The organism is Streptacidiphilus sp. EB129 (genome assembly GCF_041262645.1).
Classification (GTDB): domain Bacteria; phylum Actinomycetota; class Actinomycetes; order Streptomycetales; family Streptomycetaceae; genus Streptacidiphilus.
Map to the genome: position 1 here is coordinate 1 of NZ_JBGCCS010000004.1, position 230,686 is coordinate 230,686.

The 230,686-nt window shown below is 71.5% G+C and carries 177 protein-coding genes, 5 tRNA genes and 2 pseudogenes (1 of these 184 cut by a window edge); 91 read left to right on the plus strand and 93 right to left on the minus strand.

Annotated features, from left to right (window positions below; genetic code table 11):
- Together ABH925_RS06350 and ABH925_RS06355 are read left to right on the plus strand one after the other, a co-directional pair.
- The coding region (locus ABH925_RS06350; RefSeq protein WP_370145983.1) for a carboxyl transferase domain-containing protein at positions 1 to 633 on the plus strand (633 nt) is incomplete at its 5' end.
- A gap of 36 nt (positions 634 to 669) precedes the next feature.
- The gene (locus ABH925_RS06355) at positions 670 to 936 is read left to right on the plus strand and encodes an acyl-CoA carboxylase epsilon subunit (protein WP_370145986.1); all 267 of its coding nucleotides are present in this window, start codon (positions 670 to 672) and stop codon (positions 934 to 936) included.
- A 135-nt stretch (positions 937 to 1,071) separates the two neighbouring features.
- On the opposite strand, the gene ABH925_RS06360 is transcribed toward ABH925_RS06355, so the two are convergent.
- From ABH925_RS06360 to ABH925_RS06370, 3 genes are all read right to left on the minus strand, one after another.
- Positions 1,072 to 2,361: a chitinase gene (locus ABH925_RS06360; protein ID WP_370145988.1), complete on the minus strand. Its 1,290-nt coding sequence runs from the start codon at positions 2,359 to 2,361 to the stop codon at positions 1,072 to 1,074.
- Positions 2,362 to 2,503: 142 nt separating this feature from the next.
- Positions 2,504 to 3,397: a 1-aminocyclopropane-1-carboxylate deaminase/D-cysteine desulfhydrase gene (locus ABH925_RS06365; protein ID WP_370145991.1), complete on the minus strand. Its 894-nt coding sequence runs from the start codon at positions 3,395 to 3,397 to the stop codon at positions 2,504 to 2,506.
- The gene (locus ABH925_RS06370) at positions 3,394 to 4,488 is read right to left on the minus strand and encodes an LLM class flavin-dependent oxidoreductase (RefSeq protein ID WP_370145994.1); all 1,095 of its coding nucleotides are present in this window, start codon (positions 4,486 to 4,488) and stop codon (positions 3,394 to 3,396) included. Before ABH925_RS06370 ends, ABH925_RS06365 begins: the two co-directional genes overlap by 4 nt.
- 307 nt (positions 4,489 to 4,795) lie before the next feature.
- Here ABH925_RS06370 and ABH925_RS06375 point away from each other — a divergent pair.
- A tRNA-Lys gene (locus ABH925_RS06375) sits at positions 4,796 to 4,869 on the plus strand.
- Positions 4,870 to 5,213: 344 nt separating this feature from the next.
- On the opposite strand, the gene ABH925_RS06380 is transcribed toward ABH925_RS06375, so the two are convergent.
- From ABH925_RS06380 to ABH925_RS06395, 4 genes are all read right to left on the minus strand, one after another.
- Complete coding sequence (locus ABH925_RS06380; protein ID WP_370145996.1) at positions 5,214 to 5,807, minus strand: hypothetical protein; 594 nt, start codon at positions 5,805 to 5,807, stop codon at positions 5,214 to 5,216.
- Positions 5,808 to 6,478: 671 nt separating this feature from the next.
- Positions 6,479 to 6,913, minus strand: coding sequence for a PIN domain-containing protein (locus tag ABH925_RS06385; RefSeq protein ID WP_370145999.1), 435 nt, complete (start codon positions 6,911 to 6,913; stop codon positions 6,479 to 6,481).
- Positions 6,910 to 7,149 carry a CopG family transcriptional regulator gene (locus tag ABH925_RS06390; protein ID WP_370146001.1) on the minus strand — a complete coding sequence of 80 codons (240 nt, stop codon included), beginning with the start codon at positions 7,147 to 7,149 and terminating at the stop codon, positions 6,910 to 6,912. The genes ABH925_RS06385 and ABH925_RS06390 overlap by 4 nt, the downstream gene beginning before the upstream one ends.
- Positions 7,150 to 7,383: 234 nt before the next feature.
- A complete protein-coding gene (locus ABH925_RS06395) occupies positions 7,384 to 7,845 on the minus strand; it encodes an acetyl-CoA carboxylase biotin carboxylase subunit family protein (RefSeq protein ID WP_370146004.1) in 462 nt (153 codons plus the stop codon).
- Between the two features lie 400 nt (positions 7,846 to 8,245).
- On the opposite strand from ABH925_RS06395, the gene ABH925_RS06400 reads away from it, so the two are divergent.
- A complete protein-coding gene (locus ABH925_RS06400) occupies positions 8,246 to 9,412 on the plus strand; it encodes a M23 family metallopeptidase (protein WP_370146007.1) in 1,167 nt (388 codons plus the stop codon).
- A 55-nt stretch (positions 9,413 to 9,467) separates the two neighbouring features.
- Here the strand turns inward: ABH925_RS06400 and ABH925_RS06405 are convergent, their stop codons facing one another.
- Positions 9,468 to 10,913, minus strand: a complete 1,446-nt coding sequence (locus ABH925_RS06405) for an amidase (protein ID WP_370146012.1) — start codon at positions 10,911 to 10,913, stop codon at positions 9,468 to 9,470.
- A gap of 91 nt (positions 10,914 to 11,004) precedes the next feature.
- Positions 11,005 to 11,550: a hypothetical protein gene (locus tag ABH925_RS06410; RefSeq protein WP_370146013.1), complete on the minus strand. Its 546-nt coding sequence runs from the start codon at positions 11,548 to 11,550 to the stop codon at positions 11,005 to 11,007.
- A gap of 84 nt (positions 11,551 to 11,634) precedes the next feature.
- On the opposite strand from ABH925_RS06410, the pseudogene ABH925_RS06415 reads away from it, so the two are divergent.
- From ABH925_RS06415 to ABH925_RS06440, 6 genes and pseudogenes are all read left to right on the plus strand, one after another.
- Positions 11,635 to 11,895, plus strand: a pseudogene (locus ABH925_RS06415) (hypothetical protein); the annotation flags it as partial.
- Positions 11,896 to 12,239: 344 nt separating this feature from the next.
- Positions 12,240 to 15,689 carry a S8 family serine peptidase gene (locus ABH925_RS06420; RefSeq protein WP_370146014.1) on the plus strand — a complete coding sequence of 1,150 codons (3,450 nt, stop codon included), beginning with the start codon at positions 12,240 to 12,242 and terminating at the stop codon, positions 15,687 to 15,689.
- 168 nt (positions 15,690 to 15,857) lie between these two features.
- Positions 15,858 to 16,457: a GNAT family N-acetyltransferase gene (locus ABH925_RS06425; RefSeq protein ID WP_370146016.1), complete on the plus strand. Its 600-nt coding sequence runs from the start codon at positions 15,858 to 15,860 to the stop codon at positions 16,455 to 16,457.
- Between the two features lie 98 nt (positions 16,458 to 16,555).
- The gene (locus ABH925_RS06430; protein ID WP_370146017.1) at positions 16,556 to 17,107 is read left to right on the plus strand and encodes a DoxX family protein; all 552 of its coding nucleotides are present in this window, start codon (positions 16,556 to 16,558) and stop codon (positions 17,105 to 17,107) included.
- A gap of 110 nt (positions 17,108 to 17,217) precedes the next feature.
- Positions 17,218 to 18,171: an ATP-binding cassette domain-containing protein gene (locus ABH925_RS06435; RefSeq protein WP_370146019.1), complete on the plus strand. Its 954-nt coding sequence runs from the start codon at positions 17,218 to 17,220 to the stop codon at positions 18,169 to 18,171.
- Positions 18,171 to 19,091 (plus strand): ABC transporter permease, encoded by a 921-nt coding sequence (locus ABH925_RS06440; protein ID WP_370146021.1) that lies wholly within the window; start codon positions 18,171 to 18,173, stop codon positions 19,089 to 19,091. The genes ABH925_RS06435 and ABH925_RS06440 overlap by 1 nt, the downstream gene beginning before the upstream one ends.
- A gap of 16 nt (positions 19,092 to 19,107) precedes the next feature.
- Here ABH925_RS06440 and ABH925_RS06445 read toward each other — a convergent pair whose 3' ends face one another.
- From ABH925_RS06445 to ABH925_RS06455, 3 genes are all read right to left on the minus strand, one after another.
- Complete coding sequence (locus ABH925_RS06445) at positions 19,108 to 21,108, minus strand: hypothetical protein (protein ID WP_370146023.1); 2,001 nt, start codon at positions 21,106 to 21,108, stop codon at positions 19,108 to 19,110.
- Between the two features lie 190 nt (positions 21,109 to 21,298).
- A complete protein-coding gene (locus ABH925_RS06450) occupies positions 21,299 to 21,550 on the minus strand; it encodes a hypothetical protein (RefSeq protein WP_370146024.1) in 252 nt (83 codons plus the stop codon).
- Between the two features lie 34 nt (positions 21,551 to 21,584).
- Complete coding sequence (locus tag ABH925_RS06455; protein ID WP_370146026.1) at positions 21,585 to 22,355, minus strand: thioesterase II family protein; 771 nt, start codon at positions 22,353 to 22,355, stop codon at positions 21,585 to 21,587.
- Positions 22,356 to 23,089: 734 nt separating this feature from the next.
- On the opposite strand from ABH925_RS06455, the gene ABH925_RS06460 reads away from it, so the two are divergent.
- From ABH925_RS06460 to ABH925_RS06560, 21 genes are all read left to right on the plus strand, one after another.
- On the plus strand, positions 23,090 to 24,400 hold the full coding sequence (locus ABH925_RS06460; RefSeq protein WP_370146027.1) for a sensor histidine kinase: 1,311 nt from the start codon (positions 23,090 to 23,092) through the stop codon (positions 24,398 to 24,400).
- A complete protein-coding gene (locus tag ABH925_RS06465) occupies positions 24,364 to 25,008 on the plus strand; it encodes a response regulator (protein ID WP_370146029.1) in 645 nt (214 codons plus the stop codon). Before ABH925_RS06460 ends, ABH925_RS06465 begins: the two co-directional genes overlap by 37 nt.
- Positions 25,009 to 25,151: 143 nt before the next feature.
- Positions 25,152 to 26,921 carry a fatty acyl-AMP ligase gene (locus tag ABH925_RS06470; protein WP_370146030.1) on the plus strand — a complete coding sequence of 590 codons (1,770 nt, stop codon included), beginning with the start codon at positions 25,152 to 25,154 and terminating at the stop codon, positions 26,919 to 26,921.
- On the plus strand, positions 26,918 to 27,190 hold the full coding sequence (locus ABH925_RS06475) for an acyl carrier protein (RefSeq protein ID WP_370146031.1): 273 nt from the start codon (positions 26,918 to 26,920) through the stop codon (positions 27,188 to 27,190). The genes ABH925_RS06470 and ABH925_RS06475 overlap by 4 nt, the downstream gene beginning before the upstream one ends.
- Before the next feature lie 34 nt (positions 27,191 to 27,224).
- Positions 27,225 to 28,433, plus strand: coding sequence for an FAD-dependent monooxygenase (locus ABH925_RS06480; RefSeq protein WP_370146032.1), 1,209 nt, complete (start codon positions 27,225 to 27,227; stop codon positions 28,431 to 28,433).
- A gap of 65 nt (positions 28,434 to 28,498) precedes the next feature.
- Positions 28,499 to 30,637: an MMPL family transporter gene (locus ABH925_RS06485; protein ID WP_370146033.1), complete on the plus strand. Its 2,139-nt coding sequence runs from the start codon at positions 28,499 to 28,501 to the stop codon at positions 30,635 to 30,637.
- A 260-nt stretch (positions 30,638 to 30,897) separates the two neighbouring features.
- Positions 30,898 to 32,331, plus strand: a complete 1,434-nt coding sequence (locus tag ABH925_RS06490; protein ID WP_370146034.1) for a condensation domain-containing protein — start codon at positions 30,898 to 30,900, stop codon at positions 32,329 to 32,331.
- 67 nt (positions 32,332 to 32,398) lie between these two features.
- Entirely contained in the window at positions 32,399 to 33,439 is a 1,041-nt protein-coding gene (sbnA, locus tag ABH925_RS06495; protein ID WP_370146035.1) for a 2,3-diaminopropionate biosynthesis protein SbnA, read from the plus strand.
- Entirely contained in the window at positions 33,433 to 34,455 is a 1,023-nt protein-coding gene (sbnB, locus tag ABH925_RS06500; RefSeq protein ID WP_370146038.1) for a 2,3-diaminopropionate biosynthesis protein SbnB, read from the plus strand. The genes sbnA and sbnB overlap by 7 nt, the downstream gene beginning before the upstream one ends.
- A 42-nt stretch (positions 34,456 to 34,497) precedes the next feature.
- The gene (locus tag ABH925_RS06505; protein WP_370146040.1) at positions 34,498 to 34,722 is read left to right on the plus strand and encodes an MbtH family protein; all 225 of its coding nucleotides are present in this window, start codon (positions 34,498 to 34,500) and stop codon (positions 34,720 to 34,722) included.
- 104 nt (positions 34,723 to 34,826) lie between these two features.
- Positions 34,827 to 39,851, plus strand: coding sequence for an amino acid adenylation domain-containing protein (locus ABH925_RS06510; RefSeq protein ID WP_370146041.1), 5,025 nt, complete (start codon positions 34,827 to 34,829; stop codon positions 39,849 to 39,851).
- Positions 39,848 to 50,704, plus strand: a complete 10,857-nt coding sequence (locus tag ABH925_RS06515) for an amino acid adenylation domain-containing protein (RefSeq protein ID WP_370146043.1) — start codon at positions 39,848 to 39,850, stop codon at positions 50,702 to 50,704. Before ABH925_RS06510 ends, ABH925_RS06515 begins: the two co-directional genes overlap by 4 nt.
- A gap of 88 nt (positions 50,705 to 50,792) precedes the next feature.
- A complete protein-coding gene (locus ABH925_RS06520) occupies positions 50,793 to 51,797 on the plus strand; it encodes an ornithine carbamoyltransferase (RefSeq protein WP_370146044.1) in 1,005 nt (334 codons plus the stop codon).
- Entirely contained in the window at positions 51,794 to 53,089 is a 1,296-nt protein-coding gene (locus ABH925_RS06525; protein ID WP_370146046.1) for an MFS transporter, read from the plus strand. The genes ABH925_RS06520 and ABH925_RS06525 overlap by 4 nt, the downstream gene beginning before the upstream one ends.
- Positions 53,090 to 53,277: 188 nt before the next feature.
- Positions 53,278 to 54,093: a hypothetical protein gene (locus ABH925_RS06530; RefSeq protein WP_370146047.1), complete on the plus strand. Its 816-nt coding sequence runs from the start codon at positions 53,278 to 53,280 to the stop codon at positions 54,091 to 54,093.
- A gap of 15 nt (positions 54,094 to 54,108) precedes the next feature.
- A complete protein-coding gene (locus tag ABH925_RS06535) occupies positions 54,109 to 55,314 on the plus strand; it encodes an inositol-3-phosphate synthase (protein WP_370146049.1) in 1,206 nt (401 codons plus the stop codon).
- Positions 55,311 to 56,261 carry an SCO3242 family prenyltransferase gene (locus tag ABH925_RS06540; protein WP_370146050.1) on the plus strand — a complete coding sequence of 317 codons (951 nt, stop codon included), beginning with the start codon at positions 55,311 to 55,313 and terminating at the stop codon, positions 56,259 to 56,261. Before ABH925_RS06535 ends, ABH925_RS06540 begins: the two co-directional genes overlap by 4 nt.
- Positions 56,258 to 57,217 carry a sugar phosphate isomerase/epimerase family protein gene (locus tag ABH925_RS06545; RefSeq protein ID WP_370146051.1) on the plus strand — a complete coding sequence of 320 codons (960 nt, stop codon included), beginning with the start codon at positions 56,258 to 56,260 and terminating at the stop codon, positions 57,215 to 57,217. The genes ABH925_RS06540 and ABH925_RS06545 overlap by 4 nt, the downstream gene beginning before the upstream one ends.
- Positions 57,214 to 57,951, plus strand: a complete 738-nt coding sequence (locus ABH925_RS06550; RefSeq protein ID WP_370146052.1) for an EboA domain-containing protein — start codon at positions 57,214 to 57,216, stop codon at positions 57,949 to 57,951. The genes ABH925_RS06545 and ABH925_RS06550 overlap by 4 nt, the downstream gene beginning before the upstream one ends.
- Positions 57,952 to 58,053: 102 nt before the next feature.
- Positions 58,054 to 58,947 carry a TatD family hydrolase gene (locus ABH925_RS06555; protein ID WP_370146054.1) on the plus strand — a complete coding sequence of 298 codons (894 nt, stop codon included), beginning with the start codon at positions 58,054 to 58,056 and terminating at the stop codon, positions 58,945 to 58,947.
- Entirely contained in the window at positions 58,947 to 60,368 is a 1,422-nt protein-coding gene (locus ABH925_RS06560) for an alkaline phosphatase family protein (protein WP_370146056.1), read from the plus strand. Before ABH925_RS06555 ends, ABH925_RS06560 begins: the two co-directional genes overlap by 1 nt.
- A 24-nt stretch (positions 60,369 to 60,392) precedes the next feature.
- On the opposite strand, the gene ABH925_RS06565 is transcribed toward ABH925_RS06560, so the two are convergent.
- Complete coding sequence (locus ABH925_RS06565) at positions 60,393 to 61,088, minus strand: endonuclease V (protein ID WP_370146058.1); 696 nt, start codon at positions 61,086 to 61,088, stop codon at positions 60,393 to 60,395.
- Between the two features lie 8 nt (positions 61,089 to 61,096).
- A complete protein-coding gene (locus ABH925_RS06570; protein WP_370146059.1) occupies positions 61,097 to 62,272 on the minus strand; it encodes a serine hydrolase domain-containing protein in 1,176 nt (391 codons plus the stop codon).
- 252 nt (positions 62,273 to 62,524) lie between these two features.
- Between ABH925_RS06570 and ABH925_RS06575 the strand changes: the two genes are divergently transcribed.
- The 3 genes from ABH925_RS06575 to ABH925_RS06585 are packed head-to-tail and all read left to right on the plus strand — an operon-like array spanning position 62,525 to position 65,444.
- A complete protein-coding gene (locus tag ABH925_RS06575; protein ID WP_370146060.1) occupies positions 62,525 to 63,385 on the plus strand; it encodes an ABC transporter ATP-binding protein in 861 nt (286 codons plus the stop codon).
- Complete coding sequence (locus tag ABH925_RS06580) at positions 63,382 to 64,311, plus strand: ABC transporter permease (protein WP_370146061.1); 930 nt, start codon at positions 63,382 to 63,384, stop codon at positions 64,309 to 64,311. The genes ABH925_RS06575 and ABH925_RS06580 overlap by 4 nt, the downstream gene beginning before the upstream one ends.
- 53 nt (positions 64,312 to 64,364) lie before the next feature.
- Entirely contained in the window at positions 64,365 to 65,444 is a 1,080-nt protein-coding gene (locus ABH925_RS06585) for an ABC transporter substrate-binding protein (RefSeq protein WP_370146062.1), read from the plus strand.
- Positions 65,445 to 65,586: 142 nt separating this feature from the next.
- On the opposite strand, the gene ABH925_RS06590 is transcribed toward ABH925_RS06585, so the two are convergent.
- From ABH925_RS06590 to ABH925_RS06610, 5 genes are all read right to left on the minus strand, one after another.
- Positions 65,587 to 65,829: a hypothetical protein gene (locus ABH925_RS06590; protein WP_370146063.1), complete on the minus strand. Its 243-nt coding sequence runs from the start codon at positions 65,827 to 65,829 to the stop codon at positions 65,587 to 65,589.
- A gap of 514 nt (positions 65,830 to 66,343) precedes the next feature.
- Positions 66,344 to 67,354: a helix-turn-helix domain-containing protein gene (locus ABH925_RS06595; protein ID WP_370146064.1), complete on the minus strand. Its 1,011-nt coding sequence runs from the start codon at positions 67,352 to 67,354 to the stop codon at positions 66,344 to 66,346.
- A gap of 329 nt (positions 67,355 to 67,683) precedes the next feature.
- Positions 67,684 to 68,220, minus strand: a complete 537-nt coding sequence (locus tag ABH925_RS06600) for a hypothetical protein (protein ID WP_370146065.1) — start codon at positions 68,218 to 68,220, stop codon at positions 67,684 to 67,686.
- Between the two features lie 230 nt (positions 68,221 to 68,450).
- Positions 68,451 to 69,746, minus strand: a complete 1,296-nt coding sequence (locus tag ABH925_RS06605; RefSeq protein WP_370146066.1) for an MFS transporter — start codon at positions 69,744 to 69,746, stop codon at positions 68,451 to 68,453.
- A gap of 168 nt (positions 69,747 to 69,914) precedes the next feature.
- Positions 69,915 to 70,376 (minus strand): ATP-binding protein, encoded by a 462-nt coding sequence (locus ABH925_RS06610; protein ID WP_370146068.1) that lies wholly within the window; start codon positions 70,374 to 70,376, stop codon positions 69,915 to 69,917.
- A gap of 231 nt (positions 70,377 to 70,607) precedes the next feature.
- On the opposite strand from ABH925_RS06610, the gene ABH925_RS06615 reads away from it, so the two are divergent.
- Complete coding sequence (locus tag ABH925_RS06615; RefSeq protein WP_370146071.1) at positions 70,608 to 71,468, plus strand: XRE family transcriptional regulator; 861 nt, start codon at positions 70,608 to 70,610, stop codon at positions 71,466 to 71,468.
- A 76-nt stretch (positions 71,469 to 71,544) separates the two neighbouring features.
- Entirely contained in the window at positions 71,545 to 72,516 is a 972-nt protein-coding gene (locus tag ABH925_RS06620) for an MBL fold metallo-hydrolase (RefSeq protein ID WP_370146073.1), read from the plus strand.
- 191 nt (positions 72,517 to 72,707) lie between these two features.
- Here ABH925_RS06620 and ABH925_RS06625 read toward each other — a convergent pair whose 3' ends face one another.
- Both ABH925_RS06625 and ABH925_RS06630 read right to left on the minus strand, forming a co-directional pair.
- Positions 72,708 to 73,115, minus strand: coding sequence for a hypothetical protein (locus ABH925_RS06625; RefSeq protein WP_370146075.1), 408 nt, complete (start codon positions 73,113 to 73,115; stop codon positions 72,708 to 72,710).
- An 83-nt stretch (positions 73,116 to 73,198) separates the two neighbouring features.
- On the minus strand, positions 73,199 to 74,482 hold the full coding sequence (locus tag ABH925_RS06630; RefSeq protein ID WP_370146076.1) for an FAD-dependent oxidoreductase: 1,284 nt from the start codon (positions 74,480 to 74,482) through the stop codon (positions 73,199 to 73,201).
- 101 nt (positions 74,483 to 74,583) lie between these two features.
- Between ABH925_RS06630 and ABH925_RS06635 the strand changes: the two genes are divergently transcribed.
- Complete coding sequence (locus ABH925_RS06635; RefSeq protein WP_370146077.1) at positions 74,584 to 75,192, plus strand: PadR family transcriptional regulator; 609 nt, start codon at positions 74,584 to 74,586, stop codon at positions 75,190 to 75,192.
- 48 nt (positions 75,193 to 75,240) lie between these two features.
- On the opposite strand, the gene ABH925_RS06640 is transcribed toward ABH925_RS06635, so the two are convergent.
- The 3 genes from ABH925_RS06640 to ABH925_RS06650 all read right to left on the minus strand — a co-directional run bounded on the left by ABH925_RS06640 (position 75,241) and on the right by ABH925_RS06650 (position 78,916).
- The gene (locus ABH925_RS06640; protein ID WP_370146079.1) at positions 75,241 to 77,583 is read right to left on the minus strand and encodes an FtsX-like permease family protein; all 2,343 of its coding nucleotides are present in this window, start codon (positions 77,581 to 77,583) and stop codon (positions 75,241 to 75,243) included.
- Complete coding sequence (locus tag ABH925_RS06645; protein WP_370146365.1) at positions 77,580 to 78,236, minus strand: ABC transporter ATP-binding protein; 657 nt, start codon at positions 78,234 to 78,236, stop codon at positions 77,580 to 77,582. The genes ABH925_RS06640 and ABH925_RS06645 overlap by 4 nt, the downstream gene beginning before the upstream one ends.
- Positions 78,237 to 78,391: 155 nt before the next feature.
- Positions 78,392 to 78,916 carry a PadR family transcriptional regulator gene (locus ABH925_RS06650; protein ID WP_370146081.1) on the minus strand — a complete coding sequence of 175 codons (525 nt, stop codon included), beginning with the start codon at positions 78,914 to 78,916 and terminating at the stop codon, positions 78,392 to 78,394.
- Between the two features lie 73 nt (positions 78,917 to 78,989).
- On the opposite strand from ABH925_RS06650, the gene ABH925_RS06655 reads away from it, so the two are divergent.
- From ABH925_RS06655 to ABH925_RS06670, 4 genes are all read left to right on the plus strand, one after another.
- Positions 78,990 to 79,763 carry a hypothetical protein gene (locus ABH925_RS06655; protein WP_370146082.1) on the plus strand — a complete coding sequence of 258 codons (774 nt, stop codon included), beginning with the start codon at positions 78,990 to 78,992 and terminating at the stop codon, positions 79,761 to 79,763.
- A gap of 108 nt (positions 79,764 to 79,871) precedes the next feature.
- Positions 79,872 to 80,489, plus strand: a complete 618-nt coding sequence (locus ABH925_RS06660) for a GNAT family N-acetyltransferase (RefSeq protein WP_370146083.1) — start codon at positions 79,872 to 79,874, stop codon at positions 80,487 to 80,489.
- 189 nt (positions 80,490 to 80,678) lie between these two features.
- Positions 80,679 to 81,104, plus strand: coding sequence for an OsmC family protein (locus ABH925_RS06665; protein WP_370146085.1), 426 nt, complete (start codon positions 80,679 to 80,681; stop codon positions 81,102 to 81,104).
- A gap of 428 nt (positions 81,105 to 81,532) precedes the next feature.
- Positions 81,533 to 83,314, plus strand: a complete 1,782-nt coding sequence (locus ABH925_RS06670) for a putative bifunctional diguanylate cyclase/phosphodiesterase (protein WP_370146366.1) — start codon at positions 81,533 to 81,535, stop codon at positions 83,312 to 83,314.
- Positions 83,315 to 83,427: 113 nt separating this feature from the next.
- Here ABH925_RS06670 and ABH925_RS06675 read toward each other — a convergent pair.
- Positions 83,428 to 83,501, minus strand: a tRNA-Lys gene (locus ABH925_RS06675).
- Positions 83,502 to 83,609: 108 nt separating this feature from the next.
- On the opposite strand from ABH925_RS06675, the gene ABH925_RS06680 reads away from it, so the two are divergent.
- The 3 genes from ABH925_RS06680 to ABH925_RS06690 all read left to right on the plus strand — a co-directional run bounded on the left by ABH925_RS06680 (position 83,610) and on the right by ABH925_RS06690 (position 87,281).
- A complete protein-coding gene (locus ABH925_RS06680; RefSeq protein ID WP_370146086.1) occupies positions 83,610 to 83,969 on the plus strand; it encodes a chorismate mutase in 360 nt (119 codons plus the stop codon).
- Between the two features lie 194 nt (positions 83,970 to 84,163).
- A complete protein-coding gene (locus ABH925_RS06685) occupies positions 84,164 to 85,531 on the plus strand; it encodes an MFS transporter (protein WP_370146087.1) in 1,368 nt (455 codons plus the stop codon).
- A gap of 259 nt (positions 85,532 to 85,790) precedes the next feature.
- Entirely contained in the window at positions 85,791 to 87,281 is a 1,491-nt protein-coding gene (locus ABH925_RS06690; RefSeq protein WP_370146088.1) for a phytoene desaturase family protein, read from the plus strand.
- Positions 87,282 to 87,323: 42 nt separating this feature from the next.
- On the opposite strand, the gene ABH925_RS06695 is transcribed toward ABH925_RS06690, so the two are convergent.
- The gene (locus ABH925_RS06695; RefSeq protein ID WP_370146089.1) at positions 87,324 to 87,935 is read right to left on the minus strand and encodes a TIGR03086 family metal-binding protein; all 612 of its coding nucleotides are present in this window, start codon (positions 87,933 to 87,935) and stop codon (positions 87,324 to 87,326) included.
- A gap of 142 nt (positions 87,936 to 88,077) precedes the next feature.
- Between ABH925_RS06695 and ABH925_RS06700 the strand changes: the two genes are divergently transcribed.
- Both ABH925_RS06700 and ABH925_RS06705 read left to right on the plus strand, forming a co-directional pair.
- The gene (locus ABH925_RS06700; protein WP_370146090.1) at positions 88,078 to 89,046 is read left to right on the plus strand and encodes a helix-turn-helix transcriptional regulator; all 969 of its coding nucleotides are present in this window, start codon (positions 88,078 to 88,080) and stop codon (positions 89,044 to 89,046) included.
- Between the two features lie 88 nt (positions 89,047 to 89,134).
- On the plus strand, positions 89,135 to 90,712 hold the full coding sequence (locus tag ABH925_RS06705) for a hypothetical protein (RefSeq protein ID WP_370146091.1): 1,578 nt from the start codon (positions 89,135 to 89,137) through the stop codon (positions 90,710 to 90,712).
- A gap of 261 nt (positions 90,713 to 90,973) precedes the next feature.
- On the opposite strand, the gene ABH925_RS06710 is transcribed toward ABH925_RS06705, so the two are convergent.
- Positions 90,974 to 92,323: a ricin-type beta-trefoil lectin domain protein gene (locus ABH925_RS06710; RefSeq protein ID WP_370146092.1), complete on the minus strand. Its 1,350-nt coding sequence runs from the start codon at positions 92,321 to 92,323 to the stop codon at positions 90,974 to 90,976.
- A gap of 434 nt (positions 92,324 to 92,757) precedes the next feature.
- Here ABH925_RS06710 and ABH925_RS06715 point away from each other — a divergent pair, with 434 nt between their 5' ends.
- The 7 genes from ABH925_RS06715 (at position 92,758) to ABH925_RS06745 (ending at position 101,533) form a co-directional block, all read left to right on the plus strand.
- A complete protein-coding gene (locus tag ABH925_RS06715) occupies positions 92,758 to 93,057 on the plus strand; it encodes a WXG100 family type VII secretion target (RefSeq protein ID WP_370146093.1) in 300 nt (99 codons plus the stop codon).
- A gap of 94 nt (positions 93,058 to 93,151) precedes the next feature.
- Complete coding sequence (locus tag ABH925_RS06720) at positions 93,152 to 97,612, plus strand: FtsK/SpoIIIE domain-containing protein (RefSeq protein WP_370146094.1); 4,461 nt, start codon at positions 93,152 to 93,154, stop codon at positions 97,610 to 97,612.
- The gene (locus ABH925_RS06725; protein WP_370146095.1) at positions 97,612 to 97,887 is read left to right on the plus strand and encodes a hypothetical protein; all 276 of its coding nucleotides are present in this window, start codon (positions 97,612 to 97,614) and stop codon (positions 97,885 to 97,887) included. Before ABH925_RS06720 ends, ABH925_RS06725 begins: the two co-directional genes overlap by 1 nt.
- Positions 97,888 to 97,912: 25 nt before the next feature.
- Positions 97,913 to 99,331: a hypothetical protein gene (locus ABH925_RS06730; RefSeq protein WP_370146096.1), complete on the plus strand. Its 1,419-nt coding sequence runs from the start codon at positions 97,913 to 97,915 to the stop codon at positions 99,329 to 99,331.
- A gap of 18 nt (positions 99,332 to 99,349) precedes the next feature.
- Entirely contained in the window at positions 99,350 to 100,078 is a 729-nt protein-coding gene (locus tag ABH925_RS06735) for a hypothetical protein (protein ID WP_370146097.1), read from the plus strand.
- Entirely contained in the window at positions 100,075 to 100,782 is a 708-nt protein-coding gene (locus ABH925_RS06740) for a hypothetical protein (RefSeq protein WP_370146098.1), read from the plus strand. The genes ABH925_RS06735 and ABH925_RS06740 overlap by 4 nt, the downstream gene beginning before the upstream one ends.
- 46 nt (positions 100,783 to 100,828) lie before the next feature.
- Positions 100,829 to 101,533, plus strand: a complete 705-nt coding sequence (locus ABH925_RS06745) for a response regulator transcription factor (protein ID WP_370146099.1) — start codon at positions 100,829 to 100,831, stop codon at positions 101,531 to 101,533.
- Here the strand turns inward: ABH925_RS06745 and ABH925_RS06750 are convergent.
- The 4 genes from ABH925_RS06750 to ABH925_RS06765 form a co-directional block, all read right to left on the minus strand.
- Positions 101,457 to 104,360, minus strand: coding sequence for a BTAD domain-containing putative transcriptional regulator (locus ABH925_RS06750; protein ID WP_370146101.1), 2,904 nt, complete (start codon positions 104,358 to 104,360; stop codon positions 101,457 to 101,459). The two genes, ABH925_RS06745 and ABH925_RS06750, sit on opposite strands and share 77 nt — an antisense overlap.
- Before the next feature lie 457 nt (positions 104,361 to 104,817).
- The gene (locus ABH925_RS06755; protein WP_370146102.1) at positions 104,818 to 104,970 is read right to left on the minus strand and encodes a hypothetical protein; all 153 of its coding nucleotides are present in this window, start codon (positions 104,968 to 104,970) and stop codon (positions 104,818 to 104,820) included.
- An 83-nt stretch (positions 104,971 to 105,053) separates the two neighbouring features.
- Positions 105,054 to 105,866: a helix-turn-helix domain-containing protein gene (locus ABH925_RS06760; RefSeq protein WP_370146103.1), complete on the minus strand. Its 813-nt coding sequence runs from the start codon at positions 105,864 to 105,866 to the stop codon at positions 105,054 to 105,056.
- Between the two features lie 253 nt (positions 105,867 to 106,119).
- Entirely contained in the window at positions 106,120 to 107,208 is a 1,089-nt protein-coding gene (locus ABH925_RS06765) for a helix-turn-helix domain-containing protein (protein WP_370146104.1), read from the minus strand.
- 1,074 nt (positions 107,209 to 108,282) lie between these two features.
- Here ABH925_RS06765 and ABH925_RS06770 point away from each other — a divergent pair.
- Complete coding sequence (locus ABH925_RS06770; protein WP_370146105.1) at positions 108,283 to 108,792, plus strand: hypothetical protein; 510 nt, start codon at positions 108,283 to 108,285, stop codon at positions 108,790 to 108,792.
- 113 nt (positions 108,793 to 108,905) lie between these two features.
- Here the strand turns inward: ABH925_RS06770 and ABH925_RS06775 are convergent, their stop codons facing one another.
- Positions 108,906 to 109,679 carry a DUF4232 domain-containing protein gene (locus ABH925_RS06775; RefSeq protein WP_370146106.1) on the minus strand — a complete coding sequence of 258 codons (774 nt, stop codon included), beginning with the start codon at positions 109,677 to 109,679 and terminating at the stop codon, positions 108,906 to 108,908.
- 170 nt (positions 109,680 to 109,849) lie between these two features.
- On the opposite strand from ABH925_RS06775, the gene ABH925_RS06780 reads away from it, so the two are divergent.
- The 6 genes from ABH925_RS06780 to ABH925_RS06805 all read left to right on the plus strand — a co-directional run bounded on the left by ABH925_RS06780 (position 109,850) and on the right by ABH925_RS06805 (position 113,813).
- The gene (locus tag ABH925_RS06780) at positions 109,850 to 111,184 is read left to right on the plus strand and encodes a helix-turn-helix domain-containing protein (protein WP_370146107.1); all 1,335 of its coding nucleotides are present in this window, start codon (positions 109,850 to 109,852) and stop codon (positions 111,182 to 111,184) included.
- 99 nt (positions 111,185 to 111,283) lie between these two features.
- On the plus strand, positions 111,284 to 111,757 hold the full coding sequence (locus ABH925_RS06785; protein ID WP_370146108.1) for a nucleoside deaminase: 474 nt from the start codon (positions 111,284 to 111,286) through the stop codon (positions 111,755 to 111,757).
- Positions 111,758 to 111,837: 80 nt separating this feature from the next.
- Positions 111,838 to 112,686 carry a type 1 glutamine amidotransferase domain-containing protein gene (locus tag ABH925_RS06790; RefSeq protein ID WP_370146367.1) on the plus strand — a complete coding sequence of 283 codons (849 nt, stop codon included), beginning with the start codon at positions 111,838 to 111,840 and terminating at the stop codon, positions 112,684 to 112,686.
- Positions 112,683 to 112,847, plus strand: a complete 165-nt coding sequence (locus ABH925_RS06795; RefSeq protein WP_370146109.1) for a hypothetical protein — start codon at positions 112,683 to 112,685, stop codon at positions 112,845 to 112,847. The genes ABH925_RS06790 and ABH925_RS06795 overlap by 4 nt, the downstream gene beginning before the upstream one ends.
- Before the next feature lie 50 nt (positions 112,848 to 112,897).
- Positions 112,898 to 113,230, plus strand: a complete 333-nt coding sequence (locus tag ABH925_RS06800) for a hypothetical protein (RefSeq protein WP_370146110.1) — start codon at positions 112,898 to 112,900, stop codon at positions 113,228 to 113,230.
- Positions 113,231 to 113,276: 46 nt separating this feature from the next.
- Positions 113,277 to 113,813 carry a hypothetical protein gene (locus ABH925_RS06805; RefSeq protein WP_370146111.1) on the plus strand — a complete coding sequence of 179 codons (537 nt, stop codon included), beginning with the start codon at positions 113,277 to 113,279 and terminating at the stop codon, positions 113,811 to 113,813.
- A gap of 471 nt (positions 113,814 to 114,284) precedes the next feature.
- On the opposite strand, the gene ABH925_RS06810 is transcribed toward ABH925_RS06805, so the two are convergent.
- Positions 114,285 to 115,142, minus strand: a complete 858-nt coding sequence (locus tag ABH925_RS06810) for a hypothetical protein (protein WP_370146114.1) — start codon at positions 115,140 to 115,142, stop codon at positions 114,285 to 114,287.
- A 242-nt stretch (positions 115,143 to 115,384) separates the two neighbouring features.
- On the minus strand, positions 115,385 to 120,181 hold the full coding sequence (locus ABH925_RS06815) for a LamG-like jellyroll fold domain-containing protein (protein WP_370146115.1): 4,797 nt from the start codon (positions 120,179 to 120,181) through the stop codon (positions 115,385 to 115,387).
- A gap of 374 nt (positions 120,182 to 120,555) precedes the next feature.
- Between ABH925_RS06815 and ABH925_RS06820 the strand changes: the two genes are divergently transcribed.
- The 3 genes from ABH925_RS06820 (at position 120,556) to ABH925_RS06830 (ending at position 129,586) form a co-directional block, all read left to right on the plus strand.
- Positions 120,556 to 128,598 (plus strand): RHS repeat-associated core domain-containing protein, encoded by an 8,043-nt coding sequence (locus ABH925_RS06820; RefSeq protein WP_370146118.1) that lies wholly within the window; start codon positions 120,556 to 120,558, stop codon positions 128,596 to 128,598.
- Positions 128,595 to 129,293, plus strand: a complete 699-nt coding sequence (locus ABH925_RS06825; protein ID WP_370146119.1) for a hypothetical protein — start codon at positions 128,595 to 128,597, stop codon at positions 129,291 to 129,293. The genes ABH925_RS06820 and ABH925_RS06825 overlap by 4 nt, the downstream gene beginning before the upstream one ends.
- Positions 129,294 to 129,433: 140 nt before the next feature.
- On the plus strand, positions 129,434 to 129,586 hold the full coding sequence (locus ABH925_RS06830) for a hypothetical protein (RefSeq protein ID WP_370146122.1): 153 nt from the start codon (positions 129,434 to 129,436) through the stop codon (positions 129,584 to 129,586).
- A gap of 764 nt (positions 129,587 to 130,350) precedes the next feature.
- Here the strand turns inward: ABH925_RS06830 and ABH925_RS06835 are convergent.
- From ABH925_RS06835 to ABH925_RS06865, 7 genes are all read right to left on the minus strand, one after another.
- A tRNA-Lys gene (locus ABH925_RS06835) sits at positions 130,351 to 130,424 on the minus strand.
- An 80-nt stretch (positions 130,425 to 130,504) separates the two neighbouring features.
- Positions 130,505 to 131,167, minus strand: a complete 663-nt coding sequence (locus ABH925_RS06840; RefSeq protein WP_370146368.1) for a bifunctional DNA primase/polymerase — start codon at positions 131,165 to 131,167, stop codon at positions 130,505 to 130,507.
- Between the two features lie 160 nt (positions 131,168 to 131,327).
- On the minus strand, positions 131,328 to 131,678 hold the full coding sequence (locus ABH925_RS06845) for a hypothetical protein (RefSeq protein WP_370146125.1): 351 nt from the start codon (positions 131,676 to 131,678) through the stop codon (positions 131,328 to 131,330).
- A gap of 143 nt (positions 131,679 to 131,821) precedes the next feature.
- Positions 131,822 to 133,177 carry an AAA family ATPase gene (locus ABH925_RS06850; protein WP_370146126.1) on the minus strand — a complete coding sequence of 452 codons (1,356 nt, stop codon included), beginning with the start codon at positions 133,175 to 133,177 and terminating at the stop codon, positions 131,822 to 131,824.
- Positions 133,178 to 133,179: 2 nt separating this feature from the next.
- Positions 133,180 to 134,937: a hypothetical protein gene (locus tag ABH925_RS06855; RefSeq protein ID WP_370146128.1), complete on the minus strand. Its 1,758-nt coding sequence runs from the start codon at positions 134,935 to 134,937 to the stop codon at positions 133,180 to 133,182.
- Positions 134,934 to 136,346 (minus strand): hypothetical protein, encoded by a 1,413-nt coding sequence (locus ABH925_RS06860; RefSeq protein ID WP_370146131.1) that lies wholly within the window; start codon positions 136,344 to 136,346, stop codon positions 134,934 to 134,936. Before ABH925_RS06860 ends, ABH925_RS06855 begins: the two co-directional genes overlap by 4 nt.
- Before the next feature lie 83 nt (positions 136,347 to 136,429).
- Positions 136,430 to 137,302: a phosphatase PAP2 family protein gene (locus tag ABH925_RS06865; protein ID WP_370146133.1), complete on the minus strand. Its 873-nt coding sequence runs from the start codon at positions 137,300 to 137,302 to the stop codon at positions 136,430 to 136,432.
- A gap of 168 nt (positions 137,303 to 137,470) precedes the next feature.
- On the opposite strand from ABH925_RS06865, the gene ABH925_RS06870 reads away from it, so the two are divergent.
- Both ABH925_RS06870 and ABH925_RS06875 read left to right on the plus strand, forming a co-directional pair.
- Positions 137,471 to 138,151 (plus strand): TetR/AcrR family transcriptional regulator, encoded by a 681-nt coding sequence (locus tag ABH925_RS06870; RefSeq protein WP_370146134.1) that lies wholly within the window; start codon positions 137,471 to 137,473, stop codon positions 138,149 to 138,151.
- Positions 138,152 to 138,283: 132 nt separating this feature from the next.
- Positions 138,284 to 138,922 (plus strand): histidine phosphatase family protein, encoded by a 639-nt coding sequence (locus ABH925_RS06875; RefSeq protein WP_370146135.1) that lies wholly within the window; start codon positions 138,284 to 138,286, stop codon positions 138,920 to 138,922.
- 75 nt (positions 138,923 to 138,997) lie between these two features.
- On the opposite strand, the gene ABH925_RS06880 is transcribed toward ABH925_RS06875, so the two are convergent.
- Both ABH925_RS06880 and ABH925_RS06885 read right to left on the minus strand, forming a co-directional pair.
- Positions 138,998 to 139,516: a heme-degrading domain-containing protein gene (locus ABH925_RS06880; protein WP_370146137.1), complete on the minus strand. Its 519-nt coding sequence runs from the start codon at positions 139,514 to 139,516 to the stop codon at positions 138,998 to 139,000.
- A complete protein-coding gene (locus ABH925_RS06885; RefSeq protein WP_370146138.1) occupies positions 139,513 to 140,580 on the minus strand; it encodes a Gfo/Idh/MocA family oxidoreductase in 1,068 nt (355 codons plus the stop codon). Before ABH925_RS06885 ends, ABH925_RS06880 begins: the two co-directional genes overlap by 4 nt.
- A 55-nt stretch (positions 140,581 to 140,635) precedes the next feature.
- On the opposite strand from ABH925_RS06885, the gene ABH925_RS06890 reads away from it, so the two are divergent.
- Complete coding sequence (locus tag ABH925_RS06890) at positions 140,636 to 141,814, plus strand: ROK family protein (RefSeq protein ID WP_370146139.1); 1,179 nt, start codon at positions 140,636 to 140,638, stop codon at positions 141,812 to 141,814.
- Positions 141,815 to 141,888: 74 nt separating this feature from the next.
- Here the strand turns inward: ABH925_RS06890 and ABH925_RS06895 are convergent, their stop codons facing one another.
- Complete coding sequence (locus ABH925_RS06895) at positions 141,889 to 143,223, minus strand: tetratricopeptide repeat protein (protein WP_370146140.1); 1,335 nt, start codon at positions 143,221 to 143,223, stop codon at positions 141,889 to 141,891.
- 300 nt (positions 143,224 to 143,523) lie between these two features.
- On the opposite strand from ABH925_RS06895, the gene ABH925_RS06900 reads away from it, so the two are divergent.
- Together ABH925_RS06900 and ABH925_RS06905 are read left to right on the plus strand one after the other, a co-directional pair.
- Positions 143,524 to 143,961: a hypothetical protein gene (locus ABH925_RS06900; RefSeq protein WP_370146141.1), complete on the plus strand. Its 438-nt coding sequence runs from the start codon at positions 143,524 to 143,526 to the stop codon at positions 143,959 to 143,961.
- 66 nt (positions 143,962 to 144,027) lie between these two features.
- Positions 144,028 to 144,903 (plus strand): spermidine synthase, encoded by an 876-nt coding sequence (locus tag ABH925_RS06905; RefSeq protein WP_370146142.1) that lies wholly within the window; start codon positions 144,028 to 144,030, stop codon positions 144,901 to 144,903.
- 15 nt (positions 144,904 to 144,918) lie between these two features.
- On the opposite strand, the gene ABH925_RS06910 is transcribed toward ABH925_RS06905, so the two are convergent.
- The 8 genes from ABH925_RS06910 to ABH925_RS06945 all read right to left on the minus strand — a co-directional run bounded on the left by ABH925_RS06910 (position 144,919) and on the right by ABH925_RS06945 (position 154,901).
- Entirely contained in the window at positions 144,919 to 146,649 is a 1,731-nt protein-coding gene (locus tag ABH925_RS06910) for an ABC transporter substrate-binding protein (RefSeq protein WP_370146144.1), read from the minus strand.
- A 345-nt stretch (positions 146,650 to 146,994) separates the two neighbouring features.
- Positions 146,995 to 148,071 carry an ABC transporter ATP-binding protein gene (locus ABH925_RS06915; protein ID WP_370146369.1) on the minus strand — a complete coding sequence of 359 codons (1,077 nt, stop codon included), beginning with the start codon at positions 148,069 to 148,071 and terminating at the stop codon, positions 146,995 to 146,997.
- 8 nt (positions 148,072 to 148,079) lie between these two features.
- Positions 148,080 to 149,237 (minus strand): ABC transporter ATP-binding protein, encoded by a 1,158-nt coding sequence (locus tag ABH925_RS06920; RefSeq protein ID WP_370146145.1) that lies wholly within the window; start codon positions 149,235 to 149,237, stop codon positions 148,080 to 148,082.
- Entirely contained in the window at positions 149,234 to 150,298 is a 1,065-nt protein-coding gene (locus ABH925_RS06925) for an ABC transporter permease (protein WP_370146146.1), read from the minus strand. The genes ABH925_RS06920 and ABH925_RS06925 overlap by 4 nt, the downstream gene beginning before the upstream one ends.
- A gap of 5 nt (positions 150,299 to 150,303) precedes the next feature.
- Positions 150,304 to 151,293: an ABC transporter permease gene (locus ABH925_RS06930; RefSeq protein ID WP_370146147.1), complete on the minus strand. Its 990-nt coding sequence runs from the start codon at positions 151,291 to 151,293 to the stop codon at positions 150,304 to 150,306.
- 12 nt (positions 151,294 to 151,305) lie between these two features.
- Positions 151,306 to 152,472, minus strand: coding sequence for a LacI family DNA-binding transcriptional regulator (locus ABH925_RS06935; RefSeq protein ID WP_370146148.1), 1,167 nt, complete (start codon positions 152,470 to 152,472; stop codon positions 151,306 to 151,308).
- 312 nt (positions 152,473 to 152,784) lie between these two features.
- Entirely contained in the window at positions 152,785 to 153,063 is a 279-nt protein-coding gene (locus tag ABH925_RS06940) for a hypothetical protein (protein ID WP_370146149.1), read from the minus strand.
- Between the two features lie 284 nt (positions 153,064 to 153,347).
- The gene (locus tag ABH925_RS06945; protein ID WP_370146151.1) at positions 153,348 to 154,901 is read right to left on the minus strand and encodes a GH1 family beta-glucosidase; all 1,554 of its coding nucleotides are present in this window, start codon (positions 154,899 to 154,901) and stop codon (positions 153,348 to 153,350) included.
- 276 nt (positions 154,902 to 155,177) lie between these two features.
- On the opposite strand from ABH925_RS06945, the gene ABH925_RS06950 reads away from it, so the two are divergent.
- Together ABH925_RS06950 and ABH925_RS06955 are read left to right on the plus strand one after the other, a co-directional pair.
- Positions 155,178 to 156,221, plus strand: coding sequence for a LacI family DNA-binding transcriptional regulator (locus ABH925_RS06950; RefSeq protein WP_370146152.1), 1,044 nt, complete (start codon positions 155,178 to 155,180; stop codon positions 156,219 to 156,221).
- A gap of 142 nt (positions 156,222 to 156,363) precedes the next feature.
- Positions 156,364 to 157,449: a slipin family protein gene (locus tag ABH925_RS06955; protein ID WP_370146370.1), complete on the plus strand. Its 1,086-nt coding sequence runs from the start codon at positions 156,364 to 156,366 to the stop codon at positions 157,447 to 157,449.
- Positions 157,450 to 157,570: 121 nt separating this feature from the next.
- Here the strand turns inward: ABH925_RS06955 and ABH925_RS06960 are convergent.
- The 3 genes from ABH925_RS06960 to ABH925_RS06970 all read right to left on the minus strand — a co-directional run bounded on the left by ABH925_RS06960 (position 157,571) and on the right by ABH925_RS06970 (position 160,116).
- Positions 157,571 to 157,646, minus strand: a tRNA-His gene (locus tag ABH925_RS06960).
- A gap of 112 nt (positions 157,647 to 157,758) precedes the next feature.
- Complete coding sequence (gene orn / locus ABH925_RS06965) at positions 157,759 to 158,361, minus strand: oligoribonuclease (RefSeq protein WP_370146153.1); 603 nt, start codon at positions 158,359 to 158,361, stop codon at positions 157,759 to 157,761.
- Between the two features lie 342 nt (positions 158,362 to 158,703).
- Complete coding sequence (locus ABH925_RS06970) at positions 158,704 to 160,116, minus strand: GlxA family transcriptional regulator (RefSeq protein ID WP_370146371.1); 1,413 nt, start codon at positions 160,114 to 160,116, stop codon at positions 158,704 to 158,706.
- Positions 160,117 to 160,744: 628 nt separating this feature from the next.
- Here ABH925_RS06970 and ABH925_RS06975 point away from each other — a divergent pair.
- Positions 160,745 to 161,587 carry a GNAT family N-acetyltransferase gene (locus ABH925_RS06975; protein ID WP_370146154.1) on the plus strand — a complete coding sequence of 281 codons (843 nt, stop codon included), beginning with the start codon at positions 160,745 to 160,747 and terminating at the stop codon, positions 161,585 to 161,587.
- Here ABH925_RS06975 and ABH925_RS06980 read toward each other — a convergent pair.
- Complete coding sequence (locus tag ABH925_RS06980) at positions 161,530 to 162,324, minus strand: HAD family hydrolase (protein WP_370146156.1); 795 nt, start codon at positions 162,322 to 162,324, stop codon at positions 161,530 to 161,532. The two genes, ABH925_RS06975 and ABH925_RS06980, sit on opposite strands and share 58 nt — an antisense overlap.
- Before the next feature lie 733 nt (positions 162,325 to 163,057).
- Between ABH925_RS06980 and ABH925_RS06985 the strand changes: the two are divergent.
- A pseudogene (locus ABH925_RS06985) lies at positions 163,058 to 163,495 on the plus strand (universal stress protein); the annotation flags it as partial.
- A gap of 90 nt (positions 163,496 to 163,585) precedes the next feature.
- Here the strand turns inward: ABH925_RS06985 and ABH925_RS06990 are convergent.
- The 4 genes from ABH925_RS06990 to ABH925_RS07005 form a co-directional block, all read right to left on the minus strand.
- Entirely contained in the window at positions 163,586 to 164,767 is a 1,182-nt protein-coding gene (locus ABH925_RS06990; protein ID WP_370146157.1) for an acyl-CoA dehydrogenase family protein, read from the minus strand.
- A gap of 190 nt (positions 164,768 to 164,957) precedes the next feature.
- Positions 164,958 to 165,929 (minus strand): hydroxymethylglutaryl-CoA lyase, encoded by a 972-nt coding sequence (locus ABH925_RS06995; protein WP_370146158.1) that lies wholly within the window; start codon positions 165,927 to 165,929, stop codon positions 164,958 to 164,960.
- The gene (locus ABH925_RS07000; RefSeq protein ID WP_370146159.1) at positions 165,926 to 168,091 is read right to left on the minus strand and encodes a biotin carboxylase N-terminal domain-containing protein; all 2,166 of its coding nucleotides are present in this window, start codon (positions 168,089 to 168,091) and stop codon (positions 165,926 to 165,928) included. The genes ABH925_RS06995 and ABH925_RS07000 overlap by 4 nt, the downstream gene beginning before the upstream one ends.
- 68 nt (positions 168,092 to 168,159) lie before the next feature.
- Complete coding sequence (locus ABH925_RS07005) at positions 168,160 to 169,791, minus strand: carboxyl transferase domain-containing protein (protein WP_370146160.1); 1,632 nt, start codon at positions 169,789 to 169,791, stop codon at positions 168,160 to 168,162.
- A gap of 95 nt (positions 169,792 to 169,886) precedes the next feature.
- On the opposite strand from ABH925_RS07005, the gene ABH925_RS07010 reads away from it, so the two are divergent.
- Positions 169,887 to 170,537, plus strand: coding sequence for a TetR/AcrR family transcriptional regulator (locus tag ABH925_RS07010; protein ID WP_370146162.1), 651 nt, complete (start codon positions 169,887 to 169,889; stop codon positions 170,535 to 170,537).
- Between the two features lie 71 nt (positions 170,538 to 170,608).
- Here the strand turns inward: ABH925_RS07010 and ABH925_RS07015 are convergent, their stop codons facing one another.
- A complete protein-coding gene (locus ABH925_RS07015) occupies positions 170,609 to 171,028 on the minus strand; it encodes a winged helix-turn-helix transcriptional regulator (protein ID WP_370146163.1) in 420 nt (139 codons plus the stop codon).
- Positions 171,029 to 171,158: 130 nt separating this feature from the next.
- Between ABH925_RS07015 and ABH925_RS07020 the strand changes: the two genes are divergently transcribed.
- The 3 genes from ABH925_RS07020 to ABH925_RS07030 all read left to right on the plus strand — a co-directional run bounded on the left by ABH925_RS07020 (position 171,159) and on the right by ABH925_RS07030 (position 177,484).
- Positions 171,159 to 172,676 (plus strand): MFS transporter, encoded by a 1,518-nt coding sequence (locus ABH925_RS07020; RefSeq protein WP_370146164.1) that lies wholly within the window; start codon positions 171,159 to 171,161, stop codon positions 172,674 to 172,676.
- Between the two features lie 168 nt (positions 172,677 to 172,844).
- The gene (locus tag ABH925_RS07025; protein WP_370146165.1) at positions 172,845 to 173,270 is read left to right on the plus strand and encodes a PPOX class F420-dependent oxidoreductase; all 426 of its coding nucleotides are present in this window, start codon (positions 172,845 to 172,847) and stop codon (positions 173,268 to 173,270) included.
- A 101-nt stretch (positions 173,271 to 173,371) separates the two neighbouring features.
- Positions 173,372 to 177,484, plus strand: a complete 4,113-nt coding sequence (locus tag ABH925_RS07030; protein ID WP_370146166.1) for an ABC transporter ATP-binding protein — start codon at positions 173,372 to 173,374, stop codon at positions 177,482 to 177,484.
- Positions 177,485 to 177,639: 155 nt separating this feature from the next.
- Here ABH925_RS07030 and ABH925_RS07035 read toward each other — a convergent pair whose 3' ends face one another.
- Positions 177,640 to 178,947 (minus strand): MFS transporter, encoded by a 1,308-nt coding sequence (locus ABH925_RS07035; protein ID WP_370146167.1) that lies wholly within the window; start codon positions 178,945 to 178,947, stop codon positions 177,640 to 177,642.
- 97 nt (positions 178,948 to 179,044) lie between these two features.
- Here ABH925_RS07035 and ABH925_RS07040 point away from each other — a divergent pair, with 97 nt between their 5' ends.
- A complete protein-coding gene (locus ABH925_RS07040) occupies positions 179,045 to 179,854 on the plus strand; it encodes a helix-turn-helix domain-containing protein (RefSeq protein WP_370146169.1) in 810 nt (269 codons plus the stop codon).
- 69 nt (positions 179,855 to 179,923) lie between these two features.
- Here the strand turns inward: ABH925_RS07040 and ABH925_RS07045 are convergent, their stop codons facing one another.
- Entirely contained in the window at positions 179,924 to 182,020 is a 2,097-nt protein-coding gene (locus tag ABH925_RS07045; RefSeq protein ID WP_370146170.1) for a hypothetical protein, read from the minus strand.
- A 315-nt stretch (positions 182,021 to 182,335) separates the two neighbouring features.
- On the opposite strand from ABH925_RS07045, the gene ABH925_RS07050 reads away from it, so the two are divergent.
- Entirely contained in the window at positions 182,336 to 183,739 is a 1,404-nt protein-coding gene (locus tag ABH925_RS07050; RefSeq protein WP_370146171.1) for a restriction endonuclease, read from the plus strand.
- 99 nt (positions 183,740 to 183,838) lie between these two features.
- The gene (locus ABH925_RS07055) at positions 183,839 to 184,291 is read left to right on the plus strand and encodes a DUF6278 family protein (RefSeq protein ID WP_370146172.1); all 453 of its coding nucleotides are present in this window, start codon (positions 183,839 to 183,841) and stop codon (positions 184,289 to 184,291) included.
- A gap of 87 nt (positions 184,292 to 184,378) precedes the next feature.
- Here the strand turns inward: ABH925_RS07055 and ABH925_RS07060 are convergent, their stop codons facing one another.
- Positions 184,379 to 185,191, minus strand: coding sequence for a hypothetical protein (locus ABH925_RS07060; protein WP_370146173.1), 813 nt, complete (start codon positions 185,189 to 185,191; stop codon positions 184,379 to 184,381).
- A gap of 389 nt (positions 185,192 to 185,580) precedes the next feature.
- On the opposite strand from ABH925_RS07060, the gene ABH925_RS07065 reads away from it, so the two are divergent.
- On the plus strand, positions 185,581 to 186,372 hold the full coding sequence (locus ABH925_RS07065) for a ZIP family metal transporter (protein ID WP_370146174.1): 792 nt from the start codon (positions 185,581 to 185,583) through the stop codon (positions 186,370 to 186,372).
- 39 nt (positions 186,373 to 186,411) lie between these two features.
- Here ABH925_RS07065 and ABH925_RS07070 read toward each other — a convergent pair whose 3' ends face one another.
- The 3 genes from ABH925_RS07070 to ABH925_RS07080 form a co-directional block, all read right to left on the minus strand.
- Entirely contained in the window at positions 186,412 to 187,365 is a 954-nt protein-coding gene (locus ABH925_RS07070) for a LysR family transcriptional regulator (protein ID WP_370146175.1), read from the minus strand.
- 34 nt (positions 187,366 to 187,399) lie between these two features.
- Complete coding sequence (locus ABH925_RS07075) at positions 187,400 to 188,182, minus strand: serine protease (RefSeq protein WP_370146177.1); 783 nt, start codon at positions 188,180 to 188,182, stop codon at positions 187,400 to 187,402.
- 86 nt (positions 188,183 to 188,268) lie between these two features.
- Positions 188,269 to 188,790: a MarR family winged helix-turn-helix transcriptional regulator gene (locus ABH925_RS07080; protein ID WP_370146178.1), complete on the minus strand. Its 522-nt coding sequence runs from the start codon at positions 188,788 to 188,790 to the stop codon at positions 188,269 to 188,271.
- A gap of 153 nt (positions 188,791 to 188,943) precedes the next feature.
- Between ABH925_RS07080 and ABH925_RS07085 the strand changes: the two genes are divergently transcribed.
- Complete coding sequence (locus tag ABH925_RS07085; protein ID WP_370146180.1) at positions 188,944 to 189,294, plus strand: DUF2218 domain-containing protein; 351 nt, start codon at positions 188,944 to 188,946, stop codon at positions 189,292 to 189,294.
- Between the two features lie 5 nt (positions 189,295 to 189,299).
- Here the strand turns inward: ABH925_RS07085 and ABH925_RS07090 are convergent, their stop codons facing one another.
- The 3 genes from ABH925_RS07090 to ABH925_RS07100 form a co-directional block, all read right to left on the minus strand.
- Positions 189,300 to 189,755: an N-acetyltransferase family protein gene (locus ABH925_RS07090; protein WP_370146182.1), complete on the minus strand. Its 456-nt coding sequence runs from the start codon at positions 189,753 to 189,755 to the stop codon at positions 189,300 to 189,302.
- A 43-nt stretch (positions 189,756 to 189,798) separates the two neighbouring features.
- Entirely contained in the window at positions 189,799 to 190,287 is a 489-nt protein-coding gene (locus tag ABH925_RS07095) for a glutathione peroxidase (RefSeq protein WP_370146183.1), read from the minus strand.
- Between the two features lie 136 nt (positions 190,288 to 190,423).
- On the minus strand, positions 190,424 to 191,203 hold the full coding sequence (locus ABH925_RS07100; RefSeq protein WP_370146184.1) for a VOC family protein: 780 nt from the start codon (positions 191,201 to 191,203) through the stop codon (positions 190,424 to 190,426).
- A gap of 275 nt (positions 191,204 to 191,478) precedes the next feature.
- Here ABH925_RS07100 and ABH925_RS07105 point away from each other — a divergent pair, with 275 nt between their 5' ends.
- On the plus strand, positions 191,479 to 193,680 hold the full coding sequence (locus tag ABH925_RS07105) for an ATP-dependent RecD-like DNA helicase (RefSeq protein WP_370146372.1): 2,202 nt from the start codon (positions 191,479 to 191,481) through the stop codon (positions 193,678 to 193,680).
- 156 nt (positions 193,681 to 193,836) lie between these two features.
- Positions 193,837 to 195,126: a citrate synthase gene (locus tag ABH925_RS07110; protein ID WP_370146187.1), complete on the plus strand. Its 1,290-nt coding sequence runs from the start codon at positions 193,837 to 193,839 to the stop codon at positions 195,124 to 195,126.
- 297 nt (positions 195,127 to 195,423) lie between these two features.
- On the opposite strand, the gene ABH925_RS07115 is transcribed toward ABH925_RS07110, so the two are convergent.
- From ABH925_RS07115 to ABH925_RS07125, 3 genes are all read right to left on the minus strand, one after another.
- On the minus strand, positions 195,424 to 197,721 hold the full coding sequence (locus ABH925_RS07115; RefSeq protein WP_370146189.1) for a heavy metal translocating P-type ATPase: 2,298 nt from the start codon (positions 197,719 to 197,721) through the stop codon (positions 195,424 to 195,426).
- Positions 197,722 to 197,848: 127 nt separating this feature from the next.
- The gene (locus ABH925_RS07120; protein ID WP_370146191.1) at positions 197,849 to 198,061 is read right to left on the minus strand and encodes a heavy-metal-associated domain-containing protein; all 213 of its coding nucleotides are present in this window, start codon (positions 198,059 to 198,061) and stop codon (positions 197,849 to 197,851) included.
- A 448-nt stretch (positions 198,062 to 198,509) separates the two neighbouring features.
- Positions 198,510 to 199,307, minus strand: a complete 798-nt coding sequence (locus ABH925_RS07125) for an SGNH/GDSL hydrolase family protein (protein ID WP_370146192.1) — start codon at positions 199,305 to 199,307, stop codon at positions 198,510 to 198,512.
- A gap of 218 nt (positions 199,308 to 199,525) precedes the next feature.
- Here ABH925_RS07125 and ABH925_RS07130 point away from each other — a divergent pair, with 218 nt between their 5' ends.
- On the plus strand, positions 199,526 to 200,722 hold the full coding sequence (locus ABH925_RS07130; protein ID WP_370146193.1) for a PP2C family protein-serine/threonine phosphatase: 1,197 nt from the start codon (positions 199,526 to 199,528) through the stop codon (positions 200,720 to 200,722).
- A 74-nt stretch (positions 200,723 to 200,796) separates the two neighbouring features.
- Here ABH925_RS07130 and ABH925_RS07135 read toward each other — a convergent pair whose 3' ends face one another.
- On the minus strand, positions 200,797 to 202,461 hold the full coding sequence (locus tag ABH925_RS07135; RefSeq protein WP_370146194.1) for an alkaline phosphatase family protein: 1,665 nt from the start codon (positions 202,459 to 202,461) through the stop codon (positions 200,797 to 200,799).
- A 355-nt stretch (positions 202,462 to 202,816) separates the two neighbouring features.
- On the opposite strand from ABH925_RS07135, the gene ABH925_RS07140 reads away from it, so the two are divergent.
- Positions 202,817 to 203,827: a hypothetical protein gene (locus ABH925_RS07140; protein ID WP_370146195.1), complete on the plus strand. Its 1,011-nt coding sequence runs from the start codon at positions 202,817 to 202,819 to the stop codon at positions 203,825 to 203,827.
- Between the two features lie 41 nt (positions 203,828 to 203,868).
- Here the strand turns inward: ABH925_RS07140 and ABH925_RS07145 are convergent, their stop codons facing one another.
- Positions 203,869 to 204,030: a hypothetical protein gene (locus ABH925_RS07145; protein ID WP_370146196.1), complete on the minus strand. Its 162-nt coding sequence runs from the start codon at positions 204,028 to 204,030 to the stop codon at positions 203,869 to 203,871.
- 242 nt (positions 204,031 to 204,272) lie between these two features.
- On the opposite strand from ABH925_RS07145, the gene ABH925_RS07150 reads away from it, so the two are divergent.
- Entirely contained in the window at positions 204,273 to 204,710 is a 438-nt protein-coding gene (locus ABH925_RS07150; RefSeq protein ID WP_370146197.1) for a MarR family winged helix-turn-helix transcriptional regulator, read from the plus strand.
- A gap of 28 nt (positions 204,711 to 204,738) precedes the next feature.
- Here ABH925_RS07150 and hrpA read toward each other — a convergent pair whose 3' ends face one another.
- The 3 genes from hrpA to ABH925_RS07165 form a co-directional block, all read right to left on the minus strand.
- Complete coding sequence (gene hrpA / locus ABH925_RS07155) at positions 204,739 to 209,148, minus strand: ATP-dependent RNA helicase HrpA (RefSeq protein WP_370146198.1); 4,410 nt, start codon at positions 209,146 to 209,148, stop codon at positions 204,739 to 204,741.
- Positions 209,149 to 209,178: 30 nt separating this feature from the next.
- Positions 209,179 to 209,661 (minus strand): GNAT family N-acetyltransferase, encoded by a 483-nt coding sequence (locus tag ABH925_RS07160; protein ID WP_370146199.1) that lies wholly within the window; start codon positions 209,659 to 209,661, stop codon positions 209,179 to 209,181.
- A gap of 141 nt (positions 209,662 to 209,802) precedes the next feature.
- Positions 209,803 to 210,789: a zinc-binding alcohol dehydrogenase family protein gene (locus ABH925_RS07165; protein WP_370146201.1), complete on the minus strand. Its 987-nt coding sequence runs from the start codon at positions 210,787 to 210,789 to the stop codon at positions 209,803 to 209,805.
- A gap of 140 nt (positions 210,790 to 210,929) precedes the next feature.
- Between ABH925_RS07165 and ABH925_RS07170 the strand changes: the two genes are divergently transcribed.
- On the plus strand, positions 210,930 to 211,247 hold the full coding sequence (locus tag ABH925_RS07170) for an ArsR/SmtB family transcription factor (RefSeq protein WP_370146202.1): 318 nt from the start codon (positions 210,930 to 210,932) through the stop codon (positions 211,245 to 211,247).
- Between the two features lie 32 nt (positions 211,248 to 211,279).
- Here the strand turns inward: ABH925_RS07170 and ABH925_RS07175 are convergent, their stop codons facing one another.
- From ABH925_RS07175 to ABH925_RS07200, 6 genes are all read right to left on the minus strand, one after another.
- Entirely contained in the window at positions 211,280 to 213,070 is a 1,791-nt protein-coding gene (locus ABH925_RS07175) for a bifunctional 3'-5' exonuclease/DNA polymerase (protein WP_370146373.1), read from the minus strand.
- A 166-nt stretch (positions 213,071 to 213,236) separates the two neighbouring features.
- A complete protein-coding gene (locus ABH925_RS07180) occupies positions 213,237 to 214,367 on the minus strand; it encodes a MerR family transcriptional regulator (protein WP_370146374.1) in 1,131 nt (376 codons plus the stop codon).
- A gap of 168 nt (positions 214,368 to 214,535) precedes the next feature.
- Positions 214,536 to 215,267 carry a hypothetical protein gene (locus tag ABH925_RS07185; protein WP_370146203.1) on the minus strand — a complete coding sequence of 244 codons (732 nt, stop codon included), beginning with the start codon at positions 215,265 to 215,267 and terminating at the stop codon, positions 214,536 to 214,538.
- Positions 215,264 to 215,686 carry an acyl-CoA thioesterase gene (locus ABH925_RS07190; RefSeq protein ID WP_370146204.1) on the minus strand — a complete coding sequence of 141 codons (423 nt, stop codon included), beginning with the start codon at positions 215,684 to 215,686 and terminating at the stop codon, positions 215,264 to 215,266. Before ABH925_RS07190 ends, ABH925_RS07185 begins: the two co-directional genes overlap by 4 nt.
- A gap of 101 nt (positions 215,687 to 215,787) precedes the next feature.
- Positions 215,788 to 217,452: an energy-dependent translational throttle protein EttA gene (ettA, locus tag ABH925_RS07195; RefSeq protein WP_370146205.1), complete on the minus strand. Its 1,665-nt coding sequence runs from the start codon at positions 217,450 to 217,452 to the stop codon at positions 215,788 to 215,790.
- Between the two features lie 100 nt (positions 217,453 to 217,552).
- Entirely contained in the window at positions 217,553 to 218,359 is an 807-nt protein-coding gene (locus ABH925_RS07200) for a single-stranded DNA-binding protein (RefSeq protein ID WP_370146206.1), read from the minus strand.
- Positions 218,360 to 218,810: 451 nt separating this feature from the next.
- Here ABH925_RS07200 and ABH925_RS07205 point away from each other — a divergent pair.
- Positions 218,811 to 218,886: transfer RNA gene (locus ABH925_RS07205), tRNA-Arg, on the plus strand.
- Between the two features lie 268 nt (positions 218,887 to 219,154).
- Here the strand turns inward: ABH925_RS07205 and ABH925_RS07210 are convergent.
- The 7 genes from ABH925_RS07210 to ABH925_RS07240 form a co-directional block, all read right to left on the minus strand.
- A complete protein-coding gene (locus ABH925_RS07210; protein ID WP_370146208.1) occupies positions 219,155 to 219,721 on the minus strand; it encodes a PIN domain-containing protein in 567 nt (188 codons plus the stop codon).
- A gap of 1 nt (position 219,722) precedes the next feature.
- Positions 219,723 to 220,187, minus strand: a complete 465-nt coding sequence (locus ABH925_RS07215) for a helix-turn-helix domain-containing protein (RefSeq protein WP_370146209.1) — start codon at positions 220,185 to 220,187, stop codon at positions 219,723 to 219,725.
- Between the two features lie 208 nt (positions 220,188 to 220,395).
- Positions 220,396 to 221,280, minus strand: coding sequence for an STM4011 family radical SAM protein (locus ABH925_RS07220; protein ID WP_370146210.1), 885 nt, complete (start codon positions 221,278 to 221,280; stop codon positions 220,396 to 220,398).
- An 11-nt stretch (positions 221,281 to 221,291) separates the two neighbouring features.
- Positions 221,292 to 222,647 (minus strand): STM4012 family radical SAM protein, encoded by a 1,356-nt coding sequence (locus ABH925_RS07225; RefSeq protein ID WP_370146213.1) that lies wholly within the window; start codon positions 222,645 to 222,647, stop codon positions 221,292 to 221,294.
- Complete coding sequence (locus ABH925_RS07230) at positions 222,644 to 223,516, minus strand: STM4013/SEN3800 family hydrolase (RefSeq protein ID WP_370146375.1); 873 nt, start codon at positions 223,514 to 223,516, stop codon at positions 222,644 to 222,646. Before ABH925_RS07230 ends, ABH925_RS07225 begins: the two co-directional genes overlap by 4 nt.
- A 23-nt stretch (positions 223,517 to 223,539) precedes the next feature.
- Positions 223,540 to 224,724, minus strand: coding sequence for an STM4014 family protein (locus ABH925_RS07235; protein WP_370146214.1), 1,185 nt, complete (start codon positions 224,722 to 224,724; stop codon positions 223,540 to 223,542).
- Between the two features lie 5 nt (positions 224,725 to 224,729).
- The gene (locus ABH925_RS07240; protein WP_370146215.1) at positions 224,730 to 225,674 is read right to left on the minus strand and encodes an STM4015 family protein; all 945 of its coding nucleotides are present in this window, start codon (positions 225,672 to 225,674) and stop codon (positions 224,730 to 224,732) included.
- Between the two features lie 167 nt (positions 225,675 to 225,841).
- On the opposite strand from ABH925_RS07240, the gene ABH925_RS07245 reads away from it, so the two are divergent.
- Both ABH925_RS07245 and ABH925_RS07250 read left to right on the plus strand, forming a co-directional pair.
- Positions 225,842 to 226,168, plus strand: coding sequence for a hypothetical protein (locus ABH925_RS07245; RefSeq protein ID WP_370146216.1), 327 nt, complete (start codon positions 225,842 to 225,844; stop codon positions 226,166 to 226,168).
- Positions 226,169 to 226,198: 30 nt separating this feature from the next.
- Positions 226,199 to 227,353: a DUF6745 domain-containing protein gene (locus tag ABH925_RS07250; protein ID WP_370146217.1), complete on the plus strand. Its 1,155-nt coding sequence runs from the start codon at positions 226,199 to 226,201 to the stop codon at positions 227,351 to 227,353.
- 20 nt (positions 227,354 to 227,373) lie between these two features.
- Here ABH925_RS07250 and ABH925_RS07255 read toward each other — a convergent pair whose 3' ends face one another.
- Both ABH925_RS07255 and ABH925_RS07260 read right to left on the minus strand, forming a co-directional pair.
- Positions 227,374 to 228,093: a response regulator transcription factor gene (locus ABH925_RS07255; RefSeq protein ID WP_370146218.1), complete on the minus strand. Its 720-nt coding sequence runs from the start codon at positions 228,091 to 228,093 to the stop codon at positions 227,374 to 227,376.
- Between the two features lie 219 nt (positions 228,094 to 228,312).
- A complete protein-coding gene (locus ABH925_RS07260) occupies positions 228,313 to 230,034 on the minus strand; it encodes an NAD(P)/FAD-dependent oxidoreductase (RefSeq protein WP_370146219.1) in 1,722 nt (573 codons plus the stop codon).
- Positions 230,035 to 230,293: 259 nt separating this feature from the next.
- Between ABH925_RS07260 and aepX the strand changes: the two genes are divergently transcribed.
- Positions 230,294 to 230,686, plus strand: the beginning of a protein-coding gene (gene aepX, locus ABH925_RS07265) for a phosphoenolpyruvate mutase (protein ID WP_370146221.1). The gene runs 678 nt beyond the window's last position; 393 of the gene's 1,071 nt are visible here — the first part of the coding sequence; its start codon is at positions 230,294 to 230,296; the stop codon falls past the right edge of the window.

Here is a 230,686-nt window from a genome sequence, read left to right on the forward strand (position 1 = left end):
ACGAATGTGATCTGTGCGTTGACGCGGTTGGACGGTCAGGTGGTGGGGGTTGTGGCGAATCAGCCGCAGTCGTTGGCGGGGGTGCTGGACATCCACGCGTCGGAGAAGGCGGCGCGGTTTGTGCAGATGTGTGACGCGTTCAATATTCCGTTGGTGACGATGCTGGATGTGCCGGGGTTCCTGCCGGGGGTGGATCAGGAGCACGGGGGGATCATCCGGCACGGGGCGAAGCTGTTGTACGCGTACTGCAACGCGACGGTGCCGCGGATTCAGTTGATTCTGCGGAAGGCGTACGGGGGGGCGTACATCGTGATGGATTCGCGCAGTGTGGGGGCGGATCTGTCGTATGCGTGGCCGACGAACGAGATCGCGGTGATGGGGGCGGAGGGTGCGGCGAATGTGATCTTCCGGCGTCAGATCGCGGAGGCGCCGGATCCGGAGGTGATGCGGGCGCAGATGGTGAAGCAGTACAAGGACGAGTTGATGCATCCGTACTACGCGGCTGAGCGGGGTCTGGTCGATGACGTGATCGATCCGGCGGCCACCCGGTACACGCTGATCCGGGCGTTGCAGATGCTGCGGACCAAGCATGCCGATCTTCCCGCGCGCAAGCACGGCAACCCGCCCCAGTAACACGGCAACCCGCCCCAGTAACCGGAGGCAGCAGACATGACCACCGTCCTCGAACCCACGACTACCACCGACACCACCACCGATGCCGCGCCGACCGATGCCGCCGCCGGGACCGCCGCCGTGGTCCGGGTCGTCAAGGGCCACCTCGCCGCCGAGGAACTCGCCGCCCTGACCGCCGTCCTCCTCGCCCGAGCCGCCAACCAGCCGGGTTCCGGGGGCTTCGGCAAGGCGCAGGATCTGGCCCGCTGGCAGCGCCCCGAGCGCCGGATCGGCTACAACTCGCCGGTCAGCTGGCACAGCTGAGGACCGCCCAAGCCGACGGCCGACGCTGAGGAGCGCGGAGCGCTGCTGTCCAGCAGCACTCCGCGCCCGTCCCACGTACCGTCAGTTCGCGCCCGTCAGCGCATACCTGTCAGTGCAGATGTGTCAACCGGCGTGTCAGCAGGCACCGTTGTCGGTCCACACCCCGGCCGGGCCGCCAGGGATGTCGTTCTCGGTCCACCACTTGGCGGTCCACTGGTGGCCGTTGTAGCTGACGACCGCACCGCCGTTGTAGGCGACACCGGAGGTCCACGGCGCGGCCGTGCAACTGCCGCCCGTGCCACCGCCGGTGCCACCGCCGGTTCCGCCACCCGTGCCGCCGGTCGGCGGCGTGGTGGTGGGCGGGGTGGTCGGCGGCGTCGCCCCGGCGAACTGCACGCTGAACTTGGTGAAGTCCCACGGCTGTTGCGTCACGCTGCTGCAGGTCCCGGACGTCTGGCCGTTGTTGTCCGGCGGGGTGCACTGCCGGTCGCGGTTCACTGACCAGTTGGTGTAGCGGGCCAGGCCGTTGCTGGTCGCGAAGTTCAGCACCGACTGGAAGTCCGACTGGTAGAAGTACTCGCCGCTGTCACTGCGCCCGTTCATCATGGAGATGCCCTCGTGGGCGTACGCGGTCGCCGAGCTCCAGCCGAAGGTGTTCATCAAGAGCGTGTTGAACGCCTGCAGTGCCGAGATCTGCGAGGCCGCCCCGCTGAAGCCGCCGTCGAACGGCATGATGGAGAAGTTGTTCGGCGTGAAGCCGTCCGTCTTCGCCTGGTTGAGCATCTGCTGGCCGAACCAGCCGGTGCCGGCGGCGGTCCCGGGCGTGGTCACCGAGACGTACAGGCCCGGGTTGTTCTGCTGCAGGATCTGCGCCGCGCCGATCTCGTTGGCGACTGCGGCGGTGTTCTCGTACTCCGGCTCCTCCAGGTCGAAGTCGATCGCGTGCAGCGAGTACTTGTCGATGACCTGCTGGTACGCGGCGGCAGTTGCGGCCGGGGTGCCGCAGGTCTGGCCGAGCTTGGTGCCGCCGTAGCCGCCGATGGAGACCGAGACGTCGCCGCCGGCCGCGCGGATGGAGTCGATGGTCGAGGCGACCGCGGTGTCGCTGGACACCGGTGCGGTCCCGCCCCAGGTCGGGCTGCAGCCACCGCCGTTGGGGGCGAGTACGAAGGCCAGCTGGAAGGCCTTGAGGCCGGTTGCCGCCATGACGTCGGTCGGGTTCGGCGGGTTGTTGTCGAGCGGCATCAGATACGGGGCGGCGGCGTACCAGTTGCTGCCGAGGGCGGCGGTGGTGGTGACGCCGGAACTGTTGGTGCCGGTGACGCCTGCCTGGGCGCTGCCGCCGATCGTGGCGACGAGCCCGGCGGCGGCGAGGCCGCCCGCCGCTATAGCCGCCAGGGCGCGGGAGTGGGTTGTGCGGAACACCTGGGACTCCTCGTGGGGGAGAGGAAGGTAGAGGTCTGTACCAGTGCCCAGAGTGCTTGAGATGTCCACAGTGCGTCAATAGGATGGACTAGACCTAGGACTAGACCAATTCCGCTGCCGCTTCCTCCTCCGCGCGTCCCGTTCAGCCCGCGAGCACCACCGCCACCGTCGTCCCCGGCGCGAAGTCTCCGGCGCCCAGTCCGGCGTAGACGCCAAACAGGGTCTTGGCCTCGTAGCTGAGGTCCAGTGAGATGCCGTGCCGGGAGCGGAAGTCGGCGGCGAAGGCGGTCAGCTCCGGCGTCGTGCGTCCGTACCCGCCGAAGCAGAAGCCGTCCTCGATACGCCAGTTGGGGGTACAGCCGCCGAAGGCCCGCTGCTGCAGCGCCTCGGTCTCGGTGTCGAGTGGGGCGTGTGTCAGTGCGGCGAAGCCCACCGCGCGCTGCCCGGTGCCGAGACCGGCGGCCAGACCGGCCAGGGTGCCGCCGGTGCCGACCGAGCAGCAGACCAGATCCGCGCCGCTGTCCGCCAGCTCCCGGCCCAGGGCCACGCATCCGCGTACCCCGAGGGCGTTGCTCCCGCCCTCGGGGACGACCAGCGCGACGCCGTGCCGCCGGAGCAGCGAGTCCAGAACGGCCTCGGACATCCGGGCCCGCCAGGTGGTCCGGTCGAGGAAGTCGAGCTCCATGCCCCAGGCCGCGGCCTGGGCCAGTGAGGGATTCAGCGGGCGGTCCCGCAGCTCGTCGCCGCGTACCACGCCGATCGTGCGCAGGCCGGCCTCCCGTCCGGCGGCGGCGGTCGCGCGGAGGTGGTTGGAGTACGCGCCGCCGAAGGTCAGCACCGCGTCCTGCCCGGCCGCCCGGGCGGCGGCCAGGTTCGGCAGCAGCTTGCGCCACTTGTTGCCGGGCACGGTGGGGTGCAGCAGGTCGTCGCGCTTCAGCAGCAGCCGCACCCCGGCCTCCTGCAGCCGATCGTCCGTCAGCTCCTGAACGGGGGAGCCGGGGGAGGCAGGAGAGCCAGAGCGGGAGAGCAGGGTCACCCCAGCAGTCCGTAGGCCTGCGCGATGAGCTGGTACGAGCGGTGCCGGGCCTCGTGGCCGTGGATGTTGCTGGTGATCATGAGCTCGTCGGCTCCGGTGCGCTTGCGCAGGTCGTTCAGCCCCACCCGGACCTGCTCCGGCTCGCCGAGGACAACGTTGGCCAGCCAGGCGTCGACGAACTCGCGCTCCGGGGCGGTGTAGGGGTGCGTCTCCGCCTCCTCCGGTGTCGGCACCAGGCCCGGCACCCCGCGCCGCAGCCGCAGCATCGCCAGTGCGCCCGACCCCGCCAGCCGCCGCGCCTGCTCCGCCGTGTCGGCGGCGACCGCACCCACGCCGATCAGCGTGTACGGCTCGGACAGCACGGCGGAGGGCCGGAACGACTCCCGGTACAGGTCGAGCGCCGGGACGGTGTTGCCCGCGCTGAAATGGTGCGCGAAGGCGAACGGCAGGCCGAGCCGCCCGGCCAGCTGCGCGCTGAACCCGGACGACCCCAGCAGCCAGACCGGCGGCCGCCCGCCCCCGGGCACACTGGCCTCACCCGGGACCGCCCGCAGCCGCTGGTACGGGTGGCCCGCCGGGAAGTCGGCGTCCAGGAACCGGGTCAGCTCGCTGAGCTGCTGCGGGAACTCCTCGGCGGTCTCGTCCAGGACGCCGCGCCGCAGCGCGCGTGCGGTCGCCGGGTCGGTGCCGGGGGCCCGGCCGAGGCCGAGGTCGATCCGCCCGGGGTGCAGCGCGTGCAGGGTGCCGAACTGCTCGGCTATCACCAGCGGCGCGTGGTTGGGCAGCATCACCCCGCCCGAGCCGAGCCGGATGGTGCGGGTGGCGGCGGCCAGGTGCGCCAGCAGCACCGCCGGCGCGGAGCTGGCGACGCCGGGCATCCCGTGATGCTCGGCCACCCAGAAGCGGTGGTAGCCCCACTCCTCCGCCTTGCGGGCCAGCTCGGTCGTTGCGGCCAGCGCCTGGCTCGGGGTGTAGCCCTGCCCCACGGTGGCCAGGTCGAGGATCGACAGCGGCGTCTCCGCGCTCCCGCGCGCCCGCCCGGGGATCTGTGCGGCGAGCGGGGGGACGGCGGTCGGGTCGAGGTGGCTCACGGCGGTGCTCCCACGGGTACGGCTGCGGCTGGGCGGGTCTGGTGCTCTTCTGGGCTGGGCTGGCTGGGCGGTGCTGGTCCAGGCCGGCCCTGGCACGGTCGCGTCCAGGGCTGGGCCGTCCCGCGTCGGCGTGGAACACCCCGACAGGCCTGCCAACCGCCCCCCGCCCCGATCTGTTCCCGCCCGCTCCCCTCCCCCCCGTTCCCCCGGTGCCCCGTTCACCCGGGGATGGTCATCAGCACCCTCGCAGGTCAGGTAGAATTTCAGTCGTGCCCAGGCAAGAGCGCAAGCAACAGTCGGGCACCATGCGCCGCTAGCTCAGTTGGTTAGAGCAGCTGACTCTTAATCAGCGGGTCCGGGGTTCGAGTCCCTGGCGGCGCACATTCCAAAGGTAGTTCGACCAGGGCTTTCTCGCTGCGGCGGGGAGGCCCTGGTCGTTTTTGCGCCCGTGGCGGGAGCGCGGGTGCAAGATCGTTTCGTGGTGCCCCTGTCCGAGCCGGCTTCAGCCGCTCGGTCTGCCTCAAGTGCGGGCTCTGGCTTGTTGAAGGGGCGAAGGCGGCTGCTGCCTGGTATGGATGGCGGGTTCCGTCGCAGCTGATCTGGTCCGGCCGCTGTTTCTGGCTCGACCACACCATCGGCGCCTGGATGATCACCCCCACCCCATGACGAAGAGGGCTCCCCGGCCCACGGCTGGGCAGCCCCCTCTCAAGATCTTCAGAACATTCTTAGCGTCGGGATGAGGGCTGGTAGTACAGGCTGAAAGAGGATGTGCCCTGGTACCACGGGCCGCCCGGCTGGCAGGAGGGGATCGAGAAGCCCTCGTAGCCGAAGTAGCTGCCGTTGCTGGACAGGGCGGAGAAGCTGGTGGAGATCTCCACGGTCTTGGTCTGGTGGGCTGCAAAGGTGCCCATCGGGAGTTCGCTGGTGTCCCAGTAAGGCGCGTTGACGTTGTGCCGGCCTCGGTGGAAGGTGAAGTGGATCAGCTTCCACGGCCCGTGGTCGACGCGCCACCACACCGTAGGGGTGCCACTGACATGGCCTGTACCCGCGTCGGCGTATGCGAGCTGCAAGTAGAACAAGGTGTTGTAGCGGGTTGTGGACTGCGTGTTGTGCACAGGCGCGAAGATGTCGATCTTCTGGCCGGCTCTGCGGGCGGTCGGAAGGGGGTTGAGGCTTTGATTGGGAGCCGCAAGGCTGTGGTCCGAGCAACTGGAGGCGGGGGTCTGCTGGTTGCGCGCCGCTGCCCCGGCGCCGCTGGGCATGAGTGCGAGGACGATTGCCGCGGCGCTGGCTGCGATACCGAGACGTACATGCTTCATCGTGGACCCCGCGTGAATTCGCTCGGTTGATTCGGTGTGATCCTAGCGATGCACGGGTCGGCAGCCGACGCAGGGCCCTCCTGGGTAACTCTTTGTCATCCTGACTGATCGTCAGGATGAGCCGGCGGTCGCCGACTGGGTACAGTCAGACGCGGGTGCTTCCGGCGAGATAGGCACACGGCGTCTCGGTGCTCTGGATTGCCCTCGGCTACCTACTGTGAGCGATCCATCTGGCGTCTGGGCTCCCACCGCGCCGGGGAACGGCGGGAGCAGGCGACCCTAGTGGTTAAGGGGGTGTAGTAGCCCTGGATGTCGGCGATCAGGATGGTGTCGGTGCGGCCGTAGCGGTGGACCTTGACGCGGCGCCAGTCCAGTAGTTGAGGGAGGTCGGCCGCGATGCCCAGGCGTGGTTCGCTGGTCCGCGGGCGGCCCTTCTTCCCCGTGCGCGGGGGTGGGAGTTCGTGGAGCGCGGAGGTGTTCGCCGGTGTAGGCGGCGTCGCCGACGGTGTGCACGGCGTGGTCGGGGAAGTGGGCGGCGACGAGTTCGGGCGTCTCGCGGGCCAAGGCGATCTTCCCCGTGTGGCGCGGTCGCCACAGTCGGTCTCCCTGTGATCATTTTTGGCCACTCGTAAGGTCTGTCCGGGGCCGCTGGGCGACGGGGTCGCACAGGGTTACAGGTCGTCGGGCAGTAGCCGAAATCCGTGCTTCCCAGTCAATGGCGTGATGGCGCGGAAGTCCCGGCGGTCGAGGGTGAGGATGGCCTCGGTCTCGAACTGCTCGGCGAGGAGGACGTTTACGGCGTCGGCCAGGTCGAGTCGCAGGGCCGCGTAGCGGTCCTGGATCTTGCGGGCTTTGCGCAAGGTGGCGGCAGGCAATTCGGGCACTGCTACTCGTCCGGTCTGCTCCTGGTGCAGTAGCCAGTCGTTGACTGCGAGTGCCGCTTTCCGGCCGACGTTCCTTGTCGTGATGTGCTCGATCTCCAGCAGTACCAATGGGGATACGACGGTGAGGGCGGCCTTCCGCAAGGCAGTACGGGCGGCCTCGTGCTCGGGGTCTGAGATGTTGAGGGCGGCCACCAGACCGGAGGTGTCGCCGATGATGATCACTCCGGGTTCGCCGCCGCGTCGCTCACGGCCTGATGGATCTCCACGTCGCTGACCGGGTGCCCAAAGTCGAGAAGCGGGATGTCCCAGTCGTCGTCCCAGCGGCGGGTTCGCAGCGCGGCGATGTGGAATGCCTCGCGGAAGTATTCCGACTCGGGCCGGGCCTCGCGTGCTGCGGCTTCCTTGATGAGTGCGAGATCATCTTCGTCCACCATGACGGTGGTCTTCTTCAGAGCCATAGGGTTATGGTACCTCCACCATATCCGTCGTGGGAAACGGTCCGAGCCCGTTCGTCAGGGCCGGTCTGTGAAGCCCTGCTGATGTGGACGACTACGCCCCCGGGCCTGCAGTGGCGCAGTCTGCCGATCGAGGCTGGCAGCGGCCGATGGTGGGAGCGTGGTGGGAGCAGTCCGTCCAGCGGCGTGTAGAGCGGTGTCTTGCCGGCCTCGTGCGCCCGGAAGAGCGGCTCCGCCTCACTGCCGTCGCCGCCGCCCGCGCACGAACGGCGTGCCCTGCGGCAGCGGCTTGTCGTGGATCGCGATCGAGTGCGTCACGCCGTCGACGATCAGCGATTCCACGCTGATCTCGGTACCTCCGACGAACTCCTCGATCAGGATGCCGCCGTCGTAACGGCTCCGGGTCTGCTCGTGCAGCGGGTCGAAGGTGAACCCCTCCCAGGCACCCCGCTGGATCTCCGGAAACGCTGCGGCCAACTCCCCCGCGTCGTGGATCTTCTGCACGAACATGCTGTGACAGCCGATGACCGGTTTGATGATCACCGGGTAGCCGAACCGCTCCGCTTGTTCGGCGGCCTGCCGGACGTCGTTGACCAGAGCGAACTTCGGCTGGGGCACGTCCCCGGCCGCGGCGAACGCGCTGCGCATCGCGAACTTGTCCCGGGCGGTGTAGGCGGTCTGCTCGCTGACCGACGGCACGCCCAGCCGGGCGGCGATCGCGGCGGCGGTCGGAACGCAGAACTCGCTGAGGGTGATGACGCCGCTGACCGGCTCTCTTGTGTACGAGCAGGATGCTCACGTGTATCGCTCTCCCGTCGATCATGCAGGCTGGAGAAGCCGCCGCCTTCGTGGCTCCGCGGCGAGTGAAACGAAGGGCCCCGTATCCGAGTCGTGGAACCCGGGTCGAACCGTCGTTTGAATCATTGCCGGGATGCATTCCTCGCGGTAGCGAAAGGTTGTGGAGGCCGGGCTTAAGCAAACCTTGAGGCTGCGGCGGAGGTCGCGGCCCGTCGTGGGCGGCTCGTGGCAGAATCCCCGGCACCGGCGGCCCCGGCCCCGGCCGGGGCGGACGACGCCATGGACTCGGAGGACAGACAGCATGCGCGGGCCTGACCGCCGCGGTGAGATCGCCGCACTGTACGCGTTCCTGTGCGCGGACCCGGACGACTGGAGCGAACTCGCGCCCCTGGCCGTGGAGCTGAGCGGCCATGACCGGCTGCGCCGGATCGTGGACGCCACCCGGGAGCGGCTCGGCGGTATCGACGAGGTGCGTGACTCCCCCGGGGGACTCCTCGTCTGCGGGCCGTCCGGGCAGGTCCTGGCCTGGGCGCAGGTCGATTCCGCCGGGGTGCTGGTGGGCCTGATGATCGCCCGGGGTGATCAGGGGTACGGACGCAGCGAACGGTGGCGCCGCCGGCTGGCGGTGGCAGTCTTCGGCGCCCTGTGCTGCTACTGGATCGACCTGTGCTGGGATGCCGCGAGCGTCACCGGATGGATCGGCTCGCTCCTCCTCGTCGCGTCCGGCTATGTGCTGCTCGAGGGCTACTCCTTCCTCACCGAGGAGCCGTGGTGGATCCGCCGCCCGGTCGAAGCGGCGGGCCTGGTCGCGCTCGGGTCGGCGTGCCGGCTGCCCGGACTGGACGTCGGCAACGGTGCCGCCGACGTGGCTGCCGGCGGGGCGATGCTGTGCCTGACGACGGGGGCGCTGCTCTGGTCCCGGCGGCACCGGTGGGGCGTCGCCGTGACAGCGCCGATCCGGTTCCCGCTGCGCGGGAACTGGTACGTCGGCCAGGGCGGCGGACGCCTGCTCAACCACCACTTCGGGGTGCCGGAGCAGCGCGGCGCCCTGGACATCGTGCGGGTGGGCGCCGCCGGCAGCCGGCGCGGGGCCGTCGACCGCCTCGACTCCTACCTCGCCTACGGGGCCAAGGTGTACGCCCCCTGCGACGGGCGGGTCGTCTCCGCGGTCGACGGCGTGGAGGACCAGGTTCCGGGCGTGATCCGGTACGGGCCGCTCTACGGCAACCACGTCTTCATCGACACGGGCGCCGAGACGGTCAAGCTCGCCCATCTGCGGCCCGGAACCGTCGCGGTGACCCCGGGTCAGTCGGTCCGCACCGGGGACCTGCTCGGCGAGGTCGGCAACTCCGGCAACACCACCGAACCGCACCTGCACATCCACGCCGAACGCGAGGGCGTCGGGCTGGACCTGCAATTCGCCGACGTCCGGGGCAGCCTGCACCGCGGCCGTACCGTCCACGCCTGACCAGCGGGCCCAGGCCCGGGCCCTGCCGGCCACGCCCCGAACCGTGCCCCAGGGCTCACACCCCGGCTACGCCACCTGTTGCCAGACGGCTCGCCAGCAGGCCGGCCAGATGCGCGAGAGTGCGGTCGGACAGATGGGGCCCGATCAGCTGGAGACCGAGGGGTAGACCGTCCGAGGTGCTGGTGAGGGGGACGGAGGCCGCCGGCAGGCGGACGAGGCTTGCCAGGTTGAGCCAGGTGGTCTGCTCCCAGTACCCGCGGCGCTCACCGTCCACGGTGATGAACCGCTGGGGCAGGGGCGAGCCGGTCTGATCGGGCACGGCAACCGTCGGGGCCGCAGGGGTGACCAGGACGTCGACCTCGTCGAAGTAGGCGTTCCACTGCCCCCGCAGGCGTTCGCGCTCCTCGTTGGCCAGCAGCCATTCCCGGTGGGTCATGGTGCGGGCCCTGAGGTATGTCGCGTACGGAGAGCGGTCGTCGGGTGCCAGGTCCTGGGCGGCGGCAAGGTCGGCGGCGAATGCTTCGGCGGACGCGCCGGCGGCGGAACCGGCGAACATCAGCGATTGGAAGAGGCGGTCGGATTCGGCCATGCTGACCGGCCGGGCCGTGTCATTGACACCGGCACCGCTGTCGCGCAGCGCCTGGGACACCTGCTCGACCAGAGCGCGGGTCTCGGCGCTCACCCTGCAGTACGGGTCGTCTGCCCAGATCCCGAAGCGGTGGTCGCCCAGCTGTCGATGACGGGGAGCGGGCAGCTCCGGTCGCCCTGCGGCGCCGTCGCCGTACGACGGACCTGCCAGCACGCCGAGGGCGAGTTCGAGGTCGGCGGCGCTGCGTGCGACAGGACCGAGGGCCATCATGTCCGACGTCGTGAGCCAGCCGGGCGGGCGGGGAATGTGTCCTCGGGTCGGCACGATGCCGTAGCTGGTACGCAGGCTGTAGACGCCGCAGTAGTGGCCCGGCAGGCGCAGCGAGCCGGCAAGGTCACTGCCGAGGTCCAGGGCACTCAGGTGAGCCGCCACGGCGGCAGCCGCTCCGCCCGACGAGCCACCGGCCGTACGGTCCGGTGCGTGCGGGTTCGGTGTGGTGCCGAACAGGGGGTTGCCGGTCTGGATGTCCTGGCACATCGACGACGTGTTGGTCTTGCCGAGGATGACCGCGCCGGCATCACGCAGTCGCGCCACGGCATCGGCGTCACGTTCGGGCACATGTCCGGCCAGATCCGTCGCCCCGCACGTGGTGCGCAGCCCTGCTGTCTCCAGCGAGTCCTTGACGGTGATCGGGAGCCCGAGCAGCGCCCCACCCGGACGACCGCCTGCCCGCAGCCTGTCTGCGGCTGCGGCTGCGGCCAGCGCACCCTCGCGGTCGACGGTGACCACTGCGTTGGCTTCCGGATGACGGTCGATGCGCGCCAGGTGCGCGGTGGTCAGTTCGAGGCTGGAGACATCTCCTTGCTCCATGGCCTGCAGTTGCTCGCTCGCGGAGCGGTCCGTGATGTCCATGTGGATGCATTTCCCTTCTCACAGCGTGCGCGTCGATCCGCCGTGCCCTCGGCGCGGGTGCGTCCGCCGCAGCACCACGCGCCGAGGGTCGTCAGGCGTGCAGGTTCAGCGACGAACTGGAGAACCGGGCCTGCGTGATATAGGCCCCCGGGTCTTCCCGTCCGGACTTCGCCAGCATCGAATACCCGTAAGGCGCATTGGGGAACAGGTAGTAGGCACCGAGGCGGGCACTCTTCGTGAACGTGATCCGCACGGAGACGTGCGCCCAGAAGCCCGGCCGGTAGACCAGCCGCGATTTCGACGGAATCTGCAGGTAGTAGCTGCCGTTGCCCCAGCTGCCCGAGGTCGGCTCCCACTTGTTGGTCACCGGATCGAGCCAGTCCACCCGCACCCCGCCGGTGCGCGAGAGACTGATCCCGTCGTCCAGCACCTGGATGCTGTCCGGCGACCGCTCCATGTACCACATGGTCACGGTGATCGATGTCCCGCGCTTCACGTGTGCCGGAACACCGTTGATCGCCTCGTAGAGACTGCCGATGTCGCGGGGCTGCGCGCCGGCGGCGTGCGTCGCCGCTGCTGCGGTGCCGGCCCCCGCGCCCAGACCGGCCAACAAGCCGACGGCGGCGACGAGCCCCACGCTGCGGCGCAGGGCACTGTGAATCCGCACGATCCCTCCCTCTTGATCGAACCTCGACCCGGCGCAGTCTAGGCGCCTCCGCGCAACGCCGAGGCGGTGCCCGTCGAGGAAGCCGAGCTCCGCGGCATGGCCCTGGAGCAGTCGCCGGTCGGTGTCGGCACCACCGAAGCAGCGCGGCGTGAGCTGAGCGAACGCACTGTGGTGGATGTCGTGCGCGCCGAGGCTGCCGAGCGACTGGAGGCTGCAGCGCGGTTGACCACGCCCGCGCACGCTGAACGAGCCGCGCGGCTCCGCGCGGAGGCCGCCGTGCTGCTTCGCCTTCTCGACGGTCCCGGTACCGCATAGGGCACGGCGTCCCGTCGCATCCGAAGCGATGCAGGAGCAGGGCTGGGAACAGCTCCTGTGTCGTGCCGCGTGTCCGCAGTGTCGACATGTGTCAACGCCCTTTCCTTCCAGTCGACTTACCGACCGGGGGGAGGCGACCCCCGCCGATGAGCGGGGTTGTGGTGGAGGTCCTGTGTGCGCTGGAATACGGGGGCTTGTCGGGACGGGTGTTTCAGAGGCGTTCATGTGTCCGTATTGGCACGTGTGGGTCTGGTATGCCCCCTGACGTCTGATCAGACGAAGGGAAGTTCATGACCGAGTGGCGCAGACTACAGTTCGCCGCTGTCACGCTCACTGCCGCATCCGTGGTTCTCAGCCTCGGGACCTCGGCCAACGGTGCTCCGCTGCTCTCCTCACCGAGTGCCTCGACGCTCTCGGCCAGTGGTGCGCCGGTACCGGTGATCGTGCTGCTCAGGGACCAGATACCCAGTGCCCCGGCCACCGCCGGGCATCTGGCCGCACGCAGGCAGCAGACCGCCGCGGCGCAGGCCCCGCTGATCGCGGAGGTGAAGCGTAACGGCGGCACCGACATCAAGAGCTTCGTCGTCGGCAACGCCTTCTCCGCGAAGGTCAGCCCGGCGCTCCGGGCCGCCCTCGCGGCCGACCCGGCGGTCGCCTCCGTGGTCCTCGACGAGACCGTCTCGGTGACCCCGCCGACGCCCCCGGCCGACAGCACCGCCGCGGCCCGCGGCAAGAACTCCGCCGGGACGGCTCCCAGGAGCGCGCAGTCCTCCAGGGCGGCCAACGCCGCCGTGCCGCCCGCCGAGCAGAACGCCACCAACACGGTCTGCCCGAGCGACCCGGCGAAGCCGCTGCTGGAGCCCGAGGCGCTGTACTCGACGCACACGGCGAGCTCCCCGGGTTCCCCGGGCGCCGGCCAGCTGGCCGACGGCACCGGCGTCAAGGTCGCCTACATCGCGGACGGCCTGGACGTGAACAACCCGGACTTCGTCCGGGCCAACGGCACCCACGCGATCGTGGACCACCAGGACTTCTCCGGCGACGGCTGGGACACGCCCAGCGGTGCGGCCGAGGCCTTCGGTGACGCGTCCGCGATGATCGCGCAGGGCCGCCAGGTCTACGACGTCTCCAAGTTCGTCAACGCGAGCCGCGGGCTCCCGGCGGGCTGCAACATCCGCATCCAGGGCATCGCGCCCGGCGCCTCGCTGGTGGCCCTGAAGGCCGGCGGCAACCTGTTCCCCAACTCGGCGATCCTGCAGGCCATCGACTACGCGGTCTCGGTCGCCCATGTCGACGTGCTGAACGAGTCGTTCGGCAGCAACGTGGTCCCGGACAGCGGCGCGCACGACACCATCTCGCTCTTCAACGACGAGGCGGTCGCGGCGGGCGTCACGGTCACGGTGTCCAGCGGTGACGCCGGCGTCAACGGCACCATCGGCACCCCGTCGACCGACCCCAAGATCATCTCGGTCGGGGCCTCGACGGACAACCAGAACTACCAGCAGACCGGTTACGGCGCCGCGGGCTTCTCGAACGGCACCTGGGCGGACAACCGGATCTCGGCCCTCTCCTCCGGCGGTGTCACGCAGGGCGGAAAGACCGTCGACCTGGTGGCTCCCGGTGAGTCCGACTGGGCGCTCTGCACGCCGGACACCTCCAAGTACACCGAGTGCACCAACTACAACGGTGGCGCGGCCTCGATCCAGTCGTTCGGCGGGACCAGCCAGGCCGCCCCGCTGACGGCCGGTGCCGCCGCGGTGGTGATCGAGGCGTACCGCAACGGACACCACGGCGCCTCGCCGACCCCGGCCGTGGTCAAGGCCCTGCTGACCGGAACCGCCCAGGACCTCGGCCTGCCGGCCACGGAGCAGGGCGCGGGTCTGCTGAACGTGCGTGCGGCCGCCGAGGCCGCCGAGGGCTACCAGGCGGGCACGGGCGCCGCCGCGAGCGGGACCGTTGCGGTCACCTCCGGCCAGGTCGACATCACCGGTCACCCGGGTTCGACCCACACCGCGGACGTCACCGTCGCCAACACCAGCAGCAAGCCGCAGACCGTCAGCGGCGGCACCAGGACCTTCGTCCCGCTGTCGGACGCCCAGCAGACGGTGGCGCTGAACTCGACCACCGACCCGACCTTCCCCTATGCCACCAACGGCGCCCCCTGGGTGTCGCACAAGGTGACCTTCACCGTCCCGTCCGGCGCCGACCGGCTGGCCGCGTCGATCGCCTGGCAGGGCGCGCCGCAGCAGAACGGCGACACCACGGTCACCCCGGTGGTCCGGGTGACGCTGCTCGACCCGTCGGGCCGCTACGAGACCAACAGCCGTCCGCAGGGTGGCCCGGTCTCGCCGAACTTCGGCGTGGTGGACGTCCCGAGCCCGGTCGCGGGCACCTGGACGGCGGTCCTCTACACCCCGGCGGGTACGGCCGGATTCACCGGTCCGGTCTCGCTGGACACCGCCACCCAGCGCGCGGTGCCGGCCGGCGGGGTCAGCCCGCAGGTCACCACGCTGGCCCCGGGCCAGAGCAAGACCCTGCACGTGAAGCTCACCACCCCGGCGACCGGCGGTGACGTCGCCGAGTCGATCACCGTGGCCAGCTCCAACGGCCGCACCACCAGCGTGCCGGTCATCCTGCGCAGCCTGGTGAACGTCTCGAACACCGGCGGCAGCTTCACCGGCTCGATCACCGGCGGCAACGGCCGGGCCTCGTCCCCCGCGCAGAGCTTCACCTACGCGTTCGACGTCCCCAAGGGCAAGCGCGACCTGCGGGTGGGACTGACGCTCGGTCAGGACCCGAACGTGCTGCTGCAGGGCGCGCTGATCAGTCCGAACGGGACCCCGGCGGACATCGAGAGCAACGGCCAGATCAACGGGCAGGGCGTCGTCACCGGCACCGGGCTCGGACTGTCGACCACGGCGGTCAACCCGGCGGCCGGCCGCTGGCGCTTCGTGGTCATCGTGCTCAACCCGGTCAGCGGTGCCGAGCTCAGCCAGTCGTACACCGGGACGGTCGGCTTCGACCAGGACCGGGCCGCCGCGCCCGGCCTGCCCACCAGCGTCCGCACCAAGCTGGCGGCCGGCAAGGCGACCACGGTCACGGTGACCTACACCAACAACACCGCGGCCACCCAGCAGCTGCAGGCGGACGGCCGGCTGACCAAGCTGGTCGACCTGCCGCTGGTGCCGCTGGGCGCCTCGGCGACGGTCGCGCTGCCGCTCAGCCCGACCTCCGCGGTCCCCGGCTACCTGGTGCCGCCCGGCACCACCGCGCTGACCGGCGTGGGCGCCTCCACCACCCCCGCGCAGGTGGAGTTCTCCGGACCGGCCGGTTCGCCGGACCTCTTCGGTGACCTCAAGGCCGCTCAGGGCGGCTCGACCATCTCGGTGGTCACGGACAACGGCAGCGCCTCGCAGCCGATCGTCCCGGGCTTCTGGGGCACCTACGTGCAGCAGATCGGCCCGTTCCCGGCCTCCGGCGCCCCGGCCGGCAGCTCCACCCTGACGGCGAGCGCGCACACCCAGGCGTTCGACCCGGCGTTCAGTTCCAGCACCGGTGACCCGTTCGCCGCCGCCGTGAACGCCACCGGCACGCAGCCGACGCCCGTGGTGGTCCAGCCCGGCGCGACCGGCAGCCTGCAGGTCACCATCACCCCGACCGGGGCGAAGGGCAGCACCGTGCACGGCGTGCTGTACCTGGTCTCCGGCCCGGCCGGTACGGCCACGGCCAACAGCGCGCTGCAGACCACGGGTTCGGTGCTCGCCGCGATCCCGTACAGCTACACCGTGAACTGACGTATCCGCGGTGAACTGACGCACCATCGTTCGACCGGCCGAGGCCGCCCCGTCACCGGGGCGGCCTCGGCTGCGTTCCGGGCGGTCGAGGTGGTCCTCCAGGGCGGGGATGCGGTGGTCGGGGCACTGCCGGCCACGTTTGTCGCTGGGCCCGGGTAGGGTTTTCGGATGGAGATTCGAGTCGTGGGCTACGCCCATCCCGACGCCCAGCGCCTCATCGCCGAGGTGCAGCAGGAGTACGTCGTGCGCTACGGCGGTGACGGCGACGCCAGTCCGGTGGACCCGGCGGAGTTCGAGCCGCCGCACGGGCTGTTCGCCGTGCTCTACGACGCGGACGGCAGCGCGGTCGGGACCGGTGCCTGGCGGGCCCGCGACGCGGAGCAGGGGGAGCCCGGCCTGGCGGACGGGGACGCCGAGCTGAAGCGGATGTACACCGCCCCGGCCGCGCGGGGCCGGGGCCTCGCCCGCGGGATGCTGCGCTACCTGGAGGCCGACGCCCGGCGCGCGGGGCGCCGCCGGATGGTGCTGGAGACGGGGGCCAGGCAGCCGGAGGCACTGGCGCTGTACGCCGCCGAGGGGTACCTGCCGACCACCAAGTTCGGCATCTACCAGGACGAGCCGCTGAGCGTCTGCCTGGCGAAGGAACTGCCGCCGCTGACGGCGGAAGCCGCCGCGGGGTCGGGGGAGGCCGCCGTGTCGGGGCAGGCTGACGGGTCGGGGGAGGCCGTACTGGCGGGGGAGGCCGTCGCGGTGCCGGCGGTGGGCTGAGAACCGGATGGGCTAGCCGGGGCGGTGGCGGGCCCGGGTCTCCGCGCAGACTGGCGGTGAGGCCCGTTCCCCGCCGTCCCCCCAGAGAGGCCCACCTCATGCCCTGCATCCACCGCAAGGACCTCGGACTGCTGGCGTTGCGCTTTGGCGCGGGCGGGGTGCTGATCGCCCACGGGACACAGAAGCTCTTCGGCTGGTTCGGCGGCGGCGGGATCGAGGGCACCGCCCGGGCGATGGAGCACATGGGCTTCACCCCGGGGCGGCCGAGCGCCCTCGCCGCCGGCCTCGGCGAGGCGGGCGGCGGTGCGCTGCTCGCACTGGGGCTGGCCAGCCCCGTGGCCGGGGCGGCGGCGGCCGGGGCGATGGCGGGGGCCGTGGCCGTGCACGCTCCGGCGGGCTTCTTCGCCACGTCCGGCGGCTACGAGTACCCGGCGTACCTGGGCTTCACCGCGGCCGCTCTCGGCCTGGCCGGTCCGGGGCGCTACTCGCTGGACCATCTGACCCGGCACCGGCTCGACCGCCCGCTCACCGTCCTGCTGGCCTTCGCCCTGGGCGCGGCGGGCGCGGCCTCGGTCGTCAGGAAGCGGCAGGCGGCGATCAGCCCCGAGCCGGAGTCCGACGAGGACGTGGGCGCCTACCACGGCGCCTGAACCGCGCGGCCCTGTGCTTGTCCGGTCCGGGGCACGGGCGCATTCTGGAGTCCGGTCCCGTGACCGGACCCGACCGGGCGGTCGCACCGACTTCGGCGAGGTGAACCAGGGTGACGACGGAGACCATCATTCAGGTTCGCGGCCTGACGAAGTCCTATCCCAAGACCGATTTCAACGCCGTGGACGGTATCGACCTGGACGTGCGGCGCGGCGAGGTCTTCGGACTGCTCGGCCCCAACGGGGCCGGGAAGACCACCACGGTCGGGATGCTCACCACCCGGGTCGTGCCCACCTCGGGAACGGCGCTGATCAGCGAAGTCGACGTGATCGCCCGTCCCACCCTGGTCAAGCAGATCATCGCGGTGGTGTCGCAGCAGAACACCCTGGACCGCTCGCTCACCGTCCGGGAGAACCTGTACTTCCACGGGCTGCTGTTCGGCATCCCGAGCGGCCGGGCCCGGCGCATCGCCGACGAGCTGCTGGAGCGGTTCCAGCTCGCGCGCTGGGCCGAGGCCTCGGTGTTCACGCTGTCCGGCGGGATGGCCCAGCGCCTGCTGGTGGCCAGGGCGATCTTCCACCGGCCGGCCGTGCTGTTCCTGGACGAGCCCACCGGCGGCCTGGACCCGCAGAGCCGGCTGGCGCTGTGGGAGGTCCTCGGCCAGCTGGTACAGGACGGCCAGACCATCCTGCTCACCACGCACAACATGGAGGAGGCCGACCAGCTCTGCGACCGGGTCGCGATCATCGACCACGGCCGGATCCTCGCCATGGGCACTCCGGCCGCGCTGAAGCAGAGCATCGACGCCGACACCGTCGTCACGGTCCAGGCCGTCGGCGACAGCGCGCTGCTCGCGGAACGGCTCGCCCGCGACGTCGACGGGGTCGTCCGCAGCCGGATCGGGGACGGCTTCGTGGAACTCCACCTCCGGGGCACCGACCGGGTGCTGCCACGGGTGGTGGCCGCCGCGGAGGCCGGCGGCTTCGACGTGGTCGACCTCTCGGTCTCCCGGACCACGCTGGAGACGGTGTTCATCCGGCTCACCGGAAAGGAGTTGCGTGACTGATGTCCACGTCTGCGTCTGCCAACGCGTCCACCGACGCGTCCGCGACCGTGCTCTCGGAGACCGCGGTCGGCTCGATCACGCTGCGGCCGACCCGCTCGGTGCTGGCCGCCAGCCGTACCGCTCTCGCCGCGCTGATCCGGCGGGACCTGCTGGTCCTGAAGAAGAACTTCGGCGAGTTCGTGGGTCGGACGATCATGCAGCCGCTGCTGCTGGTCTTCGTCTTCCTGTACGTGTTCCCCACCATCGGCCAGGGTGTCGGCGGGGGCGGCGGCACGGCGGGGGAGTCCGACTTCGCCACGGTCCTGGTCCCCGGGGTGGTGGCCATCGCGATCATGTTCCAGGGCATCCAGTCGGTGGCGATCCAGCTCTCGCAGGAGTTCGGCTACACCCGGGAGATCGAGGACCGGGTGCAGGCGCCCTGCCCGATCTGGCTGGTGGCGATCGCGCGGGTGCTCTCGGGGGCGACCCAGGCGCTGATCTCGGCGATCATCGTCTTCCCGATCGCCGCGGTGGTCCACGCACCCGGTGTGCGGGCCCATCTCTCGGTGCACTGGTGGATCGTGCTGACCCTGATCCCGCTGGCGTGCCTCGCCATGACCTCCCTGGGGCTGGTTCTGGGCACCACCTTCGAGCCACGCAACATCGGTCTGATGTTCGGCTTCGTCGTGCTGCCGCTGGTCTTCCTCGGGGGAACCTACTACCAGTGGACCCGGCTGTCGGCGGTCCACGTCGGCGGGTTCCACTGGCTGCAGGTGCTGGTCCTGATCAACCCGCTGATCTACATCGCCGAAGGCATGCGCGCGGGGCTCACCGAGGCCTCGCACATGAGCCTGTACATCGTCTACCCGGTGCTGGTCGGGTTCTGCGCACTCTTCCTCTGGCTGGGCCTGCGCAACTTCCGCCGCCGGGTCCTGTCCTGACGGTGTATCGGGCCGGTCAGGGCTGCTGTGGGGGGCCGGTGAGGGGGGTGTGGACGGGGGTGGCGAGGCCGACGAAGACGACGAGCTGGTGTCCGCCGGGGTTGGTCTGCACCGGGACGGTCAGCCAGTTGTTGGCCAGCCAGACGTTGCCGGACGGGTCGATCTGCACGCCGGTGTTACGGGTCAGGCCGTCGCTGGTGTACCCGCTGGCGGCCGGCGAGATCGGCTGGCCGGTCCGGTAGCCGGGCGGGCACGACGACAGCCGTGCGCCGCACAGTTCGGCCAGGCGTTGACCGCCGAAGTTCGCCACCCACACGTTGTCGTGGCCGTCGACGGCGACCCCCCACGGCAGCACGAGACCGTTGTTGGTGAACGGCTGCGCGGCGACGGTGCCGTCGGGCCGGACCATGGTCACCGAGGTACCGGGGATGTGCCCGGCGCTCTGCGCCGTCGCGGCCAGGCCGGCGACCGTCGCGCCGCCGCAGGGCACGACGAGCGCGCCGCTGTTGGAGACCCACAGGTTGCCCAGGCTGTCGGAGGCGATCCCCAGCGGCCGCTTGATGCCTCCGCCGGTGACCGAGCGGACCGGCCTGCCGTCACGGGAGAGCAGCAGCACACTGTTGCTGCCGTTGCCGGTCACCCAGGCCCGGCCGGCGGGGTCGATGGCGATGTCGAAGGGGCTGACCGCCTGTCCTGCGCCGTTCAGCCCGATGCTCCGGGCCAGTTCGGGACGGCCGTTCGGGATCCGGACCACGCTGCCGCTTCCGCAGCTGGCGATCCAGATGTTCCCGGACCTGTCCGAGACCGTGCCCTGGGGCTGGACGATGGGGCCGAAGCGCCATCCGTCCGCGGGGGAGAGGGCGGTTCCCTGGCCGGTGAACTCCGAGACGCTGCGGAAGAACCGGCTGGCGTCGAGGCCGCACTGGGAGCCCTGGAACCCGAAGTTGGCGACCCAGACCCGGCCCTTCGGGTCCAGCGTGATGCCGAAGCCCGCGCCGTACAGACCGCCGCCGCTGTACGGCGCGCCGGGGGCGTCCGCGCCGGTCGGCGTGAACGTCAGCACGCTCCGGCTCCCGCAGACCGAGGTGTGGGGATCGGCCGCGTACTCGTAGTTGTTGGTGACCCAGGCGTTCCCGTCCGCGTCGAAGGCGATGTTGCCGGGGCCGTCGAGTTCGTGGCCGTTGCCCTCGTAGCGCAGCGCGAGTGTCCAGGCGTCGGGCCTGGCGGCCAGCGCGGGTTGGTACACGGGCCGGGCGGCCGCCAGCGCGAAGAGACCGTCCACGTGGTTGCCGGGGGTGCGGGCGATATCGGCGAAGGCCTGAAGGGTGTCCTGCGGTCGCGCCTCGCCCGGCGGCTGCGCCAGCCGCAACAGCGTGCCGCAGGTCTGCCCCTCGACGCAGCCCGCGAGGATGTCGGCGAGGGAGTTGACCGTGCTCAGGGTGGAGGTGAGCGAGCCGTTGGGCGGGGCCGCGAGCAGCGGGGCGATGTCCCCGGTGGTGCTGTCGGCCAGGTTGTGCGAGATCGCGGCGGCGTTCTGCAGCCCGGGACGGCTGCCGGAGATCGCACCGGCGCGGGTGAACTGCGCCATCGCGTACGCCGCCGCGACGGTCGTGCGCTCGTTGATCACGACGTCGGGCCGGTCGCGCGGCGTGCCGAGGACGGTGGCCAGCCTGACGACCGCCGTGCTCCGCCGTTCCGGCGCCTCCCCGCTCGGGCTGAGGTCGGCGGTCAGGTACAGCACCGCTTCGGCGTCGGTGGGCGGTCGGTAGGAGAGACGGAACTCCCCGTTCGCGTCGCTCCGCGCGCCGGCCAGTGCCGTCGCGGGCGCACCGGGACGGTCCCCGGCCCGGTACAGCGTCACCTCGGCGGAGCCGATCGGCGCATCCCCGCTGCGGACGGTGCCGCACTGCACGAGCAGCCCCTGGCCGTTCGGTTCCGCAGCGCTGCCGGCATACGCGCTGCCGAGGGAGAGCGAGAGGGCGGCAGCGAGCAGTACCACGACTCCACGTCGGCGCATTGCGGTCCGTTCCCTCGGCGACACCAGCGGCAAGCCCGAGGATTCCGGCGGGGCGGCGTGAGCGCGATCGCCGGGTGCGGGCATGCGCCAATGTCGCCGGGGACAGCGGCAGCGCCCCGACGGCACGCATGCCCGGCGGGCCGATTACCCCCACCGAGTGACCCCCGCACACCCGTTCGGCCCAGAAAAGCTACTGCCACCTGCCGTTGCGCATGAGGGTGCGGCCGGAGAGCTCGTTGGCCTCGCGCCAGGCCTGGAGGCGGAGCGGGCGGATGCGGAAGTAGTGGTACGCGGCGTCGGTCTCGGCGCGGGGATCGAAGCCGGTCCTGGCGGCGAAGGCGTCGCCGAGTGCGGCGGGGATGTCGGCGGCCGGGAACTCCTCCTGCAGGGTGCCTTCGATCAGCGCCAGCTTTCTGTCGCGGGATTCGTTCGGTGAATTCATGGGACGGCTGGCGCGGATTCGGCGTGGCTGGATATCAGGCCCCGCGCTGCGCGGTCGTCAGGTGCTTCGACACATGGGCGACGAGGTCCGCCTCGCAGTCCTCGGTGTAGAAATGGCCGCCGGGGAAGAGCCGGTGGGAGAACGTTCCGGTGCCGAGTTCCGCCCAGCTGCGGAGGCCGTCCAGACCGCACCGGGGATCGCTGATCCCGGCGCAGGCGACGATCGGCGCCCGGACCGGCGGCGGCTGCGACGGGCGGTAGGTCTCCAGCAGTCGGTAGTCGGCGCGCAGGGCGGGCATGAGGAGTTCCCGGAGATCCGGGTCGTCGAAGACCTGCAGCTGGGTGCTGCCGAGGCGGCGCAGCGAGTCGATGATCGACGCGTCGCCGCCGTGGTGGAGGGCGGACGGCACCGCCCGGTGCGGTGCGGGCCGGCCGGAGACGGCGAGCAGGGCGGCGGGCACCCCGTACTCGCTCTCCAGGCGGGCCGCTACCTCGTAGGCCACCGCGGATCCCATGCTGTGCCCGAAGAGCGCGACCGGACGGTCGAGGTATGGCCGCAGTGCGGCGGTGACCCGTCCGGCCAGCTCGTCCATCGACTCGACGGCGGGCTCCGCCAGCCGGTCCTGGCGTCCCGGGTAACGGACCGCCAGCAACTCGACCTCGGGCTGCAGGTAACGCCGCCACCCCCGGTACATGCTCGCGGCCCCTCCGGCGTGCGGGAAGCACACCAGGCGCAGGGCGGGCACGGCCGCGCCCTCCTGCCGACGGAACCAGAGTTCGCTGCTGCTGTGTACTGCCATAGACATTGTCGGCCCCCCTGGCGGCAGCGTAATCGAATTCCGAGGGGTTCGGAAGTTAAGATCCTGATATCGAAGAAATATAGCCGATACGAGAATCCTGCTCCCCTGGGACCCGACTGGGAAACAGTTCCGGGCCCTGTCCGAATTCAGGGGATTGGGGTAATCCATGGGATCGACGAACTCGCCCATGCCTGTCGACTGGCCCATACATACCGGAGTCGGCGGTGTGAGCCTGGCCGCTGCCGGCGCACTGCCGGGCGACCGCCGCCCGGAGACGGCCCGGCGTCTGGTCGCGGAATGGCCGGGCTCCTCGGCGCGGACCTTTCCGTACGCGGACGTGCTGGCCCACTACCGCGCGGTGGGGCGCAACCACGTGGACGGGCAACTGCGGAACGAACTGAGGCTGGCGGCCGCCCGCGCGGTCCGCCCCGGCGGTTCGGGCGGTGGTTCAGGGGGCGCTTCGGACGCCGACGCGGACGGCGGGGCGCAACTGCTCGCGGACTGGCTCCCCATGACGTACGACGACCGTCGAACGGGTCAGCCAGGGCGCGCGCTCCTCGCTGATCGAGGCCGTGCCGACCACCCCCGGGGACTGAGTCGGGCAGGAGCCGGGCCCGGACCGGGGGGTGACGTAGGTGCACCTTCCGGCCGGGGGGTAATCCCAATGTGCACGACACCCCCGGCGGCCAGACTTGCTGCAGCGGGGTCACCGGGACAACGCGGGAATCGAGGAGGCTGTCGTGCGCAACACCACTGCGGAGACGTCGGACCAGGGCTCGCGTCGGCTGTGGCTGCCGCTGGCGCGCGGCCTGGCCCTGTTCGGCCAGAAGGTGCCCCAACTCGCGCTGTTCGTCCTGATGGTGGCCTCGCTCGCGGCGCTGGTCTCGGGCGCCGGGGCGCTGCTGCTGCCGATCGTGGTGGCCGCCGTGCGGCGGATGGCGAACCGGTCCCGGCGGCTGGCACTGGCCTGGTCCGGGGTGCGGATCGCCGTGCCGTACCGGGCCGAGCCGGAGGGGATGACCGGGTTCATCGGCCGGATGCGCCGCTTCCGGTGGCTCCTGCACGACCCGGCCACCTGGAGGGACATGCTGTGGACCCTGGTCGACCCGGTGGTCGGCGGCGTCCTGGCGCTGCTGCCCACCGCACTGGTCCTCTACGGCGTCGAGGGGCTGGCGTTCCCGTTCTTCTGGAACCGGCTCACCGGGGCGGGCTACCACGACTGGTACGCCGGGCTGATCCACGTCCATGGCCAGGCCGGGGTACAGGCCTGGCTGATGATCCCGCTCGGTCTGGCGTCGATCGCCCTCGGGCTCTGGTCGGCCCCGAGGCTGCTCGCCGCCCACGGCCGGTTCACCCGGAGGCTGCTGGCGCCGCCGCCCGGGTTCGCACTCTCGCAGCGGGTCCAGCACCTGAGTGAGACCAGGAGTGAGGTGATGGACGGTCAGGCCGCCGAACTGCGGCGGATCGAGCGCGATCTGCACGACGGGGCCCAGGCCCGGCTGGTGGCCATGGGCATGAACCTGGGCGCGGCGGAGGAACTGCTGGACACCGATCCGGAGGCCGTGCGCGGTCTGCTGGCGGAGTCCCGGGAGTTGTCCTCCAGGGCGCTGGGCGAGCTGCGCGACCTGGTGCGCGGCATCCATCCGCCGGTGCTCTCCGACCGCGGACTGGGCGACGCGGTACGGGCGTTGGCGCTGGACACGCCGCTGGCGGTGGAGGTGGTGGTGGACCTGCCGGGCCGGCTGTCCGCTCCGGTGGAGTCCGCCGCGTACTTCGCCGTCACCGAACTGCTGACCAATGTGGCCAAGCACGCCGACTCGGCCCGGGTGTGGATCGACATCCGGCACGATGAGGAGGCGCTGCGGATCAGCGTGACCGACGACGGTCCCGGCGGCGCCGACGCCCTGGCGGGCAGCGGACTGCGCGGGATCGAGCGCCGGCTCGGGGCGTTCGACGGGATCCTGGCCGTACAGAGCCCCGTGGGCGGTCCGACGATGGTGACGATGGAGATGCCGTGCGTGTTGTTCTCGCCGAAGACCTCTTCCTGCTGAGGGAGGGCCTGGTCCGACTGCTGCAGGCGCACCGCATCGAGGTCGCCGCAGCGGTCGAGTCCGGTCCGGCGCTGCTGGAGGCGCTGCTGGAGCACCGCCCGGACCTGGCCCTGGTGGATGTACGGCTGCCGCCGACGTTCACCGACGAGGGACTGCGGGCCGCGGTCGAGGCCCGCCGGGTCCTGCCCGGACTGCCGGTGGTGGTGCTCTCCCAGCACGTCGAGCAGCTCTACGCGCGGGAGTTGCTGGCCGACGGCGCGGGCGCGGTCGGCTACCTGCTCAAGGACCGGGTCTTCGACAGCCGCCAGTTCATCGACTCGCTCCGCCGGGTGGCGGCCGGGGGCAGCGCGATGGACCCGGACGTGATCTCCAAGCTGCTGGCCGGCACGGTACGGGACGCGCCGCTGGCGCGGCTGACGCCGAGGGAGCGCGAGGTGCTGTCGCTGGTGGCCGAGGGCCGGTCCAACGCGGCGATCGCCCAGCGCTTGTCGGTGTCGGAGCGGGTGGTCATCAAGCACACCTCGAACGTCTTCGCCAAGCTCGGCCTGGCCCAGTCGGACGACGACAACCGCCGGGTGCTCGCGGTCCTCGCCTACCTCAACGCCTGAGCCCTCAACGCCTGAGCCCCCAACGTTTGAGCCTCCAATGCCTGAGCCTTCCTGCACAACGGCCCGGTATAGGGCCGATATAGCCCGCACAGCGACGCTGGCCCGGTTGAGCGCACACCTCACTCGCAGGGAAAGGCAGGGCCATGTCATCCAGTTCCCCGGAATTCGAAGGGCTTGTCGGCAGGCTGCGGCGGCACGCCTCGGAGAACCCCGACCGCGTCGCCGCCCTGTTCATGCGCGGCGAGTCGCAGGAGCCGACCCCGGTCCAGCTGAACTACGCGGAGCTGGACCGCACCGCGCGGTCCACGGCGGCCTGGCTGCAGCGCCGCACCTCGCCCGGCGACCGTGTGCTGCTGCTGCACCCGCAGGGCCTGGACCTGGTGACCTCCTTCGCCGCCTGCCTGTACGCGGGAGTCGCGCCGGTGGTGGTCCCGGTGCCCGGCGGCCACGCCCACCAGGCCGCGCGCACCGCCGGCATCGCCGCCGACTGCGGGGCGGCCGTCGCGCTGACCGACAGCGGCACCTACCTGGAGGTCGCGGCCTGGCTCGAACTGCCCGGCACACCCCCGCTGGAGTGCGCGGTCACCGACATCGACGAGCTGGCGCCGCCCGAGGAGTGGACCGACCCCGGCATCGGGCCGGAGCAGCTGGCCTTCCTCCAGTACACCTCGGGCTCCACCAGCGACCCCCGCGGCGTCGTGGTCACCCATGCCAACCTCGAACACAACATCACCCTGCTGTGCGAGATCTTCGGCTGGACGCCCGAGATGCGCTTCTGCGGCTGGGTGCCGATGTTCCACGACATGGGCCTGATCATCACCGTGCTGGTGCCGCTCTACCTGGGCACCACCACGGTCCTGATGACCGCCACCTCGTTCCTCAAGCGCCCCTACCTGTGGCTGGAGCTGATCGACCGGTACGACGTCCAGGTCAGCTGCGCCCCCAACTTCGCCTACGACCTCTGCGTGCGGCGGCTCACCGACGAGCAGGTCGACAGCCTCGACCTGTCCCGCTGGGTCTGCGCGGTCAACGGCGCCGAGCCGATCGACGCGGCCACACTGGACCGCTTCACCAAACGCTTCGCCCCCTCCGGCTTCCGCAACGAGACCTTCGCCCCCGCGTACGGGATGGCGGAGACCACGCTCGGCGTCTCCGGCACGGCGGTCGGCGTCGCGCCGGTGCTGCGCCGGGTCGACAGTGCGGCCCTGGAGCGCAACGTCCTGGTGCCGGCGGCGGCTGACGGCGAGTCGGTCACCCTGGTGGGCTGCGGGCGGGTCGGCAGCCTGGACGTGCGGATCGTCGCCCCGGACACCGGGGTCGAGCTGCCCGAGGGCCGGATCGGCGAGATCTGGGTCCGCGGTGACAGCGTCACCGGGGGTTACTGGCAGCGGCCCGAGCTCACCGAGACGCTGTTCCGCGCCGACATCACCGACGGCGACCGGGGCTTCCTTCGCACCGGCGACCTGGGCGCCCTGTTCGACGGCGAACTCCACATCACCGGCCGGATCAAGGAGATGCTGATCATCCGCGGCCGCAACCTCTACCCGCACGACATCGAGCGCGAGGCCCGCGCCCTGGACCCGCGCTTCGAGGGCCGGCTGACCAGCGTCTTCGCCGTGCCCGGTCAGGACGACGAGATCGTGGTGGTCCAGGAGGTCCGCGGCACCGCGCTCGACGAGGAGGAGCTGAGCGGCCTGGCCCAGCTGGTCCGGGACGAGCTCGGCCGCAGCCTGGGCGTGCGGGTGTCCAACGTCGTCCTGGTCCGCCCCGGACAGGTCCGCCGGACCACCAGCGGGAAGCTCCAGCGCAGCCTGATGCGCGAGCTGTTCATGAAGGACGAGCTCACCCCGTTGCACGAGGAGCTGGGCGCCGACGTCCGCCGCCGCTACCGCACCCTGGCGGGTGTGCGATGAGCCGCTCGCTGGACGCCGCGGCGGCCCGGGAGTGGCTCACTGCACGCATCGCCGACTGCCTCGGCACCGAGCCGGAGCGGATAGCTCCGGACGCCTCGCTGATCGGGCTGGGGATCGACTCGATCCACGCGATCGCGCTCTGCGGCGAACTGGAGGACCGCTTCGGGGTGCTCCTGGAGCCGTCCCTGGTCTGGGACCACCGCACCGTGGACGCCATCGTCGCCCACCTCGGAACGCAACTGGCCGCCGCGACCGCCGGCACCCGCTGACCGCACAGGAATGAACCGGAGAAGGGAAGACACCATGGCGCAGAGAACCCTGCGGGCCGCAGTGGTCGGCGCCGGGATCGGCGGCCTCGCCACGGCGATGGCCCTGACCCGGGCGGGACTGCGGGTCGACGTCTACGAACAGGCCGGGCAACTGCGGGAGGTGGGTGCGGGACTGCACCTGGCCCCCAACGGCAGCCGGCTGCTGGAGCGTTTCGGGCTGATGGAGCGGCTGCGCAAGGTCGCGGTCCGCCCCGAGGCGCTGGAAGTACGGCTCTGGAACGCCGGGAAGGTCCTGGCGCGCCAGCCGATGGGCGATGTGTGGGAGGCGGAGTTCGGCGGCTCCCACTACACCGTGCACCGTGCCGACCTGCACACGGCGCTGCTGGAGCAGGTGCCGTCCGAGTCGCTGCGGCTGGGACGGCGCTGTGTCGGCTTCGCCGAGGACGCCGACGGGGTGGACCTGCACTTCGCCGACGGCTCGGTCGCCCGGGCCGATGTGCTGATCGGGGCGGACGGGGTGCACTCCCTGGTCCGCCGGGCCGTCGCCGGACCGGACCTGCCGGTGCTGACCGGCAGCAGTGCGGTGCGCGGACTGGTCCCGGTGGAGCGGCTGACCGGGGCCGACGGCCTGCCGGCTCTGCCGGCCGACACGATGTTCGTCTGGACCGGGCCGCAGGCACGGTTCCTGGCCGCACCGGTGAGCGGGGGGCAGCTGCTGTCCTTCGTGGCCGTCGTCCCCGACGGCGGGGCGGCGGAGGAGTCCTGGAGCCGGTCGTCCGACGTCGGCGTACTCGCCGAGGCCTTCCAGGACTGGGATCCGATCGTCCGTCAGATCATCGGCCTGGCCGAGGAGGTGGGCCACTGGTCGCTGCGTGACCGGGAGCCGCTGCCGCGCTGGAGCACCGCCCGCACCACGCTGCTCGGCGACGCCGCGCATCCCATGCTGCCCTACCACGGGCAGGGCGCCAGCCAGGCCATCGAGGACGCGGTCGTCCTCGCCCGCTGCCTCGCCGAGTCGGCCGGGCAGCCCGCCGCGGCCCTGCGGCGGTACGAACGCGCCCGCCGGGAGCACAGCGCCCGGGTTCAGCTCGGCACCAGGGACAGCGGATCGCAGCGGCTGGCGAGCGGCCGGAACGACAGCGCCGAGCGGTCCGGCAGGGAACTGTCCGCGCTCGTCGAGGACACCACGTGGATTCAGCGCCATGACGCGGAAGCAGCCCTGGCCGGCCTGCCCGCCGCATGAGCGCAGCACCGTCGAGAGCCCGTGAGGGCCGCAGAGAGTCCGAGAGACCAGGAAGAGGAGTCGTCATGTCAGGAACGAGCAACCGGGCCGGCCGGATCATCGGATCGCCGGGCGGGAAGATCGGCAAGTGGCTGATGCTGGTCGGCTGGCTGATCGTCATGGTCGCGGCGGTGCCGCTGGCCGGCAAGGTCGGCAGCGTCGAGAAGAACGACGTGACCGTCGAACTTCCGCGCGGGGCGGAGTCCACCCAGGTCTCCGCGCTGGCTGATCGCTTCGCCGACGGGAAGACCGCCGTCGGTGTCGTCGTCTACGTCCACGACAGCGGCATCACCGTCACCGACCGGGACAAGGTCGCGGCCGACATCACCGCGTACGACGCGCTCGCGCTGAGCCCGGTGGCGCCGGCCCAGGCCTCGGCCGACGGCAAGGCACTGACCGTGATGGTGCCGCTCGACAACGACACGGCCAAGCTGGCCACCAACGCGCAGAAGGTCAGGGACCGGGCCGACGCAGGCCTCCCGTCCGGGCTGCAGGCCCAGCTCACCGGTCCGGCGGGCGACTCCCTCGACGCCGCCGACGCCAGGGCGTCCACCGGCCACGCGCTGACGCTGATCACCGTCCTGGTGGTCGCCGGGCTGCTGCTCTTCACCTACCGCAGCGCCTTCCTGTGGCTGCTGCCGCTGGTCGGCGTCGGCTTCGCCTACGTCACCACCGAGGCGGTCTCCTACCTGCTGGCGAAGGGCTTCGGGCTCACCGTCGACAGCGGCAACGTGATCGTGGTGACCGTGCTGCTCTTCGGGGTCAGCACCGACTACGCCATGCTGCTGCTGGCCCGCTACCGGGAGGAACTGCGGGTCCACGAGGACCGGCACGTCGCGATGCGGACCGCACTGCGCCGCGCGGTCCCGGCGGTCGCCGCCTCCGCCCTCACCGTCAGCGCCGGCCTGCTCTGCCTGCTCACCGCCCAGATGGGCTTCAACTACACGCTCGGCCCGGCCGGTGCGATCGCCATCGTCTGCGGCTTCGCGGTGATGGCCACGCTCTTCCCGGCCATCCTGGTGATCCTCGGCCGCTGGGTCTTCTGGCCGAACATCCCGCGGGCCGGGGTCGCCGTGCGCAACGGCGGCCACCGGCTCTGGGACCGGATGGGCGGGCGGATCGCCCGCCGTCCGCGGCTGACCTGGATCGGGTCCACACTGCTGCTCGCCGTGATGGCGGTGGGCGCGCTGGGTCTCAAGACCGGTCTCGACGACAACCACCAGATCGTCGGCACCCCCGGATCCATCGTCGGCCAGCAGCTGGTGGCCGCGCACTACCCGGCCGGGCAGAGCCGGCCGGCCGTGGTGGTCAGTTCCGCCGGTGCCGCGTCCGCCGTGTCCACGGCGCTGCGCAACGTCCCCGGAGTGGCCGAGGTGGCCGCGGCCGTGCCGTCCACCGACGGGACGCTGGCGGAGATCCAGGTGGTGCTGAAGGACAGCCCGGACAGCGCGGCGGCCTACACCACCGTCAACCTGATGCGGACCGCCGCCCATGCGGTGCCCGGGGCGGACGCGCTGGTCGGCGGCCCCACCGCGGCGACCCAGGACAAGACCGCGGCCCAGGCGCACGACCGCAAGGTGGCGATCCCGCTGGTGCTCGGGGTGGTGTTCCTGGTCCTCATCCTGCTGCTGCGGGCGCTGGTGGCCCCGGTGCTGCTGATGGCGACCGTGGTGCTCTCCTACTTCGCGGCGCTGGGCCTCAGCTGGCAGTTCTTCCTCCGGGTGCTGCACTTCCCGGCGGTGGACGTCCAGGTGATGCTGATCGGCTTCCTCTTCCTGGTGGCGCTGGGCGTCGACTACAACATCTTCCTGATCCACCGGATCCGCGAGGAGGTCAAGGAGCGCGGCCACCGGGGCGGCGTCCTGGCCGGACTGACCTCCACCGGTGGTGTGATCACCAGCGCGGGCGCGGTCCTGGCGGCGACCTTCGCCGCGCTCACCAGCGACCCGCAGGTGGCCTTCATCGAGATCGGCCTGACCGTGGCCCTGGGTGTGCTGATCGACACCTTCCTGGTCCGCTCGGTGCTGGTGCCGGCCCTGTCGATCGACGTGGGCCGCAGCTTCTGGTGGCCGTCGCGGCCGGTGGTCGAGCCGGCGCCGACGCTGGTGGCCTCGGGAGGCGCGGTCGGGACGGCCGTCCCTGAGGTCGAGGAACTGCTGCAGTAGGCCGCAGGCCGGTCGGTATCGGCCCAGGTCACCTCGGCTGCGGGGCGGGCGCGGGCAGGTAGCGACGGTATAGCGGGGATATAGCGAGGGGCCGGATGGTGGGCTCGCTCGACCGGTGTTCGACCGGTCGGGCGGTCCAGCCGTCCGGCCCTTTGCGTTGCGGCCCGGCCGGCGCGAACCGCCGGAAGCAGCAGGCATGGAACAGGCATGCGACAGGCATGCGACAGGCATGGGGGAGAGCAGGCATGGGGGAGCGCGGCGTGGGGAACATCAGCATGTCCATGGACGAGGAGGGGCCGAGACGGCCGCTGTCGGCCGGCCAACAGGCCCTGTGGCTGGCGCATCGGCTGGCGCCCGGCAGCGCCGCGTACACCATCGTGCTGCCGGTCCGGATCCGCGGTCCGCTGCGGGTCGAGGCGCTCGGCGCCGCCGTCGAGGCGGTGTCCAGCCGGCACCCGCTGCTGCGGTCGCGCTTCGGCGAGGCCGACGGCGAGCCCTACCGCAGCGAGCCCTGCCGCGGTGCGTGCGCGGGGGCGGGTGGGGCGCTGCTGGTCCGCGAGGTCCCGGGTGCCGGTGACGCCGAACTGGCGGCGCTGGTACGGGAGTACGCCGCCCGCCCGTTCCGCCTGGCCGAGGAGCCGCCGTTCCTGGTGGTGCTGCTGCGCCGCTCCGAGGAGGACGCGGTGCTGGTCGTCTCCGCCGACCACATCGTCAGCGACTACGCCTCCCAGCATCTGATGCTGCGGGAGATCCTGGACGCGCACCGGGAGTTCGCCGATGCGGGCCGCTGGGCCCAGCCCCCGGCGCCGTACCCGTACGACGACCAGGTGGCTGAGGAGCGGCTGCTGCTGGCGTCTCCCCGGGGCGCCCGCGCCGAGCGGTACTGGCAGCAGGTACGGGACGGGGCGGGGCCGGCCGAGCTGCCGACCGACCGGCCGCGTCCGGCGACGCCCGGATTCCGCGGTGGAACCCGGGACCTGGAGATCCCGGACGGTACGGCGCGGCGGCTGACGGCCACGGCGGGCGCGCTCGACAGCACGCCCTTCGCCTTCCTGCTCGGCGTCTTCCAGGCCGCACTGTACCGGTGGACCGGGCAGGGCGACGGGCTGATCGGCTGCCCGATGTCGACCAGGGTGGGGCAGCGGACCCGGGACACCGTCGGCTACTTCGTCAACCCGGTGCCGGTCCGGTCCGCGATCGGCTCGGCCGACACGGTCGCCGACGTGGTGACGGCGGCGCAGCGCCAGCTGATCGGCGGCATGGCGTACGCGGGCTATCCCTGCGCGCTGCTCGGCGCCGACCGGGGCGGCCGGCATGCGCCGCTGTTCCGGATCGCGCTCACCATGATCACCACGGACCGGCAGGAGCCGGTCCTGGGCCCGGTCGGCGGCACCGCGACGGAGGGCCCGGCGGTCGAGTACGCGGGGCTGCGGATCTCCCGTATGGCGACCCCGCAGCAGGAGGGGCAGCTCGACCTGATGGTCCGGATCGAGCAGAGCGAGGGCGCGCTGAACGCCGCCTTCAGTTATGACGCGGACCTGTTCGACGCGGACACCGTGGAACGCTTCGCCGGACATTTCGGCACGCTGCTGGAAAAGGCCGCCGAGAACCCCGGGGCGACGGTCGAGAGTATTTCCCTGGTGGACCAGGACGCCCTGGCCCGGCTGCTGGCCCTCGGTGCCGGGACGGTATAGGGCCCTCATAGCCGGGCGGCTCAGTATGAGATTCGCCAGAGCGATCCAATGACGCGAAGGGTACATCGTGGCAGGGCAGCGTCTCAAAGGAATCATTGCGGCCATAGGAAACACACCGCTGGTCGAACTGGAACATATTGTCCCTGAATTTCAGGGCCAGGTCTTCGCGAAACTGGAGCGATTCAACCCCGGCGGCAGCATCAAGGATCGCTCCGCGATCAGCATGCTGCTGGGCAAGATCGAGTCCGGTGAGCTGCGGCCCGGCCGCTCCGTCGTGGTCGAGTCCAGCTCGGGGAACCTGGCCATCGGAATCGCGCAGCTCTGCGGCTACTTCGGTATCCGCTTCGTCTGCGTCGTGGACGCCAAGACCACCGAGCAGAACCTGGCCATCCTCAAGGCACTCCAGGCCGAGGTCGAGGTGGTCACCGACCCCGACCCGGTGACCGGCGAGTACCTGCCGATGCGGCTCGCCCGGGTGCGGCAGCTGGTGGACCGCATCCCGCACGCCTACTGGCCCAACCAGTACGCCAACCCGCTCAACCCGCTGGCGCACCGGCAGACCATGCGGGAGATCGCCGAGGCGCTCGACGGGAAGGTCGACTACCTCTTCTGCGCCGCCAGCACCACCGGCACCCTTCGCGGCTGCGGGGAGTACATCCGCGAGCAGGGGATGAGCACCAAGGTCATCGCGGTGGACGCGGTCGGCAGCGTGCTGTTCGCCCCGCAGGCCGATCCGGACGGGTCAGTCCCCGAGCCGCCGGCCTTCCGGCTGATCCCCGGGCACGGCGCCTCGGTGCGCCCGCCGCTGCTGGACACCCGGACCCCGGACCGGGTGGTTCACGTCACCGACCTGGACTGCGTGGTCGGCTGCCGCCGGCTGACCCGGCGCGAGGCCGTCCTGGCCGGCGGCTCCTCCGGCGCGACCGTCTCCGCCCTGGAGAAGCTCGCCCCGTCCATTCCGGCCGGTTCCAACTGCGTCCTGATATTCCCGGACGGTGGCGACCGCTACCTCGACACCATTTACTCCGACCACTGGGTGCGCCAGAACTTCGGCGACGTCGCCCATCTGTGGAAGGATTCGGAGAGAAAGCTGATGCAGCCGTGCTGATCATTCGACACCACGAGGTCCAGGATATTCTCCGGGGCCGCGAGACCGATATCATCGAGCTGATCTCGGCGACCTACCGGCTGCACGACGAGGGAAAGTCCTCACTGCCGCACTCGACCTTTCTGCGATTCCCCGACGCGCCGGCCGACCGCATCATCGGACTGCCCGCGTACCTGGGCGGCGAGAAGCCGACGGCGGGCATGAAGTGGATCGCCTCCTTCCCCGGCAACATCGCCGCCGGGGTGGACCGGGCCAGCGCCGTGGTCGTGCTCAACTCCCTTGCGAACGGCCGCCCCGAGGCGCTGGTCGAGGCCTCGCTGATCTCCGCCAAGCGGACTGCGGCCAGCGCGGCCCTCGGCGCCGGACTGCTGCTGCCCGATGCGGGCGCCGACACCACGGGTGTCACCCTCGTCGGCTGCGGCGTCATCAACACCGAGATCCTGCGCTTCCTCAAGGCCCGGCTGCCCTTCCTCACCGAGGCGCTGGTCTACGACCAGGACCCGGCGCGTGCCGCCGGCTTCGCCCGGCGGGCCATGGAGGCCATCCCCGGCGTGTCGGTGACCGTCGCCGACGACCTGCCGTCCGCCCTGGCCGCACACGCGCTGGTCTCCCTCGCGACCACGGCCGCAGCGCCCCACCTCGCGGCGGACGCCTTCCGCGACGACGCCACGGTGCTGCACGTCTCACTGCGCGACATCCACCCGGAGACGATCCTGGCCAGCCAGAACGTGGTGGACGACGCGGACCACGTCTGCCGCGAGCGCACCTCGCTGGACCTCGCCCAGAAGCTCACCGGGAACCGCGACTTCGTCGACGCGTCCATCGGCACCCTGGCCGCCGGAACCTCGTCCTTCCAGCGCGACCCGGGGCGCCCCGTCGTCTTCTCCCCGTTCGGGCTCGGCATCCTCGACCTCGCCGTCGCCCGCTTCGTGCAGGAGGAGGGGACGCGCCAGGGACTGGGCGTGGCCGTCGACGACTTCCTCTCCGTCCCCGCCACCGTCCCCGTCCCGGCCTGACCGTTTCCGTGACCAGCACCCATTCCGACAGGAGTTCTTGAGATGACCGACGTGCAGAGCGACGACCGTACCTACCTCGTGGTCCACAACGACGAGGAGCAGTACTCGATCTGGGAGGCCGACCGGGAGCTGCCGGCCGGCTGGCACCCGGAGGGCACCCGCGCGGGCCGGGCCGAGTGCCTGGCCCGGATCGAGGAGGTCTGGACCGACATGCGCCCGCTGAGCCTGCGCCGCCGCATGGAGCAGGACGGCAGCAGCGCCGCCTGACCCCGGCACCCCGGGCACGGCAGGGCCCGGCACAGCGCAGCCGGACGGCACACGAGCAGGTATAGAGCAGGCCGACGTCAACTTTCAGGTGTTGAGGAGCAGTGGTGGATTCCCAGGAGCTGTTGCACGAACGGTTCCGGCGCCAGGCGGCCCTGACCCCGGATGCCACCGCCGTCATCGCAGGTGGACTCCGGGTCGGCTACCGGGAGTTGGACCAGCGGTCGGACGCGCTGGCGCGGAGCCTGCGGGCCCGTGGCATCGGGGCCGAGGATCTGGTGGCGGTCTGCCTGCCGCGCGGCGTGGACCTGGTGGTCGCGCTGCTCGGGGTGTGGAAGGCGGGTGCCTGCTATGTGCCGCTGGACCCGGGGCACCCGCGGGCCAGAACCGCCTGGGTGCTGCAGGACACCCGGGCGCGGCTGGTCCTCACCGACGCGGCCTCGGCCCCGTCGGTGCAGGCCTTCGACGTGCCGCTGCTGCGGGTGGACGAGCTGCCGCCCGTGGACGGGACCAGCGGTCCGGAGGAGGGGGTGAGCGTGTCGCCCTCGGGCGCCGCCTACGCCATCTACACCTCCGGGTCGACCGGGCGGCCCAAGGGGGTCGTGGTCCACCACGCGGGCATCGCCAACCGCGTGGGCTGGACCGTGCGCCGGCACGAACTCGGCGCGGGCGACCGGGTGCTGCAGAAGACCACGGTCACCTTCGACGCCGCCGGCTGGGAGATCTTCGCCCCGCTGGTCAGCGGCGGGACCGTGGTGCTCGCCCCCGAGGGTGCCGAGCGGGACCCGGCGCTGCTGCTGCGCACCGTCGCCGAGCAGCGGATCACCGTGCTGCAGGTGGTGCCCTCGGTGCTGCGGCTGCTCGTCGAGGAGCCCGGCTGGGACGAGTGCACCGCTCTCCGACTGCTGTTCTCGGCGGGGGAGCCGCTGCACGCCGAGCTCTGCCGCAGGCTGCCGGACCGGATCAGGGCCGGCGTCTGGAACACCTACGGACCCACCGAGTGCTCCATCGACATCACCGCCCACCCGCTCGACCAGGGGCAGCAGCAGGGCCCGGTACCGATCGGTCGGCCGATCGAGGGCATGCGGGTGCTGGTGCTCGGCCCGAACGGCGATCCGGTGCCGATCGGTGTGCCCGGTGAACTGTTCGCCGGCGGTACCGGGGTCGCCCGTGGCTACCTCGGCCGTCCCGCGCTCACCGCCGAGAGCTTCGTCCCCGATCCGTACGGCACCAGCGGGCAGCGGCTCTACCGCACCGGGGACCGGGTCCGCTGGCGCGCCGACGGCACCCTGGAGTACCTGGGCCGGATCGACCAGCAGGTCAAGATCAACGGCACCCGGGTCGAGCCCGGTGAGGCCGAGGCCGCACTCGCCGCCCACCCGGGCCTGGCCGGTGCCGTCGTCACCGCCTTCCACGCGCCCGACGGAACGGCCAGGCTGGCCGGCTACGTACGGCCGCGCGCCGAGCCGGTCCCCGTCGCCGAGTTGCGCTCCTTCCTGCGCGGCAGCCTGACCGAGGCGCTGATCCCCTCGGTCTTCGTCACCGTCGACGCGTTCCCGCTCACCGCGAGCGGCAAGGTCGACCGCAAGGCCCTGCCCGTCCCCCATCCCTCGGAGGACGACCGGCCGGACCGGGTCGCCCCGCGGACGGACGACGAGCGCCTGGTCGCCCGGATCTGGGCCGACCTCCTCGGCCTGACCGGCCGGATCGCGGTGGACGACGACTTCTTCCAGCTCGGCGGCTCGTCCCTGCTGATCACCCGGCTGCTGGGCCGGCTGACCGCCGAGTCGGGCGCCTCCGTCGAGCTCCAGGACCTGTTCACCTCCACCACCGTCGAGGACCAGGCGCTGCTGCTCGGCGTCACCGGCAAGCAGCGGGACGGCATCCCGACTGTTCCACGCGACCGCCCGCTGCCGCTGTCGTTCACCCAGGAGCGGCTCTGGTTCCTGGACCGGATGAGCCCGGCCAGCCCCGAGTGGGTCACCCCGGTACTGCTCCGGCTGCCGGCCAGGCTCGCCGCCGACGAGGTGCGCGACGCCCTCCGGGCCCTCTCCGACCGGCACGAGATCCTGCGCACCCGGTACGCCACCCACGAGGGCGAACCGGTGCAGCTGATCGACGCACACAGTGAGATTGACCTGCGTGAGATTGATCTGCTCGTCGCCGAGACGGCCGGCGAGGGTGTCGTCGCCGCACTCACCGCGCAGCTGGCGCGGGGGTTCGACCTAACCCGCGGACCGGTGTGGCGGGCACTGCTGCTCCGGATGCCGGGCGAGGACCACCTGCTGCTGCTGACCATCCATCACATCGCCTCCGACGGCTGGTCGTCCGTGGTGCTGGAGCACGACCTGCGGGTGATCTGCGAGGACACCGAGGCTCTTCCCGAGCCGGAGCTGCAGTACGCCGACTACGCCGTCTGGCACCGGGATCGGGTGAGCGGCGCGGAGGCCGACCAGCAACTGGACTACTGGCGGGCGGCCCTGGACGGCCTCAGCCCGCTGGAGCTTCCCACCGCCCGCCCCCGCCCGGCCGTGCGCGACTCGCGCGGGTCCGTGGTGGGCTTCACCATCCCGGACGAACTGGCCCACGAGGTCACCGACTTCGGTCGGGAGCACGGCGCGACACCGTTCATGACGCTGCTCGCCGCGTTCGCGGTGCTGCTCTCCCGCTACACCGGACGCGACGACATCGCGGTGGGCACGCCGGTCCTCGGCCGCTCGCATTCGGAGACCTCGGAGCTGGCCGGCTGCTTCATCAACGACCTGGTGCTGCGCTGCGACCTGAGCGGGGAGCCCGACTTCGGTACCGCCCTCGGCCGGGTACGGGACACCGCCCTGGGTGCCTTCGCCCACCAGGAGGTGCCGTTCGCGCGCCTGGTGGACGAACTCAGCCCGGAGCGCAACCTCTCCCGCACCCCTCTCTACCAGGTCGCCTTCGACTTCCTGGACGAGGGCCGGTCCGCCTCCGCGCTCAGCGACGCAGACCTGGCCGCGCTCGGCGAGAGCTGGCAGGTCGCCAAGACCGACCTCACCCTGTTCGTCCACCATGACTCCGTCACCGGTGGGTTGCGGGGGCAGGTGGAGTTTGCGGTGGGGTTGTTTGATCGGGTGTGGGTGGAGGGTTTTGCTGGGGCGTTTGTGCGGTTGTTGGAGGGGTTGGTGCGGGATCCGGGGGTTCGGGTGTCGCGGGTGGGGTTGTTGTCGGCGGCGGAGTTGGCGTTGGTGGCTGCTGGTGCCGAGGTCGGGACGGCTGTGGATGGCGCTGTTGCTGGTGGTGTGTTGCATGGGGTGTTTGAGGGGCGGGTTGTTGTTGATTCGGGTGCGGTGGCGGTGGTTGCTGGTGGGGTGGAGTTGTCGTATGGGGAGTTGAATGGTCGGGCGAATCGGTTGGCGCGGTATTTGGGTTCGTTGGGGGTGGGTGTTGAGTCGTTGGTGGGGGTGTGTTTGGAGCGTGGTGGGGATTTGGTTCCTTCGTTGTTGGGGGTGTTGAAGGCTGGTGGTGCGTATGTGCCGTTGGATCCGGCGCATCCGGTGGATCGGTGGGGTTTTGTGTTGGGGGATACCGGTGCGCGGGTGGTGGTGACGACGTCGGGGTTTGTGGATCGGTTGGCGGGTGTTTTTGATGGTGTGCTGGTGGTGCTGGATCGGGATGGGGAGGTGATTGATGGGTTTGATGGTTCGGATGTGGGTGTGTCGGTGGGGTCGGAGGCGTTGGCGTATGTGATTTATACGTCGGGGTCGACGGGTCGGCCGAAGGGGGTGTGTGTGTCGCATGGGAATGTGTTGCGGTTGCTGGGGGTGACGGCTCGGGAGTACGGGTTTGGTCCTGGTGATGTGTGGCCGTTGTTCCATTCGTATGCGTTTGATGTGTCGGTGTGGGAGTTGTGGGGGGCGTTGGCGCATGGGGGCCGGCTGGTGGTGGTGCCGGTGGAGGTGGCGCGGGCGCCTGATGAGTTCCTGGATCTGTTGGTGGAGCACGGGGTGACGGTGCTGAATCAGACGCCGTCGGCGTTTCGGGCGTTGGTGGGTGCGGCGGGTGCGGGTGATCCGAGGGTTGATCGGTTGCGGTTGCGGGCGGTGGTGTTCGCGGGGGAGCGGTTGGACTTCCCGGATCTGGCGCCGTGGATCGGGCGGCTGGGGTTGGATGCTCCGCGTCTGGTGAACATGTACGGGATCACTGAGACGACGGTGCATTCGACGTATCACCGGGTGGTGGACGGTGACTTGGGTGCGGGTGGGAATCCGGTGGGGCGTCGGTTGGGGGTTCTGACGATTCGTCTGCTGGATCGGTTTGGTGAGTTGGTGCCGGTGGGTGTGCCGGGTGAGATCTTTGTGGGTGGTCCGGGGGTGACGCGGGGGTATCTGGGTCGTCCGGGTTTGACGGCGGAGCGGTTTGTGCCGGATCCGTTTGGTGGGGTGGGTGAGCGGTTGTATCGCAGTGGGGATCTGGCGCGGCGTAATGCGGATGGGACGCTGGATTTCCTGGGGCGGATCGATGACCAGGTGAAGATCCGTGGGTATCGGATCGAGCTGGGTGAGGTGCAGGCGCAGCTGGCCGCGCACGCCTCGGTGCGTGACGCGGTGGTGGTGGTGCGCGAGGACAGTCCGGGTGACAGGCGTCTGGTGGCGTATGTGACCGGCGTGCCCGGGCAGCTGCCGGACGCGGTGACGCTGCGGTCGCACCTGTCGTCGGTGTTGCCGTCGTACATGGTGCCGGCGGCGTTTGTGGTGCTGGAGGGGCTGCCGTTGACGGCGAACGGGAAGCTGGACCGCCGTGCGCTGCCCGCCCCGGGCAGTGCCGACCAGCGGGCCGGGCGGGCCTACACCGCGCCGCGCAACCCGGCCGAGGAACAACTGGCCGACATCTGGACCCAGGTCCTGGGCCACACCACCCCCATCGGCATCCACGACAACTTCTTCGACCTCGGCGGGAATTCACTGCTGGGTCTCCGGCTGGTGGCACTGATTCAGGAGCAGTTCGACATCGAGCTGCCCGTACGCACCATTTTCGACATGCCCACCGTGGCCTCCCTGGCCACGGCGGTGGAAGAGCAGATCAGGGCGGAAATCGCGCAGCTCGCCGATTCCGCGTTGCTGACGGACCCGATGCTTGCGGGGGAGCGGACGATATGAGTACCGGAGAGATTGAGATGACCGCCGTTTCTGCCGAGATGACCGCCGCTTCCGGGGAGGAGCTGCGCGCGCAGCAACTGCGCGAGGAACTGCTGCGGCAGCGGCTCGCCGGCCGGCGCGGCCCGGCCCGGGCGGGGATTCCCACGGTGGACCGGAGCAGCCCGCTGCCGCTGTCGTTCGGACAGCAGCAGCTGTGGTTCCTGGACCGGCTGGACCCCGCGAGCCCCGAGTACCTGGTGCCGCTGCTCCGGCGGCTGCGCGGTCCACTGGACACCGCCGCCCTGCACACGGCCTGGGAGGCGCTGCTGGCGCGGCACGAGATCCTGCGCACCCGCTACCGGCTGGAGGGCACCGAGCCGGTGCAGGTCGTCGACGCGCTGCGGGCGGTCGAGGTGCCCGTGGTCGACCTCACCGATCTGCCCGAGAACCAGCGCGAGGACCGCGCCATCGAGGTGGGTGCGGAGCTCGCAGCCGAGCCCTTCGACCTCGCCGAGCAGTGGCCGGTGCGGATGACGCTGCTGCGCCTGGGCGCCGAGGACCACATCCTCGTGGTCGTCTTCCACCACATCGCCTGCGACGCCTGGTCCACCCAGGTCTTCGAGCAGGACCTGGGCGCGCTCTACGGCGCCTTCGCCGAGGGGCGCCCGTCCCCGCTGCCCGAACTCGCGGTGCAGTACGCCGACTTCGCGGCCTGGCAGCGGCAGCGGATCGCCGGCCCCGAGCTGGAGCGTCGGCTCGGCTACTGGCGCGAGCAACTGTCCGGCTCGGTCGCGACCGAGCTTCCCACGGCACGCCCGCGTCCTCCGGTACGCGACTGGCGCGGCTCGGCCGTACCGCTGGAGGTTCCGGCCGAGGTCACCGCGGGCCTGCGCGAGCTGTGCCGGGCTCAGGGGGTCACCCCGTTCATGGCGCTGCTCGCCGCCTTCAACGCGATACTCTCCCGCTACACCGGCCGCGACGACATCGCGGTGGGCACCGTGGTGTCCGAGCGGACCCGGCCCGAACTGCAGCGGATGATCGGCTACGGCATCAACTCGTTGGTGATGCGCGGTCGCTGGGAGGGTGAGCCGACCTTCGCCGAGCTGCTGGCCGACGCTCGGAGCACCACTCTGGGTGCCTTCGACCACCAGGAGGTGCCGTTCGCGCGCCTGGTGGACGAGCTCAGCCCGGAGCGTGACACCTCGCGCACCCCGCTGTTCCAGGTCGCGTTCACCCTGCACGAGTCGGCGGCCGGCGCCCTCGACCTGCCGGGCCTGCGCAGCGAGGTCGTCGAACTGCCCTGGAGCATCGCCAAGTTCGACCTGGCCCTGCAGATCGAGGAAACCCCCGGTGGTGGGTTGCGGGGGCAGGTGGAGTTTGCGGTGGGGTTGTTTGATCGGGTGTGGGTGGAGGGTTTTGCTGGGGCGTTTGTGCGGTTGTTGGAGGGGTTGGTGCGGGATCCGGGGGTTCGGGTGTCGCGGGTGGGGTTGTTGTCGGCGGCGGAGTTGGCGTTGGTGGCTGCTGGTGCCGAGGTCGGGACGGCTGTGGATGGCGCTGTTGCTGGTGGTGTGTTGCATGGGGTGTTTGAGGGGCGGGTTGTTGTTGATTCGGGTGCGGTGGCGGTGGTTGCTGGTGGGGTGGAGTTGTCGTATGGGGAGTTGAATGGTCGGGCGAATCGGTTGGCGCGGTATTTGGGTTCGTTGGGGGTGGGTGTTGAGTCGTTGGTGGGGGTGTGTTTGGAGCGTGGTGGGGATTTGGTTCCTTCGTTGTTGGGGGTGTTGAAGGCTGGTGGTGCGTATGTGCCGTTGGATCCGGCGCATCCGGTGGATCGGTGGGGTTTTGTGTTGGGGGATACCGGTGCGCGGGTGGTGGTGACGACGTCGGGGTTTGTGGATCGGTTGGCGGGTGTTTTTGATGGTGTGCTGGTGGTGCTGGATCGGGATGGGGAGGTGATTGATGGGTTGGATGGTTCGGATGTGGGTGTGTCGGTGGGGTCGGAGGCGTTGGCGTATGTGATTTATACGTCGGGGTCGACGGGTCGGCCGAAGGGGGTGTGTGTGTCGCATGGGAATGTGTTGCGGTTGCTGGGGGTGACGGCTCGGGAGTACGGGTTTGGTCCTGGTGATGTGTGGCCGTTGTTCCATTCGTATGCGTTTGATGTGTCGGTGTGGGAGTTGTGGGGGGCGTTGGCGCATGGGGGCCGGCTGGTGGTGGTGCCGGTGGAGGTGGCGCGGGCGCCTGATGAGTTCCTGGATCTGTTGGTGGAGCACGGGGTGACGGTGCTGAATCAGACGCCGTCGGCGTTTCGGGCGTTGGTGGGTGCGGCGGGTGCGGGTGATCCGAGGGTTGATCGGTTGCGGTTGCGGGCGGTGGTGTTCGCGGGGGAGCGGTTGGACTTCCCGGATCTGGCGCCGTGGATCGGGCGGCTGGGGTTGGATGCTCCGCGTCTGGTGAACATGTACGGGATCACTGAGACGACGGTGCATTCGACGTATCACCGGGTGGTGGACGGTGACTTGGGTGCTGGTGGGAATCCGGTGGGGCGTCCGTTGGGGGATCTGACGATTCGTCTGCTGGATCGGTTTGGTGAGTTGGTGCCGGTGGGTGTGCCGGGTGAGATCTTTGTGGGTGGTCCGGGGGTGACGCGGGGGTATCTGGGTCGTCCGGGTTTGACGGCGGAGCGGTTTGTGCCGGATCCGTTTGGTGGGGTGGGTGAGCGGTTGTATCGCAGTGGGGATCTGGCGCGGCGTAATGCGGATGGGACGCTGGATTTCCTGGGGCGGATCGATGACCAGGTGAAGATCCGTGGGTATCGGATCGAGCTGGGTGAGGTGCAGGCGCAGCTGGCCGCGCACGCCTCGGTGCGTGACGCGGTGGTGGTGGTGCGCGAGGACAGTCCGGGTGACAGGCGTCTGGTGGCGTATGTGACCGGCGTGCCCGGGCAGCTGCCGGACGCGGTGACGCTGCGGTCGCACCTGTCGTCGGTGTTGCCGTCGTACATGGTGCCGGCGGCGTTTGTGGTGCTGGAGGGGCTGCCGTTGACGGCGAACGGGAAGCTGGACCGCCGTGCGCTGCCCGCCCCGGGCAGTGCCGACCAGCGGGCCGGGCGGGCCTACACCGCGCCGCGCAACCCGGCCGAGGAACAACTGGCCGACATCTGGACCCAGGTCCTGGGCCACACCACCCCCATCGGCATCCACGACAACTTCTTCGACCTCGGCGGGGACTCGATCCGCGCGGTGGTGCTGGTGGGTGCACTCCGCGCGGCCGGCTTCGACGTCTCGGTGCGCGACGTGTTCGAGTTCCGCACCGTGGCCGAGCTGGCGGCGTCGGTGGCCGGACGTGGTGCGGCGGTGGCCGAGCGTCCGGTGGAGCGGTTCGCGCTGCTGTCCGCCGAGGACCGCGGGCGGCTGCCGGAGGGTGTCAGTGACGCGTACCCGATGTCGCAGGTGCAGCTGGGCATGCTGGTGGAGATGCTCGCCGACGAAGAGCTGAACAGCTACCACAACATCACCCTGTTCCGGATCCGCGACGACCGGCCGTTCCACGCCGACTCGCTGCGCGAGGCGGCGCGCCTGATCACCGCGCGGCACGAGATGCTGCGCACCTCGTTCGCCGTCACCGGCTACTCCGTTCCGATGCAACTGGTGCACGAGCAGGCCGAGTTGCCGGTGGACGTGCGCGATCTGCGGGCGCTGCCCGAGGAGGAGCAGCAGCAGGCCCTGCGCGACTACAACGCCGCCGAGCGCGCGAACGTGTTCGACACCACCCGGGCGCCGCTGCTGCGGATCTCCGCGCATCTGATCGACGAGGGGAGCTGGTGGTTCGGGCTCACCGAGTGCCACTCGATCCTGGAGGGCTGGAGTTTCCACTCGCTGCTGATGGAGGTGCTGGCGGCCTACCGGACGCTGCGCGACGGCAGCGAGCCCGAGCAGCCCGCGGTGCCCGCCGTGCGCTACGCCGACTTCATCGCGGCCGAACTGCGCGCGCTGGACTCGGCCGAGGACCGCGGGTACTGGCAGGACGTGGTCCGGCGGCACGCGACCTTCGCGCTGCCGGCCGCCTGGGCCGGCGACCCGGCGCAGCCGCGCGTGCCGTACCGGGTCCGGATCCCGTACCAGGATCTGGACCAGGGGCTGCGGGCGCTGGCCAGCGCGGCCGGGGTGTCGCTGAAGAGCGTGCTGCACTCGGCGCACCTCAAGGTGATGAGCATGGTCACCGACGAGCCGGCCTTCTTCACCGGACTGGTGTGCAACGCCCGCCCGGAGGTCGAGGGTGCCGACCGGGTCTACGGGATGTACCTGAACAGCCTGCCGTTCGGCTACGACCGCAGCGCGCGCACCTGGCGCGAGCTGGTCCGGCAGACCTTCGCCCGCGAGGTCGAGCTCTGGCCGCACCGGCGCTTCCCGATGCCGGTGATCCAGCGTGGGGAGGGCGAGGGCAACCGGCTGCTCGACGTGCGGTTCAGCTACCTGGACTTCCACCAGGTCGACACCGACCTGGTGGACTTCCAGGCCAGCATCGACGACAGCCTCACCGAGTTCTCGCTGGCCACCCTGGTCATCGGCGGCCACGTGGTGCTGAACACCGACACCCACGCACTGACCCGCGAGCACGCCGACCGGCTGGCCGGGATGTACCGGGCGGTGCTGGAGGCCATGGTCGCGGACCCGGACGGCGACGCGCGGGCCGAGTACCTCCCCGCCGGTGAGCGGGAGACGCTGCTGGAGCGGTGGAGCAGCTGCGCCCCGGCGACGGCCAACGTGGTCGGCGTGCTCCAGGCCTTCGAGGAGTGGGCCGCGCGGACCCCGGACGCGGACGCCGTCACCTTCGGCGCGCAGCGCCTCAGTTACGCCCGGCTCGACGAGCGGGCCAACCGGCTGGCGCAGCATCTGAGCGCCGCCGGAGCCGGTCCCGAGTCGATCGTCGGAGTGCTGCTGGACCGGGGCCCGGAGCTGGTCGTGTCGCTGCTGGCGCTGTGGAAGGCGGGGGCGGCCTACCTGCCGATCGACCCGGAGCAGCCCGCGCCGCGGGTCAGCCGGATGCTGGCCGCGGCCGGTGCCCGGATCCTGGTGTCCACGGCCGGGCACGCGGAGCGGATCCGGGCGGACGACTCCGGCGCGGCCCGCTACGACGGCGCGCACGTCCTGCTCGACCGGGACGCGGCGGCGATCGCCGCCCGGCCGGCCACGCCGCTCGGCGTGCCCGCCGACCCGGACCGGCTCGCCTACGTGATCTACACCTCCGGGTCGACCGGCGTCCCCAAGGGCGTTCAGGTGCCGCACCGGGGGCTGGCCAACCACGTCGGCTGGGCCGCCGTGGAACTGGCCGGACGCGGCACCGGGGGCGCGGCGCTGTTCTCGTCCGTCGCCTTCGACCTGGTCGTCCCCAACCTGTGGGCGCCGCTGGTCACCGGACAGCGGCTGCATGTGCTGGAGCAGGACTTCGCGGTCGAGAACCTCGGCGAACTGCTGCTGGCGGCGGGCCCGTTCAGCTTCGTCAAGCTGACCCCGGGACACCTGGAGATCATCGGCCACCAGTTGGACGACGAGCGCGCGGAGCGGCTGGCGGAGGTGCTGGTGGTGGCCGGCGAGGGCTTCCCGGTCCGCAGCGCGGACCGCTGGCTGCGGATCCTCGGACCCGGGCGCCTGATCAACGAGTACGGCCCGACCGAGGCCTCGGTGGGCAGCACCATCCTGCCGGTGGACCAGCCGCAGCAGGGCGAGATCGTGCCCATCGGCCGGCCGCTGCCCGGCATGACGGCGTACGTCCTGGACCGCGGGCTGCGGCCGGTGCCGGTCGGCGTGCCCGGCGAGCTGTACGTGGGCGGGACCGGGGTGGCCCGCGGGTACGCGGGGCAGCCGGTGCTGACCGCCGAGCGCTTCGTCCCCGACCTCTACGGTGCGCCCGGCGCCCGGCTGTACCGCACCGGCGACCTGGCCCGGATGCTGCCCGGCGGCGTGGTCGACTTCCTCGGCCGGATCGACGACCAGGTCAAGATCCGCGGCCACCGGATCGAACTCGGGGAGATCCAGGCGGTGCTGGCGGAGCACCCGGGGATCAGGGACGTCACGGTGGTCACCCGGGTGTCCGCCTCGGGCGACCCCCGGCTGCTCGCCTACCACGTGCCGTCGGGCGAACCGGCGGTGAGCGGCGCGGAACTGGCCGCCCACTGCGCGGCCCGGCTGCCCGCGTACATGGTGCCCAGCGCGTTCACCGCACTGGACCGGCTGCCGCTGAACCGCAACGGCAAGATCGACCGCCGTGCTCTGCCCGCCCCGGACGAGGCGTCGTTCACCGCCGGCCGGGAGTACCTCGCCCCGCGCAGCCCGCTGGAGGAGCTGATCGCGACCGCCTGGTCGCAGGTCCTGGACGCCGACCGGATCGGCGTGCACGACAACTTCTTCGACCTCGGCGGGCACTCCATCCGCGCCGTGGTGCTGGTCGGCGCGCTGCGTGCGGCCGGGCTCGATGTGACGGTCCGTGACGTGTTCGAGCACCGCACCGTGGCCGAGCTGGCGGCGTCGGTGGCCGGGCGTGGTGCGGCGGTGGCCGAGCGTCCGGTGGAGCGGTTCGCGCTGCTGTCCGCCGAGGACCGCGGGTCCCTGCCTGAGGGTGTCAGCGACGCGTACCCGATGTCGCAGGTGCAGCTGGGCATGCTGGTGGAGATGCTCGCCGACGACGAGCTGAACAGCTACCACAACATCACCCTGTTCCGGATCCGCGACGACCGGCCGTTCCACGCCGACTCGCTGCGTGAGGCGGTCCGTCTGGTCACCGGCCGCCACGAGATCCTGCGCACCTCGTTCGCCGTCACCGGCTACTCCGTCCCGATGCAACTGGTGCACGAGCGGGCCGACATCCCGGTGGACGTGCGCGACCTGCGGGCGCTGTCCGAGCAGGACCGCGAGCAGGCCGTGCGCGACTACGCCGACGCCGAGCGCGCCGACGTGTTCGACACCACCCGGGCCCCGCTGATGCGGGTCGGCGCACTGGTCGAGGACGACAGCGTCTGGCGGCTGACCTTCACCCAGTGCCACTCGGTCACCGAGGGCTGGACCTTCCACACCCTGGTGATGGAGGTGCTGGCGGCCTACCGGGCGCTGCGCGACGGCGACCGGCCCGAGCAGCCGCCGGTGCCCGCCGTGCGCTACGCCGACTTCATCGCGGCCGAACTGCGCGCGCTGGACTCGGCCGAGGACCGCGGGTACTGGCACGATCTCGTCCAGCGGTACACCGCCTTCGCCTTCCCGTCCGACTGGGCCGACACCTCGGGACCGCGCGAGGACTACCAGGTCTACGTGGCGCACCAGGACCTGGAGCCGGGGCTGCGGGCGCTGGCCAGCGCGGCCGGGGTGTCGCTGAAGTCCGTGCTGCACTCCGCGCACCTCAAGGTGATGAGCATGGTCACCGACGAGCCGGCCTTCTTCACCGGCCTCGTCTACAGCGCCCGCCCCGAACTGGAGGGCGCCGACAAGGTCTACGGCATGCAGCTCAACAGCCTGCCGTTCCCGCACGACCGGGGCGCGCGGACCTGGCGCGACCTGGTCCGGCAGACCTTCGCCCGCGAGGTCGAGCAGTGGCAGCACCGGCGTTTCCCGATGCCGGTGATCCAGCGCGAGGCGGGCGGCGGGCGCCGGCTGATCGACGTCCTGTTCACCTTCCAGGACTTCGACCAGATGGACACCGAGCTGGTCGACACCATGGCCAGCGAGGGCGACGACTCCACCGAGTTCGCCCTGGGCGTGCCGACCACCCCGGGCTACTACTGCCTGCGCACCCACACCCACGCCCTGGCCCGGGAGCACGCGGACCGGCTGGCCGGGATGTACCGGGCGGTGCTGGAGGCGATGGCCGCCGACGCCGACGGTGACGCCCGGGCCGAGTACCTGCCGGCCGGCGAGAGGGAGTCGCTGCTGGCGGACCGGAACGCGGCCGCGCCGCTGCCGGTCGCCGCCGACAGCGCGCACCAGGCCTTCGAGGCCTGGGCCGCGCGGACGCCGGACGCGGTCGCGGTCAGCTTCGGCGCGCAGCGCCTGAGTTATGCCGAGGTCAACGAGCGCGCCAACCGGCTCGCGCACCACCTGCGCGACGCCGGGGCCGGTCCGGAGACCACCGTCGGGGTGCTGCTGGAGCCCGGCATCGACCTGGTGCCGACGCTGCTCGGGGTGCTCAAGTCCGGTGCCGCGTACCTGCCGCTGGACCTGGCCCAGCCGGCCAACCGGCTGGAGTACATGCTCGCCGACGCGGGCCACCCGATGGTGGTCACCCGCACCGAGCACGCGGCGGTGGCGGCGGGAGCCCGGGCCGTGGTCACCCTGGACGGGGACGCCGCGGCGCTCGCGGCCCGGCCCGGCAGCAACCCGGAGCCGCTGGCGGGCCCGGACAACGCGATGTACGTGATCTACACCTCGGGCAGCTCCGGCCGGCCCAAGGGCGTCACCCTGACCCACGGCAACCTGCTGCGGCTCTACCCGGCCACGGCCCGTGGCCACGCCTTCGACAGCACCCAGGTCTGGGCACTGCTGCACTCCTATGCCTTCGACGTGTCGGTCTGGGAGATGTGGGGCGCGCTGCTGTACGGCGGGAGCATCGCCGTGGTGCCGCCGTCGGTGGCCCGCAACCCCGAGGAACTGCTCGACCTGCTGACGGAGCAGCGGGTGACCACGCTGGCGATGTCCCCGGTGGCGTTCCGCGCGCTGATCACCGCGGCCGACGGCGACCGGGCCCGGATCGGGGCGCTCAGCCTGCGTCACGTGGTCTTCGGCGGCGACCGGCTGGACGCCTCCGACCTGGCCGAGTGGACGTCCCTGCACGGCCTGGAGGGCACCGCGCTGGCCCAGGCGTACGGACCGACCGAGACCACGGTGCATGTCACCTTCCGACCGATCGGTGCCCGGGACCTCGCCGACGGCGGTGCGATCCCGCTGGGCGGCCCGGTGGACGACACCCGCGTCTACGTCCTGGACGCGGCCGGCCGGCTGACCCCGGCCGGGGTGCCCGGCGAGCTGTACGTGGGCGGCGCCGGGCTCGCCCGGGGCTACGCCCACCGCCCCGCGCTGACCGCCGAGCGCTTCCTGCCCGACCCGTACGGGCCGCCCGGCGCCCGGATGTACCGCACCGGTGACCTGGCGCGGGTCCGGCCCGGCTCGGAGCGGCGCGAACTGGAGTTCCTCGGCCGGGTGGACGAGCAGCTGAAGATCCGCGGCTACCGGATCGAGCCGGGCGAGATCCAGGCGGTGCTGCTGGAGCACCCCGGGGTCCGCGAGGCCGTGGTGGTGGCGCGCGACGCGGGTCCGGACGGCGGCCGGCTGGTCGCGTACCTGGTCACCGAGGGGGAGGGGGCGCCCTCCCCGGCGGAGCTGTCCGCGCACTGCGCGGAGCGGCTGCCCGGCTACATGGTTCCGGCCGCGTTCGTGGCCCTGCCGTCCATCCCGCTCACGGTCAACGGCAAGCTCGACCACCGGGCGCTGCCCGCGCCGGACCGCGACTCCACCTGGTCCGAGCGGCCCTACCTGGCGCCGCGCGGCGGTATCGAGAGCACCCTGGCCGAGATCTGGAGCGGCGTGCTGGGCGTGGAGAAGGTCGGCATCGCCGACAGCTTCTTCGAGCTCGGCGGCGACTCCATCAGCGTGCTCCGGGTGATGGCGGCGGCCAGGGAGGCCGGGCTGCCGTTCACGCTGCGGATGCTCTACCAGTCCGGGACGATCGAGCTGCTCGCCGTCGCGCTGGCCGAGCAGGTGCAGGCCGGCCAGGTGCAGGCCGGGCAGGCGGGCGTCGAGGCCGCGGCGCCGGAGTCCGGACAGGCGTCCGCGCAGTCGTCCGGCACCGCCGGCGCCCGCCGGGCTGGTCCGGCGACGCTGCCGGAGATCATGGCGAAGCACCAGGTCCCGGGCGCGAGCGTGGCCCTGCTGCGCGGCGGCGAGCTGGTCGCGATCGAGGCGTACGGGGTGGTGGGTGCCGGTTCCACGGTGCCGGTCACGCCGGACACGCCCTTCAAGGTCGCCTCGATCAGCAAGCACATCACCGCGCTGGGCGCGCTGACCCTGGCCGCCCAGGGCCGGCTGGACCTCGACGAGGACGTCAACGCCTACCTCGGCTCCTGGCGGATCCCGGAGGGCGCCGGCCCGGTGACGGTACGTCAGTTGCTGGCCAATGTGTCCGGGCTCGCCCTCGAACCCGCGCACGACCCGTACCTGCCCGGCGACCCGGTCCCCGGGACGGCGGACGCCCTGCACGGGCGTCCTCCGGCACGCACCCCCGCGGTGGGGTTCGAGCACGCGCCGGGCCGGGTGTTCCGCAAGAACAAGCTCAACTACCTGGTGCTGGAGCAGGTTCTGGCGGACCTCACCGGCGAGCCCTTCGCCGAGCTGATGCGCGAGCTGGTGCTGCTGCCGCTGGGAATGGTCCGCAGCTGCTACGACTGGGCCCACCACGAGCGGTCCCGGCGACCGGTCGCACTGGGCCACGACCAGGCCGGCCGGCCGGTGCCGGTGGGGCTGCCGATCCATCCGTCGGTGGCCGGCGGCGGACTGTGGACCACGGCGGGCGACCTCGCCAGGGCCGCCGTCGAGATCCGCCGGGCCTACCTGGGGCTGGATGCGGAGCTGATCGACCAGCCGCTCGCCCAGGCCATGCTGACACCGCATCAGGACACCCTCTACGGGCTGTCCACCGTGGTCGACAACACCGGTGACGACCTGGAGTTCGGCGCCTTCGGCGAGTTCGACGGCTACTGGGCGATGAGCCTGACCCGGGTCCGGGACGGCGACGGAATCGTCGTGCTGACCAACAGCGACTCCGGCCGGGAGGTCGGCCGCGCCGCGATCGAGCTGCTCCAGGGCGGGAGCGCGGTGCTCGGCCGCCGCTGGTGACCGCGCCAACTCCCCTCCCGCACGACTTCCCAGGGCCCAACTTCCCAGGGCTCAACGCCGAAGAGACCTCAACGCTGAAGGAGCGACCATGGCGCTGACCGCGCGTCATCTCATATCCATCGACGACCTCACCGACGCGGACCTCGCGTCGCTGGTCACCCGGGGCGCCGACTTCGCCGCCGGCCGCGCCGCCGGGGAACGTCCGCTGGACGGTGCGGTGGCCGGGATCTACTTCGCCAGGACCTCCACCCGCACCCGCACCGCGTTCTCCAGCGGGGCGCTGCGGCTGGGCGCGCGGATCATCGCGTACGGGCCCGGCGACCTGCAGCTCAACACCGGTGAGAGCACCGAGGACACCGGCCGGGTGCTCTCCGGCATGCTGGACCTCCTGGTCGCCAGGACCGCCGGGGACCCGGCGGAGATGCGCGGCTGGGCCTCCCAGGACCGGATGGCCGTGGTGAACGCGATGAGCGCGGACGAGCACCCGACCCAGGCGCTCACCGATCTCACCACGCTGCTGGGGCAGTTCGGCCGGATCGAGGGACTGCGGGTGCTCTACGTCGGCGAGGGCAACAACACCGCCGCCGCCCTGGCGCTCGCCCTGCCCCGGTTCCGTTCGGTGCACCTGGAGCTGCGCACCCCGCCCGGCTACGGGCTGGCCCCCGACGTGCTGGTCCGGGCCGCCGCGACCGCGGCCCGGACCGGGGCCACCGTGGTCGAGCGCCACGACATGGACGACCTGCCGCGCGACGTCGACGCCGTCTACACCACCCGCTGGCAGACCACCGGGACGAGCAAGCCCGACCCCGACTGGCGCCGGATCTTCGCGCCCTTCCAGGTCGGCGCCGCACTGTGGCGTACCAGCCCGGACGCCGTCTTCCTGCACGACCTGCCGGCCCACCGCGGCGAGGAGGTCACCGCGGAGGTGCTGGACGGCCCCGCCTCGATCGCCTTCCGGCAGGCCGAGAACAAGATGAACAGCGCCATGGCCGTACTGGAGTGGAGCCGTGGCGGCCCGCTCCGCGAACCGTCCTCCGTCGCCGCGCTCGGGCTGGCGCCCGGCGTCGTCGCCGGGGCGGCGCCGGCCCGATGAGCGGCGGCCCGCTCCGCCGCAACCGGGACTTCGCGCTGCTCTCCGGCGGAGTGGGCTTCACCCTCCTCGGCGCCCGCGCCTGCCTGGTGGCGTACCCGTTCCTGGTGCTGTGGCAGACCGGTTCGGCCGGTGACGCCGGTCTGGTGGCCTTCGCCGCGCTGCTGCCCAGCCTGCTGGTGCAGCTGCCGGCCGGGGCGGTGGTGGACCGCTGGGACCGCAGACGGCTGATGATCCTCTGCGACATCGGCTCGGTCCTGGTGACCGGCTCGGTGGCGGTGGCGGTGCTGGTCGGCCGGATCACCCTCGGGCACCTGCTGGCGGCCTCCTTCCTGGAGGGCAGCCTGGCGGTCTTCTACCAGCTCGCCGAACGCTCGGCGGTGCGCCAACTGGTCCCGGAGGAACAGTTGTCCGCCGCGCTCACCAGCAACGAGGCCCGCTGGCGGGCGGCCGGACTGCTCGGCCAGCCGGTCGGCGGTCTGCTCTACACCGCCGCCCGCTGGTCCCCGTTCCTCTTCGCGGCGGCCACCCACCTGCTCTCGCTGCTGACGCTGCTGCTGATCCGGAAGCCGATGCAGGCGGCCCGGGAGGGGCCGCCGCGGCGGCTGGCCACCGAAGTCGCCGAGGGCGTCGCCTGGACCTGGCGGCGCCGGTTCCTGCGGGCACTGATCGGCGTGATCGCCGGCACCAACCTGCTGTTCCAGGGCATCAGTCTGGCCCTGGTGGTGATCGTCAGGAACGAGGGCGGCTCCGCGCTGCTGCTCGGCCTGATCACCGCCACCGGCGGCGTCGGCGGCACCGTGGGCGCGCTCACCGGGATGTGGTGGACCAGGAGGGTGGGCGTACGGGCCGTCGTCCTCGGCGCCACCGTGGTGTGGGCGGTGCTGATGCCGTGGTTGGCGGTGGCCCGCGATCCGGTCCTGCTCGGCGCGCTGATGGCGGCCATGGCGTACGTCGGCGGCCTGGTCAACGTGGCCGGCGGGGTCTACCAGATCGGCGTCACCCCCGACGCGATGCAGGGCCGGGTGGGCAGCGTGCTGACCCTGGTCGGCTCGGGTGCGGGCGCGCTCGGGGCGCTCGCCGGCGGCTACCTGCTGGACGGGCTCGGCGTGGCCGGGGCGGTGTCCGCGATCGCGCTCTGCATGGCCCTGGTCGCCGTGCTGGGCGCGCTCAGCCCGTCCCTGCGCCACCCGGACCCGGGCGCGGACGGCGCCGGCGATCCGGCGGTGCCGCTCGCAGTGGACCGTACAGCGGCCGCCCAGCTGCACAACAGCAGCCGGACAGCGCGGATATAGATCCCGTACAGGTTCTGTACAGAAGCTCTTCGCAGTCTCGTGGTGTCCCGCAGAGCAGACCGGTCGTCACCGGATTCCGCCGCCGGACCTCTCCCGGACCGGCCCCCATCGGGGCCGTCCCCTCGGACCGCCCGAAGCGTGGCCCCCTCTTCGCAGCATCAGTTCCTCTCCCTGGAAATGGAGTTCACATGTCCCATGCCATGCATCGCCGCCAGGCCCTCCGGGTCTTCGGTACCGCGCTGGTCGCCGGCGGCGTCACCGTGGCGGGCGTCGCCACGGCCTCGGCCTCGACCCTGACGCAGCCCCGGAACCCGTCCCGCTCGGCCCGCCGGCGCGGCGGGGACCCGGTCATCCCGGTCGTGCCGGGCATGTCCGGGGACCCCCGCGCCAACGAGATGTGGTACCAGTTCGACCTGCAGCTCGGGGACGGCGCCACCCCTGCGGTGATGGCCGCCAACAACGCGCTGAGCACGGTGCTGCCGGGCGACCCCGAGGTCTCGATCATCCGTGACTACATGGCGCAGCGCACCGCCGGCACCTACCCGGCCAGCTTCAAGACCCTGGTCAGCCCGCTGAAGGACGCGCTGACCGTGATCTCGGCGGCCGAGCTCAGCGTCTTCCACACCTACTACGGCGACGACTACCACGGACTGATGGGCGCGTTCGAGGACTTCGGGCAGGGCGTGCTGTACGACCCGCGGCGGGTCGTGGGCCAGAAGACCCACATCATGGACGGCCACCCGCCGGTCAGCTACCACTCCTGGCACTGCTTCATCCGCGGCATGCAGATGCTCGGCATCCACGCCGACGAGTGGGCCCGGATCGACCCGATGCTCGGCCTCGCCTGGGAGATCCAGTCCATCGTCAAGCCGCCCACGGACACCCTGATGCCGGGTCTGCCGGAGTCCGTGCTGAAGCCGCTGCGCCGCAAGTGGCTGCACATGTCCCCGGCGGACATCGACCAGCAGTACATGACCTACCCCTACCCCGTCGGCGTCAGCTAGGAGGTGTCCACACCCATGACGAACACCGCAGACACAACAGCAGCGACTACCACGACGGACCGGACGGGTGTCTGGCTGATCGGGGCCCGGGGTTCGGTGGCGACCACCGCCGTCGTCGGCGCCGCGGCGGTCGGGGCCGGCGCGGTCGCACCGACCGGCCTGGTCAGCGCACTCGAACCGTTCGCCGGCCTGGACCTGCCCGAACTCGGCCGGCTGGTCTTCGGCGGCCACGACATCGACGAGACCCCGCTCGCCAAGCGGGCCGAACAGCTGGCCGCCGCCGGCGTCCTGCCGTCCGCGCTGCTCCCGCTGGCCGCCGGCGCGCTGGCGGCCGCCGAGGCGGAGATCCGGCCGGTGGGCGGGGCGCTGGCGGAGGGGCGGCAGGACCGCCTGATCGCCGCGCTCGCCGACGACATCCGGTCCTTCCGGAGCCGGGCCGGACTGGCCCGGGTGGTGGTGGTGAACGTCGCCTCCACCGAACCGCGCAGCGATCCGCATCCGGCCGTGGCCGCCCTGGAGACGCTGGACGCCTCCCTCGCGGCGGGGGAGTCCCCGCTCCCCTACAGCGCCGTCTACGCCTACGCGGCACTCCAGGCGGGCTGCCCGTACGTCGACTTCACGCCCTCGGCCGGTGCCCGGTCGCCGGCGCTCGACAGCTACGCCAGGGCCGCCGGACTGCCGTACGCGGGCAGTGACGGCAAGACCGGGGAGACCCTCGTCAAGTCGGTACTGATGCCGATGTTCACCCGCCGCGCGCTGACCGTACGCTCCTGGTCGGGCACCAATCTGCTGGGCGGCGGGGACGGCGCGGCACTCGCCGAACCGTCACGGGCGGAGAGCAAGGTGGAGTCCAAGCGAAGGGTGCTCGACGAGGGACTGGGCTATCCGGTCGAGGGCGGGGTGTTCATCCACAACGTCCCCGCGCTGGGGGACTGGAAGACGGCGTGGGACCACATCGTCTTCGACGGATTCCTGGACACCCGGATGACCATGCAGTTCACCTGGGAGGGCTGCGACTCGGCGCTGGCCGCCCCGCTGATCCTCGACCTCGCCCGGTTCACCGCGCTGGCCCACCGGGCCGGGGTCGGCGGTCCGGTCGCGGAACTGGCCTTCTTCTTCAAGGACCCGGTCGGCTCCGCCCTGCACAGCCTTGAGGAACAGTTCACGGTGCTCCGTGACTGGGCCCGGCGGCTCGGTGCTCCGGCACCGGGGACGCCATGACCACGCCCACCCCGGCCGCCGTGCTGCGGCTGGTCCGTGCGCCCGCGGCACTGACCGTGCCCGGTGACGTGCTGGCCGGCGCGGCGGCCGCGGGGGCGGCGGTCGGCCGGACCACGGTGGGGCTGGCCGCCTCCTCGGTCTGCCTCTACTGGGCCGGAATGGCGCTCAACGACTACGCCGACCGGGAGACGGACGCGGTGGAGCGGCCCGAACGGCCGATCCCCGCAGGGGAGATCAGCCCCGCGGCCGCCCTCGGCATCGCCGTCGGCCTGACCGGCGCGGGCCTCGGCCTGGCCGCGCTCAGCGGCGGTACGAAGGCGCTGCGCACGGCGGTCCCGCTGGCGGGGGCCGTCTGGGCGTACGACCTGGCGCTGAAGGCCACCCCGGCGGGTCCGGCGGCGATGGCCGCCGCCCGTGGCCTGGACGTCCTGCTGGGGGCGGCCGGCACCGGAAGGACGCGGGCCGCGCTCCCGGCGGCGCTCACCGTCTCCGCGCACACCTTCGCGCTCACGGTGCTCAGCCGCCGCGAGGTGAGCGGGGCCGACCGGGCCGTCCCCGGCGCCACCCTGGCCGCGAGCGGCCTGGTCGCCGCGGTCACGGTGGCACGGGGGATCGGGGCCGTACCGGGGCGGCAGGCATTCGGGCGGCGGAGTCCCGGACACCGGGGCCTCGAACACCCGGGCCTCGAACACCGGGCTCTCGGGCACCGGGTGCTCGGCGGTGCCCTCGCCGCCGGGTACCTGGCGACCTGCGGTGTCGCCCAGTACCGGGCCGTGCGGCGGCCGACCGCGGAGAACGTCCGCAGCGCGGTCGGCGCCGGGATCCACGCGCTGATGCCGCTGCAGGCGGCGCTGGCCGCAACCGCTGGATCCACCCTCGCCGCGTTGCCGCTCGCGGCGGCGCTCCCGCTGGCCCGGCGGCTGGGCAGGAAGGTGTCGCCGACATGACCTTCGACCTGATCGCCGAGTGGACGTCAGAAGTAGTTCCAGCAGCCAGTACTGACACTCAGTCAGAGATTGGTGCACCGGGACTGCGCTTCGCCTACGGGACCAACGGATTCGGCGACCACCGGATCCAGGACGCCCTGCGGGTGCTCGCCGACCTGGGCTTCGACGGGGTGTCGCTGACTCTCGACACCCATCATCTGGACCCGTTCGCCCAGGACCTGCCGGCCCGGATCCGCGACGTCCGGCGGGCCCTGGACCGGACCGGGCTCGCGGTGGTGGTCGAGACCGGCGCCCGCTATCTGCTCGATCCCTGGCTCAAGCACCAGCCCACGCTGATGTCCACGGACGGCCGGGAGCGGCGCATCGAACTGCTCGGCAGGGCCGTCGAGATCGCGGGCGAGCTCGGCGCCGGGACCGTGCACCTGTGGAGCGGCACCGCCCCCGCCGAGGTGGGCGAGCGGGAGGCGTGGGCCCGTCTCACCGACGGCTGCGCCATCGCGCTCGACCTCGCCGACCGGGCCGGGATCGACCTGGCCTTCGAGCCCGAACCCGGGATGCTGGTCGCCACCCTGGCCGACTACCGCCGGCTGGCCGGCGAACTCGGCGACCACCGGCGGCTGCTGCTCACCCTCGACATCGGGCACTGCCGCTGCCTGGAGCCGCATCCGGTCGCGGACTGCGTCCGGCTCGCGGCGGACCGGCTCGCCCATGTGCAGATCGACGACATGCGGCGCGGGGTGCACGAGCATCTCCCGTTCGGCGAAGGGGAGATCGACTTCCCGCCGGTGTTCGCGGCGCTCGCCGAGATCGGCTACCGGGGGCTGGTGTCGGTGGAGCTTCCCCGGCACAGCCACGCCGCCACCGCCACCGCCCGCCACAGTCTGGAGTTCCTCCGCGCCGCATCCGAGGCCGCCGTACCGACGGCATCACTCCTGAGGAAGGAAGCACCACGATGACGACCCTCGCCGCACCGGACCTGCCCCTGCTCCACTCCCTGCCCCCGCTGGCCTCCAAGACCCCGTCGGCCTCCAAAACCCCGCCGGCGGGCCCGCCCCAGCGGGTGCCCGCGCCGTCCGCCGTCCACGACGCGCTCACCCTCCGTTCGCTCCGGGCCTCGCTGACAGCCGTGCTCGACGCCTTCGGCCAGTCCCGGCTGAACGCCGCCGTCGAGGCCGTCGCCGCCGACCCGGGCGCGCTGGACACCCTGTTCCCGTCGGCGGGACGGGCCTTCGGCCGCAAGCCGCTGCCGGGCTGGGCCGGCTGGGCGGTGGAGGACGCGGCCCGGACCGTGCTGCTGCTCGGCGTCGCGCCGGAGCGCGCCGCCGCCGAGGCCACCCTGCGGTACGAGCAGGGCGACGCGGCGGAACGCCGCGGTGTCATCCGCGCCCTGCCGTTCCTGCCGGTCGGGGACGCGGTGCTGCCGCTGGTCGACGACGCGCTGCGCACCAACGACATCCGGCTGGTCGGCGCCGCCCTCGGCCCCTACGCCCGGGAGCGGCTGGACCAGCACCGCTGGCGCCAGGGCGTACTGAAGTGCCTGTTCATGGGCGTCCCGCTGGGGGTGGTGGCCGGCCTCACCGACCGCTGCGACGCCGAACTCGCCCGCATCGCCCTGGGGTTCGCGGACGAGAGGCGCGCGGCCGGCCGACCGGTGCCGGACGACATCTGGCTGCTCACCCGGTACTGCTGATCCGCCCGCCGCCCGGCACCTGCCGCGCACCGCCCGCCACCCGGGCACGCCCCGTCGACGGCGCCCGCCGACCGTCGACCACGACTTCGAGGAGAAGCCACCATGAGGATCTTCGACCCGCACATCCACATGACATCGCGCACCACGGACGACTACCGGGCCATGCACGCCGCCGGGGTCCGCGCCCTGGTCGAGCCGGCCTTCTGGCTCGGCCAGCCCCGTACCTCGCCGGCCAGCTTCGCCGACTACTTCGACGCGCTGCTGGGCTGGGAGCCGTACCGGGCCGCGCAGTTCGACATCCGGCACTTCTGCACCATCGGCCTCAACCCCAAGGAGGCGAACGACCCGCGCTGCACCCCGGTGCTCGACCTGCTGCCGCGCTACCTGGTCAAGGACGGGGTGGTCGCCCTCGGCGAGATCGGCTTCGACACGGTCACCCCCGCCGAGGAGCACGCCTTCTCGTACCAGCTCGCGCTGGCCGTCGAGCACGGACTGCCCGCGCTGGTGCACACCCCGCACCGGGACAAGGCCGGCGGCACCGATCGCTCGCTGGCCGTGATCGCGGACTCCGGCATCGACCCCGGCTTCGTGGTCCTGGACCACCTCAACGAGGTCACCGTCGGCGAGGTCGTCGACTCCGGCTGCTGGATGGGCTTCTCCATCTACCCGGACACCAAGATGACCCCCGAGCGCATGGTCCGGATCCTCCAGCGGTACGGCACCGAGCGGATGCTGGTGAACTCCGCCGCGGACTGGGGCCACAGCGACCCGCTGCTGACCCGGACCACCGCCGACGCCATGCTCGCGGCCGGCTTCGACGAGGACGAGGTGGACCGGGTGCTGTGGCGCAACCCGGTCACCTTCTACGGCCAGAGCGGCCGGCTCGACCTCGACCCGGAGACCACCGCTAAGACCACCGCTGCGACCAGCGCTGCGACCACCCGCGAGGCCGGCGCCGCGTACGCGGGCAACTCCATCGCCCGCGGCGGCAGCTGATGGCCGCCCCGGTGCCCGGCCGCAACCGTGCCGGCACGGCCGCCGACCGGCCCCCGAAGGTCGCCGTGCTCTGCACCGTCGGCCTCACCCCGCGACTGCTGCCGCACATGCCGAACCTGCGGGCCATCGGCGAGCAGGGCTTCGCCGCCGCCCTCGACACCGTCTTCCCGGCCGTCACGGCCACGGTCCAGGCCACGCTCACCACCGGCACGCTGCCCAGCGCCCACGGCGCGGTGGCCAACGGCTGGTACCACCGGGACCAGGGCGAGATCCACATGTGGCGGCAGCACAACGGGCTGGTGCAGGGGGAGAAGGTCTGGCAGGCCGCCCGCGACCGGGACCCGGACCACACCACCGCCTACCTCTGCTGGTGGTGGGCGATGGGCGCCCAGGTCGACACGGTGCTCACGCCGCGTCCGGTCTACCGCTACGACGGGCGCAAGCAGCCCGACTGCTACACCGTTCCGGCCGGGCTGCGCGACGAACTCGCGGCCCTGCACGGGGACTTCCCGCTCTTCAGCTACTGGGGGCCGACCGCGGGACTGGCGTCCACCCGGTGGATCGTCGACGCCGCCCGGTACGTCATCGACCGGCGCGGCCCCGACCTCTCGTTCATCTACATCCCGCACCTGGACTACGACCTGCAGCGCTTCGGCCCCGACAGCCCGCAGGCGGTCCGGGCCGCCCGCGAGGCCGACGCCGCCCTCGGCCCGCTGCTGGACGACCTCCGCGACCGGGGCACGACCGTGGTCGCGCTGAGCGAGTACGGCATCTCGCCGGTCTCCCGGCCGGTCGACATCAACCGGGCGCTGCGCCGCGAGGGTCTGCTGTCGGTCTTCGTCCAGCGCGGCATGGAGTACCTCGACCCGCACACCTCGCGCGCCTTCGCCGTCGCGGACCACCAGGCCGCCCACGTCTACGTGCCGGACCCGGTGGACATCCCCCGGGTGCGTGACGTGCTCAAGAGCGTCGCCGGTATCGACGCCGTCTACGACCGCACCGAGCAGGCCGACTACGGGATCAACCACGCCAACTCCGGCGAGCTGGTCGCCGTCGCCGAGCCCGACGCCTGGTTCACCTACTACTACTGGCTCGACGACGCACGGGCTCCCGACTTCGCCCGGGGCGTCGAGATCCACCGCAAGCCCGGATACGACCCGGCCGAGCTGTTCTTCGACCCGGCCGACCCGCTGGCCAAGGCCAAGGCCGGACTGGCGGTACTGGGGAAGAAGGCCGGGCTGCGCGCCCCGCTGACCGTGATCCCGCTGGATCCGACCTGCGTGCGCGGCAGCCACGGCCGACTGCCCGATGACGACCGCGACGCGCCCATGCTGCTCTGCTCCGACCCCGTGCGGCAGCAGCCCCGGTTCCACGCGACGGAGGTCAAGAGGCTGCTGCTGCAGTTGCAGGGGCTGGCGTGACGCCGGCCCGGTGGGCGGCGGTGCTCAGCCCGCCGCCAGGGCCGCGCGGCAGAGGCGGTCGGCCAGCCGGGTGGTCTCCGGCAGCCGGAACCGCGGGCTGAGCGCGAGGGTGTGCGCGCAGGCCTGGTCGAGGTCGACGAGGTGGCCGGCGGAGACGAACACCGGCTTCACCCCGGTACGGGTCCGCAGCGCCCGGCCGACCGTCTCGGCCCCGTCCAGCAGCGGCGAGGAGGCACCGCGCTCCGGCCCCGGCGGGTCGAAGGCGTACAGGAAGGGCGACTTGGCGACGCCGAAGGCCGGGATCCCGGTGAGCACCCCCAGGTGGCTGGCCAGGCCGAGCCGACGCGGGTGGGCCACACCGTAGCCGTCGCAGACGATCAGGTCCGGTGCCCGCCCCAGCGCGGCGAGCGCGTCCAGGACGGCGGGCAGTTCGCGGAAGGCCAGCAGGCCGGAGACGTAGGGGAAGGTGATCCGGCCGACCGCGGTGGCCTGGCCGACCACCCGGTGGGTCGCCGCGTCCAGCACCACCGCCGCCGCGGCCACCCGGTCGCCCGCGTCGTCGTACGCCACGTCCACCCCCGCGATCGTCCCCCCGCCCGACAGATCCGGCCCCGGCCCGGTGACGTCCACCAGCCCCCGGAGCCGCTCCTGCACCCCGATCGCCGCCCCCTCGTCGGCGGGCCGGCCACTCGCCGCCGCGGGCCCGGTCCCCCCGGACATGGTCCCCATCAGCCGGCCGTCGCGGCCTGGTAGACGGCGCGGGAGAACTGCTCGTTCTCCGGGGCGGCGCCGCCGGGGAAGGCGAAGCGGCGGCGGGTGTAGCCGTAGGCGAGACCGGAACGGGGGTCGCCGAAGGCCAGTGCCCCGGCCGCGCCGGAGTGCCCGAAGGTGTCGGCGGCCAGCGCCGGGTAGGCCACGCCCAGCGCCTCGAAGCCGAGGCCGAAGGCGTTCGGGTTGCCGACCACCAGGTCGTTCCCGGCCGAGTGGATCCGGGCGAACTCGCCGACGGTGTCCGGCGTCAGCAGCGGGCCGTGGCCGTTGAACCCGCCCAGCGTCGCCGCGTACATCCCGGCGATGCCGCGCGCGTTGCCGGCGCCGCCCACCGAGGTGGGGCTCTTCGCCAGCGAGGCGGGCGAGTTGACGAAACGAACCAGGTCGAAGGAGGGGTCGGCGCTGGTGTTGAAGGCGATCGGGAGGCGGTTGTAGCGGCCCACCTGCGGGCGCTCGGCGAGGGCGGCCAGCTGCCCGGCGGTCGGCAGCATCGGCAGTACGTCGCGGTAGCGGTGCCGCTCGGCCTCGGGCAGCCCGAGGAAGAGGTCGAGACCGTACGGGGCCCGGACCCGCTCCTCGTAGATCTCCTGGATGCTGCGCCCGGTCACCCGGCGCACCACCTCGCCGGTGAGTGCGCCGATCGCCAGCGCGTGGTAGCCGTGGCCGGCCCCGGGCCGCCAGAACGGCGCTTGTCCGGCCAGCCGTTCGGCGACCACCCGGTCGTCGGCCAGTTCCTCGTAGCTGAAGCCGCCGTCCGCGCCGATGACCCCGGACCGGTGCGAGATCAGCTCGCGCAGGGTCACCGCGCCCTTGCCGTGGGCCGCGAACTCCGGCCAGTAGTCGGCGACCCGGCGGTCCAGCTCCAGCGCGCCGTCCTGCACCAGCAGCGCGACCACCAGGTGTGCGGCGCCCTTGGTGACCGAGAAGACCCCGGTCAGCGAGTCCCCGGTGACGTCCCCGGCCCACAGGTCCACCACCAGCCGCCCGTGCTGGTAGGCGGCCAGCTGCGCGCCCGGATCGGTGGGCTCGGCGGCGACGAACGCCGCGAACTCCGCCCGCACCTCCTCGAACCCCTCGGCGACGGTGCCGTGCACGGTGGCGGTGCTGGTCTCCAAGGCAGTCTCAGACGCCATGACGTTCTCTCCCCGAGGTCGGTCGCTTCGGCCGGTCCTGATGATCACCGGTGCCTGGACAACCCCGGTGCCGGCGCCGGGCATTCCCGTCCCGGGGCGGCGCGTTGCGGCGGCGCCCGGCAACGGCGAGCAGAACGCGCAAAACCGCAGGTAACGCGGCTAACGCGGGATACCTCTGAAACAGTGACGTAACACGGAGCCGCCTCTAGCGTCGGTCTTCCTCGAACCCGAGGCAAGAAAGGAGACGGCTCCATGGCTTCGCGAAATAGCGTGGCAACAAGCCCGACCGCCGACCGCACGGATCCGGGCAGCGCCCGGATCGAGATATCCGGGCTCACCAAGCGGTTCCTGACACCGGGTGGCGAGGTGTTCACGGCGCTGCAGGACGTTTCGTTCGCCGTGGAGCCGGGCCAGTTCTGTGCGGTGGTGGGACCGACCGGGTGCGGGAAGTCGACGACGCTGAGCATGGTGTCCGGGCTGGACCGGCCGAGCGAGGGCTCGGTCACGGTCGGCGGCCGCGAGGTGGACGGGATCACCGACGGAATCGGCTTCATGTTCCAGGCGGACGCGCTGCTGCCGTGGAAGACGGTGCTGGCGAACGTGGCGATGGGCCCGGTGTTCCGGGGCGTCGGCAGGCAGCAGGCCCAGGCCTCGGCCCGGGACTGGCTGCGCCGGGTCGGCCTGGCCGGCTTCGAGGACCGCTATCCGCACCAGCTCTCCGGCGGTATGCGCAAGCGCGTCGCGATGGCGGCGGCTCTGATCAACGAGCCGAAGATCCTGCTGATGGACGAGCCGTTCGGCGCGCTGGACGTGCAGACCAAGGCGATCATGTCGACCGAGCTGATCGGCCTGTGGGAGCAGACCCGCCCGTCGGTCATCTTCATCACCCACGACCTGGACGAGGCCGTCGCGCTGGCGGACCGGGTGGTGGTGATGACCTCCGGTCCCGGCTCGGTGAAGGCCGTGTACGACATCGACCTGCCGCGGCCGCGCGGTTCGGTCCAGGAGATCCGTTTCGAGCCCCGCTTCATCGAGCTGCAGCACCAGATCTGGAACACCCTGCGCGAGGAAGTGGAGCGCGCCTACGCCCGCACCGCCGAAGGTACGGCATGAGCACCGCACCCACCAACCCCGTGCCCGCAGCGGTTACCGACTCTCCCTCGGCCGCGCCCGTCGACGCCGCCGCCCGTTCCGCGGAACTGGTGCGGTCGTCGGCCGCCACGGCCGCGAAGCGGGCCTTCCGGCGCCGGGTCGCCCTGGTGTGGGCAGCCCGGCTGGGCGTCGCCGCCTTTGTGCTCGGCGGCTGGCAGGCCTTCACCGCCTGGGGGATCGTCGACCCCTTCTTCTTCGGGCAGCCGTCCGGCATCTGGTCGCGGCTGATCGACCTGTTCGAGAACGGCACCGAGTTCGGCTCCTTCTACCTGAACATCTGGACCACCATCCAGGAGGCGCTGCTCGGCTTCGCCTTCGGCGCCGTGGCCGGCATCGTCATCGGCGTGACGCTGGGTCAGAGCCGGTTCCTGTCGGACGTGCTGGGGCCGTACATCAAGATCGTGAACGCGATCCCGCGGATCGTCCTCGGCTCGATCTTCGTGGTGGCCTTCGGTATCGGCGCCACGCCGAAGATCCTGCTCGCCGCGGTGCTGGTGTTCTTCGTGGTGTTCTTCAACGCCTTCCAGGGCGTCCGCGAGGTGGACCGCAACATCCTCGCCAACGCCAAGGTGCTGGGCGCCTCGCAGCTGCAGGTGGTCCGGCACGTGATCGTGCCGTCCGCGCTCACCTGGATCATCGCCAGCCTGCACACGGCCTTCGGCTTCGCCATCGTCGGCGCGCTGGTCGGCGAGGTGCTCGGGGCGCAGAACGGGCTCGGCCTGGTCATCAAGACCGCGCAGAACAACTTCGACCCCAACGGGGTGTTCGCCACGATGCTGGTGATCGCCGTGGTCGTGCTCGTCGCGGAGTGGCTGATCAGCAAGTTGGAGCGACGGCTGCTGTCCTGGCGCCCGCCGTCCCCGACCGAGGCCGCCAACGCCATCTGACCCCCCCACCGCAGTCCCCGGTTCGACCACCCTCGAAAGGAAAGTGGCAAGCCATGTTCAAGCGTGCCCTCGCTGCGTCCTGTGTCACCCTGCTCGCCCTCGGCGCGGTCAGCGCCTGTTCCTCCAGCGGTTCCTCCAGCAGCGCCTCCGGCAGTGTCCCCAAGGTGACGCTGATGGTCGGCGGCATCGACAAGCAGATCTACCTGCCCTACCAACTGGCCCAGAACCTCGGCTTCTACAAGAAGTACGGCGTCGACGTGGTGCTGAGCACCGAGACCGACGGCGGCGTCGGTGCCGAGGACGCGATGGCCTCCGGCCAGGTGGACATGGCCGGCGCCTGGTACAACCACACCATCGACTTCCAGGTGAAGGGCAAGGCGGTCGAGGACATCGTGCAGCTGTCCGGCGCTCCGGGGGAGCGGGTGATGTGCACCCCGAGCAGCAACGTGCACTCGGCCGCCGACTTCAGGGGCAAGACCGTCGGCGTCACCGACCTGGGCTCCGGTACCGACACCCTGACCAAGCTGCTGGCCGCCCAGAAGGGCCTGAAGACCAGCGACTACAGCAGAATCGGGGTCGGCGCTGGATCCACCGCCGTGGCGGCGCTGCAGAACGGCAAGACCGCCTGTGTGATGACCACTCAGCCGACGGTCACCGCGCTGGAGAAGAAGGGCATCGCCTACTCGGCGATCGACCTGGCGACCACCGCCGGCGCCCAGTCCTCGCTGGGCGGCGCCTGGCCGGCGGCCGGCGTGCTGGCCCGTACGGACTGGGTCAACGCGCACAAGGACGCGGCGCAGAAGGTCGTCGACGCCCTGGTCGCCACCATGCACTGGATCAACACCCACAGCGCGGCGGACATCGCCGACAACCTGCCGCAGTCCTTCGTGTCCAACGCCCTGGTGACCAAGGCGGACTACATCACCGCCCTGAACCAGGACAAGGGCCAGTTCCTGCCCGACGGCATCATGCCGGCCGGCGGCCCCAAGACGTCCCTCGCGACCGAGATCCTGGTCGGCAACGCGACCTCGTCGGTGAACCTGGGCACCACGTTCACCAACGACTTCGCCCTCGCCGCCAACAAGCTGGAGGGCCTCACCCCCACCACCACGCCGGCTGACGCCAACGGCTGACGCGGGCGGGCCGGCGGCCCTCCGAACGGCGGATGCCCGGGTGACTGTCGCCTGGGCATCCGCTCGTCGATGTCTTCGTCGTCGCCGTCGTCAGGTCTGGTGGAACCACCAGACCTGACGTGGTAGCAACCCGGTTGCCGGGTCAGTCCCAGTGCGCGGCCAGGTCGCCGTCGGCTCCGGCCCAGCCCGCCATGGGGACTCCCGCGGCCGCGAGCTTCGCCCGCACCATCGGCTCGGGCAGCCCGGCCATCACCGCGATGCTGCTGGGGTGGACTCCCGCCCGTGCGGCACTGACGAGTTGGTCGTCCAGGCTCATGCGCGCTCGCTGAATCTCCGCCAGTGCGTCCAGGCGGGATGCCTGCTGGAAGTCATCGAGGTTTGACATGTCCCCATCTTGCCATTATTTGAACCTGTGAGGAAGTCTGGACTCCGGAGCGATTGAAAGATATCCATATGACACCACTGGCCGCAGTGACATGAGTGGCCGCCGGAACGGAACCTGGATCACATGCCCTGCGGGGGCTCGATGGGAGCGGTGGGGCGCTCTGGCCTGTCCCCCCGAATGGTGGTGTCATTCCGCCGTTCGGAGGACGCTGCTCGACGCGGACATGGCATACCATGCGGGGGGCATGTGTGCGAGAGCAGTAGACATGCTCGACACATTTTCGAGGGTCCCACCCCTCGATCCTATTGGAAGGGAGTGACAGCAGTGATCCGACACATTCGCATCGTCACCCTGAGCCTGGTCGCGGCACTTGTCCTCGGCTTGGTCGCCGTGGTCGCCGGCGTCCCGAACGACTCTATTTGGGACGCGCCGCACGCGAAAGCCGCGCGCGCCGACTCTATTTGGGACGTGGCTACGAACTAGGCGAGCGCATGCTCGTCGCTGTCCTGCCCGGCTATATCTCGTCGTCGGGCAGGACGACCGCTCCCGAGGCCTGCTCGCCGACCCGGTATCCCAGCTGGAAGTTCGTCTTGGCGTCGTAGTGCTCGTGCAGTTCCGCGTAGTAGCGCGCCACCGTGCGCTTGTGCAGCCCCAGCCGCCGGGCGATGCTCTCCTGGTTCACACCTTCGATGGCGAGCTGGATGATCTTCTTGCGGGTGGCCCCGCTGACGTCGGCCGTCGGCCGCCGGGTGGCGCCCTCGAACTCGGTGCCGCGCTCCCAGTCGCGCCAGAATCCGCGGGTCAGCAGCTCCACCGTGGCCGGCTCCCAGCAGAAGACCGCCTCGTTGGTATCCCCGAAGTACGGGTAGATCGCGACGTCGTCGATGATGAACAGCCGGTCCCCGAACTCCGGTGACGTGCGTACCTGGGCGCCCGCCTCGGTCACCGCCCGGGCGTAGGCGCGCGCCGCCGCGTTCGACTGCACCGAGGTCTGGTAGAGCGTGCGCCACTGGGAGACCCTGCGGATCATCTCCAGGTCGCGGGGCAGCACCGCCTCCAGTCCCTCCGCCTTGCGGGGTCCGGGCTGAGCGAAGAGCATCCTCCGTTGTGCCTGCTGCATCAGCAGGGTGACCTGGGCGCCTATCGCCTCCTTGCTGCGCACCCGGACGAAGGACCCGTCCTCGCCGTCCGGGCGCTTCGCGTGCCACATCCGCGTGATGGGCTCCAGTCGACGCGGTCTCGCCGCCACGGCGGCCAGCAGCCGCATGGCCTCGCCCACCGCCTCCTGGTCCTGGCTGGCATGTGCCGAGCGGGGATGGACCGGCCCGAGCTGGTCGGGGTCGAGGAAGTTCGGGGCCAGCAGTCCCTCGTCCAGGAGTTCGCGCAGCGCACCGGGCTGCTGCTGGCCGACGGCCTTCTTGGACACCGCACCGCTCTCCAGCGCCTGCTGGTAGAGCTCCCGCGCCTCACGGGACAGGAACTCGTCCTCGTTCGGTGCCTGCGGGGGGTGCTGAGCCGCGTCCACGAACATCTCTCCCGATTCAGCGTGCGCCGGAACTGTCGCGCGGCGGCGCCCGGACACGATGCCTGGACAACCAGGGCGGCCGCACACTGCCGCGTCCATTCTCCCGGACGCGACGGGGAGCGGCTACGCAGGGTCGACAGGTGGACCGGTGGCCGGGCCGGAGCGGGATCCGGGCGGTCGTCACCGCCATTGAACCGGGTCCGGCGGAACAAGGCCAGAGGTGCCGCCGTGATCGGGAGGACCGGCGGAACCGAAAGGGCGTACGGGCCGTGCAGGGTGGGCACTGGTCGCGACACGGGAGACTGTGGTCCGCGTCACGACCCAAGGCGTCAGGCCGGGACGGTGAGGGTCTCGTCGTCGACCCAGTGCAGGCCGGTCACGATGGCGTGCCGCAGTTCCTGGACCGACCAGCTCGGCAGGAACTTCAGCGGGAGCACCGGGGCGACGGCCTCCAGGGTGTCGATGAGCTGCAGGTGCTGCCCGGCCTTGTCGACCATCAGCACCACCGGCTTGCGCAGTGCGGTCGCCCAGCCCAGTTCGAGGCTGATGCCGGCCGACAGCGGGGTGCCGACGTAGCTGAACACCACGTCCGCGGACTGGATGGCACGGAACGGGCTGGGCACCCGCTGGCCGGGGTGCAGGCCGCGGGCGGACCAGGTGTCGCCGTGGTGGGTGCTGTAGACGCTGACACCGCAGTCCAGCAGTGCCTCGCGCAGGGCGGTGGCCCGGTCGCGGACCGCCAGGGTGAGGCCGCCGTCGACCGGACCGGTCAGCCGAAGCGACGGGGTGGCCAGGAACACTCGCAGTTGGCGGCGCGCGTCGGCGGTGACCTCGGCTTGCGTGTCCAGTGCGTACAGATCGCTCATGGTCGACTCCCAGCGGCGGCGGGTCGCGCTGAGGCCGAGCGGGGCCTCGCACGTCGGTATGTGGTGCGGCGGTGGCGTTGGCGGCTGGCGCCGGAGTCGTCCGGGGAGGCGACTACGGCACCAGCGGCCATCGGGGGGATGCGTGTTGATCCTCCCGATTCGCTCGCTCGTATGTCCACATCCGGAGGGCGGCATCTCAGTGCATGTCATCAAGATGCACCGCGCCTCGCCTAGCTGGTCGCGACCGTCGCACGCAGGGTCGCGGCCGGGATGTCGCGCATGCCGCGCAGCGGCGACGCGAGCAGCCAGAGCCCGGTCAACGCCATGATCGACGCGCCGATCCACATGGCGGGGCGGGGCCCGAGCCAGCTTCCGAGCCCGCCGCCCAGCAGCGCGCCGAGCGGTGTGGTGCTCCAGATCAGCCAGCGGATCGAGGCGTTCATCCGCCCCAGCAGCTCGGGCGGGCAGACCGACTGACGGTAGGACACCTGGGCGGTGTTGTAGACCGCCCCGGCCGCGTTGAACGCGCCCCAGCCGGCCGCGTACATCAGCGTGCCCCAGCCCGACCAGGCCAGCGGCATCAGGAAGGTCAGCGGCGCGGGGATGACCAGGGCGACCCACATGATCCGCGCGGTGCCGACCCGGAGCGCCAGCCGCCGGGCCACCAGGCTGCCGCCGAAGCCGCCCAGCGTGCCCAGACCCAGCACCAGGCCGGTCTCGGTGGGCGAGGCGTGCAGGGTCCGGATCAGGAAGACCACCTCCAGTGAGGTGACCAGGCTGATGGCCAGGTTGGCGGTCGCGGTGCAGGCGGCGATCTTCCGCAGAATGGCGTCGCCCAGGACGAAGCGCAGCCCCTCGGTCATCGCCGCCCGGAAGGTGATCCGGGGCGGGGCGGTCCCCGGTTCCCGGCAGGGCTCCCGGGTCCGGATCAGCAGCAGCGAGACGGCGCTGAACGCGTACGAGAAGGCGTCCACGCCGAGCGTCCTGGCGGTGCCGACCAGACCGGCCAGCGCCGCGCCGAGGGTCGGTCCGGCGGCGTCGGCGAAGGTCTCGGTGGACCGCAGCTTGCCGTTGCCGTCGACCAGTTGCTCCCGGGGGAGCAGCGTGGGCAGGTAGCTCTGGTCGGCCACGTCGAAGAAGACCCGGAAGCAGCTCACGCACAGCACCGCCGCGTACAGCTCCCAGAGCGACACGGTGCGGAACAGCGAGATCAGCGGGAGCGAACCGATCGCCAGGAACCGTCCGACGTCGCTGCCGAGCATCAGCCCGCGCCGGCGGATGCGGTCCACCAGGACCCCGGCCGGCAGGGTCAGCACCAGGAACGGCAGCCGGCGCATCATGCCGATCAGCGCGACCTGGAAGGTGGTCGCGTGCAGCGTCTGGATCGCCATCAGGGGCAGTACCAGGGTGGACACGGCGGAGCCGACATCGCTGACCGCGCCACCGGACCACAGCAGCAGGAAGTCCCGGTGGCGCCAGAGTGGGGGTGACGCCGTCGGCGTTTTTGACATGGTCTGTTCAGGCACGGTCTATGCCTACACCAGTCCCGGAGTTGGGCCAACCCGTAGTTGAGATCTTCACAACTCCGAGTGGTGGCAGTGTCGATCTCCGCGATAGCCGTGGAGCGTAGCGCATCGGCCGGGCGTCGTGGCTGCTCGCCGAAACGTCCGACCGCCGCATCTACCCGTACCCGGTCAGGCCAGGCGGTAGTCCACCAGCACCTGGAGTCCGGACGGGATGGCGTGGGTCTCCCAGGCGTCGGCCAGGGCGGCGACGATCTGCAGGCCCCGGCCGTACTCGTCCGGCAGCGAGCGGACGCCGGCGCCCGGCCGGCCCTCGCCGAGGTCGGCGACGCAGAGGTGGACCACCGACCGTCCGGGGTCGAGGTCCAGGGCGACCAGCATCTCCTCGCCGCCGTGCAGGGCCGAGTTGGCCGTCAGCTCGCCGACCAGCAGGACCAGGGCGTCCCGGTCGTCGGCGTCCAGGCCCCAGGCGGTCAGCACCTGCCCGGCGATCGAGCGTGCGGTGCGTACCAGATCCGGCCGCGCGGGCAGCTGGAAGACGGCCTGCGGCGGGGAGAGCGAGGGCTGACCGGATACGGCCGCTGAGGGCTCCGGCGCGTCCTCGCGCGGGCGGCGGTCCAGGTTCACGATCACGGTCAGGGCCTCGGAGGTCTCGGCTGTTGATCCGTCATATCGCTGCTGACAGATGGGAGTTGGTATCGGTCGGGCGGTCGCCTCGGCGGCGGTGCGATAGGTTACGGCCACCGGGGAGCAGCACTGTGAGTGAGGCCGTGGCGACAGTCTGGCCCACTGTCATGGACCTTTCCACTGAATGTTTTTCCATGTAATTTCGGTGTACCCAATTCCCATGGACTGTGCAGAGACATGAACCGGCAGGACTTGAAGGGCATGCTGGCGCGGCACCGGGCGCTGATCGACCCCGTCGACTACGGCTTCCCGGCCCCGACCATGCCGCGTCGCGGCCCCAAGGTCCACGGACTGTCGCAGCACCAGCTCGACCTGCTGCTGAGCCAGCAGCCCTACTTCATCACCACCGGCACCCTCGGCCGCCTGGTCGGCGGCAAGCTGCCCCGGCCGGAGTCGCGGCTGCTCGACGCCATCGCCGAGTTGCTGCGGCTCACCGAGGACGAGCGGGTGATGCTGTTCCTGCTCGCCACCGGCGCCAAACCGCCGCACCCGCTGGACCCCTCGGCCCCGGTGCGGCTGCGCCCCAGCTGGCAGCTGGCGCTGGACGGCATCGAGCACATGGCGTACATCACCGACGTCTCCTGGCGGTTGCTGGCCTACAACCGCCACTTCCCGGCGCTGTTCCCGCAGGGCCGGCCGCCGAAGAACATCATGTGGTGGATGGTGCTCTGCCCGGAGGCGCGCGAGCTCTACTTTCCCTACTGGAAGGACCTCTGGGGACCGCTGGCACTCGCGCAGCTCAAGGCCGCGGTGGTGGCCAACCCGCAGTCCGGCGAGCTGGCCGGCCTGGAGCAGCAGGTGCTGGCCGACCCGGTGACCGGACCGATGTACGCGGACCCGCAGCTGGAGTACATCCACCCCGACACCGACACCCGGCCGCTGGTGCACGCGGAGCTGGGCCCGGGGATGGCCACCATCTGCGCGGCGGAGCCGTTCAGCATGCCCGGAGCCCGGCTGATGATCATCCTTTTCCGCCCCGGCGAGGTCGTTCCGCCGCCCGGCGGTTCCACCGACCGCCGCCGCAGCGCCAGGCGATGACGGAACGTCACTGCACGGCAGAGAGTGACCAGGATCACATGCGGGACGGGTGCGGGGGTCGACACAATGGGCGCCCATGAGCGAAGAAGCACGGCTGACCGCCGTGGCCGACGGCCTGTTCGTCTGGTGTCCCGAGGGCCGGGGAACCTGGGGACTCGCCAACTGCGGGCTGCTGGTGACGGAGGCTCAGGCGGTGCTGGTGGACACCCCCTACGACCTGCCGCGCACCCGCCGGCTGCTCGCCGCCGCCGAGCCGGTGCTGGGCCCGGACCGGTCGATAGGGACGGTGCTGCTCACCCACTCCAACGGTGACCACAGCTACGGCCTGCCGGCCCTGCCCGGGGTGGAGGTGATCGGCACCGAGGCCTATCTGCACGCCCTCGACCACGAGCCCACTCCGGAGCAGATGCACCTGCTGACGCGCGGCGGAGCGCCCGGGGAGGCCACCGGCTGGTACCTGGCCAAGCACTTCGGCCGCTACGACTTCACCGGGCTGGAGATCGTTCCGCCGACCCGGGTCTTCAGCGGTGAGCTCGACCTGGACGTCGACGGAACGCCGGTCCGCCTGACCCAGGCCGGACCGGCCCACACCGACGGCGACCTCTGGGTCCACCTGCCCGAGCAGGGCGTGGTCTTCGCCGGCGACCTGGTCTTCGCCGGGGACCACCCGGTGCACTGGGCGGGCCCGCTGGCCAGCGTGATCGACGGCTGCGAGCGGATACTCGGCACCGGTGCCGAGGTGATCGTTCCGGGGCACGGCCCGCTGCTGGGCCCGGCCGGGCTCCGCGACTACGTCGACTACCTGTCCTGGGTGGCGGAGCGGTGCCGGGTGCTGCGGCTGGGCGGGATCCCGGCGCAGGACGCCGCGCTGCGCCTGATCGACTCGGGCCGCTATCCGGAGCTGGGCCTCCCGGAACGTCTCGCCATCACCGTGGCCACCGAGTACCGCCACCTCTCCGGCGACCAGGACACCCCCGACCTGGTCGGGCTGGTGGGGGCGGCGGCCCGGATCGCCCTCGCCCGCGCGGAGGCCGCAGCCGCGCTGTAGCGGCGGCGGTGCGGTACCGGCCGCTGAGGGTACGGAGGCCGCTGGGGTCGCTGAGCACCGCGGTTCCGTGGCACCGCACAGGGGTGGGCGCCGCGGAACCGGCCGGCCTCGCGCCGGCCCTGGGGGGCGTCGGTGTCCTGCCGGGCCAGCGCCGTCCCCGAGCCGGGTCCGGGTCGCCCGTCGGGGCGGGGTCAGCGGGACCGGGTGCGGGTCGGCGGGCGGAGCCCCGCCCGGCGCCGGTGCCGTGGGGTGTCCCAGGGAGTCGCGGCGCAGGCGCCCGGGACGTCGGTGGCCGCCCAGCGGTAGCCGGACTCGTAGGTCAGCCGTCGCACCGTGGCCTCGTACTCCTGCTCGGCCTCGACCCTGCAGGTGGTGTCGCGGATGTGCCAGAGACCCTGGTAGCAGCGGACCACCGCCCAGCGGGCCATCCCGTTTCTCGGGTCGGCGAAGGCCACCAGCCGTACCGAGTCCTCGGTCGCGGAGATGCGCACCGCCCAGGATTCCCGCAGGGCGTCGTCGACCAGGGCGCAGATCGTCTCCGCCAGCAGGTCCGCTGTCTCCTCCGTCAGCGACGGATCCCGGGCCTGTCGTGGTCCCACGACTTGGCGCATCCCCACCCACCACCCCTACGCTGCCCAGATGCCATGGACACGCCTAAGTCTATTACGACCGTGCTCCTGGACTATGACAACCTGGCCGGACGCTTCGGTTCCGCCGCCGTTCCGACCGGTGCGGATGAGCCGGACGATGCGGGCGGGACCGGTGCGGCGACCGGTGCCACCGTCTCGTCCCAGTGGATCCGGTAGTGGAACATCCATGCCTGCTTCTCCGGCTTGGACAGCTTGCCGAAGATCCGCATCAGGGTGGCGAACACCACCCGTCCCACCGGCCCCGCCGTCTTCGCGCTGTTCTTGCGGGTGGTCTCCTTGATGATCCGTTCGGCCCGGGGCCGCCGCAGCCGCTCGTACGCGGCGAAGGCCTGGTCATAGGGCAGGTCGCGCAGGCAGCGGGCCAGCTCGACCGCGCTCTCGATCGACAGCGAGGCGCCCTGTCCGGAGCTGGACGAGGGGGCGTGCGCGGAGTCGCCGACCAGGACCATCCGGCCCCGGCTCCAGTGCGGCACCAGGGGCATGATCTCCATCGAGCCGAGCACCATCAGGTCCTCCGGCCCGGTCAGGCCGATCAGCTGCTGGGCGGGCGTGCGGTCGTCGGCGAACTGCCGGTGCAACAACGACAGCCACTCCGAGGGCGGGGTCCGCTGCGCCTCGGCCGCCGTCATCGCCTCCGCGTGCGGGAGGTTGACGAACCACAGCGCCGAGTCGTCGTCGAAGACCTGGTAGCCGACGAAGGCGTGCTTGCCGAAGCTCATGTTCATCGCCCCCCGGGTCGGGGCGACGCCGCAGTCGGCCACCTGCGCGCCGAAGCTGATCAGCCCGGTGTGGTCGGGTCCCGGCGCGGACGGGTCGATGAGGGTGCGCACGGTGGAGCGGATGCCGTCCGCGCCGATCAGGATGTCCGCGCTCGCCCGCGTCCCGTCGGCGAAGTGCGCGGTCACGCCGTCGGCGGTCTCCTCCGCGCCGACCAGGCGCTTGCCGTGCTCGGTACGGATGCCCCGGCGCGCGGCCTCGTCGACCAGCACCCGGTAGAGCTCGGAGCGCCAGACCAGCTGCATCGGCGGGACGCCGGGCGGGTTGCCGAACTCGGCGAGCCGACGGCCGGCCCAGTCCTGCATCACGATCCCGGTCATCGGGATCCCCATCGGCCGGACCACCTCGCCCAGGCCGATGACGTCGAGGGCGTCCAGGCCGTTGGGGGCGAGGCTCAGGCTGCCGCCCGCGCCGTCGGCGGAACGGGAGTACGCCTCGTAGACGGTGGCGTCGATACCGGCCTGCTGCAGGGCGATCGCGGCGACGGGGCCGGCGATGCCACCACCGATGACCAGGGCGGTGCGGATGCGGGAGGACATGACGGCTTCCTGCCTTTCGGGTGGGTGGTGCGCTGACAGTGAAATAGTTGCATTGCAACTAGTCTCCCGTCAACTAGTACCAGCGGGGGTAGCATCGCCCCATGGCCACCACTCCGCCGCGCAGCTCACCGCTCGCGCTCACCGTGCTGTCCCTGCTGCACTACAAGCCGCTGCACCCGTACGGGGTGCAGCGGCTGATCAAGCAGTGGGGCAAGGATCAGGTCGTCAACGTCGGCCAGCGGGCGGGTCTCTACCGGACCATCGAGCGCCTGCTCGGAGCGGGGCTGATCGCGGTCCGCGAGACCGGCCGGGACCAGCAGTACCCCGAGCGGACCGTCTACGAGGTCACCGACGAGGGGCGGGTGACCGCCCGCAGCTGGCTGATCGAGATGCTCGCCACGCCCAAGCAGGAGTTCCCGGAGTTCCCGGTCGCGCTGTCGAACCTGATGCTGCTGGACCCGGCGGAGATGCTGGACGCGCTGGAGCGGCGCCGCGAGCGGCTGGCCGGGACGCTGGCCGCCCTGGACCGGGCAGCGGAACAGGAGGCCGGGCACGGCCTGCCGCGGATCACCATGCTGGAGAGCGAGTACCTCCGCGTGGTGACCGCGGCCGAGGCCGAGTGGCTCGTCGGGGTGATCGACGATCTGCGGACCGGCCGGCTGGCCTGGTCGACCGAGCAACTGCTGGCCTTCGCCGAGGCGCAGGAGTGAGCCGCCCGCCGCGCGTGGCGGGCGTGGCGGGCGGCGGGCGCGGCGCGGCTACTCGTTGCGGGCGGTCTCCGGCCCGGTGATCCGGCGGAGCAGCGGCAGCGTGGAGGCGATCACCCCCAGCGACAGCACGATCCCGGCCAGCACGATGACGTAGTACTCCCCGCCCGGTGCCCGCACCGAGTAGCCGAACTGCGCCCGCAGGAACAGCTGCGCCGCCAGGAAGCCCATCCCGATCGCCACCGCGGAGACCACCAGCAGGGGTACCGCGCTCTCCAGCAGCACCACCCGCCGCAGCACGCCGAGCGGGACACCGCTGAGCCGCAGCAGGCTGAACGGACGCTTGCGTTCGCTCAGCCCCGCGGCCACGCTGACGGCCAGGCTGCAGCCGGCGATCGGGAAGCTGATCATGATCACCACGTCGGCCAGCTGCTGGTACCCGGCGATCGCGCGGTGCTGCCAGGAGCGCTGCTCGGCGATGGTCGCCGGGGGTTGTTCCGTCGGGTAGGCGGTCGCGATCAGGGTGCGGGCCCGTTCGATCGCACTCCGGGAGCCGTCCGTGGTGACCACGAGGCCGGTGATCGGAAGGCCGGCGAGACGGTCGGCGGAGATTCCGGCGGCCGGCCAGGTGGACGGCCACGGGGGTCCGTAGGCGAGCCCGATGGTGTCGAGTGTCGGCGTCACCGAGGCCGCCCGGGCCCCCGGCTCACAGCCGCCGAACACCGGCTCGGTGGCGAGCTGCGCGCAGGAGACCAGCCCGGCCAGGAAGCGCGCGGCGTCGCGCTGGGGGACCCCGAAGGCCGTCGGGTCCTCGGTGCCGAGCGGATTGGTGTGGATCTCCAGCACGCCCTGGACGCCGGTGACCCCGTGCAGAGCGGTCAGCAGCGTCTGCGGCAGCGCGGGCTCGGTCGACGTCAGCTCTCCCGACCGGGTGACCCGGAAGTAGTCGGCGACCAGGGCGCTGCTGACCGAGGGGCTGCTCTTCGGGATGCCGCGCTCGGCGACCAGCGAGGTGATGATCCCCACCGTCCCGGTGGTGACGCAGAGGGCGAGGATCAGCCCGCTGACCGCGCGGAAACCCGCCCGGGGATCGTCGGAGAGTCTGCGCCCGGCGACCAGCAGCGAGGGGTGCCCGGTTCGCCGGGCCATCAGCCGGGCGCCGACCATGGTCAGCCACGGCCCGGCGATCACCAGCCCGGCCATGATCAGCAGCATGCCGGGGATGAAGGCCGCGATCTGCCCGTTGGTGGTCTTCGGGTGCCTGCCGATGAAGTACGTCAGTTCGAGGACCCCCGCCAGCAGCGGGATCACCCGGCGGATCCGGGGCGGGCGCGGAGTGGCCCGCCGGGTGACGCCGAGCGGCGAGATCCGCACCCGGCGCAGGGCGATCCGGGCCGCGATCGCGGCCGCGACCGGCACGCCGAGGGCGACCGCCGGCACGTCCGTCGCGGTCAGCGACAGGTCGGAGCCGAAGAACGGCGCGTCGGTGAAGCGGATCGTCGCGACCAGCGGGCGGAGCAGGAAGAACAGCCCGAAGCCGACGGCCACCCCGGCCACCGCGGCGACGGTCGACTCCACCGCCGCGATCACCGAGATCTGCCGGGGTGTCGCGCCGATCAGGCGCATCGCCGCGAAGCGCTGCTCCCGACGGGCCGCCGCGAGCCGGGTCGCGGTCCCGATCAGGATCAGCACCGGGAAGATCAGCGCGGTCGCCACCACCGAGAGGATCAGCGCCATGCCGTTGGAGTTGGTGCCGATCGAGCAGTCACCGCAGTCGCTGGGTGAGGTGGCCATGATCGAGGTGATGCGTCGAGCACCGGGGACGTGCGAGAGCTGGTCCGGGGTGTGGCCGATGACCACGATCAGCGAGTCCGGTCCCGGCAGCGCCGAGGGACCGATGGTGCCGATCTGCCGCCCGGGGAAGCGGTCGGCCAGCTCGTCGGCCGGGGTGGACCGCAGCAGCGCGCCGAGAGCCGGCGAGGCGTAGTACTCCCCGGGGCCCGGCAGCGCCGGTATGCCCGGCGGGACCGGCGAGTGCGGTCCGGTCGCGGCGAGGTCGACCCGTCCGATGGTCGTACCGTCGAAGTTGTCCGGCGAGGCCAGCCACCACATCGGGTCGGACGGCGCGGCGGCGGCCGTACCGCCGCCCTGCGGCTGCGACGTGCCGGAGTTCTGCGTACTGGAGTTCTGCGTGTCGGAGTTCTGGGCACCGGCCTGCTGCACACCGGAGTTCAGCCAGGCGTAGCGGGCGTTCTGGGTGTTCGTGGCGTTGACCGACGCGACCGTGTTCAGCAGCAGGAAGACGCCCAGGGCGACGGCTGAGGTGATGACGGCGAGGCGGGCGGCGGCCTCCCGGCCGCCGCTCAGGGTGAGGCGCAGCCCGAGCCCGATCACGAGGCGACCCGCTGCGGCGTGAGCGAGGTGACCCGGCCGTCCCGGACCACGACCTCGCGGTCCGCGCACGCCGCCACCCGGGGCTCGTGCGTGACCAGGACCACGGTGGTGCCCTCGGCACGGGCGGTGGTGACCAGCAGGTCCATCACCTGCTCTCCGGTCAGCGAGTCCAGCGAGCCGGTCGGCTCGTCGGCGAACAGCACGTCGGGCCGCGCGACCAGGGCTCGCGCCAGCGCCACCCGCTGCGCCTGGCCGCCGGACAGCTCGCCGGACCGGCGGCTCTCCAGGCCTTCCAGGCCGAGCCGCGGGAACCAGGACCGGGCCTCGGCCAGCGCGCTCGACCGCCGGGTCCGGCTCAGCAGCAGCGGCAGGGCGATGTTCTCCTCGGCGGTGAGCTCGGGGACGAGCTGGCCGAACTGGAACACGAAACCGAAGCGGTCCCGGCGCAGCGCGCTGCGCTCGGTCTCGCGGAGGGTGTCGACCCGGCGGCCGTCGAAGTGGACCTCCCCGGAGTCGGGGACCAGGATCCCGGCCAGGCAGTGCAGCAGGGTGGACTTGCCGGAGCCGCTGGGGCCCATGATGGCGACGATCTCTCCGGCCGTCACCGCGAGGTCCGCACCGCGCAGGGCCGGTGTCTGACCGAACGACAGCATCGCGCCGCGGGCCTCGACCAGGACCCCCGCAGCGTCCCCGGCATCCCCGAAGGACCCGGCGGACCCGGCGCCCCCCGCGGCCGCCGGGTCCGTGGGCTTCGACCGCGCGCCGGCCGCTGCGGCGCGTGCGGAGCTCCGGGGCCCGCCGTCGCCGCTCATGACCGCACCTCCGCGGCCAGCGCGTCCAGCCGGGCGGTGGTGAGCTCGATCCAGCGGAGGTCGGCCTCCAGATGGAACAGGCCGTGGTCGGCCAGGAGCCGGTCGACCAGCTGGCCGCTCCGCCTGATCTCGGTCAGCTCCCGCATCCGCTGCAGGTGCGCGGCCCGCTGGGCGTCGAGGTAGGCCTCGGCGTCGCGTTCCAGCAACAGCGCCAGCACGACCTTGGTGAACAGCACCGTCTGCAGGTGCGGCTCCGCCTCGACCGGCTCGGCCAGCCAGGTCTGGACCTCGGTGGCGCCGAGATCGGTGATCACGTAGCGCTTGCGGTCCGGACCGGCCCCCGGCTCCGCCTCGCCGACCAGGACCTTGCCGTCGCGAGCGAGCCGCCCCAGGGTCGAGTAGACCTGTCCGAACGGCAGCGGCTTGCCCCGGCCGAAGTACGCGTCGTAGTCGCGCTTGAGGTCGTATCCATGGCTCGGCTCTCGTTCGAGCAGTCCGAGGAGTGCGAGAGGAACAGTCATATCGCAGTGTCTACACTCGGTATCTACTCTCAGTCAATGGTGTCCTTCCGCTGTTCACCGGCACAATGCCCGCGTGAGCGAACAGAGTGGGCTGAGCGGATCGGGCGGACCGGGCAAGCGGAACGAGCCGGGCGGGCTGGGCAGGCCGGCCGAGCTGCGGGAGCTGGGCGAACTGGGAGAGCGCCTCGTCCCGGCATGGAAGCGGCACACCGAGGGGGAGCAGCGCTGGGCGGTCAGCATCGCGCTGCTGGTGGCCATCGCGGTGCAGTGGAGCCTGCCGGAACGGCTGACGGTGCAGCCGCACTGGCTGCTGCCGGTACTGGAACTGCTGCTGATGGTGGCGCTGGTGTTCGCCAACCCGCACCGGCGGATCGAGCGGGCGACCATGCCGGTCCGGGTGCTCGGCCTGCTGCTGGCGGCGGCGGTCAGCCTGGCCAACGGCTGGTCCGCGGTGCTGCTGGTGCACGACCTGCTCACCGGCTCGCACGGAGTGGGCGCCGGCGCGCTGCTGATGACCGGTGGCGGGATCTGGCTGACCAACATCATCGCGTTCAGCCTCTGGTACTGGGAGGCCGACCGCGGCGGACCGGCCGCACGGGCCCACGGCACGCACGAGTACCCGGACTTCCTCTTCCCGCAGATGCAGCAGCAGGGCATGTCCCCGCCGGACTGGGAACCGGAGTACGTGGACTACCTCTACCTGGCCTTCACCAACGCCACCGCCTTCAGCCCGACCGACGTGATGCCGCTGTCGCGCTGGTCGAAGCTGCTGATGGGCATCCAGTCCACGGTGTCACTGCTGACGCTGGCACTGATCGTGGCCCGTGCGGTGAACGTCCTGCAATAGTGCGGCAGTGATTGTGCTCACAGGCGCGGATGCCTGCGCCGTACCCGTCCTTCCGAGCATGCTGTGGACATGACGGCGCCGTGCGCGCCCTGGACGCGGAGGTTGTGCGTGGACGACGGGCTTGAGCAGGTACGGATCGCACGGATCGACGAGGCACCCGGTGCGGAGGAGGCGGGGCGGCAGCGGCTGGTGCTCCGTGTCGCCGACTGCGACCAGGACGCACTGCGGGCCACGGTCCGTGCCGCGAGCGAGGGCTACCACCTGGTGCGCTGGCCCGGGGTGGCACCGAGCGACCTGATCGGACCGTTCGCGGCGACCCGGGAGGCACTGAACGACGCCCCGCAGGACGGCCTCGCCCACGGTGGCGAGCACTGGGACGAGGCACGGGTCCGCCGGCAGGCGGAGACGTACGCGGCGGACGGCGGCTCGGTGCTGACGGTCGCGGCGGTCTGCCTGGACGGCGAGGGGAACCAGGTGGTCGCGGGATTCAGCGAGATCGTGCTGCACGGCGGGGCGGCGGCCGCCGTCGCGAACCAGTACGACACCGTGGTGCGGCGGGACCACCGCGGACGGGGCCTGGGGCTGTGGGTGAAGGCGGCGATGCTGCAGTGGCTGCTCGGTGCGCACCCCGAGGTGGAGCAGGTGGTGACCACCTGCGCCCCCGGCAACACCCACATGATCGCGATCAACGAGCAGCTGGGCTTCCGCCGCGAGTCCGCCGGCTGACCCCCGGCGGCCGGGCGGTGACGGCGACGGTCGCCGCCGTGGCGGCAGTACGGCGGGGCGCTGACGGCGCCGGGGTGACGGCGGGGCGGTGACAGCGGCGGCGCGTTCCCCGCGTGGCGTCCTGACGCGGCATAGGGTGGTGGTCGGCACACGACCGGAACCACCACATCGACCATGGAGGTACCCAGCGTGGCAACCACACGCGTCGCACGCACCGCTTGGGAAGGCGCTCTGCTGGACGGGAAGGGCGTCGTCTCGCTCGTCACGTCCGGTGTCGGCGAGTTTCCCGTGTCCTGGCCCTCGCGGGCCGAGGCGGCGAACGGCAAGACCAGTCCGGAGGAACTGATCGCGGCCGCTCACTCCAGCTGCTTCTCGATGGCACTGTCGTTCGGCCTGGCCAACGCCGGCACCCCGCCGACGCTGTTGGAGACCCAGGCGGAGGTGACCTTCCAGCCGGGTACCGGAATCACCGGGATCCACCTGACCGTGAAGGGCACCGTGCCCGGCCTCGACGAGGCCGACTTCGTCAAGGCCGCTGAGGACGCGAAGGCCAACTGCCCGGTGAGCCAGGCACTTTCGGGTACCACCATCACGCTGTCGGCAAGCCTCGCCTGATCGGGTCGCCCCGGTCCGACGTCGCCGCCGTCCGAGCACCCGCGGACGGCGGCGGCGCGTGGGCGGTCGTACGCGCGCTCCGAACATTCCCCTGTGGGGTGAATCGCCCGGGTGTCGCTGGATCGGCCCAGGACAGGCCACCTATGATCACTACCGTGCGTCATGAGTGAACGGGAGTGCGGGACGGGAGAGCGGTGCCAGGCCCGAGCAGCGACAGCAGTGGGAGCAGCGAGGGTCAGGCCGTGGCCGCGTCCCCGTTGAGCGAAACCGTGCTGGGCGAAACCGCGCTGGCCGAAACCGCGCTGGCCGAAACCGCGCTGGGCGAGACCGTGCTCGCCGAGACCGCGCTCGCCGAGCCGCCGGGCCCGCTGCCGCCGGCTGAGCTGCCGCTGGGCGAGCTGCCGTTGACCGAGACGTCACCGGGCCGGATGTCCTTGGGTGAGGCGTCGTCGGGTGAGGCCGCGCTGACCCAGGACCAGTTGATCGAGGCGCTCCGCGCCAGCGAGACCCGTTTCCGTGCCGCGTTCACCGACGCGGGCATCGGCATGGCCCTGGTCGACCCGGACGACCTGATCATCGAGGCCAATCCCGCCCTCGCGGAGATGCTCGGCCGTACCGTCCCCGAGCTGAAGCGGCTGCACATCCACGAGGTCCTGGAGGTCGAGGAGCACTCCCGGCGGATCTACCTGGAGCTGCTGCGCGGCGACCGGGACCGGATCCGGCTGGAGAAGCGGCTGCGGCACCGCTGCGGCCACGCGGTGTGGACCAATGTGACGGTGTCGCTGATCCGCGACGGCTCGGGCAATCCGCAGTACACGCTGGCCATGGTGGAGGACGTCTCCGAGGCCCGGCTGCTCGGCGACCGGCTGCACTACCAGGCCATGCACGACCCGCTGACCAGGCTGCCGAACCGTTCGCTCTTCTTCGAGCGGCTGGCCGTCGCGTTCACCGAGGGCGACCAGCGGATCGGCCTGTGCTACCTCGACCTGGACGGGTTCGCCGCCGTCAACGACACCCTGGGCCACCATGTCGGGGACGAGCTGCTGGTAGCCGTCGCCCGGCGGCTCGAACAGCGGTTCACCGCGCGCGGCCACCTGGTGGCCCGGGTCGGCGGCGACGAGTTCGCGGTGCTGGTGCCGCGCAGCGCCGGTGCCGAGGAGCTGACCGCGCTGGCGGCCGAGGTGGTGGAGGTCCTCGCCGCCCCGTACGACCTGACCGGGCAGCGGGTGGTGGCCACCGCGAGTGTCGGCGTCGTGGAACGGCCGGTCCCCGGCACCACGCCGACCGAGCTGGTCAAGGACGCCGACTCGACCCTGGGGTGGGCCAAGAGCGACGGCCGGGCCCGCTGGGCCTTCTACGACCCGGAACGGACCGCACATCAGACGACCCGTCAACTCCTGGCCACCACCATGCTTCCGGCGCTGGAGCGCGGCGAGTTCACGGTCGAGTACCAGCCGCTGGTGGACCTCAGGGGCGAGGACCTGGGCGTGCCGCGCGGCGTGGAGGCCCTGGTGCGGTGGCAGCACCCGGAGTTCGGCACTCTCTCGCCGGATCGTTTCATCGGCATCGCCGAGGAGACCGGAGCGATCGTCCCGCTGGGCCGCTGGGTGCTGGAGACCGCGTGCGCCCAGGGACGGGCCTGGATGCGGGAGTTCCCCGAAGCGGGGCTGTTCGTCAGCGTCAACATGGCGGCCCGTCAGTTCTGGGATTCGGACGTGGTCGCGGATGTCGCCGAGGTGCTGGGCACGACCCGGCTGCCGGCCCGGCTGCTGCAACTGGAGCTGACCGAGAGCGCGGTGATGGGCCCGGCCGGACGCCCCCTGCAGGCCCTGCACGCGCTCGCCGACATGGGCGTGCGGATCGCCATCGACGACTTCGGGACCGGGTACTCCAACCTCGCCTACCTCAGCCGCCTCCCGGTCCACGTGCTCAAGCTGGACAGCGGCTTCGTCGAGGGCTTCCACCCGGACCAGCCCTCGACCGCGCTGGAGACCCGGCGTGAGAGCCGCAGGGAGGCCGCCGACCAGCAGATCGTCGCCGCGCTGGTGCGTCTCGCCCACGCGCTCGGCCTGACCGTCACCGCCGAGGGCGTCGAGAGTGAACTGCAGGCCGACCGCCTCCGCGCCACCGGCTGCGACCACGCCCAGGGCTGGCACTTCGGCCGCGCCACCGCCTCCGACGCGATCACCCGGATGCTCCAGCGCCTCTGATCCGGGCAGAGCCTTGAGCCGGACCCGCGCCCCGGTTCATCCGGGCGGCGGCGGAACGAGCACACGAGTAAGGGCCGCCCCCCTGAGGGGACGGCCCTAACTCTCATCCGCTGTGCGCCGCCAGGGACTCGAACCCCGGACCCGCTGATTAAGAGTCAGCTGCTCTAACCAACTGAGCTAGCGGCGCGTGCTGACGTGGAAGAGATTACATGATCCTGGGGCAAACGCCGAATCGGTATCCTCGGGGTGCCGCCGTGATCACCGGACGGACCGCACTCCACCCCTGGGGGACCGCATGACCGAGAGCCACGCAGCCGAGTCCGTCGGGGCAGGCCAGTCCGCCGGGGCAGCGGAGTCCGCGGGGGCGGACGTCGACGCCCGCGTGGAACTCGACCGGCTGCGCGGGAGCATCGACAACATCGACGCGGCGATCGTGCACATGCTCGCCGAGCGCTTCAAGTGCACCCAGGAGGTCGGCCGCCTCAAGGCCCGCTACCAGCTGCCCGCGGCCGACCCCAACCGCGAGCGCGAGCAGATCGAGCGGCTCCGCGTACTCGCCGAGAACGCCCGCCTCGACCCGGCCTTCGCCGAGAAGTTCCTCAACTTCATCATCGCCGAGGTCATCCGCCACCACGAGCGGATCGCGGGCTCCTGAGCCGTCCCGCCGGGGGCACGTGGGGGACGGGCGGGCCGAGCCGCTAGAATGAAGGTTGCACACCGAGACGAAGAAGCATCTGCCTGATGCAGAGTCGGCACGACCGCGCGGCGGTCGCGGCGCAGAGGACGACACTCGGCGTACCAGGGCCTCCCCGCCCCGGCGCTACCAGGCAGCAGGAAGTCAGTACCTTCATGGCCCGCCCCGCACAGGCCACCCGCACCACCCCTGCCCCCGTACCCGTACGCCCCGCTCGCCCCGCTGTCACGGCTGCCGAACCCGCCGAGGCCACGGCGCACGAACGGGTCGGATACGGCGCACTGCTGCGCACCCCCGGAGCGTGGACCTTCCTCGCGCCGGCCTTCGCCGCCCGGCTGCCGTTCGGCATGCTGAGCCTCAGCATCGTCCTGCTGGTCGTCGACACCACCGGCTCCTACGGGCTGGCCGGTGCCGTCGCGGCCGTGTCCGCGGTCGCGCAGGCGCTGATCGGCCCGCAGACCGGCCGGCTCGCCGACCGCCACGGCCAGGGCGCCGTGCTGTTCCCCACGATCGTGGTGCACGGCGTCTCCGTCGCCGCACTGATCGCGCTCGCCCTCGGCGGCGCGCCCGACTGGACGCTGTTCGCCGCGGCCGTCCCCGCCGGTGCCTCGGTGCCGCAGATCGGCGCGCTGGTCCGGGCCCGCTGGGTGCACGCCCTGCGCGGGCGCCCGGCCGCACTCTCCACCGCCTTCGCCTTCGAGTCGGTCACCGACGAGTTCACCTTCGTCGTCGGCCCGGTCCTGGCCACGGCGCTGAGCACCACCGTCGCTCCCGCGGCCGGGCTGATCGCGGAGGCCGCGCTGACCGTGGTCGGCGGGCTCGCCTTCGCCGTGCAGCGCCGCACCGCCCCGCCCGCCCGGGGCGCCGGTGACGTCCGTCACGCCTCGGCGCTGACCAATCCCGGCGTCCGGCTGCTGGCCGGTTCGCTGCTGGGCGTCGGCTCGGTCTTCGGCGCGCTGCAGGTCTCGATCACGGCCGCGGCCGACGCGGCCGGGCATGCCGCGATGAGCGGCGTCGTCTACGGGCTGTTCGCCTGCGGCAGCATGTGCGCGGGCGTCGTCTACGGGATGGCCCGTTGGAAGCGGTCCGCGCAGCAGCGGATGCTCGTCTCCTACGCGCTGCTGGTCGTCGGCTGCTCCACGCTGTGGGCGATGCCGTCGCTGACCACGCTGGCCGTGGCCGGCCTCTGCTGCGGACTGGCCATCGCGCCGACCCTGATCTCCGCGTACACGCTGGTCGAGTCGCTGGTGGGCGCGGGAGCGAAGACCGAGGCGTTCACCTGGCTGACCGGCGCGATCGGCCTCGGCCTGGCGCTGGGCTCCACCGCCGCGGGCCAGGTCATCGACGGCCACGGCCCGACCGGCGGGTTCCTGGTTCCGCTGGCCGGCTCGGCGCTGGGCCTGACCGCCCTGCTGCTCGGCCGCAGGCTGCTGACGCCGCCCACCGCCCGCTCCCACGCCGTCGCGTCCCACCTCCCCGCCGCCGCGCCGGCCGCCCCGGCGCCCAGCGCCACCGCCGCGTAACGCCACACCCGGCGGGGCCTCGCCCCCGGGCCCGACACCCCGCCGGGTCCGGCCACCCCGCCGCCCCGCCGCCCCGCCATCCTGGCTACGGCGCCGGCCCCGGTCCGCGGCCGGAGCCTGCGGTGCCGGCCGACAAGGCCGCACTGTGCGGGCCACCGCAGGGAGGCCGCCGCTTGCCGCCCTGTGGTCGCCGCACCGCCTGCGCGGGCGGCCGGGTGGCGGCGTTCGCCGTGCGGCTCGGGTGTGGTTGGCTGCAGGGGTGAAGTCGACGTCCACGTCAGAGCGTGCAGCGGTCATCGGGGCCGGCCCGAACGGCCTGGCCGCCGCCGTCACCCTGGCCCGGGCCGGGCTCGAGGTCACGCTCTACGAGGCCGCCGGGACCCTCGGCGGTGGCCTGCGCAGCGTCCCGCTGTTCGAGCCGGACATCGTGCACGACATCTGCTCCGCCGTGCACCCCCTGGCCGCCGCGTCCCCCTTCTTCCGGGCGTTCGACCTGGCCCGGCACGGCGTCGTCCTGATCACGCCCGAGCTCTCCTACGCCCATCCGCTGGCGCACGGCCGTGCCGCCCTGGCCTGGCGTGATCTCCGTGCCACCGCCGAGGGCCTCGGGGCGGTCGACGGACGGGCCTGGACCCGGCTGATGGAGCCGCTGGTGCGGCGCAGCGACGCGATCGTCCAACTGCTGCTGTCGGACCTGCGCCGCCCGCCCACCGACCCCGCGGTCCCGCTGCTGCTGGCCACCCGGCTGCTGCGGCACGGGACGGCCCTGGCCCGGCACCAGTTCCGGGGCGACGAGGCACCGGCGCTGCTCGCGGGCGTCGCCGCGCACGTGGTCGGACCGCTGCCGAGCCTGCCCGGCGCGGGGGTCGCGGCGCTGCTGGGCCATCTCGCGCACGCCGGCGGCTGGCCGGTGGCGCGCGGCGGCAGCGGCTCCATCGCCCGGGCCCTCGCCGCCGACCTGACCGCGCACGGCGGCACCGTCCACACCGGTACCCGGATCACGGACCTGCGCGAGGTCGGCGACGCGGGCATCGTGCTCGCCGACCTCGGCCCGCACGAGTTCTCCCGGCTGGCCGGTCCCCGGCTCCCGATCCGGTACGCGCGCGGGCTGGCCTCGCTGCGTTACGGGCCCGCCGCCGCCAAGACCGACTTCCTGCTGTCCGAACGGATCCCGTGGACCAACCCGGCACTGCGCCGGGCCGGCACGATCCACCTCGGCGGGAGCGCCGAGGAGGTCTACGGCCAGGAGACGCTGAACGCCCGCGGGATGCGCACCGACCGCCCGTTCGTGCTGCTGGCCGACCCGGTCGCGGTCGACTCCGGCCGCGGACGCCCCGGGGCGTACCCGCTGTGGGCGTACGCCCACGTCCCGCAGGGCAGCCCCGGCGACGCGGCCGCCGAGATCGTCGCGCTCATCGAGGAGCACGCCCCGGGGTTCCGGGACACCGTGCTGGCCCAGCGGTCGCTGAGCGCGCCGCAGTTGGAGCAGTACAACCCGAACTACGTCGGCGGCGACATCAGCGCGGGCGCGATGTCGCTGACGCAGTCGTTCCTGCGCCCGACCCCCCGCGCGCCCCGCCTCGACCCCTACCGGACCCCGCTGCCGGGCGTGTACCTCTGCTCGGCCTCGACCCCGCCGGGGCCTGCCGTGCACGGCATGTCCGGCTACCTCGCGGCGCGCTCGGCGCTGCGCCGCGAGCTCGGCATCCGGCTCCCGCGCGTCCCCACCCGCGCCGAGGGCCGCGGCTGACCTGCCCTTCCGACCCTCCTGGCCCCGCAGGATGACGCGTCGTCAGACCGTCCGGCCCAGCCAGGCGGCGAGGCGCGTGTAGGTGTCCGCGTCGGCCGGCGCGGGCTGGACCGCGCCGAAGGGGAGGTCGCCGCCGCGCCCGTCGGCGGGCAGCACCTGCTGGGCGATGCCCAGCGCCACCGCGCCCAGCTCCTGGTCCAACTCCGCGGCCGGGTCGACCACCTGGGCGATGTCCCAGGTGTGGGTGCTGAGCTCCATCAGGTAGCCGCCCAGCGCGATCCGGCCCGGGACCGTGCCCCACGGCACCTCGACCACGCGGTCCAGCTTCTCCTCCGCGGCCCAGGCGCTCGTTGCCCGGGCCCGGGCCCGGGAGACCGCGCCGACCCAGTCGGCGTCGTCGATCTCACCGACGGCGGCCGGCAGGTCCATGCCGCGCCCGCCCTCGCCGATGTAGGCGATCCGGTGGACGGCGCCGACCGTGTGGCCGACCAGGGCGCGCAGGTCGAACTCGTCGCACGGTGTCGGCAGGTCCAGCTGGGCCGGAGCGTACCCGGTCACCACCTGCTCCCACTGCTCCAGGGCGAGCAGGAACAGCGGGCGGGGGTCGAACGCGGCGACGGCTGGAGCCTGGTCGGCGGCGATGGTGGCGTTCATGGGAGCTGCTCCTGTGCTGGACGGGTGGCCCGTTCGTGGTCCGGCGGGGCCTGGTGAGGAGCACTTTCCCGGTATTACTGGACATCCTCTGTCAGGTTTTCCAGACTCGTCCCATGAAGGCTCCGACAAGGGCCGCATCCGGGTGAGGGCCGACCGCCTGCTCTCGATCCTGCTGCTGCTCCAGACCCGTGGTCAGGTCCCCGCCCGCGAACTCGCCGAGCGGCTGGAAGTGTCGGTCCGGACCGTCTACCGCGACGTCGAGGCGCTGTCCGCGGCCGGCGTTCCGGTCTGGGCCGAGCGCGGCCGTACCGGCGGCATCCGCTTGCTGGCCGGCTACTGCACCGACGTCACCGGCCTGACCAGCGACGAGGCACAGGCGCTGTTCGTCCTCGCGGCGGACGGGATCCACGACGCGCTGGGGCTCGGCACGGCCATCGGCTCGGCGCTGCGCAAGGTGATGGCCGCACTCCCCGCCCCGCACCGCCCGGCGGCGGCCCGTACCAGCGAGCGGATCCTGGTCGATCCGGCCCGCTGGATGGGCGGCGACCCGGCCGACGTGGAGCTCGGCGAGCTGCAGCGGGCGGTGTTCACCGACCTCCGGCTGCGGCTGACGTACCGTCACAGTGGCGCGAGCGAGCCGTCCCGGTACACCGTCGACCCGTACGGACTGGTGAGCAAGGCGGGGGTCTGGTACCTGGTGGCCGACCTCGACGGCGCGCCCCGGCTGTTCCGCGCCGACCGGGTCCAGGCCTCGGCCGCGGCCGAGGATCAGCCGGTGCGCCGCCGTCCCGGCCAGGGCCTCGCCGAGGTCTGGGCGGTGCTCCGGGACACGGTGGAGCGGGTGCCGGACGAGCTCCGGGTGCTGCTGCGGGTGCGCGAGTCCCGCTGGGACCTGTTCGCGCGGATGCACGGGACCAAGCTCACTGGACCGCCGGTGCGCGCGGACGACGGCTGGGTGCGGGCCGAGGTGGGCTTCCGCGCCCTCGCGGCGGTGCGCGCCCTGCTCCCGTTCGGGGTCGACCTGGAGATCCTCGGTCCGCCGGCGGCCCGTGCGGCGCTGGCCGAGGTGGCGGCCGAGATCGTGGCCTGGTACGGGTGCGCGGGGGATTGACTTCCCGTCGGCGGAGCCCGAGGCTGTGCCGATCTGACATGACGTCAGCTCATGTTTTGTGGGGGAGGATTGCATGCGAGGACTCCGCATGACGCGCACCCTGGTGGCACTGCTCGGGGCCGTCGGGATGTCCCTGGGGGCGGGCCTGCCCGCGTCCGCGTCGACGTCGGCAGCGGCATCGGCTTCCGGGTCTGGTTCGGCGTCCGCGCCCGGGCACGGCCGGGGCGGCGACGCCGAGGTGCTGCTGGTCTGCAACGGCAGCACCAGCCCGTGTCCGAAGGCTCCGCACCAGTACCGGACCGTCCAGGCCGCGGTGGACGCCGCCGAGCCGGGCGCCTGGGTGCTGGTCTGGCCCGGCGTCTACCACGAGAAGGCCACCGACGAGGCGGGCGTGCTGATCACCACGGCGCGGCTGCACCTGCGCGGCCTGGACCGGAACCGGGTGATCATCGACGGCAGCAACGGCAGCGCCGCCGACCCCTGCCCCAGCTCCCCGGCCCTGCAGGACACCACCGGCCGCAGCGGCGTGGTCGTCTCGAAGACGAACGGGGTCTCGATCGAGAACCTGACCGTCTGCAACTACCTGTCCGGCGGCTACGGCGGCGGCAACGAGATCTGGTGGAACGGTGGTGACGGCAGCGGCAGCATCGGCCTGAAGGGCTATCACGGCGGATACCTGACCGCCACCTCCGGCTACGGCTCGGCGGTGGCCAGTGCGCCGATGGCGCAGTACGGCATCTTTGTCTCCAACGCCACCGGTCCGGCCGAGATCGCCCACACCTACGCCTCCAACATGGGCGACTCCGACTACTACGTCGGCGCCTGCCGCGACCTCTGCGACCTGGTCCTGTCCGACGCGCACGGGCAGAACTCGGCGCTGGGCTTCTCCGGTACCAACTCCGGCGGCTACACGATCCGGGACTCCGAGTTCGACAACAACCGCACCGGCATCGCGCCCAACTCCCTCAACAACGACGACGCCCCGCCGCCGCAGGACGGCAGCTGCCCCGGGCAGGCCTCACGTTCCTGCACCTTCATCGAGGACAACTACATCCACGACAACAACAATCCGAACGCGCCGGTGTCCGGCCTGGCCCCGGTGATCGGCGCCGGGATCGAGATCTCCGGCGGCCACAGCGACACGCTGCGCGACAACCGCATCGTCCGGCAGGGCAGCTGGGGCATCGTGCTGCACGACTTCCCGGACAGCGAGACCCCGCCGCCGGTCAGTTCCTGCCAGGGCGGCGTGCAGCAGCCCGGCGTCTGCCTCTTCCTGGCGTACGGCAGCCGGATCGACGGCAACAGCCTCAGCGGCAACGGCTTCTTCGGCAACCCGACCAACGGCGACCTGGCGAACGAGTCCGGCACCGCCCCGCACAACTGCTTCGGCGCCAACCGCGACACCGGTGGTCCGCTGACCAGCGACCCGGCCGGGATCCAGAGCCCGGCCGTGGACGGCCACCCGTGCGCCGGTGCCGGTGCCGGCGACAGCCAACTCCTCTTCGGCGAACTCGTCTGCTCGGCCGGCTACGGTCCCTGCCCGGTCCCCGGCGCCAGTTACCCGCAGCGCACCGGCCTGAGCCTGGCGGCCCGCACCCTCCAGCCCACCATGCCGCACCCCTGCGACGACCTGCCCCGCAACGCCTTCTGCGGCTCCCGGTCCTGACCGTCCGGGCCGGTCCGTTCGGCCGGTGGCGTTGGTCCTATCGAAGGAAAGAATGACGATACGTCGGCGCCGCGGTCCGCTTCGGGTTGCGGCGCCTGTCCACTGACCCCCATGTGGAAGATCATCCCGGGTGCGTCCCGGGCATCGCGGCTGGCCGTCGTGCTCGGTCTGCTCTGCGGGACGCTGGCGACCGGAGGGGCCGCCACAGCTGAGCTGTTCCCCTGCTTCGGCCAGGGTTGGAGCGGGCCGAGCGGGCCAGCCTCAGCCCTGCCTGAAGACCTCGGACGCGCTGCCGTTGCAGGGGGCCAGCCGGATCGCCGTGCCGCCCTTCGGCGCGTCGACGCACATGTTGGCGTGCGCCGCGTAGAGGGTGTCGGCACGCAGGGAGAACTGCTGCGCCGGGTTGCCGCTGCAGCGGGCGATCTGGACGATCGTGCCGGCGGTGGTGCCGCCCCCGGCGGCGTCCATGCAGAGGCCGTTCGTCTGGATCGTGCCGTCCGAAACGACGTTCCACCTCTGCTGCGCGTTGTCGTCGCACCCGTACAGGATCAGCGGGGTGCCGTCGGAGCCTGCCGATCCGCTGAGGCACTTGCCGGTGAGGTGGTTCACCAGGTGGACGCCCAGCGGGTTCGGACCGTTCGACGCGGCGGTGCCGGCCGTGCTCGGAGTGGTCGTCGGCGAGGCAGAGGCCCCTGGAGTCGCCCCGTGGGTGCCGGCGGCCTTGGCGGCGGGGGTGGAGGAGAAGGAGATCCCGCCGGGGACGAGGAACAGCGCGGCGCCCGCCAGGCAGGCGACGGCCACGACCGCGACGATGAGCCGTCCGGGGGTGAACAGCCGCCCGGGCCGACGGCTTCCGGGGACGGAACCGCCGTCCGGGTCTCCGGCCGGATCGGCATCGGGGTCCCCGGGGGCGGGCACGTCCGCGGAGGGATCCAGCCGGTGTGCCACGGGCTCGTCCAGGAGGCCGGTGTCCACGACCCCGGCGGAGTCGATGGTGAACCGCCACCGCGGATCCTCGACCCGGCCGACGACGACCACCGACCAGCGTCCCTCCGGATCGTCGGCCAGCCTGGTGACGCGTTCGCGGTCGCGGCCGCCGGGCGCACCGGCCAGCAGCAGCACCCCGCCGCCCTCGTCGGCCAGCGCCGCCTCGGCCTCCGCCAGGGTCTTCGCCCCGGTCGCTGCCTCCGGGTCCCCGACGCCCGGTTTGAACCCGATCCGGACCACCCGCACACCCCTGGACCACGGGTTCGTGGCAAGCTCCCGGGTCCAGTCCTGGGCCAGGGCCCGCGCCTGCCGGGCATCGCCCTCCAGGCCGATGACCCCACCGGCCTGACGGAGGTTCAGCAGAACGAAGCCCCTGCCGGTGCTGCCGAGCGAGACCAGCTGCGGGTACGGCTCCTCCAGCGACTCGGCCACGCTCGCGCTCTGCAGCCGGCGCAGCTGCGCATGCCAGGTCCGGCCGTCGTCATCGGAGGTCCACCCGGCGGGTGGCTGCTCGTCAGGGGTCCTCAGGTGGAACCAGACGGTGTCGGCCCCGACCACGATCGCGTGCGTCGCGGGGACGCCGCGGTTCGCGCTGTCACAGGCGGTGGCCAGGGCGCGCACCACCCGGTCCACGGTCCATGAACCGTGATCGGCACGGGCGGCCCGCCTCGGCGCGGCACCGCGCGACCGGCGTAGCCGGGCGAGCCAGGAGCCGCGGTGGGGAACGCCCTCAGCGGGTTGGCGCGGCAGTGTCACCGTTGTCTCCTCGACTCTGTGCGGCCGGACGGCCTTGGTGTACACCCCGCCCCGTGCGGCTGTCCACCTCGTCGGGAGCCCGGATTCAGGTCGACCGCCGCGTCGGGTTTTCGGTGTCCTGCGATCGTTCGCCTCCCGCCCGGGAGGTGTCAACGCCGAGACGGGGTGGGGCTTGGGCCCCTGGACCCACGACGACGGAACGGACCCTGGACCGCCACCGGGCCCGTTCCTAGCATCGTCAGCGTCCACACCGAACGTGCCGGTGCGTACTGGACGTTCGGCACCACCAGAAAGGACACCCCATGGCCAACATGAACGTCACGTACCAGGAGATGCAGGACAGCGCGAGCAGGATGCGCAACAACAAGAGCGACATCGACGCCAAGCTCACCGAGTGCAAGAGCATCGTCGACACGCTGACCACCTCCGGCTTCGTCACCGACCAGGCGTCGGGCAAGTTCGACGAGGTGCACACCGAGTTCGTCAACTCGGCGAACCAGGCCATGGAAACCCTCGACCAGCTGTCGCAGTGGCTCGACAAGGCGGTGTCCGCGATGCAGGACATGGACACCCAGCTCACCGGTTCGCTCAACCAGAAGTAGCCGACCCCAAGGCAGCCGGTACCGTGCGCGCCCCGCACCGGTCGTGCCATCGGGCCCGGGCGCACGGACTCACGAGGGGTGGGGAACCAGTCCCATGATGATCACCATTTCCCGGCTCCCGGACTGGTCGGCCGACGTGGTCGTGGACGCCGATCCCACCACCCCCGTCCGTGACGTCGTCAGGAACCTGCTGGACAGCCTCGATCTCTCGCAGGCTCCGCCCTCCGGCGACACCGCGGTGACCAGGGTCTATCTCGCCGATCAGCCGCTCGACCTGGCCCAGCCCCTGGCCGGCAGCGGGATCCACGACGGCACCGTGCTGTGGCTGGACCGGCCCGGCCCGGTCGAGGGATTCCGCACCGGCCTGGTCACCGTCAGGGCCGTGGCGGGCGTCGGTGCCGGGCGGGTCTGGTATCTCGACGCGGGCGAGCACCGCATCGGATCCGGTGCCGGCTGCCGCATCACCGTGGCCGGTGACCAGCCGGAGCTGGTCGCCGTCATCCGGGTGTCCCTCGACGCCACGGTGCGCGTTCGCGCGGTCGCGACCTCCGCCCTGCTCGACCGCACCCCGCTGCCCGACCGCGACGTCGCCTGGCGGGAGACGGTCCAACTCCTGGTCGGGGAGACCTTCCTGGAGGCTCACCCGCTGCTGCGCCCGGATGCCGTGGTCGAGCCCTCACCCGACGGTGAGTACCTGGACTACAACCGCCCCCCTCGGCTGCTGCCGCCGGTGAAGCGCACCGCGTTCCGTCTCCCGTCCCAGCCCAAGCCGCCGTCCCCGAGCGCGTTGCCCTGGCTGGCGGCCGCTCTGCCGGCGGTCTTCGGCGGTGTGATCGCGATGATGTCGCACAACGCCATGTTCCTGATGATGGCGGGGATGTCGCCGGTCATGATGGTCGGCAGCTGGTTCACCGGACGTCGCCAGGGCCGGCTCGGCCACCGGCGGCAGGTGGCCGAACACCAGGCCCAACTCGCCGCCACCGAAGCCGAGATCGCCACGGCGCTGGACCGGGAGCGGCTGGACCGCCGCGCCGCCAGCCCGGATCCGGCCGAGTTGCTCGTCATCGCGACCGGTCCGCGGGCCCGGCTCTGGGAACGCCGCCGCACCGATCCGGACCACCTGCTGGTCCGGGTGGGCATCGCCGACCTCCCCACCGAGATCGCGGTGGAGGAGGGCGACGGCACCCAGCGCCACCGGGACCTCCGGGCGGCGCCGGACGTCCCGGCCGCCTTCTCCCTGGCGCACACCGGTGTCGTCGGCATCGCGGGGAGGGACGAATGGCCGCGGCGGATGGCCCGCTGGCTGGCCGGCCAGCTGGCCGTGCTGCAGAGCCCCCGCGACGTGCAGCTCTACATCCTGACCGACCCGGCGGGCGAGTCCCTGTGGGAGTGGGCGGCCTGGCTGCCGCACACCCGGCCGATGCTGGGACAGCAGGCGCTGGCGCTGGTGGGCGCCGACGCCGAGACGCTGGGACGCCGGGTCGCCGAGCTGATCGAGCTCATCAGGGCCCGCCAGCAGGCCCGGCTCAACGCCGGCGCCGGGGCCGTGCTGGCCGACCCGGACGTGGTCGTGGTGATGGACGGCGCCCGACGGCTGCGGGCGCTGCCCGGAGTGGTGACGATCCTGCAGGAGGGACCCGCGGTCGGCGTCTACAGCGTCTGCGTGGACGCCGACGAGCGCACCCTTCCGGAGGAGTGCACCACCGTCGTCGTCGGGGGCGCCGGCCGGCCGGCCGCCCTCCGCCAGCAGCGCGCCGCGCAGATCGACGGCATCCTGGTGGACGAGGTGGCGGACAGCTGGTACGAGGCCACCGGCCGTCGGCTGGCACCGCTGCGCGATGTCAGCGACAACCAGGGCGAGGCCGCGCTGCCGGGATCCGCGCGCCTGCTGGAGATCCTCGGCCTGGAGGAACCGACCGCGGCCGCGATCACCGCCCGCTGGCGCTCCTCGGGACGCAGCACCAAGGCGGTGATCGGGTACTCGCTCGACGGTCCGTTCGGCCTCGACCTGGTCAACCACGGGCCGCACGGCCTGGTGGCGGGCACGACGGGCTCCGGCAAGTCGGAGTTCCTGCAGACTCTGGTGGCCTCGCTGGCCGTGGCCAACCGCCCGGACGCCATGACCTTCGTCCTGGTGGACTACAAGGGCGGCGCCGCGTTCAAGGACTGCGTCGAACTGCCGCACACCGTCGGCCTGGTGACGGACCTGGACACCCATCTCGTGGAACGGGCCCTGGTCTCGCTGAGCGCCGAGCTGACCCATCGCGAGCATCTGCTCGCGGCCGCGGGCGCGAAGGACCTGGAGGACTACCTCGACTACGCCGGCCGCCGGCCCGAACTGGCGCCGATCCCACGCCTCCTGATCGTCATCGACGAGTTCGCGTCCATGGCGCGGGAACTCCCCGACTTCGTCACCGGCCTGGTGAACGTCGCCCAGCGCGGCCGCTCGCTGGGCATCCACCTGATCCTGGCGACGCAGCGCCCGTCCGGTGTGGTCTCGGCGGAGATCCGCGCCAACACCAACCTTCGGGTCGCCCTGCGCGTGACCGACCCCGGAGAGAGCACCGACGTCATCGACGCCAGGGAAGCCGCGAGCATCTCGGCGGCGACCCCCGGGCGTGCCTACGCCCGGCTCGGGCACAGCTCGCTGATCCCGTTCCAGACCGGCCGGGTGGGGGGCCGGCGCCCGATGGCCAACCGGGCGACCGCGGTCGTAGCCCCGTACCTGCACCCGGTCTCGTGGCTGGAGCTGGGCCAGCCCGCGCCGGTGCGCCCCCGCAGCACCGTCGAGACCAACGAGGAGACCGACCTGTCGGTCCTGGTGTCGACGATCGAGCAGGCCAACGCCCTGATGGGGATCGCCCCACAGCGCCGGCCGTGGCTGCCGCCGCTGCCGCTGTCGCCGGTGGTCGAGCTGGCGACCGATCCGGTCCGCGGCACGCGCGGGGATCCCTCGTTCTGGTGGGCGGTGCAGGATCTGCCGAACCAGCAGCGCCAGGAGCCGGTGACGGTCGACCTGGCCGGCTTCGGTCACCTGCACATCGTCGGCGCCCCGCGCTCCGGGCGCTCCGCCGCGCTGCGGACCTTCGCCGCCGCCGCGGCCAGCGCGGCCAGCGTCGCCGACCTGCATCTGTACGGGATCGACTGCGGCAACGGCGCCCTGCTTCCGCTCACCAGGCTGCCGCACTGCGGCGCGGTGGTGCAGCGCTCGGAGGCCGACCGGGCCGCCCGGCTGCTCAAACGCCTGCACGCCGAGGTGCTGAACCGTCAGCGACTGCTCGGTGAGGGCGGTTTCGCCGACGTGGCCGAGCAGCGCGCGGCCGGCGAGGAGGCCGCCCGGCTGCCCCATATCGTGCTGTTGCTGGACCGCTGGGAGGGGTTCATGGGAACCCTCAGCGAGTACGACGGCGGGGCGCTCACCGACCTGATCCACATCCTGCACCGCGAGGGCAGCAGCGCCGGGGTGCACCTGGTCATCGCCGGTGACCACATGCTGCTGAGCGGCAGGATGAGTTCGCTGTGCGACGACAAGCTGGTGCTGCGGCTGTCCGACCGCAGCGACGCCAGCCTGGCCGGGCTGAACCCGCGGAAGATCCCGGAGAACCTGCCACCGGGCCGCGGCTACCGCGCGGTCAGCGCGATCGAGACCCAGGTCGCGCTCGTGGCGGCCGACCCGTCGGGCCCGGCGCAGGTCGCCGCGGTGCACGCGCTGGCGGCCCGGCTCGTCGAGCGGGAGGCGGGGGTCCCGAAGTCGGCGCGGCCCAACCGGATCGCGGTGCTGCCCACGCAACTGTCGTTCGACCAGGCGTGGGAGATGGTCGGGACCCCGGATCCGATGTGGGCGCTGCTGGGGGTCGGCGGCGACGAACTCGAACCGGTCGGCGCCGACCTGCTGGGCGATCAGCCGACCTTCCTGGTCGCCGGACCGTCCCGGTCCGGGCGCAGCACGGCACTCTGCGTCCTGGCGGAGTCGCTGCTGCGCGGCGGGACCGAACTGGTCGTCGGCGCCCCGATGAACTCCCCGCTGCGCGGCTTCGAAGGCCGGCCGGGCGTACGCGGCGTCATCACCGGCGAGACGCCCACCGAGGCGCAGTTCGCCGAGCTGCTGGATCCCGGTGAGGGTCCGGTGGTGCTGCTGGTCGACGACGCCGAGGTCTGGCGCGACCTGCCGTGCCGGGACTGGCTCAAGGCGTTCGTCCGCAAGGCGGCCGGGAGCAGGCGAGGGGTGATCCTCGGCGGGGACATCGCCTCGGTGGCGATGGGCTTCTCCGGCTGGCAGGCGGAAGTCAAGAAGAACCGACGCGGCGCGCTGCTGTCGCCGCCCAACATGAGCGACGGCGACCTGGTGGGCGTCCGGCTGTCCCGGTCCCAGCTCGCCGCCCGGGTCGCCGCCGGCACGGCGCTGGTGCATCTGGGCGACGGGACCCTGCTGACCACGCAGATTCCCATGGCAGCACAGATTCCCATGGCAGCGCAGATCCTGACGCCGGTGCAGATCGGGAAGCCGGCGCCGGCCCAGACCGGCGGACCCGCCCACGACAACAGGGAGCAGTGATGGCAGACCTGGTAGTGAAGGACCTACAGACCCTGGTCAGCGATCTCAACGAGCTGATCGGCCAGTTCGAGGGGGCGCTGGACTTCCAGAACGACGACAAGGGGATCTGGGGCCAGCACAACGCCAACCTGTCGATGGGCGACTTCGCCGACAACTGGACCGACCACCGCGACGCGATGGTCAAGGACATGAAGGCCCTCCGCGACAAGGTGACCAAGGTCGACGAGGCGTGGACGCAGGGGGACCAGCAACTGCTGAGCTCGTTCCAGAACTGATGACGAGGGCGTCGAGGAGAACCGGATGACAATCAGGAATCTAGGCGACTGGTCGCCGTTGGGTCTGGACTCGGACCCCGTCCACGCCGACCCCGACGTGATCGCCGCGTCGCAGAAGCGCTACCAGCACATCGCCACCACCATCGACGACGCGACCGCCAAGCTGCAGATGATCGTCGACACCAACAGCGACAGCCTCGCCGGCCAGTACGTCGGAGCACTGAAGTCCACCGTGGGGTCCCTCAAGGACCGCCTCAGCAAGGCCGCCGTGCGCTACCACGATGTCGCCGACGGGATCGGCACGTACGAGCCGGAACTGGAGCGCGGGCTCAGCGAGACCGCCGGTGCGCTGACGGACGCCGAAGCCGCCAGCACCGCCCAGACCAAGGCGAAGAGCATGCCGGACCCGCAGAAGAGCTCCGACGGCAGCATCACCCCCGCGGAACAGCAGAAGGGCACCGACAAGACCAAGGCCACCACCAACGCGGACTCGGACATGTCCGCGGCGAAGAACCGGCTCAACTCCGCGCTGGACGCGCTCAACGTGGCCGGCAAGCGCTTCGGCGACTCGGTCAACAACAAACGGTACGACGACGGTCTGACGGACACCTTCAAGGACAAGCTCGACGCCGTCATGGCGAAGATCAGCCAGGTCTTCGCCATCATCGGCATGATCCTGGGCGTCCTCGCGATCCTGATCCCAGGCGTGGACGTCCTGGTCCTGGCCGGAGTGGTCGCCGGGGCCATCACCCTGGTCGCCAACATCGTGCTCTACAAGGACGGCAAGGGCAGCCTCGCCGACGTCATCATGGGCGCCGTCGGGCTCGGCCTGGCGGGCCTGGGCGCGATCGCCTCGGTCATCGGCAAGGGGCTGGGAAGCGCCGCCAAGACCCTCGGGACCCTCGCCGGCCGGCCGCGCCCGGTGACGGTGAACCCCCCGCAACTCCACTGGGGTCCGGGCGCCCCCGTCGAACTCACCCAGCTGGGACCGGCGGCGGGCGCCGGGGCGAGGGGCGGACCGAACGTCGTCTCCGCGGTCCAGACCCTCCCGGCCGACTTCGTCATCCCGCAGAACGCGGCGACCGGGTGGACCAACATGTCGGACTGGTTCAACAATCCGGCCACCAACTGGCTGCTGGGCAAGGGCGGCGCGGTCACCCCCGAGATCGGCTTCTGGCAGTCGGCGGGAATGCAGTTCGGGAAGGCCGGTGAGATGTGGGCGACGTTGTTCAGCAATCCGCTGAAGTTCGCGGGGGACTGGGCCGGCGTCATCGGCGGCCTGAGCGGCTTCCGCGACCTCTCGGCCGTCATGGCGGCGATCGGCGGCAAGATCAATCCGCTCTGGTTCGCCTGGGGCGGCCTGAACGGGGCGTTCGGCATGGGCGGGCTGATCTACACCGGCGGGCGGCTGGTCGGCTGGATCCCTTCGGTCAACCCCACCTAGTCATCCATGGAGAAGACGATGAGCGACGAACTGCCGGCGCCGACCCAGCTGCCGTGGCGCTGGGAGTGGGTGCCGAAGGTCCGACCGGACGACGAGGAGTACGAGGCCTGGACCGAGCACATGGTGGCCCTGTTCGAGGACTGGACGTCCGAGGGCCTGGCCGCGGCGCGCCTGGCCTGGCCCAAGGAGGCGGGGATCGAGTTCCCGTTCTCCTCCGACATGGTGGGGCGGGGTGCCGCCCAGTGGCTGCTCGACCGTGCGGGGCAACTGCCCGCGTGGTCCCGGGTGGCCTGGGGTGCGGCGTTCGTGGAGGGCAGCGCCCGCTGGGCGCCGGTCCCGGTCGTCGTGGAGTTCCGCCGGCCCCGGGCCGAGGATCCGAACTACCTCATGGAGATCGTGGGCGCCACCGGCATCGACAGTGACGCCCGGCCACCGGTGGTCGACTATGTGACGACCCCGATCGGCGACGGGGTGCAGGTCTTCGCCCTGGGGCGGACCCCGGAGGGCGCGGCGTTCGGACGCCTCGACTCGGCCATGCGTCTCGACGTGCCGCCGAGAGACGGCGCGCCGAGCGTCAGCACCGACGTGCTGCTGACCACGCGGGTCTTCGAGATGGGACTGATGGCCCTGATCAGTGCGGGAGTGGAGCAGTTGATGCAGCAGATAGCCAACGACTGTGCTCCCCCCTCCGACTCGGGCCCCGCCCGGCTCGGCTTCGTCGCGGCCACCGAGGGAGGACAACCGTGATCGACTTCGAACTCGTGGTCCCGGACGGCTGGGTGCAGATTCCCACCACCCATGACACCACCACGCTGCGCCGCAGGGTCATCGAGGACGTGATCCGCCATCACCTGCCCGAGTCGCTGCCGCGGGACAAGGTGGGTCCGTGGCGCCGGATGCTGCGCAAGGAACTCATCGAGGCGACCGACGAGGCCGCACGGCAGAGCGCCCGCTCGGTGCTGCTGCCGCTGCAGGAGTTCAGCGGCATCCGGTTGCCCGGGTCGATGCTGGTGACCGTCCTCGAAAGCGAGGACGAGACCGAGGACCCCGAACAGCTGCTGGCCTCCCTCCTCGCCGACGCGGGGGCCGACGGGACCTATCTGGAGATCGGCGGATCTCCGGCGGTGCGGGTGGCCTCGGTCGTGGACAGCGGCCGGATCGGGCGCAAGGCACCGTCACGGCGGGTCTCGTACTACGTGTCCAACCCGGACGCGGCCGGGGTGTGGGGACTGCTGACCTTCACCATCCTGACCGACGGCGATGTCGACGCCGAGCCGGTCCAGGCTGTCGTCCTGCTGTTCGACATGATCGTGGCAACGCTGCGCTGGGCGGACCGCGTCGACGTCCCCACCGAGGCCGAGGTGCTGGCCCAGTGGGACGCGCTGGCGGCCGTGGGCTCGACGGCCGGTACGGGGCAGGGCGCCGCCGTGGACCCGGCGAACGCCGTCTGAACCGGGCCTGAAGAATATGTGAAGCCGGCTCCGCCATGCTCGGAGCATGACACTCGTCCCCATGTCCAGGACGATCGGCGCCGGCTCCGGCCGGGTGCGGATCGCCATCACCAGCCCGGACATCCTGGCCCAGATCCGGCAGGTGTTCGCCAGTAAGAACCTGGACGTGGAGATCGTCCGCATGCCCTACGTCGAGGTCACCGTCAGGCCGGCGGCCGCGACCTCCGCGGACCGGTCCGCGGAGGGGACGGTGCCGCTCCGGCTGGTCGGCCCCGCCTCCCGGGTGGGCGCCCCGGCCTCCCGTCGTCTGTGCGCGGAGTACCGGCTGAGCGTGGTCGACGCCGGTGACCGGCCGAGGGCCGAGCATCCGGTCCCGGCCGGTCTGCCGCACCCGGCTCCGGTGCCGGACCCCGACGTCCCCGCGCACGGTCCGGTGGTCACCCTGTCGCAGCGTCAGCACGAGGTGATGGCCCTGGTGTCACGCGGCGTGCGCAACACCGAGATCGCCGCCCGGCTGCAGGTCAGCGAGAAGACCGTGAAGAACCACATCAATCGGATCTTCAGGACGCTGGGCGCAGGCAGCCGGGTCGAGGCGGTGCTGATCTGGCAACGTCAGCAGCGGGACGGTGCCCCCCGACGCGACGCCATTCAGCACGGCGCCACCCGGCACGGCGCTACCCGGCACGGAGCACTGAATCCTCCGCCGGCACTGGCCAGAGCGGGGCATCCAGAGCCCGGAGGAACTCCCTGACCTCGGTGACCTCCTCGGCGCCCAGATCCCTCAACCGCAGCAGCGCCCGGGTCGCCAGGTCACGGGCCGGCGGCCCGGCCGAGTCCGCCCCGTGCACCTTGGCGAGCCCGAACAGGGCCAGGGCCTCGTGGTAGTGGTCGCCGCTGGATTCGCTCAGTGACAGCGCGTCCCGGAAGTACCGCAGTGCCGTCCCGGCGCGGCCGAGCCCGAACTCCGCCACGCCCAGGTTGATCAGGAGATTGGCTTCGAGCAGCACGTTCCGGCAGCCCCGGGCCCCGGTGAGGCCGGGTCTCCCGTACCGCAGCGCCTCGTCGAACTCGCCCAGCTCGGTGTGCAGTTCACAGAGCACGTCCAGGCATCCCGCCTGGTAGTACGCCATCCCGCTGCGGCGGGCCAGGTCCAGGGCTTCTCTGGCGGAGGGCAGAGCGGCCGCGTAGTCCTTGGCCTTCCGGAGCGTGGACGCCAGATTGCCGAGAAGGCCGGCGCGCAGCGCGTCGTCGCCGGGATCATCGAGCAGCCGCAGGCCGCGGTGAAGGCGGTCCACCGCGGCGCCGGTGTCCCCCGTCCGGGAGTAGGCGATGCTGAGATGACTGAGCAGGACCGCCTGGGCCCGCCGGTCCCCGATCAGTTCGGCGCTGCGCAGCCCGATCCGCAGCATCTCGACCCAGTCCCGGGCCTGCCCGGCCGCGTAGAAGTAATCGAAGAGCAGGTAGGTCAACTTCCAGGCCTGATCGTGGCAGCCGATCCGCTGTGCGGTGCGCACCAGCGGTGCGATGGTGTCCCACTCCTGTGCGCACCAGGCCACGAGCTCGCTCTGATCGTGGAAGCGCAGCGGCTCGTGCGGTGTCCCGGCGTCGCGGGTGAAGGGGAGCTCGGCCGTGGTCGGTCCGTCCTCCGGCGTCAGGGTGCGCACATACCATCCGAGCACCCGCTGGAGTGCGTACGGAGATGACGCGGCCGTCTCGCCGTCGCGGGCCACCTCCTCGGCGAAGATGCGGGTCAGGTCATGCATGCGGTAGCCGCCGGCGGTCATCTCCACCAGGTGCTGGGCGGCCAGGCTCCGCAGCGCGGCGGCCGCCGCCGCAAGCGGGACGTCCAGCAGTGCGGCAGCGGCCTCCGTACGGATGCCGACCCCCGGGAACTGCCCCAGGGCGCGGAAGGCATGGGCCGCTGGTGTGTCGAGCCTGGAATAGGAGCAGGAAAGCACTCCACGCAGCGAATACAGTTCGTCGTCCGGGATCTGCAGCCCGTCGAGCCGATGCCGCTCGTCCTGCAGGTCGGCGACCAGGTCGGCGATCCGCGACGGGGACCCCGCGGGCACCTGCTCCGAGGCGATCCGCAGCGCCAGCGGCAGGTGGTCGCAGAGCTCGGCGAGGCGCCGCGCCGCCGGCAGCTCGGTACCGACCTGGGCGGTTCCGATCGAGGAGGCGAGCAGGTCCAGCGACTCGGCGGCGGTGAGCGGGGACAGGGTCACCCGGCGGGCCGAGTACCGCACGGCGAGGGCACTGAGCCGGTTGCGGCTGGTCACGACCACGAAGGAGGAACCGCCGCCCGGCAACAGGTCCTCGACCCGGTCAGCGGACTCGGCGTTGTCCAGCACGATGAGCAGGCGCTTGTCGCGCACGATGCTGCGCCAGAGTGAGACCCGCTGCTCGTGTTCCGCCGGGATCGTCCCCACGCTCATGGAGCCGAGCAGGTGGTGCAGGGCGTCCACGGGGGAGCGCGCCGGGCGCCTGGGGTCGAAGCCACGAAGGTTCAGATACAGCTGGCCGTCGGGGTAGGCGTCGGCCAGCAGGTGCGCGCAGTGCACGGCCAGCGCGGTCTTGCCGACTCCGCCCACCCCGACGATCATCATGATCTGCGGGGATGCGGGCCCGCCGCCGGCGCTGCCGGCCGATCCGGTACGCGCCGCGTCCAGGATCTGCTGGACCGAGGCACCGCGACCGACGAAGTCACCCACACCCCAGGGCAGTTGCGCTGGCCGGACCGGCGCGGTGGCCGTTGCCCGGTTCGAGGACTGGTTCGAGGGCTGGTTTGAAGGCCGGTTCGACGGCCGGAGCGGTGCGGTGCGCGTCCTCGCGTTCTCCGCCAGGATCGATGAGTTCAGGGCCTGCACCTCGGCCGACGGGTCGATCCCGAGATCTTCGGCGAGCAGCCTCCGCAGGTCCTGGAACTGCGCGAGCGCATCGGCGGTCCGGCCGCTCCGGCGGAGTGCTGTCATCAGCAACGCGCGCAGCCGCTCGTCGTAGGGGTTCGCCGGTACATGAGCCCTCAACTCGTCGGCAACCCGGTCCGGTTGACTGAGCTCCAGGAGCAGCTCGGCGCGCTCCGTCAGCAGCCGGATCCGGAGATCCGCCGCCCACGCACGGTGCTGGACGACGAACGGTCCCGGCAGGCCGCCGAGTACGGAGCCAGGGCGCCAGCAGGCCAGTGCCTCGTCGAAGGCGGTCACCGCGGAGGCGGGGTCCTGCCGGGCCCGACAGGCCCGAGCCTGTGCCGCCAGCCGCTCGACCACTCCGACATCGACCCGCTCCGGGTCGAGCCTGAGTGCGTAGCCCGCCCCGGAGCTGATCAGCGGCTCCCCCAGACCGACCAGGGCTCGGCGCAGGCCGGACAGGTAGGTGTGGACGCTACCGGCCGCGGTGGCCGGCGGGGAGGAGCCCCAGAGGTGGTCGATCAGATCGTCGCGCGCAACGATGCTGTTGGTACTCAGCGCGAGAACGGCGAACGCCGCGCGTTGCTTCGGAGGGCCGACGGCAAGCTCCCGCCCTCCGGCAAACACGCGGAGTGGTCCGAGGGTCTCGATCCTCAGACGACCGTTCTCCATGCGCGTCCGTCCTCTCCAGGAAGCAGTGCTCCGAGCGGCGTCGGCGAAGGACCCGGTGCTGCTTCTCCTCCGCGCACATCGCGGTAACGTCCCGGATCGTCACTGGTCGTAAGGGTCCTGTCGATGGCTCAGTGGTCGGCTCCGGACATCGCTCCGCCCGTTCGGGCATCCGAAGCCCGAGTCTGCCCGTGAGAGATTTATACCGGCGCCAGGGTGCCCACGGAGCCCTCCGTCAGCTGCCGAAACAAGCCCGGTATTTGCCCGTTTCGCCAGGGCCGGAACCGCAGTTCACCACCCGTAGATCGTCTTCGTGGACGGTATCCGGATGCCCGAATGGCCTCCTGCCACGCCCGTTTCGCCCGCGCGACACGGATCCACGCGCCTCCACGGAGCGCCGGCTGCTGGCCCGCGTACCGGCCGAGGGCCCGGCCACCGGACCTGGCCCCGGCCGGTGGCGTCACCACTTGTGAGTGAAGATCTCCCAGCCCAGCCGGAGGAGCTCGACTGCGGTGCTGCCGATCCTGATCCGGTTGGCGCGGCGCTCGGCCCGCTCCTGAGGGGTGATCGGCTGCGGCTTCTCTTCGGTGACGGGGTCCTGGGGGTCCTTCATGGAGCGCTCCTGCTGGTTGCTGCGGATGGGATCCGGCTCGGGGAGGCCGGGCCGGCCTCGGCCTGGCTGTCGCTGCGCACGCGTCACGTGTGCGGCGGGAGCGGTCTGTCCCCGGGGCTCGCCGGGTCGTGGGCAGAGGGCGGCTCGTGCGGCGTGGGCACGACGTCGGCCTGCAGGGTCTGGCTGGGGAAGAGCTGCTGCTGGGGCTGGGCGGCCTCGCGCTTGACGGCCTGCCAGAATGGTTCCAGCCGACGGATGTTGCCCCCGCACGCTTCGTAGATCTTCTCGGCCACCGGCCAACTCGGTATGGACCGGCCGGCCAGAACCGCTTCGATGTGGGCGGGGTCGATCCGCGTGTCGCCGTCCAGCTCCGCGACCGTCTTCCCGGCCACCTGCCGTTGCCGGTCCAGTTTCTCGACCAGGCGCCCCCATGCTCCCCCGGGCAGCGCGGTGGTGGGGTTGTCGGGTGCGGACGCAGTCTCGTGGGTGTCGGTGCCCCAGCGCCGCTGCGCCTTGGCCGCGCTTATCCCGTATCCCTGGCCGATGGTGGCCCACGAGGTGCCGCGGTCGCGCAGTTGCTGGACCAGGACGGTGTCCAGGTCGTCCAGGTTCTGATGCAGCGCGGCGATCTTCCGCAGCAGCGTTTTGGCGCCGTCCACGGGCCGGGGGTGGTCGATGAAGGACTGGACCTGCCGGCTGAGGTCCAGGTGCTGCTGGACGATCGCCTTGGCCTCCTCGTCGTAGAGGTCGGGGCGCGCCTCGCTCTTGCGGCGGGCCCGGCGTATCGAAGCCGCCCGGTACTGGCACCGCTTGGCGCAGTAGTCGGGTTTGCGGCCCCGCTTCTGGTGGCTGAACTGTCTCCCGCAGAAGCTGCAGAAGAGTGTGGTCTTCTTCATGGCGGCGTTCAGTTCCTGTGCGGACCACAGGCCAGGAGCGGAGGCCGGCGATCCCGGGTCGGGGTGGGAGGAACAGGAGGAGGCCCTTGCCCGCGGCTTGCTGCGGTGGGGCCGCGCGCCTGTGGGAGTCAGGTGGCCCTGGTCCAGGGCGATCCATGCTGACCGGGCATCACATTCGTTACTGCCGAGGGCAGTGAACGGACCCGATGCGCCGGGGGGCCGTTGGGCCGACGCCCGATCCAGTGACGACGCGTCATGATTGCTCCCCGGTGCAGGGGGACGGGAGGCCCGCAGGCACATGGTCGGCACCGAAGGGCGCACGGGTGCCCTGCCACAGGAAGCGCACGTCCTCGGGCCGTCCTCGCAGCGCCTGCACGACGTGCTCCACCACCGGCCAGTCGGGGACGCGTTCACCGGCCAGGAAGGCTGCGACCTCGTCGGCGTCGGCGTCCGGTGCCGAGGCGGAGCACAGAGTGGCCGGGGAAGGGCAGGAGGCCGCCAGGTACAGGCCGTTGACGGAGGCGTAGAGCTCGCTTGCGGCCGCCCGCCGGCTCAGCAGGCGCGGCCGGACACCGCGAGCGGCCTCCCACAGCGGGCGCAGGTGGTCCGGGTCCCCGTCGCAGGCCACGCAGACCTTCTCGGTCAGTGCCCAGGTCGGCAGCCGCGTACCCGACAGCAGCCGCGAGACGTACGACGGCGAGACACCGCTGTCAGCGGCGATGTCGCGTACCGTCTTGCCGCAGCTGCGCTGCAGGTGGGCCAGCGCGCTGCGCAGCTGCTCGCGTGGTTCGGCGGGGGAGTGGTGTACCTGGGCGGGGGTCAGTTGTGCGCCGGCCGGGGGGAGCTGCGGTGCATGGGCGGGCCGGGGCGCGCGCTGGGCCCGCCGGGCCAGCATCCGTACTGTGCGCTCGGGGGAGAAGGCCTTGCGGGCGGTGTTGGCGCTCATCTCCAGGTCCCGGGCGACCAGGTCCCAGGTCAGGCCGTTGTTTCGGGCCTGACGCACCATGACCAGGACCAGGTCGTCCAGGTCTGTCCGGAGCTTGGCGATCTCCTGGAGGGCGGCGCTGTGTTCCTGGGCGGACCTGTTGGCCCAGGTACTGGTGGTGCCCTCGTGGAGCCGGTGGAATCGGTTGGTGATGTCCGTGATCAATCGGCTGATCATGTAGTCGTGACGGTAGTCGGCGAACAGTCCGCTGCGGATCTTCGTCGGGGCGGGTTTCTGCCTGGTGCGCCGGGCGGCTGCTTTGCAGTCCGCCGCGCAGAACTGGCGCGGTCGGCCACGCGGATTCGTGCGTTCGAATGCCTTCCCGCAGTACGCGCAGTTCGCGGAGGCCACGGTCATATCGCCGCGTCCCTGGTGCGTCGAGCCGACGGGGACGACTTTCGGTCCGTGGCCGCCCAAGCTTTGCACCCACCGGCAGACGAAATCCGGTGACGGCTGGTCATATGGCGCCCGGGTACCCCCTGCTGCCGCCGGGAGCTGAACGGCCTGCCCGATGGGGCCGGATGGGCGGACCCCGCCGAGGCAGGCCCGTAGCCTGCGCGGCTCGCCCTGCCCGCAGCCCCGAGGTGGTCCGCCGCCGGCGCTGTGCCGCCCCGGCCGACGGGCCGGCGCGGCGTCACCCGTAGTGACGGTTTCCGTACGATGCCGCGGGTGGACACCGTGACCGCCGTGTCAACCGAACGTGAGTGGGCGGTGACTCTCGGCATATGGATGCTACGGTCGTCCTTGCTGAGGCTCACCGGTGTCCACGGGCACCGACGGCAGACAGCCTGATCAGGAGGCATAGTCCGTCCTTGGTCTTTGATGAGCGGGCGCCCCGGCGTACAGGTTTCGACGGCCTGCCGGGGCCCCGTTGTTTCCCGGACTTTAGCGCCGCGCAGGCGTCGGCGAGGTCCGTACGCTGCGTAACACCGGAACCTGCTGAACTTGGTCGCGGAAATGAATTCGACGTACCGGAAGCGTGACCGGAACCCGCTGGGCGTACGGCAGTTGTGGCTCGTCGACGGGGCGAGGTCCTCAACGCGTCGGGGAATCTCGAGGAAACTCCACCCGGGCCCCGGCCCACCCGAGTAACTATCGGGCGTCAGTTGCCAGCGTTTTAGCACTCCGTGTTCGTTCGTGTCCCTTTACGGCGCTTGAAGCGACGGGATGACAGCGCCGGGCATCCCTGGGCGTTGCGGACGTCGTGTGGCCGTCCAACTGCACCCATCAGGGCACCAGCGCCACGTGCACGGTGAAGGTCCAGCCGATCGACAACAACTCGAGTGCCGCGGTTGCCATTGGGTTGAAGGTCGACCCCAGGGCGCAGAACGGTGCGCACGGAAGTCTGAACTTCCAGGCCACCGCGCCGGGCTAGGGCACGACGACGCGCTCGTCGACCGCAGCGGCGGAGAGAGCATCGGCGGCGTCACCGTGACCATGCCCGACGGGACGACCGTGACCAAGCTGCCCGGCAACTGCATCCCCGACACCATGGACGGCACAACCCGTCCCGGCGTCTACGACTGCGGCATCCCGTACTGGGAGGCGCCGGGTGCTCAGCACCTGTTCACCTTCTCGGTACGCATCGACAAGAAGATCGCGAACGACCGGGGCACGGTGGCCCTGACCAACGAGGGCAGTGTCATCAACCGGCTCGGCCTCGCCGACCAGCGGCACTGGCACGCGCGCGAAGACCGGCGGCGGCAGCAGCGCGCTGCCCATCGCCGGCGGTGGTGCGGCGGCCTTGGCGTTGGGCGCCGGCGCCGTCCTCATCGCCCGCCGTCGCAGGTCCAGCAGCCACAGCTCCGCTCGAGTCTCTCCCCCGGGCAGCGAGCGCGCCCCCTGTCGGCCGCTCTCACACGAGCCTGTGAATGCATGAGACGGTCCTGTCCGATCGCATGCATCGGACAGGACCGTCGCGTTCGTCCATGGCGCTATTGACGTCGTGGTGCACCTGCATTGCAGGAGCCGGAATGCCTCTACCCGCGGGCGCCGAAACAGGCCACACCCCGGCACGCCCGAGCCATCTGAAACCGCAGCTCAGCGGGCACCGATCAGGACTGGGTGTCCGCGGACTGCATCGAGCCGACGGCGTCCGCGACGTTGCCGCTGTAGAGGCCCAGCTTCGGCTTCAGCACCAGCGCGCCGTCGCCGAGGGGGAAGTTCAGCGTGGCCGCGTTCGGCATGTGGTCCCCGTCGGACAGGACGTTCAGCTCGTCGACGCCGGCGACGGTGCCGGTGGTCGCGCCGCTCGGGTCGAGGTCGATGACCGCGTAGGCCGTCTGTCCGGCGTAGACCGGGTAGGCGGGCGCGCCGCCGAGCCCGCTCGGGATGAGCGGCTTGACGGCCTGGCTGCCGTTCGCGGCGTGCGCGTTGTCCAGGAAGACCAGCGGGAAGTAGCTGAGGCCGCAGGAGAGCGCCCCGGTGTTGCGGACCGCGATCACCCGCTGGGACGGCGCAGCGGAGCGGCGGGTGACATGCACCGACAACTGCTGCGGCGAGCAGGGGTGCTTGTAGGCGTAGCTGTCGCTGGTCGCGTTGCCACCAGAACCGTTGCCGCCGGTCCCGTTGCCGCCCGAACCGGTGCCGCCGGTTCCGCCGCCGTGGCTCGGGGCGGACGCGGACGGAGCGGAGATCGGCGCGGCGCCGGTCGCGCCGGTCGCGCCGGTCGCGCCGGACGCACCGGACGTGGGGCTCGACGGAGCGGAGGACAGCGAGGAGCCCGCCGCCGTTCCGGTCGTGCCCGGCTGGCAGGCGGTGAGCGCCAGGGCGCCGAGGGCGAGGACGACGGCGGACGAGAGGGCGGACTTGAGGGACTTCGCGTTCATGGTGGTCGGCCTTTCGCTGTGATCGACTGCGGATGCCGCAACCGTGGCCCACGTCCCGTCCCGGATGCCACAGTCTCGTGACAGTTGGGGACGCTGGAACGTTCCTGCCGCTCTGAGCTGCGAAGATGGCTCTGCCTGGAACGCCGGTCCGGGACGAGGGGGAGAGTGGAATGGTCACGCACATCGAGGTTTTCGCGGCGCTGCTGCGCGAACTGAAGGAGCGTTCGGGTCGCAGCTACGGCCAGCTCGCCTCCCGACTGCATGTCAGCACCTCCACCCTGCATCGCTACTGCAACGGCGCGGCGGTCCCCACCGAGTACGCCCCCGTCGAGCGCCTGGCCCGGCTGTGCGGCGCGACGCCGGACGAACTCGTGACGCTGCACCGGCGCTGGCTCCTGGCCGACGCCGAGCGCCGCACGCCGGACCGCACGGCCGAAGCCGTGACCACGCCGGTGGCCGGAGCGGCAGTCGAGGCGGCGGCTGAGGACGCGGCGAAAGCCGAGCCGCAGGCCGATCCCGCTGCCCCGGCCGAGATCGGGGACGTCCGGGAACTCCCGCCCACCTCGATGGCCCCACGCCCGGGACGGCCGCGGCGGGCCGCGCTCGTCCTCGGGGCGGTAGCCGCGATCGCCGCCGTCGCCACGCTGCCGCTGGCGCTGCGCGGCGGGGGCGGCACTCAGGACGTCGGCGCCTCCTCCCCTGCCCCGGGCCGCAGCGCTCCCGGCGCCGTCGGGACGGCCACGCCGTCGCTCCCGGTCACGTCCCCCTCGGCCTCGCCCTCCGGCTCCTCGATCGCCACCCCGTCCGGCACTCCGTCCGGCACCGCGTCCTCTGCCGCGTCGACGACCCCGGGCGGCGTCGACGCCGACAGCGCACCGCCGCCGGTCCAGGTCAACGTGCTCGCTGACAACTGGGACACGCAGTGCGGGCAGTGGTTCCTGATGGCGCAGCAGCCCGGCAAGGTCCCCCACCCTCCGCAGTCGCTGGAGCAGACGGGCGCGTGGGCCTCGGCGCTCGGCGGGATTCCGGCCGGGCATCTGCGGTTGCAACTGACCGCGCAGGGGCTGACCGGCCAGTCGGTCGTGCTGCACGCCCTGTACGTCCACGTCGTCAGCAGCAAGCCGGCGCCGAAGGGCATCGCCTACACCCCCGGCTCCGGCTGCGGCGGCGGACTCGACCCGGCGTCGTTCGCGGTGGACCTCGACGCGACCGTGCCCCGCACCACCCCGAACGCGGGGTACGTGGGCAGCGGCGAGACGGCCACGCTGTCCAACTTCCCCTACGAGGTCTCCACCACCGACCCGCAGGTCCTCGACGTGGACGCGAGCACCGTCGGCCAGGATGTCAGCTGGTACCTGGAGCTGGTCTGGAGCAGCGGCAGCCGCCAAGGCAAGCTCCTGGTGGACGACCACGGTCGGCCGTTCCGCACCGTCGGCCTCCAGGGCGACCCTGGATACTTCTACGACGGCACGGCCTGGTCCCACACCTCCCCGCAGGACTATTAGTAGGACGTAGCACATGCCCGGCGAACGACGTGGATGGCCTGACGGCCCTTGCAACGCACGAGTCGTGCGAGGCTGGGGTTCAACACCGAGGAGCACGTCATGAACGATCAGGACCGCGCCCACCTGCTCGCGGCCATCGAGCTCGCGGCCCGCGCACGCAAACACGGCAACCATCCGTTCGGCGCGCTGCTGACCGACTCGACGGGGAGTGTCCTGCTCACGGCAGAGAACACCGTGGTGACGGACCGCGATGCCACCGGTCATGCGGAGACCAATCTGGTGCGCCTGGCCTCACGCACGCTGACGTCAAGTCAGCTCGCCGAGGCCACGCTGTACACCAGTACCGAGCCGTGCGCGATGTGCTCTGGCGCGATCTACTGGAGCGGCATCCGGCGAATGGTCTACGCGCTCGCGGCGACTGAGCTGAACCTCCTGGCAGCAGTCGACCCCGGGGAGCCGCTGCTCGATCTGCCGTGCCGCCAGGTCTTCGCGGCCGGCGGCAATACCGTGGAGGTGTCGGGGCCGTACCTCCACGATGAAGCTGCCGCAGTGCACGCTGGGTACTGGGGGTAGCCGACTCCTTGGAGGAGCGGGCCCACGCCTCCCTACTACTAAGCTCCCGTGCATTGAAGGAGGTGGTCCGTTTGGCGACCGTGCTGATGCCGATTCCGGCCCAGGACTTCGACCCGTCCGAGGTGGCGGTCGGCTGGCAGGTGCTCACTCTCTCCGGACACCGGGTCGTCTTCGCGACTCCCGAAGGCGAGCTCGCCACCGGTGACGAAGTGATGCTGACGGGTCGAGGCCTCGACCCGTGGGGCCGTGTTCCTGGTTTGCGTCGTGTGTTGGGGGTCGGCCGGTTGTTGCGGGCTGATGCCCGCGCCCGCACCGCATACACGCAGATGCTCCGTGCGGAGGAGTTCCGCCACCCGGTCGCCTGGGACGAGGCCTCGCTCGCCGACGTCGACGGCCTCTACCTGCCCGGCGGGCACCGCGCCCGGGGCATGCGCCGTTACCTGGAGAGCGAGACACTTCAGGCCCTGGTCGTCGAGGCCTTCCGCCGGGGCCTGCCGGTCGCCGCGATCTGCCACGGGGTGCTGCTTGCCGCCCGCAGCATCGACCCGGAGACCGGCCGGTCGGTCCTGTACGGCCGCCGCACCACGGCACTGACCTGGCGTCAGGAGAACCTCGCCTGGCAGATCGCCCGCCGTACCCGCTACTGGGACCGTGACTACTACCGGACCTATCTGGAGCAACCGGGCCGGCCCAAGGGATACATGTCCGTCCAGCAGGAGGTCACCCGCAACCTGGCCCGCCCCGAGGACTTCCTGGATGTCGCGCCCGGCTCGCCCGGAGCCTTCCGCAAGACGTCCGGCCTGCGCGACACCCCGGCCGACGAGCGCCCGGCCTTCGTCGTCGAGGACGCCGACTACCTGTCCGCCCGCTGGCCAGGCGACGTGCACACCCTCGCTCACCGCTTCGCCGCGAAACTGACGCAGAAGTGATCCGGATCCGGATCGGCACGAACGATCGGGCCGAGGGCCAGCCGCCGCAGCTTGCGTTCGCCGAGGACAACGACACGACCTTCTGCAAGTTGCGCAGGACCGGTGTTCAGGGGCCGAATCACCGTCTGGAGACCGTCTGGGACCGCCGCGACTCGTTGTGACGGAGTCTGGTGGGCAGGCGTTGAGGTGTGTCCCGGCCTAGCGTGGATGCATGGCGACCTTCGAGGTGCACGCGAGGAACGGAGTGGATCTCCACTCCCTCCGGAGCTGGTTTGAGCGGGATTCTGCGCTGGTGGGCGCACGGGTGACGAAGCGGCCTGTGATCGAGGAGCGTGGCGGGGGCGACGTCGCGATGTGGCTCGAGGTCACCTTCTCCGGCGCTTCGCTCGATCTAGCGTTGATCACCAGCGTGTGGACGTGGGCCCGCGCGCAGCCGGTCCCCACGCATATCCGCATACAGCGGGGAGACGCCTTGATCGACATCACGGCGAACCTGACCCCGGACGCGATCGAGCGGCTCGTGGACCGATTCCTGGCGGACTGAGGCCCCAAAGTTGAACATGTTCAAAAGTGGGAGCATGATGGTGTCCATGACTGAAGGGGAGCGGCTTCGCCGCGCGAGGGTCTGGATCGTGCTGTTCATGGTCGGCCTGGTGCTCGCCGGTATCACGGCCTTTCCGCTGATGACCGAGTCGGGCTGGCTGGTGTGGTGGGCTACGGACCGGCAGTCGCCGTTGGCCGGGCTGGCCGGTCACCTGCCGTCGGCCGTGGCCTGGATACAGCACGTGCATCAGGGCCTCAAGGCCACCTCGGCTGCGTACCCGTTCCTGGCCTACGGGACCGACTGGCTTGCCTTCGCCCATCTGACCATCGCCGTCGCGTTCGTCGGACCGCTGCGCGATCCGGTCCGCAATATCTGGGTGCTGGACTTCGGGCTCGTCGCCTGTGCTGGCATCATCCCGCTCGCACTGGTCTGCGGGCCACTTCGCGGTCTGCCCCTGTGGTGGCTGCCGATCGACATGTCCTTCGGCGTCCTCGGCGCGATCCCGCTGTGGCTGGCACGGAGTCATATCAAGGCCGTGGAGCGCGAGTCGGCAGGAGGGAAACCCGTCGCCCGAGCGCTCTGAGCGCGGTCGTCTGTCCCACCTGCGCGACCTGTCGCCCGACTCAGCTGGCCTGCGCACTCTATGAGTCGATCAGCGAGGGAAGGCGCTGACGCCCGGTGGCGGTGATCGACTCAGAGCCGTGTCCGAACCGGGCGACAGCATCGCACGGTCTTCGATCCCCGTGATCGCAGATCTCTTCTTCACGGCTTGCTCGACCTGCTGCAGCATCGGCGGCAAAGTTTTCGGAGGCGTCCCCGGGTTCGATGGCGTCGGCCCGGAAAGCGAGCGCGTCTTGGCCGCAAGGCTCTTTGGGTAGCGGGTTAAGGGTGTCTCCAGGCACATTTTCTGAAGTCGACCTATTTGGTGACGAAGAGGTCGAGGCGGCTCATCGAGCCGGTCTACCGGGATGCGAGCCCCTCGGCCGTGATCTAGTTTCTGCGAGACCGGCGCCGGAGGGTGCCGCGTTCACTGCCTGCTGCCTCTTTCTGTATCTCAGAATCCGGTTTCGCGGTGCGCCAAGTAGAGGGCGCCGATGGAGGCGCAGCTCTGCTTGGGGGATCCGGCGGGTACCAGTGCTGCCATGTGCTGCATGATGGTGAGGTTCGTTTGGTCGTTGATGTTGTTGCTCTGAAGTTCGCCGAGGATGGCGTGGACTTCGTTGGCGAGTGGTGTGCCTTGCTCGGTGCAGTCGTGGGAGAGTGTCGCGAAGGCGGTGTCGTAGGCGGGTGCATCCCCGGGATGGCCAGCGGCCATGTCTGCGGCGCGAAGCTGCTGGGCTGGGGGCCCGTCCCCGGTGAGTGTGGGGACGAACGGAATGGTGGGTGACGCCACCGGACTTGTGGTGGCGGAGGGGGATGGCTGTGCCCCGCTGTCGGTGGTCTTGGTTGGGTTGCTCGCTGCTTGTTCGTCCTGCTGCAGCCTCGATGGCAGGCCTTCGGACGTGTCCCCGACCTCGCTGGCCTCGACTTCGATGTTTCCCGCGTCCTTGTCGCAATACAACTTGGTCAGCGGGTCGAGGGGCGTCTTGAGGCAGTTCGTCTGAAGGTAGGCCCACTTGGTGACCATGAGGTCGAGGGCGTCCATCGAGCTGGTATACCGGGAGGCGAGCCCTTCGGCCGTGATCTCGTTCCGCAGTTCTGATGCGTCGGCCATGATCCTTCCGATATACGCGATGCAATCGGCGGACTCAGGGTTCGGGCCGCAGCCGACTGCGGGTGAGGTGTTCAGCACGGCCTGGAGTTTGGCGTCCCAGGTGGCAGACAGTGGTCCAGTTGGCTTGCTGCCGGCAGCAGCTGAGCACCCGGCCAGGAGGACTGCGCTCAGGACCGCGATGACTGGGGTGTACTTCACTTCGACTCCGTTGTTGATCACGAGACGGTACAGGTCGGCCAGCGCTGTGGGCGGCCCGCGCGGCGGGGCTGGCGACGGCTGGTGTGGCTGTGGGGTCGGGCCCACACCGGTGCTGCGGGCCCATCTCGCCCGCGCGGGGTTCGGCTGCGCCCTGCCCGTGTGCCGCACAGCTACGGCCCAGGGCAGGGACGGCGGCCCGGGGTATGGTCCCGGGCCGCCGCTTTGGTGTTGGGGGTGGTGGGTTAGAACAGGCTGGTTGCTTGGGTGGTGGGGAGGGCGTAGGGGTAGGTGTGGAGGTCGCCGATGTCGCCGGTGAAGGGGTTGCTGATGGCGGTGGGGGTGTTGGTGGAGGCGGCGAGGGTCAGGGGCATGGTGGGGTCGTATTGGGGTGTGGTGTTGGTGGCGGTTCCGGCGAGTTGTCCGTTGACGTAGAGGGTCATGGTTGCGGTGGGTGCGTCGTAGGTGGCGACCAGGTGGTCCCAGTTGCCGTCGTCGCCGTAGGTGGGGCTGTTGTCCGGGTTGGTGGCGGTGTTGAGGATGATGGGGCCGGCGGTGGTGTCGTTGCTGGAGGCCATCTGGAAGAACCAGGGTGTTCCGGGTCCGTGGCTGCCGATGCAGAAGCTCTGGTTCTGGCTGGTGCCCTGGCAGGCGATGTCGTTGAGGGCGCTGGTGGTGCTGGCGCTGGTGTCATCGGCCCACAGGGAGATGCTGAAGCTGCCCTGGGTGTTGACGGCGGGTGTGCTGCTGGTCAGGAATGCGGTGGTGCCGTTGAACATGGCTGAGCTGGTGCTGTTGTTGGCGGGGGGACCGGTGGTGTCGAAGGTGGTGTTGGCTCCGGGGTCGTTGAGGGTGTTGGTGCTGTTCTGGTCGGTGGCTGGGAGGCTGGGGCCGGTCAGGGCCCAGGTGTCGGCGTCCGGGCCGGGGGTTGGCGGGTTGGTTACGCCTTGGTTTTGCTGCCAGGCGGCGGTGGTGTCGCTGCCGACGATGCCCAGGGCGGTGTTCGCGCTGGCGGGCAGTGTGGCTGTGGGTCCGTATGCCTTGTCGTAGATGCGGACGTCGGCGATGGAGCCGTTGAACGCGCCGTAGGGGGCGGGTGTTGCGGTGGCCAGGCTGATGGCGCCGATGGTGAGGTGGCCGTTGGGTTCGAAGGACGGGGTGTTGTTGACGGCGGTGGCGACCAGGGTGCCGTTGACGTACAGGGCCATAGTGCCGTCGACGTCGTAGACGCCGACCAGGTGGGTCCATGCGCCGGCCACTGCGGCGTTGGCCGTGTCCAGGGCTGCGGGGTAGCTGGTGGAGGCGGTGTCCGTGGTGGTCGATACGAAGGCCCAGGTGTTGCCTGAGGCGTTGTAGCCCAGGTAGAACGCCTGGTGGTTGTTGGTGCCCTGGCCCACGGCCCATTCGTCGACGGTGTTGGCTTTCGCGAGTTTCACCCAGGCGGACACGGTGTAGCTCTGGGTGGTGTTCAGGGCCGCGGTGCCGGTGTAGGCGTAGCCTGTGGAGCCGTCGAAGGCCATGTCGGCTCCGCTGGAGCTGGTGTCAGCGGCCTTCAGGTCTGTGTCGTTGGTCTGCCAGCTGGTTCCGGTGCTGCTCAGCGTTGCGGGTGTGGGGTTGGTGGTGATGCTGTCGGTGGCGTTGGTGGGGTTGGGAGTGATGGTTCCGCCGTCGAGCTTCCACTGGTGTGTGGCGGCGATGTCGGGTCCTTGGTTGTCGATGGCGGTCCCGGGGTTCTCGATGCCGAAATACTCGCTGACCTGGCCCTGTGTGTTGGTGATGTAGAGGTCGGGTTTGCCGTCGGGGGTGTTTCCGGTGGGGCCGTTCACGTCTCCGGGTGAGGAGATGATCGGGTAGGTGGTGGGGGAGATGGTGGCGCCCAGGGGGGCGCCGGTCTGTGTGCCGGTTGCACTGGTGCCCGGTGCCTGGAGCAGTGGTGGCAGTGAGGTGGTGGGGGCCAGGGGCAGTGTGTAGCTGTAGAGGATTCCGGTGGTGTTGTCGCGGGCCCACAGGCTGGGGATGCCGCCGACGGTGCCGGGGGTGATCAGTGTGGTGTGGGACCAGTCGCCGGATCCCAGGAGCAGGGCGGAGGCCAGTCCGCCGCCGCTGGTGGCGCGGTAGAGCCACAGGCGGCCGTTCTCGACGGTGATCAGGTCGGCGTAGTTGCCGTAGACGGCGCCGGGGGCGACCATCTGGGTCACTCCGCCCCAGGACGTGGCGTCGAACCCGGTGCAGCGTGCGGTGTTCGTGCTAGCCGTTTCGCATACCGGGGGTTTGGCGATGGTGTGGAAGACCTTGGTGAAGCCGACTGTGCCGGTGCCGCCGGGGTCGAGATCGTTGTTGTAGGCGTACAACTGCTTGGTCTTGGTCTGGAAGGCGTACAGGTCGTCCCAGCGCTGGCCGGTGAAGCTGCCGCGATGCGCCACGAGGTAGTTGGTCCAGGGGCTGGTGTCGGGGCTCTGGTTGGGTTTGGACAGACTCAGGGGCGTGCTGGTGATCGGGCTGCCGCCGGGGATGATCGTGAGGTCGCCGCTGCTGCTGGTGGAGAGCAGGTCGGGCAGGGCGTCGCCGTTGATGTCACCGGGGGTAACACGTGCGTTCTTGTCCCACGGGGCGTTGAAGGTGTAGCCGGTGGCGTTCGCGGAGGGGTTGCCGGCGGCGTCGACGGCCTTGAACCAGAGGGTGTGCGGCCCCCAGTTGGGGATCGCGACGTTGGTGATGGTGGTGGTGACGCTGCCGTCCGCGTTGGTGGTCAGTGCCCCGGTACTGCTGGTTGAGGCGGTGATGGTGGGGACGGCGTCCATCTGGTAAATGAAGTGGTTGATGCCGCTGGCGATGCAGGTGTGCAGGGTGCAGCCGGCTTGGGAGGGTTGGGGGTCGGTGGCGGTGACGGTGAAGCTGGTGGTCACGCCCGGCCCGGCTGGTGTGGTGCCTGCGGGGCTTCCCAGTGGGGGGAAGGTCGGATTGGGGGCGATGGTGGGGCTGGTGGGTTGCGTGGTGTCGATGGCGAAGTGGCACAGGGTGGTCCAGGGCGACTTGAGGACGTTGTCATCCGCCTGGACGCCCCAGCCGTACCAGTGGCCGTCCTGGACCTGGAAGCCGACCCTCACGCTGGCGTTGTTACCGGAGCCCAACCAGGAGGAGGTCGGGTGCCCCATGTCCAGCGGTTGGCCTGCGCTGTCCTTGGCGTTGGTGTCCCAGACGTCGAAGTCGCCGCGTACGTTGGTGCCGCTGACGCTGGAGCGTACGTTGGCCTGCAGGTAGATGTTGCTGGATCCGCCGCTGACGGAGGTGGCTCCGAGCCATTCGACGCCGTTGTTGCCGCAGTTGTAGGGGTTCGCGGAGTTGTTGGGGTTGGTGGTGGGGTTGCCGTAGATATAGGGGGCGATGTCGTAGGTGACATCCATCGTCGGTGCGGAGGAGAAGCGGGCGAAGTCGTTGTTGCTGGTCGACTGGGTTTCGTTGCCGACCAGGCGGAAGGTCCAGGAACTGGTCTTCCCGGCGAGTTGCTGGACGTCCGCCTTCACGTCGACGGCCAGGCCGTTGCCGCCCGCGCAGTTGGATCCTCCGCCGCTGGTGGCGGGGGCGCTGTGGGCGGCGTAGCCCGAGGACGCAGCGGGGGCGTTGCTGGCTACCGTGCTCGGGGTGATGGCGCCGGTGGTCTGGAAGTACTCGGTGACGGTGCTGTTGCAGGCGGCGGCCATGGGCTCGTCGAAGTGGACCTTTGCAGCCAAGATCACCATGCTGGAGGCCAGGGAGCTGGTGTTCAGCGTGAAGTAGGAGCGTTCGTTGCTCCAGCCGCAGGTACTGTCCCAGTGCATGTAGCCCACGCCCTCACCGCCGTAGGGCTGGCCGGTGTTCCACTGCGGGTAGGTGGAGCAGGATCCGGTGGAGTAGGTCTGGGTGTAGTTGCCGGAGGGGAACGTCGTCAGGGGCGGGTCGACGTAGACGGGCCACTGGGTGGTGGCGGAGGTGAGCAGGCTCTGGTCGGGTGTCAGCGTGACCGCGTTGCTGGAGGTGGCCACGGCGATCGGGGCGACCTGCGCGGCGCTGCCGGGCGCGTCGGTGGAGGAGTTGACGGGGACACCCGCCGGGTCCGAGGCGGCACTGGCGCTTGCCGTGGGCGTGGGCGTGGCAGAGGCTGAGTCCGATGCGGACGTGGTGGCGAGCTTGGAGTTCAGCCTGCTCGCGGTGCCTGCGGAAGCCGCGGTGGTGGGAGGGGCGGTGGTCGATGGTGCCGGGGCGGTGGCCGGGGCGGGGGTGGTGGAGTCCCACATCAGGGGGACCGGGCCGGTGTAGGAGATCGAGCCGTCGGGGGCGGTCGCGGTCAGCCCGGAAGCGTCCTGGTGGAGCGTCAGTCCGACGCTCTGGGTGGAGATCACGAGCTTTTGCAGGTCAGGGTTGGTTGCCGCCTGGGCGGAGTGGACGACCAGGACCTCGCTGAAACCGCCCTGGGGATCGACTTTGGCGACCAGGTCCACTCCGGGCAGGACCGATCCGTATTGGGCGGTGTTGCCGCTGATGGTGGGCGTGGGCAGGGAGAAGGGCAGGGTCAGGGCCAGGGTGTGACCGGCTGGGTCGGTCAGTGAGGCGAAGGTGCCGGTGCCGCCGCCGGACAGCGTGATCGGATTGGTGGTCGCGGCTGGGGCCAGGGTGCCGTCGGACTGCACAGCCAAGGTTGCGTCCAGAGGGACCCAGGTCCCCGCGCGGTTGAGCCGCACCGGTTTCAGGTCGGTGTGCGAGGACAGTGAGCCGTCCGGGTTGGCCACAGTGGTCGACGTGGAGGTGGTCAGCGAGGGGACCGGCACACTGGTGCCCGTGGCCTTCGCCTTGATCAGGGCCAGTTGGGTCGGGGAGCCCTTGGTGGGTGCAGGGCCGTCCGGTCCGGCAACCGGGGTGGCGTCGATGACAGGTCCGTCGGCCGGGATGGGGTCGGCCAGTGCGGGCAGGGCGCTGCCACCGAGCACGAGCGCGGTCAGGGCGGCGACCGTGCCTATGCGCCGTGGGACGCCGCGAGTGCGGCGCAGGGGACTTGGGGTTCTCAACGAGACCTCACGATAGGTAAGAGATATGTGTGACTCTGGTGTCGAAATCATGTGGGGGACATGTCGGGGGGCGTGGGGCTTGTGTCCGTATTCGTCTGCACCTGGACCCGTTCGGGCATGTCCACTACAGGTGCCTTTGCCCCTAGATCGTTACCGAAAGCGCAGGCCAGTACGCCGATGCAGGCTATTGCGCGGATCGGGTACGGATCAATAGCGTGCCTGAGTCCACGTCATGGACGCGCTGTGCCTGGGATGTGACGCCCCCTCGTAGGGGCTTGTTCGGTGTATGCGGAGATCAGGGGAGTTCGATCATGGGTGGGCGCAGGCGCTGGTTCGGGACCGCACGGAACCGGATATGGAGACGCGGACTGACCGTGACCACCGCCACCGTGGGCACCATGGCACTGATCGTGCCCATGGCCGCGGCGACCACGGTCGGCCCGTTCCACAACACACAGCAACTGTGGTCCAAGGTCCCCCTCGCGCAGCAGCAGAGCCTGACCGGCGTCGCCTTCAACGCCAAGGGCCAGACCGTCCACCCCAAGGGCTACGTCCCGGTGGAGAACTACATCCCGCAAGCCGCCGCCTGGCCGGCCGCCTCCACCAGCACCGTTACGCTCACCCAGGCCACACCTGCCGCTTCCGCGCCTGGCGGCACGGCCACGTCACCTGCCGCGAGCGGAGCAGCCACCCCGCCCTCCACGCGCGCACCCCACGCAGCTGGCACAGCTAATGGGACGCCGACTGCTCCTGCCGGGGCGTCACCGACTGCTGCTCCGCCGCTCATGGCGGTGACGGGTCCGGTGCGTGCCGGTTCCTCCCCGGTGTCCATCGCCCCGGTTGCTGCGGGCGCCGTCGGCGGGAAAGCACGGTCGCTGGCTGCTGCCGCGCCGGGAACGGCGATGCCGGCAAAGGTCCAGGTACAGGTGCTCTCGCACACCCAGACCCTCAACGCCGGCATCAACGGCCTCTTGCTGGGCGTCTCGCGCGCTGATGGCTCGGCTTCGAGTGGTCAGGTGAAGGTCGCCGTCGACTACGCGTCGATCGCCAAGGCCTACGGCGGTGGCTTTGCCTCGCGCCTGTACCTGGTGGCCTATCCCGCCTGTGTGCTGACCACACCCCAGGTGGCCGCATGCCGAACCCCGCAGCCGCTGGCGTCAGCGAACAACCTCGGCGCCCAGCAGTTGACCGCCACCGTCACGCTTCCCGGCGCCACCGCACCTCGCCCTGGTGCGCAGGCGCGCAGCCAGGTCGCGGGTGCGGCCGCAGCACAAGGGGCTCCGGTGATGGCGCTCGGGGCGATCTCGGGCACCTCGGGTTCGCAGGGTTCCTACACCGCGTCCAACATCGGCACCAGCGCAGGTACCTGGTCGGAGTCGGGTACGGGTGCCTTCACCTACAGCTACCCGATCGAGGTTCCGCCGTCTCTGGGCGGGGCCGCCCCGGCGGTGGCGCTGTCGTACGACTCGCAGTCGGAGGACGGGGAGACCTCGGCACGCAACGCGCAGGCGTCGTGGATCGGGGACGGGTGGTCGTACTCGCCCGGATTCATCGAGCAGTCCTTCCGCCCGTGCGCCACCGACGGCGTGGACGCACTGAAGAAGTCCGGCGATGAGTGCTGGGGCGGCTTCAACGGCACCATGTCCTTCGACGGTCACGACGGTGTGCTGGTACCCATCGGCGTGCAGTCGGGGGTGGCGAACGAGATCCAGGCGTTCAAGCTGCAGAACGATGACGGCACGCTGGTCCAGGAGTTCTCCGGTGCGGCCAATGGCCTGGCCAACGGCGCCTACTTCAAGATCACGACCATCGGTGGCGAGGTCGCGTACTTCGGGCTGGGCCACGCTCCCGCGGCCTCCGGCGGCGTCGGCGCCAACACGGACGCGGCGACCAACTCGGCCTGGGGCGTCCCGGTGTACTGCCCCAACTCCGGTGACCCCTGTTACAACTCCAGCACGGGGACCGGCTCGCACGCGCTGATGGGCTACAAGTTCAACCTCGACTTCACCGTCGACCTGCACAGCAACCTGCAGCGCCTGGACTACACCGCCGAGACCGGCTACTACAACATGGGCGCCGGCCAGGCCAGCAACTCCACCGGCACCATGGCCGCCTACACGCGCGGCGGCTACCTCACCAAGATCTCCTACGGCTACCAGCTCGCCGACGAAGCCGCAGGCAAGAACCCGGCTGCCGAGGTCGACTTCGCCACCGCGCCAAGGTGCAACGCCACCGCCACGTTCCCAGCCGCGCAGTGCACCTACGCGAATCTGAACGCGACTACCGCTCCCAACTGGCCCGACATCCCCTACGACCTCAACTGCAACCAGGGCGACGGCACCAACACCACCATCGGCATATCCGGGCCGCAGACGGGCACCTGCTACACCACCTCACCCACGTTCTGGTCCGAGGCACGGCTGGACTCGATCACCACCCAGGTCCGCGTCGGCGGGGTGGCCAAAACGGTGGACAGCTACCAGCTGGGGCAGGTGTACTCCGCCACCGGCGGCAATGACCCGGTTACCGGCACCACCGTCGACCCCAAGGACGCCGCCTCGCTGCAGGCCGTGCTGTGGCTGCAGTCGGTCACCCACACCGGCCAGGACACCACCGCCGGGGCCACCGCGTCCGCGTCGCTGAACCAGGTCACTTTCACCGGCACCGAGATCGACAACCGCGCCAACGACGACATGACCGGAGGCACCTCCTCGCAGGTGCCGCTGTACCGCCCGCGGATCGCCACGATCCAGACTGAGACCGGCGAGTCCATCGCGGTCACCTACAACCAGCCCTCGTGCGCAGCTCCGAACACCCCCACGGCCCCGGACAGCAACACGTCACTGTGTTACCCGGTGTATTGGTCCAACCCAGGCGCCCCCACGCCGACACTGGAGTACTTCAACAAGTCCACCGTGCACTCCGTGGCAGTGGCCGACCTGGTTGCGGGTTCGGAGACACAGGTCTCCACCTACGGCTACACCGGACCCGCCTGGCACCGCGACGACTCGGACCTGACGGATGACCAGTACCGCACCTGGGACCAGTTCCACGGCTTCCATACCGTCACCGTCACCACCGGCGATCCCAACTCCAAGGAAGTACTGACCCAGAGCACCACCACCTACCTGCAGGGCATGGATGGCGACTACAAGGCCGACGGCACCCGTCGCTCGGTCACCGCCCAGGCCACGGCCGGCGGCAACGTCGTGCAGACCCTGACCGACAGCAACCCGCTGACCGGCATGCCCCTGCAGGCCGACACCTACACCCAGGCCGGCGGCAGCATCGTCGCCACCTCGGTGAGCGGACCGGTCGCCTTCAGCACCACCACCACCCACCCACGCACCGCCTGGACCTCCCAGTCCCCAGCCCCCTCAGGCGGCGTGTCCACCCTGCCGGACCTGACCGCACTGCGCGTCCAGTCCAGCAGCGGCAGCAACTACTCGCAGCTGGCCAACGGAACCTGGCGCAAGGCCACCACCGCCACCAACTACGACACCCAGGGCCGCCCGACAAGCGTCGACACCTTCGCCGACGCCAACGACGCCTCCACCGAACGCTGCAGCACCACCAGCTACGCCGCTTCCGCATCCAACCCGATGCTGCTCGCCTTCCCCGACGAGACCCGCTCGGTGGCGGGTCCGTGCTCGACGGTTCCCGACGCCACGCACCCCGCACTGTCGGACGCTCGGATGTTCTACGACGGGGACGGCACGATCACCAACCCCGGCACACTGGGATCGCTGGGCGCGCACGCGGATGTGACCGCGACCCAGAAGATCACCTCGTACACCGGCAGCCAGCCCAACCCGACCACCGAGTCGGCGATGACCTACGACGCCTACGGTCGCATCACCAAGACCCTGGACGTCAACGGCCGCGCCACCACCACCGCGTTCACCAGCGGGGTGGGCGAACTGCCCACACTGATCAGGTCGACCAACCCGCAGGGCTGGGTCACCCGCAGCTATATGGACCCGCTCCGCGGCCTGGCGACGCGCAACATCGACGCCAACAACGCCGAAACCGACATCACCTACGACGCACTGGGCCGGCGCACCGCGGTGTGGCTGCCGGGACGTTACAAGTCGCAGAGCCAGTCCGCGGACCTGCTCTTCTCGTACGCCATCAACCCGGGCGCCAAGCCGGGGCTCAACGGCACGGTCACCACCCCAGGTGGTCCCAGCGCGGTCACCACACAGACTCTGCGCGAGGACGGCAGCTACAGTAGCTCGGTCACCCTGTACGACGGAATGCTGCAGCAGCGCGAGACCCAGTCCAACAGCGGCAGCGACGTCGGCTCCACCACCGCGGACCGTCTGGTGTCGGACACCTTCTACGACTCCCACGGCTGGGCCGTACGCTCCTACGCCCCCTACTGGGACCAGTCGACCGGCCCGGGCACCACGCTGAGCGTGCTCCCGGAGAACTCAGTGCCCGCCGAGACCGTGAGCCAGGACGACGGTCTGGGCCGCACCACCAACAGCCAGCTGTACCACAACGGCATCTACCAGTGGCAGTCCACCAGCAGCTACCCAGGAGCGGACGAGACCGACGCCACCTCTCCGGCCGGCGGCCCGTCCACTTCCACCTTCAGCAACGCGCTCGGTGAGACCAACTCCACCGTGGTGAAGAACAACGCCGCCACGGTGTCGCTGAGCGCGGGTCAGATCATCGCGTCGGGGACGTCACTGACCTCCGCCAGCACCCGCCTGGCTATGCAGTCCGACGGCAACCTGGTGCTGTCCTCCCTCGCCACGGGCAAGGCACTGTGGTCCAGCAACACCAGCGGCAACACTGGCGCATGGGCGATCTACCAGGCCGACGGCAACTTCGTGGTCTACGATGCCGGGCGCACCAAGACCCTGTGGTCCGCCGGCACTACTGCGGCCGGCGGCAGCCTGAAGCTGCAGAACGACGCCAACCTGGTGGTCGCCGATCCGTCAGGCACCACCGTGTGGTCGAGCAACACCGCGGGCCAGGCCCCCGAGGCCGACTCGACCACCCGCTACACCTACACCCCGGCCGGGCAGGTCGCCACGGTGCAGGACACCGCCGGGAACACCTGGTCCTACGCCTACGACATGCTCGGGCAGAAGACCAGCCAGAGCGACCCCAACACCGGCACCTCCACCTTCGGCCCCTACGACAATCAGGGCAACCTGCAGCAGACCACCGACTCGCGGGGGCAGACCCTGTCCTACCAGTACGACTGGGACAACCGCATGGTCGGCGAGTACAGCGGGGCGTGGAGTGCCACGCCGTCGCCGTCCAACCAGCTCAGCGGTACCACGTACGACACCCTCAAGAAGGGCTACCCCACCTCTTCGACCCGCTACGTGGGCGGCAACGGCACCGGTGGCAGCGCCTACACCCAAGCTGTGACCGGCTACAACGCCTCCTACCAGCCCACTGGCGAGTCTCTGTCGATTCCCTCGGCCGACGGCTTCCCGCAGGCGCCCAACACCACCGCCCCCACGGGGACCACGACCTACTCGGTCACCCCCACCTACAGCGCCACCACCGGGCAGCTGAACTTCCTGCAGTACAACGCCGACGCAGGACTGCCCGCCGAAACCGTCACCTACTCCTACAGCATGCAGGGCTCCCTCACCGGGATGGGATCCTCCACCGGCGCGGCCTACCTCGACCTTGCTTCCCATGACGGGTTCGGCAGGACCACTGGTGCCACCTACGGCACCTACGGTCAGGAACTCACCACCTCCGCCACCTACGACGACACCACCGGTCGGCTCGACCAGACCACGGCCAGCCTGCAGGTGCCCAACACCGTCACCGACGCCACCAGCTACCGCTACAACCAAGTTGGCGCGCTGACCGCCGTCGACGACGCCCAGAACGGCGCCACCGTCCACGACACCCAGTGCTTTAGCTATGACGCCTTCCAGCGGCTGAGCCAGGCCTGGTCCGACACCGCGGGCATCACCAACCCCACCAGCACCACAGTGGGCGAGGTCGGCGGCTGCAACACCACCACGCCGCAGACCACCGCCACCGCCCCCATCACCACCAGCACCGTCGGGGGACCGGCCGCCTACTGGGAGAGCTACACCTACGACCTGCTCGGCGACCGCACCGGCATGGTCAACCACGACCCCACCGGCAACGCCCTCAACAACACCACCCAGACCACCAGCTACAACGGCACCGACGGCACCACCTCCGCCAGCCAGCCCAACCAGGCAGGCCCCACCACCACCAGCAACCCCACCACCGGCACCGGCACGCTGACCCCCGGCTACCTCGAAGCCGATGGCAAGACCAACGCCGGAAACACCACCAGCCGCACCGCCACCGGCACCGCGTCCCTGTCCGGCACCAGCCAGACCCTGACCTACGACGCCGAAGGCCGCACCCACAGCGTCACCACACCCGCCGGCAGCACCAGCTACCTCTACGACGCCTCCGGGAACCTGCTCGAACAGACCGGACCCACGATCAAGGTCCTCTATCTGTTCGGCGGCGCCGAGCAGATCACCCAGTACACCGGCAACGGCAACACCGCCGTCAACGCGCTGCGCAATTATGCGGGCCCTGACGGCACCACCATCACCCGCGATCAGTCCGGCACGATCAACTACCAGATCGGCAACACCCAGGGCACCGCCACGACCCTGATCAACGCCGCCACCGACGCCGTCACCCGCCGCTACTACGACCCCTATGGCAACCCCCGCGGCCCCGTGCCGTCCACCTGGGGCGACAAGAGCGAGAACCGCGGGTTCCTCGGCCAACCCCAGGACCCCACCACCGGCCTGGACCTCCTCGGTGCCCGCAATTACGACCCCACCCAAGGCCGCTTCCTCACCCCCGACCCCCTCTTCGAAGCCGGCGACCCCAACCAGATGGGCGGCTACACCTACGCCGGCGACAGCCCGAGCAGCGGTAGCGACCCCACCGGACTGGCCCTGGAATGCGCCGACGGCCCCACCGGCCCTTGCCAGAGCGGACCAGGACGAACACCCACCACCTCCACCACAAAACCGGGTCCCAAGCCCAACCCGGCACCGACCACCACATCCAGCGGTAACACCACAATCGTGGGCGGCAACACCCCGGGCACATCCGGCGACACGACGCCGGGCTGGGTGACTGGTGTTCAAGAAGCAGGCGTGGTGATCATTGCGGGATCTGCGGGAGCCTCCCTGGGATGGGAATGCGAGGAGGCGACGTTTGGGTTCATACCCGCAGCCTGCTTGGAGGTCGCCGCAGGCGCTGTCGGCGGACTCTGCGCCCTGTTTGAAGGGGACTGTGGCAGTCTCCCCACGGACGTCGGCGGGGATCACGAAGCCTTCCATAGCGATAGTGCCGCAGAGTTGGCGTCAGCCGATAAGGCAGCCGCAACTGCGGCAGTGGACAGTGCCAGCACTGGTGCTTCAGACGGGACATGGGGCACCGGGTCGCACCTAGACGACAGCACCCCGACTCAACCCGCTACGCCTGACCCTGTGAAGGCAGCGAAGACTGCAACGAGTAATTCCGCAGCGCCTGGCGAGCCAGCCAAGGGCACAAGCGGAACCGAGCCAGCAAAGGACGACTCCGCAGGAACTGGCTGCCACAGCTTCCTTCCCGACACCGAAGTCCTCATGGCAGACGGCACCGTCAAGAAGATCAAAGACATCAAGCCGGGCGACAAGGTCCTAGCAACCGACCCACTCACCGGCAAGACCACGGCCCGCGAAGTCACCCGACTGATCACCACCCCCGAAGACCAGGACTTCGCCGATCTCACCATCGCTGCGAAGAACGGCTCCGCTCACCTCACCGCTACGGTTACCCATCCGTTCTGGGTCGTCAGTTACCACGCCTGGATCGACGCTGGCAACCTCCGCCCCGGCATGGCTGTCGAAACGTCGGACGGCACCGCGACCTCCGTTCTCGCTGTCCGTGCCTTCCACCACGCCTACCAGACCAACGACCTCACCGTCGCCACCACCCACACGTACTATGTACTCGCTGGGACCACGCCGATCTTGGTCCACAACTGCAATGGCAGCGTGGCCACGCACTCAACGAAATGCGACTGCGCTAACGGTGCTGCCCCTCGGATTCCTCGGAATCCGTATGGGGCGCGTGGGAAACTCTCGACCCAGATCCACATTGACGAGGTTCGGGATGAGCTCTTGGATGCCAACCCGGATTGGGTCCACGTTGCTGGCGGGACGGACCGTGCGACAGGTGCGCCATTGCCCGAGCAGACAATATTTGGGCCAAATGGGGAGCCGCGGCGACCTGATCTATCTTTCATTCTTCCCGATGGGTCGCCATTTTTCGTGAACACCGTAGATACGCTTTCGGATGGCGTTACGGCTGATTCGCGCGAGCTGGCGAATGCAATTGATATCAATATGTGGGGTGGCGGGCCAGTCCTTATGATTCCTAAGCCGGGGTGACAGGTCAGGTGGGCCGCCAGCAGCTGATGATGTTGCTGGCGGCCCGTGTCGTGATTCGGGGGCACGCCGGGCCGGTCGCGGTGGCGCGACGTGGGGATCTGAGAGACTGGGGCGAGGTTCAGAGAACAGAGGAGGACCCCTTGCCAAGTGAAGTAAGGCAGGTAGCGTTGTTGCTGTTGCCTCAGGACGAGCGGGCTGTGGCTGATGCGATCATGGAGCGCTATCCGGCGGTCAAGTTCCTTGACAGCCGTCCCTGGGAGGCCGAGAGCGTTCCGCCCATTGTGGGCTCGATAAATTCGAGTGGGAGTTCGCTGGCCATCTGGAATCCTGAGATTCACCCCGTTCTTCCGGTAGATACACGCCCCAACGGAATTATCATGGGGCCTCAGATCGGCCCTGTGGTGCAGTGGCTGCGCAGTTGCGAGATTCCTTCTGGATCTCTTAACTCTGGTCGATGGGCTGCGACTATCGGAAATGGTCAGAGTCCTGAAATGAGCGAGTTCATCAAGGGAATCTGGGATATCCTGATGAAGTTGACCAGAAACGAACTGGAGCGCCTGAAAAAGGGATCTTCTAATGAAGACTCCGTGGTGTCAGAATCGCGTTTTCGGATTGGCCCAATGGCCTTGGAGCGGGCTATGCGCGGAGAATTGAAACTCGTGAGTGGGGGGATGATTCTCCGACCGCGTCCTTGAAGTGATTCTACGCTCTTTGCCCATTGGGCGAATAGGTTCGGGCGTACTGAACTTGATCGGGTGATGTCGGGCCGTTCGCCGGACACCATGCAGGCGGCTTCGGTAGTCCTGTTGGGGTGAGATATCCGCAGGGCGGCGGCTTGACCGACGCCGCCTTCGAGGACCCCGTCATCCGCTACGAGGAGGGCGACGAGTGGGGCGTCGGCATCGGCTGCATCTTCACCTATGCGGGACTGGCCGTCTGGCGCGGCGGCTGGAGCAGCGAATGGGCACGCCGACTCCACTTCGACTAACCGGATCCCTGCCCCCGCACTCCGGTCTGTAGCTGATGTGCCTCAACGACGAGTAACGGTCCTACCTGCGGTTGTACTGCCGGACCCCAGACAACTGCCGAGCCTGAACGATCGGCCCTGCCACTGACCGACATCACGAGTTCAACCTCAGTAGCACCACTTCGGAATCTCGCGGACCAGACGGAGGATCAGGGCGCGGATGGAGCGGGCCGCGGGTGTCGGCGGAGGCTTTGGGGCGGAAGGCGTTCGCGTGGCGCTCTTTCATCTGGTTGCGGTGCCAGCGCAAATGTGCAGGACGGCGAAGGCGTTGGTGACGGTGACGGTCAGGTAGGCCAGAAGCAGGATCACAGGTGATCATCATGCTGTGGCGGTCGGAGACTACGGAAGCCAGGATGACCTGCGCGGACGAGGTTCTCGGCACGCGCAACGCCGTCGCCGAAGCCATCTTCGACAACGCCGACTAAACAGGAGGAAGAGAGGAAGGGAAGCGGGAGGGCTGGGACGACGACCATGTCGATGGAGACATGGTCACGGCCTGAGGATCGGAGCGCCGTGGCAGCGTCCCGGGCCCCGTTCGCCGACGCGAGCTGGGCCTGCTCGCTCCCACCACGAGTTGTACTATCCGGGCCTTTTGACGACCAGCTGATTTCGCATGTACCGGGTTTGTACCGGCGCTCCCACCTGGGCTCCCACCAGCAGCTGAAAAAACGACCTGGGCCTCCTCCCCGAAGGGAGAAGGCCCAGGTCGTACCAACTATCTGCTGTGCGCCGCCAGGGACTCGAACCCCGGACCCGCTGATTAAGAGTCAGCTGCTCTAACCAACTGAGCTAGCGGCGCGTGCTGACGAAGGAGACATTACATGACCGGAGGCCTGGTTGCCGAATCGGTTCCGTCGCGGTCGGGCGGGGGTGGCCAGGTCAGGACGGGGGCGGGCCGGCGTCGACGAGCTGGAGCGGGTACGGGGTGACCGGGGCGGGGGTGAGTGGTGCACGGAGGGGCGCGGGGCTGGGCTGGCGTGTGGTGGTGCGGGCGGCGCGGACGCAGGCCCAGAGCAGGACGGAGGCGCCGGGGAGCCAGGGCTCGCGGGTGTCGGGGGCGACGATCCAGCGGTTGGGGCCTTCGGGGGCGTCCACGGCGCGCTGGACCGGGGGGACGGTGATCGCGTCGCCCGCGCTGTGGCAGAGCAGTGGCGGGACGGACCGGGCCCACTCCTCCCAGACCAGCAGGGTCCGTAACTGCTGGGCTGCGCCGACCTGGGCGAAGAGCAGGATCCGGCCCCGGTGGGTGGCGACCGGGCCGCAGCCGGGGCCGGTGGCCCACAGCTCGTCCAGGACCCGTCTGCCGAAGAGGCCGGGCAGGTTCACCACGTCGAAGGTGCGCCCGCAGGGCAGCACGGTGGGGGCCCACGGACGGGACTCCCACAGCGCACGCATGCTGCGCGGGTACTCGCTCGCGGAGGCCAGCCAGGCCTCGCCGGCGACGGTCACGTATTCGATCGACTGATGCGTCCACATATCCACCCCCCTAGAGCTACCGGGGTGCGCCGCCGGCGGTGACGGGAAGCGCGGAACGCCGGACAGGCCGGGCGGGCGCGGCGTATCCTCCCCGGCATATGCCAGAGAGGGATGGTGCGCGAGGTGCCGGTGCGGCGCCTGCCGGCGCTGAGGCTCCTGGGGCACTGCGATCCGTGGCGGTGTCGGCGCTGATGCCGACGCCCGCCGGTGGTGCCCCCGGCGGGGTTCAGCTGTGGGGGCGTTGCCGCTGCAGGCCTCGTCCGTACTCGACCATCTTCGCCGCGTAATCGGGGGTCCAGTCCGCGCGGGCGGCGATCTCCTCGAAGCTGAGGCTGTCGAAGCGCCGGGTGTCGGCCAGCTGCGCTGCCGCGAGGGCCTGGAAGTCGGTCGCGCGCTCGCTCGCGGCGCGGAAGGCCAGGGCCAGCTCCGTGGAACGGTTCAGCAGCTCGCGGGGGTCGTCGATGGACTCCAGGTCGAAGAAGTGCTCCTCCTCCGGCTCCGTCTGGCCGGGCTCGAATCGCAGCGGGACGGGCCGGAGCCTGCGCTGCGGCGAACGCTCGGCGGGGGAGTCGGACATGTCTGCACCTCCGTGTGCTGGTTCCCTGCGTTCGAGGGGTGATGGGTTGGGCCGCGTTCCATTGTCGGGCCAGCTGGCCCCATACGGAACAGGCCCAGTCGGAACAGGGTCTCCGGCCGTCGTATTCCTGCAGGCGGGGGCAGTCAGGCGCGAACCCGGTGCTCGTTCAGGTGGGCGAGCACCGCGTGGTTGGCCTCCCAGCCGTCGGGGAACTTGACGCTGACGCCGAGCCGTACCGGCTCGGTCGAGGGGTGCTCGTCCAGCAACTCGGCGATCCCCGTGCGGGCGACGACGATGCAGGCGTGCCGGTGCCGGGAGGCGAGGACGCAGAGCCGTCCCGTCTCCAGGTGGAACGCCGTCGCGTCCGGTCGCCCGGAAAGCGGGTGCAGCACGACGGTGACGTCGTACTCGCGGCCCTGCAGCCGGTTCGCGGTGTCCACGGTGACGCCGGCCGCACCGCTGGCCGGCACGCCCAGCGTGGTGAGCGCGGCGCGTACGGCGGCGGCCTGGTCGCGGTGGGCGGTGCCGACGGCGATGCGGTCGCCGGTCAGCGGGGTGCTGCCGCGCTCCGAGGTGCTGGTACCGCCGCGCTCCAGCAGCCGCAGGACCACCTGGGCCACCGCCCGTACCGCCTCCGGATCGGTCCGCACCGTGTGCCGGGGCGGTAGTTCCAGCAGCCCCCAGCCGGTCTCGGCCGCGACGTCGATCACGGTGTCGGTGGCGTCGCGCCGCCCGGCCTGGGCGAAGCCGAGCAGCCGGTCATCCGGTCCGGTACCGGAGCGAAACGGCGCGTAGGGGTAGAAGGCGGCGGAGATCAGCGGGGCGGCGGAGGCGGGCAGTCGCCAGGACACCGGCAGGCGGTGCGGCACGATGCGCGGGTTGTGCGCGAGCAGGGTGACCACCGCGCTGCTGGACGGGTCGTAGCTCAGACCCGACCACTGCTCGGTGCCGACCACGGTGAAGGGGTCGAGCTGCCCGGGATCACCCACGAACAGGGCGCGCTCGAACAGGCGGGCGACGGCGAGCAGGGCGTCCGAGCGCATCTGGTACGCCTCGTCGACGATGGCATGCCGCCACGGATCGACCCCCTTCACCCACTGCCACTTGGCCGCCGTGGACACCACCACCGAGCAGTCGAGCAGGTCGGCGGGCTTGGTGGAGGCGGTGACCGCCGGATGCCGCAGCGCCTCTGGTGCGGGTACGGCGTCGCTGCCGTGCAGCCGGCCCACGGTGAGCGCGGGGTCCGCGGTGGCGAGCCGGTCGACCAGGTCGTCCACCTGGCTATTGGTCTGCGCCACGATCATCAGCTTCTCTCCGGAGCCGACCAGCTCGCGGGCGGCCTTCACCACCAGCGTCGATTTGCCCGCGCCCGGCGGGGAGTCCACGACGGTGCCGCGCTCGGCGCCGTGCAGGGTCGCGTCGAGGATGGCGGCGACGACGCGGTCCGCCTCGGGGCCGGGGCCGCCGGGCCCGATGGGCGCGGGGGAGAGCGGGGGCACGGTCAGGGCCCTTCCGGGGTGGGTGGCGTGGCGGCGACGGGCAGCCGCTCCGTGGGCACCTGCCCGGCGGGCAACTGCTCGGAGGGCAACTGCTCCGCGCGGGGCGTCGGCGGACCGCCGTGGGTCCACGGAGTCTCCTCCGGCTCGGGCAGCGGAGCTGACTGACGTGCGGTCAACTCGAACAGGGTGAAGCAGACCCGTTCGCCAGGTTCGGGGACGCTGCCCGGCTCCGGCTCCTTCTTCCGCCCCATCCCGCTGACCAGCCGGAGGGTGACCGTGCCCTGCTCGGGATCGGCGGCGACCAGTTCGGCCCGCTGCGTGGAGGGGCCGCCGGCCCGGTGCAGCTCCCGACCGGGCTCGGCGTGCAGCCGGTCGGCGGTGCGGACGGTGAGCAGCGGGCGCGGCTTGGGACTGCGCCCGGAAGTGTCGTACGCGGGCTCGACCGAGAGCACCGTGCCGGCCAGGGCCTCACCTGCGAGCCGGTGCTCGGCCATGGCGAGCGGATCGTCCAGTGCCTCGTGGATGTCGAGCTTGGCCTGCTCGCGCTCGCGCTGCGCCAGCTTGCGGGCGGCGGTGACCGCGTCGTCGCGCACCGGCTGCGGCGGCTCTCCGGCCGCGAGGCGGTCGCGGTGGGAGGTGTAGGACCAGCGGTCGCCCTCCCAGCGCTCGGGCAGATGGGCGGCCGGGTGCAGTGTGCGGAGCAGGTCGACGCCCTGCCACATGCGGTCCCAGGTCGGACGGAGGACGGAGTCGAGCAGGTCGGCGATGTCCTGCTCGCGCGCCCGGACGGTGTCGTGAGCGCGGTCGGTGCCGGAGGTGGGGGTGCCGGACCTGTCAGGGGCGGGCATTCCGGTGTCGGAGGTGCCGGTGGGGGTGGTGCCGGTGAGTGTGGTGGCGGTGGGGGTGGTGCCGATCGGGGTGGTGCCGGTGGCGGCGGTGGGCGCTGTGAGCTGGCGGGCTGCGTCGTAGCGGGCGGTTGCGGGCACGAGCAGGACGCTGTCGAAGCGGGGATCGGTGGCCGGGCCCGCAGGCGGACAGAGCAGCTGGCCGCGTTCGTCCCGCGCGGTCTCGGCGTGGAGCGCGGCCTGCGCGCCGGACAGGCCGTCCGGAGGGGAGATCCAGGCGAGCAGCGCCCCCAGGTGCTGGTCCTCCAGGGCGCTCTGGCCGGTGGCCCAGTGCCGCGACAGCAGGTCCGTCATCGCGAGCAGCATCGAGGACCCGGGGACCTGGGCGCGTTCCCGCAGGTGGGTCAGCCAGCGACCGAGCAGCGGAACGCGGGCGGGCGCGGGGTACGGGCCGGGGTCCGGGTCCTCAGCGGTCCGGCGGAAGCGGGTGGCCCGGCCGAGCAGGCCGAGGAACTCGATCCCACCGGTGCCCGGCAGCAGCAGTTGCGGAGCGTCCGTGCACAACTCGCGGACCACTTCGGTCTTCTCGCCGGTCTCCGGATCCTTGACCTCCTTGGAGATCAACTCGACGTCCTCGCCGGGCTGTTCGAGATAGGGGAGGAGGGCGGCGGCCAGGTCAGCGAGAAAGACGGAGCGCCGGTCGCGGTCGAGCGGCTGGGGAACGGTCAGCAGCAGGGGGCGGTCGCGGTCCTGTCCGAGCATCACGGCCAGCGGGGCCCCGGCCTCGCCTGCGGCGGCCAGCGGCACCACGACCATCGGCCGTGCGACGAGATGCCGGTGGCGGACGGTGGCGAGGGGTTCGGCGTGACCGCTGCGTACGGCCTGCAGCCGGGCGAGTGTCGTCAGCAGGCTCATGCGTCGTCCCCCGTGCGAGCGAGCGTCCGAACGGGGGCGGGGTTGGCGGTGTGCGCGGGGAAGTCGCCGACGGCGCGCGGGTGCGGGGCGGCGCCCGAACTCGGCGCCAGCGCTTCGCTGCGGAGCGCGGCGGCGTGCGCGAGCCGGGCGATCGACTCCGCGTCGCCGTCGTCGTGCGCGGTGCCGGTGCCGGTGCCGGTGCCGGTGCTGGTGCCGTTGCCGTTGCCGTTGTTGTGGGCCATGCCGTCGCCGTGGGCAGAAGCGCCACCGGAGTGATCGGCCGGGGCGACAGGGCCGATGTCCAGGTCGTTGCCGTTGCCGTAGGCCGCGCGGAGGGCGGCGGAGACGGTGGCGAGGCTGCCGAGTTCGCCGCGGACACCTCGGCCGAGGACGTCGACCGACCCGGCGCAGCGCGCCTCCTCGCGGCAGTGGAAGCTGAGTTCGCAGGCCGCCAGGCAGTCCGGAGAGTAGACCGCCGGCATCGCGCCGACCGCTGCCGTCAGTTCGGACCCGCTCCGGGCCGGGTCGAAGTCCGTGCCGGGGGGCAGTACGTCGAGCAGCTGCTCGATGCGGGTGAGGCGTGCCAGCTGGCGACGGGTGACCGCCATCGGCTTGCGAACATCCAGGACGGCGGCGGTCGGACGGTTGGAGAAGTCCTTGGGGCAGACCAGGACGGCGGCGGTGTCCGGAGCGCCGGCCAGGCCCTCCGGCTCCTCGTACGGGCCGCCGCTGACCGGGACTCCGGCGAGGTCGGCCGCCGTGTCCCGCAGCGCCAGCGCGTAGACGGCCGCCTGCCGCGCCGCCGCGCCCACCTGGGCCGGATCGGCGGAACCGTCCAGGATCGGGAAGGACTTGATCTCCACCACCGTCCAGCGCCCGTCGGGACGGACCACGATCAGGTCCGGTTCCAGGTGCACGGTCGAGCCGGCCACGTCCAGCCGGAGCAGCGGGTGGTCGAGCAGCGTCCACACTCCCGGGCGGCCCCAGGCCTGCAGCAGCGCCCCGCGGGTGCGGGCGACGCGCCCTGCGGGCAGGCTCCGGTCGGTGACCAGCTCGGCGATCTCGATCGGGGAGTCGTCGTCCGGCTGCCCGTACGGTGCGGGCAGGTGCAATCGCTGCCGGAGCAGCTCCAGCAGTTCGGTGCAGGCGTCCGCCTTGACCCGCCGTTCGAAGCTGAGGCCGCGGCTGATCGCGAACGGTGACTGGCCGTGCGGCGCCGGGTGGCCGAGCCGCGTCGCCAGCGCGGTCTTGTCCACCCCGGCGGCGTCCAGCACCGCTCGGCGACCGCAGCCCGGGTTCGCCGCGAGCGCGGCCAGCGCGCGGGCGTCCAGGCTGCGCTGCGGCGCGGTGCCGCGCAGTCCGGCGAGCCGGCGTTCCAGCGGGGTGAGGGTCGGCGCGATGTCGTTCATGGTGCGGATCAGTCTTGCATCCGGCACCGACAATCGTGGCGGTGACGGAGGAGCCGGGCGGGGTGAGGCGGGCGCGCGGCAGGTCAGTGGCAGCTGAGCCACGGTTCCAGGGCCGAGGCGTCATCGGGCACGCGCGGGGCGGGAGCCTGCTGCGGGGCCACGGCTGCCTGGCCCATGGCGGCGGCGTGCAGCGGTGCGGAGTCCGGTGCGGGTCGCGGAGCGGAGCCCGGGGCGGGACGCGGTGCGGAGTCCGGACCGGGACGCCGTGCTGAGTCAGGACCGGGTCGCGGAGCGGAGCCCGACCCGGACTTCGCGTTCGCGCGGGTGCGCAGTTGCTGGAGGGCGTCCCGGACCTGGTCGGTCAGCCGCAGGGCTGGTCGGGTCAGCAGCCCGCCGACGGCGAGCAGCAGCGTTCCGGCGAGGCAGTCCAGCAGCCGGTGGCTGTCGCCGCCCAGCACCACCAGCGTGATCACCAGCGGATACAGCAGGCCCAGGACCCGCACCGTGCGGTCGCGGGAGCAGCGGAAGATCATCAGTCCGCACCACAGCGCCCAGCCGATGTGCAGGCTCGGCATCGTCGGGAGGACGAGCAGGCCGACCAGGGCCGGCACCGTGCTGATCGCCAGCCAGGTCCTGGCCTGCCGGTACGCCTGCCGGTGCCGCTTCCAGAGCCAGACCAGCACGGCGGGGGCGGCCAGGTAGTGCAGCGTGGCGTAGCTGAAACCGGCCGGGATGCCGATCCACTGATGACTGCTGAGAGCGGCGTTCAGTCGCCTGCCCGGGTCCGAGTGCCACCATCCCCCGACATCCACCAGCCCGCGCGCATGTCCGAGGGCCGCCCCGAAGCCGCCGTCGACCAGCAGCCGGCTGCCGTCGTAGGCCAGGTAGAGGGCGGCGACGAGCAGCAGTTCCAGCTGCCAGCGGCCCCCTCTCGTCCCGGTGCGGGGAGAGGTCATGGCGGACTCCGGACGGTCGAGCGAAAGCGTACGCCCTACCGTACGCTGTACGGTAGGAACGTGCAGCACCGCCCCGGCATCTCTGTTCAGCTCGCCCCTGTAGCCTCCGAAGCAGACGGCGCGTCCGTCGCCGTATTCGTCGCCGTTTCCCCTTGCCAGCAGGAACCCATGTCCCAGCCAGCGCCCCGTCGCCGCGCCCCGCGCAACTCCCTCAGCGCGGACCTCATCGTCGACCGTGCTCTGGGCCTCCTCGACGCCAAGGGCCCCGGCGCCTTCTCGATGCGCGCCCTCGCGGAGGATCTCGGCGTCGGCACCATGGCGCTCTACACCTACTTCCGCGGCAAGGACGAGATCTTCCGCGCCGCGCGCGACCGTGTGCTCGCCGCCTACCGTCCCCCGAGTACCTCCGGAAACTGGGACGAACAGCTGCGCGCGGTCTGCCTGGCCATGTACGAGCTGTTCATCGGACGCCCGGCGGTGCTCCACCTGCTCGCGCAGGGGCACGCCGAGGGCGACTTCGCCGACGCCGCGACGGTCACCATGGAACGCATCCTGCTGCTGTTGCGGCAGTCCGGCCTCGGTCGCGAGGAGGCGGCGCGGGCCGCCGGCACGCTGCTGCGCTACACCATCGGCTCGGCGCTGCGCGAGGTGCGCGACTGTGGCATGCCGGGGCAGATCGAGACGATGCGGGTGCGGATGGCCTCGCTGTCGCCGGCGCTGCACCCCACCGTCACCGATCTGGCGCCGGAGCTCGCCACCGTCCTCTCGGACGGAGTCGGCCAGTACACCTTCGGGCTGGACCTGATCCTGGCCGGCCTCCAGGGGCTGGCTGCCCACGCGGCCGACTGACGCCGAGGGGCGGGCGTTCGCCGCGGTACCGCGTCTGGAGCGCCCGGCGGCCGAGACGGTGCGGCGGTTGTCGGAGTGGATCAGGGATCATGGGGGCGCGACACCGCACCCCCGCAGCCTGAAGGAGGCACCGTGCCCTCGCGCATCCTGCTGGTCCGGCACGGCGAGACCGAGTGGTCCGCGACCGGGCGGCACACCGGACGGACCGACATCCCGCTCACCGACGAGGGCCGTGAGATGGCCCGCCGCCTGGGCGACCGCCTCAAGCGAGAGCCCTTCGGCGGGCTGCCCGAGGCGGTGGTGCGCACCAGCCCGCTGTCACGGGCCCGCGAGACCTGCGAGCTGGCCGGCTTCGGAGACCGCGCGATCGACGTCCCCGACCTGCTGGAATGGGACTACGGGCAGTACGAGGGCCGGACCGGCCCGGATATCCGGCAGAGCGACCAGCCGGGCTGGCTGATCTGGCGCGACGGCGTCCCCGGAGGGGAGACCCTGGACCAGGTCGCGGCTCGCGTCGACGCGTTCATCGCCTGGACCGCGGAGCACGGCGGAGTACCCGACCCGGACACCACCACCATGCACTGCGCGGACAACGACGTGGTGGTCTTCGCCCACGGTCACCTGCTGCGCATCCTCACCGCCCGCTGGCTCGGCCTGCCGGCGACGCACGCGCAGCGCCTGAAGCTCGGCCCGGCCACACTGTCCATCCTGACCTGGGAGTACGGAGCCCGAGCCGTCGAGCTGTGGAACGACGGCTCACACCTCGCCTGAGTTCGCGCCTCGCCTGAGCCCGAACCTCGCCTGAGCCCGAACCTCGCCTGAGCCCGCATCTCGCCTGAGCCGCAGTCAGCTGGGCGCGTCGGCGAGGTAGCGCCGCAGGCCGTCGACCACCAGGCGGTGGTCCTCGACCTGCGGCAGTCCCGACACGGCGACCGTCCCCACCAGGCCCACGCCGCGTACCCGCAGCGGGAACGCTCCGCCGTGGGCGGCGTAGCGGTCCGGGTCCAGCCGCGACTTCTCCTCGAAGGTGGCGCCCTGGTCCCGGAAGCGCTGCCCGACCAGGTAGGAGGCGGCGTCGAAGCGGCGCACCACGCGGATCTTCCGCATGATCCAGGCGTCGTTGTCCGCGCTGGTCCCGGGCAGGGCGTAGTGGAACAGCTGCTGTTCGCCGCGCCGGACGTCCACGGTGACGGCGTGGCCGCGCTCGCGGGCGAGTTCGACCAGCAGGGCGCCGAGCTGCCAGGCGTCGTCGTTGCCGAACCGGGTGAGCTGCAACTCGGCCTCCTCTGCCTCCAGTTCGGAGACCGTGGGAGCGGTGCCGGCAGGTGGGCCGGACAGCGGGCGGGCCCCGGTGCCGGCCGTCACAGCGTGACCGTCCGGCCCTCGGTGGCCGAACGCCGGGCAGCCTCAAGGACGGCGAGCGCGGCCACCGCGTCGCGCGGCTCGACCGGCACCGGCGCCAGCCCGCGCAGCGCCTGCGCGACACCCGCGTAGTAGTCCTGGTAGGCGCCGGCCCGGGTCGGATACGGCACGACCGCGTCGCCCGCGCCGAGCAGGCCGTAGTCGGCGGAGGCGGTGACGCCCCAGTCCGCGTCGACGGGGGTACGGCCGGCCCGCAGCGCCGCTTCCTGGCCGTCCAGGCCGTCGCAGACGTAGGAACTCTCGGTGCCCAGCACCCGGAACCTCGGGCCGAGGCTGCCGGCGACGGCGCTCATCCACAGGTGGGAGCGGGTGCCGTCGGCGTGGGTGAGGGCGACGAAGGCGTCGTCGTCGGCCTCGGCGCCGGTGCGCCTGGCGTCCAGTTCGGCGTAGACGGAGGTGGCCGGGCCGAACAGGGTCAGTGCCTGGTCGACCAGGTGGCTGCCCAGGTCGTAGAGCAGGCCACCGGCCTCGGCCGGGTCGCCCAGTTCCCGCCAGCCGCCCTTGAGCTCAGGGCGCCAGCGCTCGAAGCGCGACTCGAAGCGGTTCACCCGGCCGAGCTTGCCGGACCGCACCAACTCGGCGACGGTGAGGAAGTCGCCGTCCCAGCGCCGGTTCTGGAAGACGCTCAGCGGCAGGCCGAGCTCCTCGGCCAGGGTGACCAGTGCCTGTGCCTCGGCGGCGCCGACCGCCAGCGGCTTGTCGACCACCACTGCGGCGCCCGCCCGCAGCGCGGCCGTCGCGGTGGGGGCGTGGCTGCGGTTGGGCGAGGCGATGACGACCAGGTCGAGACGCCGGTCCAGGGGCCGGTTCCAGAGCTGGTCGACACTGTCCAGGACGTCCGCGCCGGGGTGCTCGCGGCGGACCTGGGCCTGGCGGTCGGGGTTCGCGGTAACGACGGCGGACAGGGACAGCCCGGGAGTCGTGCTGATCAACGGGGCGTGGAAGACCGAGCCGGCGAGACCGTAGCCGACCAGGCCGACCCGCAGTGACGTGTCAGAAGTAGCCATACCTCCAGTTAAGCAACAGTGTGGATAAAGTGGCAAGCACCGTCATACTGGTCCGATGGACAGCCCTGCATCCGCCCCCGGCGCCAACCTCGCCGCGCTCCGCGACCACAACACCGCCGCCGTGCTGCGGGCGGTCAGGGCTGCGGGCGAGATCAGCCGGGTGGAACTCGCCACCGCGACCGGGCTCACCGCCCAGGCCATCAGCAAGATCGTGCTGCGGCTGACGGCGGCGGGCCTGCTCGCCGACGCCGGCCGCGGCCGATCCACCGGGGGCAAGCCGCGGACGCTGCTGCGACTCGTCCCCGACGCCCGCTGGGCGGTCGGCGCGCAGCTCGGCCGGGACGGGGTGACCCTGCTGCTCGCCGACCTGACCGGACGCGTGGTGACCTCGGCCGCCCTGCCCGCGGACATGGGCCGTCCCCCGGCCGAGGTGCTGGACCGGCTCGCCGCGCAGATCGAGGATCTGATCGACGGTTCGCCGGCCGGCGGCGCGGCGTCTGGTAATGCGGCGTCTGGTAATGCGCTGCCGGGTGGTGCGACCCCGCTGCCGCGTGAGCGGCTGCTGGGCGTGGGTGTCGCCAGTCCGGGGCCGCTGGACCAGCGCAGCGGGATCCTGCACCGGGTCACCGGACGCCCGGAATGGGACGGCATAGCCCTGGGCTCCGAGCTCGCGGCGCGGCTCGGCCTGTTGGTGGTGGTGGACAAGGACACCACGGCGGGTGTCCTCAGCCAGGCCGGATCTGCTGATCGGGCCTTCATCTATCTGGACGGCTGCTCCGGGCCGGGGACAGGGCCCGGAGCAGCGCTGGGTGCCGGTCTGGTGCTGGGCGGCCGGGTCCAGCGCGGGGCCAGAACCAACGCGGGTGAGTTCGGGCACCAGGTGCTGGACCCGGACGGACCGCCCTGCGCCTGCGGCAGCCAGGGCTGCCTGGAGGCGTTGTGCCGGACCGCCCTGGAGGCGGGCAGCGTTGATCGCGCGGCTCGTTTCCTGGGTGAGGGAATCGCCAATCTGGTCCGACTGCTGGATGTGGACGAGGTGGTGCTCGGCGGCAGTGCGGTGCTCGCCGATGCCGAGTGCTACCGGGCGACAGCCCTGGCCGTGCTGCGTGAGCGCCTGCCCGATCCCGACTGGCAGGGCGTCGACGTCTCCGTCGTCCGTGCCGGCGGTCAGGCGGTGGCACTGGGCGCGGCAGGTCTGGTGCTGGCCACCCTCTACGGTGACACCCCCGGTTGAGAGGCCTCCCTCGGACGGCGAGGGCCCCGGATGTCGAGGGGCCCGGATGTCGATGGGCCCAGATGTCGATGGGCTCAGACGGCGAGGGCTGCGTCGTAGCGGGTCACGAACTCCGAGACCTCGGGGACGCTTCGGTACGGGCGCAGTCGCCTGGCGGTGTCGCCGACCATGCCCCTGATCCTGGTGGACCGCACCTCGCCCAGGAGCGACACCACCGCGCAGCCGCTGTCCGCCGCCGCGGCCAACTCGCCCCGGCCGAGCTGATCGTGCGCCAGTTCGGCGGTGTACAGGGCCCGGTTGCGGACGAAGTGCGGGTTCTGCAGCTCTATCGCGGTCCGCGCGCAGGCCTCGGCCCGCTCCCACTCGCCGAGCGCCGACCAGCACTGCGATTCGATGCCGGACAGCTCGGCCTCCCCGTAGAAGCACATCCACTCCGGGTCGGCGTCGCTGGGGCCGGCCCCGAACAGCCGTTGCGCCAGTGTGAGCGAGCGCTCGCAGGCGCTGCGGTCCTGCAGCAGCGCCCACCCGCCGGCCTCGCGCATCGCCAGCAGCGAGCGCAGCCGTGCCGAGCCGAGGTTCAGCGCGGCCTGCTGGCCGGCCTGGGCGGCCCGAACCGCCTCGCGGGGGCGGCCGGAGTCGCGGGCCAGGAAGGCGCTGTTGCAGAAGGAGTGCGCCTCCAGCGCTGTGTCGTCGGCCATCCGCGCGGTGGCGAGGGCCTCGGCGTAGAAGGAGCGGGCGTCGGCCAGCCGGCCGGAGTCATGCGCGAGCCAGCCGACCGAGATGGCCAACTCGCCCGCCCCGGACTGGAGTCGCTGCTCCACACCGGGACCGTAGGAGTCGCTGTTGAGCAGTTGGTAGGCGGTCCGCAGGACGAGGCCCGCGCGGTCGTAGAGGGTGTCGCCGCCGTGGACGTCGTCCAGCAGGCGGATCTCCCGGACCGCTTCCTCGACGCGTCTGGCGTCGGCGGCGCCGACCTTGGTGTGGATCGGAACGGGGCCGGGGGACACGGCTCCGGGTGCCACTGCTCGGTCCAGGCCGAGCACGGTGGCCATGGCGGCGGGGCCGCCGGACAGGAACGTGCGTCGATGCACGTCGTCGTTCTCCTCGTGGTCTTCGGCAGGGGCGTCCAGAAGACTGCCTCTGCTGCGCCGTGCCTCCCGGCGGGGGACGAAGCCCAGCTCCTCCAGGGAGTAGCCGGGGAACATGTGCCGGAAGACGCGCTCGTACGCGTAGTTGGGACATTGGATCTCGCCCGACTCCACCCGCCCCACATAGCGCGCGTCGCACGAGACGACCTCGCCGATCTCGCGGGCGGCGCGCCGCACCGCCGCGGCGAACTCGCCGGCCGAGCGGTCGCCGCGGAGCCCGCGCATCACCGGGTTGTCGGAACGGTCGAGGGTGTCGGTCATTGGGGCCCCCTTCGTGCTTGCGGGTGCTTCGTGCGTGCGTGTGCGTGCCGTTGGGACGGCGGCTGGTTGGGACGCAGCCGCCTCGGAGGGCGACGGACGGCACGACAGTACCCTCTGCAACTAATCGAACACGTAGGGTTTCCCTACAAAACGGACATGCGGATGCTGATCTGCTATGAAATGCCATGCCCTGCCAGGGCTAATGGCCGTGGCTCGCGGCCCACCCGACGCGTTGTTCCTGGCACAGCCCGCTTCCACGGCTCGACGGCGAGTGGCGGCAGCGGCAACCGAGGAGGCGCCATGCTCAACGGGGGTTCGTACGACAGCGGCTCGACCATCGGCGGTTCGATCAGCGGCGACCCGACGGGCAGCGGCGACCCGGCGGGCAGCGGCGGTCCGGCCGGCAGTGGCGGTCCGTCCTGCGACCTGGTCACCGTGCCCGAACGGCAGGGCCTGGAGACCGTGGACATCCTGCGGCTGCGCGGGGCGTGCGGCCCGGTGCTGGTCGAGGACGAGGACTCGGCGGACTCGACACTCTCGTTCCTGGTTCCGGTCGGCGCCGCCGACGCCTGGCACCTGCCCGGCGGCTCCTGTACCCAGGCGCCCCCACCCGAGGACGACCGACACTGGCTGCTGCCGCCGTCCCCCGAGCGCCCACTGACCGATCCGGAGCTGCTGCGCGCCGCTCTGGGGGAGGCGGCCCGTACCCTGGCCGCCAGTGGTTCGGGCGGGTGCTGACCCGCCCGGACTGCGCGGAGCAGCCCTGACCAGCGGTTCCGCGGCACCCACCGGCATAATCGAGGGGTGGCCCGGAAAACGAAGACCAGTGCAGGCACCCCGGCCGGCGGCCGCGAGCGCACCGCCGAGCAGGTCGCTTCCGGGCTCGCCGAGATCGTCCCCGACCGGGACCGCCCGCACGCCTGGACGCTGCTGATCGACGGCACCCCGCAGTCGCACGTGGACCTGGACGACCCGACCCACCTGTCCTTCGAGTACCAGCGCCGGCTGGGGCATCTCGCCGACCTGGCCGACGTACCTCGCAAACCGATCACCACGCTTCACCTCGGCGGCGGAGCGCTCACTCTGGCCCGCTACATCGCCGCGACCCGGCCGCGTTCGCGGCAGCAGGTCGCCGAGATCGACACCCAGCTCACCGAACTGGTCCGCCGCGCCCTGCCGGTGGACCGCACCTGGCAGCTCCGGGTGCGCGGCGGCGACGCCCGCGACATCCTCAGCCGCAGCCCCGAGGGCCAGGCCGACCTGATCGTCGCCGACATCTACAGCGGTGCGCGGATCCCCGCGCACTGCGCCTCGGTGGAGTTCGCCCGGCTGGCGGCGCGGGCGCTGGGCCCGGGGGGACGCTATGCCGTCAACATCACCGACGGCGGTGCGCTGACCTTCGCCCGAGGGCAGGTGGCGACGTTGCGTGCGGTCTTCGCGGAGGTCGCGCTGATCGCCGACCCGACCGTGCTGCGCGGGCGGCGCTTCGGCAACCTGGTCCTGGTGGCGGCCCAACAGCCGCTCCCGGTCGACGAACTGACCCGGAGGATCGCCACCGACCCGTTCCCGGGGCGGATCGAGCACGGCCCCCGGCTGGTGGACTTCCAGGCAGGGGCCGTTCCGGTGCCCGACAGCGGAGCCGGCCCCTCACCCGTTCCGCCGCCGGGGGCCTTCAGCTGATCCGGCTGGTGCCGCTCACGAGGTGGGCGTCAGGTGCAGGATCAGGTACTCGTAGGCCTGGCTGTTCGGCGAGGGGTTGATGTAGGGGTTGTCCGAGGTGGGCCAGCCGGTGAAGTTGGCCGTGCTGTACTCGTACCAGGCGGCCCCGTAGAGCACCGGGACGGCCGGGACGTCGTCGGACATGATCTGCTGCAGGTCGTTCAGCGCCGACTGCTGCTGGTCCGCGCTGCCGGCGTTCTCGAACGCGCTGACCGCCGCGGTGGCCCCGGCGCTGGAGTAGCGGTCGAAGTCGCCGGCCGCGACCGATCCGATGGCGGCCGTGGTGCTCGGGTCCAGGATGAACTGCAGCCGCTGGAACGCGGTCACGCCCTGGCCCCAGTGCAGTGCCGCGTCGAACTTTCCGCTGGTGATGGCGCTGTTCCAGCTGTTGTAGTCGAACGCGCCATTGGCGCTGACGTCGAAGCCCTGGGCGTTGAGGTCCTTCACCATGGCCTGGGCGTCGCACCAGTAGTCACCGAAGGAGTTGGGGTCGATGATGCTGAACTTGATGGTCTGGCCGCCCTTGGTCCACTTGCCGCCGGATTTGGTGTAGCCGGCGCCGGTGAGCAGGCTGGTGACCTGGGCCGCGTCCGCGCTCGGCTGGAGGTCGCCGCTGAGCGGGGACGTGACCGAGGCCTGGTCGATCGGCAGGGTCAGCCCGCCCGACGAGGAGGCCGGCAGCTCGTAGACGGTCTCGCACTGCGTGGCCATCGCCTGCCGGTTGAGTGCGGCGCTGATCGCCTTGCGGACCGCGACGTCGCCGAGGGCCGGGGCACTGCTGCTCTTGTTGTTGAGCAGCAGTGACACCGTGTTGCCGGCCGGGAAGTAGGGCTTGGCGGTCTGGAACAGGTGGTTGTGGGCCGGGTCCTTGGCCACGAAGGTGGACTGGACGTTGCTGATGTCATTGCCGGTGAGGTCGATCTGTCCGGCGGCGAGGGCGAGCGTGGCGGCGTCATTGGTGGCGTAGGCGGGGAAGGAGATGGCCTTGACCTTCGGAGCACCGCCCCAGTAGCCGGGGTTGGCCTTGAAGGTGACGTTCTGCGAGCTGTACTTGTCGACCAGGTACGGGCCGGTGCCGATGGCGTCCTTGGCCAGGATGACCGCGGTGGCGGGGCTGCCGATGCCGGACCACTGGTGCTTCGGCAGGATCATGGTGTTGCCGATGGCCACGAAGTTCGACGCCTGGGGAGTCGCGAAGCTCATCACCACGGTGGTGGCGTCGGGCGTACTGACGCTGGTGGTGGCCGGGACGCCATTGGTGTTGGCGGCGGGGTTCCGCTGCAGCAGGTCGAAGGTGAAGGCCACGTCGTCGGAGCTGAACGCCTGGCCGTCGCTCCACTTGACGCCGGGCTGCAGCTGCATGGTCAGCGTCTTGTTGCCGTTCGACCAGGCGTAGCTCTTGCCGAGCCATGGAATCGGCGCCTGGTCGGACTTCAGGCTGTTGAACATGAACAGCGGCTCGTAGATCAGCGAGTTGGCGTTCTCGTTCGCGCCGAAGGAGTTGCCGTCGAGCGGGTTGAAGTCCTCGGTGAAGGTGGGGACCGGCTTGTCCTCGACGACGAGCGTCTTCGCGGCGGCGGAGCCGGGGCCGCCGGAGCCGGAGCTGCCGCCGCCCGGCGCGGAGGTTCCGGCGCTGGTGCAGGCGGTGAGGCCGAGGCCGACGACGGCGGCCAGGGCGAGCGCCGTGATGGTGGTGGTGCGACTCATTGCGTACGCTCCTTGTGTCCGGCCGACGGCGTCGGCCAGTGGTGAGCGACCATGGCGAGAGTGGTCATGGCGGTTGTGATCTTGGCTGGGTGGTTCCCTGCGGGAGCTGTGCGGGATCTGTTGACGCTGCTGGTACGGGTGACGGCGGTCGGGCCGATCGCCACGGACGAGTTGCACCTCGTCCGGGGTGGGCCCTACGGCGTCGGGGCAGCAGGTGGGCCCCGGCGCCGACCGGGTCTGGCTGGGTCTCCCATCTCCGACTCCTCTGCGATGTCCGGTGAAGCGGGTCGTGCGGGTCGTGCGAATGGTGCATGTGCTCCGGGTGGTGCGTTGTCGTGCGGCCGGCTAGCTCGGCCGGGTCGGCCGGGGTGCGGTTTCGGCGTCGTTGGCGTCTTCGGTGTCCTTGGTGTGCAGCCAGCAGGCGGCGACCTGCTCCGCTGCCACGGGGAGGGCGGGCGGAGTCCGCTCCTTGCAGATCGCCATCGCGAACGGGCAGCGCGGGTGGAACCTGCATCCGCTCGGCGGGTCGACCAGGCTGGGCGGTGATCCGCGCCCGCGCAGCACCGGCCGCTCGGTCCGGGCCGGGTCGGGCGCCGCGCTGAGCAGCAACTGGGTGTACGGGTGCGCGGGCGCGTCGGTGATCGTCGCGGCCGGCCCGGACTCCACGACCTGCCCCGCGTACATCACCACGACGGTGTCGGCGAGGTAGCGGGCCGACGCGATGTCGTGGGTGACGTACAGGATGGCGAGCCGCTCGCGCTCGCGCAGTTCGTCCAGCAGGTTGAGCACGCCGAGGCGGATCGAGACGTCCAGCATGGACACCGGCTCGTCGGCGAGCAGCACCCGGGGTTCCACGGCCAGCCCACGGGCGATGGCCACCCGCTGTCGCTGTCCGCCGGACAGTTCGTGCGGGAAGGCGTCGACGTAGCGCTCCGCCGGACTGAGGCTGACCCGCTCCAGCAGAGCCCTGACCCTGGCGTCCAGTTCGTCCCTGCTGCCGGGCCGGCGGTGCAGCTTCAGTGGCCGCTCCAGGTGGTGCCGGACCCGGTGCACCGAATTGAGCGAGGAGAACGGGTCCTGCAGGACGAGATGCACCTGCCGGGTGTAGGCGCGGCGGGCCCTGGCACTGCTGCCGACCGGCACGCCGTCGAGCAGCAGCTGACCGGAGGTGGGGGCGATCAGCTGGGTCAGCAGCCGGGCCAGGGTGGACTTCCCGGAACCGCTCTCGCCGACGACGGCGGTGACCGTGGCCTCGGGCAGCGCCAGCGAGATGTCCTCGACGGCGTGCACCACCTGGCGGCCGCCGCGGGTGGGGGTGAGCTGGTGGACCGGGAAGTGCTTGGTCAGATGCCGGGCCTCCAGGGCAGGGGTGCCCGGGCGCTTCGGCCCGTGGACGACGGTGGCGGTCGCGTCGTGGTGCAGGGTGGGCGTCACTGTTCGTCCCCCTCGGTCGTGGCCGGTGCGGCGGCTGGGATGGCGGCCAGCGCGGCGTCCGTGTCGGGGGCGGCGCCGGGACGGAGTGCGAGCGGCTCCGGCGGGGGTTGCGTGCCGTCCTGCAACCAGCAGGCGGCGACCCGGTCCTGAGCGCCGATCGGCTCATCGTGCGGGGACAGCAGTGCCGGCTGCTCGCTGTGGCAGCGGTCCATGGCGTAGCGGCAGCGCGGGTGGAACGCGCAGCCGCCCGGGAGCGCGGTGAGTGTGGGCGGGGAGCCGGGGATGCCCTCCATCCGGACCCGTTCGCCGTGCAGCGCGGGGAACGACTGGAGCAGGCCCAGGCTGTAGGGGTGCCGGGGGGTGTGGAACAGCTGCCCGGCGCCGGCGCGTTCGACGATCCGCCCCGCGTACATGATGGCGATGGAGTCGGCGAGTTCGATCAGCAGCGACAGGTCGTGGGTGATGAAGACGACGGCGAAGCCGAGACGCTCCCGGAGCAGCATCAGCTCTTCCAGGATCTCCCGCTGGGTGACCACGTCCAGCGCGGTGGTCGGTTCGTCCATGATGACGACCTGGGGTTCCAGGGCCAGCGCCATGGCGATCATCACTCGTTGGCGCATGCCGCCGGACAGCTCGTGCGGGTAACTGCGCAGCCGGTCGGGGCTGATGCCGACCATCCGCAGCAGTTCCACCGCGCGCTCGCGGCGGGCGGCCCCGTCCATCTGCCGGCGGTGAGCCTTGAGGACGTCGGTGAGCTGCGCGTCGATCCGGGCCACCGGGTTGAGCGCGTGCATCGCGCTTTGGAACACCACCGCCAGCTGTGACCAGCGGATCTGACGCAGCTTCGCGAGATCGGCGGCGAGCAGGTCGACGGTCTCGGTTCGCTCCCCGGCCGACCCCTGCGGCCGGTTGTGGAACAGGACGTCGCCGCCGCTGATCACCCCGGGGGCCCGCAGCAGCCGGGTCAGCGCATAGGCCAGGGTGGACTTGCCCGAGCCGCTCTCTCCGGCCAGGCCCAGCACCTCGCCGCGGTGCAGGGTGAGCGAGGCGTCGGTGACGGCGCGGACCGCAGAGCTGCCGACCCCGTAGTCGACGCAGAGCCCACGGACCTCCAGCACCGGCTCGGCCTTGACGGTTGCGCTGACGGCGCTCATGCGGCAGCGCCCTTCACGGCCTTCACGGCGGAGTCGTTCACGGCAGAGCCTTCCAGAGCGGTGCTGTCGCGCAGTACCGGGGTCAGTCCGAGGGTGTAGCGGACGCCCTTGCGATGCGTACGAGCGGACCGCAGCCGGGGGTTGATGATCTCGTCGATGCCGAAGTTCAGCAGCGCCAGCGCGATGCCGACCAGGGCCACGCAGAGCGCCGGCGGCGCGTACCACCACCAGTAGCTGTTGATGATCGCGCTCGAGGACTGCGCGGAGTTGAGCATGGTGCCCCAGGTGGGCGAGCTGGGGTTGATCACGCCGAGCCAGGAGAGCGAGACATAGGTGCCGATGCCGTAGATCACCGTGAAGATGAAGGAGGAGGCGAGGATCGGCAGCAGGTTGGGGAGCACCTCGACCAGGATGATCCGCGCCTTGCGTTCACCGATGACCCGCGCCGACTCCACGTAGTCCTGGTTGCGCAGCGCCATGGTCTGCGCCCGCAGCACCCGCGCTCCCCAGGCCCAGGCGGTGAGTGCGATGACCGCGCCGATCAGCAGCGGGTTGTCGGTGTTCTTCAGCGGGTGCATCACCACCAGCAGGATCAGCAGGCCGGGCAGGGCCAGGAAGATGTTGGACAGGATCGACAGCACCTCGTCCACCCAGCCGCCGAGGTATCCGGCGGTCACCCCGACCAGCACCGAGAGGCAGGTGGCGATGATCCCGGCCACGAACGCGATCAGCAGGGTGTCCCGGCCGCCGGCCAGTACCTGGGAGAAGATGTCGTGCTGCTGCTGGTCGGTGCCGAGCCAGTGGCTCGACGAGGGCGGCAGCGGGACGCTGGAGGTGGTGGACGCCTGCCAGTCCGGGGCGTGCGGCGCGATCATCGGGCCGAACACCGCGAGCAGGGCGAACAGCGCCAGCATTCCCGCGCCGACGACCACCTTGGGGGAGCGGGGTATTCGTGACCCGCGCCGGGCCCTCGGGACGGGTGTCGCGGCGGTGTCCCCGGCACCGGCGCCGGTACCGCTGCGGGGGGCTTCGGGTGGGGGCGCCACGGTGGGAGCAGCCATGGGTGTCAGGCCTCCTTGCGGGCGCGCGGGTCGAGGATCACGTAGGCGAGGTCTGCCAGCAGGTTCGCGCCGAGCACCGTGAAGGTGACGACCAGTAGGATCCCCTGCATCAGGGGGTAGTCGGCCGCGAGGACGCCCTCGTAGATCGCGTAGCCGACGCCGGGGTAGGAGAAGACGATCTCGGTGACGATCGAGCCGGTGACCACCAGGCTGATCGACAGGGCGAAGTTGGAGATGCTCGGCAGGATCGCGTTGCGCGCCGCGATGCCGACGACCTTCCACTGCGGCAGCCCCTTCGCCGCCGCGACCAGGACGTAGTCCTCGTCCATGGTGGTGATCATCATGTTGCGCATGCCGATGATCCAGCCCGCGACGGAGGCCAGGGCGACGGTGGCGGCCGGCAGGGTGCCGTGCTCGACCACGCTGGTGACGAACGGGCCGTTCCAGCCCTCGGTCAGGGTTGCGTAACGCCCCGTCTCATAGCCACCGGAGTAGGGGAACCAGTGCCAGTTGAACCCTGCGGTGATCAGCAGCAGCAGGGCCAGGATGAAGTACGGCACCGCCTGGAAGAAGGTGGCGACCGGCAGCAGCGCGTCCAGGACGCCGCTGCGCTTCCAGCCCACGACGATGCCCAGGGCCGTGCCCAGCAGGAACGCGACCACTGTGGCCGCGCCGATCAGGCCGATCGTCCAGGGCAGGTCACTGGCGAGGATCTGGGACACCGGCACCGACTTGGAGGTGGAGGTGCCCAGGTCGCCCTGGAACAGGTGGCCCAGATAGCCGAGGTACTGGGAGACCAGGCTCTGCCTGCTGTCCAGGCCGTACTGGGCGGTCAGCGCGGCGAGCTGGCTCGGGGTGATGTCGGCGGACTTGATGTTCGACAGCACGTTCTGCAGGGCGTCGCCCGGGAGCATCCGGGGCAGGAAGAAGTTCAGGGTCACGGCGGCGAACGCGGCCAGCGCGTAGAAGCCGAGGCGGCGCAGGATCGTGGTCAACGTCGGCTCCTCTCAGGAGATCTGGCGCCACACGGAGGGACGGGTGTCGGGCGGGCAGCCGCAGCTCTCGCGGCGGACCAGCTTGGTGGGCAGGACGAAGTCCGCGGCCGGGCCGCCCGGTACGCCGGTCGTCGGTGCCGTCGGTGCCGTCGGTGAGGGCGTTGCGGGGGTGGGCACTGTCGGGTCGGCAGTGATCATGCTGTGGAGGACCTCGAAGGCTTTGGCGCCGATCTCCTGGATGGGCTGGCGCACGGTGGTCAGCTGGGGTCGGAGGTGGCGGGCGAAGGGCAGGTCGTCGAAACCGGTGACGGCGACGTCACCCGGGACGTCGAGCCCGTGCTCGGCGAGGGCGTAGATGACGCCCAGCGCGGTCTGATCGTTGGCGCAGGCGATGGCCCGGGGGAGGGTCGCCCCCAGGGCGATCAGGCCCCGGATGATCTGCACGCCGCTGCCCGCCGAGTAGTCGCCCTGCCAGGCGGGCCCGGTCAGGCACTCGCCACCCAACGCGTGGACCTCGCCGGCGAAGGAACGGCCGCGGACGATGGTGTCCGGGCTGTCCGCGTGGCCGGCGATGAAGGCCAGCCGCCGGTAGCCGTGGTCCTGGACGAGGTGGCGGGCCATCTCCCGCATGGATGTGTCGCTGTCGCCGCGAACGTTGGCGACCGTCCCGCCGCCCGCGCCGGCCAGGGTGACCACCGGCACGCTACGGGCGATGCCGGCGATCCCGGCGGGGGAGAGCACCTGGTCGTGCAGGATCAGGCCGTCGCACTTGCCGGCGATGGTCATGATCCGGTTGGGCAGGGTGTGTTCGTCGATGTTGACCGAGCTGACGAGGAGGTCGTATCCGCGACGCTGCGCCACGATCTCGATGCCTCGGTTGATCTGGTCGCCGAAGAGCAGGCTCTCGGACTCGTCCTCGAACATGCCGCCGTCGTCGGTGCCGTAGACACGGCGGAAGACGACGCCGACGACCTGCTTGAGCCTGCTGCTCAGGGCACGGGCCGCGCCGTCGGGCACGAAGCCGAGCTCGCTGATCGCCTTCAGGACCCGGTCCCTGGTGGCGGGGCGGGGATTGTCCCGGCCGTTGAGGACACGTGACACGGAGGCGATGGAGACACCGGCGCGGCGGGCGACATCGTAGATCGTCGGCGTCGCGGCGGAGCCGGCACGTGCGTCCATCGGGCGTCCTCAGTTTCGGTGGTGAGTATCCGTAAGCGCTTACTTCCGGCGTTCTGGGATGAAGGTAGGGCTGGGTGCCCGCGGCCACAAGGGTGGATGACGCAGCCGTTACGGTGATGTGACTATTCTTCGGGAAGTGATGATGATCTGCCTCAACTCTGTTCAATAAATGAATGATTGAGACAAGGAAATGGTCCGGATGGGTGACTTACGAGGGCGTGATGCGTTCAGTGCATGGAAGCTCGATGGCAGGTTCGGGCACTCGATGCAGTGTCAGAAAGCGCTTACCGGCAGGGCGTGGCGACAACCGCCTCAGTGGCCGCGGGGCAGGCCGCGGTGCTTGTAGACGGCGATGCCGGTCAGCAGCAACCCCAGCGCGATCGGGACCATCCCGTCGGTGCTGTGGTGAGACGCGTGCGTGCGTGAGGGCGGCACGGCCTGTGCGGCCGGCCGCGTGCTCGGACGTGCGGTGCCGCGCACCTCGCACGGGACGGTCCAGCCGCACAGCAGCGCTGTCGCGACTGCGGCGGTCGCGGTGGCCGCGGCGGTCGCGGTGACGTGGGACCGTCGCCGTCCGGTCGGTGGGGGCATCACGGTGAACTCCCTGGAGGCGCTGGACGGGTGCCGCTGCACTGGGGATCTCGGCCGGGCATCCGCAGGGCGTGCTCACCCCTACCAACGACCGTCCCTACACGTCGTCACCGGTCACTCGCGCTGACGTGCGCGCCTCCGTCCATCCGTGTGTCGGCCCGTCTGCGTGTATCCACGTGTCTCCGTGTGCATCGGGGTGTGCGCCGCCCCGCCCCGGTACTCGCCAGCCCGGTCCGGGGCGGCGCCGGCTGCTCCGGCCGACGCCGCCCGTGGTCCCGGCGGGGTCAGGGTTCCGGCCGGGAGAGCGGGGGGTGCGGCGGGACGGGCGGGATCGCGCCGCGCCGGATCGTCTCGGCGTACCAGTGCGCGCTCGACTTGGGGATTCGTCGTTGTGTCGGGTAGTCGACGTAGACGGCGCCGAAGCGCTTCCCGTAGCCGTAGGCCCACTCGAAGTTGTCCATCAGTGACCAGAGGAAGTAGCCGCGGACGTCCGCCCCCTGGGCCATCGCGCTGTGGACGGCGGCCAGGTGGCCGTGCACGTAGGCGATCCGCGCGGGGTCGTGGACGACGCCGGTGGGTTCCAGGTGATCGTCGAAGGCGGCGCCGTTCTCGGTGACCATCAGCGGCAGTTGGGGGTACTCCCGGGTCAGCCGGACGAGCAGGTCGGAGAGGCCGGAGGGGTCGATGCTCCAGTTCATCGCGGTACGTTCGCCCGGCGGCTGGTGGAACAGCACGGACTCGGAGCCCGGCCAGGGGGAGTGCTCGCTGTCGCCGTGCCCGTCGTTCCGGGCCGCGCCGCCGCCCGGCTCCGAACCGGCGGACACCAGCGTCGGGTTGTAGTAGTTGACGCCCAGTACGTCGATCGGCGCCGAGATCGCCGTCAGGTCGCCGGGGCGGACCAGTGCCTCCCAGTCCACCAGGTGCGCGGCGTCGGCCCGCAGGTCCTGCGGGTACTCCCGGTCCAGCAGCGGCCCGAGGAAGATCCGGTTGCCGACGGCGTCGATCCGCCTGGCGGCGTCCAGGTCGGCCGGGCTCTGGCTGCGCGGGCGGACCTCGTGCAGGTTCAGGGTGATCGAGAGCTGCGCCGCCGGCCCGTTCGGCAGCGACGACCGCAGCGCCGCCACGGCCCTGCCGTGGCCCAGGTTGAGGTGGTGCGCGGCCCGGAGGGCGTCCCCGGGGTCGGTGCGCCCCGGGGCGTGCACGCCGGAGCCGTACCCGAGGAAGGCTGAGCACCACGGCTCGTTCAGGGTGGTCCAGTAGCGCACGCGGTCGCCGAGGGCGTCGGCGAGCAGTGCCGCGTACTCCCCGAAGCGTTCGGCGGTGTCCCGGCTCGGCCACCCGCCGGCGTTCTCCAACTCCTGCGGCAGGTCCCAGTGGTAGAGGGTGGCGACCGGGGTGATGCCGGCGTCGAGCAGTTGGTCCACCAGGTGTCGGTAGAAGTCGAGGCCGCGTTCCACGGCCGGTCCGTGTCCGGTCGGCTGGACCCGGGACCAGGAGACCGAGAACCGGTACGCGGTCAGTCCCAGCCGGGACATCAGCGTCACGTCGTCGCGGTAGCGGTGGTAGTGGTCGGCGGCGGTGTCGCCGGTGTCGCCGTTGTGCACCCTGCCGGGGGTGTGGCTGTAGGTGTCCCAGATCGACGGGGAGCGGCCGTCCTCGGCGGCGGCCCCCTCGATCTGGTAGGCGGCGGTGGCGGCTCCCCAGAGGAAGCCGGACGGGAAGCGGAGCAGTCCGTCCGATGCTGCCGCGACCGCCGGCGTCGGGTGGGCCGGCTCCGCCGCCGGTTTCCCGGTGGCGGTCGTGGCGGTGGTCGTGGTGAACGAGTGGGCTGCGGTCATACGGGAGCGCTCCGATGACTAGGTGCGGTGAGATGGTGTGGCGGCGGGCGCGGACGCGGGGCCGCTGCGTGGATATCGCGGGTGCGGATGGCCGCAGCGGGCGCGACGCGGATGGCGGGGGCCAGGGAGGAGCCGCAGAATGGTGCAACACTCTGGGAGCGCTCCCATATGCTCAGTCGCCATGGTCGTGCCTCCCTGTCGGGCTGTCAAGGAATGCCCCAGGGGCCAGGGCGTAGGGTGCGACCCGTGGCGGAGGGCTAGGAAGGGCGGCGCACCATGGTTGACTCCGGCGAACGGTCGGCCGGACGCGGTTCTGCCCGTCCCACGCTGGAGGCTGTGGCACGGCTGGCCGGCGTGGGCCGGGGAACCGTGTCGCGGGTGGTGAACGGCGCGCCCGGCGTGAGCGACCAGGCCCGCGCCGTGGTCGAGCGCGCCATCGCCGAACTCGGCTACGTCCCCAACCGGGCCGCCCGCACCCTGGTCACCAGCCGTACCGACGCCATCGCGCTGGTCATCCCGGAGACCGAGAGCCGGCTGGCCTCGGAGCCCTTCTTCGCCGAGGTCATCCGGGGCGTGGCGAGCGAGCTCTCCGACACCGAGATGCAGCTGCTGCTGATCCTGGTGCGGACCCAGCGGGAGCGGGACCGGCTGGTGGGCTATCTGAGCGGGCACCGGGTGGACGGGGTCCTGCTGCTCTCGGTGCACACCGAGGAGCCGATCGCGGAGCTGCTGGAGCGCACCGGTATGCCGGCCGTGCTCGGCGGCCGCCGTTCCGAGCGCGAGACGCTCAGTTACGTCGACCCGGACAACCTCGGCGGGGCCCGCGCCGCGGTCCGGCATCTGGCCGGGTCGGGCCGCGTCAGGATCGCGACGATCACCGGGCCGCTGGACATGGAGGGCGCGCGCAGCCGTTTCGAGGGCTACCGGCAGGGGCTGGCCGAGGCCGGCCTGACCGAGGTTCCCGAGCTCGTCGCCACCGGCGACTTCAGCGAGGAGTCCGGATCGCAGGCGATGGCGCGGCTGCTGGACGCCCGCCCCGACCTGGACGCGGTCTTCGCGGCCTCGGACCTGATGGCGGCGGGTGCGATGCGGGCGCTGCGGCAGGCGGGGCGACGGATTCCGGAGGACGTCGCGGTGGTCGGCTTCGACGACTCCGTCGTCGCCCGGCACACCGACCCGCCGATGACCACGGTCCGCCAGCCCAGCGAGGAGATGGGACGCACCATGGCCAGGCTGCTGCTGGAGCGGATCGCCGATCCGGACAGCCCCCGGCGCCGGGCCGTCCTCCCCACGGAACTGGTGCCCCGGGCCTCGGCCTGACCGAGTCGGAGGCTGGCCTCGGGGCCGCCGCGACGCGGATGCGGCGCGGCCACGCACATCTGTTCTGCTGGGCCCGCCACCGAGTAGCGTGGAGACGATGGTCACTGGTGGCTGTCGCTTTCCCTGACTCGGGGTGATGGCGATGCTCTTTCTGGACGTGTTGCTGGGGGCGCTGGGCGCAGGCGCGCTCTGGGTGGCCACCGGAGTCCGCGTGGTGCAGCAGTTCGAACGCGGAGTGGTGTTCCGGTTCGGCCGGGTGCACAAGTCGATCCGGCAGCCGGGGCTGACCCTGCTGATCCCGGTCGCCGACCGGCTGCGCAAGGTCAATGTGCAGATCATCACCATGCCCGTACCGGCACAGGAGGGCATCACCCGCGACAACGTCACGGTGCGGGTCGACGCGGTGGTCTACTTCAAGGTCGAGGACCCGGTGCTGGCCTCGGTGAACGTCCAGAACTACACCTTCGCGATGTCACAGGTCGCGCAGACCTCGCTGCGCTCCATCATCGGCAAGAGCGAGCTGGACGACCTGCTGGCCAACCGTGAGCCGCTGAACCAGGGCCTGGAGCTGATGCTGGACAGTCCGGCCATGGGCTGGGGCATCCGCATCGACCGGGTGGAGATCAAGGATGTGGCGCTGCCGGAGTCGATGAAGCGTTCGATGTCCCGTCAGGCGGAGGCGGAGCGGGAGCGCCGGGCCCGGATCATCACGGCGGACGGCGAGTTCCAGGCGTCGCGCAAGCTGTCCGAGGCGGCCGCGATCATGAGTTCCACGCCGGCGGCCCTGCAGCTGCGACTGCTGCAGACGGTGGTGGAGGTCGCGGCGGAGAAGAACTCCACGCTGGTGCTGCCCTTCCCGGTGGAGCTGCTGCGCTTCCTGGACGGGGCCACGCCGGACCATGCGAAGTCACCGCCGCTGGTGTCCGCGGCCGCTGCGGCGGCGGCCGCGTCGGCGCTGACGGCGGCCGTCGAGAGCCAGGCGGTCGAAGCCCGCGCTGCCGAGGAGAGGGCGGTCGAGGGGCTGGCGGCGGAAGCCAGGGCTCTGGCGGCGGCCGGGGCCGACGCGCCCGCGGAGCTGGAGGCGCTCGACAGGCTGGCGGACCCGGAGGTGCCCCTGCCCGACGTACCACCGCTGCCCGACGTACCCCCGCCGCCGGACGTGCCTGAGACGGAGGTGCCGAAGGTCGACCTTCCGGACCTGGACCTGCCCGAGCTCGGCGAGAACTGACCGGATCGGCGTGGCGAGAACCGACCCGCGGCCGTGCGCGGACCGGAGCCGCGTCCGGTCCGACCCAAACCGGGAACGACGTAGGGCCCCTGACCTTGTTGAAGATCAGGGGCCCTACTGATGGGGTGAGTGACGGGGCTTGAACCCGCGACACCTGGGATCACAACCCAGTGCTCTACCAGCTGAGCTACACCCACCATCTGTCCTGCGCTGTCGCGCTGACGGAGATAACTCTACAGGATCTGGATGGGTGCTCACGACCGGGTTACCGGATCGGATTCGTGCTCGCCGTCGACGCGTCCGGGCAGGTCAGGCCGGGGGCTGCTGGTGCCGCTCGGCGATGGCCCGGGCGGTGTCGCCGTCCGGGCCCGGCTGCGGCACGAACACGGTCTCGCGGTAGTAGCGGAGTTCGGAGATGCTCTCCCGGATGTCGGCCAGGGCGCGGTGGTTCCCCTGCTTCTTCGGGCTGTTGTAGTAGGCGCGCGGATACCAGCGGCGGGCCAGTTCCTTGATCGAGGAGACGTCCACGATCCGGTAGTGCAGGTGACTCTCCAGGGCCGGCATGTCGCGGGCCAGGAAGCCGCGGTCGGTGGCGACCGAGTTCCCGCACAGGGGGGCCTTGCCGGCCTCCGGCACATGCTCGCGGACGTAGGCCAGCACCTGCGCCTCCGCCTCGGCCAGGGTGAGGCCGTCGGCGAGCTCGTCCAGCAGGCCGGAGGAGGTGTGCATCTCCCGAACCACGTCGGGCATGGTCGTGAGCGACGAGGCCGGCGGGCGCACCACCAGGTCGACGCCGTCGCCGAGGATGTTCAGCTCGGAGTCGGTGACCAGAGCGGCGACCTCGATGAGGGCGTCCGTCTCCAGGCTGAGGCCTGTCATCTCGCAGTCGATCCAGACCATGCGATCGTTCACGTGGTTCACCGTCCTGGTGTGGGAGTGGGGTGTGGGCGCGTGGTGGTGCCGGGACCGGAGTGCCCCGCAGGGACGATCATCTGTCGGATTACGTCAGAGTCAAACCAGGCGAGGCCAGGCGGTCGCGTGGCGGGGCAGCAGTATGTGCCCGCACCACCGCCGAAAGCGGTGCTACGGGCACATCGGGCGTCGGCCCGGTCCGGTGGCGGCTGTGCTCCAACCAGCGGCAGCCGTGCTCCGAGCGAGCGGACGGAGCGAGCGGGTGGTGCGGGGCTGCCGGAGCGGGCGGCCGGAGCGTGCCGGGCTTCGGGCGGGCGCGTCACCGCGCCCGCCCCGTCCCGGCTACTCCGTCGAGGCGCGCCGGGACACCGCGGCCCAGGACGGGTCGGGGTGGGCGCCGCGAGCGGGCAGGGCTTCGGGGATCGCGGGTCCGGCGCTGCCGTGCCGCTCCCGGCTCCTGCCCCGGGTGTCGGCGGTTCGACCGTCCTCCGCGGCGGCGTGGTCGGCGGAGTCCGGCTGGCCGCCGTGGCCGCCCTGTCCGCCGTGCCGGCCGCGCCCGTTCGGCTGGGGCAGCCGTACCGCCTCGGTCCTGGCGTCACCGCCGGTCCCGCTGCCGGTCCCGACGTTGCCCGGTTGCGCCGGGATGACGCCGGAGGGCGGTGGCGGGCCCTGGGACGGGACCGAGGGGAGCGACGGGGCTGCCGGGATGCCGAAACCGTCCTCGCCCAGGGCTGCCCCCGCGGCGGCCGCACCGACTGGGCGGCGGGCCCGGAAGGTGCTCCGGTAGACGGCCGGCGACACCCCGAGCTGGCGTCGGAAGTGACCGCGCAGTGCGACCGGTGACCGGAAGCCGCAGCGCCGTGCCACCTCGTCCACCGATGCCTCGGTGGTCTCCAGTAGTCGCTGTGCCTGCAGCACCCGCTGCGAGATCAGCCACTGCAGCGGCGCACTGCCGGTGAGCGAGCGGAACCGGCGGTCGAAGGTGCGGCGGCTCATGTAGGCGCGGGCGGCCAGGGCCTCCACGTCGAACTGCTTGGAGAGGTTGTCCAGGGCCCAGGTCACGACCTCGGCGAGCGGGTCGTTGCCGATTTCCTCGGGTAAAGACCTGTCGATGTACTGGGCCTGCCCACCGGGACGGCGGGCCGGGACGACGAGTCGCCGGGCCAGGGCGGCGGCGGCCTCGGCCCCGTGGTCGGTGCGGACCACGTGCAGGCAGAGGTCGATCCCGGCGGCGGTGCCCGCGCTGGTCAGCACGTCGCCGTCGTCGATGAACAGCTCCCGCGGGTCCACCTGGACCTGCGGGTAGCGCTTGGCGAGCGTCGGCGCGTACATCCAGTGGGTGGTGGCCGGCCGCCCGTCCAGCAGCCCGGCTGCGGCGAGGACGAACGCGCCGGTGCACAGGCCGATGATCCTGGCCCCCTCGCGGTGGGCCTTGCGCAGCGCCTCCAGTGCTTCGGGGGGCGGAAGTTGGGCTGCGGAGCGCCAAGCCGGGACGACCACGGTGCCGGCCCGGGCGAGGGACTCAAGGCCGTGTGGGGCGGTCATGGTCAGTCCGCCGGTGGTGGCCAGCGGGCCGTCCTCGCCGGCGCAGACCAGCAGCCGGTACCTCGGGACGCCGGCGTCCTGCCGGTCCACGCCGAAGACCGAGATGGGGATGGAGCTCTCGAAGATGGGCCCGCCGCTGAAGAGCAGCACGGCCACGATCTCCGGGCGGCGGCGCCGGGAGAGCTTGCGAGCCGCTGACGAGGAGACCAGGGCTTCGCCCGGCGCGCCCTCGCCCCTGGGCACCGCCGCGCCGCGGACGGTGGCGCTGGAGGACGTGGAGGACGCCGCACCGTCCGCTGCTGCGGCGTTCCTGCTGACCCTGCTCAAGGCGCTCCGGCCCCCCTCGATCGTGTCTGCCGCCGACGTGGCCGTTGCTGTGATCGGAGCCCCCGGTCGACCTCCGGGTGCGCCGACCGCACGGTCCACGACTGTGGCGTCATGAATGTCCGGTCCTGTGCTGCACTGCGGCCCCCGCCTTCGCCAAGATCGAATCTACTGGGTCCTGGGATGTTGGTGCGACAAGTTCACCATCCGACGCTATGTCGACAAGGCAATTTGGCGTGAAGCATTCGATCACTGAGCGTGTCATCCGATGAGCTGTCGGGGAAGGGGGCGTGTCAAGGGCTGGCCAGTTGTCGCACGGTCGTCAGCCCTGGACGGGCGTTACCGTAGCCCGCCATGACCCGTTGATCTGCAGATATGTTCAATGACGCCGGGATGTCCTGAAGTTGACCGAAAAGCAGCCCCCGGAAGCACGTAGGGCGCAGGGAGGGTATGGGGAGGCGCAGGGGGCGCATGCAGGGCGCATCGAGGCGGGAAGGCGGCGTAGGCTCGGCGAATGGACGCACGGGGACTCCTTGAACTGGCCAACGACAACGCGGTGGCGCACTGGCTGGGAATGGCTCTGGCGGAGGGTTGGGAGGTCAGGGTCGGTCCCGGTTACACCGCGGTGCGCTGCGACCGGGACGCCGCCGACAGCCATCGGGTGGTGCTCACCCGACGACCCGACGAGGCGGTCGGCGGTGTGGCGGGGCTGACCGGGGAACTGCTCGGGGTCTTCCGTGACTGGGACACCCGGCAGTTGTGCCTGGAGGACCCCTACCGGCTGCTCGACTTCTCCGGGTACGGCTGCGAGCCGGCGCTGCCGATGCCGGTGATGGTGCGCCCGGCCGGACCGGTACCCGACAGCTTTGGCACGGGTGCCGCCCCGGGTCGGGCCGGGGGCGCCGAGCTGGTGGTCTCGGAGGCCCTGGCAGAGGATGAACTCGCGGACGTGGAGCGGGTGGTGGTGGAGGGCTTCCCCATGCCCGGAAGGCTGCCCTGGAGCCGTGGGCAGATGTTCCCGGCGGCGTGGGCGGACATCCCCGGGCGCCGCAACTGGCTGGTGCGGCGTCAGGGCATGGCGGCGGGGGCCTGCGTGTCCGTGGACGACGGTGCCTCCGTGGGCCTCTACTGGGTGTCGGTGCTGCCGGAGCAGCGGTCGCGAGGGGTGGCCAGGGCACTGCTGGACGCGGTGCTGCGGGAGCACCCGGACCGTTCCGCGACACTGACCGCGACGCTCCTCGGCGAGCCGCTGTACCTGAAGGCGGGATTCGTCGAGCAGGGCACGGCACTGTGGTGGCGCTATCCGGGGGCGGCCCGCCCGGTGTCGGCGCAGCCGACCAGTTCGGCGCCCCGGTAGCGGAGCCCCGGGCGGGCCGCGGCGCCGGTGGTGCGGGGTGGTGCGGAGGGGGCCGGGCCGGTGCCGAGGACCTGGCTGACGGCGTCGGGCAGGGTGGCGGCGATCAGGGTGGGTGAGTAGCCGGTTTCGGGCCAGGGTCTGCCATGGGCCAGCCAGACGCTGCGGATGTCGGCGACCTGGGCCCCCGCGATGTCCGCCGGTGCGTGGTCGCCGATCATCCAGGTGTCCTCGTTCCATCCGGTGCCGGTGCCGGTGCCGGTGCCGGTGCGGACGCCACAGCGCTCGGCGGCGATCCGGAAGATCCGCGGGTCGGGCTTGACGCAGTCGGCCTCCTCGGAGACCACCCAGCCGTCGACCAGGTCGGCGAGGCCGGTGCACTTGATCTTGGTCTCCTGGTGCGCGGTCGCGCCGTTGGTGACGATGCCCAGCGTCCACCCCGCGGCTCTGGCGGTCCGTAGTGCGTCGAGGTGGGCGCTCGGACAGCGGATCAGTGCGGTGACGGTGTCCCGGTACTCCGCGAGGAGCGCCGGGAGCGGCTCGTCCAGGCCGTAGCGGTCGACCGCGGCCCGGAACAGGCTGCGCCGGTCGTGGTAGCCGCCACAGTCCAGGACGACGAACCAGGCGAGGTCCTGGGCGGGGAGGGAGCGCTCGGCGAGGAAGCGTGCGGCCCACTCGCGGAATGCCTGGTCTCGGTCGACCAGGGTGTTGTCGAGATCGAACAGCAGTAAGGGCGGCATGGGCGGCATCGTTTCAGCCCTCTGGCATATGCACGAGGCATGCGACCGGTTCTGACCGAAAAGCGATACCCGGGCGGCGCGGCCGTCCGCCCGTCCGGTTCCGGTCCCCTACCCCGTCCCGGCACCGTCCAGACCCCGTGTGCGCCCGCATGACGGTGCCGGCGCCCGTGCAGGGCGAATCGCACGGGGAGTTGGCTGCGCCGACACCGTTGCACAAGTACGGCTCCTCAGGCATGCTCCATGCACGCCCAGAGCAAAGCGCGGACGCGCGGGAGCACGCTGGCCGCGCGCATGCTCCGGCGTACGCGCCCGCCGTTAGCGGTAATCGCGGGTTCCGAACGCATTGTGTCTGGGCGCGGACAGATTGTCGCCGTACCCTGGAGGGAAGAGGTCACACAAGCCAGCACTCGGCCTACTTTGTTCTGGATCGGTGCGCAGTGATGGTGTCCCTGGTTTCGCAGCCCTGGGTCGTGGCCATGTGCGTCGCTCCACAACCCGGTACCCCTCGTCTGTATCCCACCTCGCCGAAACGACCATAGTCATGGCCGGTTACGAGCTCCCTGAGCCGACTGAAGGCAAGCCGGCGGCCCGCTCCGCAGAGCAGCCGTCGCAGCAGCAGTCCTGGTTGCCCAGGCCCAAGCCGAAGACGCCGAAGCCGCACCCCACGTCCGAGTCCGCGTCCCCGACGGGATCCCCTCCACCCATGCCCGGTTTTGAACTGCAGTCGCAGCATGTGCGTCCCTGCGACCCTGCTTTCCTCCATGGTGTCGTCGTCGGATTCGACGGCTCGGTCTCCAGCGAGCGTGCGCTCGCCTACGCCGTCGGGATGGCCCGGCGCTCGCGGGCCGGTCTGGTGATCGTGCATGTGGCCAACCGGCTGCCGGCGACCGTGTGGGCCGGCTGCGAGCCGCCCGTCTTCGTCGACGTCCCGGACCACCGCACCGAGGTGCTGGGCCTGGAACTGGCCTGTGCGGACTTCCTGGGCGACGTGCCCTGGGTGCTGGTGGAGCGGGGCGGGGACATCTGCCACGAGTTGGAGGAGGTCGCCCGCGAGTACGCGGCCGACGCCATCGTCGTGGGCGGCACCCATGGTTTCCTCGGCCGACTGTTCGGCTCGGTGGCCGGTCGGCTGGCCCGGCGGGCCAACCGACCGGTGGTCGTCATTCCCTGATCGCGCGGTCGGACGCCGGGCGGCGGCCGACCGACGCGGGTCAACGGCTGCTTCGAGTTGGTTGAGTGGTTCGGGCAGCTCTCGCGGGGGTCACGAGGAGGTCATGCCCAGCTCCCGCGCGATGAGCATGCGCTGCACCTCCGAGGTGCCCTCGCCGATCTCCAGGATCTTGCTGTCGCGCCAGAAGCGCGCGACCGGGTATTCGTTCATGAAGCCGTAGCCACCGTGGATCTGGGTCGCCTCGCGGGCGTTGGACACGGCCGCTTCCGAGGAGTACAGCTTGGCGATCGCCGCCTCCTTCTTGAACCGCTCGCCACGCAGCAGCCGGGAGGCCGCGTGGTGCCAGGCCAGCCGGGAGGTGTGGGTGCGCATCTCCATGTCTGCGATCTTGAACTGGATGGACTGATTCGCCCCGATCGGCCTGCCGAAGGCATGGCGCTGGGCGGCATAGGTCAATGACTCGTCGACGCACCCCTGGGCCAGGCCGGTGGCCAGGGCGGCGATCGCGATACGGCCCTCGTCGAGGATCTGCAGGAACTGGGCGTAGCCACGGCCGGCCTCGCCCAGGAGGTTGGCAGCCGGGACGCGGCAGTCGGAGAAGGACAGCTCCCGGGTGTCCGAGGCGTTCCAGCCGACTTTGGAATACTTCTTCGACGCCGAGAACCCCGGGGTCCCGGTGGGCACGATGATGGTGGAAATCGTGCGCTGTGGCGAGCTCTGCTCGTCCGTTTCGCTCGAACGAGTGAGTGCGGCGACGGTGACCAGGCCGGTGATGTCGGTGCCCGCGTTGGTGATGAAGCACTTCGAACCGTTGATGACCCACTCGTCGGTGTCCGCGTCGTAGCGGGCGGTGGTGCGGGTCGCACCGGCGTCGGAGCCCCCTTCGGGCTCGGTCAGCCCGAAGGCGCCGAGCATCTCGCCGGAGCAGAGCCGGGGCAGCCAGGTGCGCTTCTGCTCCTCGGTGCCGAAGCGGTAGATCGGCATGGCGCCGAGCGAGACCGCCGCCTCCAGGGTGATCGCCACCGAGGAGTCGACCCGTGCCAGTTCCTCCAGCACCAGGCCGAGGGCCAGGTAGTCGCCGCCCATCCCGCCGTACTCCTCGGGGAACGGCAGGCCGAACAGCCCCATCCGCCCCATCTCGCGGACGATCTCGTACGGGAACTCGTTGTGCTCGTAGTACTCGCCGATCTTGGGGGCGATCACGTCGTGGGCGAACTCGGCAACAGTGCGCCGGAGTTCCTCGTGCTCGGGTTCGAGCCGGTGGTCGAGCATCGTGGTCTCCTGTGAGGGTGAGGGGGAACTGCTCGCTCGGGTGCTGCCCGGTGGTGCCGGGAGAACTGAGCCGGCGTCGGCCGCAGCGTTCGGCTGGGCCGACGCGGAGCCCGGCCCCGGGGGACGGTGCGCGCCGCCGTACATCGGGCGGGGCGCGCACCGACCCGGGCCGCGGGCCGGGCGCGGTGGGTCAGGCGCGGAGCGCCCGCACGGCCCGGGAAGGGCTGGGACGGCCCAGACGGCCCGCCAGCCAGGCGCTGGTGGCGCTGAGCGCCTCCAGGTCGACGCCGGTCTCGATGCCCAGGCCCTGCAGCATCCAGACCAGGTCCTCGGTGGCCAGGTTGCCGGTGGCGCTCTTCGCGTACGGGCAGCCGCCCAGGCCGCCGGCGGAGGCGTCCACGACGGTCACACCGCACTGCAGCGCGGTCAGCGTGTTCGCCAGCGCCTGCCCGTAGGTGTCGTGGAAGTGCACGGCCAGCCGCTCCGGGCCGACCCCGGCCGCACCGAACGCCGTGAGCAGCGCGGCGACCTGGCCGGGTGTCCCGGTGCCGATGGTGTCGCCGAGGCTGAGTTCGGTGCAGCCCAGGTCCAGCAGCGCCCTGCCCACCTCGACCACCTTCGACACCGGCACCGGCCCCTCCCAGGGGTCGCCGAAACACATCGAGAGGTAGCCGCGGACCTGCGCCCCGGCCGAGAGTGCGCGGTGCACCACCGGCTCGAACATCTCCAGGGACTCGGCCACGGTCCGGTTCAGGTTCCGCCGGGCGAAGGTCTCGGTCGCGCTCGCGAACACCGCGACCTCGGTGGCGTGGTGCGCCAGCGCCCGGTCCAGACCCCGTTCGTTGGGCACCAGCACCGGCAGCCGCAGCCCCGGGTACTGCTCGCGCAGCCCGGCGACCAGCGGGAACAGCTGCTCGGCGTCGGCGAGTTGGGGGACCCACTTGGGGTGCACGAAGCTGGCCGACTCGATGGTGCGCAACCCGGCTGCGGCGAGCCGGGTGATGAACTCGGCCTTCACCTCCACCGGCAGTGCGGTCTGCTCGTTCTGCAGGCCGTCCCGGGGGCCGACCTCGTGGATCCGCACGGACCGGGGCAGCCCCGCCAGCGGGACCCGGTCGGGCAGGCCCAGCTCGGTGACGGTGGGCTCGGGTGTGCTGGTCATCGCTTCTCCTCCTCCGCCGCGGCACCGGTCTCCGTGGTGTCGGCCTCCGTGGTGTCGGCGGGGGTGACCACGGCCAGTACCTCGTCCATGGCCACGGTGCCGCCGGCCGTCACCCGCAGTTGCTCGACGATTCCGTCGTAGGGGGCGGTGATGACGTGTTCCATCTTCATCGCCTCAAGGATCAGCAGCGGCTGGCCCTTGGTCACCTGCTCGCCGAGAGTGGTCTTCACGACGGTGACCGTCCCGGGCATCGGCGCGGTCAGCGCGGCGGCGCCGGAGCCGCCGGTCCCCGAGGACAGCTCCGCGACCGGGTCGTAGGGGTGCACGGCCCAGCTGTCGCCGTCCCTGGCGAGCCAGTGAACGGCCAGGTCAGGGGCCGCACCGGGGCGGTTGTCAGTGGTGTGTGCAAAGGTGCGGGTGGTCCCGTCGAGAGCGAGCGTCAGCGTGTGCGGGTCGGCGGGATCGTGGCCGATGCGTGCGGTGACGGGATCCTCGTCCCCGAGCCGGACCTGGAACTCGGCGGGCATGTCAGTGGGATCGACTACGGTGCGGGACGAGGTGGGGCGGACCCTGACCTCGACCGGCTCGCCGCCCGGGAGGCGCAGCCGGTGGAGTGTCCAGGCGGGTTCCCCGCCCAGTCGCCAGGCGGAGGGGAGGGAGAAGGGATCGCTCCAGCCGCCGTCGGCGGCCGGCGGGGTGAGCGCCGACTGCCGGGCCAGGGCCGCGGCGATCAGCACCTCGTCAGTGAGAGCGGGACTGTCAGTGGCGTTGTCGGTGGCTCGCGCTACCGTCAGTTCCGGGTGGCGCTCGACCAGGCCGGTGTCGAGGCGACCCGCGACGACGTCGGGATGCGTGAGCAGACGGCGCAGATAGCCGGTATTCGTGGTGACTCCGAGGATCCTGGTCTCGGCGAGGGCGGCGCGCAGCCTCCGCAGAGCCGTGGGCCGATCGGGACCACAGGCAATGATTTTGGACAGCATCGGGTCGTAGCTGCTGCCGACCAGGACACCGGGGGCGAGGCCGGAGTCGACCCGCACACCCTCACCGCCGGGTTCCTGGAGCAGCAGCACCCGGCCCCCGGTGGGAAGGAAGCCGCGCGCCGGATCCTCGGCGCAGATCCGGGCCTCGATGGCATGGCCGGTAACGGCCACGGCGTCCTGGCCGAATCCCAGCCGCTCGCCCGCGGCGACCCGGAGCTGTTGCTCCACCAGGTCGAGTCGGGCGCCGTCGGCGCTGATCGCGAGCTCGGTCACCGGGTGCTCCACCTGGAGCCGGGTGTTCATCTCCATGAAGAAATAGGAGGAGGGGTCGTCACCGGGAACGATGAACTCGACCGTGCCGGCGCCCTGGTAGCCGCAGGCCAGGGCGGCGCGCACGGCGGCCGCACCCATCGACTCGCGGGTCTGCGGGGTGAGCAGGACGGAGGGGGCCTCCTCGATCAGCTTCTGGTGGCGCCGCTGCAGGCTGCACTCCCGCTCGCCGAGGTGGACCACGTTGCCATGGGCGTCGGCCAGGAGCTGGAACTCGATATGGCGTGGGCGGTCGATCCACCGCTCCAGCAGCAGGGTGTCGTCTCCGAAGGAGGCGCGGGCCTCGCGGCGGGCCGCGGCGATCTCCTCGGGGAGCTTCGCCTCGTCCCGGACCAGCCGCATGCCCTTGCCGCCGCCGCCGGCGGACGGCTTGAGCAGGACCGGGAGTCCGATCTCCAGTGCATACGAGAGGAGTTGGTCATCGGTGAGGGAGTCGCCCTCACTGCCGGGAACCACCGGCACGCCCGCGGCCTGGACCGCCGCCTTGGCGTGGATCTTGTCGCCCATCAGCTCGATGGTGTCGGGCAGCGGACCCACGAAGGCGAGTCCGGCGTCGGCGCAGGCCCGGGCGAAGGCGGCGTTCTCGGCCAGGAAGCCGTAGCCGGGGTGCACCGCCTGGGCACCGCTGCGCAGCGCGGCGTCGACGATGCGCTCGATGTTCAGGTAGCTCTCGGCGGCGGAGGCGCTGTGCGGCGGGCCGATCAGTACGGCGGTGTCGGCGGCCCGGACATGCGGTGCCTCGGCGTCCGCGCCGCTGTGCACCGCCACCGAGCGCACGCCCAACCGCCGCAGGGTACGGATGACGCGAACCGCGATCTCGCCGCGGTTGGCGACCAGCACGCTGTCGAACATGGGGGGTGATCCTCCGTCACATCAGGGCTGTCATCAGGGCTTTCATCGGGATTGCCGAATCGGCGCGGTCACATCCGGAACACGCCGTAGGGGCGTGGTTCCGGCAGCGGGGCGTTGGCGCAGGCGCTGAGCGCCAGGCCGACGACGGTGCGGGTGTCGAGCGGGTCGATGACGCCGTCGTCCCACAGGCGGGCGGTGGCGTAGTAGGCGTTGCCCTGGCGCTCGTACTGCTCGCGGACCGGGCGGCGGAAGGACTCCTCGTCCTCGGCCGACCAGTGCTCGCCGCGCAGGTCGTACTGGTCGCGGCGGACCGTGGCGAGCACCGAGGCGGCCTGCTCGCCGCCCATCACCGAGATCTTGGCCCCCGGCCACATCCACAGGAAGCGAGGGGAGTAGGCCCGACCGCACATCGAGTAGTTGCCCGCGCCGTAGGAACCGCCGACCACCACCGTCAGCTTGGGCACCCGGGTGCCGGCGACGGCGGTGACCATCTTGGCTCCGTGCTTGGCGATGCCACCCGCCTCGTACTGACGGCCGACCATGAATCCGGAGATGTTCTGCAGGAAGAGGAGGGGGATGCCGCGCTGGTCGCACAGTTCGATGAAGTGGGCGCCCTTGAGGGCGGACTCCGCGAACAGGATGCCGTTGTTGGCGACGATGCCCACCGGGTGGCCGTGCACATGCGCGAAGCCGGTCACCAGGGTGGGACCGTACTCGGGCTTGAACTCGGCGAAGCGGCTGCCGTCCACCACCCGGGCGATCACCTCGCGCACGTCGTACGGCGTGCGCGGGTCGACGGGGACGGCCCCGTACAGAGTCTCGGGGTCGACGGCGGGCCGCTCCACCGGCCGCAGCGGCCAGGGCTGCGGGCTGCGGGGGCCGAGGCCCGCCACCATGGTGCGCAGCATGGACAGCGCATGGGCGTCGTTGTCGGCCAGATGGTCCGTCACACCCGAGGTGCGGGAGTGGAGTTCGCCGCCGCCGAGCTCCTCGGCGGTGACCACCTCGCCGGTCGCCGCCTTCACCAGCGGCGGGCCGCCGAGGAAGATGGTTCCCTGGTTGCGGACGATCACGGCCTGGTCGCTCATCGCCGGGACGTACGCCCCGCCGGCGGTGCAGGAGCCGAGGACCGCGGCGAGCTGGGGGATGCCGGAGGCCGAGAGCCGGGCCTGGTTGTAGAAGATCCGTCCGAAGTGGTCCCGGTCCGGGAACACCTCGTCCTGCATGGGGAGGAAGGCCCCGCCGGAGTCCACCAGGTAGACGCAGGGCAGCCGGTTGTCCTGGGCCACCTCCTGCGCGCGCAGATGCTTCTTCACGGTCATGGGGTAGTAGGTCCCGCCCTTGACCGTGGCGTCGTTGGCGACCACCACGACCTCGCGACCCGCGACCCGGCCCACGCCGGTGATCAGCCCGGCGGCGGGGGCGTCCCCGCCGTAGAGGCCGTCGGCGGCGAGCGGGGACAGTTCGAGGAACGGCGAGCCCGGGTCCAGCAGTGCGTCGACCCGGTCGCGCGGCAGCAGCTTGCCGCGCGCGGTGTGGCGCTCGCGCGCCCGTGCTCCGCCGCCCTGGGCGGCCACGGCCATCCGCGAGCGCAGTTCGTCGACCAGCGCGCGCTGCGCCGAGTCGTTGGTCCGGTATGCCTCGGACCCGGGATCCACGCGCGTGTCCAGGACAGGTGCGAGTGCGGACGCGAGCGTCATCAGCGCGAGCTCCTTTGCTCCCGAGTGGAGGTTAATGAACGTTAACTCCTGCGGTCAGGTTAACGACGGATAACGGCACTGTCTAGGATGTCGGGATGGTGAACCCGACGAGTCCCCTCGCGCCGAGCGGCGGTCCACAGCGCGGTGCCGAGAATCCACGCCGCGAGCAGATCCGCCGCGAGGCGGCCCGGCTGTTCGCCGCACGCGGATTCCTGGGCGTCGGCGTGGACGAGATCGGCCGCGCCGTCGGCATCAGCGGTCCCGGCCTGTACCGGCACTTCGCGGGCAAGGACGCGATGCTGGCCGATCTGCTGGTCGGCATCAGCGAGCGGCTCCTCGGCGAGGGGCGCCGCCGCGTGGACGAGGCCGGCGATCCGCAGAGCGCGCTGGACTCCCTGCTGGAGGGGCATATCGACTTCGCGCTGGACGAGAGCGCACTGATCACTCTGCACGACCGTGAGCTGCTGCACCTCCCGGACGGGGAGCGGCACCGCGTGCGCAGCCTGCAGCGTCAGTACGTGGAGCTGTGGGTCGGTGTCGCCCGCGACACCTTCCCGGGCCTGGACGACGAGGCCCGCGCCGCCGTCCACGCGGTCTTCGGGCTGCTCAACTCCACCCCGCACAGCGCGGCCGGCCAGGAGGGAGCCCGCGACCGCGCGGCCATGGCCTCCCTGCTGCACCGCCTCGCACTCGGCGCGCTCGCCGCGGCCGCCCACGGCACGCACCCCGAGCGCGCCCGCCGGTAACCGGCGCCACCGGCAGCAGGGCCTGCCCGCCGGTAATCTGCCCGCCGGTAAACGGGGGGCGGTCAGGACGGTCAGGCGGTGCGCAGTTCCGCGTCGGCTTCGGCGTCGTACTGGCTCCGGGCCGAACGGATCTCGTCGATGTGTTCGCGCGCCCAGGCCGACAGCACGTCGATCACCGGGATCAGGCTGCGCCCCAGCGGCGTGAGCTCGTAATCGACCCGGACCGGCACCGACGGTGTGACCTGACGTGCCACCAGCCCGTCCCGCTCCATGGCGCGCAGCGTCTGGGTGAGCATCTTCTGGCTCACGCCGGGGACCCCCCGGAGCAGTTCGCTGTAGCGCTGCGGCTCGTCGCTCAGCGCGCGCAGCATCAGCGCCGACCACTTGTCGCCGACCCGGTCCAGCACCTGGCGGCCGGGGCATTCGGCCAGCCATCGCTCGAAGGCGATCCGGGCCTCCTCACGACGTGCTGCGGCGCTCTGCGTGGCCATCGGTCCCCCCGGGTGCCTTACGTACTTCAAAGTGCGTCCTTATGCAGCGAGGGTAGCCGCCGCAAGCATGGCTGTGCAGGACGGGGCCGACCGGACCCCCTCACGGCAGCGGATGCGGCAGGAGCAGCAGATGGCACGGCAGTTGAACGATCCCCAGGTCACCGGGCAGACGGCGACCGCTGGGCGCGCGGCGTCGACGGCGGTCCCGGCGCTCGCTGCCGCAGGCCCCGGTCACACCGGCCGCGCCGACCACGTTGATCAGGCCCCGGGTCCCGGTCACAGCGACCGCGCCGCCGGGATCGACCGCGCCGGGTGGCGGTTGCTCGCGTTGGCTGCCGGCTTCGTGATGGCGGCCGTCGACGCGACCGTGGTCAACGTCGCCGGTGAGTCCCTGCGTCAGCGCCTCGGCCTGGGGCTGTCCCAGCTCACCTGGGTGGTCGACGGCTACACCCTGACCTTCGCCGCACTCCTGCTGCTGGCCGGCTCGCTCGCGGACCGTTTCGGCGCCAGGCGGCTCTACTTGGCCGGGATGACGGTCTTCGGTCTGGCCTCGCTGGCCTGCGCGCTCGCTCCCGACGGCTCGGCGCTGGTCGGTGCCCGACTGGTGCAGGGAGCAGGGGCTGCGCTGTTCATGCCCAGCTCGCTCACCCTGCTGACCGCCTCTTTCCCCGATCCCCAGCGCCGGGCGCGGATGGTGGCGCTGTGGTCCGCGATCGTCTCCGGTTCGATGGCGCTGGGTCCCGCCATCGGCGGGGTGCTGGTGCAGACCCTGGGCTGGCGCAGCATCTTCCTGCTCAACCTGCCGATCGGGGTGTTCGGCCTGGTGCTCGCCGCGCGGGTCGTCCCGTCCCTGCCCGGGCGTCCGGCGCGGTTCGCGTGGGCCGGACACCTCCTCGGCGCGGGCATGCTCGCGCTGCTCTGCTTCACGCTGATCCAGGGCTCGGTGCTCGGCTGGGGCTCCGCGCCGATCCTCGGCTCGATCAGCGGGACCGTGATCCTCGGCGCATTGTTCGTCCGGCACCTGCGCCACGCCGAGCGGCCGGTGCTGCCTGCGGCGCTGTTCCGCTCCCGGGCCTTCGCGGCGGCCAATGCGGTGGGCTTCCTGATCAACTGCGGCGTCTACGGCGGAACGTATCTGCTGGGGCTGTTCCTCCAGGTGGCCGAGGGCGCCGACGCGCTGACGGCCGGGCTGGAGATGCTGCCGGCGACCGGCGTCTTCGTCCTGGGCAACCTGCTGTTCGCCCGCATGGTGCGCCGCACCGGGGTGCGCCGACCGCTGATCGCCGGGACCTCGCTGGCCGGGGTGGTCATGCTGTCCCTGGTGACGGTGTCCCCGGCGATGCCCTACGGCGTGCTGGCGGCACTGCTCGCGGTCGGCAACCTGGGGATCGGGGTCGCCGTGCCGGCCATGATGGCCGCCCTGGTCGAGGCGGTCGGACCGGTCAACGCCAACAGTGGCGCGGCCACGATGAACGCCAACCGCCAGGTCGGCACGCTCGTCGGCGTCGCGCTGACCGGGATCGTGCTGGCCGCGACAGGCGGCCACTGGTACACGGCGGCGGCGGTGACCTTCGGGATCTGCGGTGCCGGATACCTGACCGCCGCGCTGCTGGCCTGGCGGCACGTCCGGCCCGGGGACCAGATCTGACACCGCCCCGCTCCGCCACCTCCCCGCCCCGGCTCGTTCTCCGGTCCTACGACCAAGGACGATCCGGGGTGGGGCCAGGGCATGGTGCGTCCGGGAACAGAACGGGGGAGGCTGGACGCTGTCGGGTCGGGACGGCCGGAAGGCCCACGAGCGGGAGAGGTCGGCACCATGACAGAGAAGGCTCTCGAACAGTTTGTCGCGAAGGCGAACGGCGGCGCGCTGGTCGCGCTGAAGCGCGACGGACGGCCCCAGATCAGCAACGTCAGCTACAGCTACGACCCGGACACCCGGCTGCTGCGGATCTCCAGCACCGGGGACCGTGCGAAAATCGCCAATCTGCGCCGCGATCCACGGGCCAGCTTCTATGTGACCAGCCCCGACCTCGGTTCCTACGTGGTCGCGGAGGGCACCGTGGAGCTCACCCCGGAGGCGGCGGCGCCCGACGACGCGGTCGTGGAGGAGCTGATCGAGGTGTACCGCGCCGTCGTCGGGGAGCATCCGGACTGGGACGACTACCGCAGGGCGATGGTCGCGGACCGCAGGCTCGTGGTCCGGTTCTCCGTCGAGCGCTTCTACGGCCGCGCGGCCGGCTGACCCGACGGCGGGAAGTCATCCGCCCGGAAGCCGGCGGCCGACCATGGGCGGCCGGAAACTCAGTGGACGATCCACCTACGAGACAGTTAGCATCGCTAAATATGTTGCAGGCTCAAAAGTCCTTGTCAGGCACCCAGGGCGCCGGTGACGGCACAGCCACCCACCCCCAGAACCAGCCCTCGAAGCAGCCCGCGCCCGAGCAGTCGGAGGGTTCGGGCTGGTTGCGACGGCTGAGCCGCTACTGCTGGCGCTACCGTCGCAACGTCCTGCTGTCCTTCGGGGCCTCGCTGCTGGGCATGGGCGTCAGCGCCCTGGTCCCGCTGATCCCGCGACTGATCATCGACGATGTGATCACCACCCACACCAAGCCGCTCACCCCCTGGGCCATCGCCCTGATCGGTGCGGCGGTGGCGGTCTTCGCACTGACGCTGGTCCGGCGGTACTGGGGCGGCAAGCTGGCCCTGGACGTGCAGCACGACCTGCGCCAGGACCTGTTCGACTCACTGTCCCGGCTGGACGGCACCCGCCAGGACCATCTGGACACCGGCCAGGTCGTCGGACGTGCCACCTCCGACCTGCAGATGATCCAGGGCCTGCTGTCGATGCTGCCGATGATGACCGGCAACGTGCTGCTGTTCCTGATGTCGATCATCGTCATGCTGTTCCTCTCCCCACTGCTCACGCTTATCGCGATAGCGATGGCACCCGCGCTGTGGTGGTTCGCCCAGCTCAGCCGGAAGCGGCTGTTCCCGGCGACCTGGTCGGCCCAGCAGGAGGCCGGGGCGGTGGCGGGCGTGGTCGACGGGGCGGTCTCCGGGGTCCGTGTCGTCAAGGGCTTCGGGCAGGAGGAGCAGGAGATGGGCCGCCTGGAGCGGGCCAGCCACCGGCTCTTCGCCAAGCGCCTGCGCAGCATCAAGCTGAGCGCCCGCTACAGCCCGGCCATGCAGGCCATCCCGGCGCTCGGACAGGTCGCGGTACTGGCCCTCGGCGGCTGGCTCGCCGTGCGGGGCCAGGTCACCCTGGGCACCTTCGTCGCCTTCTCCACCTACGTCGCCCAGATGACCGGCCCGGTCCGGATGCTCACCATGCTGCTCACCGTCGGCCAGCAGGCCCGGGCCAGCGTGGAGCGGGTACTCCAGCTCATCGACCAGCGCCCGGTCGTCACCGAGCGCCCGGACGCGATCGAGCTCGACCCCGCCGAGGTCGAGGCCGCGGACTCCGCCGTGTCGCCGGCCGCCGCGGCGCCGACCACCACGGAACCGGCCGCCGTGTCGGCGACCACGGCGGACCGGGACGGCGGCCGGACCCGCGCGGTCACTCCGGCCCTCGCCTTCGAGAACGTCGACTTCACCTACGGTGGCACCGCCGAGCCCGTGGTCCGGGGCCTGACCCTGGCGCTCGCCCCGGGTGAGACCGTTGCCCTGGTCGGAGCCTCGGGCTCCGGCAAGTCCACCGTCGGGATGCTGGTCCCGCGCTTCTACGACGCCACCGCCGGCACCGTCCGGGTCCACGGCCACGACGTCCGCGACCTGACGCTGCGTTCGCTGCGGGCGGCGATCGGCATCGTGCCCGAGGACAGCTTTCTCTTCTCCGAGTCCGTCAGCACCAACATCGCCTACGGCCGTCCCGACGCGAGCCGGGCCGAGGTGGAGGCCGCCGCCCAGGCCGCCCAGGCCGACGGATTCATCCGGGAACTGCCCGACGGCTATGACACCGTGGTCGGCGAGCAGGGCCTCACCCTCTCCGGAGGGCAGCGTCAGCGGGTCGCGCTTGCGCGCGCGATCCTGGCCAATCCGCGCATCCTGCTCCTCGACGACGCCACCTCGGCGGTCGACGCCCAGGTCGAGGCGGAGATCCACGAGGCGCTGCGCACCGTCATGCGCGGCCGCACCACGCTGCTCATCGCGCACCGCCGCTCCACCCTGCAACTGGCCGACCGGATCGCGGTGCTCGACCACGGCCGGCTGGTGGACGTCGGGACGCATGAAGAGCTCGACGTCCGCTGCCCGCTCTACCGCTCGCTGCTGACCGACCCGGACGCCCTGGCCGGGGACATCCGTACCGCCGACCCGGTCGCCGAGCTGCTGGCCGACGTCGAGAAGGCGACGTCGGCACCCGCGGCCACCCCCGCCGCCGGGGGGACCACTCCCGAGCTCTGGAACCGCGAGCGCTTCCCCGAGCCGGACGCGGACGCCGCGCCGGGCACACCGAAGGGCGCTGCCGGCGCCACCGGCGGTCACGGCGCCATGCACAGCGCCCTGGGCGGCATGCCCGCGACGCCCGACCTCCTCGCCAAGGTCGCGGCACTGCCGCCGGCCAACGGCAGCCCGGCCATCGACCTGGACGAGGCCCGACGTCCCGACCCGCAGTTCAACCTGCGCCGGATGCTGACCCCCTTCCGTGCTCCGCTCACGCTGGCGCTGGTCCTGGTGGCGCTGGACGCCCTCGCGTCCCTCGCGCTGCCGATCCTGATCCGTCACGGCATCGACAGCGGCGTCACCAGGGCCGCCGGTGGCGCGGTGGCCGCCGCGTCCCTCGCCGCCCTGGTCATCGTGCTGCTCGACTGGCTGGTCCAGGCCGCCGAGACCCAGGTCAGCGGACGGACCGGGGAGCGGGTGCTCTACTCGCTGCGGGTCAAGATCTTCGCCCATCTGCAGCGTCTGGGCCTCGACTACTACGAGCGCGAGCTCGGCGGCCGGATCATGACCCGGATGACCACCGACGTCGACGCGCTGAGCTCCTTCCTGCAGACCGGTGTGGTCACCGCGGTCGTCAGCCTGATGACCTTCTTCGGCATCTTCGTGGTGCTGCTGGTCCTGGACGCGCAACTGGCGTTGTACGTGTTCGCGGTGCTGCCGGTGCTGATCATCGCCACGCTGGTGTTCCGCAGGAAGTCCTCGGCCGCCTACAAGGTCGCGCGCGAGAAGGTCAGTACGGTCAACGCCGACCTTCAGGAGAACGTCGCGGGGATGCGCATCGTCCAGGCGTTCCGGCGTGAGGACCACAACCGGGCCCGCTTCGCGGAGCGCAGCGACGACTACCGCCGCACCCGGATCCGGGCGCAGCTCTACATCTCGCTCTACTTCCCCTTCGTGCAGTTCCTCTCCAGCGTCGCCGCCGCGCTGGTGCTGATCGCCGGTGCGCACCGGGTCTCGGCGGGCACGCTGACGGCCGGCGCGCTGGTCGCCTATCTGCTCTACATCGACCTGTTCTTCTCACCGGTCCAGCAGCTGTCGCAGGTCTTCGACGGCTACCAGCAGGCGGCGGTCGGACTCAGCCGGATCCGCGAGCTGCTGCGCACACCTACCTCGACCCCGCAGGCAGCCGACCCGAGGCCGGTCGGGCGACTGCGCGGGGACGTTCACTTCGACGGCGTCCACTTCGCCTACAACCAGGGTTCCGTCGACGGTTCCATCGAGCAGGACGCTCCGGTGACCCTCGGCGGCAGCACTGTAGCGGCCGTCACCGACACGTCGGCCCGGGTGCGTAAGCCGGAGGTCATCCACAGCATCGACCTGCGGATTCCAGCAGGTCAGACCGTGGCGCTGGTGGGCGAGACGGGCGCGGGCAAGTCCACCCTGGTGAAGCTGCTGGCCCGGTTCTACGACGTGACCGGCGGCGCGGTGCGGGTGGACGGCATGGACCTGCGGGAGCTGGACCTCACCGGTTACCGACACCGTCTCGGGGTCGTCCCGCAGGAGGCGTACCTCTTCGCCGGGACGGTCCGCGACGCCATCGCGTACGGGCGCCCGGAGGCGGGCGACGCCGAGGTCGAGGCTGCGGCGCGGGCGGTGGGCGCGCACCAGATGATCGCCGGCCTCAGCGGCGGGTATCTGCACCGGGTCAGCGAGCGGGGCCGCAACCTGTCGGCCGGTCAGCGGCAGCTGATCGCGCTGGCCCGTGCCGAACTCGTGGACCCGGACATCCTGCTGCTGGACGAGGCCACCGCCGCGCTCGACCTGGCCACGGAGGCGGCGGTCAACCACGCCGCGGACCGCCTCGCGCAGCGCGGGGACGGCCGCCGCACGACGATCGTCATCGCCCACCGGCTCACGACTGCGGCTCGCGCCGACCGGGTGGTGGTCCTGGACCACGGCCGGATCGTCGAGGACGGCCCGCACGACGAACTGCTGGAAGCGGACGGCGCGTACGCGCGGCTGTGGCGCGCCTTCGCAGGCGAGGAGGAGGAACCGGCGCTGCAGGCGGGCCGGTGACCGGTCGCAGGCCGGGCCCTGGTCCTGGCCCCGGCCTGTCGCACTGAACCCCGTTGGCCCGAGCCCCTCGTGAAAGGGGCCCGGGCCAACGGGGTTCGGTACGACAGGGTTCGGTACGTCGGGCTGTCGGCCGGCGAGCGCGCGGACGGCGCGGCTCAGGCCTCGGGCCAGCGGGCCGCGCGCAGCCCGCGCTGCGTCGTGGCCCAGGCCACGGCGCAGGCCAGCACCCCGCCCAGGGCCAGCAGTGCCTCGGTCCCGCCGAGGTACTGCAGCAGCAGACCCATCGTGCCCATGCCCACCGGGATGCCCAGCCCGAGCACGGTCATCATCGAGGCCAGGGTCCGCCCCCGTACCTCGTCGGGGACCTGGCGGAGGATCAGGACGTCCAGCATGATCGAGACCGCCGGGATGCCCAGCATCACCCCGAACAGGATCAGGCCGACCAGCAGCGGCCCGGTGACCAGGCCGAGGGCGATCACCAGCGGGGCCACGGTGCCCGTGACGGCGAGCAGCAGCGTCCCCGGGCGGAACCGGCGGTGCAGGGTGCGGACCAGGGCGGCGCCGGCGAGCCCGCCGACCGCCGAGCCGGCCAGGGCCAGTCCGATGCCCCAGGTCGGCGTGGACTGGTGGGTCAGCCGGTAGACGGCGGCGAGGGTGAGCGGCGCCCCGGCGAAGTTGAGGAAGAACAGCAGGGTGAGCGTGGCGCGCAGAGCCGGGTCCGCCCAGAGCGCGCGGATCCCGGCGAACATCCCGCCGTCCCGCACCGCGGCGCGACCGGCCGGAGCGGACGAGGGAGCAGAGGCCGGAGTCGGAGTCGGATCGGCCTCGGGACGCACGATGATCGCGGCCAGCAGCGAGACGGTGAAGCCGATGGTGCTGAACAGGAACGGCAGCGCCCGGCTCAGACCGTAGAGCAGTCCGCCCAGGGGCGGCCCGGCCAGGTCGGCGACGCCGGCGCGCAGCTCGTCCTGGGTGAGGGCGGCGGTGAGCTGCTCGGGTGCGACCACCCTGCGGACCGTCAGCATCCGTGCCGAGCCGACGAACGGCTGGGCCGCGCCCACCAGCGCGCCCACCACCAGCAGCTGCGTCAGCGTCAACGCGTGCAGGGCGAAGGCGACCGCGACGCTGGCCGTCGCCGCGACCCGCACGCTCTCGCCCACGATCATCACCCGCCGTCGGTCGCAGCGGTCGACCAGCTGCCCGGCGGGCAGGCCGAACACGACCACCCCGCCCGCCTGGATCAGGCCGAACAGTCCGGCCAGGCCCGCCGATCCGGTCAGCGCGAGGATCACCAGCGGGTACGCGACATCGGTGGCCATCACACCGGTGAGGGCGGAGGCCGAGCCGACCCAGAGCGTCTGGAAGCGCCAGTTGCGTCGCAGCGGGACGAGTGCGCGCGCCGGCGGCGGTGTGGGCGCCGAGGCTGCCTCGATCTCGATGGTGGCGGTGTGCGTGGTCGACATAGCGATCCTCCCCGTGACGTGAACGCTCACCCATACGAAAGCATTCACCAATGCATGAATGATGACGCAGGCGTGAGCCCCTGGCAAGATGTCAGCCATGGACGCTGCACAGAACGACGCCGAACCCGCGGTGGAACACCCCGCGGAGGGAAACCTCGCGGAAGGAAACGCCGTGGAAGGAAACGCCGCGACTTCCGGGCCGACCGCCGACGATCCGCGGATTCCCGGCGTGCGCGTGGTCGCGGACGTCGAGACGATCAAGGCTCTGTCCGACCCGCTCCGGGTGACCATCCTGAGGGTGGTGATGGATCGGGGCGCCCGTGGCCTGCGCGCCTGGACGGCCAAGGAACTGGCCGCCGAGCTGGGCGAACCGCAGACCAAGCTCTACCGCCACCTCAAGACGCTGGAGGAGCGGGGGCTGCTCCGGGTGGCCGAGACCCGGCTGGTCTCCGGCATCGTGGAGCAGCGCTACGCGGCCGGGCAGACCAGTCTGGAGCTGAGCCGTGACTTCCTGGAGCGGGAGGTCGCCCCGGACGACCAGGCGGCGGTCTTCAGCGCGGGAATCGACAGCTACCGGCGGCACTACCTCGCGGCCGTCGCCGCGGGACGCGTCGAGTTTCCCGCCGACGTGGACGCGGCCGAGTGCTACCGGCGCCCGCTGATGATGCTCGGAGACGTGCGGATGGCGCCGGAGCGGGCCTCGCAGTTCCAGGCCAAGCTCTCCGAGCTGATCAACGAGTACCTGGCGGAGGGCGAGTGCGACGAGGGCGTCTCGCTCAACGTGCTGATCTCCTGCTACGTCGACCAGGACCCCGCCGCCCAGGACCCCGCCGCCCAGGGCCCGGCGGCCGCCCCGGGCCCGGAGGGCGGCGAAGGCGGCCCGGGCAGGCTCCGGACCGCCTCCTGACGACACGGCGGGCGGTGCGCCGGGCTGTCTCCGCCCGCCGAACCGCCCGCCGTCACCACCGATCCGCTGTCACTGCCCGCTGTTGCTCCAGTGCGGCCGCAGCGTGACGCTGAGGATGGTGCGGTACTCGGCCGGCTGCACCGCGGGGACGGTGAACCGCGACGCCGCGTCGGTGCCCAGTACGTCGCCGATGGCCGGCAGCGGCTTCGGGGCCGAGTAGCCGGCGAACAGCATGGTCAGCGTGCCGTCGGAGTTCTGCACCACGGTCGGGTCGTAGACCCGGCCCGAGTAGTAGCCGCTGACGCCCAGGGCGCCACCGGTCGCGGCCTGCTGCTGCAGCGCCGAGAAGCTGTAGTCGGTGCCGATCAGCTTCTGCGGGCTGCTCCAGCTCTCCCCATCCCTGGAGGAGGAGTAGAAGATCTGGTTGAAGGCGTCGCTGTCGCCGTCCGAGGCGTAGGCGCCGGACAGGAACAGGCCGTAGCTGCCGTCCGGGTTGCTGATGACCGTGCCGCGCGAGCCGACCCAGCGCAGCACCGAGTCGCTGTTGGAGCCCGGGTCGTTCAGGCCGGAGACCTGGCCCAGGTCGGTGAAGTGCAGGCCGTCGTAGGTGTACGCGGCGCGGACCACCGAGTAGTCCTCGTTGTTGCCGAACAGCGACTTGGGCTTGTTCTTGCCCTCGCCGATCTTCGACAGGGTCGAGTACGGGGCGATCGCCGCGCCGGGCGCGCCGACGCTGCTGCCCTTCGCCACCGAGCCGGTGCCACCGGTGCAGCCGGTCAGGTCGGTGGCGTCGGTGCCGGTGCAGGTGACCTGGACGATGCCGGCCGCCGTGCCGAGGCTGACGGTGATCGAGCCGTTGGCGGGCTTCAGGCCCGAGGCGTCGGCCACCGGGAGCTTCGCGGCGGGGAGGGTCACCGCAGCCGTGGTGGTGGTCGGGGTGAAGTAGTTGAGGATCTTCTCGGTGTAGAGCACCGCGACGCTGCCGCGCGGAGCGCCCGCGTAGTGCGGCAGGGTGCTGATGATGCCGTCGGGGGCGATCAGACCGGAGGTCTGCTGGGCGCCCGCCGGGATCACCGAGTCGGCCTTGACGGCGTCGCCGGACGCGATGGTGACGCCGCCCGCGTCACGGGTGGTGCAGCCGGTGAAGGCCGTCGCGGTGGCGTTGTTGTCGTTGCAGTCCACGGTGTGGCCGTCGACCGAGAAGTGGCCGGGCTGCTCGAAGTTCGCGGTGGAGCCGACACCGATGGTGACCCCGTTGCCGCCGGGCCCCGCCGGGACCGACACCGCCGCGGTGGCCGCGGTGCTGCCGCCCTGGCCGACCGACTCGCTGGCCGGCAGGCCGGCCAGCGGGTTGCCGTGCATCGGGTCGAGCTTGTGCACGATCAGGTTCACGCCCGGGTTGTCCCCGGTGGGACGGCTCAGGGTGTAGAGCACCTGCGCCTGGTGGCCGCTGCGGGCCTGGCCGTTGCCGCCGTAACCGGGCACCGAGAGCACGAACGCGTGGCCCTGGCCGTCGTCGTTGGTGTTGCCGTTCGGGCACAGGCCGGCGTTCTGCTCCAGCGCCTGGCCGAGGAACTTCCAGGTCTTGCCGTGGTTGCCGGAGGTCGCGGCGACCACCGCCTCGTCCCCGTCCTTCGGGCGGTAGTCGAAGTAGCCGGTCAGCGTCTCGCCGCCGTCCGTGCTGGTGACGAAGGGGAAGTAGTACGGCTGCATCGGCAGCGTGGTGTTCTTGGGCTGGCGGACCACCGTGCCGGTCTCCGGGGTGGGGCCGCCGCTGGAGCAGTAGCCGGTCAGCGGGCCGGGGGTGCCGGTGACGCCGCTGGCGGCCGGGACCGCGCCGGTGCCGCTCGGGTCGACGGCCAGGTTGGGGTAGGTCACCCCGCCCACGGTGACCGTGCCGGTGCCGCCGCCGGAGAACACCGGCAGGACGTTGCTGTAGGAGGAACCCTGCGTCAGATCGCCCTGGGCGAGCGTCCAGGGGCCGCCCTTGACCTTGTCGACCACCGGCGTGCCGACGGAGTAGCTGAGCGTTCCGTGGCCGTGGCCGCCACGGTGCCGGTCGGGCTGGGACACGGTGGCGCCGAGGGCCGAGGTGGTGGCGGCGGCGACCGAGGCGAGCGCCACCACGCCGATGGCCGCTGCCGTCGCGATACGACGACGAGACATGGATATCCCTCCGATGGGGGGTGCGGGCAGCGGAGCCGCCGCCACGCAGGGGGTCGGCGTGATCCTGACGTGCCCGGACAGCCCTCGGCAGAGGTCTGGACCAGAGTTCACCGACCATTCCCCGGCCCTTCCCCGGGCGGGCATCTGATGCACCATTGACCTCTCGACCCGGCGTCGGCGGTCTCCCGGTGACGGCGCCGGTCCGCCACCATGGGGTGGTGGGCAGGACACCTTCGGCTGATGAACCGGCCGAAGGGTGCGGCTGATGAGATGCTTGGGGCCTTGCGAGCAGCGGGGGACAGGGGTACGGCATTGGTGACGGGCGGCGACGTGTGGGGCGAGGTCCCTCGGGCCAGGGCGGCGGGCAGTGGCCGGGCCTACCTGGCACAGCAGTACACCGAGGTCGCCGAGGATGCCGAACAGCGGCTGGAGGAACTGCTGGCGCTGGCCGGCGAGCCCTCCCCGTCGGTCGACTTCGAGGCCCTGCGCCGCAGTTACGAGCCACGGCCGCTGCCCGCCGACGCGGTCGCCCAGCCGCCGCGGTGGGCCGACTACGCTCCCGACCCCGGTCCGGCGCCCGAGGAGGGCACGGGGCGCCCGCTGCTCAGCGGCCCGTACCAGCAGAACCTCGCCACCGCCCGGCTGCTGCACCAGCGTGCTCTGCGCGAGTACCGGGACCAGGAGAAGGAGTTGCGCGAGCAGGCCGAGGCCGCGCGGCTCGAACACGAACGCGGCGAGCAGGAACGGGCGCGCAGCGTCCGGGAGTTCAACGAGCGGCTGCAGGGCTACCACCTGGCCTACCAGGAGGGCCAGCCCGCCGCCGTCGAGTCGGTGCTGGAGCGTGCGCTGGCCGCTGCCGGGCGGCTGCCGGGGCTGGAGGTCCCGGCCCGGGTCTGCTACCGGGCGCTGACCCGTACCGCGGTCGTGGACCTGGTGCTGCCGGGACCCGGCGTGGTGCCGCCGGCGCTGGCCTTCCGGATCGGGGCGAGCGGCGACGTGGAGCAGGTGCCGCGCCCCGCCGAGGAGTGCCGGGCCCGCTATCTGCAGCTGGTCGCCCGGCTGGTGCTGCGCGCGCTGGACGCGCTGCTCGCCGCGGACACCGAGTCGCACCTGGACGGGATCGTGGTCAACGGCTCGGTGGTCAGCTCCGAGGCCGGGGAGACCTGCCTGGTCAGCGTGGACGCCCGGCGTGAGCACCTGTTCGCGGACTCGCTGCTGCCACCGGCCCACGGCGAGGCGGTGGCACGGCTGCGGGCCCTGCCCGGCGCGGTGAGCGAGGACCCGGTGGCGCTCGTCCCGGTCGTCCCGGTCGCCATCGGCCGGGCCGGGCCGCCGGCGCCCGAAGAGCTGTCCCCGGGGGAGTTCGCCGCGCTGGTGGCCGAGTTGTTCGAGCGGATGGGCATGGAGGACTGGGATCCCCGGCTGAACGGCCGGGACGGCATCCTGGTGATGGCGCGCGGCGACGGCCGCGAGTTCCCGGACGCGCCGCATGTGGTGGTGGTCGCCCGCCGTCCGTCGGTGGTCCGGGCCCAGGCGGTCCGCGACGTCGCGGAGGTGGTCGCCGAGGAGGAGGCGGACGCCGGAGTGTGGGCCACCACCGGCAGCTTCGCGCCGGACGCGGTGATCGCGGCGGCCTCTCTCCCGGAGCTGCGCCTGATCGACGGCGGGGAACTCCGGGCCCTGATCCGCGCACATCTGGGCGCGGAGCTGGGCGGCTGACCCGGCGACCGCCACCCGGGGGCGGTCCGCGTGGGCGTCAGGGCGCGTCGGGCACGCGGGTTCGGGTCCTGTCGGTGCGGGAGCTGTCACTCTGGGGGCATGGGCTTCGCATTCCTGGACAGATGGCGTCCGCGGCGCGACGCCGCCACGCCGCTGGGGGCCACGCCGCCACGGTACGGGGCGGGGGCGGACGACCCCGGCAGCCTCGGTGAGATGCTCTCCGAGTGCGGCCTGCTCCGCGAGCGGGCCCTGGACGCCGGGCTCGCCCTGGACGACACGGTGGCCTCGCTGGCCGCGCTGGACCAGCTCCCGCCCACCTGGCGCGACGATCCGGAGACCGCGGAGTGGCTCGGCAACGACGCCGGGCTCTACCTCGGCACGGTCATCGTGCGCGAGCTGCACGGCTCCGGCTGGATGCTGCTGCCGGACGGCCACCCGGTGGTGGTGCTGGCGTCGGGGCGCGAGGTCGACGTGGTGGCCATGGGCCTCAGCTGGGCGCGGGACGGATCGCCCGAACTGTCGGCGGCCTACGCGGCGATCGACGCCGGATAGCCACGGGGCCCGCGGGGCCCACCCGGTCGCGGGCGACCCTGCCACCGCCGGGCCGGTTGCGGGTGAACCCCGTCACCGCCGGGCCGGTCATCTGCCCACGTGTACCGCGCACGCGGTCTGTGCGGGGAAGCCGGGGTTGTGGACGCTGATGAAGATCCGCGCCGAGGCCGGGCAGTCCTGCTGACGGTCCGCCAGGGCGACGATCCGGTACGAGGGCCGCTGCCCCCCGGCGCCGTCGCACGCGGTCTCCCGCACGACGCCGTCGCTCGCGGGGCCCATGCAGTCGCCGGGCAGGACGTCGATACCGCCTCCGCCGCCGGGGTCACTGGGGTGCGGCGGTCGCAGGTTGCGCAGGCAGGCGATGCCGGCCGGTCCGGTGCTCGACCCGCCACCGGCGCTCTGCCACACCGTGCTCAGGTCGAGCGCGAAGTCGGTGTCGGCCGGGCAGGAGTCGATGCCGGAGCCGGCCGGCTGACGTCTGATCACCCGCCCCAGCGCTGCGGACGAGGCACAGTCGACCTGCTCGAACCGGCCGTCTGCGCCCTCGCCGCCGTGGCCGGCGCAGGCGCCGACCGGCAGGAAGGAGCCGCCCGGATCACCCCCCGACGTGCTCTGGGTCCGGGGCGCAGCAGAGTGCGGGGCCGGCGTGGGCCGTGGGACGTCGCGCCGGGTGCCGCCGGTGCGGGTCCCGGAGGCCGCCGGGCCGGTCGGCCCGCTGCCCGGTGCGGGGAGGAAGCTCACCCGCAGTGACGAGGGCGCCGCCCCCGCCCCGCTCGTGGCACGGTCCGCGCCGGCGCAGCCGGCCACCGAGAGGAGCAGCAGCAGTCCGAGCGCGAGGCCGGGCAGTACCGCGCCGCGCGACCCGCCCGCGCGCCGGTGCCCGGTGTGTGCGTTCCTCATGAGCGAGTCCCCGGTGCGTCCGTTCCCGTGTCCGCAGAGCGGTCCGTGCCCGTGCTTGTTCCCGGGTTCACCCCGGCGGACCTCCCCGCGTCCGTCCCCACGCCTTTTCGCTGCGGCTTGGCTGCGCATGATCACAGCTCCCGTCCCCCCGAAGCCTCCCCCTGAAGCTGGTGCCCGCGGACAGCCTACGCAGTGCCGTACCAGGGGGTAAGGGACCTCACGTTGCCCCGTCCGGAGCAACTCGGGGCGCGTGGGGGTGCACGGGCGCGCACGATTGCGGAGAGAGCGCGGGTTGGGCCTCTCCCTGGGGCGGTGGCGGCTGGGCAGGGCGCCACCGCCCTCCCCGTTCGCCCGACCTCCCGGACGATGGAGAGCGAGCGTGCGGGCCCATGCCGGTGCTGGTGGCTGCGGGTGCCTTCCTGATGACGCTGATCGGCGGGCTGGTAGCCGGGAAGGTGGGGGACCGGCGGCATCTGGTGCTGGGCCTGGCGGCGGGTCTGATGCTCGGGGTGGTGGGCTTCGACCTGCTGCCGGAGGCGATCGACGCGGCCCCCGGCAAGCTCTTCGGGGTGCCGCAGGGCCTGCTGATGTTCGTCCTCGGCTTTCTGGTGCTGCATGTGGTGGAACGGTCGGTGGCGATCCACCGGGCCCACGAGTCCGAGTACGCGGCGCACCGGCACGGTCACCAGCACACCCCGGCGACGCGGCCTGCCGGAGCCGCCGTGGGCCACACGCACGGGCGCAGCGAGAACCTGGGCCTGGCCGCGGCCTCCGCACTCTGCCTGCACAGCGTGATGGACGGCTTCGCGATCGGCGCGGCGTTCCAGGTCGGCACCCGCTTCGGGGCGGTGGTCGCGATCGCGGTCATCGCGCACGACTTCGCGGACGGCTTCAACACCTACACGATCACCCGGCTCTACGGGAACGACCGCCGCCGCGCGCTGATCCTGCTGGGCTGCGACGCGGTGGCCCCGGTACTGGGCGCGGGGATCACCCTGCTGTTCACCATCCCCGAGCACGTCGTGGGCCTCTACCTGGGATTCTTCTCCGGATTCCTGATGTACCTGGCGACCTCGGACATCCTCCCGGAGGCCCACAGCCCGCACCCGTCCCGCTCGACGCTGTTCTGCACGCTGGCCGGCACGGCGTTCATGTGGCTGGTCATCGGCCTGGCCAGCTGAGTCGCCGCCTCGCGGGGGCGCTCGGCTCTGCGGCCCGGTTCAGCGGCTCGGCTCAGCAGCTCTCGGTTCCGCAGCTCTCGGTTCCGGCGCGGAGTCACGGTGCGGCCAGTGCTCGCGCAGCGCCTCCAGGGTCGCGGCGATCGCGGGACGCCGGGAGGCGTGCCGGCGCCAGAGCGCGAACACCCGGCGGATCGGCTCCGGCCGGATCGGACGGGCCACCACGCCCGCGGGGAGTGCACCCCGCCCCAGCCGAGGCACCAGGCCGGCCCCGAGGCCTGCCGCGATCAGGGCGATCTGGGTCTCGAACTCGCCGACCTGGAACCGGATGTCCGGTTCCTCCCCGGCCTCGCGCATGGTCCGCACCAGCCAGTCGTGGCAGATGTTCCCCGGCGGCACGCTGACCCAGCGCTGCCCGGCCAGCTCCGGGACCGTCAGTACGGTCCGCTCCGCGAGCGGAGAGCCGGCCGGCAGCAGGACGTCCACCGGGTCGTCGCCGAGCGGAAGCTTGGCCACACCCTCGGGCACGGCCAGCGGGGTGTTGGCCCAGTCCTGGACCACCGCCAGGTCGACCTCGCCGCGGGCGACCAGATCGGCCATCAGGTAGGGATCGCTCTCCAGCAGCCGCAGCTCCAGCTCCGGATGCCGGACTGCCAGCTCGGCCAGCACCCCGGGGATCAGCCCCCGAGCGGCGGTCGCGAAGGCCGCGATGAACAGCCGCCCGGTCACCTGCCCCCGGCGCTCCTCCAGTGACACCTCGGCATGTTCGACCAGCGCCAGCACCTGCTGCGCGGTCGAGGCCAGCTCGCGGGCGGCGTCGGTGAGCACGATGCCGCGACCGCGCTTCTCCAGCAGCGGGGTGCGGGTCTCCCGCTCCAGCTTGGTGATCTGCTGGGAGATCGCGGACGGGGTGTAGCCGAGCGCGGCGGCGGCGCCGCCCACCGAGCCGTGCACCGCCACCGCGTGCAGCGCGCGCAGGCGCCCGAGATCCATCATGCGCCCGATGCTACGGCCGGAGGGTTGCGTCGGCTCAGCGCTGGTTCAGGGCGGTGCGGTAGACGGCTGCGATGCCCGGGCCGAAGTACGGCGAGTAGGAGATGTCGGCCGTCGCCCCGCCCTGCTGGTAGCCGCCGATGATCCCGACCACGCTGCCGCGCCCGGTGGCGTTCGCCGCGGCGCCGGTGAGCAGCGGGCCGCCGCTGGTCCCGCCGGGCAGGCCGGGACAGTCGAACTCCAGCTGGGTGCGGCCGAAGCTGTGCAGGGCGCTGCCGCAGAACACCGGGCGCTCGCTGACGTGCGGGTAGCCGACCGCGACCGCGTGGCCGTGCCGGGCGTGGTCGAAGGAGATCGCCTCGGATCCCACCACGTCCTGGACCTGCCGGTTCCCGTGCAGCGGACGTGTCGTCAGGAAGGCGACGTCGTAGTCGGGGTTGCCCCGACGGGCCCACTGCCCGCCCACCACCACCCGGGTCACCGACCAGGCGCCGTAGGGCTTCATCCCGTCGCGGTAGCCGGGTACGAAGACCAGACCGCTCCTGGCGCGGCCGGAGCCCGGCTGCACCGCGCAGTGGGCCGCGGTCACCAGCAGGTCGTGGCCGGGGCTGTCCACCACCGAGGCGGTGCAGAAGTGACCGGCGAGCCGGCCGCCGACGGTGGAGAACAGTGCCCCGACCCGGGCGGCGCCGGTGAAGGCGGTGGACATCGGCGCGAGGGCGGAGGCGGTGCCGGGAGCCGGGGTGGCGACGGTGCCCAGTGCGGCTCCGGCGCCGACGAGCAGGGCGAGCGCGAGCGAACGGTGCGTCAGGTGCGTCATATGAACCGATATTTGGGGATTCTGAGGCCGATCGCCACCGACGGAGGGCAAGCGGGTGACGGCCGGACGGCCGGTGGGTGAGCCGATCACCCCGCCGGCGGGTGCGGCGGCGCTGCCGGTGATCCGTGCTTGTTGAGATGCGGATGGGCCTGCTCGAACGCCTGGTCCGTGGCCTGCAGCAGCCGCAGCAGGGTCGCCCGGTCGTCGGAGCTGATCCGCCCGAAGTACTCCTCGGCGACCTCCTGCCGGACCTGGCCGATCCGGGCGACCATCCGCTCGCCCGCCTCGGTGAGCCGCAGCAGTATCGCCCGGCGGTCGTCCGGGTCCTGGACCCGTTCCACCAGGCCGCCGGACTCCAGCGCGTCCACCACGGTGGTCACCGATCGGGGGGCGATGTGCAGCCGCTCGGCCAGCTGGTTCAGCCGGATCATCCGCCCGTGGTGCGACCCTCGCGCCAGTACGTCCAGCGCTCGTCCCTGGGAGGGGTTGATGCCGTAGGGGGCGAGCCGGTCGAAGGTGCCCCGGCGGATGCGCTTGGCCGTGCGCATCACGGCATCGGCGATCTCGGCCTCACCGGGCGCGGGTGTCGATCGGGGGGCGGCTGTCATCAGGCCAGGCTATCGGCCCTGCGGGAGCGTGAGGAGGAGCGGGGCGACCCGAGCGCGGGCAGGTCGGAAAAAAATAGGGAGCCAAGCTCATATTTTCAGTTAGGCTGTCCTAAGTCAGCGTGCCCCGCATGCTCTTTCCGACGGAGGACAGCCATGGCCCGATCCGAAGCCCGTGTCGTCACCGACCGCCCGCAGCGCTACGCCAAGCAGCTCACCTCCCATCTCGGCCGCAAGGTCGAGAGCAGCTGGGACGAGGAGACCGGGCGCGGTGCGCTGACCTTCTCGGCCGGCAGCGCCACCCTCACCGCCGAACCCGGGGCGCTGCTGCTCGCCGTCGAGGGCGAGGACGGCACCCTCGACCGACTGGAGGACGTCGTCGGCCGCCACCTGGTGCGCTTCGGCGCCAAGGACGAACTGGTCGCCGAGTGGCACCGCGACAACGGCACCCCCGGCAGCGTCCAGCGCAACGACGTCGAGCCGGACGCGGCGGCCGCCGAAGGCTGAGCCGGTCAGCGAAGGCTGAGCTTGTAGCCGATGTGGGATCCGGTGAAGCCCAGCCGCTCGTAGAAGCGGTGGGCGTCCACCCGGCTGGCGTCCGAGGTCAGCTGGACGAGAGCGGCGCCCCGGCGCCGGGACTCCTCGATCGCGTGCTGGATCATCAGGGTGCCCAGACCGCTGCCCCGTTCGCTGGAGCGGACCCGTACCGCCTCGATGACGGTCCGGGTCGCGCCTCGGCGCGACAGGCCGGGGATCAGCGTCAGCTGCAGCGTGCCCACGACCTCGCCCGCCCGTTCCGCGACCAGCGGCAGCTGGTTGGGATCGGCCGCCAGCCGCTCGAAGGCCGCCCGGTACGGAGCGAGGTCGTCCGGGCTCTCGCGGCCGACACCGAGGGAGTCCTCGGCCAGCAGGGCCACGATGGCGGGCAGGTCGTCGAGGGTGGCCCGCCGGAAGAGGTGATCAGTCATGATCGCCACCCTAGACCGGGCCACGCCGCCGCTTCGGCCCCGGTCAGGCCGACAGCTGCGCCTCGATCGCCGCCACCAGCTCTGCCGCCTCCGGCTCGGTGCGCGGGCGGAACCGGCCGACGACCTCGCCCTCCGGCGAGATCAGGAACTTCTCGAAGTTCCACTGGATGTCGCCGGCCTCACCGGCGGCGTCCGCGACCTGGGTCAGCTCGGCATACAGCGGGTGCCGGGACTCGCCGTTGACGTCGATCTTCTCCAGCAGCGGGAAGGTCACCCCGTAGCTGGTGGAGCAGAAGGTCTGGATCTCCTCGGCGCTGCCCGGCTCCTGGCCGAGGAACTGGTTGCACGGCACGCCGAGCACGGTGAAGCCACGCTCGCCGTACTGCTGCTGCAGCCGCTCCAGGCCGGCGTACTGCGGCGTCAGCCCGCACTTGGACGCGACGTTCACCAGCAGCACGGCCTTGCCCTTGTAGGCGCTCAGGCTGGTCGGCTGGTCGGCGAGGGTGTGCAGCGGGATGTCGTACAGGGTCATCGGTGGCCTCCGCGGCGGGACGAGTGGTGCGACGGGTGGACGGTGCGACAGGGTGGGGCGTGCTGCCGGCGTTCAGCGACAACAGTGCCCCACCCCTCGCTCTTCCCACCACGGGGGTGGCTCTCCGTTCGGACCGTCAGCTGCGGCTCGCGCCGGTGATCACCGAGAAGCGCGCGCCGTGCGGGTCGACCAGCTCGGCCATCCGGCCGACCTCGGGCATGGTCGCGGGTTCCATGATGACCTTGGCGCCGAGGGCCGTCGCCTTGGCCACCGTCGCGTCGCAGTCCTCGACCTCGAAGTACGGCCGCCACAGCACCTCGGGCAGCTCCGGCATCGCCATCACGCCGCCGAAGCCGTCGTCGTCGCCCTGGCGGTCGCCGGGGGAGAGGACGGTGTAGACCATGCCCTCGCCCATCGGCATCTCCTGGACGTGCCAGCCGAGCGCGGATCTGTAGAAGGCGATCGCGGCGGGGCCGTCGGTGGTGTGCAGCTCGACCCAGGAGAGGCTGCCCGGGACGTTGGCGACCTTGAAGCCGGTGGTGTTCCCCGGCTGCCAGACCGCGAACTTGCCGCCGGTCGGGTCGGTGTACTGGGCCATCCGGCCTTCGGTCATCACATCCATGGGCGGCACCCGGACCGTCCCGCCGGCCTGCTCGACGGCCTTGGTGGAGGCGTCGGCGTCGGTGGTGGCGAAGTACGGGATCCAGGCCGGGGAGGCGCCGGGCTCCATCAGCGGGCCGAAGCCGCCGATCATCTTGCCGTCGAGCTCGAAGAAGGCGTAGCCGCCGCTGTCCGGACCGGCCGAGGGGGCCGTCCAGCCGAACAGGCCGGTGTAGAAGGCGGCGGTGGCGTCGGTGTCGGGGGTGGCCAGGTCCAGCCAGATCGGGGCACCGGGGACGGGGGAGGTGCTGATCATGATGCACTCCTGCGTGGTGGGGACGGGCTTGCCTTGTGGACGGTTCTCAGTCTTGCGCGCCCCACTGACAATGCGGCGCCCATGGGGCCGGATGGTCGAAAGCAATCTGATCCGGTCGTTTTCGATCGCGTTCGATAATGCCCCGACCCGCCGATCTCCACCTGTCGGACCGTGGCGATAGCGTGCGGACATCACCTCTTCGGAACGGAGGCACGCCCGTGGACGCCGGATCGCCGACCGCACCGCCCCAGGCCGCGGCGCAGCGCCAACTCGCGATGGTCGAGGGGGTGCTGGAGCGGATCACCTACTCCAACGAGGAGACCGGCTACACGGTGGCCAGGGTGGACACCGGGCGCGGGGCGAACGACCTGCTCACCGTGGTCGGCGCGCTGCTGGGCGCCCAGCCGGGGGAGAGCCTGCGGCTGCACGGGCGCTGGGGCAGCCACCCCCAGTACGGCAAGCAGTTCACCGTGGAGAACTACACCACCGTGCTGCCGGCCACGGTGCAGGGCATCCGCCGCTACCTGGGTTCGGGGCTGATCAAGGGCATCGGCCCGCGGCTGGCCGAGCGCATCGTGGCGCACTTCGGCACCGAGACCCTGGAGGTGATCGAGGGGGAGCCGGAGCGACTGATCGAGGTGCCCAAGCTGGGCCCCAAGCGGACCGGCATGATCGCCGCGGCCTGGGAGGAGCAGAAGGCGATCAAGGAGGTGATGATCTTCCTGCAGAGCGTCGGGGTGTCCACCTCGCTCGCGGTCCGGATCTACAAGAAGTACGGCGACGGCTCGGTCACGGTGGTGCGGAGCGAGCCGTACCGGCTCGCCGCCGACGTCTGGGGCATCGGCTTCCTCACCGCGGACCGGATCGCCCAGGCGGTCGGGATCCCGCACGACAGCCCGCAGCGGGTCAAGGCCGGGCTGCAGTACGCGCTGTCCCAGGCCGCCGACCAGGGCCACTGCTTCCTCCCGGAGGAACAGCTGATCTCGGACGCGGTGAAGCTGCTCGCGGTCGAGATCGGCCTGGTCATCGAGTGCCTGGCGGAGCTGGTCGCCGAGGAGGGGGTGGTCCGTGAGGAACTGCCCGGGGAGCACTCCGCGACCGCCACCGGGGAGCGGCTCAGCGCGATCTTCCTGGTGCCGTTCCACCGTGCCGAGATCTCGCTGGCGAGCCAGCTGCTGCGGCTGCTTCGCACCCCGGAGGACCGCCTCTCCGCCTTCGCCGACGTCGACTGGGACCGGGCGCTGACCTGGCTCAGGGGGCAGACCGGCGCGGACCTCGCGCCCGAGCAGGAGCAGTCGGTCCGGCTGGCGCTGACCGAGAAGGTCGCGGTGCTGACCGGCGGCCCCGGCTGCGGCAAGTCGTTCACGGTCCGCTCCATCGTGACCCTGGCCAAGGCCCGCAAGGCGAAGATCGTGCTGGCGGCTCCCACCGGCCGGGCCGCCAAGCGGCTGGCCGAGCTGACCGGCTGCGAGGCCTCCACCGTGCACCGGCTGCTGGAGCTCAGGCCGGGCGGTGAGGCCGCCTACGACCGGGACCGGCCACTGGAGGCCGACCTGGTGGTGGTGGACGAGGCCTCGATGCTGGACCTGCTGCTGGCGAACAAGCTGGCCAAGGCGGTCCCGCCGGGGGCGCACCTGCTGCTGGTCGGCGATGTGGACCAGCTGCCCTCGGTCGGCGCCGGCGAGGTGCTGCGGGACCTGCTCGCTCCCGGCAGTCCGGTCCCCGCGGTGCGGCTGACCCGGATCTTCCGTCAGGCCCAGCAGTCCGGCGTGGTCACCAACGCGCACCGGATCAACGAGGGCGTTCCGCCGATCACCGACGGCCTGGCCGACTTCTTCCTGTTCCCCGAGGAGGACACCGAGCTGGCGGCCGGACTCACCGTGGACGTGGTGGCCCGCCGGATCCCGGCCCGCTTCGGCCTCGACCCGCGCCGGGACATCCAGGTGCTGGCTCCGATGCACCGGGGCCCGGCCGGGGCCGGCAACCTCAACGCACTGCTCCAGGCGGCGGTCACGCCGGCCCGCCCGGACCTGCCCGAGCGCCGCTTCGGCGGGCGCACCTTCCGGGTCGGCGACAAGGTCACCCAGATCCGCAACAACTACGAGAAGGGGGCCAACGGGGTCTTCAACGGCACCGTCGGCGTAGTGACCGCGCTCAACCTGGAGGAGCAGCGGCTCACGGTGCTCACCGACGAGGACGAGGAGGTCCCGTACGAATTCGACGAGCTGGATGAGCTGGCCCATGCCTACGCTGTGACCATCCACCGGTCGCAGGGGAGTGAGTATCCCTGTGTGGTGATTCCGGTCACCACCAGCGCCTGGATGATGCTCCAACGGAACCTGCTCTACACGGCGGTGACGCGGGCCAAGAAGTTGGTGGTGCTGGTGGGATCGCGCCGTGCGCTCGGTCAGGCTGTGCGCGCCGTTTCCGCAGGTCGCAGGCATACGGCTGTCGACCATAGACTCAGGAGCGGCTGATCTGCCTGTCAAGAAGTGAATGCTCGAAGGTCGGTTCTTTGTAGAGCCCGGCTCTTTACGCCCACCCCGGCTGCAGGTCTGTTCAGCAAATGGAGGAAAGTGGTACAGAGTCAGGGCACCCCCTTGAAGAGGTTCATTTCGCTGGTGAGGGAAGACGTGAGCGACAACTCAGTAGTACTCGGCTACCAGGGCAACGAGTACGCGTACCCGGTGGTCGAGGCCACCGTCGGCAACGCAGGCTTCGACATCTCGAAGCTGCTCAGCCAGACCGGCTTGACCACGCTGGACAACGGCTTCGGCAACACCGCGGCCTGCAAATCGGCGATCACCTACATCGACGGCGACCAGGGCATCCTGCGCTACCGCGGCTACCCGATCGAGCAACTCGCGGAGCAGGGCACCTTCCTGGAGTCCGCGTACCTGCTGATCAACGGGTCGCTGCCGAACGCCGACGAGCTGAGCGGCTTTCAGCACGAGATCTCCCAGCACACGCTGCTGCACGAGGACATCAAGCGCTTCTTCCAGGGCTTCCCGCGTGACGCGCACCCGATGGCGATGCTCTCCTCGGTCGTCAGCGCGCTGTCCACGTTCTACCAGGACAGCCACAACCCCTTCGACGCCGAGCAGCGCAACCTCTCCGCGGTGCGCCTGATCGCCAAGCTGCCGACCATAGCGGCCTACGCCTTCAAAAAGGCGCAGGGCCACCCGTTCGTCTACCCGCGCAACGACCTCGGCTACGTCGAGAACTTCCTGCGGATGACCTTCGCCGTCCCGGCCGAGGACTACGAGCTCAACCCCGTCGTGGTCAGCGCCCTGGAGAAGCTGCTGATCCTGCACGCGGACCACGAGCAGAACTGCTCCACCTCCACCGTGCGCCTGGTCGGCTCCTCGCAGGCGAACCTGTTCGCCAGCATCTCGGCAGGCATCAACGCGCTCTGGGGCCCGCTGCACGGCGGCGCCAACCAGGCCGTGCTGGAGATGCTGACGAAGATCCAGGCGGACGGCGGTGACGTCGACGCGTTCATCCGCAAGGTGAAGAACCGCGAGGACGGCGTGAAGCTCATGGGCTTCGGTCACCGCGTCTACAAGAGCTTCGACCCGCGCGCCCAGATCATCAAGAGCGCCGCGCACGACGTGCTGTCCCAGCTGGGCAAGGCCGACGAGCTGCTGGACATCGCGCTCAAGCTGGAGGAGCACGCGCTCACCGACGACTACTTCGTCTCCCGCAAGCTCTACCCCAACGTGGACTTCTACACCGGCCTGATCTACCGCGCCATGGGCTTCCCGACCAGCATGTTCACCGTGCTGTTCGCGCTCGGCCGGCTGCCGGGCTGGATCGCCCACTGGCAGGAGATGATCACCGACCCGAGCAACAAGATCGGCCGCCCGCGCCAGATCTACACCGGCGTCGAGATCCGCGACTACGTTCCGCTCGACGAGCGCTGACACCTCGGCAGGGGCGCCGCCGGGCGCCCCTGCCGGTGTCGCGTGGTGCGCACGGCGCGGCTTTCGGGGAGAGGCCGCTCAACCCCCATCCCTGCCGCCGCGCCGTGCGCTGTCGGCCGCCCAGCGACGGTGGCCGACACGGGGTCCGCCGGAACCCCGGTCCTTGTGCCCCAAGGGCATTGTGAGCCCCTGGCTCACGTGTTGTAACACACAACAGGGGCCAGGAAGTTACGGTTGCCTCCTGTGACTCCCATCTCACTGCGCCGTGTTGGGTGCCCCCTACACAGGGTGGCAGGTTCAGTGCCCGGTACGGAAGCGTCGCAACCGAAGGCTGTTGCTCACCACGAACAGCGAGGAGAAGGCCATCGCCGCACCCGCGATCATGGGGTTGAGCAGGCCGAACGCCGCCAGCGGCAGTGCCGCCACGTTGTAGCCGAAGGCCCAGAACAGGTTCCCCCTGATGGTCGCCAGGGTTCGGCGGGACAGTTGGATCGCGTCTGCGGCGGCGTTCAGGTCGCCGCGGACCAGGGTGAGGTCGGCCGCCTCCATCGCCGCGTCGGTACCGGTGCCCATGGCCAGACCTAGGTCGGCCTGCGCCAGCGCGGCGGCGTCGTTCACCCCGTCGCCGACCATGGCGACGGTACGGCCCCCGGACTGCAACCGGCGGACCACCGAGACCTTGTCCTCCGGCAGCACCTCCGCGAAGACCTGCTCCGGGTCGATGCCGACCTGTGCCGCGACGCTCGCCGCCGCCGCCCGGTTGTCCCCGGTCAGCAGGACCGGGGTGAGCCCCAGGGCGCGCAGCCGGCGGACCGCCTCGGCGCTCGTCGGACGGATGCCGTCGGCGACCACCAGCACGGCCCGGACGGCGCCGTCCCAGCCCACCACGACGGCGGTGCGGCCCGCACGTTCGGCCGCCCGCTTGGCCTCCGCCAGCGGCTCGCCCAGGTGCTGGGCCCGGTCGGCCAGGAACTGCTCGCGGCCCGCGATCACCGCATGCCCGTCCACGACGCCCTGCACCCCCCGTCCCGGGACGGCGGTGAAGTCCGCGACGGCGGGCAGCTCGCCGACGGCTGCGGCGGCGGCCTCGGCCACGGCGCGGCCGACGGGGTGCTCGGAGGCGTACTCCAGCGCACCGGCAAGCCGCAGCGCCTGTTCCTCGGTGACCCCGGGGGCGGTGTGCACGGACTGCAGCGCCATCTGACCGGTGGTCACCGTGCCGGTCTTGTCCAGCACCACGGTGTCCACCGCGCGGGTCGACTCCAGCACCTCCGGGCCCTTGATCAGAATGCCCAGCTGGGCGCCGCGCCCGGTGCCCACCAGGAGCGCGGTGGGCGTGGCCAGGCCGAGGGCGCAGGGGCAGGCGATGATCAGTACCGCGACGGCCGCGGTGAAGGCCTCGGCCGCGCTGCCGTTGACGAACAGCCAGACCAGCAGGGTGCCCAGGGAGATGAGCAGGACCACCGGGACGAACACCGCCGAGATCCGGTCGGCCAGCCGCTGCGCGGCGGCCTTGCCGCTCTGGGCCTGCTCGACCAGCCGTGCCATCCTGGCCAGTTGGGTGTCCGCACCGACCCCGGTCGCCTCCACCACCAGCCGGCCACCGGAGTTGACGGTGGCTCCGGTGACCGTGTCACCCGGGCCCACCTCGGTGGGCACGGACTCGCCGGTGAGCAGTGAGGTGTCCACGGCGGAGCTGCCCTCCAGCACGACTCCGTCGGCGGCGATCTTCTCACCGGGCCGGACCACGAAGCGGTCGCCCAGTACCAGCGCCGAGACCGGGACCCGGATCTCGCGGCCGTCACGCAGCACGGTGGCGTCCTTGGCCCCCAGTGAGAGCAGTGCGCGCAGGGCCGCCCCGGCCCGGCGCTTGGCGCGGGCCTCCAGGTAGCGGCCGAGCAGGATCAGGGCGGTGACCCCGGCGGCGGTCTCCAGGTAGAGGGTGGACGAGGCGTCGGCGGCGTCGCTCAGCGAGAAGCTGAACGGGTGGGTCATCCCGGGCATCCCGGCCGTACCGAGGAACAGTGCCCAGGTCGACCAGCCGAAGGCGGCCAGGGTGCCCAGGGAGACCAGGGTGTCCATGGTGGCCGCGCCGTGCCGCAGATTGGTCCAGGCCGCGCGGTGGAACGGCAGCCCGCCGTAGACCACCACCGGGCCGGTCAGGGCGAAGGACAGCCACTGCCAGTCCCGGAACTGGAACGCCGGGACCATCGCCATCAGCACCACCGGCACGCTGAGCACCAGGGTGACCAGCAGGCGTTGGCGCAGCCCCGCCAGGTCGCCGTCCGCCGCGTCGCCCTCGGGGCCCGCGCCGTCGGCGGCGTCCGCCGGCGGGGTCAGCGGGTCCCGCGCGGGTGGCGGCGGCGCGGCGGTGTAGCCGGTGCGCTCGACGGTCGCGATCAGGTCGTCCACGCTGACGCCGACCTGGTAGCTGACGCTGGCCTTCTCGGTGGCGTAGTTGACGGTGGCCACGACCCCGTCCATCCGGTTGAGCTTCTTCTCGATCCTGGCGGCGCAGGAGGCACAGGTCATGCCACCGATGGCCAGCTCCACGCGGGCCGCGGACGCCTCTATGCCGGGGGTCGTGGTGCTCATGCTGCTGCTCCTCATGCTGTCGAAAAGGGGCCGGGGGACGGCTCCGCCTGCCGGGTCGGTGTCCGCGGGCGGAGCCGTCGGTCCGGAGGGCCGGAGCCGGTCCCGGCCGCCGGGGCGGCGCGGCCGGCTAGGCCCGCCCGACCAGCTGGTAGCCGGCCTCGTCGACGGCGGCCCGGACGGCCTCGTCGTTCAGCGGCTGCTCCGAGGTCACGGCCACGGTGCCGGCCTTGGCGTCCGCGCTGACCTGGGTGACCCCGGGGAGTGAGCCGATCTCCTCGCTGATCGACTTCTCGCAGTGGCCGCAGCTCATGCCGGAGACGGTGAAGACGGCGGTGGACATGACTTCCTCCAGGAGGGATGGTTCGGTGTGCTCTCGATGATGACAACAGCATACCCCTAGGGGGTATTTCTGCTCGCTCGGGGCCGAGGCGACGGATGGGATGGTTGACCACCTGCGATACAGAGCGTAATCACAGGAGTACCCACTGATGCCGCTTCGCCCCGGGAAACGCCGTCGGGCCCCCCCCCGGCCGGGGGGGGGGGGGGCGGGGGGGCGGGGGCCCCCGGGGCCCCCGCGGGGGGGGGGGCGGGGGGGCGCGGGGGGACGGGGGGGGGGGGGGGCGCGGCGACGTATGGGAGGGTTCACCCCCTGCCACCCCCCGCGAAACCACCGGAGCACCCAGTGAGGCCGCTTCGCCCCGGCACCCGCCGCCGCCCCCCCCCGGGGGGGGGGGGCGGCCCGACGGGGTGCCGGGAACGCGAGGCGCCCGGGCGGCCGGGCGGACGGGTTACAGCGGCGTCAGGTCCGGGCGCTTGGCCTCGACCGCGTCACCGGAGGACTCGCCGCGCAGCCGCCGGCCGACCCAGGGCAGCAGGTGCTCACGCGCCCAGTGCAGGTTCTCCCGGCGCAGCTCCGCCGGGGTGTGCACGGGGGCGGCCGGCCAGGGCGCGGCCGGGTCCTCGGTGGTGGCCACGCCCAGGGCGCGGGCGGCGAGCAGGGCGATCCGCTGGTGACCCTCCGGGGACAGGTGCAGCCGGTCGTCGCTCCAGGCCTGCCGGTCGCGGACCGCGCGCAGCGCCCAGATGTCGGCCACGGCCAGGTCGTTGCGGTCGGCGATGGCGCGCAGATGGGCGTTGTAGGTCGCGATCTTGCCGCGCAGGTGCTTGAGCACCGGAGTGTCGCGGGTGTCGAAGCCGGTGCAGATCAGAACGGTTCCGGCGGATTCGCGCAACTGCACGACGGCGGCCTCGAAGCGCTCGGCGACCTCGTCCGGGTCGCTGCCGGGCCGCAGGATGTCGTTGCCGCCGGCGGTGAAGCTGACCAGGTCCGGCTGCATCCTCCGGACCTCGGGCACCTGTTCGGCGGTGATCTGGTCCAGCAGTCGTCCGCGTACCGCGAGGTTGGCGTAGCGGAAGTCGTAGTGGCCGCTGTCGGTGCGCGGGCGGCGCTCCGCGAGGAGACGGGCCAGCCGGTCCGCCCATCCGGCGTAACCGCCGTGCGGGTCGGGATCGTTGAGGCCCTCGGTGAAGCTGTCCCCGAGGGCTGTGTAGGAGGTGAGGTCGGAGATACCTGTCTGCGCAGCCATGGTGAAAATACTTCACTGTATGAAGTGACCTACGCCATCGTAGGTAGGCCTTGACGGGGGTGAGATGGGCCACGGGACCGTCGGGAATAGCCGGCGGCGGCCGGCTATGGTCCACGGCGGCGGGGTCCCCGTGCTGATCGGTTCATCCGTATTTCGCATGATCGGATGAGGATGGCATGGATGTGTCGCTTATGGGTCGGTCCGATAGATTCGCTGATGTGAGGGAGCGGCAGAAGTACCAGGCGACCCCCGTACCCGCGGACGGGGCCGCGCTGCTCAAGGCGCCGCTGCTGACCCGGCTGCTGCCGCCGGTCGCGGCGATGGGCTTCGTCTCCGTCCTGGACGTCGCCTCCGGTCCGAACACCTACCTCGCCTCACTGATGTCCGTCGTCCCGCCGCTGGCCGCGCTCACCCTGTACCCCCTGGAGCTCCTGGCCGCCAGCACCGTGGGGATACTGCTGCTGATCGGTCTGAGCCGGTACGACGGGATGGACGAGCCCTACGACACCCGGCTCTACTACGGCACGTTGATCTCCTATGTGGCGCTGACCGCGGCCAGCGCGATGATCAGCCGGCTGCGGGTGGTGCGCACCAGGCACCTGGTGGCGGTCAGCACCGTCGCCGAGGCCGCCCAGCTGGCGCTGCTGCGCCCACCGGAGCCGACGGTCGGTGACATCCGGCTGGCGGCCCGCTACGTGTCGGCGGCGGACTCCGCCAAGATCGGCGGCGACCTCTACGGCGTCCTGGACACCCCGTACGGAGTGCGGGCCATCATCGGCGACGTGCGCGGCAAGGGACTCGGCGCGGTGCACACCGCGGCAGTGGTCCTCGGCGCCTTTCGCGAGGCCGCCTACGACGAACGCGACCTGGTCGGCGTCGCCCGCCGGCTGGAGGCCAGCGTGCTGCGGCATGTGCCGTCGGGGGAGTTCACCACGGCCCTGCTGGTCGGCTTCGGTGAACCCCGGACGGTCGAGCTGGTGCACTGCGGCCATGTCGCGCCGCTGCGGATCTCGCCGGACGGGACGGCGGTGGTGCTGGACCCGCCCGACCCCTGGGTGCCGCTCGGCCTCGCCCATCTGGCCGAGGGCGTGCCGCTGGCGTGGCGCGTGCCCTTCCGGCCCGGGGACGTGCTGCTGCTCTGCACGGACGGGGTGGTGGAGGCGCGCCCCCGGCTGATGCGCTCCCGTTCGCTCCGGCACCCCCGGGGCACGCCGGTGGAGGGCGCCTTCTACCCGCTCGCGGAGCGCGCGCCGGCGCTGGTGACCTCGGCCGGCCGCGACCTGGACGAGGCGGTGGCCCGGGTCTACGCCGATCTGGTGCGGCATGCCGGCGGTGCGCTGCGGGACGACGCGGCGCTGCTGCTGCTGGCACGCGACCCGGCGCCGCGGACCGCGCCGGGCGCGGAACCGTGGTGAGGTTCCGCGCCCGGCAGGGGTCCGATCGGGTGCTGCGGGTGATCGGGTGCTGCGGCTGATCGGGTGATGGCGGGTCAGCGCACCGGGAGGGTGCGGGTGCCCTCCTCGCGGACCGCCTGCAGCTGGTTCGGGTTCAGGCCGAGCAGCGCCAGGATGGTCGGGGCGATCTGGGTGGTGTGCACGGTGGCGGCGTCGCGGACCTGGCCCGGGGTGCCGGCGCCGGAGACCACCAGCGGCACGTCGAGGTCGTCGGCGTGGGCGCCGCCGTGCTCGGCGACCTTGGAGGTGCCGCCGGTGTAGACCACGCCGTACTGGGCGATGCCGAAGATGTCCGGGACGCGCGCGTCACCGGGCTTGACGCCGAAGTACCTGGCGGCGGCGGCACCCGCGTACACGGTGGTCAGACCGCCGTGGGTGAACGACTTCGGCTTGGCGTCGATGTCCGTGCCGGTGCCGCTCTGTGCCAGCAGGTAGTTCTTGGCGAAGTCGGTGGCGGCCTTGGAGCGGTCGTTGAGCCAGATCAGCATGCCGTCGTCGTCGACCGCGTGCGCGACCAGGTCACCGGCCTGCGGGTGCAGCTTCTTCCAGGCGGCGTTCAGGCCGTCCAGCAGCGGGCCGTCGTCGATCCGGGTGAGCGCGGTCGGGTCGGTCGGGGACTGGCCGTGCTTCGCCGACAGGATGATCGTGGTGCTCTTGTCCAGGTGCTGCTTGCGGATCTCCGCCGTCAGCGCGCCGATCTGGGCGTTGATGTAGTCCAGGTTCTTCTGCAGCAGCGGGCCGGGCACGCCGGTTGCGGTGTAGCCGCCCTTCAGGCCCTCGGAGGCGGTGAGCTTCTGGGCGGTGGAGACCGACTGGAAGTTCAGGCCGAAGATGGCCGGGGTGCCGACCTTCTGGCTGCGGCTGTGGTCGTAGCCGTCGATCTCGTTGAGAACGGCCTGCACCTTGTAGCTGTCGTACTGCTGGGTGGCCTTGTTGTCGGTGGTCCAGTCGTTGCCGGCCGGGTAGCCGAGCGCGTCGGAGTTGATCTCCGGCGTGAACAGGTCCTGGATGCCGGTGCCGGAGGGGCCGTTCAGGATGTCGTAGGCCGCGTGCTTGTCCGACCACGCGGTCCGCAGACCGGCCTGGCGGGCCACCTCGAAGATGGTGTTCACCTGGAGGTAGGAGTGCGGGTAGACCGGCTTGCAGGTCTTCGGGTCGACCGGGAGCTTGCTCGGGTCGATCAGCTTGGTGGGGTCGCCGGTCATCTTCAGGATGCTGCCCGGCAGGTTCTGCAGGCCCTGGCCGGCGTCGATGGACGCCTTGTTGAGGTCCAGGTCCTCGGTCAGGTCCACCTCGACGCCGGGCTTGACGCCCTTGCAGTTCGTGGTGCCGGCCGGCAGCAGCGCCGCGTTGTAGGTGTCGTCGTAGTAGACGCCGGTGGTGCCCGGGCCGCCGCCGGTGGCCTGGGCGACCATGCCCGGGAAGCTGTCCGAGGGCGTGGTCGTCTTCGCGTTGGTGTACTCGACACCGCCGTGCACCAGCTTGGCCAGCGCCGACACCGGGTGCTTGGCGATGTACCAGGTCAGGTCGCTCTGGTGCAGACCGTCGACCGAGACCAGCAGGACGTGCTTGGCGGCCGCGCGGTGGGCCGCGGCGTTCGCGGCGGCCACGGGCGCGGCGCTGGCCTGCGCGAGCACCGCCCCGCCGAGGAGGCCGGTGGTGCCGAGGACGGCGGCCAGACGAAGGGAACGACGAGTCACGATGGGCTCTCCTGGGAACTGGTGTACGGGGCGGAGGCGCACGCCGGTGTGCGCTGGTGCTGCGGTACGGCGGCGGTGCCGGCGATCGCGCTGCTCGCGTTATGAGTAGTGGGCCGAGGTGTACCGGCCGCCGCGATGAAGTGAACGGGCGGCGACGGCCGGCTGCTCTTACCCGCCGCTTACCGGGGCCGGGAGTTGGGATAGGCTCCGCCCGCCCCGGTTCAGGGGCGGCCACCGGGTGGCCCGGGCGGGCGGAACCGTCGGCGCGAACCCGGCCTATGCTGGCGCGATGCCGCCAGCAGCCGCAGTACCGAGCCCGTCCATACCGCCGCCCCCTGCGCGTCCGTCAGATCCCGTGCGGCGCACCGCCCTGCGTGGGGTCTGGCTGGTCGGCACGCTGCTGCTCACCCTCGGCTCGCTGGTCGGCGCGGTGCTGCTCGCGCCCGCCGGCGACGCCACCGCGCCCGGCCCGGCCCTCGGCGGACTGCTGTTCCTCGGCTCCTCCGTCCACGTCGCCAGCACCGGCTGGTTCTACACCGTCCCGCAGGTGCGACGCCATCTGCGGGCCAGCCCCGGCCGCTACCTGGTCGCCCCGGTCGCCCTGGTGGCGGTGATGGCGCTGCTGGCCGCCGTCGTGCCGCAACGGCCCTTCGCACTGCTGCTGCTGGCCTTCTTCGGCTGGCAGTTCTTCCACTTCCAGAAGCAGAACCTGGGCCTGGCCGCGCTCGCGTCCAGCGCCTACCGCTGCGGACCGCTGCGACCGGGTGAACGACGGGCCATCACCGCGACCGGACTGGCCGGCACCCTGGGCCTGCTCAGCCACCCCGCGCTGCTGCAACTGACCGAAGCGCCCCGGCTCGGGACGCTGTTCCCGGTCGCCGCCGGCGGCTACGCGCTGGCCGCCGGGTACGGGGCGGTGCAGTGGCTGCGCCGCCCCGCGCCGGAGCGTCCTGCGGCCGTCAGCGGGATCTACCTCACCGCGCTGGCGTTCTTCCTGCCGGTGTTCCTGTTCACCTCGCCCTATGCGGCCGTTGCCGGACTCACCGCCGCACACGGATACCAGTACCTGCTGATCGTCGGCCTGGTCGCGGGCGGGGCGGCCCGCCGTCAGCGGCAGGAGCAGATCCAGGTCCGGCTGCTCTCGCTCGCGGTCCTGCTCAACATCGGGCTGTTCCTGGGCCTGGGCCTCAACCTCGCCTCCCACCTGCACACCGGCACCGGCCCGGTCCGGGCCGTGTACGGGGCGTACCTGGGCATGGTGATGGCGCACTTCGTGGTCGACGCCGGGCTGTGGCGGCTGCGGGACGAGTTCCCGCGCCGGTTCCTCGGCGAGCGGCTGCCCTACCTGCTGGGGCGTCAGGGCTGACGCCCCAGCAGGGACCGGTCCGACGGTTGTGGCAGCCCCGTTCAGCCTCCGCCGCAGCCTCCGGCGGCGCTGGCCCCGGGCGCCAGCCACAGCACCAGTCCGCCGCCGATCGTGGCCAGCACCAGCAGCACCGAGAGCGCCGCGAACCACGCGACCCGGCGCCGGGCGGCGGCGTCCGCCGGCTGCGGCGGCTGCTGTGACATCGGCATCGGCATCGGCTGCGCCTGTGGCGCCGCTGGCGTCGGAAGTGGCTGCGCCGGAGCGCCGGAGTACCAGGTCTCCTGTGACATCGCGGTTCCCCCTGTCGCGGACCGGACCCTCGGCGGCCCGGCACGTCTGCTGGTGTGACGCGGTGAGGAGCGATCAGGTTCCCCCTGTTCCCCGCCGACGTTATCTGGTGACCTTGATTATTGATGATGTCAAGTGATCGACGTATGATGGAACCATGAGCCTTACCACCTCGCCCAGCAAAGCGCAGCTGATCGACGAGTTCGCCGCGATCGGAGCCGCCTACTACCAGGACTTCGCCGCCGTCGCCGGCCGCCACGGGCTGACATCGGTGCAGGCCAAGGCGCTGGCGGTACTGGTCCGCAAGCCGCTGCCGATGCGTGCCATCGCCGAGCAGCTGGTCTGCGACGCCTCCAATGTGACCGGTCTGGTCGACCGGCTGGAGGGGCACGGCCTGGTGCGCCGGGAGGTCAGCCCGACCGACCGCCGGATCAAGATCGTGGTGGCCACGGAGCAGGGCCAGGCCGCGATCCGCGCCGTGCGGGACGACATGCAGGCCACCCACCAGGCGCTGGACCTGCTCAGCGACGACGAGCGGGCGGTGCTGTTCGAACTGCTGACCAGACTCCGGCCGGTCCTCGAACAGCAGGGCTGACCGGAGCGGGGCCGTCCCCGTCAGCCCGCTAGCCGAGGGCCTCGATGGCGCGGAGGATGCGCTGCTCGGACACCGCGTACGGGGTGCCCAGGGGCTGGGCCCAGAGGCTGACCCGCAGTTCCTCGATCATCCAGCGGATCTGGACCACGGCCTCCTCGTCCCGCCGGTCCGCCGGCAGGGAGTCGAGCAGGTCCGCGTAGGCGTCCTTCATCCGGATGATCGCGCCGGTGCGGTCGCGGTCGCGGTGCGGGTCCTCCGGCAGCTTGACCAGGCGCCGTTCGACCGCCTTGAGGTAGCGCAGCAGGTCCGGCAGCCGGCGCTGGGTGGTGTCGGCCACGAACCCGGGATGGATCAGTTCGGCGAGCTGGGCCCGGACGTCGGTCAGGCCGGTCAGCACCGCCAGGCTGTTGCTGATGGTCTTCAGGCGCTCGCCGACCCGGTGGTTGACCGCGAGGATGTTGGCGACCTTGACCACCGTGTCCGCCGTCACCTCGTACAGGTCGGCGCGGACCGTGTCGCGCAGCCGGGTGTAGGAGGCCTCGTCCCAGGCCGGGCCGCCGGCGTCGGTGATCAGCCGGTCCGCGGCCGCGGTGAGGCAGTCGGCGAACAGGGCCTCGGTGCTGCCGTGCGGGTTGGCGGCCAGGGCCAGCTTCGCCCCGTTGCCCAGCCGCGACTGGATCGCGTTCACCGGCGAGCTGACGCCGAGCAGCAGCAGCCGCCGGGTACCCGCGACCATCGCGCGCTGCTGGGCGCGCGGGGTGTCGAGCAGCCGCACCGAGACCGAGTCGCCGTCGTCGACCAGTGCCGGGTAGCCCTTGACGGTCTGTGCGCCGCGCTTCTGGGCGAAGGCGTGCGGGAGTTCGCCGATCGTCCAGTCCGTGAGCCCGCGCTTCTCCAGGCCGCCGGCCGCCTCGGCGATGGCGGCCTGGGTACGGGCCCTGAGATCCAGCTTGAGGGCCTCCAGGTCCTTGGACTCGCCCAGCTGCCGGTCGCGCTCGTCCACCACGCGGAAGGTGATCCGCAGGTGGTCGGGGACGGCGTCGTAGTTCCAGCTGTCGCGGGGGACCGGGATGCCGCGCAGGTTGTGCAGCTGCCATTCGAGCAGCTCGACCAGCGGCTTGTCGTCCGGGTCGGCCGTCGCCAGCCCCGCCATCAGGCGCTTGGCGTAGTCCGGGGCCGGTACGAAGTTGCGGCGCAGCGCCTTGGGCAGCGAGCGGATCAGCGCGGTCACCAGATCCTCGCGCAGGCCCGGGATCTGCCAGTCGAAGCCGCTCGGCCGGATCTGGTTGAGCAGGGTGAGCGGGATGTGGACGGTCACGCCGTCCGCTGCCGCGCCGGGTTCGAACTGGTAGGTGAGCGGGAGCTCGATGCCGCCCTGCCGCCAGACGGAGGGGTAGTCGCGTTCGGTGACGGTGGCGGCGTTGTCGTTGACCAGCAGGTCGGGGGTGAAGGTGAGCAGGTCGGGGCGGGTCCGGTGGGTCTTCTTCCACCAGCTGTCGAAGTGCGCTCCGGAGACCACGTCCGAGGCGATCCGCTGGTCGTAGAAGTCGAACAGGGTCTCCTCGTCCACCAGGATGTCGCGGCGCCGGGCCCGGTTCTCCAGTTCCTCGACCTCGTCCAGCAGCTTGCGGTTGTCGTGGAAGAAGCGGTGGTGGGTCCGCCACTCGCCCTCGACCAGGGCCCTGCGGATGAACAGCTCGCGGGACAGCTCGGGATCGATCGACCCGTAGCCCACCCTGCGCTGGGCGACCAGGGTGACACCGTAGAGGGTGACCTTCTCGAAGGCCACGACCTGGCCGCGGTCCTTCTCCCAGTGCGGTTCGCTGTAGCTGCGCTTGAGCAGGTGCGCGCCCTGTTCCTCGATCCACTCCGGCTCGACCTTGGCGGCGATCCGGGCCCACAGCCGCGAGGTCTCGACCAGTTCGGCGGCGATGACCCAGCGCGGGGACTTCTTGCCGCGGCCGCCCGAGGCGAGCGCCGAGCCGGGGAAGATGGCGAACTTGGCGCTGCGGGCGCCGAAGTACTCCTGCTTCTCCTCGTCCTTGAGGCCGATGTGCGACAGCAGCCCGGCCAGCATCGAGCGGTGCACCGCGTCGCCGTCCACCTCGTCGGCGGGGTGGCCGACGGCGATGTCCAGGGACTTGGCCACCTGCCGCAGCTGTGCGTCGATGTCCTGCCACTCGCGTATCCGCAGGTAGTTGAGGAACTCCGACTTGCACATCCGGCGGAACTGGCTGGAGGACAGCGCCTTCTGCTGCTCCTTCAGATACCGCCAGAGGTTCAGGTAGGTGAGGAAGTCCGAGGTCGGGTCGGTGAAGCGGGCGTGCAACTGGTCGGCGTGGGCCCGCTTCTCGACCGGACGCTCGCGCGGGTCCTGGATGGAGAGCGCCGCGGTGATGACCATGACCTCGCGGACCACGCCGTGCTGCTCGGCCTCCAGCACCATCCGGGCCAGCCGCGGGTCGACCGGGAGTGCCGACAGCTTGCGGCCGACGGGGGTGAGCCGGTTGACCTTCCGCTCGCCGGGGGTGGTGTCCAGCGCGCCCAGCTCCTGGAGCAGGTCCACGCCGTCCTTGATGTTGCGGCGGTCCGGTGGCTCCAGGAAAGGGAAGGCGGCGATGTCGCCGAGCCCTGCGGCGGTCATCTGCAGGATGACCGAGGCCAGGTTGGTGCGCAGGATCTCCGGGTCGGTGAACTCGGGACGGGAGAGGAAGTCCTCCTCCGAGAACAGCCGGATGCAGATGCCGTCCGAGGTACGGCCGCAGCGGCCCTTGCGCTGGTTGGCGCTGGCCTGCGAGACCGCCTCGATGGGCAACCGCTGCACCTTGGTGCGATGGCTGTAGCGGGAGATCCGGGCGGTGCCGGGGTCAATGACGTAGCGGATGCCCGGCACGGTCAGCGAGGTCTCGGCGACGTTGGTCGCCAGGACGATCCGGCGGCCGTTGTGCGGCTGGAAGACGCGGTGCTGCTCGGCCGAGGAGAGCCGGGCGTAGAGCGGGACGACCTCGGTGAAGCGCAGGTTCAGCCGCTCCAGGGCGTCGGCGGTGTCGCGGATCTCCCGTTCGCCGGACAGGAACACCAGGATGTCGCCCTGGCCCTCGCGGCTCAGCTCGTCCACGGCGTCGCAGATCGCCTGCACCTGGTCGCGGTCCTGGTCGCCGCCGGGGGCGTCCTCGTCGTCCTCGGGCTCCTCGTTGATCGGCCGGTACCGCACCTCGACCGGGAAGGTACGGCCGGAGACCTCGATGATCGGTGCCTCGGTGCCGGTACGGGGGTCGGCGAAGTGGCGGGCGAAGCGCTCCGGGTCGATGGTCGCGGAGGTGATCACCAGCTTGAGATCGGGGCGCTTGGGCAGCAGCTGCTTGAGGTAGCCGAGGATGAAGTCGATGTTGAGGCTGCGCTCGTGCGCCTCGTCGATGATCAGAGTGTCGTACTGGCGCAGCAGCCGGTCGTTCTGGATCTCGGCGAGCAGGATGCCGTCCGTCATGACCTTGACCGCGGTCTCCGGGCCGACCTGGTCGGTGAAGCGGACCTTCCAGCCGACGGTCGAGCCCAGCTCGGTCCGCAGTTCCTCGGCGACCCGCTCGGCGACGGTGCGGGCGGCGATCCGACGGGGCTGGGTGTGGCCGATCAGACCGCGGACGCCGCGGCCGAGTTCCAGGCAGATCTTGGGGATCTGGGTGGTCTTTCCGGAGCCCGTCTCGCCCGCGATGATCACGACCTGGTGGTCCCGGATCGCCTCAAGAATGTCCGCCCGGCGGGCGCTGACCGGCAGCGACTCCGGATACGTCGGGACCGGGACGGCGGCGCGGCGCTGCTCCAGCCGCAGCTCGGCGGCGTCGATCTCGGCGGCGACGGCGGCCTGGGTCCGCTCGCGCTTCTCCGGCTCGCGGATCTTGCGGAGACCTTCGAGCCGGCGGCCCAGCCGCTCCTCGTCGCGCAGGCTCAGTCCCGGCAGCCGGGCGGCGAGGCCGCGGACGTCGGCGGCGCCGTCGGCGGACCGGGTGTCCGTCCCGGCGCCGCGGGCCGTCCCGGAGCGGGACCGTCGGCGGGAGTCGCCGCGGGCGCCGTCCGTGGTGGGGGCGGCTGCAGGGCCCGCTCCGTCCTCGGCCGTGGCCCGGGCATCGGGGTCCGTGCTGGTGCTCGGGTCCGTCGTGGTGCTCGGGTCCGGGATGGCGTTCGGGTTCGCGTCGGCGCTCGCATCAGCCGGGGCGTTCGGGCCCGCATCCGGGGCTCCCTGGCGCGGGTTGCCGCGCGGGGGGCGGCCGCCGTCGCGGGAGCGCCTCCCGCGTGCGCGGCGCGCGCGGGCGACGCCGTCGGCGCGGTCGGAGGTCGCACCGTCGGACGGCGTGCCGTCGGCGGGTGCGGCGTCGGCCGGGGAGAGGAGGGGGGCGACTGCGGAGGAGTCGACGGCGGAGGAGCTCAGCGGGGTACCCATTGCGCGTCCCAGCCTACGCAACGGTCCCCCTCACCTGTCGACCCGATATCGGCGCACCCGGTCCGGCTCCTCGCCGTCGAGGCTGAATCCGGCCCGGGCCAGCACCCGCTGCGAGGCGGTGTTGTCCGGGGTGGTCAGTGCCAGCACGGTGCGCACGGCGGGGTGGGTGAAGGCGAAGCCGACCAGCGCCAGCACCGCCTCGGTGGCATAGCCGGCGCCACGCGCGCCGGGCACCAGGTCGTAACCGACCTCGACGCTGCCGTCGGTGGCCGGCGGACCGTGGAAGCCCACGCTGCCGACGGCGAGCCCGTCGGCCTGCCGGACCGCGACGTACAGCCCCCACGGCGGCCGGTGCCAGCCCACCTCGGCGGCCCGGACCACGATCCCCGCCAGCTCCCGGGTCCCGGTGCCGGGCCCACCGCCGAGCCACCGCCACTCGCCCGGTCCATGGCCGAGGGCCCGCGCGGCGTCGGGCGTGGCGAACTGCAACTGCAGGCGGTCGGTGGTCAGCACCCCAGCAGTATCGCCCCCTGCCTCGGCCCGCCTCACGGCCCGGCCCTGCCCCGGCCTCGGCCCGCCCCGTTGCCTGATCCGGCCCTGGCCAGGGTCCGCCCCCTGCCCGCCCCGCCTCACCGCCCGGACCTGCTGCGAGGGTCAGGCCTCGACGCGGAGCAGTAGCTTGCCGGTGCTGCTGCGGCTCTCCACCAGGCGGTGCGCCTCGGCGGCCTCCGTGAGCGGGAACTCGGCGCTGACGGGGAGCCGGATGCCGTGCTCGGCGGCGAGCCGCAGCGACTCCTCGGCGAGTTCGCGGAGCCGCTGCGGCTCGGCGGCGGACAGGCCGAGGATGCTGAACGCGGACACCGACACCGCCTTGGGGGCCAGATCGCCGAAGGCCATCGACCACGGCTCGGCGCCGCCGGCGTTCCCGTACGAGACGGCACGGCCGTAGCGGGCCAGCGAGGCCACGCTGCGCTGCCAGACCTCGCCGCCGACCGGGTCGAGGGCGAGGTCCACGCCGCGCCCGCCGGTGGCTTCGGCGAGCTGCCGGTCGAAGTCGTCGCCGACGAACACCTCGTCGTAGCCGAACTCCAGCGCGGGCTTGGCCTTGTCCGGGTGCGAGACCACGCCGTAGACCCTGCCCGCCCCGGCCAGCCGGGCAACCTGCCCGGTGGCGATCCCGACACCGCCGGACGCCCCCTGGACCAGGACGCTCTCGCCCGGCTGGAGCCGGCCGGCGTGGTGGATCAGGGCGTAGGCGGTGGCCAGCACGGTCGTCAGCGCGGCGGCCGCCCGCAGGTCGACGCCGTCCGGGCCGGCCGGGACGGCGAAGGTGCGGAACGTGTCGGCCACGACGACGTCCGCGTACCCGCCCCGGTCGAGCATCGCGGCGACCGGCTGGCCGACCTCGAACCCGGTCACACCCGCACCCAGGGCACGGACCCGTCCGGACACCTCAAGGCCGGGGACGAACGGCAGCGCGGTCACCCGGTAGCCCTGTGAGCGGCTCAGGACGTCGGCGAAGTTGACCCCCGCGTAGGCCACGTCCACGGTGACCTGCCCGGGCCCGGGTGCGGGCTCGTCCACCTCGCGCAGGCTCAGGGCTTCCGGTCCGCCGAGCTCCTCGACGACGACTGCACGCATCACTGCCCCCACAGGTAGAGTGTTCGATGAATTGCGAACTGATTCATGAGTGTACGCATCTCATCGAACGCTTCAAGCGTCGAACACTTCAAGCGTCGAACGCTTCACAGTGTCGACAGGCGGTCAGCAGGGAGAGTGTGATGGGCCATCGTGCGTCGCCGCAGCACAGCGACCCCCGGGACGTGCCGGTCGAGACTGTCTTCGCCGCTCTGGCCGACCCGGTCCGGCTGGCCATCGTCCGGCAGCTGGCCGGCAGCGAGGACTGGTCCCGCGCCTGCGGCTCCTTCGACGTCCCGGTCGGCAAGGCCGGGCTGAGCCACCACTTCACGGTGCTGCGCGAGGCCGGCCTGGTCGAGCAGCGGGACGAGGGCGCCCGCCGGGTCAACCGGCTGCGCCGGGACGAGGTGGAGCGCCACTTCCCGGGCCTGTGGCGTCTCGCACTCGCCACCGGGGACTGACGGCCGCACGGGGGCGCCGCGCTGACGAGCGGTCAGCCCGACCGGTCCTCGGCCTCCTCGTCGTCCTCGGCTTCGGCATCGTCGGATCCGCCCTTGGCGTCGAGGTAGCTCTCGGCCGCGTGGGTGTCCAACGGGAAGTGCACGGGGGTGTCGCCGAACACCAGCCGCCGCGCCTCCTCCCCGGCGGCGGCCACGGCCTCCCGCACCGCGTCCGCGAGTTGTGCGGGGGTGTGCACGATCACCTCGTCGTGCTGGAAGAACACCAGGCGCGGGTGGTCGCCCGGGACGGTGACGGGGATCTCGGACAGGCGCCGCCGCAGTGCGGCGATCAGCGCCAGCGCCCAGTCGGCGGCGCTGGCCTGGATCACGAAGTTGCGGGTGAACCGGCCGCGCGAGCGGGCGTCCCGCGCGGCACGGTCGCTGCTGTCGCCGTCGGTGGCACCGTCGTCCAGGCCGCCCGCGGCCGCGGCCGCCACACCCTCGGTGAGGTCCAGCCAGCGCGCCGAGGGGGGCGGGCAGACCCGTCCCAGCCGCGAGTGCACCACGCCCCCGGACTCGCCGGTCCGCGCCGCCGCCTCCACCAGTCCCATCGCCTGCGGGAAGCGCCGCCGCAGCACCGCCACCAGCTGGCCGGTCTCGCCGCTGGTCTGCCCGTACATGGCGCCGAGCAGGCCGAGCTTGGCGCGGGCACGGTCGCCCTTGAACGCGTCCGCCGCCAGCCCGGCATAGAGATCGCCCTGCGCGCCCGCGCGGATCATGCCCGGGTCGCCGGACAGTGCGGCGAGGACCCGCGGCTCCAGCTGACCGGCGTCCGCGACCACCAGCAGCCAGCCGGGATCGGCGACCACCGCGGCCCGCAGGATGCGCGGGATCTGCAACGCGCCGCCGCCGCGGCTGGCCCAGCGTCCCGACACCACCCCGCCGACCACGTACTCCGGGCGGAAGCGGCCGTCCCGCGCCCAGGTTTCGCGCCAGGCCCAGCCGTGCGCGGCGTGGATCCGCGACAGCTCCTTGTAGCGCAGCAGCAGCGGCGCGGCCGGATGGTCGACCTCACGCAGCACCCAGTTGCGGGTCGAGCTGAGGCTGACGCCCTGTTCGGCGAAGGCGCGTACGACCTGCGCCGGGGAGTCCGGGTTCAGTGGCCGGCCGCCGAGCGCCTGCTGCAGCTCGGCCGCCAGTGCCGCCAGCTTCGCGGGCTGCGCGCCACCGCGCGGGCGCGGGCCGAGCAGCTCGACGAGCAGCGCGTCGTGCTCGGCGGCGCTCCAGGGCAGACCGTCGTAGCCCATCTCGGCGGCGACCAGCCCGCCCGCCGACTCGGCGGCGCACAGCAGCCGGGTCCGCGCGGGCTCGGCGGTGGCGGCGATCCGGCGCTGCTGTGAGGCGTGCACCTCGACCAGCGCGGCGAGCGGGTCGGTGCCCGGGGGGAGTCGACTGCGGTCCGGCGCGAACAGGGTGTCCTGGTCCCCGTCGGCGTCCGCATGACTCTCCGGCAGGTCGGCCGGTACGGGCAGGCCGCGCAGTCGGGCCCAGGCGGCGCCGAGTGAACGCGGCTGACCGTAGCGGTCCTCCTGGCCAAGCAGCAGCGGCTCGACCAGCTTGACGTCATGGCAGCGGGCGAGGCGGCCGGGCGGCAGCGCGGGCAGCAGCCGTCCGTACACCTCGTCGGTCGCGGTCCAGACCCAGCGCGGGCGTTCCGCCGCCTCCCGCTCGGCCACGGCGGCGGCGAGATCGCGGACCCGCACCGGCCCGCCCAGCGGTTCGCCGTCCTCGCCGAGCGGCTGCAGCCGCCCGCCAGGGCCGTCCTGGTCCGCCACCACCGCCATCCGCGCCGCCACCTGCAGATTCCCTTCCGAAGCCGGTTCTCCCACTGCAGCGGAACGTACCACCGGGCACCGACAGCACGGTGCCGACGCTTCCGAGGATCGGCGCGGGCGGAGCCACGGACGGCGATCGACGGTACGTCCCGGGGCGGGACGGGATCCAGGAGGGTCAGTCGCGCAGCCGCACCGGCATCAACAGGGAGGCCACGTCCTCGTGTTCGGGGAGCCGGATGGCCAGCGGGGCGATCGGGCCGCCGAGTTCGAGAATCAGCTGGTCGCGGGCCGTGACGGCCATCGCCTCAAGCAGGAACTCCCGGTTCACGCCGATCAGTTCGCGGTCGCGCCCGTCGGCCGGAACCTGGTCCTGGCGTGGCTCCGGCCCCGGGTCGGCCGCCTCGACGGTGAGGGTGCCGTCCGGGGCCAGGGACAGCACGGAGACGTCGGCGTCCACGCCGTCCTGCTCGCGCCGGGAGGCCCGGGTCGGGCCGGTGGCCAGCGCCGTCCGCAGCGCGGAGACGTCCACGGTGATCCGTCGGCGGCCGTCGGCGGCGAGGCGGGTCAGCCGCCGGTAGTCGGGGAAGTCGTGGTCCGCGCCCGGGCCGGCCACCTGGCCGTCGGCGGTCTCGACGGAGATCCGGCCGTCGCCCAGGGTGACGGTCACCGGCCCGTCGCCGCCGAGAACCGCGCGGGCCGCGTCGACCAGCGGCGTGGGGACGAGAACCTGCGCCGCCGCGTGCTCCGCCTCCTCGCTGGGGCACTGGAACGGCGCCTGCGCGGTGGCGAGACGGTAGCGGTCCGTCGCGACCAGGCGCAGCAGCTGACCCTCCGGGTCGGCGTCGAAGAGAACGCCGGCGAGCATCGGCAGTTGGGGGTCGGTGCTGACGGCGAAGCGCACGGCGTCCAGAGCGGCGGCGAGCGCGGACGAATCCAGCGACAGGCGTCGCGTCGTCGTATCGGTGGTCAGGTGTGACACGGGGGTCTCCCTCAGAGCGAGTAGGGCTCGGACTGCGGAGAGTTCCCGGCGGGCGTCGTCGAGACCGTCCTCCAGACGCAGCAGGTGTGCGTCCAGCAACGTCCGCACCAGTGCGGTGTCGGCGGCCGACCAGCTCGCGAGGACCAACCGGACGTCGGCCAACGGCATACCGACCCGGCGAAGCCGTGCCAGCAGTCGAGCCTCGGCGAGTTGCCCGGATCCGTACCAGCGGTAGCCGCTGGCGGGATCCACCCACTCGGGGACGAGGATTCCGGCACCGTCGTAGAACCGCAGCGCGCTGACGGTCAGACCGGAACCGCGCGCCATCTCGCCGATGCTGCGCCTACCGGTGCCGCCGTCGATGTCGGCTGCGCCGGCGACGCCTGTTCGGGGGCCGGTGCCGGTGTTGTCGCTGGTGGGCCTGCCGCGTGTGCTCTCCACGGCTGCGACTCTGGGCCCTCGACCAGGTTGAGGGTCAAGCGCTCCGGGCACCGGTCAGCGGGTCGGGGTCAGCCCGAGGCCTGCGCCGATCGCGGGGGCGCGGCGGGTGATCACGTAGCCCCGGGGCCCGCTGAGCCGAAGCCAGGCGGGATGCCGGTGCAGCGCGACGCTGTCGGTCCGCTGCAGCAGGCCGACCAGGTGCGCGGCGTGGACCGCGCGCAGGGTCAGTCCGCTCGGATGGACCTGGCGGGACCAGATGGCCTCGGCGAGGGCGTCGGCGTCGTCGGTCTCGCGCCGGAACTCGGTCACGGCCGCCCGTACCGCCGCGCCCAGTGGTGCGGTCGGCAGGTCCGTGACGTGCTCCCAGCCGCTGCGGGGCGGGAGCAGCCCGGCCCAGGCCGGACCGGTGACCGCCGCCGGCAGCACCAGTTCGCCGCCCGGCGCCGTCGAGGACGCCCCGGCAGCCTCAGGCGCCGCGCCGACGGCATCGTCCGTCCCTGCGGGGTCGACCTCGGCGGCGAGGGTGACCGTGACGGCGTCGATCGCGTCGAGCAGTTGCCCGGCGGAGACCGTCCGGTCCAGGCCGAGGTCGTCGGCCAGTGGGGCGGTGCGGATCACCAGCGGGCCGTTGTCGCCCAGCGGCAGCCGGGCGAACACCGCCAGCGCCCGGTTCGCGGTCTGCAACCGCACTGACGCCGCCTTGTCGAAGCGCAGCAGTCGGGTCAGGAAGGCACCCAGGTCGGCGGCCTCGGAGGGATCGGCGAGGTGCAGGGCGGTGACGGTCACGCGGCGATCGCTGCGCTTTCCAGGTAGTCGGCCAGGAAGGCGCGCTCGCCGACGGTCAGACGGCGCGGGCGTGCCGCCGCCAGGTCGTAGGGGACCACAACCGTGGACGCCCGGACGTAGACGGTGTCCGCGTCCTTGATCTCGTACGCCACCGTGAAGGAGGCGTTGCCGAGCCGGGTCAGCCAGGTCTCGATGGTGATCGGCTCCGGACGGTAGACCAGCGGCCGCAGGTAGTCGATCTCGTGCCGGGCCACCACGGAGCCCTCGGAGAACGCCTTCTCCCCGGCCTCACCGGCGTTGGTGAAGGTGAAGTCGATCCGTGCCTCCTCCAGGTAGCGGAGGAAGACCACGTTGTTGACGTGTCCGAACGCGTCCATGTCGGACCAGCGCAGCGGGCAGGCGTATATGTGGCGGGACACAGGTGATCTCCGATGGTGACAGACGGCCGGCCGGCCGGGGCGGGCTTGCTCCTGGGGACGCAAGCCTGCCCCGTCGGTGTTGCGGCGCGATGACGTGACGGTCAGCCGCGGGTGAGCTTCTTGTAGGTCGCACGGTGCGGACGGGCCGCATCGGCGCCCAGACGGTCGATCTTGTTCTTCTCGTACGACTCGAAGTTGCCCTCGAACCAGTACCACTTGGAGTCACCCTCGTAGGCGAGGATGTGGGTGGCGACCCTGTCCAGGAACCACCGGTCGTGGGAGATGACCACGGCGCAGCCGGGGAACTCCAGCAGCGCGTTCTCCAGCGAGCCGAGGGTCTCGACGTCCAGGTCGTTGGTGGGCTCGTCGAGGAGCAGCAGGTTGCCGCCCTCCTTCAGCGTCAGCGCCAGGTTCAGCCGGTTGCGCTCTCCGCCGGACAGGATGCCGGCCGGCTTCTGCTGGTCGGGGCCCTTGAAGCCGAACGCCGAGACATAGGCGCGGGACGGCATCTCGACCTGGCCGACGTTGATGTAGTCCAGCTCGTCGGAGACGACGGCCCACAGCGTCTTCTTGGGGTCGATGTTGGAGCGGGTCTGGTCGACGTAGGACACCTTGACGGTCTCGCCGATCTTGACCGTGCCCGCGTCGGGCTGCTCCAGTCCGAGCAGCATCTTGAACAGCGTGGTCTTGCCGGCGCCGTTGGGACCGATGATGCCGACGATGCCGTTGCGCGGCAGGGTGAAGCTGAGGTCGTCGACCAGGACCTTGTCGCCGAAGGACTTGGAGAGGTTGCTGACCTCGACGACGATGCTGCCCAGACGCGGGCCCGGCGGGATCTGGATCTCCTCGAAGTCCAGCTTCCGCATCTTGTCGGCCTCGGCCGCCATCTCCTCGTAGCGCGCGAGACGGGCCTTGGACTTGGCCTGCCGGCCCTTGGCGTTGGAGCGGACCCACTCCAGTTCCTCGCGCAGGCGCTTGGCGCGCTTGGCGTCCTTCTGGCCCTCGACCTTGAGGCGGGTCGCCTTGGTGTCCAGGTAGGTGGAGTAGTTGCCCTCGTAGGCCAGGGCGCGACCGCGGTCGAGCTCCAGGATCCACTGGGCGACGTTGTCCAGGAAGTACCGGTCGTGGGTGACGGCGACGACGGTGCCGGTGTACTTGGCCAGGTGCTGCTCCAGCCAGTTCACCGACTCGGCGTCCAGGTGGTTGGTGGGCTCGTCGAGCAGCAGCAGGTCGGGGGCCTCCAGCAGCAGCTTGCACAGGGCCACGCGGCGCTTCTCACCACCGGAGAGGGTGGTGACCGGCCAGTCGCCGGGGGGGCAGCCGAGAGCGTCCATGGCCTGCTCGAGCTGGGCGTCGAGGTCCCAGGCGTTGGCGTGGTCGAGTTCGTCCTGGAGCTTGCCCATCTCGTCCAGCAGGGCGTCCGAGTAGTCGGTCGCCATCAGCTCGGCGATCTCGTTGAAGCGGTTGAGCTTGGCCTTGGTCTCCTTGACCCCGTCCTCGACGTTCTCCAGGACGGTCTTGGTCTCGTCCAGCGGCGGCTCCTGCAGGAGCATGCCCACGGTGTAACCAGGGGAGAGGAAGGCCTCGCCGTTGGAGGGCTGCTCAAGACCGGCCATGATCTTCAGCACGGTGGACTTGCCCGCGCCGTTGGGGCCCACGACGCCGATCTTCGCCCCGGGCAGGAAGCTGAGCGTCACGTCGTCAAGGATGACCTTGTCGCCGTGCGCCTTCCGGGTCTTGCGCATGGTGTAGATGTACTCAGCCAAGATGAACCGTCCGGCGTCGTTGGGTGTGGTTACAGCCTTCCATTGTGCCGCACCCGGCGCGGCGTCCCGAACCGCGGTGAGGCCGCTCCGCCCTTCGGAGTCAGGGCACCAGCTCCGGGCTCGTCCGCGCTCCGGCCGGGGCGCGGACGTACTGAGGATCGTCCGGAGAGTCGGGCCGAGCAGCGGTGCGAGCACCGACACCAGCACTGACACCGGCACCGGCACCAGCACCGACCGGCAGATCGATCCGTGGAGCGACCCGCGCCGGAGTCCCGTCGCGCTCCGGGGCCCCGGAGCCGCCCGTGACCGGAGCGCCGGGGCCCGGTCCGTTCGCGGCTCCCGGCCCGGTGGCCCCGCCCGGGCCGTTCGTCCGGCCCGACTCACCGGAACCGCCGGGGCTGCCTGGTCCGGCCGGTCCGCCGGCTCCGCCCGACCCGTCCGGCCTGACCTGTCCGTGTGCCACGTTCATGGTGTTCCCCGGGTCCGCCGCACCCGCCTCGTCGCGCGCCCTCGGCACTCGCGCGGTCAGCTCCGGGCGGCCGCGGACCGCCCGGCGGAACGCCGACGTCCCACGGGAGAGGTCGTGACCGACCGCCGCGGCCTCGATCTCGGCGGACACCCCGACCGGCTTGTCCGGCCCGTTGTCCCATTCACGCACCCGCATCCGGCCGGTGATCAGCAGCGGATCCCCCCGGCTGATCGAGCTCAGCACGTTCTCCGCCAGCCAGCGCCAGCACCAGATGGTGAAGGTGCTGGTGTCGCCGTCCACCCAGCCCTGCCGCTGCCGGTCGTAGCGTCGGTCGGTCGCCGCGAGCCGGAAGCTCGCCACGGGAACCCCGCCCACCGTGGTGGTGTACCGCACCTCGGAGGCCACTTGACCGACCAGAGTCACCATCGTGCCGTTCATCGCGTCGTCCCCATTCCCACTCGCGCCCGAATCACCTTCGGGTGCCGCCGGTGTCTGGAATGAGCCTGCACGACGGTGACCACGCACAGCGGCATCAATGCCTCAGCTGTGGACAACCCGGCCCATGGGGACAACCTCGCCACTCGATCGGGTGGAATCGCGCCGCAGCAAGCGTCCCCCGTTCCGGTCACGACGATTTCCGGTAGCGGCGGGTCCGCATCCGGGCGCGTCCATAACGGCTGAGGCAACATCGCAGTAACGACTGAACAACAGCCAGCCCTCCGGGCACGCGCACCGCTGCGCCCACGGACCCTACCTGCGATTATCAGACCGCCCGCCGGGGGAACCCAGACCGATCCCACCCCGACCGGAACATCCGGTACAGCGCCTGGCCACGCTTATCCTGTCCCACGACAGGAACCAGCTCCGGCACAGCAAGGCACCCTGTCCCGCCCCCGTAGCTCAGTGGATAGAGCAGGTGCCTTCTAAGCACTTGGCCGCAGGTTCGAGTCCTGCCGGGGGCACCAAGCACCACATGAAGAGTACTTGCATGTACATGGCGAATGCCAGGTCCTGGTAGGACAACCCTCCGCCCACGTTTTTGTGCCAGCCGTACAAGGTTGGGGCTCGCGGACGCAGCGGCCAGCTTGACGATGGGCGCGAGAGCTCGCGGAAGTCCACCGGGCCAGCCTCGGCCGGCTGCCCAGGCTGGTGCCGCGCGGGTTACCGGCCTCGCCTGAGCACACGGAGAGGGCCCCACCTGCCTGATGGCGGATGGGGCCTCGATGTGTGGAGTCAGATGCTCTTGACAGGGCCGGCGCGGAGCATGCTCACGGATCCGATCAGCTGAGACCGCTCCAGTTGGTCCAGCACGTCGTCAAACGTGACTGGCTTCCGGCGCCGGCTGCTCACGATCTCCATGACGCAACCGTAGACAACACGGTCGTCTATGTCGATCAAGTCCATGACGAAGTCGTCCGCCGTCTTCCGCTCGATGTCCCAGTCGGCGAGGTAATCGGGCGGGAAGTGCTTGCTGTTGTCGGTGACGATCACCTGGGCGCCGACCTTGATCGCGGCTGCGAGAACATGCCGGTCGTTCAGGTCGGGGAGCTTGAGGCCCTCGATCAGCGGTTCGTAGTTGGTGACCAGGCAGTCCCGCACGGCCGCGTTCATGCGGCGGCGGAGTTCCCCGCGCTTCTCGTCGTCACCGACGTTGTTGCGGCGGAGCGCGGCTTCCCCCTCGTCGAGGATCTGCTCAGTCCACTTGGCTTGGACTATGCCGTGTCGTGCCAGGCGGATGAGCAGATCCCGCACGGTGTTCGGGTAGAGCACATTCGAGTCGTACAGGACGATGAACGCCATGTCAGAGCAGCCCCAGCTCCTCGTCGAGGGCGGTGAGCGAGTCAGCTGTGTCCTTGCGCTCGCGGTCGTCCCTGCGCTTGTAGTCCATGACGTCGTTGAATTTGATGCGACGATGCCGCCCGACACGCTCGAACGGGATCTCGCCCCTCTCCAGGAGTCCGATCAGGTAAGGCCGGGAGACGTTGAGCATCTCGGCGGCGACCTGGGTGGACACGATGGCGTTGACGGGGATGACCTGCACGCCTTGCCCGTTTGCGATGGCGGCTAGCATCGCGGCGAACATCTCGACGGTGGGCCGGGGCAGGACAAGGGGGTCCTCGGAGCCGACTTCGCCGAGGATCGTGATGTCGGCGGTGGTGTCGGTGTTGTGCGCGAGGTAGTCGCGGATCCTACGCAGCGCTCGTTCGACGCTTTGCGCGTCAACTGTGCCTGGCGCGATCTTCCGGCCTTCCGTGGCTGTTGCCATGGTTGAACCTCCTTGTTCCCCATTGTAGTCGCAGTATCCGAAGCAAACGAAATATTCGCAATGCCTTCCCGGGGAACGATTCGAGGAACCGCTTCGGAACTGTCGCTTCACCTGAACGGCGGAGACGGCTCCAGCACAGACCACGCAGAAGCCTCGCCCTGCTCCTGGCGCGGCAACCGTTCCGCACAGCGTGTCGCTTGCGCTGTGCTCAGGTGGTGCGGTTCTCCCGTGGCAGGACCGGAACGGTCGGACGGCCCGCGGGGATGCGCTCCAGCACCCCGCCCGCGAAGACGTCGTACAGCGGCAGGGACTCCAGATGGACGTAGCCGATGTGGCAGTCGCACACGGCGAGGGGGCAGGTTCGGGGGCGTAGCGCTGCCCGATAGCTGCCGTCGTAGAGGCTGCCGATCGAGTCCTTGACGAAGTGGCAGCGGCGGACCGTCCCCTCGCCGTCAACGGAGATCACGGATTCGCCGGTGCGGCAGGGCTGTCCAGCGCTGGTGTGCGGATGGCGGCTGTACGCGAACAGCGGGTCCAGCTCGGTCCAGGTGGCGGCTTCGGGGTCGGTGTAGCTGCGGCCCTCCTGCGCGTTGATCCACAAGTAGACGTGCTCGGGCAGGCTCGCGCGCATTCGGCGGGCGGCTTCGAGGTGCGCGGGGTCGCCGACGACGCCGACGCTGTAGCGGACCGCTCGTGCGTCCAGTTCACGGCACTTGGCCAGGAACCGCTGGTGGCTGACCTGGCCGGGGTGGTAGGTGGCCCACAGGGCGAGGGTCCGCGGGTCGGCGTCCTCGACCCAGTCGGTGCGGTGGCTCAGATTGGTCTGGATGGCCACCCGCCTGACGTGCGGCAGTGTGCTGAGCTCTGCGAGGGTCCGCCGGTACCAGGACCGGACCAGGCCCTCGCCCCAGGGAGTGAAGAGCAGCGAGAGCCGGTCGCCGCCCTGGCCTGCGACCCAGTTGGCGAAGCGGGCCAGAGCATCACGGTCGGCGGTGAGCTGTTCCCTGCTGTCGCGGCGCTTGGCGAAGGGGCAGTAGGGGCAGTCGTAGTCACAGGAGGCGAGTGGGCCCCGGTAGAGGATGGTCAGCTCCATGGCGTCCGACCTCACTTGGCCTGGTAGGAGGCCATGGCAGCGTTCGCCCGCGCGGAGAACAGGGCGGGGCCCACCGCGTCGGAGTGGGCCAGCCCTTCGGGGGTGAGCCGTAGCCGGCCGCCGGCCGTGGCGCTGTCGTCGAGCCAGCCGCGCCCGTGTAGGCGATCCAGTTCTGCGGCGAAGTCGTCCTCGGCCAGTGTGCCGAAACGGTTGCGGTAGTCGGCGCTGTCCAGGCCCTCCGCCTGCAGCAGCGACTGGATGAGATGGCGGCGACGGGACTCCTGCGCGTCCATGGCCCAGCCGACTTCGGCCCGGTCGAAGTCCTCGGCGGGACGTGAGACGTAGTCGTCGATGATGCCGCGTATCTGCGTCATCGAGACCGCGTAGTCGAAGGAGTAGTGCAGCGCACCGGTGTAGGAGCGTGCGCCGCAGCCCAGGCCGATCATGCCGTCGGTCTGGCAGCAGTACTCGGTACCGCCCGCCTGCGGGGCGGCGGTCCGGCGGAACATGCGCATGGACACCTGCTCGTACCCTGCTGCGAGCAGGTGGTCGCGGCCGCTGCGGTAGAGCGCGAGCCGCTGGGAGTCCCAGGCCGCATCGTGGGTGAGGTCGCCATGATCGCGGCGGGCGAGGCCGGTCAGCGGGCGGACGTAGAGGGGGTAGAGGTAGAGCTCCTCGGGCTCCCAGGCCAGGGCGGCGTCGAGGGAGTGCAGCCAGCTCTCCTGGGTCTGCCCGTCGATGCCGTAGATCAGGTCCAGGTTGAGCACGGGTATCCGGGCAGCACGGACGCGGGCTATCGCCGTCTCGACATCCGACCGCTGCTGGGGGCGTACGGCGGCGCGTGCCTCCTGCTCGACGAAGCTCTGTACGCCCAGGCTCAGTCTGGTGGCGCCGCGTGCGGCCAGTACCGCGAGCCGGTCGGCGGTGGCGGTCGCCGGGGACGCCTCCACGGACAGCGGGATCGTCTGCAGATCGGTGCCCGTCCGGAGCTCGACGATGTCGCAGAGGCGCTCCAGTTCACGGGCGGTGAGGAAGGTGGGCGTGCCGCCGCCGAACGCCGCCTGTGCGAAGCGCGCCTCCGGGCCCAACGCGGCTGCCACGCGAACGGTCTGACGTTCCAGTGCGTCGAGGTACGCGGTGGTCATCCCGTCCGGTGCGCCGATGCGGGTGAAGAGGTTGCAGAAGCCGCAGCGAACCTCGCAGAAGGGGATGTGGGCGTACAGCGACAGGGCGTGTCTGGACTCCAGTGCCCACAGGTCTGCCAGAAGCGGACGGGGCTGGAGCGGGCGGTACGCCGTCTTGTGCGGGTAGGCGTAGACGTAGCTCTGGTAGGGCGACTCGGGAGCCAGGGTGGTGGTGGTACTCATGCGCGGCCTTCTGGGGTGGTCGGGGTTGCCTCGGCGGTGGGGCGCGGCTCGATGCCGGTTCGTGTATCGGCGGGCAACGTGAACTGCGTGTAAGGCACGGTCCAGACGACCTCGTGGCCGATGCGGTGCCCGGAGTACCCGTCCTCGCCGTAGGCGGTTCCGTGGTCCGAGCAGACGATGGCGAAGCAGGGACGTCTGCGCCTCATCGCGGCGAACAGGCGGGGCAGGTGTCGGTCGACGTACTCCAACGCGGCAGCGTGCGAGTCCCTGGTGTCACCGTGCTCGCGGGTCGCCCCCGGCAGGTGGAACCAGTTGGGCTGGTGCAGCGCCGAGACGTTCACGAAGAGGAACAGCGGCTGGTCAGCGGGCTGCTCGGCGGCCACCTTCTCGGCCGTGGCCACCTGGGACTCGAAGGAGGTGGACGAGGTCACCCCGAACTCCGGGGACCAGTGGCTTTCCTGGAACAGGCCGGGCAGCACGGATCCCAGCGGACCCTGTTTGTTGAAGAAGCCGACACCGCCGATGCACACGGTTCGGTAGCCGGCGCCGGCGAGCCCCGAGACCAGGTCCGGGGTGTCGTACACGAAGGTGGTCCCTGCAGTCGTCTCGCTGCCGGCGAAGCGGGCGGCGAACAGTCGGGGGTGCGGGCCGCAGGGGTCGGCGGGGGTGGGCAGGAATCCGGCCAGGATGGCCTGGTGCGCGGCGTAGGTGAAGCTGCCCGGGGAGTGTCGGCGCTCCCAGCTGCCTCCGGGGAGGACGGCACTCAGGTTCGGGAGCTTGCCTGCTGCGGCCAGTTCGACGGCGACGTCATGGCGGAGCGTGTCGAGCGTGACCAGCAGGATGTCATGGCTGCCCACGATCGTGCTCATGTCGGGCTGGGAGGGGTGGGTGTTCACGGGAGTGTTCCTTGGGTAGCGGCGGCTGCGCCGGTGGTGTTGAGAGCGGCGGTGACGAATGCCGAGTAGGTGTCCTGGCCCTCGGCGGCGCTGCCGGGCAGGCCGGGCAGGCGGGGCAGCAGGTCGCCGAAGGCGTTGACCTCGCCCACGGCGTGGCTTCTCCAGCCGATGGCGGGCAGCACGTCCACGCCGATGCTGAGACTGCGCGGGAAGCAGCCGGCTGCCTGCTCGGCGGTGTCGATCAGCCGTCTCCACCCGGGTCCCGCGATGTCGCGTACCAGGTCCAGATCGCCCCGCTGACCGCCGAGATGAAGGTTTGTCATGGGATGGCGACTGGTCCGCAGTACGGCGTGGGTCGCCCGTCCTGCGGTGACCAGCACCCGCAGGTCGGCGGGCCGGCCCTGCTGGGTGGCCTTCGGCAGCCAGCGCTCCACATGGAGCGGGTCGGCCGCGAGAGCGTCGAACAGCGCGCACAGATCGGACTCATCGGTGTAGCGGCGCACTCGAAGCGAGTTGAAGAGGCGCACCTGACCGTCCGCCGTGCGCACCAGTTCCGCGGATGTCGTGGCCGAGGCGCGTCCGAGCGGCCCGAGTACCAGAGCGGCCACCCCGGACCCGGAGGAGCCATGGGCGGGCTTGACGAACACCCGCCGCAGGCCGCTCGCCGCCAGTCGCGTCCGAAGGTCCTCCCAGCCCGCCACAGGTCGGGTCCCCTGGTCCAGAGCGGGTGGAACCGGTACCCCAGCCGTGTCGAGCAGGGTGTGGGCACGACGCTTGTCGAACATGGCCGCGATCTCGTCGACGTCCCCGAGTACGGTGCATCCCGGCGTGGCCGCCGCTGTCCCGGCGATCGAGCGCAGTGCGGCGGTGAACCCTCGGTACCAGGCCGCGCTTCCCTCGGCCCGCGCCGGGGCCCAGTCAGGGCCGAATGCCGAGCCGCGCAGCAACTGGTCCACCTCGTCGTCCTCGCCGGGCGAGTCGATCCGCAGCAGGGTGCCCTCGGCCAGGATGTACTCGCCGCACAGGACGTCGCGCCAGGCGACCACGACCGGCTCCGGGCAGCCCGCTGCACGGGCGGCCGCGCGAAACAGGGCCACCCGCCGACTGCCGGGGTTCCCGACCACGGTGAAGTGCGCGGGGCGCGCAGGACCTGAGGTCGCGTGAGGATGGGGCTGCCGCACGACGGCTACTCCGCGACCGCGACGTAGTGCCACAGCCGGCCGCCGGAGTCTTCCGCCTTCTCCTGCTCGCTGAGGTCGAGTTCGACGCCGGCAGGTTCGAGGGTCTCGCGCAGCCGCTGCGCCATGGCGTCGGACAGGAAGTGGTGGTGCAGGTCCAACCTCTTCAGGTGGGTGAGCGGTTGGCCGGAGAGCAGGGCTTCAGCACCGGCGTCGGTGAGCACGCCCATCGAGAGGGCGAGCGACTCCAAGGTGGGGACGACGGGGGCATGGGCGATCGCCTCGGCGACGGCGTCCTCGATCTCACTGTCCTGCAGGCCCAGATGCCTGAGCGCGGGAAAGCGGGCGCCGGAGAGCAGTGGCGCGAGATCCGCCACCGTGGTGTCGCCCCCGTACTCCTCGGAGCCCAGCCACAGTTCCAGGCGTTCCAGAGCAGGGAGTTCGCTCTCTGCAATCCCCCGGACGACCGCTGCCGACATGCCGCCAGACTCCAGGCGCAGCGTGCGCAGCGAAGCATGGTGCACCGGCGTGAACTCCTGGTGGGCACCGCGGGCACCGAGTTCCTCCAGGGCCGGGTAGGCCTGGAGCAGCGGCGACAGATCGGTCTGCACGATCCAGGAGATCTCGTTCTCCTCCGACTCGATGTCGGCCAGGAAGAAGGCCTTGAGCGCGGGGAAGCGCGGAACGGCGTCGATCACGTACTGCAGCTCGTCGGAGGGGGCTTCGTCGTACATCTCCTCGTTCCAGGCGCCGATGATCAGCGCTGCCACCCGCGTGGTGTCGACGTCGTTGAGGAAACGCTGCCAGATCTCCCCGAACTCCTCGCTCTCGTTCCAGTCGATGCGCAGCCGCCAGGCGACGGCGTCGGCGGACGGAAGCTCGGCTTCCGCGCTGCGTGGCGGGAGGTCGAACACGGGGAGGCCGTGGAACTCGGTGAGGTGCTGCGCGGACATGTGCGGGGTCTCCTCGCGTGGCGCGGACAGTGGCCCTGTTCCTATCAGGTGCGGGTGACAACGCCGCCGCGGGGTGGCTGTGCCGGTCTGCTGTCAGTGGTGCCTCGTAGTGTCGGCGCTGTCGAACCGGCGGGTCATCAGCGGCCCGGCAAGGAAAGGGGAGCCCGGTGTTCAGGCAAGGGGACGTACTGCTTGTTCCGATCGCGGAGGAGTCCGTGCCGCCCTCGGTCCGGGCACTGCCGCAGCAGCCGAGGGACGGCAGGGGGCGACTGGTTCTGGCCCTTGGTGAAGTGACCGGCCATGCACACGCTGTGGTCGGACCCGGGACTCTGCTGCGTGAGTCCGACGAGTTCGGGCAGGCCTGGCTGCACCTGACCGAGGGCGGGCGGGTGGTTCACGAGGAGCATGCGGCCATCGCCCTCGCCAGAGGCTGGTACCGGGTCGTCAGACAACGTGAGTACACGCCGGGCAGCGTGCGCGTGGTCGCGGACTGAGGGGCGTTCCATATGAAGGGGATTCTCGATATGACGGTGCGACGGCAGGAGCGTCAGGCAGCCGAGTGGAGGGCCACGGCGCTCCGCACGGGACCGGCGGACAGGGCCGCCGCAGAGGAGGGGGTGCGGACTGCCTACCGCTCCGCCGGATTGGCCGAGCCCCTCAAGGTTGTCTGGTTCGACTCACCACTGCAGGCGACGGCTGCCGTCCTGCTCATTTCCGGTCGCGCCGATGTCGTGCGTGAGGCAACTGCGGCGCCTGAGTCGCGGAACGGCTTCGCCGATGCCGAGCGGATCCTTGCCGAGCACGGCGTCACCGTGCCGACAGCTGCGGTGGGTGTCGTCGGTCGCTCTGTCCGCGAGGCGTTGCGAACCGCCCCGTGGGAGGCGGCGCGTCGTCGGAGCCTGGCGGCTCTCGGGTCCGCCGGCTGGTCCGAGCACTGGGCGCGGACCGGCGTCGAACTCTGGTCTCGAGTCAACGGACTGACCCAGCGGATCCGCGATGCGGTGACCGACCGTCTGGTCGGTCCGGATGACCCCGCACGCCCCACCGACCCCGCCCGTTCTGCGGTCCGGCTGGCCCTGCTGGAGGCAGTTCTGGGGCAGCACGATGCCGCCTGGCTCGCTGCACTCGGGGACGCACCGGAGCTCGCGGGACAGGTGCAGGTGGCGGCTGCCGCGGGGTGGTGGTGGCCGTACGACGAGGTGGTGCTGATGGCGGAGCGCCCGACGGCGCTGCACCAGGACGAGGCCGGCCGTCTGCACCGCGCCGACGGACCCGCCCTCGGCTTCGCGGACGGGTTCGCCCTCCACGCCTGGCGCGGTATGCCCGTTCCCCACGACTTCTCGCAGTGCCTGGCCGACCTGACAGTTACGGACATACGGGTGGAGGGCAATGCTGAACTGCGTCGGGTGATGCTGGAGTTCTACGGCTACGACCGGTACCTCGCCGAATCCGACGCGCAACCCGTGCACAGGGACGAGACCGGGGTGCTGTGGCGCATCGACCTGGAGGGGGACGAGGCGGTGGTGATGGTCGAGGTGGTCAACTCGACCCCGGAGCCCGACGGCAGCGTCCGTGTCTACTGGCTGCGTGTGCCGCCGCGCACCCGGACCGCCCGCGAGGGTGTCGCCTGGACCTTCGGTCTCACCGCGGACAGCTACCAACCCCTCCGGCAGACCTGATCCATGGCCGGCGGGGGCGGTCAGGTCGGGGCGCCGACGAGGGCGTCGAGGTCGTCGCCGGCGCGGACCATGCCCTTCTCGTAGGCGTAGATGACCGCGTGGACGCGGTTGCGCAGGTCGAGTTTGTCGAGCATGTGCTGCACATGGGACTTGACGGTGCTCTCGCTGAGGAAGAGCGCCTCGGAGATCTCCGCGTTGCTGAAGCCGCGGGCGATGAACTGGAGCATGTCGCGTTCGCGCGGGGTGACGCCGTTGAGGGCGAGCTCCTCCTCGAAGGGTGCCCCGGTGGCGAGCGGGGCCGGGGCTGCGGCCTGACCGGCGGCCGGGGTGGAGCCGGGGGAGGAGGTGCCGGCGGCGGGCGAGGGCTCCGGGGTGAGCAGGCGGTAGCCGGCGGCCACCATGCGTACGGCGGCGACGATCTGGCCGGGGCTGGACTGGCCGGTGATCACCCCGTGCGCGCCGGCGGCCTGCCAGAGCGGGACCGACTCGTCCAGCTCGTGGACCAGTGCGACCAGACGTACCCCGCTGCCGCGGGGGTGGCGGGCCAGCCGACGGAAGGCCTGCAGGGCTGCGGCGGCGTCCGCCTCGGCGTGGGCGTCGGCCACCACGACCTGGGGCGACAGGCGGGCGACCGCGGCGTCTGCCTCGTGGAACTCGGTGACCTCACCGATGACCTGGAGATCCGGCTCGGCCTCCAGCAGCAGCCGCAACCCCATTCGGGACACGGTGTGCGAATCCATCAAGAGGATCGTTACTGCATCTCTTCCTGGCATGCGCAGCCCCGTTCTGCGACAGGCGTGCTCGAGTAAAGCACATCATACGATGAACTCTACGAGCGATGAATTCTGGCCGCAAGCTGCGGCCAGGAACCTGTGGCCGGGAACGGCGGCCGGAAGCCGTGCGGGGAGGGGTGGGTCGGGGCAGTCCCTCGCCTGCCTCGGCCCACCCCTGTCGGAGGGTCAGAAGATCTTGCCGCCGCGGATTCCCGCCTTCGCCACGTCCTTCAGGGTGCCGGTGAAGAGGTCGCGGATGTCGGGCGGGGCCTCGCGGCCGATCCAGCGGGCCATCCGGCGCAGCTTGGCCGGGTTGGGGTGCAGGAACGGCTGGTCGCGCTCCGCGAACCAGACGCCGTTGGGGACGAAGTCCGCGTCCCCGAGCTCCCGGTAGAGCTGGTCAGCCGCCGCCGAGCCGGAGACGTCGCCGCGTTCGTAGGCCTCGCACTGCTCCACCATGTGGTCGAACAGCTTGCGGTAGCCGTCGTGGTCCGGCCACCACAGGCCGGTGTTGGGGGCGGACTCCATGGCGCGGAACCAGGCGGAGTCGCCGGTCTGGCGGAACTTGCTGAGCGCCTTGCGGGCCCGGAACGTGCCCAGGACCGTGCCGTAGCTCCAGATCTTGAAGACCGTGCTCCACAACTCGTAGTTGTCGAAGGAGATGTAGGCGCTGTTGACCAGGTTGTCGTTGTAGTCGAGCAGGCCCTGCTCCAGCCGCTCCACGTACTCGAACCGCTCCACCGTGAAGTCGTCCAGCTTCAGTGCTTCCAGCAGCCGCCAGGAGAGGGCGTTGATCACCTCGGCGGTGTTGGACAGGCCGCGGGAGAACAGCGGGTCGATGAAGCCCGCAGCGTGTGACATCAGGCACCACCGGGCGCCGATCGACCCGCTGGAGGAGTACTGCAGCCGCTCCGTGGAGACCCACGGCCGTACCGCCTTCGCGCCGGCGAAGTTCCGCTCGACGGCGGGGAAGCGGGAGGCCAGCTCGGCGAACTCCTGCTCCGGCGTGAGCTCGCGGTTCTTCGGGTAGCGCCGCGGGTCCAGCGTGACGCCGACGCTGACCAGCGGGTTGCGCGAGGCGGGGTTGTTGTTGAAGGGGATCACCCAGAACCAGCCGCGGTCGAACAGGTGGTGCATGGTGCCGTCGTGCCAGAGCTGCGGGGGCCTGCCCGTGGTGTGGCCCAGTGCCTCGTCGGCGGTGCGCACGTCGATCAGGTGCGAGAAGATCGACCGGGAGTGGTGCTTGAACCGGCTGGGCTCCTCGCGCAGCTTTAGCTTGTCGGCCAGCGGCGAGCGGTAGCCGCTGGCGTCGACCAGGTAGCGGGCCCGGATGGTGCTGCCGTCCTGGCCGATCACGGCGACCTGGTGGTCGTCGATCTCGACGTCGACGATCCGGGTGTTGAGCCGGGGCTCGCAGCCGTAGTGGACGGCGGCGTTGAAGAGGTAGGAATCGGTGTCCTGGCGGAACAGGTGGCCGGTCTTGTTGATCACGCCGGGGGTGCTGAACTGGTTGGCCTCGTACGGGCTGGGCTCCTTGCCCTCCTCGTGGCGGATGAAGCCGAAGTGCTTCTTCCAGCCGAAGGAGGGGCCGATGTCCTTGGTGCAGCTGTCGTAGGAGGCGAGGGTGGCGACCTCGGGCACGCCGTACCGCTCGGCGATGGTGCGCAGGGACAGAAGTGTGTACGGGACCATCGACTCGCCGATGGCGAACCGCGGGTGCTGTCCGGCGTCCACGATGACCACGCGGGCCCCGTTGCGTGCCAGCACCGCGCCCAGGATCGAGCCGGCGATACCGGCTCCGAGGATCACCACGTCGTAGTCGGGCGTCGGCAGCAGCGCGGGGGTGGCCATCGGCCCGGTCTGTTCCGTGGGCGCTTTCTCTCTCTCGCCCGGTTCCTTCGCCAGCATGGCACTCTCCTTCTCGTCGCTGCCAGCTCGGCTGGGTCCGGCTCGCTGCCGTTCGACCATAGCCAGCGCCCGGCGGGCGGTCTGCGGCACGAAATGCTGAGCCGCACCGGTACTTTGTGCGGATTCTCGGGCCGGGGGTGCCGGTCCCGGCACGGCCCACCGTCCAGGCCCGGCACGGCACTTGCCCGACGTATTCACCGCACGTAGAATTCACCTCTGGTTGAATTAGTTGGCATCCGCCACCGTGGAAGGAGTCTCCGTGCACCCAGTCACCAGCGATGCGCGCCGGGCCCAGCTCAGGCGTCTGATCGCGACCGGAGAGTGCGTCCGGATCATGGAGGCCCACAACCCCGTGTCGGCGATCGTCGCGGAGCGGGCTGCTGCGGTGCCGGTACGGGGCGGCGGCGCTGGAGCTGGAGGAGTCGGGAGCGCGTTCGGGCGGGTCGGCGGGCAGGGGGTCGGCGGTGACCTCGGCCCGGTGGCGGGTCGGGGTGCGGGAGCCGTGCGGTTCGACGGCTTCTGGTCCAGCTCGCTCACCGACTCCACGCTGCACGGGCTGCCCGACATCGAGGTGCTGGACATCCGGAGCCGGCTGCGGAACATCGGCGACATCTTCGCCGTCACCAGCAAGCCGCTGATCATGGACGGCGAC

Coding starts and splice junctions, on each gene's coding strand:
- ABH925_RS07000 (WP_370146159.1), bottom strand. CDS start 168,091: ATGTTCGACAGCGTGCTGGTCGCCAACCGCGGCGAGATCGCGGTTCGC.
- ABH925_RS06590 (WP_370146063.1), bottom strand. CDS start 65,829: ATGTCAAACCTCGATGACTTCCAGCAGGCATCCCGCCTGGACGCACTG.
- ABH925_RS06585 (WP_370146062.1), top strand. CDS start 64,365: ATGTTCAAGCGTGCCCTCGCTGCGTCCTGTGTCACCCTGCTCGCCCTC.
- ABH925_RS06650 (WP_370146081.1), bottom strand. CDS start 78,916: ATGACTGTTCCTCTCGCACTCCTCGGACTGCTCGAACGAGAGCCGAGC.
- ABH925_RS06515 (WP_370146043.1), top strand. CDS start 39,848: ATGAGTACCGGAGAGATTGAGATGACCGCCGTTTCTGCCGAGATGACC.
- ABH925_RS06390 (WP_370146001.1), bottom strand. CDS start 7,149: ATGGCTCTGAAGAAGACCACCGTCATGGTGGACGAAGATGATCTCGCA.
- ABH925_RS07150 (WP_370146197.1), top strand. CDS start 204,273: ATGAGCCTTACCACCTCGCCCAGCAAAGCGCAGCTGATCGACGAGTTC.
- ABH925_RS07080 (WP_370146178.1), bottom strand. CDS start 188,790: ATGACAGCCGCCCCCCGATCGACACCCGCGCCCGGTGAGGCCGAGATC.
- ABH925_RS07015 (WP_370146163.1), bottom strand. CDS start 171,028: ATGGCCACGCAGAGCGCCGCAGCACGTCGTGAGGAGGCCCGGATCGCC.
- ABH925_RS06355 (WP_370145986.1), top strand. CDS start 670: ATGACCACCGTCCTCGAACCCACGACTACCACCGACACCACCACCGAT.
- ABH925_RS07120 (WP_370146191.1), bottom strand. CDS start 198,061: ATGTCCACCGCCGTCTTCACCGTCTCCGGCATGAGCTGCGGCCACTGC.
- ABH925_RS06845 (WP_370146125.1), bottom strand. CDS start 131,678: ATGTCCGACTCCCCCGCCGAGCGTTCGCCGCAGCGCAGGCTCCGGCCC.
- ABH925_RS06620 (WP_370146073.1), top strand. CDS start 71,545: ATGAGCGAAGAAGCACGGCTGACCGCCGTGGCCGACGGCCTGTTCGTC.
- ABH925_RS06615 (WP_370146071.1), top strand. CDS start 70,608: ATGAACCGGCAGGACTTGAAGGGCATGCTGGCGCGGCACCGGGCGCTG.
- ABH925_RS07180 (WP_370146374.1), bottom strand. CDS start 214,367: ATGGCGCGCGGTTCCGGTCTGACCGTCAGCGCGCTGCGGTTCTACGAC.
- ABH925_RS06980 (WP_370146156.1), bottom strand. CDS start 162,324: ATGCCGCCCTTACTGCTGTTCGATCTCGACAACACCCTGGTCGACCGA.
- ABH925_RS07025 (WP_370146165.1), top strand. CDS start 172,845: ATGACAGAGAAGGCTCTCGAACAGTTTGTCGCGAAGGCGAACGGCGGC.
- ABH925_RS06535 (WP_370146049.1), top strand. CDS start 54,109: ATGACGAACACCGCAGACACAACAGCAGCGACTACCACGACGGACCGG.
- ABH925_RS07060 (WP_370146173.1), bottom strand. CDS start 185,191: ATGAGGAACGCACACACCGGGCACCGGCGCGCGGGCGGGTCGCGCGGC.
- ABH925_RS06855 (WP_370146128.1), bottom strand. CDS start 134,937: ATGAGCCTGCTGACGACACTCGCCCGGCTGCAGGCCGTACGCAGCGGT.
- ABH925_RS06885 (WP_370146138.1), bottom strand. CDS start 140,580: ATGGCTACTTCTGACACGTCACTGCGGGTCGGCCTGGTCGGCTACGGT.
- ABH925_RS06955 (WP_370146370.1), top strand. CDS start 156,364: ATGCTCTTTCTGGACGTGTTGCTGGGGGCGCTGGGCGCAGGCGCGCTC.
- ABH925_RS06705 (WP_370146091.1), top strand. CDS start 89,135: ATGACGCGCACCCTGGTGGCACTGCTCGGGGCCGTCGGGATGTCCCTG.
- ABH925_RS06760 (WP_370146103.1), bottom strand. CDS start 105,866: ATGAAGAAGACCACACTCTTCTGCAGCTTCTGCGGGAGACAGTTCAGC.
- ABH925_RS07030 (WP_370146166.1), top strand. CDS start 173,372: ATGTTGCAGGCTCAAAAGTCCTTGTCAGGCACCCAGGGCGCCGGTGAC.
- ABH925_RS07125 (WP_370146192.1), bottom strand. CDS start 199,307: ATGGCTGCGCAGACAGGTATCTCCGACCTCACCTCCTACACAGCCCTC.
- ABH925_RS06940 (WP_370146149.1), bottom strand. CDS start 153,063: ATGCCCCCACCGACCGGACGGCGACGGTCCCACGTCACCGCGACCGCC.
- ABH925_RS06870 (WP_370146134.1), top strand. CDS start 137,471: ATGTCCCAGCCAGCGCCCCGTCGCCGCGCCCCGCGCAACTCCCTCAGC.
- ABH925_RS07105 (WP_370146372.1), top strand. CDS start 191,479: ATGGTCGAGGGGGTGCTGGAGCGGATCACCTACTCCAACGAGGAGACC.
- ABH925_RS06860 (WP_370146131.1), bottom strand. CDS start 136,346: ATGAACGACATCGCGCCGACCCTCACCCCGCTGGAACGCCGGCTCGCC.
- ABH925_RS07055 (WP_370146172.1), top strand. CDS start 183,839: ATGGGCTTCGCATTCCTGGACAGATGGCGTCCGCGGCGCGACGCCGCC.
- ABH925_RS06425 (WP_370146016.1), top strand. CDS start 15,858: ATGGAGATTCGAGTCGTGGGCTACGCCCATCCCGACGCCCAGCGCCTC.
- ABH925_RS07090 (WP_370146182.1), bottom strand. CDS start 189,755: ATGACTGATCACCTCTTCCGGCGGGCCACCCTCGACGACCTGCCCGCC.
- ABH925_RS06555 (WP_370146054.1), top strand. CDS start 58,054: ATGAGGATCTTCGACCCGCACATCCACATGACATCGCGCACCACGGAC.
- ABH925_RS07175 (WP_370146373.1), bottom strand. CDS start 213,070: ATGGCGGTGGTGGCGGACCAGGACGGCCCTGGCGGGCGGCTGCAGCCG.
- ABH925_RS06570 (WP_370146059.1), bottom strand. CDS start 62,272: ATGGCGTCTGAGACTGCCTTGGAGACCAGCACCGCCACCGTGCACGGC.
- ABH925_RS06505 (WP_370146040.1), top strand. CDS start 34,498: ATGACCGACGTGCAGAGCGACGACCGTACCTACCTCGTGGTCCACAAC.
- ABH925_RS06890 (WP_370146139.1), top strand. CDS start 140,636: ATGGACAGCCCTGCATCCGCCCCCGGCGCCAACCTCGCCGCGCTCCGC.
- ABH925_RS06900 (WP_370146141.1), top strand. CDS start 143,524: ATGCTCAACGGGGGTTCGTACGACAGCGGCTCGACCATCGGCGGTTCG.
- ABH925_RS07045 (WP_370146170.1), bottom strand. CDS start 182,020: ATGTCTCGTCGTCGTATCGCGACGGCAGCGGCCATCGGCGTGGTGGCG.
- ABH925_RS07095 (WP_370146183.1), bottom strand. CDS start 190,287: ATGACCCTGTACGACATCCCGCTGCACACCCTCGCCGACCAGCCGACC.
- ABH925_RS06775 (WP_370146106.1), bottom strand. CDS start 109,679: ATGAACGCGAAGTCCCTCAAGTCCGCCCTCTCGTCCGCCGTCGTCCTC.
- ABH925_RS06720 (WP_370146094.1), top strand. CDS start 93,152: ATGATGATCACCATTTCCCGGCTCCCGGACTGGTCGGCCGACGTGGTC.
- ABH925_RS06785 (WP_370146108.1), top strand. CDS start 111,284: ATGAACGATCAGGACCGCGCCCACCTGCTCGCGGCCATCGAGCTCGCG.
- ABH925_RS06925 (WP_370146146.1), bottom strand. CDS start 150,298: ATGGCTGCTCCCACCGTGGCGCCCCCACCCGAAGCCCCCCGCAGCGGT.
- ABH925_RS06935 (WP_370146148.1), bottom strand. CDS start 152,472: ATGGACGCACGTGCCGGCTCCGCCGCGACGCCGACGATCTACGATGTC.
- ABH925_RS06730 (WP_370146096.1), top strand. CDS start 97,913: ATGACAATCAGGAATCTAGGCGACTGGTCGCCGTTGGGTCTGGACTCG.
- ABH925_RS07260 (WP_370146219.1), bottom strand. CDS start 230,034: ATGCTGGCGAAGGAACCGGGCGAGAGAGAGAAAGCGCCCACGGAACAG.
- ABH925_RS06995 (WP_370146158.1), bottom strand. CDS start 165,929: ATGACCAGCACACCCGAGCCCACCGTCACCGAGCTGGGCCTGCCCGAC.
- ABH925_RS06530 (WP_370146047.1), top strand. CDS start 53,278: ATGTCCCATGCCATGCATCGCCGCCAGGCCCTCCGGGTCTTCGGTACC.
- ABH925_RS06575 (WP_370146060.1), top strand. CDS start 62,525: ATGGCTTCGCGAAATAGCGTGGCAACAAGCCCGACCGCCGACCGCACG.
- ABH925_RS07200 (WP_370146206.1), bottom strand. CDS start 218,359: ATGAACGGCACGATGGTGACTCTGGTCGGTCAAGTGGCCTCCGAGGTG.
- ABH925_RS06715 (WP_370146093.1), top strand. CDS start 92,758: ATGGCCAACATGAACGTCACGTACCAGGAGATGCAGGACAGCGCGAGC.
- ABH925_RS06600 (WP_370146065.1), bottom strand. CDS start 68,220: ATGAGCGATCTGTACGCACTGGACACGCAAGCCGAGGTCACCGCCGAC.
- ABH925_RS06400 (WP_370146007.1), top strand. CDS start 8,246: ATGCGCGGGCCTGACCGCCGCGGTGAGATCGCCGCACTGTACGCGTTC.
- ABH925_RS07040 (WP_370146169.1), top strand. CDS start 179,045: ATGGACGCTGCACAGAACGACGCCGAACCCGCGGTGGAACACCCCGCG.
- ABH925_RS06520 (WP_370146044.1), top strand. CDS start 50,793: ATGGCGCTGACCGCGCGTCATCTCATATCCATCGACGACCTCACCGAC.
- ABH925_RS06695 (WP_370146089.1), bottom strand. CDS start 87,935: ATGAACGCCACCATCGCCGCCGACCAGGCTCCAGCCGTCGCCGCGTTC.
- ABH925_RS06480 (WP_370146032.1), top strand. CDS start 27,225: ATGGCGCAGAGAACCCTGCGGGCCGCAGTGGTCGGCGCCGGGATCGGC.
- ABH925_RS06445 (WP_370146023.1), bottom strand. CDS start 21,108: ATGCGCCGACGTGGAGTCGTGGTACTGCTCGCTGCCGCCCTCTCGCTC.
- ABH925_RS06470 (WP_370146030.1), top strand. CDS start 25,152: ATGTCATCCAGTTCCCCGGAATTCGAAGGGCTTGTCGGCAGGCTGCGG.
- ABH925_RS06680 (WP_370146086.1), top strand. CDS start 83,610: ATGACCGAGAGCCACGCAGCCGAGTCCGTCGGGGCAGGCCAGTCCGCC.
- ABH925_RS07255 (WP_370146218.1), bottom strand. CDS start 228,093: ATGGATTCGCACACCGTGTCCCGAATGGGGTTGCGGCTGCTGCTGGAG.
- ABH925_RS06645 (WP_370146365.1), bottom strand. CDS start 78,236: ATGCTGTCGTTCGGTCAGACACCGGCCCTGCGCGGTGCGGACCTCGCG.
- ABH925_RS07230 (WP_370146375.1), bottom strand. CDS start 223,516: ATGAGCACGATCGTGGGCAGCCATGACATCCTGCTGGTCACGCTCGAC.
- ABH925_RS07210 (WP_370146208.1), bottom strand. CDS start 219,721: ATGGCGTTCATCGTCCTGTACGACTCGAATGTGCTCTACCCGAACACC.
- ABH925_RS06455 (WP_370146026.1), bottom strand. CDS start 22,355: ATGTCTATGGCAGTACACAGCAGCAGCGAACTCTGGTTCCGTCGGCAG.
- ABH925_RS06945 (WP_370146151.1), bottom strand. CDS start 154,901: ATGACCGCAGCCCACTCGTTCACCACGACCACCGCCACGACCGCCACC.
- ABH925_RS07075 (WP_370146177.1), bottom strand. CDS start 188,182: ATGACGCACCTGACGCACCGTTCGCTCGCGCTCGCCCTGCTCGTCGGC.
- ABH925_RS06450 (WP_370146024.1), bottom strand. CDS start 21,550: ATGAATTCACCGAACGAATCCCGCGACAGAAAGCTGGCGCTGATCGAA.
- ABH925_RS06725 (WP_370146095.1), top strand. CDS start 97,612: ATGGCAGACCTGGTAGTGAAGGACCTACAGACCCTGGTCAGCGATCTC.
- ABH925_RS07165 (WP_370146201.1), bottom strand. CDS start 210,789: ATGCGTGCAGTCGTCGTCGAGGAGCTCGGCGGACCGGAAGCCCTGAGC.
- ABH925_RS06920 (WP_370146145.1), bottom strand. CDS start 149,237: ATGAGCGCCGTCAGCGCAACCGTCAAGGCCGAGCCGGTGCTGGAGGTC.
- ABH925_RS06580 (WP_370146061.1), top strand. CDS start 63,382: ATGAGCACCGCACCCACCAACCCCGTGCCCGCAGCGGTTACCGACTCT.
- ABH925_RS07010 (WP_370146162.1), top strand. CDS start 169,887: ATGGTGAACCCGACGAGTCCCCTCGCGCCGAGCGGCGGTCCACAGCGC.
- ABH925_RS06430 (WP_370146017.1), top strand. CDS start 16,556: ATGCCCTGCATCCACCGCAAGGACCTCGGACTGCTGGCGTTGCGCTTT.
- ABH925_RS06380 (WP_370145996.1), bottom strand. CDS start 5,807: ATGAAGCATGTACGTCTCGGTATCGCAGCCAGCGCCGCGGCAATCGTC.
- ABH925_RS07145 (WP_370146196.1), bottom strand. CDS start 204,030: ATGTCACAGCAGCCGCCGCAGCCGGCGGACGCCGCCGCCCGGCGCCGG.
- hrpA (WP_370146198.1), bottom strand. CDS start 209,148: ATGGGTACCCCGCTGAGCTCCTCCGCCGTCGACTCCTCCGCAGTCGCC.
- ABH925_RS07085 (WP_370146180.1), top strand. CDS start 188,944: ATGGCCCGATCCGAAGCCCGTGTCGTCACCGACCGCCCGCAGCGCTAC.
- ABH925_RS06560 (WP_370146056.1), top strand. CDS start 58,947: ATGGCCGCCCCGGTGCCCGGCCGCAACCGTGCCGGCACGGCCGCCGAC.
- ABH925_RS06635 (WP_370146077.1), top strand. CDS start 74,584: ATGGCCACCACTCCGCCGCGCAGCTCACCGCTCGCGCTCACCGTGCTG.
- ABH925_RS07020 (WP_370146164.1), top strand. CDS start 171,159: ATGGCACGGCAGTTGAACGATCCCCAGGTCACCGGGCAGACGGCGACC.
- ABH925_RS07250 (WP_370146217.1), top strand. CDS start 226,199: ATGACGGTGCGACGGCAGGAGCGTCAGGCAGCCGAGTGGAGGGCCACG.
- ABH925_RS06485 (WP_370146033.1), top strand. CDS start 28,499: ATGTCAGGAACGAGCAACCGGGCCGGCCGGATCATCGGATCGCCGGGC.
- ABH925_RS06755 (WP_370146102.1), bottom strand. CDS start 104,970: ATGAAGGACCCCCAGGACCCCGTCACCGAAGAGAAGCCGCAGCCGATC.
- ABH925_RS06950 (WP_370146152.1), top strand. CDS start 155,178: ATGGTTGACTCCGGCGAACGGTCGGCCGGACGCGGTTCTGCCCGTCCC.
- ABH925_RS06750 (WP_370146101.1), bottom strand. CDS start 104,360: ATGGAGAACGGTCGTCTGAGGATCGAGACCCTCGGACCACTCCGCGTG.
- ABH925_RS06800 (WP_370146110.1), top strand. CDS start 112,898: ATGGCGACCTTCGAGGTGCACGCGAGGAACGGAGTGGATCTCCACTCC.
- ABH925_RS06735 (WP_370146097.1), top strand. CDS start 99,350: ATGAGCGACGAACTGCCGGCGCCGACCCAGCTGCCGTGGCGCTGGGAG.
- ABH925_RS07005 (WP_370146160.1), bottom strand. CDS start 169,791: ATGACGCTCGCGTCCGCACTCGCACCTGTCCTGGACACGCGCGTGGAT.
- ABH925_RS06540 (WP_370146050.1), top strand. CDS start 55,311: ATGACCACGCCCACCCCGGCCGCCGTGCTGCGGCTGGTCCGTGCGCCC.
- ABH925_RS07100 (WP_370146184.1), bottom strand. CDS start 191,203: ATGATCAGCACCTCCCCCGTCCCCGGTGCCCCGATCTGGCTGGACCTG.
- ABH925_RS06440 (WP_370146021.1), top strand. CDS start 18,171: ATGTCCACGTCTGCGTCTGCCAACGCGTCCACCGACGCGTCCGCGACC.
- ABH925_RS06550 (WP_370146052.1), top strand. CDS start 57,214: ATGACGACCCTCGCCGCACCGGACCTGCCCCTGCTCCACTCCCTGCCC.
- ABH925_RS06780 (WP_370146107.1), top strand. CDS start 109,850: ATGGTCACGCACATCGAGGTTTTCGCGGCGCTGCTGCGCGAACTGAAG.
- ABH925_RS07065 (WP_370146174.1), top strand. CDS start 185,581: ATGCCGGTGCTGGTGGCTGCGGGTGCCTTCCTGATGACGCTGATCGGC.
- ABH925_RS06525 (WP_370146046.1), top strand. CDS start 51,794: ATGAGCGGCGGCCCGCTCCGCCGCAACCGGGACTTCGCGCTGCTCTCC.
- ABH925_RS07240 (WP_370146215.1), bottom strand. CDS start 225,674: ATGTCCGCGCAGCACCTCACCGAGTTCCACGGCCTCCCCGTGTTCGAC.
- ABH925_RS06975 (WP_370146154.1), top strand. CDS start 160,745: ATGGACGCACGGGGACTCCTTGAACTGGCCAACGACAACGCGGTGGCG.
- ABH925_RS06865 (WP_370146133.1), bottom strand. CDS start 137,302: ATGACCTCTCCCCGCACCGGGACGAGAGGGGGCCGCTGGCAGCTGGAA.
- ABH925_RS06545 (WP_370146051.1), top strand. CDS start 56,258: ATGACCTTCGACCTGATCGCCGAGTGGACGTCAGAAGTAGTTCCAGCA.
- ABH925_RS06990 (WP_370146157.1), bottom strand. CDS start 164,767: ATGCTCGACCACCGGCTCGAACCCGAGCACGAGGAACTCCGGCGCACT.
- ABH925_RS06910 (WP_370146144.1), bottom strand. CDS start 146,649: ATGAGTCGCACCACCACCATCACGGCGCTCGCCCTGGCCGCCGTCGTC.
- ABH925_RS06670 (WP_370146366.1), top strand. CDS start 81,533: ATGTCCTTGGGTGAGGCGTCGTCGGGTGAGGCCGCGCTGACCCAGGAC.
- ABH925_RS06630 (WP_370146076.1), bottom strand. CDS start 74,482: ATGTCCTCCCGCATCCGCACCGCCCTGGTCATCGGTGGTGGCATCGCC.
- ABH925_RS07170 (WP_370146202.1), top strand. CDS start 210,930: ATGGGCCATCGTGCGTCGCCGCAGCACAGCGACCCCCGGGACGTGCCG.
- ABH925_RS07035 (WP_370146167.1), bottom strand. CDS start 178,947: ATGTCGACCACGCACACCGCCACCATCGAGATCGAGGCAGCCTCGGCG.
- ABH925_RS07115 (WP_370146189.1), bottom strand. CDS start 197,721: ATGAGCACCACGACCCCCGGCATAGAGGCGTCCGCGGCCCGCGTGGAG.
- ABH925_RS06565 (WP_370146058.1), bottom strand. CDS start 61,088: ATGTCCGGGGGGACCGGGCCCGCGGCGGCGAGTGGCCGGCCCGCCGAC.
- ABH925_RS06405 (WP_370146012.1), bottom strand. CDS start 10,913: ATGGACATCACGGACCGCTCCGCGAGCGAGCAACTGCAGGCCATGGAG.
- ABH925_RS07070 (WP_370146175.1), bottom strand. CDS start 187,365: ATGATGGATCTCGGGCGCCTGCGCGCGCTGCACGCGGTGGCGGTGCAC.
- ABH925_RS07220 (WP_370146210.1), bottom strand. CDS start 221,280: ATGGAGCTGACCATCCTCTACCGGGGCCCACTCGCCTCCTGTGACTAC.
- ABH925_RS06765 (WP_370146104.1), bottom strand. CDS start 107,208: ATGACCGTGGCCTCCGCGAACTGCGCGTACTGCGGGAAGGCATTCGAA.
- ABH925_RS06805 (WP_370146111.1), top strand. CDS start 113,277: ATGACTGAAGGGGAGCGGCTTCGCCGCGCGAGGGTCTGGATCGTGCTG.
- ABH925_RS06745 (WP_370146099.1), top strand. CDS start 100,829: ATGACACTCGTCCCCATGTCCAGGACGATCGGCGCCGGCTCCGGCCGG.
- ABH925_RS07215 (WP_370146209.1), bottom strand. CDS start 220,187: ATGGCAACAGCCACGGAAGGCCGGAAGATCGCGCCAGGCACAGTTGAC.
- ABH925_RS06895 (WP_370146140.1), bottom strand. CDS start 143,223: ATGACCGACACCCTCGACCGTTCCGACAACCCGGTGATGCGCGGGCTC.
- ABH925_RS07225 (WP_370146213.1), bottom strand. CDS start 222,647: ATGAGTACCACCACCACCCTGGCTCCCGAGTCGCCCTACCAGAGCTAC.
- ABH925_RS06475 (WP_370146031.1), top strand. CDS start 26,918: ATGAGCCGCTCGCTGGACGCCGCGGCGGCCCGGGAGTGGCTCACTGCA.
- ABH925_RS06685 (WP_370146087.1), top strand. CDS start 84,164: ATGGCCCGCCCCGCACAGGCCACCCGCACCACCCCTGCCCCCGTACCC.